Consider the following 227398-nt stretch of genomic DNA (forward strand, 5'->3'; position numbering starts at 1 on the left):
GAACCGGAGCTCGCGGCTCCGGATGCCGCGGGGCCGCCCTGCCGGTCATCCGGAGCCTCGGCGTGCTCGACGCGCAGCAGGGTGATCGCCGCCTCGAAGTCGTCGAGCGAGTCGAAGGCCTGGTAGACGCTCGCGAAGCGGAGGTAGGCGACCTCGTCGAGCTCGCGGAGCGGCTGCAGGATGGCGAGCCCGATGTCGTTCGCCTCGACCTGGGCGGCGCCGGTCGATCGCACGGTCTCCTCGACCCGCTGGGCGAGCACAGCGAGGTCGGAGTCGGTGACCGGCCGGCCCTGGCAGGCCTTCCGCACGCCGTTCATGATCTTCTCGCGGCTGAACGGGACGACGACACCGCTCCGTTTGATGACGCTGAGGCTGGCCGTCTCGGTGGTGCTGAAGCGGCGACCGCAGTCCGGGCACTGGCGGCGGCGACGGATGGCGACACCGTCGTCGGAGGTGCGTGAGTCGACGACGCGGGAATCGGGGTACCGGCAGTACGGGCAATACATGGTGCCTCGAGTTTACCGCTCCGGCGCGAGGGCTCGCGCGCCGCGGGCCGAGTAGGCCTAGTCGCGGGGGAAACGGGCCGCAACGGCCTCGGCGTGCGCGGGGAGGTTCTCGCTCGTGGCGAGGGCGTGGATGCGCTCCGCCACCGCGCCGAGCGCCTCGCGGTCGTAGCGGATGATCTGCTGGGGCCGCAGGAACGTGTACGCCCCGAGGCCCGACGAGAACCGCGACTGTCCGCCGGTCGGCAGCACGTGGTTCGACCCGGCGAGATAGTCCCCGAGGCTCACCGGCGAGTACGACCCCACGAAGATGGCGCCGGCGCTGTGGATGCTCGCCACCACCTCGTCGTCTGATGCCGTCTGGATCTCCAGGTGCTCGGGCCCGTACGCGTCGCTGAAGCGGGCGGCCGCGGCGAGGTCGTCGACCAGCACGACGGCGGACTGCTGCCCGTTCAGCGCAACGAGTACGCGCGCCGAGTGCGGCGTCGCCGCGGCCAGACCTTCAAGTTCAACTCGAACCTCATCCGCGAATGCGGGGGAGGTGGTGACCAGCACGGCGGCTGCGAGTTCGTCGTGCTCGGCCTGGCTCACCAGGTCTGCGGCCACAAAACCGGGGTCGGCCGTCTGGTCGGCGATGATCAGGATCTCGGTGGGCCCGGCCTCCGAGTCGATACCGGTGCGGCCCCGCACAAGGCGCTTCGCCGCCGCCACGTAGACGTTGCCCGGGCCGGTGATGATCTGCACGGGCTCGAGCCCGAGGTCGGCGACGCCGTACGCCAGGGCGCCGATCGCCCCCGCTCCACCCATCGCGTAGACCTCGGTGATGCCGAGCAGGCCGGCGGCCCCGAGGATGGTCGGGTGCACGCGCCCGCCGAACTCCTTCTGCGGGGGTGACACCAGCGCGATCGACGGCACTCCGGCGGCCTGCGCCGGCACCACGTTCATCACGACGCTCGACGGGTAGACCGCTTTGCCGCCGGGCACGTAGAGCCCGACCCTGTCGACCGGCTGCCAGCGCTGCTCCACGATCGCCCCGTCGCCGAGCGACGTCGACGCGGCGGGCGGGATCTGCGCAGCCGTGGCCTGCCGCACACGCCCGATGGCCCCTTCGAGAGCGGAGCGTACATCCGGAGCCAGCGCGGCGACCGCATCGTCGATCTCGCTCTGCGGAACCCGGATGCTCGGAGCCTCGCCCCCGTCGAACCGGGCCGCCTGCGCGCGGAGTGCCGCGCTGCCCTCAGCCCGCACGGCCTCGATCAGCGCCGAAGCCGCCTCGGTCGCGACCCCGACGTCGGTCACCGCCCGGGGTACGAGGTCGAGCAATTCGGCACGCGACGGGTTCGTTCCCCGCAAGTCAATGGTCTGCATCATGGCCCCCCGATTCTACCGGCCCGCCTGCGGAGCCCACCGCGCGCCTCCACCACAATCGAGTGGGCGATTTGGGCCCCATAAATCCCATTTTGGGGCCCAAATCGCCCGCTCGAGGGAAAACGGGGTCAGAGCAGGCAGGCGGGGCCGAGGAGGGACTTCAGTTCGCCATAGAGATCGGCCGTGACGCGAACCCGGTACGGGATCTCGAAGACGCGCGCCGTGCCGCCCTTGAGGAGCTTCAGCCGCACCTCGTTGTCCCCGGAGTGCCTGATCAGCACGTCGTTCAGCGCCTGAACCGTCTCCGTCGTCGCGCGGGCGTCGGCCATCGAGATCTCGATCGGCCCTCCCCCGTCGGCGTTCCCGAGATCTGGCGTGAACAGGCTGAACGCGTGCAGGTTCATCCCGTCGTCCCGGATCGACACCCGCCCGCGCAGCACCACGATCGAATCGTTCGTGAGGGCCGGCGAGAACTCCTGGTACGCCTTGCCCATGAACATGGCCGTGACCTCGCCGCCGAAGTCCTCGACCACGATCGAGCCGTACTGGTTGCCCGAGTTCCGGGCCACCCGGTGCTGCACGTTCGTGATCAGCCCGGCGACCACCACCGTGTCGCCGTCGGCGGTGTGCTCACTGGTCAGCATGTCCGTGATGGTCGTCGACGCGTGTTTCGCCAGCGCCACTTCGAGCCCGGCGAGCGGATGATCGGACACATAGAGCCCGAGCATGTCGCGCTCGAACGCCAGCTTGTCGCGCTTCGACCACTCCGGCCGGTCGGGTACCTGCCGGTTGTCCTGCGGGGCATCCCAGAGCGAGTCGAAGTCGAAGCCGACCTGGCCGTTCGCCTCTGCCCTCTTCTCGCTCACAGCCGCTTCCACAGCGGATTCGTGGATCTCGACGAGCGCCCGCCGCGTGTCGCCGAGCGAGTCGAATGCCCCCGCCTTGATCAACGACTCGACCGTGCGCTTGTTGGCAGCGGCCAGCGGGATCTTCTGCAGGAAGTCGTGGAACGACGTGAAGGCTCCCTTCGTCTTCCGCGCCTCGATGATGTGGTCGACGACCGAGAAGCCCACGTTCCGCACCGCGCCCATACCGAACCGGATGTCCTCGCCGACGGCCGCGAAGAAGCCGATCGACTCGTTCACATCCGGCGGCAGCACCGTGATGTTCATGCGCCGGCACTCGTTCAGGTAGATCGCCGACTTGTCCTTCGAGTCCCCCACCGACGTGAGCAGCGCCGCCATGTACTCGGCTGGGTAGTGCGCCTTGAGGTACGCGGTCCAGTACGAGATGACGCCGTACGCCGCGGAGTGCGCCTTGTTGAACGCGTAGTCCGAGAAGGGCAGCAGGATGTCCCACAGCGTCTTGACGGCCGCGTTCGAGTAGCCGTTGTCGTTCATCCCCTTCGAGAAGCCCTCGTACTGCTTGTCGAGCTCCGACTTCTTCTTCTTGCCCATCGCGCGGCGCAGCAGGTCGGCCTGGGCGAGCGTGAACCCGCCGAGCTTCTGCGCGATCGACATGACCTGCTCCTGGTAGACGATCAGGCCGTAGGTCTGCCCGAGCACCTCCCGCAGCGGCTCCTCGAGTTCCGGGTGGATCGGCGTGACCTGTTGCAGCCCGTTCTTCCGGAGCGCGTAGTTGGTGTGCGAGTCGGCGCCCATCGGGCCCGGCCGGTAGAGCGCCAGGATGGCCGAGATGTCTTCGAAGTTGTCGGGCTTCATCAGCCGCAGCAGCCCACGCATGGGCCCGCCATCGAGCTGGAACACCCCGAGGGTGTCCCCCCTGGCCAACAGTTCGTAGGCCGGGACGTCATCCAGCTCCAGCTCTTCGAGCACCGGCCGGAACCCGCGGTTCGACTCGATGTTGTCGAGCGCGTCGTCGATGATCGTGAGGTTGCGGAGCCCCAGGAAGTCCATCTTGATCAGTCCGAGCGACTCGCAGGCCGGGTAGTCGAACTGCGTGACGATCTGGCCGTCCTGCTCGCGCTTCATGATCGGGATGATGTCGATCAGCGGGTCGCTCGACATGATCACACCGGCCGCGTGCACGCCCCACTGGCGCTTCAGGTTCTCGATGCCGACGGCCGTCTCGAACACCGTGCGGGCCTCGGGGTCGGCTTCGATGACGGCGCGCACATCCGACGCCTCCTTGAACCGTGGATGCGCGGTGTCGAAGATCCCGGAGAGCGGGATGTCCTTGCCCATGATGGGCGGCGGCATGGCTTTGGTGAGCTTCTCCCCCATACCGAAGGGGAAGCCGAGCACACGCGATGAGTCCTTCAGCGCCTGCTTGGCCTTGATGGTGCCGTAGGTGACGATCTGGGCGACGCGCTCGTCGCCGTACTTCTCCGTCACGTACTTGATGACCTCACCACGGCGCCGGTCGTCGAAGTCGACGTCGAAGTCGGGCATCGAGACGCGATCCGGGTTCAGGAACCGCTCGAAGATCAGGCCGTGGCGGATCGGGTCGAGGTCGGTGATGCGCATCGCGTACGCGACCATCGAGCCGGCACCGGAGCCACGGCCCGGGCCCACCCGGATCCCGTTGTTCTTCGACCAGTTGATGAAGTCGGCGACCACCAGGAAGTAGCCGGGGAACCCCATCTGCACGATGACGCCGACCTCGTAGTCGGCGCGGGCGCGCACGTCGGAGGGGATGCCGAGCGGATAGCGGTCGACGAGCCCCTTCTCGACCTCCTGAATGAACCAGGTGTCCTCGGTCTCGCCGGCCGGCACCGGGTAGCGCGGCATGTAGCTCGCCGAGGTGTCGAACTTGACCTCGCAGCGCTCGGCGATGAGCAGCGTGTTGTCGCAGGCCTCCGGATGATCGCGGAAGATCTGCCGCATCTCCGCCGCGGTCTTCAGGTAGAACTCGTCGGCGTCGAACTTGAACCGGTTCGGGTCGCTGAGCGTCGACCCCGACTGCACGCAGAGCAGCGCGGCGTGGGATGTCGCGTCATGGGCGTGGGTGTAGTGCAGGTCGTTCGTGGCGACGAGAGGCAGGTCGAGCTGCTTCGCGAGCCGCAGCAGGTCACCCATGATCTGGCGTTCGATGCCGAGCCCGTGGTCCATGATCTCGGCGAAGTAGTTCTCCCTGCCGAAGATGTCGCGGTAGTCGGATGCCGCCTTCACCGCCTCGTCGTACTGCCCGAGGCGGAGGCGCGTCTGAACCTCACCCGACGGGCATCCGGTGGTCGCGATGAGGCCGTTGGAGTACTGCGCGAGCAACTCGCGATCCATTCTCGGCTTGAAGTAGTAGCCCTCGAGCGACGCCCGCGAGGAGAGCCGGAACAGGTTGTGCATGCCGGCCGTGTTCTCGCTGAGGAGCGTCATGTGCGTGTACGCACCCGACCCCGACACGTCGTCGCGCCCGGAGTTCGGGCCGCCCCACTTGACGCGGGTCTTGTCGCCACGGTGCGTACCCGGCGTGATGTAGGCCTCGGTGCCGATGATCGGCTTGATCCCGGCGTCTGTCGCCGTCTTCCAGAAGTCGAAGGCACCGAAGACGTTACCGTGGTCGGTGACGGCAACCGCGGGCATCCCCTGCTCGACTGCGGCTTCGATCAGGGGTTTCACACGTGCAGCACCGTCGAGCATCGAGTACTCGGAATGCACGTGGAGATGAACGAACGAATCGGCCGCGGGTGACAAATCTTCTCCGACTAGCTAGGGGTTGAGGTCACCAGTTTAGCCGGAGCCCGCCGACATTCAGTCGGCCCGCAGCGTGTCGAGGGCGTGCTGCAGGTCGGCCGGATAGGTCGACGCGAACTGCACGTACTCCCGCGACGCCGGATGCACGAACCCGAGCTTCAGGGCGTGAAGCCACTGCCGGCCGAGCCCCAGCCGGGCCGAGATCGTCGGATCGGCGCCGTACATCGCGTCCCCCACGCAGGGGTGCCGCTGTGCGGCCATGTGTACGCGGATCTGGTGGGTGCGGCCCGTCTCGAGGTGGATCTCGAGCAGTGACGCGCTCGGGAAGGCCTCGATGGTCTCGTAGTGGGTCACACTCGGCTTGCCAGAGGCGACAACGGCGAACTTCCAGTCCGAGCGCGGGTGGCGACCGATCGGCGCGTCGATGGTGCCGGCGAGCGGATCCGGGTGTCCCTGCACGACGGCATGGTAGATCTTGTCGACCTCGCGGTCGTGGAAGAGCCGCTTCAGCCAGGTGTAGGCGTCCTCGCTCTTCGCGACGACCATCAGCCCGCTGGTTCCGGCGTCGAGGCGGTGCACGATCCCCGCGCGCTCCGCCGCGCCAGACGTGGAGATGCGGAAGCCCGCGGCGGCGAGGGCGCCGAGCACTGTGGGGCCCGTCCAGCCGACCGACGGGTGCGCGGCGACGCCGACCGGCTTGTCCACCACGACGATGTCGTCGTCGTCGTGGATGATCGTGAGATTCTCGACCGGGGTCGGTTCGACGCGCAGCTCCTGTTTGGGGGCCCAGCTCACCTCGAGCCAGGTGTCACGGCGCAACCGGTCGGACTTGCCGGCGACGCGTCCGTCGACGCTCACTCCACCGGCCTCGACCACGTCGGCGGCGAAGCTGCGGGAGAAACCCATCAGCTTCGCCAGCGCCGCATCGACCCGTTGGCCGTCGAGACCGTCGGGCACGGGCAGCTGTCGGGACTCCATGTCAGTCGGTCTTCTCTGCGGCATCCACTCGCGCGGCGCGCCGACCGTCGAGCCCGACGCCGCGGATCGTCAGGATGAGGAACACGACCATGGCCGCGCAGATGGCCGTGTCGGCGAGGTTGAAGATGGCGGGCAGAATCGGGATCTTGATGAAGTCGACGACGTGGCCGACGCCGAACCCCGGCTCACGGAACAGCCGGTCGACGAGGTTGCCGAGGACTCCCCCGAGCAGCAGCCCGAAGACCATGGCCCAGCCGATCGACCGGATGCGCCGGGCGAACCAGACGATGAAGACCACGACGGCGGCGGCGAGGATCGAGAAGATCCAGGTGTAGGCGTTGCCGATCGAGAAGGCAGCACCCGAATTGGTCACGTAGAAGAACTGCAGCAGATCGCCGAGCACGGGAACGTACTCGTTCAGGGGCAGATTGGCGACCACGAGGGCTTTCGCCCCCTGGTCGACCCCGAGGACGACAACCGCTACAAGCACGAGAACGACCAGTGCGCGAGCACTGATCGTTCTCGGTCGGCCCTCGGCCGGTGTCACCTGTGAGGTGTCGCCGATGTCAGGGGCGTGGGCTGTCGCCTCGTGCTCAGGCTCCAAAGCCCTGGAGGCTGGACGCCGGAGCGCTCTCGCCGGAGGAATCGAGGTCGCGCAGCTGGCCCTCGATGTAGCCGCGCAGCTTCTGGCGGTACTCCTTCTCGAAGGTGCGGAGCTCGTCGATGCGGTGCTCGATGCCCGCCTTTTCCTGGTTCAGCTTCGCCAGTTCGGTGCGCTGCTTCGCCTCAGCCTCAGCGACGAGGCGGTTGGCCGTGGCCTGGCCTTCCTCGATGAGCGCGGCGCGCTTGTCCGCGCCCTCCTTGACGTGCTCGTCGTGCAGGCGACGGGCGAGCTGCAGCAGGCTGGTCGTGCTCGCGGCGTCTTCGGGGTCTGCCACCGTGCTCGATGCGGCAGCGGCGGGCGCCGCGGCGACGGGCTCGGGAGCGGGCGTCTCGTCGATCGTCTCGACGACGGCCGTCTCCTCGCTGACCTCTGCGGCGGGCTCTGCCGGTGCAGCCTCTTCGCTGGCGGCAGCAGCGGGCGCAGCGCTCGGCACGATGCCCTTGCGCAGCTCTTCGTTCTCGGCAATCAGGCGACGAAGCTCAACCACGACCTCGTCGAGGAAGTCGTCGACCTCGTCCTGGTCGTATCCGGCCCGAAACTGGGTCTGCGAAAACCGCTTGTTAACAACTTCTTCCGGAGTTAACGGCATGTTCTTCCACCTTTATTACTTGTGACTGTCTGAGCGAGCCAGACACGGTCTAGGGAACGTTTTGGCGTTTCAGCACCTACGATACATGCGACACCCGATCATCCGGCAATCACCCGCACGTAACTGGCGACGGAGAGCAGGATGATCACCAGCAGCATCACGATGGTCCAGCCGAAATCGAAGGCGACGGGCCCGATGCGGAGCGGCGGGATGAGCCGCCGGAAGAACCTGATCGGCGGGTCGGTCACCGTGTAGGCCACCTCGGCCAGCACGAGAACAGGCCCCTGGGGGCGCCACTGCCGCTGGAAACTCCGGACGAGGTCGAGGATGAACCTGCCCCACATGACGAAGAAGAACAGCAGCAACGCCAGATAGACGACGGTCGCGATGATTGCTACGAGTGAACCCACCCGTCAATTATGACTGGACGAAGAAGGAAGATTCTGTACGAGTGTCGGTCTGGGCCTCACCCGACACCGAAACGTGCGCCGGGGAGAGCAGGAACACCTTGCTGGTGACCCGTTCGATCTTGCCGTAGAGGCCCTGCGAGAGGCCACCTGCGAAATCGATGAGCCTCCGCGCGTCGGCATCCGTCATCTGCGACAGGTTGATGATGACGGGGATGCCCTCACGGAAGCTCTCGGCGATGATCTGCGCATCTTTGTACTGCTTCGGGTGGACGGTGAGGATTTCATTCATTTCGAGCGGAGCCGCCTCTGTGTGAGTCGTGGTTCGACGGAGTGGGGTGACAGGCGCGCGACCGGCGTTCGACTCCGAGCGGTTCGACTCGTGGCGATTCGAATCCGCGCGGGAGCTGTGCTCGCGGGCGGGGGCGACGGCGCGTTCCACCGGGGCCTGGGCCGCCTGCGGGTGGGCGACGTGTGCGACAGGGGCCGCCTGCGCCTGGTCGTAGTCGAGTTCTTCGTCGGCAAGCCCGAGGTAGACCATCGTCTTGCGTAGTGGATTGGCCATGTCTTCCTCCGGGTTGGATGTACGGGTGCCTACGTAGAGATTAACCGCGCGCGGGCCTGATTCCGGTGATTGCGGAACCGATCCGTAGGTGTGTCGCGCCCTCGGCGATGGCTTCGGCGAAGTCGTTCGACATACCCGCGGAGAGGGCGGATGCCCGGGGAAAACTCCGCCGCACGTCGTCCGACACGGCCCGAAGCTCCGCGAAGGCCCGGCGCGGATCGCCGTCGTTCGGTGCCACTCCCATGACCCCCCGGAGGTCGAGCCCGGGGAGCGTTCCGATGTGCTCGGCGAGGGCCACGGCATCCTGCGGCAGAACACCGCCCCGGTCGGGATCGGCCGTGAGGTTGACCTGCACGAAACATCCGATCGCCCGCCCCTCAGCCGCCCGTTCCCCAGAAGCGAGGAGGTCGGCGAGCGAGGCCCGGTCGAACGAGTGGATGACCGATGCGTATTCGGCGACCTGCCGGGCCTTCTTGCTCTGCAGCTGCCCGATGAAGTGCCAGGTGATGCCGAGGCCGTCGAGCTCTGCCGCCTTCTCCCGCGCCTCCTGGTGCCGGCTCTCGCCGAAGTCGGTCACGCCGAGGGCAGCCAGTTCGCGGAGGAGGGGTATGCCGTGGAACTTCGTGACGACGATCAGCGTCAGTTCGTCGACGCTCCGGCCCGAGGCGCGTGCCGCCTCGGCGATGGATGCACGGACGAGGGCGAGCCGACCCGGAAGGTCTGGCCCGCCCTCGTTCGGCGCTGGTGTCTCGGCGATGGGTGTTGCCTCGTGCTGCTGGCGCGACAGTTACTTGAGGAAGTCGGGGACGTCGAGGTCGGAGTCGTCGTCGTCGGACGCCGGGTCGAGCTGGGCCGTTCCCGTGAGGCTGTGCTCCGGGTTCTGCGCCCAGGACGCTGCCGAGGACTGCGGTTCCTCGGGGCGATCGCGGCGGGTCTGCGGCGCAGCGGCTGAGGCGCTGCCGCCCGAAGCCGATCCCGAACCCGAACCCGAACCGGCTCCGGCGAAGAGGTCGCTGGCGTCGTTCGGCACGGTGAAGCCGCGCTTGGCTGCCGCGTCGGCAATCGTCTCGGCCGTGTCGAAGCCCGCGGCGATGACGGTGACCCGCACCTCGTCGCCCAGGGTGTCGTCGATGACGGCACCGAAGATGATGTTCGCCTCGGGGTGCACCGCGTCCTGGACGAGCTTCGCGGCGTCGTTGATCTCGAAGATGCCAAGGTTCGAACCGCCCTGGATGGACAGCAGAACGCCGTGGGCGCCCTCGATGCTCGCCTCGAGGAGGGGTGAGGCGACGGCCAGCTCGGCGGCCTTGATGGCGCGGTCGGCTCCCCGTGCCGACCCGATACCCATGAGGGCCGATCCTGCACCCTGCATGACGCTCTTGACATCGGCGAAGTCGAGGTTGATGAGGCCGGGGGTGGTGATCAGGTCGGTGATGCCCTGAACACCGGCGAGCAGCACCTGGTCGGCCGTCGAGAACGCCTCGAGCATGCTGATGCCGCGGTCGCTGATCTCGAGCAGGCGGTCGTTCGGAACGACGATGAGGGTGTCGACCTCGTTCTTCAGGGTCGCGACACCGTCTTCGGCCTGGGCCATGCGGCGCTTGCCCTCGAAGCCGAACGGCTTCGTGACGACACCGATGGTGAGCGCGCCGATCGACTTGGCGATGCGGGCGACGACGGGCGCGCCACCTGTTCCGGTGCCACCACCCTCACCGGCGGTGACGAAGACCATGTCGGCTCCGGCAAGGGCCTCCTCGATCTCTTCGGCGTGGTCTTCGGCGGCGCGCCGGCCGACCTCGGGGTCGGCTCCTGCGCCGAGCCCGCGGGTGAGCTCACGGCCCACGTCGAGCTTCACATCGGCGTCACTCATCAGCAGCGCCTGGGCGTCTGTGTTGATGGCGATGAATTCGACTCCGCGAAGGCCGAGTTCGATCATCCGGTTGACGGCATTCACGCCGCCGCCACCGATGCCGACCACTTTGATCACGGCGAGGTAGTTCTGGTTCGATGTCACGTCCGGCCTCCGGGTCTCAAGCTCAAGTTGAGAGTTAATGTTATGCTGAGTATGTATTTCTTGTGATCAACTTAGGCGGGATGCGGCGGGGTGGCCGTAACGCGCTTGGCGTGTCGGATGTTGCATCCGAAAACTGGCGCGCGCGATCAGGCGCAGAGTCGGATCAGCCGGAGACGACGGGGCTCTCGGGACTCGACACGTCGTAGGTGATCGACTTCTCGGCGTTCTGGGTGCCGATCAGCTTGTCGAGCACCAGCGCCTTCAGGGAGGAGTTGGCTTCGCTCCCCCAGACCACTTTCTGCCCGCCACCACCGAGCGTGAACATCACCGAATCGGGCGTCGCGGCGCTGATGGTGTCGACCTTCGCCAGCAGGTCGGCCGGCATCGAACGGAGCACCGCCGCAGCACCCAGGAAGCCGGGGCTGCCGACAGCGGATGCCGTCACGTCGATCACGGGAAATCCGTCGGGCCGGGCATCGCTGTGCGACATCACCACGCCCGCGGGGTCGACGAGGTCGAACCCGCCGGCGGGCACAGCGACCGAGCCGACGGGCTGGCGTTCGACGATGCGCACGATCAGGGTGTTCGGGAGGGACGACTCCGTCGAGTAGCTCTGGATGAGAGGGAAGGCGGCGAGCTCGGACTCCATCCGCCCGAAGTCGACGAGGGCGAGCGGGCGCCCGACCTGGTCGGCGAGGGCCGCCTGCAGCTGTGCGGCGTCGAGGCGGGAGGTGCCCTGCACGGTGATGGAGCGCACGGCGAAGACGGGCGAGTAAGCCGTGAAGAGCACGACGAGAACCAGAGCCGCGACGGCGCCGAGCGAGACCAGCCAGGTGACGCGCCGTCGGCGGCTCCGCTCCGTGAAACGCCGGGCCTCGAGGCGCTCCACCCGGCGGCGGCGGCGTTCGGCCGTGCGCAGCACGCTCCGCGCGCTCCGCCCGCCCGCGCCCGCCCCCGCGTCTGCCTCTCTCCCCAATCGAGTGGGTAGTTTGGGCCCTTCCCGGCCAATTTTGGGGCCCAAACTGCCCACCCGATTGTCAGTGGGTGGGGTGGATGCTGCGAGCGGGGTGGGTGGGGTTGGTGAGGTGGATCGGGTGGGCAGTTTGGGCCCTTCAGGGCCGGTTTTAGGGCCCGAACTGCCCACTCGATTGAGGGTGGGTGGGGGGGATGCTGCTGGTGGGATGGATGGGGCGGGCTGGGGTGGCTTCACTCGCGTCATGAGAATGGGCGGAGTTGCGGGCGCGGGTGGCGCATCGGACGTCGCTGGCGCGCCTGGTCGGCGTTTCGGCGCAGCCGAGGGCGCGGGCGGGGCGGGCGGGCGCGGGGGCACGACCGGAGTCGGCGGCGTGGGCGGCGGGGTTACTCCGTTGGGCCTCTTCATCGGCGGCCCACGCTATGCGTCGCGCCCGAGCTCGGCGGCGGGCGCGGTCGCGCCGGGTACAGCGGCGGCAGGGTTCGCGGCGGGAGCAGCGGCAGCAGGGGCGGCGGCGGGGGTCACGGCGAGCGACGCGAGCAGCTGCGGCACGATCAGGTTCACGTCACCGCAGCCGAGCGTCACCACGAAGTCGCCGGGGCGGGCGATCGACGCGGTGAAGTCGGCCGCCTCCTGCCAGTCCGCGATGTAGGCCACGTGTGAGGAATCTGCGAAGCGCGACGAGACCGTCTCGCCCGTCACCCCGGGAACCGGGTCCTCCCGCGCACCGCACACGTCGAGCACCACGGTGAAGTCGGCCGTGCGCTCCAGGGTCTCCGCGAATTCGCCCGCGAGCAGCTGGGTGCGGCTGTAGAGGTGCGGCTGGTGCACCGCGATGATCCGGCCCTCGCCGACGACCGTGCGCGCAGCGGTCAGTGCGGCATCCACCTCCGTCGGGTGGTGCGCGTAGTCGTCGTAGACGCTGACGCCCCGCACCGTGTCGTGCAGTTCGAAGCGGCGGCCGGTTCCGTCGAAGGGAGCCAGGGCATCCAGAGCCGCTGCCGGCTCGAAACCCAGCCCGACGAGCACCGCGAAGGCTCCCGCCGCATTCAGGGCGTTGTGGATGCCCGGCACCTGCAGGCTGCCCGAATACGTCTCTCCGAGGTAGTCGACCGCGAACGCCACGTTGCCGGTGGCGACGACCGAGTGCAGGCGCACATCCGCAGAGGAGGCGAACCCGAACGACAGCACCCGCGACGCGGTGAGCCGCGATCCGACCCGCAGGGCCCCGGCGTCATCGGAGGAGATCACCACGAGCTCGGAGGCCTCATCGGCGAACGACACGAAGGCGTCTTCGACGGCCTCGACCGAGCCGTAGTGGTCGAGGTGGTCGGGGTCGACGTTGGTGATGAGCGCGACGGCCGTGTCGTAGAGCAGGAAGGAGCCGTCGGATTCGTCGGCCTCCAGCACGAACAGCTCGCCGTCGCCCCACGCCGAACTCGTGCCGAGGGCGGAGATCACCCCGCCGTTCACGAAGCTGGGTTCGGCGCCGAGGCCGAGCAGGGCGGTGACGATCATCCCGGTCGACGTGGTCTTGCCGTGTGCGCCGGCAACGGAGATGAGCCGGCGGCGGTTCACCAGCCAGGCGAGCGCCTGCGACCGGTGCAGCACCGGCAGGCCGCGCTGCTGGGCGAGCACGAGTTCGGGGTTGTCGGGCCACAGCGCGCTGGTGACGACGAGCGTGTCGGCGTCGCCGAGGTTTGCGGCATCATGGCCGACGTGCACGGTCGCACCGAGCGCGCGGAGCTTCTCGGCGGTCTTCGAGTCGGTGCGGTCGGAGCCCGTCACGGTGACCCCGGCCGCCAGGAACAGGCGAGCGATGCCGCTCATTCCGGCGCCGCCGATGCCGACGAAGTGTACGGCTCCGAGTTCTGCCGGGATCTCGAGGGACATATCGGGTTTGATCACGCTGGGCATCCTGTCGTTCTGCGAATAGACAACGTTACGCGCCCTTCAGCGCTTGCTCGATCAGGTCCACGGTGCGGGCCGAACCGTCGGTGACACCCGCGCCGAGCGCCGCCGCCGCCATGGTGCTGATCCGGCTGCGGTCACTGAGCAGCGGCAGAAGGGATGACCGGATCCAGTCCGGCGTGAAGTCGGCGTCCCGCACCAGCACGGCCCCGCCCGCGTCGACCAGGTCGACAGCGTTGAAGCGCTGTTCGCCGTTGCCGACCGCGTACGGCACCAGCACCGACGGAACACCGAGCGCCGCCAGTTCGGAGACCGTCGCCGCGCCCGCGCGGGAGACCGCGAGGTCGGCCACCGCGAGGGCGAGCTCCATACGGTCGCAGTAGCGGAGCATCCGGTAGCCCGGGATGCCCGGATCGACGAGCTCCGACCGGTCACCGGTGATGTGCAGCACCTGCCAGCCGGCAGCCACGAGGTCGGCTGCGGCGGCGAACACGCTGCCGTTGAGCTGCGCCGCGCCGAGCGAACCGCCGGTGACGAGCAGCACAGGGGCGTCGCCCCGGAGGTCGAAGAGGGCGAGGCCTTCGGCGCGCGCCGCGGCGAGGGGCAGCGCGGCGGAATCGGGCGCGAGCGCACCGCCGGGCGTGGCATCGCCGGGCATGGCCGCGGCCGGCCGACCGGCCAGCGCCTGGATCTCGCGCCGGAGCGGCATCCCCACGAACCGCCCGTGCGGCAGCACTCCGGCGCGGAAGGCGAGGCCGACGTACGGCGTGAAGCGCGCACCCAGCCTGTTCGCCAGGCCCGGGCGGGCGTTCGCCTCATGGATGACCAGCGGCACCCGCGCGCGCCGCGCCGCCAGGTACGCGGGAGCTGCCGCGTAGCCGCCGAATCCGACGACCACGTCGACGTGACGCTCGCGGATCAGCCGGGCGAGGTCGGCGATGACGCGGCGGAGACCGGCCGGGAACGCGGCCGCCGCGCGGTTCGGGCGCCGGGGGAACGGGAGTTTCGGGATCGTGACGAGCTCGTAGCCGCGTTCCGGCACGAGGCGCGCCTCGAGCCCGGTCGCGGTACCGATGACGACGATCGTCGCTTCGGGGTCGCGACGGCGCAGTTCGTCGGCCGTGGCGAGCAGCGGGTTCACATGACCCGCCGTGCCGCCGCCGGCCAGGAGGTAGGTCGTCACTTCGTGCGCACCGGTCGGCGGCGGGGTACGAAGGGTGTGGCGTTCGACGGAACGGGGGCCCGGAGGGCGCCCGCATCCGGATCGCCCGCGGTCTCCTTCGTCTGCCCCCGCGCGATCGACAGCACGACGCCGATGGCGATGAGGGTGGTGATCAGCGCCGAACCGCCCGAGGAGATTAGCGGGAGAGGAACGCCGAGAACCGGGATCACCCCCAGCACGACGGCGATGTTCACGAACGCCTGGCTGATGATCCAGACCATGACCGAACCCGAGACGACCTTCGAGAACATGTCCTTCGACGACCGGACGATGCGGAGGAAGGCGATCGCCAGCGCCACGAACAGCCCGATCACGACGAGGGCGCCGATCATTCCGAGCTCCTCGCCGATGATCGCGAAGATGAAGTCGTTGTCGGCGGCCGGCAACCACGACCATTTGGCCTTCGAGTTGCCGAGGCCGACGCCGAAGAATCCGCCGTTCGCGAGGGCGAAGAGACCGTGCTGGGTCTGCCAGCAGCTGCCGGCGTAGTCGGTGCAGCCCTCGCCGAGGAAGCTCCCGATGCGCGAGACCCGGCTCGAGCTCGACGCGGCGATCACGGCGATCGCGGCAACCCCGAGGATGACGGGGATGATGAACATCCGCAGCCGGATGCCGGCGAAGAACAGCGCTCCGAAGAGAAGGCCCGCCATGATCATGACCGTACCGAGGTCACCGCCGAGCATCACGAGGAGCACCGCGCCGCCCGCGACCGGAACCACCGGGATGGCGACGTGCTTCCAGAGGTGCAGGTACCGCTGCTTCTTGGCGAGGATGACGCCCATCCAGATGACGAGGCCGAGCTTGATCAGCTCGGACGGCTGCAGGCTCACGCCGGCGACGTTCAGCCAGTTCAGGTTGCCACCCACGGTGACGCCGAGCGGCGTGAAGAGCACCAGCAGCTGCAGAACGACTCCACCCGCCAGGGCGAGCCAGCCCCAGCGCTTCCAGAAGGGCAGCGGGAGCCGTGAGATGACGAGCATGAGGGGCACGCCGATCAGGGCGAAGACTCCCTGCTTCCAGAACGTGCCGAAGAATCCCTGCCGGGCGGTGTACGAGTCGATGGACGACGACGACAGCACCATGACGAGGCCGAGAACCACGAGGAACAGCGTCGTGCCGAGCAGGAAGTAGTAGTTGCTCGACTCGGCCTGGAACACCCGGTTCACCCGGATGCGGGCGGTGCGCGCGCGGGTGCGGTCGACGAAGCCGGGCTGCGGAGCACCGGCTGCAGCAGCACCGCTTCTCGGGGCACCGGATGTCGCGGCCTTGGCCGAGGGTGCGCCGGGTCGACCCGGGCGGGTGCCCGACGGGCGGCGCATCGTGTTCGTCAGCTGCCCCCACCTCCAAGATGTTCACGTACGGCACGGGCAAAGTGATCGCCCCGGTCGGAGTAGTCGACGAACTGGTCCATCGATGCTGCAGCCGGAGCCAGCAGCACCACGTCCCCGGGTTCTGCTGCGGCGGACGCCAGCCGCACAGCGGTCGACATCACCCCTTCAGTCTCTGTGCCGTCGACCTCGAACAGGGGCACCCCGGGGGCGTGTCGTTCGAATGCGTTCCTGAGAGCTTCCCGATCCACACCGATCAGCACGACGGCCCGGAGCTTCGATGCCCGGGACTTCACCAGCGGCTCGATGTCGACGCCCTTCAGCAGCCCGCCGGCGATCCAGACCACCGATTCGAAGGCTCCGAGCGAAGCGTCGGCGGCATGCGCGTTCGTGGCCTTGGAGTCGTTGACCCACGTGATGCCGCCGGCCGTCGCCACCTGTTCGATGCGGTGCCGGTCGAGTTCGAAGGTCGCCAGCGCGGCCCGCACGGCCTCGATGGGGACGCCCATCGACCGCGCGAGCGCGCTGGCGGCGAGGATGTTCGCCACGGTGTGGGGCGCCGCGAGCCCCCGCTCGGCCAAGGCGGTCACGGTCGTGATCTCGAGCGCCGTCGTGCGGCGGTCGTCGGTGAACGCCCGGTCGCAGAGGATGCCGTCGACCACGCCGAAGTCACTGAGCCCCGGCACCCCGAGTCCGAAGCCGATGGCGCGCGCGCCCTCGACGACCTCGGCCTCCTCGACCATGGCGATGGTGCGTGCATCCGACCGGTTGTAGACGCAGGCAACCCGGGTGTTCGTGTAGACGCGGGCCTTCGCCGCGGCGTAGGCCTCGGCCGAACCGTGCCAGTCGAGGTGGTCGTCGGCGACGTTCAGGCAGACGGCGGCGTACGGCGACATGCTCGAGGTGGAGTGCAGTTGGTAGCTGGAGAGTTCGACGACCAGCACATCGAAACCCTGCGGGTCACGGATGGCGTCGAGGATCGGGATCCCGATGTTGCCGCAGGGAGCCGCCCGCAACCCGCCCGCGACGAGCATCGTCGCGGTCAGCTGGGTCGTGGTGGTCTTGCCGTTGGTGCCGGTGATGGCGATCCACTCGGCAGGCGTGCCCACCTTGTCGCGGAGCCGCCAGGCGAGCTCCACGTCACCCCAGACAGGGATGCCCGAGGCCTCAGCCCAGACGAGTACCGGATGATCGGGGTGGAAGCCGGGCGAGACGACCAGCACCTCAGGGGCCAGGTCGACGAGTGCGGCGGGAGGAGCATCCAGAACCGCGTCGAGCACGAGCCCGGCACCGATCACCTCGACGAGCCGCACCTGGGAGTCGTCGGCGCGCTGGGCAACGACGAGCACGGAGGCGCCGAGCTCCACGAGCGTGTCGGCGACCGAGAAACCAGTCTTGCCAAGGCCCAGCACGCCGACCCGGAGGCCGGTCCAGTCGGAGTGCCAGCTGGTCAGTGAGTCGAGTCTGTCAGTCAATCCTGCAGGATCCATTCGAGGTAGAAGGCGCCCACGCCCGCTGCCACGCAGAGGCCGGCGATGATCCAGAAGCGCACGACGATCGTGACTTCGGCCCAGCCCTTCACCTCGAAGTGGTGGTGCAGCGGGCTGGCACGCCAGATGCGTTTGCCGCCGGTGAGCCGGAAGTAGGTGAGCTGCACCACGACCTGGCCGGCGACGATCACGAAGATGCCGCCGATCAGGATGAGCAGCAGCTCGGTGCGGCTCTCGATGGCCAGGGCGGCCAGGGCCCCGCCGATCGCCAGCGAGCCCGTGTCGCCGAGGAAGATCTTCGCGGGATTGGTGTTCCACCACAGAAAGCCGACGAGAGCGCCCGCGATCGCCGCCGCGATGACGGCCAGGTCGAGCGGCTGGTTAACGTTGTAGCACTTGAACGCCACATCGGGGTCGAGCGTCAGGCTCGCGCACGACTGGTTGGCCTGCCAGAAACCGATGATGACGAACGAGCCGATGGCGAGGATCGCGGATCCGGGGGCGAGGCCGTCGAGCCCGTCGGTGAGGTTCACCGCGTTCGACGTCGCGAGCACGATGAGCACGATCCAGAGCACGAAGGCGATGGTGCCCGCGATCACGCCCCACTGCAGGAAATCGAAGTCGAGGTCACGGATCGCCGAGATGTGCGTGGAGGCGACGGTGAACCCGTTCGGCCCCGTCAGGTTCATCGCCAGCAGCGCGAAACTGCCACCGACGAGCAGCTGGCCGATCAGTTTCGCGGTCGGGCCGAGGCCGAGGCTCCGGCGGTTGCGCACCTTCAGGAAGTCATCGACGAACCCGACGATGCCGAGGCCGACCATCATGAACAGCACCAGCAGCACAGAGATCGAGGGCGGGTTGCCGGTGACCAGCAGCGCCCCGAAATACCCGAACAGAGTCGCGAGGATGATCACGATGCCGCCCATCGTGGGCGTTCCGCGCTTGACCTGGTGGGAGGCCGGGCCGTCGATGTTGATGTACTGGCCCCAGGCCAGCTTCTTGAACAGCCGGATGAAGACCGGCGTCATGAACAGCGAGAAGACCATCGACAGGCCGCCCGCACCGATGAGTGTGATCATGCGAAGTGCTCCCCCAGCCTGTCGCCGAGGAACCGCAGTCCCGCCGAGTTGGACGACTTGACCAGCACGACATCGCCCGAACGCAGCTCCCCTTCGAGCAGAGCGTACGCCTCGTCTGCCGTGTCGAAGAACGCCGACTCGCCGTCCCACGAACCCTCGTGGGTCGCGGCGAGGTGGAGCGCACGGGCGCCCTCGCCCACCACGAAGACACGCTCGATGCCGAGCCGCACGATGGTGCGCCCGATCCGGTCGTGCTCTTCGAGGGAGAACTCGCCGAGCTCGCTCATCTCGCCGAGAATGGCGACGCGCCGGATGCCCGGGCCGGAGATCTGGGCGAGGGTCTTCAGTCCCGCGAGCATGGAGTCGGGGCTGGCGTTGTAGGCGTCGTTGATGATGGTGACGCCCTGCGTTCCGGGCAGCACCTCCATGCGCCAGCGCTCGGCGCGCGTGACGGACTCCAGCCCGGCCACGATGGCGTGAAGCGGCACGCCGACGGTGTGCGCGACGGCTGCCGCGGCCAGGGCGTTGGTGACGTGGTGCTCACCGAGCACGCTGAAGTGCACGCGCTGTGATTCGCCGGTCGGCAGGGTGAGGGTGAAGTCGGTTCCCGCGGTGGTCTGCACGAGGTCGGCTGCCCGCACCCCCGCATTCGTGTCGAGGCCGAACCACAGCACCTCGGCCCGGGTCTTGTCTGCCATGCTCTCGACCCGGTAGTCGTCGAGGTTCAGCACCGCGACATCCGTCGGCAGCAGGTCGGTGACCATCTCGGTCTTCGTGGCGAGCGTCTTCTCGATGCCGCCGAACTCACCGGCGTGGGCGAGGCCCACGGTGAGCACGACGCCGATGTCGGGGCGCGCCATCCGCACCAGCCGGGTGATCTCGCCGGGCGCGCTCGCGCCCATCTCGGCGACCAGGAAGCGGGTCTCCGGCTCGACCTTCAGCATCGTCAGCGGCGCGCCGACCTCGTTGTTGAACGAGTCGCGCGGGGCGATGGTCGGCCCCTGTCGCTCGAGGATGGTGCGGAGGAGGTTCTTCGTGGTGGTCTTGCCGTTCGAGCCGGTGATGCCGATGACGGTCAGCACGCCGAGCTCGCGGATGCGGCGGATGACCTCGGTGGCCAGCATCCCGAGCGCCTCGACCGAGTTCGCGACCACGATCTGCGGAACGGTGAGATCGTCGATGACGTGCTCGACGATGACGAGGTCGGCGCCGTTCGCCACGGCCGCCGGAACGTAGAGGTGCCCGTCGCTGAACTCGCCGGGCTTCGCCACGAAGATGCCGCCGGGCACGATCTCCCGCGAATCGGTGTCGACCGCACCGTTCACGACGGAGACCTCGGAGGTGCCCTCCTGCACGGCGTGGTCGCCGAGCACAAGGGTGCCGCCGATCGTGCGGGCGATGTCGTCGAGTGTCAGGTCGAGCATGGTTCTACAGCCATCCGGATTCGTGGAGCGCGAGACGGGCGTCGTCTCTCGCCGAGTAGGGAATGTGAACGCCGGCGACCTCGTGGTAGTCCTCGTGGCCGGGGCCCGCGTAGAGGATCGCGTCACCGGGGCCGGCGATCGAGAGGGCCTTGCGGAAGGCGTCGCGCGGGTCGGCGACCTCGTACAGCTCGCCCTCGGGCACGGCGGCGCGCGCCGCGTCGACGAGCACCTTGCGGATCGCTGCAGGGTCTTCGCTCCGCGGGTGGAAGTCGGTCACGACGACCGCGTCGGAGAGGCGGGCGGCGATCTGACCCATCTCGACCCGCTTCGACGGGTCACGGTCACCGTCTGCCCCGAAGAGCATGATGATGCGGCCGTCCGTCACCCGGCGGAGCGAGTCGAGGGTGCTGGTGAACGCGTCGGGGCTGTGGCCGTAGTCGATGAAGACGGCGGGGCCGGAGTTGGCGATGCGCTCTGCCCGGCCCGGGATGTAGACGTCGATGCCACCGCCCTGGCCGAGGGCTGCGGCGATGTCGGCCAGCGGGTAGCCCGCATCGACCAGCATCACGAGCGCCAGCGCGGCGTTCTCGGCCATGTGCCGACCGAGCACCGGGATCGACGTCGTGATCGACAGGTTGTCGGGTCCGTTCAGGATGAAGCGGGTCTCGTCGATCGACTCGCGGAGGATCGCGGCGTACCAGTCGGCCGCCTTGCCCGGGTAGGTCGAGAGCTGGGTGACCGGGATGGTCGCGGCCCGGGCGAGCCGCGTGCCCCACTCGCTGTCGTTGATCACCACGCCGCGCTTCGCTCGCTCGGCGGTGAACAGCGGCACCTTCGCCTCGAAGTACTTCTGCATGGTGCCGTAGTCGTCGAGGTGGTCGTGGGTCAGGTTCGTGAACCCCACGACGTCGAAGACGATGCCGTCGACGCGGTGGCGGGTGAGCGCCTGCGCCGAGGTCTCGATGATGACGGCTTCGGCGTCGGCCTCCCGCATGCGGGCGAGGAGGCCGTGCACCTCCGTCGCCTCGGGGGTGGTGAGCGCGCTCGTCACAGCCCAGTCGCCGATCCGCCGCTCGGCGGTGGTGCTGAGGCCGGAGAGCACACCGAGCTGCCGCAGGATGGCCTCGAGGATGTAGGCGACGCTGGTCTTGCCGTTGGTGCCGGTGACACCGAAGAGCACGGGAGCGTAGTCCGCCGTCTGGTAGACCCACGCCGAGAGCGCGCCGAGGGCGGCCCGGGGTTCGGCGGTGACGAGCACGGGCAACCCTGACTGCGCGGCGAGGGCGAGGCCCTGGGCATCCGTCACGATCGCGACCGCACCCTTCTCGCGGGCGTCGTCGACGAACTGGGCTCCGTGCGCGTGCACCCCGGCGAGCCCGACGTACAGGTCGCCCTGCTGCACTGTCTTCGACGACAGAGTGATGCCTGTGACCCGGAGGCCCTCGATGTCGCCGTGCACGTCGAGACCGAACTGGCCGGCCAGTTCGGAGACGAGGCGAGCATCGGGACGTTCGGGTCGCAGCCCTGACTTGTCCCCTGTCGTCACCTGGCTCCTCGCGAGATCAATAGCTGGTCGGGTATTCGACCGCGGGAACCGTAGAAGGCGCCACACGGTACTTCTGGAGCACCTGCGACATGATCTTCTGGAAGACCGGAGCGGCAGCTGAACCGTTAGTAATCGTAACCGGCTTCATCAGGTTGACCGAAACGACGTACTGCGGGTTCTCCGCCGGAGCGAGGCCCGCGACACTCGTCAGGTACCCTCCGCCGTAGGCGCCCTCGCCGTTGCTGACCTCTGCCGTACCCGTCTTCGCAGCGATGTTGTAGCCCGGAATCTTCAGCAGGTCGGCGGCATAACCACCCGACACGACGCTCTGCATCATGTTGACCGTCTCCTGCGCGGCGGTCTGCGAGACGACCTGCTCGCCCTGGGTGCTCGGCGTCTCGGTCATCGTGCCGTCAGCGGCCCTGCAGCCCGCGACGAGGGAGACGGGCATCCGCACGCCGCCGTTGCCGAGGGTCTGGTAGATGCTGGCGACCTGCACGGCCGTGGTGGTGAGACCCTGGCCGAAGGCGGTGTTCCAGAGGGTCTGTTCGTCCCACTCGGCGGGGGTGCGGATGGTGCCCTCCGACTCGCCCGGGAAGTTCACTTCGCTCGTCTCACCGAGGTGGAACTTCTTCATGTAGTCGAAGCGCTGCTGGTCGGTGAGCATCGAACTCAGCAGAGAGATACCGACGTTGGACGAGGTCTGGATGATTCCGGTGAGGGTCATCGGATCGGCACCGTGCGACTCGTCGTCGGTGATGACCGCCCCGCCCGGGGTCTTGTAGCGCTGAGGCACGATCGTGCCCGTGGTCGGCGTACTCTTGCCCGCGTCGATGATGGTCGCCGCGGACTCCGACTTGAACGTCGAACCCGGCTCGAACGGGCTCGAGAACGCGATGGCGCCCCAGAAACCGGGGTCGGTCGCGTCGAGGTTGTTGGGGTCGGGTGTCGGGTACTGGGCGACCGTGAGGAGTTTGCCGGTCTTCACCTCGGTGACGACCACGCTCCCCCACTGGGCGCCGGTCGACGTCACCTGCTGCGCGAGCACCTGCTGGGCGTAGTACTGCAGGTCGCTGTCGATCGTGGTCACGACGGTCGAGCCGTCGACCGGCTCCTTGTCGAGCACCGTGGTGTTCGGGATCGCGACGCCATCGGCGCCCTTCTCATAGGTCTGCAGGCCGTCGGAACCGGCGAGGCACTGGTTCTCCTTCTCCTCCAGCCCCCCGGTGCCGGTGAGGGCGCCGGTGTCGTCGTTGCCCATGTAGCCCACGATGTTGCCGGCGACGCTGCCGTTCGGGTACACCCGTTGCGGCGACGTCTCGTAGTAGAGCCACGGGATGCCGAGGGCCACGACGGCGCGGTACTTGTCGAGGTCGAGGTCCTTGACGATCATGGCGTACGACGAGGTGCGGTCGGCCGTCAGCAGCGCGTACACCTGGTCGGCGGTCTGCCCGGTGATGGCAGCGATCTTCGCCGAGGCGTCGGTCGGGGTGACATCGGGAAGGTCGGCACCGGTCGTGGGGTCGGTGGGGGTGTAGTCCGCGACATCCTTCGGCGACGCCGTCACGTTGTACCGGATGACCGTGGTGGCCAGGATCACACCGTTCGAGTCGACGATGTCGCCGCGCGGGCCGTAGATCGACTGGCCGACCGAGAGCTTGTCGTACGACTGAGCGTTCAGGTCGCTCGCCTGCACCACCTGGATGTCGACGAGTTTCACCACCAGCACAGCGACCAGGGCGGCGATCACGACGATGGAGAGGGCCACGCGGTTGCGTGTGGTGCGTGAACTGCTCACGGGTGCGGTGTCCTAACGGGTGAGGTTCAGTGGGTCGAGGTTCAGTGCGTCGAGGTTCAGTGGGTCGAGGTTCAGTGCGTCGTCGGGGCCGGAAGCTGGCCCTGCCACGGTACTGCGGCAGCTGCTGCAGCTGCGGGAGGCGCGCTCGGAGCGCCGACGGGCGTGCCTGCGGTGGTCGCGGGGGTGCCTGCCGTGGTCGCCGGGGCAGCGGCGGCAGCAGCGGTGGCAGCAGCCGACGCGGCAGTTGCGGCCGCAGCCGTCAGCGCGTTCGGCACCAGCGAAGGCTGCCCGTTCGTGAGCGAGCCCGAAGCCGCCGTGGCCGTCGTGGGCGTGCCGAGTACGGCTCCGTCGGAGAGCCGCAGGTAGGCGGGATGCACGTTGGCCACCATGCCGAGCGACTCCGCGCTGGCGGCGAGGCTCTGCGGTGCACTCAGGCCGTCGAGCTGCTCGGTGAGGGCGCTGTTGGAGCGGTCGACCTCCTTCTGCTGGGTCTGCAGCGACGAGATCTCGTACGCGCCGTTCGAGAGACCGATGCTCAGCATCAGCTGCGCCACGACGATAGAGAACACTCCGACCACGACGACGGCCGCATAGGCGAGCTTGGGCTTCCGGCGCCGGAGCACCCCGCGGGCGGCGATGCTGAACGGTGAAGCGGGCTTCACGGGCGGCGAGTAGTCCCCGAGGAACGCATCGTCGAACGGGTCGACATACGGGTCGGCGACAGCTGTGGCGGCTGTGGAGATCCGGGGACGGGACGGGGCGACACTGGTCATGATGCGACTCTCACTCGCTCAGCCGCGCGGAGACGCACGGGGGTGGATCGGGGGTTGGCGGCCTTCTCGTCCTCGGTGGCGAGTTCGGCCCCTCTGACGAGGAGGCGCAGCTGCGCCTGGTGCTCGGGGAGCTCCACCGGCAGGCCCGGCGGAGTGGAGGAAGTGGTGGCGGCCGCGAGAGCACGCTTCACGATGCGGTCTTCGAGCGACTGGTACGACAGCACGACCATCCGGCCGCCGAGCGCCAGCGACTCGATCGCCCGGGGAACGACCTCCTCGAGCGATGCCAGTTCCTGGTTGACCTCGATGCGGAGCGCCTGGAAGACGCGTTTGGCCGGGTGGCCCTGGCGGGCGAGCGCCGCCGGGGTCGCCTTCGAGAGCAGGTCGACGAGCTGGGCCGAGCGCACGAGACGGGTCTCGCCCCGGCGCTCGACGATGCGACGCGCGAACCGGGAGGCGAGGCGTTCTTCGCCGTACTCCCAGAAGATGCGCCGCAGATCGTGCTCCGAGTACTCGGCGAGGATCTCTTCCGCGGTCAGTTCCGCGGTGCCGTCCATGCGCATGTCGAGCGGGGCATCCTTCGAGTAGGCGAAGCCCCGCTCGGCCCGATCCAGTTGCATCGACGACACGCCCAGGTCGAGCAGGATGCCCTGCACGGTGTCGTAGCCGAGGCCCTGCAGGGCATCCCGGATCTCGTCGTACCGGCAGTGCACGAGCTTCGCCCGCTCGCCGAACGGCGCGAGCCGCTCCCCCGCCAGCGCGAGCGCCTCGGGGTCGCGGTCCAGACCCACGAGGGTGAGGTTCGGGAAGCGGGTGAGGAACGCCTCGGCGTGGCCGCCGAGCCCGAGGGTGCCGTCGACGAGCACGGCCCCGTCGACCTCGATGGCCGGGCGGAGCAACTCGATCGACCGTTCGAGCATGACGGGGGTGTGGATGCGGGAGATCTCCATGAATGACGGGTTCCGGCGGGCCGTGTCCCCTGATCCCCATCCGAGTCGACCTGGCACCGGGGAAGTGTGCCAGGGCGAACGGCTGGGAGTCACGGGACGCGGATGCGTCAGAAGAGTCCCGGGATCACCTCCTCGTCGGTCTCGGAGAAGGCGGCTTCCTGTTCGGCGAGGTAGGTCTCCCATGCCTCGGCGTCCCAGATCTCGGCCCGCGACCCCGCCCCGATCACGACGAGGTCGCGGTCGAGGCCGGCGTAGCTGCGAAGTGGTGCCGGCACAGTGACCCGGTGCTGGCTGTCGGGGTTCTCCGCACTCGCGCCGGACAGGAACACGCGGAGGTAGTCACGCGCCTTCTTGTCGGTCACGGGAGCCTGGCGGATCTTTTCGTGCACGGCCTCGAATTCCCGCGTGGAGAACACGTAGATGCAGTGCTCCTGCCCACGGGTCATGACGACGCCGCTCGAGAGTTCTTCGCGGAACTTGGCCGGGAGGATGATGCGCCCTTTGTCGTCGAGCTTGGGGGTGTAGGTACCAAGGAACATGCTCCTTCACTCCCCTCATTTCCGGCCAGACTGCGGGTGTGACTCCACGCTACTCCACTTCCCTCCACTTTGCTGGTGTTTTCCTCCACTGACGCGCCGATCCCTCCATTTGGGCACAAAAAAAGACCGGCCCGTGGGGGGGCCGGTCTTCTCTGAAGCTCTTCTGGTGGGTTCTGCTGTTACTCGTTCTTGTCGTTGCGGTCGTCCCAGCGGTCGTTCAGGCGATCCATGAAGCCTGCCCGGTTCGCCGTGCCACGCCGTGAGCCGGTGGCGCCGGAAGCACCGGGGCCGTTTGCGCCGGATGCCGACCCGCCGCCGCGGAGCCTGCCGAGGGACTTGGTCGGCCGAAGGGCGACGAGCACGCCGGTGAACATCACGGCGAAGCCCAGGATGCCGACCAGCGGGATGTGGATGACCACACCGACGATCACGACGGCGAGCCCGACGATGGCCAACAGCACACCGAGTACCAGCGAGCTGTAACTCAGGCGCCCTCGCCCGGCACCGACAGCCGACACGAAATCGGCGTCATTGTGATAGAGACTGCGCTCCATCTCATCGAGGAGCTTCTGCTCTTGCTCCGAAAGCGGCATTTCATTCACCTCTAGGTTCGGTTCGACCGTAGTCCGCAGCTCATCGTGGGCGTGATCCGAATGGTACCGCGCCGTCAAATGATACTGCTGCGATCGTAGCTAGGCTAGGCGCGTGACTGAAAGTACACGCCTGACGAAGTTCGTCGACACCAACATCGTCGACTTCCTCACTGACCGTGATCCCATTCTCGTCTCTATCGCGAACGAATTGGCTCCTTTCGGCCAATTTTCGCGGAATCTTCTCAGCGGAGGCAAGCGCTTCCGCGCCCAGTTCTGCTATTGGGGCTGGCGCTCGGTGCTGGAGCCCGACATCCGGAGCGCGGAGCACGCCACCGGCTACGGTTCCGGGCCGGGCGAGACGGAGTTCCGGGCCCTGGTGGGGCTCTGCACGGCACTCGAGTTCTTCCACGCAGCGGCCCTTGTGCACGACGACATCATCGACAACTCCGACACCCGGCGGGGCATGCCGGCGGCGCATCGCCGGTTCGAAGAACTGCACACGTCTGCGGGATTCTCCGGCAACGCCGCCTCCTACGGCCGGGCCAGCGCCATCCTGATGGGCGACCTGCTGCTCGCCTGGAGTGACGAGCTCGTCGGCGACGCGCTCGATGCCCTCGAGCCGGCCGCGCGCACGGCCACGCGCCGGGAGTTCAACAGCATGCGGGTCGAGGTGACCCTCGGCCAGTACCTCGACGTACTGGAGGAGAGCGCCTGGCCCGTCGTGCCCGAAGCGGAACTGCTCCCCCGCGCCGAACGGGTCATCGTCTACAAGTCGGCGAAGTACAGCGTCGAGGCACCCCTTGTGCTCGGCGCACGCCTGCACGGAGCATCCGAAGCCCAGGTCACGGCCCTCCGCGCGTTCGGCCTGCCGCTCGGAATCGCCTTCCAGCTGCGGGATGACCTGCTCGGCGTCTTCGGAGACAGCGCCCGCACGGGCAAGCCGTCGGGCGACGACCTCCGGGAGGGCAAGCGCACAGTGCTCGTCGCCCTCGCCCGGCAGACCCTCTCCTCGGGCAGCCGCCGCATCTTCGACGAGATGCTCGGCGACCCCGACCTCACGGCTGAGCAGATCGCGACGCTCCAGGCGACCATCACCGACAGCGGCGCAGCCGACCGGGTGGAATCGCTGATCGCCCGCCACGTCGACGACGCCCTCACCGCGCTGGCCGCGGCGCCGCTCGCCGAGCCCGCCAGGATCGAACTCGCCGGGCTCGCGCGGAAGATCACCGAGCGCGACGCGTAGAAGGAGAAGGTCTAGCCGAGGGCCTGGGCGATGCGCCTGACCTCGGCCTTCCGACCCGCCAGCAGGGCGTCGATGGGGGCGACTCCGAGCGAATCCTCGGGTTCGAGCATCCACTCCATCATCTCGTCGTTCGAGAAGCCGCTGTCGTTCAGCACGATGATCGTGCCCTTCAGCTCACTCATCGGGGCATCGTCGACGATGAAGACCTCCGGCACGGAGAGGATGCCGTCCCGCCGGACGGCGAGCAGGGAACGCTCCTCGATGAGCTTCCGTACTCTGCTGATGGTGGTGCCGAACCGGTCGGCGAGGTCGGGAACAGTCAGCCAGGTCCGGCCTTCAGAAGTGTCACTCACCCGACAAGAATGGCACGGCGACGGGCCGGGGCGACAATCCCTTGAAATCTCGATTCGGTAGCGGTATCGGCTCCGGCTATGTCTTTACAGGGATCGGCGCTCTCTTCGATTTACAATCGGGGCGTGACCAGCGCGCCCACCGACCCCATGATCGATCGTCTCGTCGACGGTCGATACCAGGTCGTCTCGCGCATCGCCCGCGGCGGCATGGCGACGGTCTACGTCGCGAACGACCTGCGGCTCGACCGGCGCGTCGCCATCAAGATCATGCACGGTCACCTCGCCGACGACGAGGCCTTCCGCGAACGGTTCGTGCAGGAGGCCCGATCGGCGGCGCGCCTCGCCCACCCGAACGTGGTCAGCGTCTTCGACCAGGGCCAGCACGAAGAGATGGCCTTCATGGTCATGGAGTACCTGCCGGGCATGACACTCCGCGACCTGCTGAAGGACTACGGCCGGCTCACCACCGAGCAGACCCTCGACATCATGGAGGCGGTGCTCGGTGGGCTCGCGGCCGCGCACAAGGCCGGCATCGTGCACCGCGACGTCAAACCCGAGAACGTACTGCTGGCCGACGACGGCCGCATCAAGATCGGCGACTTCGGGCTGGCGCGTGCGGCATCCGCGAACACGGCGACCGGGCAGGCGCTGCTCGGAACCATCGCGTACCTCTCCCCCGAACTGCTGACGCGCGGCGTCGCGGATGCCCGGAGCGACCTCTACGCGGCAGGCATCATGATGTACGAGATGCTGGTCGGCGAGCAGCCCTACCTCGGTGAGCAGCCGATGCAGATCGCGTTCCAGCACGCCAACGAGACAGTTCCGGCCCCGTCGGTGCGCATCGCGGGCATCCCCGGCGAGGTCGACGACCTGGTGGCGTGGGCGACGGCGAAGAGTCCGGATGACCGGCCGCACGATGCGCGCGACCTCCTCGAGCGGCTGCTGGAGGCCGAGGCGGCCGTTGCGTCCTCGGCGCGGCAGGCGGTTGCTGGTTCGCGGGGGATGGCCGCACCCACGGCGCAGACGACGGTGATGCCCGCCGGGATGATGACGGGGCTGAACGGGCGGCTGGGGGCGGGCGCCGTCGCGGCCGGTGGTGCAGCCGCCGCTGGTGGCGCGGCCGGTGCGGGACGCGGTTCCGGAAGTGACTTCGGCGACGAGACGGGGCGCTACGACGGGCACGGCTTCGGCGACGATGACGGTCTGACCGGGTTCGACGACGCCGACGAGAGCGAGACGCAGGTGCTCCGGCCGCAGAACGCCCGCGGTGGACGTCGCGCTGCTGCACGGGCGGCGAAGGCGCGGGCGGCCGCGGGTCTGGCCGCCGGTGCGGCTGCCTCAGGTGGTTACGGTGCGAACGGCGCGACTGCGGCTGCCGGCGGTGTTGGTGCCGCGGGCGCCAGTGCGGCCGGGTACGGCGCAGCCGGTGCGGCGGGTGGCGCCGGCTACCGTGCGGGCGCGACGGGACTCGCCGCTCCCGGGACGACGGGTCGGGCGCCGGGAGCGCCGGGCGGCACGACAGGTTTTGCTCCGGGGTTCGGCGCGCCGGGCCTCCACCCCGGCGCGCGGGCATCGGCCCCGGGTGCCCCGAGCCCGGCTCACGCGCCGGCGGCACCCTCTTCCGCGACATCCGATCGTCGGGGTGCGGTTGCGGGTGCGCCCGCCGACCCGGCAGGCCGGCCGGGCGGCTCGGTCGAGAAGCTCCAGGCGCGAGCCGGCCGGCGGAAGAAGCGTGGCTGGATCATCCTGCTGCTCGTCATCATCCTGGTCGCGGCCGGCGGCGGGGCGGGCTGGTACTTCAGCTCGGGCCCCGGCGGTCACGTCACCGTGCCCTCGCTCACCGAGCAGTCCCCGGCCGATGCCACCGCGACCCTCCAGGCGCTTGGCCTGCAGGTCGCCGAACCGGAGTCGGCGACCAGCCCGACCGTGCCCGCCGGCAGCCTGGTCGGCACCGACCCCGGTGACGGCCAGGCGGTTCCGAACGGTTCGACCATCTCGCTCGTCATCTCAGCGGGCCCGGCCCAACTGACCGTGCCGCCCCTCGTCGGTTCGATGCAGGACGCCGCGACCGCCGCCGTCTCCGGCCTCTTCACGGTCGCCGGAACGCAGGGCCAGTTCGCGGGCGACGTCGCAGCCGGCACCGTGATGCAGGCGCTCGGCGCCGACGGCCAGCCCCTCGGCAGCACCTACGGCGAACAGCAGCCGATCACCTTCGTCGTGTCGCTCGGCGGCATCCCCGACGTGGTGGGGAAGTCCCCCGCCGACGCGACCGCCGCCCTCGGTGCCGTGAACCTCCAGACGACGACCGGATCCTCCGACTACAGCGAGACCATCGCCGAGGGCGACGTCATCTCCGTTGGCCTCCCGCCGTCGCCCGTCGTGCCCGGCAACACCATCACATTGAACACGTCGAAGGGTCCGGCGCCTGTGCCGGTTCCGGATGTCGCGGGCAAGAACTGGGCGGACGCCAAAGCCGCCCTCCAGGCCGCCGGATTCACCCTCCGGTACAGCCAGTACGCCGACCTCGCCCCGGCTGCCTTCGTCGTGAGCAGTACGGACCCCGCCGCGGGCACCACCCTCGACCGCGGTTCGAGCGTCGCGGTCAGCTTCGCGGGCTTCTGACCCGGGCGCCCCGCCCGACGCCGCGCGCGACCGCGCGAATCGGCGTCGATCGGCCAGCACGCGGCCGTATGGCGGCCCGTCCCCGCTGATCCTCGCCCGTTCGAAGCGCCTGATACACAGGCAGCGAAGCGCGCTACAGCGGGAGCTTCGCCCCGCGGAGCTCCTCCGCGACCAGGAACGCCAGCTCGAGCGACTGCATGTGGTTCAGGCGCGGGTCGCAGAGCGACTCGTAGCGGGTCGAGAGCGTGGCCTCGTCGATGTGCTCCGATCCGCCGAGGCACTCGGTGACGTCGTCGCCGGTGAGTTCGACGTGGATGCCGCCCGGGTGCGTTCCCGCAGCGCGGTGCGCCTCGAAGAAGCCCTTGACCTCGTCGACCACGTCGTCGAAGCGGCGGGTCTTGTAGCCGTTGGGCGTGGTGAGCCCGTTGCCGTGCATCGGATCGGTGACCCAGAGTGGTGTGGCGTCCGAGGCCTTGATGGCTTCGAGCAGCGGAGGCAGGGCATCCCGGATCTTGCCGGCACCCATGCGGGTGATGAACGTGAGGCGCCCGGGCTCCCGGAGAGGATCGAGCTTGTCGATGAGCCTCATCATGTCGTCGGCCGAGGTCGACGGGCCGAGCTTCACGCCGATCGGGTTCCGCACCCGCGAGAGGAAGTCGATGTGCGCCCCGTCGAGGTCGCGCGTGCGCTCCCCGATCCACTGGAAGTGACTCGACGTGTTGTACGGCAGCCCCGTGCGGGAGTCGATGCGCGTCATCGGCCGCTCGTAGTCGAACAGCAGCGCCTCGTGGGCCGTGTAGAACTCGGTGCGCTTCAGCGCCTCGAAGTCTGCGCCGCAGGCGATCATGAACCGGATGGCGCGGTCGATCTCGCGCGCCAGGTCTTCGTAGCGGGCGTTCGCCGGGTTCGACGTGAAGCCCTTGTTCCAGTGGTGCACCTCGCGGAGGTCGGCGAAACCGCCCTGCGTGAAGGCCCGGATCAGGTTCAGCGTCGACGCGGAGGTGTGGTACCCCTCGACGAGTCGCTGGGGGTCGGGCGTTCGCGATTCGGGCGTGAAGTCGTACCCGTTGACGATGTCGCCGCGGTACGCGGGCAGGGTCACGCCGCCGCGCGTCTCGGTGTCGCTCGACCGGGGCTTCGCGAACTGCCCGGCCATGCGCCCCATCTTGATGACGGGCATGGAGGCGCCGTAGGTCAGCACGACGGCCATCTGCAGCACCGTCTTGATGCGGTTGCGGATCTGGTCGGCCGTGGCACCGGCATAGGTCTCGGCGCAGTCGCCGCCCTGCAGCAGGAAGGCCTGGCCCGACGCAGCGGTCGCGAGCCGGTCGCGCAGCGTGTCGACCTCGCCCGCGAAGACGAGCGGGGGGAACTTCGAGATCTGCGCCGAGGCGGCTTCGACCGCGCCGCGATCCGGCCACTCCGGCTGCTGCTTCGCAACGAGTCCGCGCCAGTTGTCGAGCCCGTCGATCACCGAGCTCTCGGCTTCGACGACACGTTCAGACAGATCTATCACTACAGCACTCTTCTCGAAGGGGATGGCTCACCGGGACACCCGCGTGCGCTTCTCCTTCACAGAAGTCGCGTACACATCGGAGTATTCCTGACCGCTGATGCGGTGCAGTTCGTACATGATCTCGTCGGTGATGGAACGGAGCACGAACCGGTCGGATTCCATGCCTTCGAACCTAGAGAAATCTAGCGGCTCACCGAAAACGATGCCAATCCGGCGGATGTGGATGCCCGAACCCACCGTCATCACCTTCTCGGTGTCGATCATGGCGACCGGGATGATCGGCACCCCCGCCTCGAGCACCATCCGTGCCACGCCGGTGCGGCCGCGGTACATCTTGGCGTCAGGGCTCCGGGTGCCCTCGGGGTAGATGCCGAGCAGGTCGCCCTTGCCGAGCACCTCGAGCCCGGTGTTGAGCGACGCCTCCGAGGCCTTGCCGCCGGAGCGGTCGATCGGCAGCTGCCCGGTGGCGGTGAAGAAGAGTTTGACGAGCCAGCCCTTCAGGCCCTTGCCCGTGAAGTACTCGCTCTTCGCGAGGAAGCTGACCCTCCGGTCCATCATCAGCGGAAGGAACACGCTGTCGGCGAAGGAGAGGTGGTTGCTCGCGAGGATGGCGCCGCCGGTCTTCGGCACGTTCTCCATGCCCCTGACCCAGGGACGGAACACGGCCTTCACGATCGGGCCGGCCACTATGTACTTCATGAACCAGTAAAACATCGTCGTCCTTGCGTCTGCCCTCGATTCTAGAGGAACGGTTCCGGTCAGATCGACTCGGCGTAGAGGCGTGCGAGGTCGGCTGCGCCCACGACGCCCGCGTCGTTGACCAACTCGGCGATGCGGAACTCGGGCTCGGGGTGGAAGCCCCGGGCGGGCAGCACGTCGAGGTACGCCGAACGGATCGGGTCGAGCAGCAGGTCCCCCGCCTGCGCGACCCCCCCACCGATGACGAAGAGCTGCGGGTCGAGAACGGCACCGAGGCTGGCCGACGCCTGACCCAGCCAGTGCCCGAGGGTGCGGAGGGCCAGGAGCGCACCGGGGTCCCCGGCCTGGATGAGCTCGCTCACGTCGAGACCGGTCAGTTCGCCGACGCGCCGCCGGGCATCCGCGAGGCCGATGCCGATGCCGCCCGCGTCAGCGAGCTCGTTCGCGGTGCGGAGGAGGGCGCGGCCCGATCCGTACTGCTCGATGCAGCCGCGCGCGCCGCAGCCGCAGGGCAGGCCGTCGGGGACGACCCGGAGGTGCCCGAGTTCGGCTGCAGCGCCGAACCCGCCGCGGAACAGCTTGTCGCCGGAGACGATCGCCCCACCCACGCCGGTGCCGATGGTGAGGATGACCATGTCGCTGACGAGCCGGCCCGCGCCGAACCGGAACTCCGCCCAGCCCGCGGCGTTCGCATCGTTCTCGACGATGATGTGCTTGTGCAGGCGCCGCTCGAGTTTCTCGCGGAAGGGTTCGTTCCGCCAGGCGATGTTGGGAGCGTAGTAGACGGTCGACTGTGCGGCGTCGATGAACCCCGCTGCGGCGACGCCGACGGCCTCGACCTCGGCGCCCTCGGAGAGTCGCTCGACCATCTCGACGACGGCGTCTTCTATGAGTTGCGGATTGTGAGCCGTGGTCGGTTGCCTGTCGTAGCGCAGGATGGTCCCCAGCTCGTCGACGAGCGCGCCCGCGATCTTCGTTCCGCCAATGTCGATTCCTATGGCTTGCACAGAGCCATCTTCCCTGTCTCCGGGTACCTCTGTCGAATCATCCGTTCGTTCCCGCCTGATGATCCGCCCACCGTCGCCTGGGATCGGCCACCGGTAGACTCGACCGGTAAGGAACCGAAGGAGTTACCGTGGACCAGTTCGTCGCCCCCGCCGTCGTTGCAGCCGATCCCGAAGCCAACGCGACCGACCTGCTGGTCAAGCGGGTCGCCCTGACGCCCGATGCGCCGCTGTTCGCCGTGCCGTCGGCAACCGGTGGCTGGACGGATGTCTCGGGGGCCGAGTTCCTCGCCCAGGTGCGCGCTCTCGCCAAGGGCCTCATCGCCGCCGGCATCGAGCCCGGTGACAAGATCGGGCTGATGTGCCGCACCCGCTACGAGTGGACGCTGATCGACTTCGCGACCTGGTTCGCGGGCGCCGTCCTGGTGCCGGTGTACGAGACGTCCTCTCCCTCACAGGTGCAATGGAGCCTCAGCGACTCCGGCGCCGTCGCGGTGCTGGTCGAGACGCCCGACCACTTCGCCCGCTTCGACGAGGTGCGCGCCGACCTGCCGGGCGTCGCGAAGGTCTGGCAGATCGGGCTCGGCGACCTCGACAAGATCGTCGCCGGCGGCACGGGCGTCGACGACGCCGAGGTCGAACGCCGCCGGTCGCTTGCGAAGGGCAGCGACCTCGCGACCCTCATCTACACCTCGGGCACGATGGGGCGCCCGAAGGGCTGCATCCTCACCCACTCCAACTTCGTGGAACTCTCCCGGAACGCTGCCGTCAAGCTCTCCGACGTCGTCAACGACGGCGCATCCACCCTGCTGTTCATCACGACGGCGCACGTCTTCGCCCGGTTCATCGCGATCATCTGCGTGCACGCCGGCGTGAAGGTCGGCCACCAGGCCGACACGAAGCAGCTCCTGCCCGCGCTCGGGTCGTTCAAGCCGACCTTCCTGCTCGCGGTTCCGCGGGTGTTCGAGAAGGTCTACAACTCGTCCGAGCAGAAGGCGGAGGGTGGCGGCCGCGGCAAGATCTTCCGCCAGGCTGCCGCCGTGGCGGTGGCTCACTCCGAAGCGCTCGACACGGGTTCGGTACCGCTGGGGCTGAAGATCAGGTTCGCCCTCTACGACCGCCTCGTCTACTCGAAGCTCCGCGCCGCGCTCGGCGGCCGCACCAAGTACGCCGTCTCCGGCTCCGCTCCCCTCGGGCACCGCCTCGGGCACTTCTACCGGAGCCTCGGCATCACGATCCTCGAGGGTTACGGCCTCACTGAGACCACGGCGCCCGCCACCGTGAACCTGACCGACCAGTTCAAGCTCGACACCGTCGGTCCGCCGCTGCCCGGGGTGGGCATCCGGATCGCCGAAGACGGCGAGGTGCAGGTCTCCGGCATCAACGTCTTCGCCGGGTACTGGAACAACGAGAAGGCGACCGCCGAGGCGATGGATGGCGAGTGGTTCCGCACCGGCGACATCGGTGCGCTCGACAGCGACGGCTTCCTCACCATCACCGGCCGCAAGAAGGAGATCATCGTCACCGCCGGCGGCAAGAACGTCGCACCGGCCGTGCTCGAGGATCCGATCCGCGCGAACCCGCTGGTCGGCCAGGTCGTCGTGGTCGGCGACCAGAAGCCGTTCATCTCGGCGCTCGTGACCCTCGACACCGAGATGCTGCCCGTCTGGCTCGGCAACCACGGCGAGAACAAGGACATGACGCTCTCCGCCGCCTCGCAGAACCCCGCGGTGCTCGCCGAGATCCAGCGGGCCGTGGATGCTGCGAACGCCACGGTCTCGAGGGCGGAGTCGATCCGCAAATTCGTCGTGCTGCCCTCAGACCTCACGGAGGAGAGCGGTCACCTCACGCCGAAGCTCACCATCAAGCGGAGCGTGATCGTTGCGGACTTCACCGACGTGATCGAGCGCATGTACTCCAGCGCCCCGGCCACCGAGGGCATCTCCGTCGTGCACTGACTCCCGCCGCGCGAGGCGGGGACGCGCGGGTCAGAACCAGTCGGACTCGCGCACCTCGCGCATCGCCTGGCGACGGGTCGGCTTGTCGAGGCGGTCGAGGTAGAGCATCCCGTCGAGGTGATCGGTCTCGTGCTGCAGCGCCTGAGCGAGCACACCGGTGCCCGACACCTCGACCTCTTCGCCGTCGAGGTTCAGCCCGACAGCCCGCGCGAACGGGTGGCGGAGCGTCTTGAACCAGAGGTTCGGCACCGAGAGGCAGCCCTCGTCCATCAGCACGGGCTCGCCCGACACCTCCACGAGGCGCGGGTTCAGCAGGTAGCCGAGCTCGCCGTCGACGTTGTAGCTGAACGCGCGGAGGTTCACCCCGATCTGCGCGGCGGCCACGCCCGCACGGCCCGGGAGTCGCACTGAGTCGAGCAGGTCATCCACCAGAGCTCGCACCCGGTCGTCGATGACGCCGATCTCGTCGGAAACGGTCTTGAGAACGGGATCTCCGAAGATGCGGATCTCGCGGGCAGTCACAGGCGGCACTCCTTGCAGATGGGTCACCTTCGATTTTACGGGATACCCCTGCGTCACACTTTGCGGCGTGCCGCGCTGGAAGCGGGCGCCTGTTCAGGGCGCCCGCCGCGCTAACTCAGTTCTCGACGACGACGAGGAGGTCGCCCGCCTCGACCTGCTGCGTTGTGGGGATCGCGAGCCGGCGTACCGTGCCGCCGACCGGTGACGTGATCGCCGCCTCCATCTTCATCGCCTCGATGGTGGCGATGGCGTCGCCGGCCGCGATGACCGAGCCCTCTTCGACTTTCAGCGTGACCACGCCCGAGAAGGGTGCCGCGACGTGGCCGGGGCGCGAGGCATCCGCCTTCTCCGCCTGGGTGACCGTGACCTTCACGTTCTGATCCCGCACCTGCACCGGCCGCAGCTGGCCGTTCAGGATCGTCATCACCGCACGCATGCCCTTCTCGTCGACCTCGCCGATCGCCTCGAGGCCGATGAACAGCTGCACGCCCGGCGAGAGTTCGACGACATGCTCGTCGCCCTGCTGCAGCCCGAACAGATAGTCGGCCGTCTCGATGACCGAAAGGTCGCCGTAGGTCTCGCGCTGCTGCTCGAACGTGGCTGTCGGACCGGGGAAGAGCAGCCGGTTGAGCGTCGAGCGACGGTCGGTGGATGTCGCGTCGGGACCGATGAGGGCCTTGTCGTCGTCGCTGACCTCCTTCACCCCGATCTTGACGGTCTTGCCCTCGAGGACTTTCGAGCGGAAGGGTTCCGGCCAGCCGCCCGGCAGATCGCCGAGCTCCCCCGCCATGAATCCGATCACCGAATCGGGGATGTCGTAGTTGCCCGGGTTGGCCTCGAAATCGGCCGGGTCGGCGCCGACGGCCGCGAGGTGCAGGGCGAGGTCGCCGACGACCTTCGACGACGGGGTGACCTTCGGGATGCGGCCGAGGATGCTGTTGGCCGCGGCGTACAGGTCCTCGATCTTCTCGAAATGGTCGGCCAGGCCGAGCGCGATGGCCTGCTGGCGCAGGTTCGAGAGCTGGCCGCCCGGGATCTCGTGCTTGTAGACGCGGCCGGTGGGACCCGGGAGTCCGGACTCGAACGGACGGTACAGCTCCCGCACGGCCTCCCAGTACGGCTCCAGGTCGCTGACGGCCTGCAGGGACAGGCCGGTGTCGCGCTCGGTGTGGGCGAGCGCGGCGACGAGAGCGGAGGCGCTGGGCTGTGACGTGGTGCCCGACATCGGTGCACTCGCGACATCCACAGCGTCGGCGCCCGCACGGCTCGCGGCCAGCAGCGTCGCGAGCTGGCCGCCGGCGGTGTCGTGGGTGTGCACGTGCACGGGGACGTCGAAGTTCTCGCGGAACGCCGCCACCAGCTTCTCGGCCGCGAACGGGCGGAGGAGCCCGGCCATGTCCTTGATCGCGAGGATGTGCGCACCGGCACCGACGATCTCCTCGGCGAGCCTCAGGTAGTAGTCGAGCGTGTACAGGTCTTCGGCCGGGTCGAGCAGGTCGCCGGTGTAGCAGACCGCCACCTCGGCGAGCGTGCTGCCCGTGGCGAGCACCGACTCGATCGCGGGGCGCATCTGGTTCACGTCGTTCAGCGCGTCGAAGATGCGGAAGATGTCGACCCCGGTGGATGCCGCCTCCTTCACGAAGGCGTCGGTGACCTCAGTCGGGTACGGCGTGTAGCCGACGGTGTTGCGGCCCCTGAGCAGCATCTGGATGTTGATGTTCGGCAGGGCCTCCCGGAGCGCGGCGAGCCGCTCCCACGGGTCCTCACCGAGGAAGCGCAGGGCGACGTCGTACGTCGCTCCACCCCAGGCCTCGACACTCAGCAGCTCGGGGGTCATGCGAGCGACATAGGGGGCAACCGCCAGGAGGTCTTTTGTGCGGACCCGCGTGGCGAGCAGGCTCTGGTGGGCATCCCGGAACGTCGTCTCGGTGACGCCGAGGGCCGTCTGCGCGCGGAGGTCGGCGGCGAAACCGACCGGCCCGAGGGCGAGCAGGCGCTGGCGCGAGCCGTCGGGGGCGGGGGCCTGCAGGTCGATCTCCGGCAGTTTCGCGGCGGGGTTCACCGACCCGACACGCTTGCCGTTCGGCTGGTTCACCGTGACGTCGGCCAACCAGTTGACGATCTTCGACCCGCGGTCTTTCGACACGTGGGTGGCGAACAGCTGCGGGCGCTCCTCGATGAACGCCGTGCTGAGGTCGCCGGCCTCGAACGACGGGTCTTCGAGCACCGCCTGGAGGAACGGGATGTTCGTGGAGACGCCGCGGATGCGGAACTCGGCCAGCGCCCGCTTCGACCGCCTGACGGCCGCCTTGAAGTCCCGTCCGCGGCAGGTGAGCTTCACCAGCATCGAGTCGAAGTGCGGGCTGATCTGGGCGCCCGCGGCGACGGTACCGCCGTCGAGCCGGATGCCCGAACCGCCCGGTGAGCGGTACGTCGTGATCTTGCCCGTGTCGGGCCGGAACCCGGCGTTCGGGTCTTCGGTGGTGATGCGGCACTGCAGCGCGGCGCCGCGGAGCACGATACGGTCCTGGGTGAGACCGAGTTCCTCGAGGCTCGCGCCCGAGGCGATGAGCATCTGCGACTGCACCAGGTCGACATCCGTGACCTCCTCGGTCACCGTGTGCTCCACCTGGATGCGCGGGTTCATCTCGATGAAGACGTGCTCGCCCGCGCGGTCACCGACCGTGTCGACCAGGAACTCGACCGTTCCCGCGTTCACGTAGTTGATCGACTTCGCGAACTTGATCGCGTCGCTGTGCAGCGCCTCGCGGAGTTCGTCGCTGATGTTCGGGGCCGGCGCGATCTCGACGACCTTCTGGTTGCGGCGCTGCACCGAGCAGTCCCGCTCGAAGAGGTGGATCGTGTTGCCCTGCGTGTCGGCCAGGATCTGCACCTCGATGTGCCGCGGCCGGAGCACGGCCTGCTCGAGGAACATCGTCGGATCGCCGAAAGCACTGTCGGCCTCGCGCATCGCGGCCTCGAGCGCGCCCCGCAGCTCGTCTTTCGACTCGACCCGGCGCATCCCGCGCCCGCCGCCGCCGGCGACCGCCTTGGCGAAGATCGGGAAACCGATGTCGTCAGCCCCGGCGAGCAGTTCCTCGATGTCGCGGGTGGCGGGAGTGGAACGGAGCACGGGCACGCCGGCCGCGATCGCATGCTCCTTCGCGGTGACCTTGTTGCCCGCCATCTCGAGCACGTCGTTCGCCGGGCCGATGAACGTGATCCCGGCCGCGGCCGCGGCGGAGGCGAGCTCGGGGTTCTCACTGAGGAACCCGTAGCCCGGGTAGATCGCGTCGGCACCCGACTCCTTCGCAACGCGGATGATCTCGCTCACGTTGAGGTAGGCGCGAACGGGATGCCCGATCTCGCCGATCTGGTAGGCCTCGTCTGCCTTCAGGCGGTGCATGGAGTTGCGGTCTTCGTAGGGGAAGACGGCGACGGTCTTGGCCCCGAGCTCATACGCGGCGCGGAAAGCGCGGATCGCGATCTCTCCTCGATTGGCAACCAGGATCTTGGCGAACATACGGTCCTTCCGAAGCAGTGCGGCACCCATGCGGCATACAGGAGACAGTTAGGTTCTCCCAGCCTAGTGAAGGTAACGTAGTCGATTGTGCATGTACTCAGCGTCAGCTCACTCAAGGGCGGGGTCGGTAAGACAACCGTCACCCTCGGCCTCGCTTCCGCAGCCTTCGCGAAGGGTCTCCGCACACTGGTCGTCGACCTCGACCCGCAGTCCGATGTGTCGACCGGCATGGACATCAATGTCTCCGGCCACCTGAACGTCGCTGACGTGCTCGCCTCCCCCAAAGAGAAGATCGTTCGTGCGGCCATCGCCCCCTCCGGCTGGACCAAAGACCGGGGCGGCACAATCGATGTACTGATCGGATCGCCTTCGGCCCTGAACTTCGACGGTCCCCACCCCTCGATCCGCGACATCTGGAAGCTCGAAGAGGCCCTGGCCACTGTCGAGAGCGACTACGACCTCGTGTTGATCGATTGCGCCCCGTCACTGAATGCGCTGACCCGCACGGCATGGGCCGCGAGCGACCGCGTGGCCGTCGTGACCGAGCCCGGGCTGTTCTCCGTGGCCGCCGCCGACCGGGCGCTGCGGGCGATCGAGGAGATCCGCCGTGGCCTCTCCCCGCGTCTCCAGCCGCTCGGCATCATCGTGAACCGCGTGCGGTCGCAGTCGCTCGAGCACCAGTTCCGCATCAAGGAGCTCCGCGACATGTTCGGCCCGCTTGTGCTCTCGCCGCAGCTGCCCGAGCGTACGTCGCTCCAGCAGGCCCAGGGCGCGGCGAAGCCCCTGCACGTCTGGCCCGGCGAGGGCGCCCAGGAGATGGCGCGCAACTTCGACCTGCTGCTCGAGCGCGTGATGCGCACGGGCCGCATCGGCGACTACGCCGACACCGCCGCGGCCGCCTCCGGCCGCTCCCCCGCCGACCACTAGGCGAAAGCAGGTTTGAAAGCCGCGGTAGCTCCGGTCAAGTGACGTCCAGATCGCCAAATCACGGTCTCGAATGCCTGCTTCTCCCTCGTGCCGCGCTTGGAGCGAACGCCCGTTCAAGGCGTTCGCCGCGCTCACTCAGGCGGAACGGGCGGCGCGACGCGCTGCGAGCTCGTCCATGGGGTCGGCCACGTCGGTGCCGAGCTCGACGAGGGAGGATTCCACCTCGCGCAGCACCTTGCCCACCGCGATGCCGAAGACACCCTGGCCGCGGCTGACGAGGTCGATGACCTCGTCGTTCGACGTGCAGAGGTAGACGCTCGCCCCGTCGCTCATCAGCGTGGTCTGGGCGAGGTCGGTGACGCCCGACTCCCGCAGCTGCTCGATGGCGGTACGGATCTGCTGCAGCGAGATGCCGGTGTCGAGGAGTCGCTTCACGAGCTTCAGCACGAGGATGTCGCGGAACCCGTAGAGGCGCTGCGAACCTGATCCGGCGGCCCCACGGACCGTGGGCTCCACGAGGGAGGTGCGTGCCCAGTAGTCGAGCTGCCGGTACGTGATGCCCGCAGCACGAGCCGCGACAGCACCGCGATACCCGGCAGCGTCGTCGAGCTCCGGCAGACCGTCGGTGAAGAGCAGGCCCTGGTCGTAACGAGCTTCCTCGCCGTGGACGTGCTCACTCATTGATCTGCCTCTCTCGTACTGCTCGGAGTCCACGCTATCGACGTGACGGGATGCGGGCAACGACATCCGCCCGAACGCCCCGGCGTGTCGCGCGAACCTCCACCCCCCACCCTACGGGGCGAGCTTGCCGAGCGCCGCCCTGATCAGGCTGGTGCGCACGATTTCGAGCTGGCCGGAGATCTCGCTGGCACGCTCGGCGATCTGCGCACGGCTCGACACAGTGTTGCGGCGCGCGATCGGCAGCAGGGCGCTCTCGATCAATCCGACCTCGCGGTCGGCCGCGGCCCGGAAGCCACGGAGGTGCCGGGGCTCGATGCCGACCTTCTGCAGCTCGACCATCGCCTTCAGCACACCGACCGCGTCATCGCCGTAGGTCTCGCTGGCGGTCACCAGGGATGCACTGATGGCGTCGTTCAGCAGCTGGGGTGTGGCGTGCGTCTCGTTCAGCAGGTCGTCCCGGCTGAACCGGCGGGCACCCCCGAGCATGGACGGGCCGCCGCGCGACGGCACCGTCGCACTGGTGCCGCCCGGCATCGGCGGATTGAGTCCTGCGTCGACGTCGTGCAGGTACTGCTTGATGACGTTCAGCGGCAGGTAGCAGTCGCGTTGCATCGCCAGCACGAGGCGAAGGCGTTCCACGTCGGCGTTCGAGAACTTGCGGTACCCCGACTGGGTGCGGGCCGGCGAGACGAGCCCGCGCTCCTCGAGGAACCGCAGCTTCGACGGACTGATGTCGCTGAACTCAGGGCTCAGCTGCGACAGCACCTGGCCGATGCTGAGGAGCCGTGCCGGCGATCCGTCCCCCGGAAGGGACCGCGCGGGCGAGGCGCCCACTACGCTTCTGCGTTCGCCGCCACGTCACGACGTGAGGGGTAGAAGGTGAGCCTGAACTTGCCGACCTGGATCTCCGAGCCGTCGGCGAGCAGAGCGTCGTCGACCCGCACCCCGTCGAAGTACGTTCCGTTCAGGGAGTGCAGGTCACGGACGGTGAACGTCGTGCCCGAGCGGGAGAATTCGGCGTGCCGGCGGGAGACGGTGACGTCGTCGAGGAAGACATCGGCGTCGGGGTGACGGCCGGCGACCGTCGTCAGCTTGTCGAGAAGGAACCGGGCTCCGGCGCTCGGCCCGCGCCGAACGATCAGGAGGGCGGATCCGGAGGGCAGGGCGGCGATCGCGTCGAGCTCCTCGGGGGTGACCCCGCCTTCGAGGGCCGCCATCTGTGCGGCGAACTCCCCGGTGAGGTTCATCGTGTTGTCGTTGCCCACGGTTCCGATGGCACTGGTGCCCGGTTCGCCGGTGAAAGCGGGTGGCACGGAATCCCCGTCGGTCGTGCCGGGCGTACGCACAATGCGGTTCGATCGAGTGAGCTCTGAATCGCTGTCGTCTGGCATGGTCGATGGCCTCCTTACTCAGCCTCCAGCGTAGCCGATAGCCTCTCGTGAGAATGCTGGGTGTGCACAACTCGTGGTGGGGAATGCGGCGAATCCGCAGCCGCCGTCACGACCCTGCCCGGCACGGCCCGCGGCACACGGTGCGGCACCCCGCCACGCGCGTGCGGGTCGACTAACGTCGTGCGGGTGACCTTCGACCGCTACAGCTCAGACGTTCTCGCAGACTTCTCCCGCCGGCCCGTGCGGGAGAAGCCGCCCACGAAGGAGGCCGCCTTCGACCTCGTGGTCGAAGATGTGGCGAGCGACTTCTGCGGCTCCGTCGTGCGCACCGAGGGAAAGATGGTCGAACTCGAAGACCGCCGGGGGCGACGCCGCATGTTCCCGCTCGGCGGCGGCTTCCTGTTCGAGGGCGCCCCGGTCATCCTCGTCGCGCCGTCCGCCGCGCGCCCGGCGGGGGCCCTCCGCACCGCATCCGGTTCGGTGAAGGCTCCGGATGCCCGGGCCAGGGTCGCCCGCGCCAGCCGCATCTTCGTCGAGGGCCGGCACGACGCCGAACTCGTGGAGAAGGTCTGGGGCGACGACCTCCGCGGCGAGGGCGTCGTCGTCGAATACCTGGAGGGCGTGGACCACCTCGACGCGGTGCTGAAGCAGTTCCGGCCCACCTCCGCCAGGCGGGTCGGCGTGCTCGTCGACCACCTCGTGACGGGCTCGAAGGAGACCCGGATCGCCGACGCGGTGATGCGCGCGCAGGGTGAGAACGCGGTGCTCATCGTCGGGCATCCGTACATCGACATCTGGCAGGCCGTGAAACCGGGGCGCCTCGGCATCGAGGCCTGGCCGAGCATCCCGCGGAGCATCGAGTGGAAGCACGGCATCTGCGCCTCGCTCGGCTGGCCGCATGACGACCAGGCCGACATCGCGGCGGCGTGGCAGCGCATCCTCGGCCGGGTGCGCACGTACACCGACCTCGAACCCGAGCTGCTCGGCCGGGTGGAGCAGCTGATCGACTTCGTGACGAGCGGCGACCACAGCGACAACGGCGAAGGAGCACGCTGATGACCGACCGCACGACTCCCGTTCTGCTGGTGCTCCGCTCGCCGGGCGGCGAAGGGCACGTTCCACCGGTCTACGACGTGGCCGACCCGCACGCGCCGGTCGCCGAGGCGCTCGACCTCGGTATCACCCGGGGCGACGGCGTCTTCGAGACGATCACGGTGGTCAACGGCATCCCGCAGGCTCTGGATGCCCACCTCGACCGTCTCGCGCGATCCGCCGCCATGCTCGACCTCCCCGCCCCCGACCTCACCGCCTGGCGAACGAGCGTCTTCGCGGCCGTCGACCTGCACTCCGAGGTGCCGGAGGCGTTCGTGAAACTGCTGTACTCGCGGGGCGTCGAGGGTTCCGGGCAGCCGACCGGCTGGGTCTGGATGCAGCCGAGCGCCGACTTCACCCGCGAACGCACCGAGGGGATCGACGTGGTGCTGCTCGACCGCGGGTACCCGAGCACGGTCGCCGAGACGTCGCCGTGGTTGCTGCAGGGCGCCAAGACGCTGTCGTACGCCGTCAACAGGGCGGCCCTCCGCGAGGCCCAGCGCCGGGGGGCCGACGATGTGCTCTTCGTCTCGAGCGACGGGCTGCTGCTCGAGGGGCCGACCTCCACGGTCATCCTGAAGCTCGACGGCAGGCTGGTGACGCCGAACCCGAACTTCGGACTGCTGCCCGGTACGACGCAGGAGAGCGTGTTCGAGATCGCGGCGCACAACGGCTACAAGACGGCGTACGAGGCGCTGACGCCCGCGGACCTGCGGCGAGCCGACGCGGCGTGGCTGGTGTCGAGCGTGCGGAATGCCGCGCCGATCCGCTCGGTCGACGGCGCACCGCGGGCGGTGGATGCCGCATTGACCGACTCGATCAACACCGGCCTCGCGTCGCGGACCACCTGACGGTGTCGGCCGGCGGGGGCGCGGGCGCCGCGGACGGCCGCGGCGGCGGGGGCAGCGGCACGGGCGGCGTCGGCGCCGTGGGCACGCCAAGCGGAGGCGTGCCGGGCACGGGCGGCGGGGGCTCGACACCGTGAGACGCGCCGTCGCCCGGCTGTACTCGGTCGCGGACCACGCGGCCACCGCCCTCTTCGCCATCGAGGGCGCCCGCGCGGGTGTGCTCGCCGGACTCGATCTGCTGGGCATCCTGGTGGTCGGGTTCTGCACCGCGCTCGTCGGCGGCATCCTCCGCGACCTGCTGATCGGCGACGTACCGCCGGCCGCGTTCCGCTCGCCCTCGCGCATCGTCGTGGCGCTGGCCGGCGGCGCCCTGGTGTTCGCCGGATCCCGCGTGTTCGACACCTTCCCGGCCGAGGCGTTCGTTCTCTTCGACGCCGCAGGGCTCGCCCTCTTCGCGGTGACCGGGGCCCAGAAGGCGATCGAGCACCGGTCGAATGGGGTGGTGGTGGTCATCCTCGGCACCCTGACCGGTGTGGGTGGCGGGGTCGTGCGCGATGTGCTGCTGAACCGTGTGCCGGCCGTGCTCGCCGGGGACATCTACGCGACGGCCGCGGCGCTCGGCGCTCTCGGGGTGCTGGTCGCGACACGGTTGCGCGTGCCGGGGGTGGTGGCGCTGGCGATCGGTTTCGCGCTCTGCTTCGGGCTCCGGATGATCGCGGTGACGTTCGGCTGGCAACTGCCGCACGTGGCATGACCCGCCCCCCGCCCCGCGCGGCGCCCCCACACGAACGAAAGGACGCCAACTGCTCGAAAATGGGGGCTTTCGAGCAGTTGGCGTCCTCTCGAATCGATTCGGCGCACCGCTGGGGGTGGGGGGGTCAGGCGGCGGGGCCCGCGATCAGGGTCGCGGTCGCCGTCTGGCTGGCGCCGGAGGCGTCAGTGTAGGTCAGGGTCACGGTGTCGCCGACCTTGTAGGTCTTCAGCGTGCTGGTCAGCGCGCTTCCGCTCGCGACGCTGGTGCCGTCGACGGCGGTGATGACGTCACCCGCGGCGAGGCCGGCTGTGGCGGCCGGGGTGCCGTCGATGACGCCGGCGACCGTCGCACCCGCGACCGTGCTGGTGCCCGTGCCGGTTCCGCCTGCTGTACCCGATCCGGGGTAGGTGCTGCTGCCGGTCGAGGAGCTCGCGACCTCGATTCCGAGGAAGGCGGGCAGGCCGATGGTGATCGTCGAGGTGGCGGCACCGGAGTCGATCTGCTTGGCGATGGAGAGAGCATCCGTGATCGGGATCGCGAAGCCGGTCACGACGCTGCTGCCGCTCGACGCCGCAGTGTCGATGCCGACGACCTCGCCGTCGGCGTCGTAGAGGGGGCCGCCCGAGTCGCCGGACTGGATGTCCGCCTCGACCTGGATCATTCCGTCGAGCGTCTCGCCCGCAGCGGATCCCTCGGCCTGCGTGGTCACCGACTGGTCGAGTCCGGTCACGGTGCCGGCCGCGGCCGACAGTGTGCCGGTTCCGCCCGCGTTGCCGACGCCCGTGATGGCGTCGCCGACCGCGAGGTCTTCGGACGTGTCGAGCGAGGCCGGGGTGAGACCGGATGCCCCCTCGAGCTTCAGCACGGCGACATCGTGGGTGGCGTCGGTGCCGACGACGGTCGCGGTGTACGTCTTGCCCGTGGAGGCGATGGTGACCGAGATGCTGGTCGAGCCCTCCACGACGTGGTTGTTGGTCAGGATCTCGCCGTCGGAGGTGAGGATGATGCCGGTACCGGCCGCCTCCGCGCCCTCGTACTTCAGCACGGTGTTGATCAGAACGACGCCGACGGCCTGGTCGGCGGTGGCGGTGGTGGCCGACTGCGTCGCGGTGCCCGTGCCGCTGCCGGACGTTCCCGATCCGGAGCTGCCCGATCCGGTGCTTCCCGACCCGCTGGAGCCGCTCGAGCCGCTCCCGCTGCCGAAGCTGCCGTAGCCGCCGTTCGGAAGAGTGGATGTTCCGCTGCCCGATCCCGAACCGCGGGTGTCGAGCAGGCTCGACGACGAGCTGGTGCCGGAGGCGGCTGCCGCCGCGTTCAGGGCGAGGGGTACGCCGACACCGAGGGTGAGGCCGACGCTGGTGCACGCGACCGCCAGGGCTGCGGCGGACGCGCCCAGAATCAGAAAGTTGCGGGGACGCCAGATGCGCCTCTCACGGGTTGCCGTTCCGGCGGCAGCAGGTACTGCCTCGTGGAACTCGGGCTGCGGCTGGCTCTCGGGCGTTTGCATGTCTTCCTCTCGGTGCCCCTCGTGGGCAAGAACCAGAAAACGCCCGGACGCTATGAGGAAGCTATGCGTGGCTCTCGGACAACCTGAGAACTCACTGTCCAGAGCCTGAGGGTGAGGGAGGTGAGATTTCTGTAGTCTGGAACGCATGACTGACGAGACCCAGAACCCCGCCGACGAGGCACCTGCCACGGTGCCTGCGGCTGAGACGGGTTACGTGCTTACGAGGCGTGACCGTACAGCCATCCACTTCATCGACTGGGCCGTGAAGTTCGGCACTCCGGAGTTCCAGGAGCGTTACCGGCCCGTCACCGACGAACTCTTCACGCACGTCTTCATCGACCCCACAGCGAAGCCGGCCTTCGTTCCTCCTGCCTTTGCCAGTGTCGAGCAGCTGAACGACGACAGTGACCCACTCGAGATCATCCGGTCGCATCTCGGGGTCGTCATCGACGACCGCAAGGAACGCGACAGGGCGCGGGTCGAACTGCAGGTGCACTACGAGGAATCCGAGCGGCACCTCGCCGATGTGCGTGAGCGCGCGGCCGACCTGCAGGAGCGTCTCACCGAGACCACGGGCCGGCTCGAAGCAGCGGATGCCCGCATCGTCGAGCTCGGCGAGCAGCTCGAAGCCGAGGTCTCCGGGCTCCACTCGAGCCACGCCGCCGAACTGGCGACGACCCTCGCCGGTCACGAGGCCAGCATCTCCGCCCTCACCGACGACCGCGACCGTGCTCTCGCCGAGCTCGTCGCCGACCGGGACGCGGCCGTGGCCGCCCTGACCGCGGAGCGCGACGCGGAGGTCGCTCGTCTCGAAGCGCAGCTGGCCGGCGACACGGCCGCGCAGCGTGCGGAGCACGAACAGCAGATCGAGGCGCTTCGCGCCGAGCACACGCAGTCCGTCGAGGCTCTCGGAGTCGCCAACACGCAGGCCGGCGACGAGGTGCGCGCCGAGCACCATGTCGCCCTCACGGCACTCGAAGCAGCACACGCTGCGGCCCTCGCGGCTCTCAACGCCCAGCTCGCCTCCGCGGCCGCCAGCGCGGAGACGACGGCCCAGCAGCTGAAGGTGGCGCGGCTCGAGGCGGGCAGCCTCACGGCGCAGCGCGACCGCGCGATCGCCGAGGGGTCCGAGTGGCGCAACCGTCTGTACCAGACTGTCGCGGCCCTCGCCAGCACCGCCGACGTCGGTGACTGGACGGACGACAACGATCCGGATGTGCGGCTCATCGGCTTCATCGAGGAGACCCAGCTCGGCCTGGCGAGCGAACTCGAGATCGCCCGGGCGACCCTCGACGAGATCGAGGAGGTCGCCACGGCGCAGCTGGTCGACGAAGCCGAGACGGGCGACTACGCGATCGGCGCGAACGATGCGGCCGTGCTGGTGCTCAACTCGCTGTACGGCACAGACGACGAGGAAGCTGACGGTTCGGGCCTCGCTGCGGCAGGAGGCGCGGCAACGGTCGCCGGGTCGACGGGCGACGACACGGATGACTCCTCCCTCGCCGAGGCGGAGGAGGCAGACGCAGAGTTCGAGGCGCAGCTGCGCGACGAGGTCGACATTCCCTTCGAGGAAGCCGCCGAACGCGAAGCCGGTCAGGAACCCCACCCGCACGACGACGCGGCCATCGGGCACACGGCGGTCATCGAGCACACCATCGTTCGCGACGAGACGCCCGAGATCGACGACGTGGACAAGCTCGGCAGCCTGTTCTCCGACGACGACACCGAATTCGGGGCCCCGGGCGACCGGCAGCACCGACGGGCATCCTGACGCCGGCCGATGGCTGAGCTGGTCACCGCGCGGGTGGACAGCTGGGCGTGGGCCGTGCGGCTGTTCAAGACCCGCTCGGCAGCCACGACGGCCTGCCGGGCAGGGCACGTGCGCATCAACGGTGAGAAGGTGAAGGCCGCCCAGTCGCTGCGGGTCGGCGACGAGATCCGCATCCGGAGCGGCGGTTTCGACCGCATCGTGGTGGTGTCCCGCCTGGTGGTGAAACGCGTGGGCGCCGTGGTCGCGGCAGAGTGCTTCGTGGACCGGACTCCCCCACCGCCGCCCCGCGAGACCGTCGCGTTGGTCGCGACCCGCGACCGCGGTGCGGGTCGCCCCACGAAACGCGAGCGGCGCGAGGTCGACCGCCTCCGCGGGCGCTGAGACGTCAGATCCGGCGGGCCGTGTCGATGGCTTCCACGACAGCCAGGCGCAGTGCGTTTGAGCGCTCGGTGAAACGGCGCTGGGCGGCCGCGTACGTCTTCTTGCCCTCCGCGGACTCGATGCGCACAGGTTCGAGACCGTAGGCCGTCACATCGTACGGTGACGCCTGCATGTCGAGCTGCCGGATGTCGCGGGCCAGCTCGAAACAGTCGAGCAGCACCTCCCCGGGCACCAGCGGGCCGAGCTTGATCGCCCACTTGTAGACGTCCATGCCGGCGTGCAGGCAGCCGGGCTGCTCGTGCTCCGGCTGGGATTCGCGGGTGAGCTGCAGCTCGTTCGTCGGCCGCGCCTCCGGGGTGAAGAACCGGAACGCGTCGAAGTGCGAACACGTGATGCGATTCTGTTCGACCACGGCGTCAGTCTCGGCGGCCGTCAGCCGTAACGGAAGCGCCTCGTGCCGCACCTCGCCCTCCGCGACGCGGTAGACCATCGCCCACTCGTGCAGGCCGAAGCAGCTGAACCGTGCCGCACGCGAGGCGGTGCGTTCCAGCAGGTTCCGGATGAACGTGACCGTCGAGGTCTTCGCGTCGAGGAACCCCCGGGCATCCACCGCGCTCGCGCCAGCGTCGGCATCGGCGTCGGCATCGGCCCTCCGCGCACCGACGGCCGCGTCGACCGGCACGTACCACCGCCACTCGTGCCGATCGAGCCCGGCGGTGCCGTCGAGCACGACACCCGCGCCGGGATGCCAGCGACGCAGCAGGCTCGGGCGGTAGGGGTAGTAGGTGAAGAGGAAGTCGTCGACGGGGTGCGCCTCGCCGGTCTGGCGGCGCGCTCGCCAGCCGGCGGTGAGGGCGTCGGCCCGCAGCTGGTGCGCCTGCTCGAGCGCCGACCACTCCGCGCGCTCGAGCGTCGTCGGGGCGAACTGCGCCGGAAGGCGCGGCTCGGCGAAGGTGGTCGACATGTTCCGAGCCTATAAGACGGGATCGGGCCGGGGACCGGGTGGCGGCTGGCGGCGGCGCCGGTTGCCTCGCGGCGCGGGTGGCCGAACGGCCCGGCAGGGGTGCAGCGGGCGGGCTCAGTCGGGTTCGTCCCGACGGGGTGGTCAGGGCACGCGGAGCTCGCGCAGCGGATCCCGCGTCGACGCGAACAGCGCCGGCAGCACGGCGGCCACGAGTGCGGTCGTGGTGGCGAGGATCGCGACGGCTACCGTGAAGGCGGGCGTGGGCAGCGGCTGCCGCAGCAGGGCGAGCGCCGAGAGGGCGAGCACCGTTCCGAGCGCCGAGGCCAGGGCGGCGGTCAAACCGACCTGGCTGAGGAGCAGCAGCACGAGGAGCGAACGGGACGCCCCGAGCGCACGTCGGCGGCCGAAGTCCCGCCGGCGCATCATCACGAGGGCGAACAGGATCGCACCGACCAGCGCGGAGGAGCCGGCGAAGGTGGAGAGCACCAGGCCGCGCCCGAAGTCGCCGAGGTGGTTCTCGACCTGCTGGCGCACGGCGGCGAGCCGTTCACTGGTCTGCACGGTCACGGTCGTGGGGTCGTCGACTCCGAGAACGGAGGTGACGGCGGTGGCGACCGCGGCGACGAGCGGCGCGGACTGGGCACGCACCACCAGCACCGCGACCGGGCTGGCCTGCGGCGTCGGCGCGGGTACCAGCACGACCGGTTCGAGAAACCGGAGGTCGGGTGAGAGCTCGACGAACCCTGTGATGTCGACTTCCTCACCGGATGCTCTCGACACCACCTCGCCCACCCCGTCGGAGAGGCCGAGCTGGTCGGCCGCACGCTCCGAAACGCGGGCCCCGGATGCGGCGTCGCCGCCGTAGAACGCACGGCGCGACACCGCTCGGCCGCCCTCGAGCGCGGCGTTCGTCACGTCGTCGGCCGCGCCGAAGGCACCCGCCCACTCGATGCCCCCGAGCATCCGCAGGCGGTCGAGCACACTCGTGTCGAGTCCCGAGCCGGGCTCAGCCCGCACGACGATCGACCGCGTTCCGGAGTCGTCGAGGCTCGACAGCACGTCGTTGGCGCTGCCCTCTGCACGCCCCGCCGTCGCCAGCACGGCGACACAGACGGCAGCGATGACAACGACCGTCAGCAGGGAGGCGAGTCGCTGGCTGAGCACACAGACCGCGGCCTCCCGCAGAAGCGCCGCCCCTCTGCGGAGCGTCTCGCGCGGCGCTTCGGATGTGGCCATCAGAGCTCCACGACCCTGTCGCAGTGGGCCACGAGCCACGGATCGTGCGTGGCGACGAGCACCGCCGCGCCCGCTTCGGTCACCTCCCGGAACGCGTCCAGCACGACGGCGGCGGAGGCCGCGTCGAGGTTTCCCGTCGGTTCGTCGGCAAGCAGGATGCCCGGACGGTTCATCAGCGCACGGCAGAGGGCGATGCGCTGCGCCTGCCCGCCGGAGAGCTGGCCGGGCCGGGCATCGGCACGCCGTTCGACCCCGAAACGGGCCAGCAACTCGCGCGCGCGGCCGATGGATGCCCGGCGGGGCTCGGAGCGGTAGAGCGCGGTCTCGAGCACATTGTCGAGCACCGTGCGGCCGGGGTCGAGCAGGGCATCCTGGAACACGAACCCCAGGAGGTCTGCCCGAAGGCGCGCCCGCTCCGCGTCGGATGCCGAGCCGGTCGGCTGGCCGTCGACGAGCACGGCACCGCCCGCGGGCCGCACCATGAGGCCGAGGAGGTGCAGCAGGGTGGACTTGCCGCGCCCCGACGGCCCGGTGAGCGCGACGAGCTCCCCAGCGGCGATCGCGGTGTTCCAGCCGTCGAACAGCAGCTCGCCGGGCCGGAAGCCGAAACGGAGGTCGCGCGCTTCGAGGCGCGGGGGCATCACGGGCCGGCCTCGCCCACGCTGGTGGTAGTGGCGGGAACACGCACGACCAGCCCGGGATCGACTCCCTGCACGACGGAGAGTCCTCGCGCCGCTGCCAGCACGGTGACCGGGTGCCGCACTCCGGCACTGTCGACGAGCGCCAGGGACTGCTGGGCATCCGACTGCAGGGCGATCGAGGGCACGACGGCCCCGTGCACACGCTCGACGGTGACGATGCGCGCGGCAAGCAGGGTCTGTCCGGTGAGCGGGATCTCGGCGCACACTGTTCCGCAGATCGGCCCCGCCCCGCCGCCGCCAGGGGCGGGTGGCAGCGGGGTGGCCGGTACGGCGCCGGCAGAGGGCAGCGCCGCGCCGGAGGGCGCCGCGGCGAGACTGAGGACCACCGTACTGCCGGTCGGAGCTGCGCTCCGGCCCGCAACCACGGCCTGCCAGCGCTGGCCTGACGGCGAGGTGAGTTCGACGCGGGCGCCCGTCGTGATGCCGGCGGCCTGGCCCGCTCCGACCGGCACCGTGAACACGGGCGAAACCCCGAGGCCGAGAACGACCTGTTCGCCGCCGGCGAGGCGTGCCCCACGGGTCACCGCGCCGTCGAGCGTGAGCCGGGCGGGCAGGGAGGGGACGAAGATCACCTCCCCGAACCCCACCTCGCCCGAACTGGTTTCGCCGAGGGACTGCTGCCAGCGCCCGAGGGCGGCACGGGCATCCGGCCCGAGCACGCCGTCGACCGGCCCGGCGAAGAAGCCGGTGTCGCTGAGCAGCTGCTGCAGCTGTAACACATCGTCGCCGGCGTCGCCCTCGGCGAGCGGGCGGTAGGCGGGAACATCTCCGCGCGCCACCACGACCGCGCGGCCGTTCACCGTGTAGAGGTGGCTCCCCTGCTGCTCCTCGCTGCCCGGTTCGAGGTCGACGCTCGTGACCACACCGCTGGCCTCGTTCCGGCCGACCGGCGCCGACTGCCACTCCGCGGCGGCGTTGAGGGAGAGTTCCGCACCGACCTCCCCCTCGACGACCGTCGCCGTGCTGAACCCGCCGGGCTCGGCAGCCTGGCCGGGCGGCGACAGCAGCACCGTCGCCGCCCAGCCGGCCAGGGCCAGGCCGACCACGAGGGCCGCGGCTCCCGGCACCGCGAGGCCGGGCATCCGGAACCCGCGGCGGGCGTGCACCCTCACGCGTGCGGCCCGCCCGCGCGCCGGATGATCGAGGCCAGCACCCAGACGGAATCACCGTCGAGCACCGCCAGCTCGTCGAGCACCCGAGTGTCGAAGCGCCCGAGCGCGACCCCCGCCTCGGCGCACGCCAGCAGGAGGGTGTCGGTTCCCCGCACCCGCCCGAAGGCCCGCGCGGAACGCGCATCGGCCAGTGTCTCGAAGGGACCGGTGACCGAGCCCCCGCCATTCGTCATCTTCACTCCTCTCGTTTCAAGCTCGTCTCGGTGAAACGGTCTGGGCCGGTCAGAACGATCCGTTCGCACACGAGAACGCGCGACCGGTCTCTGTGCCGGAGGGGTAGGAGATCTGCATGCTGACGACGCCGTTGCCGCTCGAGAACCGGTGGAAGCCGGAACCGAACGTGCGACTGGTCCAGCTGACCGCGTTCGCCTGGTGCTGGTGCACACTCGTCGCGTTGATGTAGGCCGTGGAAGCGGCCGATGGACCGCCCCAGCCGCAGACCTGCGACCCGAAGTCGATGGTTGTGGCCGACGCGCCGGTGGCGTTGGCGAAGACGAGGCCTGCGGCCACAACGAGGGCGGCGGCGGTTGCGGGGAGTGATTTCATTTCTGGCTTCCTTCTCCCACCCCTCCTCGTTGACGCGAGGGGGTTTCGGTGGGATCGTTGTCGATGAGTGATCCTCACTATAAGCCTCATGCTTTGGGGCCACAAACGACTCGCCGAAAGCTCACGAAAGGTGCCCCGGATGCCCGTGGTCCGACCCTCCACCCTGCTGGCCCTCCCCCTGCTGGCGATAATCGCCGTCGGGGCGCTCAGTGCGTGCAGCGGCGACCCCGGGCATCCGGAGACCACGACCGAAGCCGCGCTCAGCCAGTCCCCCGTCGCGGATGCGCTCTACCGGTGCATCACCGCGCACGGCTGGGAGGTGACGCTCAGCGACGACGGCGGGATCGACGCGTCGAGCGACACGATCCCGGCCGAGCAGTACGACCGCTACCTCGCCGACACCTGGGCCTGCAACTCCGAGGTCACCGCCCGGTTCCCCGTCGACGACCGCCAGAAGCGACTGCTCTACGACGCCGAACTGCGGGAGAACGACTGCCTCCAGTCGCAGGGTTACGCGGTCGCGGACGCTCCGAGCCTCCAGGTGTTCCTCGACGGCTGGGACGCCGCACCGTGGTCGGCGATGGCGTCCTCAGGCGTGGCCGAGCAGAGCCAGACGATGACGGAGGAGGAATGGCAGTCGATCAATCGGACCTGCCCGCAACCGGTGCCGGGCACGCTGCACTGAGTCCGGCGACTCCGATCGCGCGAGCTAGGACTTGAGCGCGACGCCCTGGGCGGCACCGAAGTCGACATGCATGTGCGTGCAGGTGTCGGGGAACGGCGCGAAGTTCGACACCGAGATGGAGGGGCGGCACTCCGACTGGCCGAGACCGCTGCCCTTCGGCACCAGCGGGTCGAGCAGGCCGATCAGCTTGAGGGAGTCCGAGTCGGCGCCCGTGAGGCCGTGGCCGTTCAGGATGTAGAAGTCGACCGCGTGCCCGCCGCCGTCCTTGTAGTGCGACGAGGCCGTTCCGGCGCCCTCGATCTGGCCGGTGCAGTGCCGGTTGATGTCGCTGACGCCGACCTTGTCGAAGTTGTCGACGGCGACCTTGATCGTCTGGAGCACCCGGTAGTCGACACCGCAGCCGGGCACCGCGACGCCGTTGGCCAGGTTACGGATCTCGACGATGTGGTCGGGCACCGAGCCGACGAGCTTACCGGAGGCGACATCCGCCATCAGCTCGGCTGCGAGGGCCTGCACGGTGGGCGAGACCGTGGTTCCCATCGTCGAATCCATGGCGGCGATGTTGCCGGTGGTGCTGTAGTCGTCGCGCGCCGAGGACTGGCCGTCGACACCCGCCACCGTCAGGCTCTGGATGCCGAGCTGGCTGGAGGCCTGCAGGTTCGGGCTCATCAGGTTGTTGGTGTCGTAGGCGTACGCGGGAAGGGCGATGGTCGCAACGAGGCCGGCCGTCGCGACCATCACGACGGTGCTGGCGATGGTGCGCTTCCGCGCGTCGGGGCGGGATGAACCACCGGTCCGGCGGAGGCGCGGCACGATCCGGCGGCGAGGATCTTCGCCCGATGAGACGGATGACCGGGCACCCCGCGGGGCGGAGACCCTGGCCGGTGCGCGCGTCTCGTCGTCGCGACTGAACGTCATCGTGTGCACCGAGGTGGCGTGGGCCTCGGGCAGGTCTTCGGTGTCGAAGTGGAGCGCGGCCTGAGCCGGCTCGTCTGCCGCGATCGGTTCGTCAGCTGCTACCGGCGCGACGGCAGCGGCCGGTTCGAGGGCAGCGGCCGGTGCGGGGGCAGCGGTCGCAGCGGGGACTTCGTCCGGCGCGCGGGCGGCGGATGGCACGGGAGCTGCGGGGGCGAGCAACAGATGCTCGAGGCCCCGGATGTCGCGACGAGCCCGGCGCGTGGGCGTGGCTGCGCCGACCGGGGAATCGGACCGGATATCCGCTGCCTGGGAGAGTTCACGTTCGCGAAGTTCGCGGAGCGCCCGGCGACCCAGGGGCGCAGGCACGGCCACTTCGACAACGGGTACTTCGAAGCTCGAACCGGGTGCCAGATCGTGGGAACCTTCTGGTCGTCCGTTCGAGTCAGTCACGTGTCGTAGTCCTCCGGCGCAGCGCGCTGCGCACGGGCCGTGCGGCTTTCACCGGCCCGTCAGGATCTGGGTGCTTGATGTCCAGATCGGCGCCGCGATCGTTTCGGGTGATCGCGACGACTTTTCGAGGTTACCCAACCGTTACCTCTTTGTCACATCCCTGAGCAGATTTTCAGGTTCATTGAAGCTACAAGCTATGCCCCGCGGCGCATGCGTCGACCAACGCACTCAGACGAAGCGCACACCCTGCTGCAGCCGCGAGCGCAACTCGAACACCCGGTCGACGCTCGCGCGGTCTCCCCCGCCCACGCCGTTCCGGAGGAGCTGGGGCAGCAGCGACCGCCGCACCACGACCGATCCCGAGAGCCGGCCGCGCTCGATCTGCTCGATCGCCGATTCCAGGTCGTCGTCGGGCACGACGATCACCAGAGCAGTGAACTTCACGCCCACTTCGCGGGCCAGGGCGCGAGCGTTCTGTCCGAGCATCCGGAACGGCTCCTCGTCGTCGGCGATTCCCTCACCGACGAGCTCGCCGCGGGAGAGCCGCACCACGCTCCCCCAGTCCTCGGACTGGATGGCGAAGAGTCCGGCAGGGCCGAGCACGAGCTGGTCGATGTTTCCGCCGGTGCGGCCGACCAGAACGTTGTTCCAGATCGTGTAGCCGATGCCGAGCGTCGAGACGATGCGAGCTGTCTCCTCCTCCGCCATCGCCTTCGCGAGCCAGCGCCGGATCTCCCGGGGCGCCGAACGCACCAGGGCCGGGTCGTAGGGGTCGGGCAGGTCGACGCCCCGCCCCACCCACTCCTTCATGAGGGTGAGGAAGTGCTCTCTTTCGTCGCCGCCCGGATGACCGTACGAGCGCGCCTTCAACGAGCTGCCCTCCGGGCGGTGGGGCATGGATGCTCCGCCCGGGCCGCCCGCAGCACGGGCATCCGGAGCCGAACGACGAGCGCCCGCCCCGGAGTCGTAGGCGGCGCGCTCCCCACTCGTGCCGACCAGCTCCCAGGCGAGTTGCACCGCGTGGAACTCGGCTGCGCTTCCGCCCGTGTCAGGGTGCGTCTCCCGGAGCAGCCGGCGGTAGGCCCGACGGAGTTCGTCGTCGGTCGCCTCCGGGCTCACACCCAGCACCTCATAGGGGGTGCGCGACAACGGGCTGTCGGGCATGGGGCACTGCTCGCTTTCTCGCCGGCCACGGGCGGCCTCGCGGGAGTACTTTTCGGCTGATCGCCCCAGAGTAGTTGCCTAAGCTTGAAGCATGACGAACACGGTACCTGAATACACCCTGAACGATGGCCTCACGATCCCCCAGCTCGGCTTCGGAGTCTTCAAGGTCGACCCCGACAAGACCAGCCGCATCGTGCGCGACGCCCTCGAGGTCGGCTACCGCCACCTCGACACAGCGGCCATCTACAAGAACGAGGAGGGCGTCGGTCACGCCATCCGTGAGTCCGGCATTGCCCGCGAAGACCTCTTCGTGACCACCAAGCTCTGGAACAACGATCAGACGAACGGCGTCGAGGCCATGAAGAATAGCCTCGGCCGCCTGCAGCTCGACTACGTCGACCTCTACCTGATCCACTGGCCGACGCCCGAGAAGGGCACGTTCGTCGAGGCGTTCCGGGCGCTCGAGCAGCTGCAGGAGCAGGGTCTCGCCCGCTCGATCGGCGTCTCGAACTTCCTCGTGCCGCACCTCGAGCAGCTGCTCGCCGAGACGGGTGTCGTACCCGCCGTGAACCAGATCGAGCTGCACGTCGACCTGCAGCAGACGGAACTCCGCGCGTTCCACGCCGAGCACGGCATCGCGACGGAGGCCTGGGGGCCGCTCGGCCAGGGGCGCATCAACTCTTCGCCGGAGCTCGGTGCCATCGCGGCGGCGCACAGCAAGTCGGTGGCCCAGGTCATCTTGCGCTGGCACCTGCAGATCGGCAACATCGTGATCCCGAAGTCGAACAACCGCGATCGGATGGCCGAGAACTTCGACCTGTTCGACTTCGAGCTGACGGCCGACGAGCTCACCGTCATCGCCGGGCTCGACCGTGGCGAGGACGGCCGGAACGGAAGCCACCCACTCACGGTGAACTGAGGTCTCACGCCAGGTTCCGGCCGCGGTGTCGGAGGCTCGTCGTAGGGTGTGAGAAAGGCTCACGCATCGAAGCGGGGCCGGCGACTGCAGAGGAGCACCCCATGGACTGGAAGATCGAACTCGTCTTCGTTCCCGTCACCGACGTCGACCGCGCGAAAGCGTTCTACGTCGACCAGGTCGGCTTTCACGCCGACTTCGACCGGCGGGTGAGCGACACCCTCCGTTTCGTGCAGCTGACGCCGCCGGGCTCGGCCTGCTCGATCGCATTCGGCGAGGGCATCAGCGAGATGGAGCCCGGGTCGCTGAAGGCGATCCAGGTGGTCGTCGCGAGTGCGTCGGATGCCCGGGCGGCCCTGCTCGCGGCCGGGGTCGAGGCTTCGGAGGTGGAAGAGCTCTCGTGGGGACGGTTCGTGACGTTCGCCGATCCCGACGGCAACTCGTGGACGTTGCAGGAGCTGCCGTCGCGGCCTGCGGGGTGAGCGCGGGCTCCGCGCAGCGCCTCGCGGCCGCCGCCGCCTTAGCGGAGCGCCTTGCCGCCGCCGGGTCAGCGGAGCGCGTCGCTGCCGCCGCCGCCTCAGCGGAGCGCCTTGCCGCCGCCGCCGGGTCAGCGGAGCGCGTCGCGGGCCGCCTCGAGGATGCCCACCGCCTCCTCGAAGCGCTCCGGGTGCGCGCCCGAGTAGTTCAGGCGGAGGAACGAGCCGGGCGGTTCGGTCGGGAACCAGTCGTTCCCGGGGGCCACCGCGAGCCCCGCTGCGAGGCACCGAGAAGCGAGGGTGCGGGCATCCACCCGATCGTCGAAACGCAGCCAGAGATTGAGCCCACCCCGCGGCAACGAGGTGAGCGTCTCGCCGCCCAGCCGGCCGGCGACCAGCCCCGCCAGGGTGTCCCGGCGGAGCCTCAGCTGCGACCTCAGGCGGGACAGGTGACTCCGCCAGGCCGGGTCGGTGACCACGTCGACGGCTGCGGCCTGCAGCATTCCGCTGACGTACAGATCGGTCACCGTGCGGTCGACCTGGATGCGCGCGAGCGCCGGCCCGCGCGCGACCAGGGCGCCCACCCGGAGCGACGACGACACGCTCTTGGTGAGCGAGCGGAGGTAGACCACGTGACCGTCGGTGTCATCGGCGATGATCGGGCGGGCATCCGCATCGATGCCGAAGTCGTGCGCCCAGTCGTCGTCGATCACGAAGGCATTGCGGGCACGGGCCACGTCGAGGATCGCGCGGGTCTCCGCCGGGGTCCAGAGCGCGCCGGTCGGGTTGGCGAAGTGCGGTTGGGCGTAGAACAGGCGCGCGCCGCTGCTCGCAAAGGCGTCGTCGAGGGCTTCCGCGGAGGGCGCTGCGGCTCCCCGTGCGACGGGCACGATCACCAGCCCGGCCTGGTGGGCTGCCGCGATGGCGCCCCAGTAGGTCGGCGACTCCATCACGATCGCGTCGCCCGGCTGCGCGAGGGCACGGAAGATCGACGTCAGCGCGCTCTGGCTCCCGGGAACGATGATCACGTCGTCCCCCGAGACTCCGGATGACCGGCCGCCCGGCCCCGACCTGACCTCGTTAGCGAACCAGGCGCGGAGCTCCCCGAGACCCGCGACCGGCGGCCGGTCGAAGGCAGCGCTGCCGCGGGCGGCGCGGGTGAGGGCCGCGCGCACCAGGCGGGTGGGAAGAAGCTCCTCGCCGGGATAGCCGCCGTGCATCGCGATGGCGTCGGGGGCGTTCAGCGCCATCGACGTGCCGACGGTCGCCGCGCCGTTCCGGGCGGGGCCGAGCGAAGTGGTTTGCCAGGAGAAGTCCGCGCGCAGGGCGAGCCGCTGCCGGGCGACGAACGTGCCGGAGCCCGGCCGGGTCTCGAGGAGACCTTCCTGCGCGAGGCGCTGCACCACCCGCTGCAGGGTCAGCGGGCTCACCGCGAAATCCCCCACGAGCGTCCGGGTGGGTGGCAGTTTGGCGCCGGCGCCGCTGGAGTCGATGAGGTGCCGCAGGTGGCGGTCCAGGCGATGGTCAGTGCTATCCTGATTCATGACAGACAAGAGTAGCGCTACTCCCCTCCGCCCTGGTGCGTTATCGCCCGAAGCGATGACCGGCAGCCCGCCTGCCGCGGGCCGAGGACTCCCTGCCGGCCTCGTCTTCGGCTTCCTCGGCGTACTGTCGTTCTCGTTCACTCTGCCCTTCACGCGGGTCGCGGTCAGCACGCTCGATCCGCTGTTCGTGGGCGCGGGGCGCGCCGTCGTGGCGGCCGTTCTGGCCGGGATCGTGCTGGCGATCATCCGGCCCCGCCTGCCACGCGGGCGGCAGTGGCTGAGGCTGCTCGTCGTCGCGGCGGGGGTGGTGGCGGGGTTCCCCCTGCTGACCAGCTTCGCGATGCACTCCGCCCCGGCCGCGCACGGTGCGGTGGTCATCGGGGTACTGCCTGCGGCCACGGCCGTCGTCGCCGTGCTGCGGGGCGGGGAGCGGCCCAGCCGGCCGTTCTGGATCGCGAGTATCGCCGGACTCGTCGCCGTCGTCGCCTTCGTCGACGTGAGCGGTGGCGGCTTCAGCGGACTCCAACCCTCCGACCTGCTGCTGCTCGCAGCCGTCGCCCTCGCCGCTGTCGGATACGCGGAGGGCGCACTGCTCGCCCGCGAACTCGGATCCTGGCAGATCATCTGCTGGGCGCTCGTGCTGGCGCTGCCGGTGATGGTGCCGCTGACCCTGCTCGGCGCGTCGCACGGACCTCTCGTCGCCGGGGTCGACGGCTGGCTGGCATTCGCCTATGTCAGCGTGATCAGCCAGTTCCTCGGATTCTTCGTGTGGTACCGGGGCCTCGCGATCGGCCCCATCTCGAATGTGAGCCAGATCCAACTGCTTCAGCCGGTGCTGACCATTGTCTGGGCGGCGCTGTTCTTCGGGGAGCACCTCGAGCCGCTGGTCGTGGCCGCAGCCCTCGTGGTGGTGGCGTGCGCAGGGTTCGCGGTGCGAGCGCGAGGGGCGCGACCGGGGCGGCTCAGCGGACCCTGAGCCCCTCGAGCTGCAGGTCGAGCAGTCGCGCGGCGAGCGCTTGGTCCCGCTCGTGGGCGGCGATCAGCGTGATGCCGCCGAGACCGAGCATGATGTCGTCGGCCGGCACGTCAGCCCGGAGGGTGCCGTCGGCAACGGCCGCCGCACGCAGTCGCCCGATGGCGGCACGCAGAACGTCGCGGGAGTGCCCCCGCAGGCCGTCGTGCGCGCCGAGGATGGCCGGCAGAGCATCCGCCATGCCCTGTTTGGTGAACATGAACTGCACGAAGCCGTCCATCCAGAGCCGGAGCGCCACGAGGGGTGGATTCTTCTGGAGCAGGCTGTCGGCAACCGCGCCGAGCCGCTCCGTCTCCGTGCGGTAGACGGCTTCGACGAGGTCGTCGCGGGTGGGGAAGCGACGATAGACGGTGCCCACCCCGACACCGGCGGCTCGGGCCACGCCCTTGAGGCTCGTGTCGGCATCACGTTCAGCGAAGAGGCCGGTGGCGACGGTGAGGATGTGGTCGTGGTTGCCCTGGGCGTCTGAACGCAGTGCACGTGCCGCCATACCATCCTCCTTGCAAACGGAATTAGTTCCGCTTACAGTTAACCGGAATGAGTTCCAGATTAGCGCAGAGGAAGCCCCATGACCAACAGCAGAGAACACGCGTTCGGAGCGACCACCACGGCCCGGGAGGTGCTCGCCGGCGTGGACCTCTCGGGGCGGCGCGCCATCGTGACCGGAGCGGCGTCGGGTATCGGCACCGAGACCGCTCGCGAGCTCTCACGGGCCGGCGCCGAGGTGACCCTCGCGGTGCGGAACGTGCAGGCCGGGCGCGACGTCGCTGCGGGGATCGCAACATCCACAGGCCGCCCGGCACCTGACGTTCGAGAACTGGACCTCGCCGAACCAGCCTCGGTCGAGAGGTTTCTCGCCGGGTGGAGCGACGACGTGCACATCCTGGTGAACAATGCCGGGGTGATGGCGACCCCCCTGACGCGCACCTCCGAGGGCTGGGAGCTGCAGTTCGCCACCAACCACGTCGGCCACTTCCAGCTGGCGCTCGGGCTGCATGACGCGCTCGCCCGCAGCGGGAACGCCCGCGTCGTCGCCGTGAGTTCGGTCGGGCACGTCAACGGAGGGATCCTGTTCGACGACCCGAACATGCTCCGCCTGCCGTACGACCCGTGGGTCGCCTACAGCCAATCGAAGACGGCGAACATCCTTTTCGCTGTCGAGGCCGCCCGGCTCTGGCAAAACGACGGCATCGCGGTCAACGCCTGCAATCCCGGCCGCATCTGGAGCACCGGCCTCAGCCGGCACATGGATGCTCCGCCCGCGGCGTTCGACCCGTCCGGTTCGACGGGGGTCTCAGAGAAGACCGTCGAGCAGGGTGCCGCCACGTCGGTGCTGCTCGCGGCGTCGCCGGTGGTCGCGGGGGTGACCGGCGCCTACTTCGAGGACTGCCGGGTGGCTGAGCCGTTCGTCGAGGGCGTCCGTCGGGGCGTCGCCGCACATGCGACCGACGCCGACTCTGCCGTGCGGTTGTGGGAGCTGACGGCCGGGCTGCTCGCCGACGCGGGGTATGCGGTGCGCTGAAGGGGAGGCGCGGTGGAGGGAAGGCGCGGTGAAGGGGATTCCGCGGGCTGCGGCATCAGTCGCCGAGCCCCGCGGCACCCCGCGCTCCGCGCTCAGCACGCAGGAGGTGACGGCGCGCTTTGCCCGCGTCGTCGCGCACGGGCTCGTCCGTGAACTCGATGCGGCGCGGCCGCTTCTCCGGGTCGAGTCGCGGGCGCAGCCAGTCGAGCAGCTCGACCTCCGTGAGTGCGTCCGCACCCTCGCGCCGCGGGTCGCGCCCGTTGCCCACCGCAGCACCATCGCGCCGCGCGCCACTCCCGTCGCCCGCCGCAGCACCACCGCGCCGCGCGCCACCCCCGTCGCGTGCCGCCGCGCTGGCCGCAGCGCCCGCCGGCGCCCCGCCCACGTCGACCAGCGCTGCCACCACCTCGCCGAGGTCGTCGCCGGGCAGGCCGAACACCACAGCCGAGCGGATGCCCGGGTGCTCCTCGAGCACGGCCTCCACCTCCGCGGGGTAGACATTCGCGCCTCCCGTGATGATGAGGTCGTCGGCCCGGTCGGCGACATAGAGGTAGCCGTCGGCGTCGAGATGACCGAGGTCCCCCAGGGTGTCCCAGCCGTCCGGCCGCGGCCCCGCGACGCTCCCGCGGTACGAATAGGTCGGACCACCCGACCGCCTCATCATGATGCGGCCGGTCTCACCCACGGGCAGGGGTGCGTCATCCGGGCCCCAGATCTGCATCTCCGAGCCTCCGCCGGGCCGTCCGACGGACCCCGGATGCTCGAGCCACTCGCCCCCGGAGATGGTGGTGATGCCCTGCGACTCGGTGCCGGCGTAGACCTCGGTGACGCGGTCGGGGCCGATCCAGTCGATCCAGGCGCGCTTCAGCGTGGGCGGGCAGGCCGAGCCGATGTGCAGGATCGAGTCGAGCGAGCTGAGGTCTGCGGCATCCTTCTCGCGCTGCGGGAGGCGCCAGATCCGGTTCATCATGGTCGGTACGAGGGGCGCCCAGGTGACGCCGTGCCGGCCGACGGCGTCAAGCCACTGGCGCTCGTCGAAGCGCGGCAGGATGACGAGGGTATGGCCGGTCATCAGCCCGCGCATCGCGTAGGTGAACGGGGCGGAGTGGAACAGCGGCCCTGCCACGAGCTGCACCGCGTGCGCGGGCACGAACGAAGCGACGCGGCCCTCCGGGTCGATGTGCGCGGAGGCGGCGGCGAGAATCAGTTTCGGACGCCCGGTGCTGCCGCTGGACGTGGGGGCCTTCCACGAGGCGGCCGCAGCGTCCGGGAGTTCGGCATCGGAGAGGTCGGCGCGCGGCGCGAAGTCCGAGGGGAGGTGGGGCGGGGCGGCGGATGCCGCGGGCGGGGCGGCCTGCCGCACGGGCCAGCCGGACGGGGCAGCGGGTTCGGCCGACGGGGTGGCCCCCTCGGCAGGCGGGGTGGCGGGGTCAGGCGGCAGCCCGATCACGAGGGCGGGGCGCGCGAGCGCCAGCACGGCGGCGCGCTCGGCGGGCGGCAGCCGATAGGAGAGTGGCTGAGGCGTGGCGCCGAGCTTCCAGACCGCGATGCAGCTCTCCACGAAGGCGACCTGGTTCGTGAGGGCGACGGTGACGAGCGAGTCGACGCCGACCCCGAGTTCGGCGTAGGCGCGGGCCAGCCGGTTCGTGCGGAGGGCGAGTTGCCGCCACGTCAGCGCGGTGGTGTCGTCTCGCACGGCGACGGCGTCGGGATGCTTGGCGGCCAGCCACGAGATCGCCCGCGAGATCGTCATCCGCGCCACGGTGGTCAGTCCGCGCTCGACGGGCGGCCCGCGGTGGCGGGGCCGGCCGGGGTCGCCGCCGTGGCGCGGCCGGCCGCGGTGGCCGCCGTGGCGGGGCCAGACGGGGTGGCGGGGCCGGACGGGGTGGGAGCCGCGCCGGGGCCGGGCGCGGGGGCCGCCGTGGCGGGGCCGGGCGGGGTGGCGGCCGTGGCGAGCAGCATTCGGTACAGGTCGCGGTGGCTCCGGGCGGCGGATGCCCAGCTGTACGTCCGCGCGAGCGCACGCCCCTGCTCGGGATCCCACTCCGTCGCACTCCCGTCGCCTCGCAGGCTCCCACCATCGCTCGCGCTCGATCGAGTGGGCGAAAGGGGCCCTAAAACGCTGGTTTTGGGGCCCTTTTCGCCCACTCGATGGTTTGCGGGGGTGGGGGCGAGAGGGAGGGGGGCGCGAGGGAGGCGGGCGGGGGCGCGGAGCGCCAGGAGGGCGGCCAGCGCGGCGGCGATGCCCGCGACATCCGACGCGTAGGTGACCGCCGCGCCGAACACCTCGCGGAGCACCGGCAGGTCGCGCGCGACCACAGGCACGCCGGCCGCGAGCGCCTCCATCGCGGCGAGCCCGAAGCCCTCTTTCGTCGAGACGAACGACAGCACGGCGGCACCCGCCACGAGGGACGGCAGGTCGCCGTCGTCCACGGTCCCGAGCAGCTCGTACGCCACCCCGAGCTCCGCGGCCCGCGCCTCGAACCGCGACCGGTAGTCCGAGTAGTCGAACAACGTCTCGCCGCCCGCGAATACCAGCCGGGCATCCGGAACCGCGGCCTGCACCCGCGCGAACGCCTCCAGCAGGTCGATGCTGCCCTTGCGTGGTTCGATCCCACCGACCGCGAGAACGTAGCGCCCGAGCGACTGCTGCCAGCGGGTGACGGCGGCGACAGCGGCCGGATCGGCCGGGGAGGCGGCGGCCTCGAAGCGCGCTGAGTCGACGCCGTTCGGGATGACCGTGGCGGTGCGCCCCCAGCCGGCCTGCACCTCTCCCGCGACGGCGGCCGACACGCAGACCAGCGCGAGCGGGCGCACGATCGCCCGCTCGTGGCAGGCGACGAGCTCGGGCGTCGTGAAGGTGTCGAGGTGGTGCACCGTGCGGATCGAGCGGTCGACCGCATTGGCCGAGATGCAGTCCTGGGCGTGCACGATGTCGTACACCTCGGGGGTGAAGGATGCCCGGAGGCTCTCGATCGAACGGAGGATGCGCTCCCCCACCGTCTCTCCGTCTCGCGCGGCGAACGGCACGACCCGGAGCCCCACCCGCGGGTCGACCCGGCGGAAGAAGGCCTGGTCGCCGCCGCGCCCGAGGGTCCAGACGTCGACCTGTTCGCCGGCCGCGGCGAGCGCTTCGGCGAGGGCGAGGGTGTGCACGACGCCGCCGCGCGGCTTGGTCGAGTAGGTGAGCAGCGCGATGCGCACGGCTCAGACCAGCCCGGCCAGCGGGACGGATGCCCGGGCGGGCAGATCCGCGGCGACACCAGCGGGCGCACCCACCCCGCCGCCGAGGATCCCCGGGTGGTACGCCCCCACCGCCCGCTCCTGCAGGTGGTGCAGCTTCCGACGCGCACGCCCGACCTCGTGCTGCACGTCGATGTGCGCCACCGCGAGCGCCCCCTTGTTCCACGTCTTCGCGAGCACGTCGCCGCCCGGCCCGACCACCTTCGCCTGTCCGAGGAACCGCAGCCCGCCCATCACCCCGGTCTGGTTCGACGAGACGAGGATCACCTGGTTCTCAGCCGCCCGCGCGCAGTCGTAGAGGTCGAACAGGCGCGACTGTCGATCCTGCGGCAGCCGCTCCGCACGGTTCGTCGTGCTCGCCGGCCACGCCGACAGGCAGGCGATGATCTCCGCCCCGTCGAGGGCGAGCGAGCGGGCCGCCTCGGGGAAGGTCTTGTCGTAGTCGATCAGCATGCCGATCCGGCCGACGGGCGTGTCGAAGGCGGTGAACGAGTCGCCGTGGTCGTACACGAGCGACTCCCCGAGCGGCTGGTGCACCTTGCGATGCACCCCCAGCACCCCGGTCGAGTCGACGCACACGGACGTGTTGTAGAGGTGCCGGGCATCCGCGACCACGACCTCCTCGGTGAAGGCCAGGCACACCACCATGTCGCCGGCCCACTGGATGATCTGGCTGATCTCCGGCCCGTCGATCGCCACCGGCGGCGGCAGTTCCGCGGGGTCGGGGCTCGCCAGGCTCGCGAGGTAACCGCCGAGCGTCGCGTCGGGGAAGACCAGCAGGTCGACCTCCTGCGAGCGCGCGTCGGCGATGATTCCTTCGATCTTCGGCATCGCGCGATCGATGTCGCGCCCGAAGTGCGCGGCGACGGCGGCCAGCGTGATTTCTGCCATGGAGTCGAGTGTACGAGCGAGCGGATGCCCGTCAGGCTCCCGCTGGGGACGAGACGGTCTGGCGCACCGCCGTCGACTCCTCCGCGTCATCCGGTGCCGTACCCGCTGGTGCCGCGGCGCCGGCCACCGCAGCCGACCCGCCCAGCGCTCCGCCGATGGCCCCCGCCACGTATTCCGCGTCGCGCGCGATGCCCGCGAACCGGCCCGATCCCCAGGTGTGCAGCCACGGCAGCCCGAGGAAGTACAGCCCCGGGATCCCGGTCACGCCTCGCGTGTGCGTCGGCTGGCCCAGCCCGTCGAACACGCCGACCCGGATCCAGCTGTAGTCCGCCCGGTAGCCGATCGACCAGATGATCGTCGAGACCTCGTTGATGGCGAGGTCGAGTTCGGTGGCTTCGAACGGTGGATGCCACACCGGCACATAAGGCGCCTCGGTGGGTGCCTCGATCCCCTCCCGGGCGATGTAGCGGTCGATGTCGTTCTTGATCGACTCGGCCACGGAGTCGGCGTAGTCGAGCGAAGCCGCGAGGTTCGGGGCGAACTGCAGCGAGGTGCCGTTGGCGCGCTTCAGGCGGCCGTAGAGCCGCATGCCTTCGAGCGCGAACTGGCGGAGGTCGATGTCCCGTCCGCCGTCGCGACCGGTGAAGTAGTGGTTCGTCTTCTCGCGCGCAGCGAGCCCGCCGGGCTGGAGCTGCACGGGGATGTCGTAGACGCCCATCTCGTTCAGCCAGTCGAGGCTGTCGCGGCCCCGGTAGAAACGCGGCGCGCGCGGGGCACCGCCCACCGCGAGGTGCACTTTCCGGCCCTCGAGGTGCAGGTCCTCCGCGATCTGGGCGCCCGACTGTCCGGTTCCGACGACCAGCACGGCACCGGGCGGCAGTGCGCCGGCGTTCTTGTACTCCGAGGAGTGCACCTGCGTGATCCACGGGGGCAGGCGTTCGGCCGAGGCCGGGATGATCGGCTTGTGGTACCCGCCGGTGGCGACGATCACGTTGTCGGCCGTCATCGGGCCGGCCGAGGTGCTGAGCGCGAAACCCCCGGCCGCCCCCTCGGTGAGCTGGTCGACCGACACGTTCTCCCGCACGGGCGCGCCGAAGAGCTCCGCGTACTCCCGCACGAAGTCGTACACGAGGTCGCGTTTCATGAACCCGTCGGGGTCGTCGCCGGCGTACTCGTGGCCCGGAAGCCGGCACTGCCAGTTCGGGGTGACGAGCGTGAAGTTGTCCCAGCGCCCGTCCTTCCATTCGTGCGCGATCGTGCCGCGTTCGAGCAGCACGTGCTCGATTCCCTGCTGGGTGAGGTGCCAGCTGGCCGAGAGTCCGGCCTGGCCGGCGCCGATGATGACGACGGCGTGGTGCTGAGGGCTGGCAGGGTCGACGGCGGACTCGGTGGTCACCTCGACGGCTCCGGATGCCCGGCTCTCCCCGCTCACGGGTTCACCCCGAGCGGCGGCACCATCGCGAGAACCTCGACGCGGGCATCCGGTGCCGCGGCGAAGCGCGACGCAGCCAGCGCGATCTCGCTCTGCTGCTGCCGGGCCGACGTGCATTCGAAACCGTACTTGGCCCGAACCCGTTCGCTTGCCAGGTCGAGGGCGGTGTTCGTGCGGTTGACGAACTCGGCGAGCGGGTAGCTCTCCCCTGCGAGCAGGTGGTCGTGCATCACGAGCGACGGCGAGTAGCAGTCGGCTACGCTGCCGTCGGGCCAGCGCACGGTGAACGTCATCTCAGGCATGGGAGACCTCCGATTCGGTCACGCGGTAGGTCGCGGGCATCCGGTCGCGCAGGTGGAACATCGAACGGCGGGCGGTGCCGAGCAGCTCTGTGACGTCGACGGAGGCCACGGCCATCCCGCTCGCCGTGCCCGTCGTGGCGAGGATGTCGCCACCCGGCCCCACCACCTTCGCGTTCGAGACGAACCGCAGCGACCCGAACGTGCCGCTCTGGTTGGACGCGACCCAGACGATCTGGTTCTCGAGTGCGCGGGCCTGGTCGAAGAGGTTGAAGCGCTTCGTCCAGCGGTCCTCGCTGAGGTCGTCGCTCGAAGCCGTCTGGGAGGCCGGCCAGGCCGAGATGCACACCACGATCTCCGCGCCGTCGAGGGCGAGCGAACGCGCCGCCTCGGGGAAGGCCTTGTCGTAGCAGATCAGCAGGCCGATGCGGCCGACGGGGGTGTCGAACGCCTCGAACTCCACGCCCGCGGCGTACGACATGTTCTCCCCCAGCGGCTGGTGCACCTTGCGGTGCACCCCGAGCACTCCCGACCCGTCGAGGGCGACAGCCGTGTTGTACCGGAGGTCGCCGTCGGCTTCGCAGAATCCGACGACCACGACGATGTCGCCCGCCATCGCGATCACCCGCGCGAGCTCCGGCCCATCGAGCCGCAACGCCGGCGGGAGCGAGTCGGGTCGGCGCTTGAGGGTCTCCGCGACATCCCGCCCACCGCCGAGGCTCGACAGGTACCCGCCGAGGGCCGCTTCCGGCAGGGCGAGGAGCGCGACGCCCTGGGCCCGTGCCTCGGCGAGCAGTGTGCCGATCAGGTGGTAGTTCTGCTCGAGGTCGCGGCCGAAGTTCTCGGCCACCGCCGCGACGCGTACGTCGTTGGTCATGCTCGTCCCAATCCGGTGACCGTGGATTCGACCACGGTCGTCAGTTCTCCGTCAGGCCAGCGCAGGCGGACGCCCCGCTGGTGTGTCATGGTGCCGCACTCGGCCGAGGCGGCGAGCGGTGGATGCCCGGCGGCGGCCGTGCGCGAAGACGAACCGGCCGCAGCGACGACTCCGGGCATCCCGGGCATCCGGCTCGCACCCGGTGCGTCGGCCGTGACCATCCCGAACCCCGGGAAGCAGGTCAGCCAGTCGGCCATCCCGGAAGCGCCAGGGCGCGGGATGTCGGCGACACTCAGCTCGGCCCCGACACCGGATGCCTCGGCCATCATGCCGATCGTGCCGACAAGGCCGGCCATGCTGATGTCCTTCGCGGCAGCGGGCCGGGCGGTCGGCACCAGCGCACCGAGCGCGCGGAGCTCCTGCCCCGAACGGCCGGACGACGAGTCCCACTGGGAGCCGTCGTACCCGCGCCGCCACCCTCCGCTGAGGTCGGCGGTCACCGTCACGGCGTGTCCGGCGCGGGCGCCCCCACCCCGCACGGGAGAGTCGGTGCGGCCGAGGGCCGTCACGCTGAGCGACGCCGGCACGCCGAGCTGGGTGTGGCCACCGAGCACCGGCACGCCCCACGCTTCCGTCGCCTCCCGGAGCCCGGACAGGATGCGCCGGGCGAACGACGCGTCCCGAGCACCGAGCGAGTCCAGTACTCCCACAGGGGTCGCCCCCATCGCGCTGATGTCGTTCAGGTTCACCAGGATGGCGCACCAGCCAGCCCACTCGGGGTCGCGCTCCACCATCGCGGGCAGGATCGCGTCGCACGCGGCGATCACGTCGGTGCCGGGCACGGGCGCGCCGTCGTCGCCGACGTAGTCGGGCCCGCCGAGGGAGAGCGGATGCGCGTTGACCCAGCCGCCGAACGGGTCGAGCAGCGCCTCCAGGTGCGCCTTCGCTGCGTCGGATGCCCGTTGGATCCGCCCGATCGGCCAGCGCAGTCGGGCGTGCGTGACACCGGCGACGGTCGTCTCACCGAGTCGTTCCCAGCCGAGCCGCGCGAACATCCGTTCGGCTGCGGGCTGCACCGTGGCCTCGAACCGCAGCACCCCGCGGGCTTCGGCGTGAGCGCACGCAGCCTGCACGAGAGCAGGGCCGATGCCGAGCTGGCCGCGGGCCGAGCGGGCGACGACCAGGCGCGATCCCGTCCACCAGCCGAGGTCGGTGTCCGGCGTGGCCGGGGCGAGTCGCACCCCGCCGAGCACGGTGCCGTCGAGGGCCCGCGCGACAAGCACGACCGTGCGCGCGTCGAGGTCGAGGTCGTCGAGGTCGTGCCCCTCGAACAGCCCCTGCTCCTCGACGAACGTCTCCCGGCGGAGCACTCTGTACGCCTGCACTTCTGCGGCGTCGGCCTCGTGCACCAGGTACGGCACCGGAACGGGACCGGCTCCGGCCAGCGGTGCCCGCGGGGCCCCTGTCAGGAACGGGACGTCGACGCTCATCAGGCACCCGCCGTCTTCAGGATGCTGCACGCACCGCAGGCTGCGCAGCCGGCCTGCTGGTCGGCCCCGTGCATCCCGGCCGCGACCAGCGACGCTCCGACGCGGCGCGAGATGTCCTCGAGCACGAGCCGGTTCGGCGCGGGAACGTGGTCGACATCGGTCGCGAGGGTGCCCTTCAGCGGCCGGAACGGAACGACGAACGGGTACACCCCCATGTCGATGAGTTCCTGCGCGCCGGCCACCATCTCGTCGGGGTCTTCGCCCATCCCGACGAGCAGGTAGGTCGAGACCTGGTTGTGGCCGAACACGCGAACGGCCTCACGCCAGGCCGCGCGGTACTCGTCGAGGCTGACCGAGCTCTTGCCGGGCATCCACTTCGCCCTGACGTCGTCATCCATCGACTCGACGTGGATGCCGATCGAGCGCGCCCCCGCCTCGTAGAGGTCGGTGATCGTCTGCAGGTCGCCGGGCGGCTCGCACTGCACCTGGATGGGCAGGTCGGGCAGCACGGCCCGCACAGCCTTCACGCAGCGTGCGAGATGCTTGGCGCCGCGATCCTTTCCGTTCGAGGTGCCGGTGGTCATCACCATCTGCTGGATGCCGTCGAGCTCGTATGCCGCGAGCGCCACCTCGGCAATCATCGCGGGCGTCTTGACCGCGATCGTCGAACCCGACCGGAGCGAGGCCTCGATCGCGCAGAACCGGCAGCGGTCGGTCTCGCCGTACCGGATGCACGTCTGCACGACCGTCGTGGCGAGCACATTCGCGCCGTGCAGCCGCGCGATCTGCTCGTACGAGACTCCATCGGCCGTCGACAGGTCGTAGAACTTCGGCCGTGTCACCGGCACGACGTCGAGACCCATGTCCGCGCCATCCAGAAGCAGTCGACCGTTCTTGACCAGGTACGGACTGTTCGGATTCTGCGGGATGGCCGCCTGCTCGCCACCGAACATCACGTGCGCGTCGTCGCTCGGGCCGGCACCGGCCTGCCGCGTGACAGGAGCGTCGACCCGGATGCCGCGGATCGCGACATCCACTCGGGTGGAGAGGGCGTTGGACATGCCGGCCTAGAAGTTGTAGGTCGAGTTGATGATGGCGCCCTTGCGGGCGTAGTGGATGAGGGCATCCTGAACGTCGAGCGGGTGTGCCGGGATGGCGCCCTCGATCAGGTCCTCCTCGCGGAGGCCGTGCAGCGACAGGCCGAACCGGCAGACGAAGACCTTGCCGCCCTCCTTGATGAACGTCTCGAGCGAGCCGTTGATGTTCTGCTCGCCCGGGAACGCGCTGTCGCCGGTCGTCGGGAAACCGCGGGTCGCCATCGCGTTCATCGCGCCGGGGCCGTAGAAGTAGATCGCCGACTCGAAACCCTTGCGGAGCGCACGGGTCGCCTGCAGGATCGCCACGAAACTCACGGATGACTCGTGGGCGATGCCGTGCACGAGGGTGAAGTACGACTGGCCGGGCTCGGCCTGGTAGTCGGGGAAGATCTTGGTCGACCCGTAGATGTTGCTGCCCTTCGGGAGCGACGGGTGCGCGATCTCGGCGAGCGACGTGGCGATGTTCTCGGTGATGGTGGTTTCGATGTCGTCTGACACGGTGGTTCTCCTTCTGTTGGGGTGGAGCTCAGGCGGGTCGGTGGATCAGGCGGGTCAGTGGATCAGGCGTACGCAGTTTCAGGAATACAGACGTGCAAAGTTCTCGCGCAGAAACAGGTCTGCGAGTTCGGTGTCCTTCACCGCGGCGTGCATGCGGGCGTACTCGCCCTCGTGGTCGCCCCACGGGGAATCGCTGGCGAACAGGATCCGGTCCTCTCCGAAACCGCGTCGCTCGATCTCCTGCACGAGCCAGCGCGGAGCGAAGCCGATGGTCCAGCTGGTGTCGGTGTAGACCTTCTTGCCGGCGGCGATCCAGTCGAAGAGCCGGCCGCCGATGAGCTTCATGTTGCCGCTCATACCGCCGCCGAGGTGCACGAGGTGGATCTTGACGTCGTCGCCGTACTTCTCGACGAGCGTGCCGACCTGGTCGATGTCGGAGGCCCCGCCCGGCGACGTGTGCACGTGCACCACGAGGTCGTGGTCCTTCGCCGTCTGGAAGATGCGGTCGAGGGCCGGCACCGACGCTTCGTCGGTTGCACTGCCGCCGAGCAGGAAGCTCGTCTTCAACGCCCGCACGCCCTGCTCCCCCGCCAGCTTCAGCGCGTTCTCGGTGAGCAGGATGTCCTGCGGCCGGGGCGACACCCAGAGCCCGCAGACGATGCGCTCGTTCTGCTGGGCCGCCTCGATGGCGAGCGGATTCAGATCGAAGGCCGCCGACGCGACCGGAACACCGTAGTTCGGCAGCACCAGGGCGCGATCGGTCTGTTCGGCATCCACATCGGCCATGAACTCGGCGATCGTCGCCCGCGCCGTCGTGTCGGGGCTGATGGCAGGCCCGCCGTAGAATGGGTACGCCGGGAGAACACCGATGTGCCGGTGGGCGTCTGAAGTGGTGGGGGCCATGCAGTCAAGTCAAAGTCGCGGCTGTTTCGGCTTGGTTTCATGCGGAATACGGTCGTGTTTCGGGGAGGCCTGCCGTGTGAACACTTGGTGCATCGGCGATCGGCGACAATAGAGATGAACCGGCTGCGCACCTCCGCGGGCCCGGCACCCCGTCGCTCGAGGAGAGATCCATGCCCCAGAGAACTGTCGTCATCACCGGTGCGAGCGACGGTATCGGCGCCGCAGCCGCCCGGGCCCTGAAGCGGCGCGGAGACGACGTCGTGATCGTGGGGCGCTCCCCCGCCAAGACCAAGGCCGTCGCCGACGAGCTCGCGGTCCCCTTCTACGTCGCCGACTTCGCGAAGCTCGACGACGTGCGGGTTCTGGCCGCATCGCTGCTCGAGAACCACGACCGCATCGACGTGCTCGCCAACAACGCGGGCGGGCTCATGTCGGCCCGCGAAGAGACCGTCGACGGGTTCGAGAAGACGATGCAGGTGAACCATCTGGCACCGTTCCTGCTGACGAACCTGCTGCTCGAACGCCTCGAGCACTCCAAAGGCGTGGTCATCAACACGGCGAGCATCGCGAACAGCCTCTACGGCAAGATCGACATCGACGACCTCAACCTGGAGAAGAAGTACCGCCCGAACCTCGCCTACGGCAACGCGAAACTGGCGAACATCCTGTTCACCCGGGAGCTGCAGAAGCGGCACGGAAGCGCCGGGATCCGCGCTGCGGCATTCCACCCCGGAATCGTCGGCACCAGCTTCGCAGCCGGCTCCACGTCGAACCTCCGTTTCGTCTACCGCACCGTGCTCGGCCGCCTGATGATGAGCCCCGAGAAGGGCAGCGACACCCTGGTCTGGCTGGCGACCACCGAGCCCGGCGCCGACTGGGTGCCGGGCGAGTACTACGAGCGCCGCAAGATCCAGAAGGCGACGAAGCAGGCCTACGACCCGGCCCTGGCGGCCGCCCTGTGGGACGCGAGCGAGCGGATGACCGGCCTGGCCTGACGCGCCTGCTCACCGTGCGGGTCGTCGAAGAATCAGCGGCGGTGCCCCATGGTGATACGCAACTTGTTCTTCTGCACTTTACCGCTCGCAGTGCGCGGGAGCTCGTCGACGACTTCCAAGGTTTTCGGAATTTTGTACCGGGCGAGTCGTTCGCGCAGATGAGCATCGAAACGGTCGCGGTCGAAGGTCACGCCTTCGACAATCACGAGCACGGCGTGCGGCACTTCGCCCCATCGATCATCGGGGAGGCCGATCACGGCCGCTGCCGTGACCTCCTCGAGTTCGAGGATCGCGTTCTCCACTTCAGCGGAGTAGATGTTCTCGCCCCCCGAGATGATCATGTCCTTCATCCGGTCGGCGATGTACAGGAAGCCGTCTGCATCGACGTAGCCGGCATCTCCGGTGTGCAGCCAGCCATCTGACGTGTATAGCGCCGCCGAGTCTTCAGGCCGGTTCCAGTAGCCCGGCACAGCATTCGGCCCCGAGACTTGGATCTCGCCTCGACCACCGACGTCAAGGGCGCGACCATCGCCGTCGGCGATGCGGATGTCGGTGAAGAAGTGCGGAAGGCCGACCGAACCTGCCTTCGACCGGGAAAAACGCGGCTGCAGGGATGTCGCCCCGGGAGCCGTCTCAGTCATTCCGTAGCCCTGTGAAAACGAGAGCCCGCGTACCTCGAACGCGTCAAGCACCCGGGCGGGCACGGCGGAACCACCACACGTCAGGCTACGTAGGCTGGACAGGTCGGCCTCGTTCCAGGCAGGATGCTCGCACATGAGCTGGAAGGTCGTCGGTACGCCGCTGAGGAGAGTTATGCGCTCATCCCGCACGAGTACGAGCGCTCGTCCTGGATCGAATTTCTCTTCGATGATCACAGTGCCCCCTTTGAGCAGGGTGCTGAAACATCCCATTCCGAGCGCTGCGACGTGAAACAGCGGTGCGACCATGAGCGCCCGTTCCGTACTGGTGATGTCGTAGTCGACCAGCACGTTGTAGGTGTTCCAGGTGATGTTTCCGTGCGTCAGCAAGGCCCCTTTCGGGCGCCCTGTCGTACCTGAGGTGTAGATGATCATGGCGGGGTCATCGAGACCTACCTCAAGATCAGGGTGGAACTTCGACGGCTGGGCGAGAACGCTTTCGAATTGCTCAGCGTTCTCGAGGTGCTCGACCTCGGTCTGGTTCGGCGTACTTCCCTCGTCGACCACGATGCTGGTGACAGGCCCACAGAGGTAGAGCGCCGAGACGGCGAGTGATTCGAGACTGCCCGCTACGACCAGGACCGTGGCGCCGGAGTCGTTGATGCAGTGAGCAAGCTCGACGGGGGCGAGGCGTGTGTTCAACGGCACGAAAATCAGACCGGCGACCCCACAGGCGAACAGTGTCTCCAGGAAGGCGGGATGGTTGTTCCCGAGATAGGCGACGCGGTCGCCCGGAGCGAGACCGCGGTCCATCAGCGCGACGGCGAACGCATCCACCCGCTCGGCCAACTCGTCATAGGTGGTGGCATGACCCCGGTGTATGAGCGCGTCGGCCCCCGCCGACTTGACCCGTCGGCGATGTATCCACGAGCCCACGCCCTGATTCTTCATCGAATCCTCTTCCGATCCCTGCCCGGAGTTCCGGGGGTCAGGCGTAGAAGCGGCAGAGGAATGTCACGACGACTGCTGGTCGCGTGCTTCCCTCCGCCTCGATGATCGCGTCGATGGTGATCTGTACCCCGTCCTTCACATCGGTGATCTCGGTGATTGTGGCCGTCATCCGCAGACGCGATCCGACGGGCACCGGTGAGGTGAACCGCACCCGATCGAGCCCGTAGTTGACCTTCGAACGCACTCCGTCGACGTCGAGCAGCTCCCCCCAGAACGGGATCAGCAGCGAGAGCGTGAGAAAACCGTGCGCGATGGTGGTGCCGAAGGGGCCGTCGGCGGCGCGGACCGGATCGACGTGAATCCACTGGTCATCGCCTGTCGCCACAGCGAACTGGTCGATGCGTTCCTGTGTGATCTCCAACCATCCGGTGTGGCCGAGGTTGGTACCGACCAGTGAGGGAAGGTTTTCCAGGGTGACGACTGTGTTACTCATGAGTGCTCCTCAGGCCGAGCAGGCGCACGGCATTCTGTTTGGTGATCAGGGGCCGAACTTCGGCTTTGAGGTCGAGTTCGGAGAAATCTGCGAGCCAGCGGTCGGGGCTGATCAGAGGGAAATCCGACCCGAACAGAACCTTCTCCTTGAGAAGTGAGTTCGCCGCTCGCACCAGCTGGGCAGGGAAGTATTTCGGACTCCAGCCCGAGAGGTCGATGTAGACGTTCGACTTGTGCGTGGCGACAGAGATCGCCTCGTCCTGCCAGGGCACCGACGGATGCGCCATGATGATGCTGAGCGCGGGGAAAGTCGCGGCGACGACGTCGAGCAGCATCGGGTTGGAGAGCGCGAGTCGGAGACCGCGACCGCCGGGAGTGCCCGCACCGATGCCCGTCTGCCCGGTATGGAAGAGCGCCGGCACGCCCAGCTGTTCTATCGCCGCCCAGAGGGGGAAGAACCGCTCGTCGCTCGGGTCGAACCCCTGCATCGTCGGATGGAACTTGAACCCACGCGCCCCGTGCCCGGTGACGAGCTCCTCGGCGATCCCGACCGCATCCGCCCTGTTCGGGTCGACCGATCCGAACGGAATGAGCACATCATTGTTCCGCGCGGCGCCCTCGATCACTTCGACGCTGGAGATCGGTGGATGCGAAAGGTTCTGCTCGGCATCCACCGTGAACACGACCGCTGCCATGCGGCGAACCCGGTAGTAGTCGGCGATGGCGTCCAGGGTCGGCACCATGCCGTCGGTGCGGAAGTATTTCGCTGCAGCCTCGGCCAGATCGGCCGGCAGTGCCGAGTGGCCGTCTTCGGCGACCTCGATGTGCACGTGCGTGTCGATGGCCTCGATTGTGTCGAGGTCGATCGCAGACGAGTACATCAGCCGACTTTCTCAGGCTGCAGTTCGGTCGGGAGGGCGGGGAACTCGTCGCCGACCGTCTGCAGGTTCGCGGCGAGAACCGGGGCGAAGTCGGCCTCGAGGGCCTCGAGCGACCAGCCACCGTTGTGGTACTCGGTCACGATGGCCTCAGGGTGCGTCCAGACCTGCACCCTGTCGCCGCCGACGCCGATCACCTGACCGGTGACGGACGCTGCGACGTCTGTTGCGAGGAACGCTACGACCGGCGCGACATCGGCGCTGGTTCCGAAACCGAGCTCCTTGCGGTAGAAGTCGGGCATCGGCTCGCCGCGGTCTTCCGCGTCGATGGCGGCAGCGAAGTAGGGAACGGTGCGCGTCATTGCGGTCGCAGCGACCGGGATGACCGCGTTGACGGTGACACCGGAGCGCTTCATCTCCAGGCTCCAGGTGCGCACCATACCGACAATGCCCGCCTTCGCTGCCGCATAGTTGGTCTGCCCGAAGTTTCCGCGCTGCCCGGTCGGCGAGCCGATCGCGATGATGCGACCCGCGACGCCGTTCTCCTTGAAATGGCCGAATGCTTCGCGAACGCACGTGAAGGTCCCCCGCAGGTGCACCCCGATGACAGTGTCGAAGTCGTCGTCGGTCATCTTCAGGATGGACTTGTCACGCAGAACGCCTGCGTTGGTCACGAGAATGTCGAGGCGACCGAACGCCTCGACAGCCCGTGCGACCAGCTTGGCTGCGACCTCGGCCGTGCCGACCGGCGCCACGACTGCTGTCGCCGACCCGCCCGCAGCGACGATGCTCGCAACAGCCTCGTCTGCGACGGCCTGGTCGACGTCGTTGATGACGACCGATGCCCCGTGACGGGCGAGTTCCTGAGCGTAGGCGAGGCCGAGGCCGCGCCCACTCCCGGTCACGATGGCGACCTTGCCGGTCAACTGCTGGGTCATGATGGATCCTTCTTTCGGTGATGCGTGACGTGATCGTGTGACGACGTGCTGCCGGCCGGCTGCCGACGCGGTCAGAGGCCGCGCCCGCGCAGTCGCGCCGGCCAGATGCCCGACTTGCCGGGGTTGATGATGCCGTTCGGGTCGAGGGCGTCTTTGATCTTCTCGTTGAACCGGCGCTGGGCGTGGTTGTTCCAGCTGTAGGTCTCCGCCACCTGGTCGCCCAGTGCGTTGTGGGCACGGTACTCGCCGTAGCCGTCCCGTGCACCGTCAGCGATGAGTTGCTGGGTCAGCGCCAGGGTCTCGGCCTTGGATGCTTCGTCTTTCGTGTTGTAGAGCAGAAGCGAGATGTGGTGCATCTCCCGCAGGCCGATGATGAATTGCGCCGCATAGTCCTTCACATATTCGTCGGCAAGCGACTTCACGGCTTTGAACTGCCGGGCCGCGTCCTCCCCGTCAGGAGCGGAGATCGGGGAGAAGAAGAAGTGACCGGCGTTCGGAATCCAGTTGAAGACATTGGCCTCCTCGGTCGTGGGTACACCGGTGTTGATCTTGTGGCGGTCGTGGAGAGTGTGTGCCCCGCGGTCGTCTGCCGTGTGCGGGCGGGTGTCGGTCGTGTAGAACTTTGCCCCCGGGATCTGGCTGAACGCGCCTTCGATGATCGACAGGTACATGTCGATGATGGGCGGCGGCCCGTACACGGTGCCGTAGAAGTTCCAATAGCCGAGGTTCAGCTCCTTCTGCATGGTCTTGATCACGTCGTCAGGGATGGGCCCATCGCCCGTGTACCACTCCTCCCGGGTTGAGACTTGGGCGGCGTCGAGAAAGATGTTGCGCAGCACCGGCACGTTCTGCAGAGGGGCCATGTTGATGCGCAGCGGCAGGACTGTGTCGATGATCGCCTGGATGTCGTCGGCGTTCTCGAACGTGATCTGGAAGGTCTGAGCGGCGGGCGGGGGCTGCATGAGCTGGATGCCGAGCTTCGTGACGATTCCGTAGTTCGACTGCTCGAACATGTTGTCCGGGGACGGCCCGAAGCCCGGTGCGAACAACTGCCAGGCGTTGCTGCCCGGCAGCCCACCGAGGCCCGTGCGCAGCAGATCGCCGTCGGGCAGCACGACTTCGAGTCCGCACTTCCACATCGAATGATTGCCGTAGGGCGTGTACCCGACACCGCGGTCCATTGTGTTGCCGACGATGCTGCCCCACGCGAGGTCGGGCGCGTCGATCCAGAGGTTCAGTTTGTGTTCCTGGATGTAGTCGTACAGGTCGTAGTAGGTGACACCCGGCTCGACGAGTGCGTAGCCGTACTTGTCGTTGACCTCGAGGATCCTGTTCATGCGAGCGCCGAGGTGCAGCACGACGGAGCCCGCTGTGCGAGGAGCCGAGCCCCCGTATCCGAGGTTCTTGCCGGTCGACACGGCGTGTACCGGGATGAGGTACTCGTTGGCGATGCGGACAATCGCCTGCACTTCCTCGGTCGTTCCGGGAACGAGGACGGCGCTCGGCGCGAAGTCGGCGTCGTTCGGGGTGACCGGGAAGGCGTCGTAATACGGGCGGACGGTCTCATCAGTGTCGAAGACGTGCTGGGCGCCGATGGCGTCGCGGAATGCTTCGAGCGCTTTCTCGAACTGTTCTGCAGTGACATCCGGCGGCAGTACTCGACTGGTGGGACGGGTTTCGATGTCAGTCATTTTTTAGCTCCTTTGCTGGGGTTGAATGAATCAGAAGACGATGACGGGTTTGACAGTGGCGCCGGAGTGCATGTCGTGCGCGGCCTGTTCGATGTCATCGAGTGAGTAGTTCTTGATGAGTTTCTCGAGCGGTAGCTTGCCGTCGGTGTGGAGCTGCACCAGCCGCGGAATGAGTTCCTGTGGCCAGCTGTCGCCCATGGTGACGCCGACGAGGCGTTTGCCGGGCAGGATTCCCTGAATGTCCACGGCGATCTCGGTGCCGGGTGGCGGGGCACCGCAGACGGCGACGGTGCCGCCGATCCCCAAGGCGTCGATCGCGTTGCGCGCCACCCGGGGGCTGCCTGTCGTGTCGAGGGCGAAGTCGAGCCCCCGACCATCCGTGATCTGCGCGATCCGCGCCACGGCATCCTCGGTCGAGCCGTTGATGGTGTGCGTTGCACCGAGATCCCCAGCAAGGGCAAGACGCCCTTCGACGATGTCGACAGCGATGACCACCGCCGCCTCAGACAGGTGGGCGGCGATGATGCCGGACAGGCCGACGGCGCCGGTTCCGAAGACCGCGACCGTCGACCCCTTCGTGACGCCGAGCACGTTCCAGATGGATCCGAAACCGGTCTGCACGCCACAGCCGAGCGGGGCGAGCACGGCGAGATCGGCGGAGGCGTCGACCTTCGTCACGCTGCGTTCGTCTGCAATCGCATATTCGGCGAACGACGACTGGCCGAAGAAGTGGGATCCGAGATCGGCACCGCCGCGATGGGCTGTGGCCGTACCGTCCCATCGGGAACCCATGAAGATGTTCCTCGGCAGCCAGGTGGTGCAGTACGCCGGGTGGTCCGAGAGGCAGCTCTCGCAGGCGCCGCACGAGGTGAAGCTCAACAGCACCTTGTCTTCGACGGAGACGGACGTGACGGCCGAGCCGATTCTCTCTACGATCCCCGCGCCCTCGTGACCCAGGATGCCCGGCATGGGGAACGGCAATGCCCCTGCCTTGACCCCGAGGTCGGTGTGGCAGAGTCCGGTCGCAACCATCCTGACGAGGACCTCGTCGGCACGGGGCTCATCGAGCTCGACGTCCTGCACGACGAATGCTTCGTTCGGGGCGGGCAGCACCGCGGCGCGCGCCATGGTCGTCATGCGTGGGCCTCGCCGGTAGAAATGACGACGGACTTCGTTCGGGTGTAGGAGTGCAGCGATTCCGGCCCGTACTCACGACCCCACCCCGAGTCCTTGACACCGCCAAAGGGAATCGCCGGGTCGAGCAGGGCCCAGGCGTTCACCCAGACGATGCCGGCCTCGAGCTGTGCTGCAACGCGGTGGGCGCGGGCGATGCTTCCGGTCTGGAGCCCTGCAGCCAACCCGAAGGCCGTGCTGTTGGCCAAGCGGATCGCTTCCTCCTCGGTGTCGAACGGCTGGACGGTCAGTACAGGGCCGAAGATCTCCTCCTGCACGGCGGAGTCGTCGTTGGGCAGGCCCGCGATCACGGTTGGCTTGTAGTAGTAGCCGCCGTCCAGGTCGAGGCGTTCGCCGCCGACCACGACATCGCCTCCGCGTTTGCGGGCTTCGGAGACGATCGCCTCGATCTTGTGCAGTTGGTCGAGGCTCGCCAGGGGTCCGATGACCGTTGCGGGGTCGGTCGGAGAACCGATCGGAACGCCCGCGACGGCCTGCGAGAGGATGCCCACGACGGTGTCGTAGATCGGCCGTTCGACCAGTAGTCGCGGCCCGGCCATGCAGAACTGGCCGGCGTTGAAGACGAATGCGCCGATGATGGTACCGATCGCCTGGTCGAGATCGGCGTCTGCGAAGAGGATGTTCGCGGCGTTCCCGCCGAGTTCCGCCGTCACGGGCTTCAGCGTCTCGCCGGCGAGTGCCGCCACGTGTCGGCCCACTTCGGTCGATCCGGTGAACGCGACCTTGTTCACGCCAGGATGCGCAACCAGCCTGTCGCCGAGTGCCGACCCGGATCCGGTGATCAGGTTGAAGACACCGTCTGGCACCCCTGCATCGGCGAGAATCTGCGCCATGATCAGAGCGCTCAGTGGAGTGTCGCTGGCGGGCTTGTGCACGATTGTGTTGCCGGCGGCCAGCGCCGGTGCGATCTTCGTGCTCGACAGAATAAGGGGAAAGTTGAAGGGGCTGATGGCCGCAACGACACCGAGGGGCTCCCGGCGCGTGTACGCGAAAGCCGGTAGCGGAGTCTCGCGAGTGCTTCCATCCAAATGCTGAGCGAGGCTTGCGACGTACTCGTACTGGTCCGCAGCCGTATTGACATCAACGACATGCGCGAACGTGATGGGCTTACCGACGTCGGTGCTCTCGGCGAAAGCCAGTTCGTCGGCACGCTCTCGGATGAGCTGCGAAACCCGGTGCAGGATGCGCGACCGCTCCCGGCCGGAAAGCCCGGACCAGATCCCGTTGTCGAACGCCGCGCGAGCCGCTGCGACCGCCGCATCGACGTCGCCTTCCGTCGCCCACGCCACACTCGATATGACCTCGGCTGTTGCAGGGTTGATGACGTCGCGACGAGCTCCATCGGAACTCTCGGTCCAGGCTCCGCCGATGAACAGCTGGCCCGGCCGGAACGGTGACGGTCCGGAGCCTCGGCGGCCTGTCTGTGGTTCGGTGATGGTCATCGCCAAGTCCTCTCATCGTTGAGATCGAGCGGCACTTCTGTGCTCGTGCAATCGGTCTGGGGGTTGTGCAGCGATTATCAGGTTTACTGATTATTCGGCGTTCCGCGCCGTTACCGGGAACCTCTTCGCAATCTGGATAGTCCAGCGATTGCGAAAAGACTCCAGCCAGGTGAGGATGTGATCGTGGGCGACATCGAAGTTGCGGGAACGACAGGGTCTGGAATCCAGGCGCCCTCTCTGCTTGTGCAGACAGGAGTCGTCGACGAGGCCCTCTTCGTGGGCGGCCAGGTCTACCACCCCCACACCCTCAGACTGCTTGACCGAAGTCGCCCATTCTCCATGAAGCTGCAGGCTGCCGCCGTCGGCCCCATCACCTTCGGCTGGCTTGAATACAGCAGTGAAGTTCACATCGAAACGCGCGAGCTCGGCACCGCCTACCAAATAAACGTGCCCGTCATCGGCTCCCTGGCGATGACATTCGGCGATCGCGCAGCGATCGGAAATCCTCGGCGGGCGGTCATCCACGGTCCAAACCGCCCGACCACCGTGAGGGGATGGTCCCAACCGACCCGGATGCTTGGCCTGAAGATCGAACGCACCGCGGTTGAGCAGGAGCTCACCGCCATCATTGGTCGTGATCTCGACGGTCCGATCACCTTCGCCGACGCCCTCGACCTCGACGACACTGTCGCCAGGGAATGGTGGATGCTCGTGCAACTCCTCGTGCATCGTCTTCGCTATCCGGACTCGCTGGCTCGCCACGACATCATGGCCGAATCGATCACCCAAGGCGTGATCAGGGGATTGCTGCTCGCGGCACAACACGACTACTCCGACGAGATACCCGGCACCGATCGGGTCACAGCCGAGTCCCGAGCTGTACGCAGGGCAGTCGACTTCATTCGGGAAAATGTCGCCCTGCCGATCACCCTCGCCCAAATCGCTGCGTACGCAAACGTGGGCGTGAGATCGCTGCAGCTCGGCTTCCAACAAGTGATGAGAACGACTCCGACAACGTATCTGCGCGACGTGCGGATGCAGCGTGCGAGAGAGGAACTTCTGGAATCTCAACCCGGAGACAACCAGATCGCCGAAATCGCGGCGAAATGGGGCTTCGCCCACCCCGGGCGCTTCGCGGTCAACTACGCTTCGACGTTCGGCGAACACCCATCAGAAACCCTCCGCCGAGTGCATTGATTTCGCCCGAGACAATCGATCGGGCAGATCAGCCCCGCCGAATCGCCTCCAACGCGATCCTGCACTCCTGCAGTGAAGACCGCAACCGTCCTTTGTCGTCGTCGTTCAGCGCCTGAAGCATCGATGCCTCGAGCGAGGCGACCGGGCCACGCAAGGAGTCGACCACCCGCTTGCCTTCGTCGGTCAGTGAGAGCAGGAAGTGCTTACGGTTGGCGATGTCCGCCTCACGACGAACTAAGCCTCGATCAGCCAGGTAGCTGATCATCTGTGCCATGGTCTGCGCACGAACGAAAGAGTTCCGGGCCAGCGCCGCAGCTGTGACTCGAGGCTGCCTTTCCAGCACGGTGAGCGCGGTGTACTGCAACGATGTGAGTTCGGCCGTACCCACGATCTGGTCGAGCAAGTGCCGTACCGCGAGCTCCACCTCTTTCACGAGGTACAGCATGGTCACGGTGGGCTCCGGCTCGGAGCGCTCATCCCTGTGAATGTTCATCAGTTCATTATCTGGGGCGCCGCCGAGCTCTACCGCGCCGACTCACATCTCAGCACCCCACCCAGTGCGCTTGCCATCAGGATGCAGACACCGAACAGTGCAACGAGCAGCATCCGAAGGAACACATCTACAGACCCTGTCACGGTTGAAGCATATCGAAGATCGCGCGATATGTATTGTTATTCGATATGTTACGGTCATCGGAGCAGCACAGGTGAAGCCTCAGGAGGAGGGTCTAGTGGACGACGAGCAGGCAGGGTCGATGGCTCTGCGAGCTTGGAGCGCGGTGTCCGGGCGCGTTGGCGCGGGCATCGTCGCCGCAGCGGGCGGCTTGTTCTCTCTGGCGGTGTTCGCAGCCGTGTCTGAGGCGCAGCGCAGATCCGTCGTCCTCTGGCTGGGCTGGACGGGCACGACCAAGCTGAAGGCCGCCGCCGTCGCCGTGGTGGTCGTCTGCGGCATCGTCGCGGTCGCGTGCTTCGGGTTCGCGCTCAACAGTCGTGTTCCCTGGCGGGTGCTTCGACTCGTCGGCTCTGTCGTGCTGTTCGGCGTCTTGATCGTGGGAGGAGGCGCGGCGCTCCTCGTGACGTTCGTCTCCGCTGTGGTGACGGGGCCGACGAAATATCACGCCTTCTCATCGCCCGACGGCCAGACCATCGTGCTGATCACCGAAGACGACTGGGGGCACGGCCAGATCGCCGAGCAGGTCTGGGGGCCTCTCTATGCCGTCGGCACGGTGTACTCCGCCGACGACTACTACCTACCCGTCGCTGCTGGCACCTTCTCAACCGCCTGGACACCCACCACTTTCACCCTCACCTACCAGACCGATGCAGACACTCCCGGAATCCGTACCGCAACAATCGACCTCGACCGCTGAGCGGCCACAAATGACTCGCATCCTTCACCGAACCAGACGCCCTCCACCCAGACGAGCCGGCGTTGTCCATCTCGCTGCCGTCATGGCGGCCCCGACCGGTTGCGCGACCGAGTACCACGGCTACGAAAGCGGAATCGACGGCGGAGGCGCGATCCTCTATGACGTCAACTCAGTGGGCCGGATGGCGTCATTCTCGATCTTCATCGCTTCTGGCCCGCGCCCGAACACCGCCGCAGATGACGGTCACGCCTACCGCGGCCCCAGCGAGGTCTACACCTGCTACGCGATCGCCGTCGACTTCGGATCCGAACTCCCACCCTCCACAGACCGAACGGTCTTCACAGGGTGCCCGCCCACCCTCGTCAGCCAACTCGCCGACGATGCCGTCTTCGCCAGCGCCGAGGTCTTCGACGGATGAACCCGCAACCGAGAGAGCGGATCGCGTGACCGCAGTGGACGTGATCCTTTCCATCGCGGACCGCTTCGGGGGCGTAATTGTCGTGGCGCTGCTGGTGGGCTTTCCCCTCGGCGCCGCCGTTGCCGAAGGAGTGAGCCGGCATCGTGCACGTGTCGGGTGGCCCGCGTGGTGGGCGAGGCGATCTGCGGTCTCGGAGGTCGGCATCGTACTCGGCACCGCGCCCTGGGTGTGGATGATCATGACTCCCACCGACGGACCTGGCGGAGTTCAGCTGACCCCATTCCGCGACCTCGCCGATGTTCTGGGAGGAGGAGACGCCATCGTTCAGCTCGTCGGGAACCTTCTCGTCTTCGCGGCCCTCGGCGCACTTCTCCCCGTGCGTTTACGTCTCGGCCCTCCCCCGACGGTCATGCTCGTCATATTCCTCGTCGCCGCGTCGATGTCAGCCGTGCTCGAAGGCCTGCAACTCTTCCTAGGCCTCGGACGCGTTGCTTCCATCGACGACGTAATCGTCAATGCTTCTGGCGCTGCACTAGCGTCACTCGTATCAATCAGATGGTGGCGTAGTCGCGGATCAGCAACACTGGCGGCCTGATAGGAGACATCGTCCCGCAGAGGGTCCGTGTCATGGGGTCGCGTCGCCAGCGATCTCTCGAAGCGCCGCAAGGTGGGTCTGCCAGGCAGTGCGACCCGGGCGAGTGAGAGTGAGCGAAGTGCGCGGCATCTTCCCGACGAAGGACTTGCCAACGGACACGTAACCGGCGGCTTCAAGCAACGAAACCTGCTTGCTCAGCGCCGAATCGGTGATCTCGACCGCGTCCCGAACCTCCCTGAAACCGAGCGTGCCCGCGCGATCCAACGCTGCGATGATGGAGAACCGCACCGGGTTGTGCAAGACATCATTGAGCCGGTGCCTGGGGTGCTGTTCGGTGACGCTCACGGGCGCGCCTCGCGAGCCGCGCACCCGACCGAAACGGCAAGAATCAGCCCGGACGTGATCGCCTGCGGGACAACGGCCCCATGAGCCCCGATCATCACGGTAAGCGCTGCGGCATAGGTGACGAACCAGCTCGCAATGTATGCGGTCCAACGCCGGCTCCGAGAGAAAGCAGACCTGCCTCGGATCGAGATCATGAAGAACATCAGAACCGCGAACGTTGCTGTCAGCGTCCCGAAATACGCCAAACCGAAAGCGTCCCCGGTGGTCATCCCCATCGCGAGGGTTCCCATCGACGTCGCCACCCCCAGAGCAAGTATGAACGAGATGTACGGCCACCTCGTCGCGTTGTGAGCTGACCTGCTCAACCGATCAGCACGATCAAGCAAGAGCTGGGCCTCCGTAGCGGTGATGGTGGGCGTGGTGTCCATAATGTTCCTTCCGGCTGTCCCTATCCTTGCAACAACTTTCCATTAATGCAAGTACTTCCCCGCTCCCGTATCTGCATTCGGGCTCGACAAACCCCTTCCGAAGCATCGCGTAGGCACATTGCCTTCCGCCCTCACACCGGTCGGTTGAAAGCCTGCTCTGCTCTGCTCTGCTCTGCTCTGAGCAGAATCCAGCCCGGTGAGCGGCTTCTTCGTGTTGGCTGGCCCTATGCGAAGAATATTGATCCTCGGGGGAACGGGCTGGCTTGGCCAGGAGATCGCCCGAGAAGCAGTTGCGACCAGAGCCGAGGTGGTCTGTCTGGCCCGCGGCATCTCCGGCGCCGTGCCTGAAGGCGCAGTCCTCATCCGAGCTGACAGGGGAATACCGGGTGCGTACGACCAGCTGGACGGCGACTGGGATGACGTGATCGAACTCAGTCACGACCTGGAGCTCGTCGAGTCTGCCCTCGAAGCGTTGGCGGTCAGAGCCCGCCATTGGACTCTCGTGTCAACGGTCTCCGTGTACGCACGCAATGACGAGCAGGACGCCGACGAATCAGCCGAACTCGTCGAACCGCTCGCCGGGGGTGACTACGGCGCCGCCAAGGTCGCTGCGGAAGGAGCGACGGCTCGATGGACGAGCGACCGGCTACTGATCGTACGGCCTGGCCTGATCGCCGGCCCTGGGGATCCAAGTGATCGCTTCGGCTATTGGCCCGCCCGCCTAGCGCGGGGCGGGAACGTTCTCGCACCAACCACCGCCGGCCGCTCCGTTCAAGTCATCGACGTGACTGACCTGGCGCATTTCATCGTGCAGGCAGGTCACAACCAGTTTGCCGGGACGGTCAACGCGGTCGGCGATCAGCATCCGATGGAATCATTCTTCACAACCGTGGCCGACGTTGCCGGGTTCGACGGAGACATTCACCACGCCGACGATGAGTGGCTTGGCGAGCACGACGTCAAATTCTGGGCGGGGCCGCGTTCCCTACCGCTTTGGCTTCCTCTTTCCGATGCGGCGTTCGCGGGAAGAAGCAATGCAGCATTCCGGGCGGCCGGAGGCGTCCTTCGGTCTCTCCGCGACACCGTCAGCAGGACACTTCAGGACGAGATCGCTCGTGGCATGGACCGGCAGCGGCGCTCGGGGCTGACCCCTCACGAGGAATCCGACCTGCTTGCTGAACACGATCGTTAGGGCTCTGCTATTGCATGGATGGTCGTTCCGCCGAGGCCACACCTAGCATTGACGGATGCTTGAGCAATTGAACCTGGTAGAGGGCATCGATATGCGTCTCCTGGGTCTCGGCGATGCCAAGGAACTAGCGGCAGCCTACTCGCGCAATCGCGACCATCTGCGACGGTGGGAGCCCAGCCGACAGGATGCCTTCTTCACCGAGGCCTGGCAGTTCGAAGACATCGCTCAGAGGATCGCGTCGAGCGATGCGGGCAACGGGTATTCCTTCGGTCTGTTCGATGGGGCAGCTGTCGTCGGAAGGTTCACTCTCGCTGGAATTGTGCGAGGCCCATTTCAGAGCGCTGGACTGGGGTACTGGGTGGATGGAGATTACGCGGGCAGAGGGCTTGCTACGGCGACTGTGAGAACGATCATCGGGATGGCCCGCGATGACCTCGGGCTGCACCGGATCGAAGCCAGCACCCTCCCGGACAATCGCCCCTCCCAGCGGGTGCTCCTCAACGCAGGCTTCCAGAAGGTGGGAATGGCCCCGCAGTACCTGAAGATCGCCGGGGTTTGGCAGGACCACAACCTCTACCAGACAATTCTTCACGACCAGAGGCCCCTGAAGACGGTCACTTTCCTCGCCCGCCACACCTAGCCCTCTCAATCACCTTCGTTGGGGCTGGTCGAGGGTAGTGGGAGGATCTTGGGTATGCCGGGAGGAAATGATGACGAGTTCTCTGTGCTGCGGAACAGGGCCTACGGGCCCGCCGCCGACATCCACAACGACCCCGTCGCTCTAGGCCGACTTCGCGATCTCGAGGGCAATGGGAAGCGGCACGAGATCGAGGCGCAGCCTGGCACGTTCACAGAGCCAGCAGCAGAGCGTCACGACCCGGCCGCCCTGATTGAAGACGAACCGTCAGGACATTCGGATGAGCGGGGCAGGGCGTGGCCGGAAAAGGTCTACCGGGCCATCCGTGGCGCTCGACGGTCGACGGTGCTCACCGGTGCCGGGCTCATTGTCATCATCGTGATGGTGTTGACGGCAGTGGTTCTTGTACAGAGGGTGCAGGTCGATCCGCTTCAGACGGGCGCGACCCAAGTCGCACGATTGCAACTCGACGACGGGTATCAGACCCCTGCTTTCCTCTCTGCCGGCGCGGGTGAGGTGATCGGATTCCAGCAGTTCCACGGACTCCGGACAGTGGTGACGACCCCCGGGTTCTTCACCATCGGCGGTAGCCCGAACGATCCATGCCTCAGCATCTTCTCCGAGGCCGACATGCGCGCTGCATCCTCCGGCTCATTCTCCGGTCAGGCGGTCGGCGGATGCGCCGCCGGCGAGTTCCCCGCGATCGTTCAGTTCAGGCCCGATGCGGACGGATACCCCGACGACCTCCGTACCGCGTTCCCAGGCCCCGCCGCCCTGCAGTTCGTCTGTGACCAGGCCAACAATGAGGTCGTCGTCTTCGCCCAGACCAGGTGAATCCTTTTCGGCGGCGACAACGGCGGCGAGGGCGGCGATGACCATCGCGACCAGTGACGTCGAGCCAGTGGGGGCGAGGTCCGCCTGGTCGGAGGACAACGGAGACGCGGACGCAGCCCAGGCTGGTGCTGCGACAGTGTCGACGAGCAGGGCCAGCGCTGTGCGGCTGCCGCTCGGCCGCAGGATAGAGCCTCTAGCGGACAGGGCCTGAAGAGGGCCTTCTGAGCCCGCGCTAGCCTGACGTCTATGACATCGGTTGAGCAGTACCTCCACGCCTACGACGAACAGTTGCGAACGGACGCCGAAACGCCGAGCGCCGTCAGCGTGACCCGCCTGGGTCCGTTGCGTCTCGTGACTTTCGCCGGGGGCCGCGGATTCATCACCTACCGCGACCTGGGCGATGCTGATGCCGGCGAAATCGCCGAGCTCGTTGTCACCGGCCTGAAGCACTTCCAGGTCGACCCCGAGATCACGCGGGTCGAGTGGAAGACCCGTGGGCACGATCGCGCGCCGGGACTCGGAGAAGCCCTGATCGCCAGCGGGTTCGAACCGGACGAGCCCGAGTCCATCATGATCGGCCCCCTGGAAGCGCTCTGCGAAGGAGTTCCCGTGCCCGACGGCGTGACAGTGCGACGTGTTGTCGGCGAGGGTGAGGTGCGAGCGATGAGCGCGATGGTCGACGAAGCGTTCGGCGAGAGCGTCGACACCCGCCTCGCGGATGCCCTGATCGCCCGTCTGGGGCGCGGTGACGGCATGGAGCTCTGGGTGGCGGAGACCGATGGTGCGATGGTCTGCGGTGGCCGGCTCGAACCGGTCCCGGGAACAGACTTCGTCGGCATCTGGGGCGGTGCGACGCTTCCGGCGTACCGCGGTCGGGGAATCTACCGAGCACTGACGGCCGCGAGAGCCCGATCGGCGATTGAGAGCGGCAAGAAGCTCGTTCACAGCGATTCGACCGAAGACTCCAGGCCCATCCTAGAGCGGTCCGGGCTCGTCAAGGTCTCCACAACCACACCGTTCAACTGGACCCGCTGACGTCTGGTGCACCCCCGACCCGATTCTGGGGCAGCTGAAGGGTGCGGCCCGTCAGTGGAAGTCGGTGCTGGGGATGACGGTGGCGAAGCTGCCGTCGAGGGCTGCCATGAACGCGGCGTGCACGCTCGCTCCCGGAACCGTGGTGCCGCCGAGGCTCAGGTCGGGTGCGGCGCAGGCGTCGGAGATCACCGTGCAGGCGAAGCCGAGTTCATGGGCGGCTCTGGTGGTGGAATCGATGCACAAGCTGCTCATCATGCCGACGATCACCAGCTCGGTGACTCCCGCGTCGTCGAGGATGCCCTGCAATCCTGTGTCGATGAAACTGTTCGGTCTGTGCTTTTCCAGAACAGTCTCACCGTCGACGGGTGCGACACTCGGGTGGAAGCCCGTGCCGGGTGTTCTCGGCCGGAAGAAGGTCGCATCGGGCTCCGTTGCGACGTGGAAGATGTGCACGACGGGTTCGCCCGATACGCGGAACGATTCGAGAACCGTGCTCGCGGCCGCAGCCGCGGCGTCGGGTTCGACGAGAGGGAACGCGCCTCCGGGAAAGTAGTCGAGTTGGATGTCAACGAGAAGAAGAGCACGGGCCATGCCTCCAGTATGAGACAGCACCAGCGTCGGAGCGAACAGGGCGCCGCCTGCGCGAGGGTATCCTCGGATCATCCGTGCCGACGAGGAATCGTGGCCGCGGACACCTTTCGACCAAGGAGCCACGATGACCCTCCCCGACACCCTGCTCGACCTGTTGCAGAAGCCCAGTCCGTGCTTTCTCTCCACCATCATGGCTGACGGCTCTCCGCAGGTGACGGAGACGTGGGTCGACACCGACGGGGAGCACATCATCATCAATACCGTGGTCGGCTTCGTGAAGGTGCGGAATGTCGAGCGCGACCCGCGGGTGGCTGTGGCGATCCAGGATCCTGAGAACCCGTTCCGGTACATCCAGGTGCGCGGCGAGGTGATCGCCATGACGACGGACGGCGGCGCGGAGAGCATCGAGGCGTTGTCGCAGAAGTACACCGGCCAGCCCTACCCCTGGTACGGCGGCCGTGACCAGCAGCGCGTCATCCTGACCATCGAAGCGAAGAGCATCAGCGGACAGGGCTGACGCCTGCGCTGGCGCACCTCGCCTCGCGGCACCGGGGTGTCGAAGCTAGGTGCTCAGGTCGATGACGGCGAGGAGCACGATGACCACGACGAGCGCCGCGGTGAGCGCCAGCAGCCCGACGCTCGGCACGAGGGACTGGCCCGCCCGCCTCCGCCCGGGCAGGGAGACCACGATACGGATGGCGAAGCCCAGCAGCGCGACGAGCAGGGCTCCAGCGAGCACGTAGGCGACCGTACCGGCGATGTGCGGTGCGCCGAGGTAGCCGAGCAGCAGGGCGCCGAGGTACAGGATGCCCGCCGTGATCATGCCCGCAAACGTGCGGGTGCCGACATCCCGCCAGAACTTCTCCTCCCGGAACTACTCCATGGGCCACCGCCACGGTTTCCAGGTGCGCTCTTCACTGTCGCTCATCGGCCCAGACTAGCCAACTCGTGAGAGCGGGAATCGTCGCTCGTGGACAGGTGCGGCCGAGCCGCGCCTGCGATCAGCTCGCCGGCAGGTCGGCGTAGGCGCGCTTCACGCCGTTGTACCAGTCGAGCGACTTCTTCGGGTGCATCCATCGACCCTTCATCGCATCGCGAGCCGCGGCGTGGGTCTCGTCACCCGACTTCACGGCTTCTCTGAGGTGCTTGTCCTGGGCTTTGATGATCTCGTCAGCCGTCGCGGCGCGGTGCTCGAGTTCGCACGGGCCGCCGAGGTCCTGGCAGGTCATGGTCTTCATCGTGTTCTCCTCCTGCCGTCGCGGTCGACGGCTTCTACTCCAGTGACGTCGGGGAGGGAGAGAATGTGACATCGTTCTTCGCGCGGCGGACGACGCCCTGCAGCACCTCGGGTTCGGCCCGGAACATGATCGACTGAACGACTCCGTCGACGACGGTGAAGTCGAAGACGACCCTGGCGACGCCACGGAGGAACCAGGCGAAGCCGGGCCGACCGGCGACGAGAACGGGAAGCGCCGCATGGGCGCTGCCGTTGAAGAACGCCGCAACCTCCTCCCTGCCCTCGATCTGCCGGGGTGTACCCGCCACGATCGCGGCCGCGTCGGCGCTCACGCTGGCCCCGGGAGCGAGAAGGGACAGGAGACGCACAAGGTCGCTGCCGCGCGCAGCGGCCATGAAGGCGTCGACGACCTGCTGGTCGGAGATGGGCCCGCCCGGCTCTGCGTCAGCGATCTTGGCCCGTGCGCGCGAGGCGAGCTTGCGCGCTGCAGCCGGCCCACGCTCGAGGATCTCGCCGATGGTGTCGAAGTCGAATCCGAACGACTCGTGGAGCACGAGGGCGACCCGTTCGTTCGGGCTGAGCCGGTCGATCACCACGTGCAACGCCTGGCCGACAGCTTCGCGCTGCTCAGCCGAATGCGCCGGATCGGGCGCGCCCCCTGCTGTAGCGTCGCGATCCTGGGACGGGATCGGAGTGCTGCCCTCATCCGCCGGAACGGGCACCGGCACCCGGGACCGCAGGCGATCGATGCACAGCCGAGTGGTCACTGTGGTGAGCCAACCGGGCAGGTTCTCGATCACAGCCGTGTTCTCGTTCAGCCGCAGCCACGTCCGCTGCACAATGTCTTCGGCTTCGTGGCGGTCATCGAGAATGCGCGCCGCAATGGCAACCAGCCGGCCACGCTGCTGCTCGAACTCGTCCGCCTCCGCCACGGCCTCACCCTACGCCAGACCCGACCGGAATCGGCGGGTCCTGGCGGGAGGTGAGGTGCAGGGGTCTCTGGCGAACCGCGAGTCAGTGGCTCTCGTCGAGCGCGATGAGCGCGCCGTTCCAGCTGTACTTCGTGATCGCGTCGACGAACGTCGCTCCGCTGTCTCCGCGGCCGATCTGCTCGCCGGATTCCTCGTCGAACAGAGCGACGGTGTGACCGGGATCCGGCTTGCCGCTGGTGATCTCGAATTCGACGCGCACGTCGTGCCCACCGAGCTTCCCCAGCACGGTGCTCCTGTCCTCGCCGTCCTTGGTGCTCGTCGTGACGAGAGGACCGCCTCCGTGGGCAGCCAGGGCCTCGTTGATGTGGCTGACAAGTGTGCTCGTGTTCACGGTGATCCTTCTCTCGGGATGCATCAGCGCGCTCTGCGGGACAACATCACCGTACCGATCGCGCCCGGCCCGGGGCGACGGGTTGATTTCCGCCGCCCCTCTGTGCAGGTGCTGCGCCACCGCGAATCGATTCGATAGGACGCTAAGTGCTCTGAGCGCGCGGATTTCCAGCAGTTTGCGTCCCATCGAATCGATTCGATGCAGGGGCGCGCGCGCGGGGGCGCGCTAGCGGACGAGGGCCGCGCGCGACTCGGCGAGCAGCTCCTCGACGCGAGGCACCACCTGGGTGCCGTAGAGCTCGATGTTCCGCATCATGTTCTCGTGCGGGAGCGTGCCGGCGCTGTACTTCAGGTCGAAACGGTTGGCCCCGAGCACCTCGATCGTCGCGGCGATCTTCTTCGCGACCGTCTCGGGCGACCCCACGTAGATCGCACCGTTCGGCGTCGCCTCGCCCTCGAACTGCTGGCGGGTGAGGGGCGGCCAGCCCCGGCTCGCGCCGATCCGCGCGTGCATCAACTGGTAGTGCGGGAAGAACTCTTCCTTGGCCTGTTCGTCGGTCTCGGCGATGTAGCCGGGCGAATGCACACCGATGGCCTGCATCGGCAGTTCGAGCTGAGTGATGGCCCGCTTGTACAGGTCGACGTAGGGCGCGAAGCGAGCGGATGCCCCACCGATGATCGCGAGCATCATGGGCAGCCCGTAGCGGGCGGTGCGCACAACCGACTCGGGGCTTCCACCCACGCCGACCCAGGTGCGGAGAGCTCCGCTCTCGGTGACGGGGTACACCGACTGGTTGTCGAGCGGCGCACGGGTGGTGCCGCTCCAGGTGACCGGCTTCTCCTTCAGAAGTTCGGAGAACAGCTCCAGCTTCTCTTCGAAGAGCTTCTCGTAGTCGCCGAGGTCGTACCCGAAGAGCGGGAACGATTCGGTGAACGACCCCCGGCCGAGAATGACCTCGGCACGACCATCCGACACCGCATCGAGCGTCGAGAAGCGCTGGAACACGCGCACCGGGTCGTCGGAGCTGAGTACAGTGACAGCCGAGCCGAGGTGGATGTTCGTGGTGCGACCCGCGATGGCGGCGAGCACGACATCGGGGGCGGAGACCGCGAAGTCCTCGCGGTGATGCTCACCCACGCCGAAGAAGCTGAGGCCGACCTGATCGGCGAGCACACCCTCCTCGACCACATTGCGGATCACCTGGGCCTGCGAGACGGCTTCACCATTGGGGGCGTTCGTCACGTCCCCGAAGGTGTCGAGCCCGAATTCGATTCGATCTGTTCCCACTGCTTCGGTCATGACGAAACCCTGCCATCCTTTGTCTCTGCTTCTCACAGTCTATGCGTTTGTATACAGTACAACCATGCTGGCGGCTGAGTATTCCCGGCACCGAAGACCGCCAATTCGGCGGAACTGCCGGGTCGCTCAGGCTTTGGACAGCACCCCGTGTCTATGCTCGCTCCGATGACTTCTGCCACCACACCCCGCCGCATCCTGACGCCCGAACAGCGCCGGCGCCGGCGCCGTCGACAGGTCGCCACCCGGTGGCTCGTCATCGCCGTCGTGCTCGCGGTGGTCGCGACGGGCGGTTACGTGGTCTACAACTACCAGCGGTTCGTCGGCGGAATCAACCACATCGACGCGATTCCGGGCGGCACGAACACGACCGGCAAAGACCAGAACATCCTTCTCGTCGGCGACGACCACCGACCCGACAACGCGACTCCCGAACAACTCGCCCAGCTCGGCACCGAGGATGACGGCGGCGGAACGAGCACCGACACGATGATCGTCGTGCACCTGCCGGCCGACGGCAGCTCAGCCACAATGATCTCCCTGCCCCGCGACTCGTGGGTCGACATCCCGGGTTACGGCCAGGACAAGCTGAACTCGGCTTTCATCCACGGGGTCGAGGCCGGCGGGAACGACTCAGCCGGGGCGCAACTGCTGATCACGACCATCCAGAACCTGACCGGGCTGACGATCGACCACTTCGTGCGGGTGTCGCTGCTCGGGTTCTACAACGTGGTCGACGCACTCGGTCCGGTGCAGGTGTGCCTGAACGAGGCGGTGGACGATCCGTTCTCGGCGATCGACCTGCCCGCTGGCGTCTCGTCGCTGAACGCGTCGCAGGCCCTCTCGTTCGTTCGCCAACGCCACGGACTGCCGAACGGCGACCTCGATCGCCAGGTTCGACAGCAGTACTTCCTCTCGGTCGAGGCGCGTCAGATCCTCTCGGCCGGCACCCTGCTCAACCCGGTCAAACTCGGCAGCGTGCTCGACGCCATCAGCGCGTCGGTCGAGACCGATCCGGGGCTCAACATCATCGACCTCGCCACGCAGATGCGCGGGCTGAGCGCCGACAAGATCCGTTCGGCGACGATCCCGATCACCGGCACGCCGACGATCGAGGTCGACGGCTCCGACGTGTCGATCGTCGCTGTCGACACCGAGGCGATGCCAGGGTTCATCGCCGGAATCCTCGGCACCGGGTCTCCGGATGCTCCCGCCACCGCTTCGGCTTACGACTCCGCCCCGGCGTCGGCGCCGGGCGACGTCACCGTGACCGTACTCAACGGCAGCGACGCCGACGGTATCGCGGGCGTGGCCACGGACGCGCTGGCCGGCTACGGGTTCAGCACGGGAGAGCCCGCGTCGGCCGCCGAGTCGCGGGCGACCACGGTCATCCAGTACCCGGCTGGCAAGGAGGGCGATGCGAAGGCGGTCGCCGCCTACCTCCCGGGTGCCGCCGTCGAGGTGTCAGCCGACGTGAGCGACGTGACGGTCATCCTGGGTTCGGACGGTATCGCCGTCACCGACCCGGCGGTCGCGGAATCCGCCGACCCGGTTGCCCCCGTCGAGACCCCGACACCGGCCCCCTCGACGCCGGGCACCAGTTACGCACAGGGCGCCTGCATCAACTGACGCCGCTGGGGCGGAACCCCCGCGCTCTTGGCCTTCGCCCGCCCGAGAGCGCATGATGGAGGAGGCGTCCGAACGTGGCAAGGCGTGAGGCCGCCGTCGACAACTCAACGATGAGGCGGCAGCGTGACACTGGTATCAGCCACACATTCCCCGACGCACTCGGCGACAGTCTCCTCACTGGCCGAGGAGCTGGCCGGCGAGTTCCGGCTCCGGCCCCTGCTCGAGAAGATCCTCACGAGTGCGGTGCGCCTCCTCCAGTGCCACAGCGGTTCGATCTGCACCATCGATGGCCCCTCCGGCACGTACCGCAAAGAGGTCGACCTCGACGTGCACTGCCAGGCCGGGCAGGTGTTCCAGCTGAGCGAAGGGGTCACCGGGGCCGTCAACAGAGCCGGCGGATTCGTCTCGTTCGACCGCTACGCCGATGTTCCGCGAGGCCATGTCGGGGCCGATGACGAACGATACAACAGCCCGGTCATCGGCGTTCCCCTCACTCACAACGGCGAGCTGATCGGAGCTTTCATCGTGTTCGGGATGCCCGGGAGCCACTTGTTCCTCGAGTCGGATGCCGAACTGCTCACCCATTTCGCCACCCACGCCGCCATTGCCATCGTGAACTCCCGACTGCACAGCCTGGAGCTCGACCGCGCCGTGACCGCCGCGCTCACCGGCCACTACGCAGGAGCCGGCCAGGACCAGCCCGACGCCGGCACCGATCCGAACCGAGGCCGCGGGCTGTCGGCCCCCCACCGCCTCACGACCCGCGAGAACGAGGTGCTGCAGCTGGTCATCCGGGGCCTGCCCGACAAGATCATCGCGCACCGGCTCGGAATCTCCGCCAAGACCGTGGAGAAGCACGTGGGCACCATCCTGCGGAAGACCGGTGCACGCAACCGCACCATGCTCGCCGCACGCACCGACCCCGAGCGCCTGGGCTATGGGGGAAATCCCGCATAGCGGCGTCCCGACGCCCCTGCCTACAGTCGGAGGGCGACAGGAGGAGCGACACGTGAGCGTTGTAGCGTTGAAAGAGATCGTCGACCGGGCATTCGCCGAGCGGTACGGCGTGCCCGCCATCAACATCGTGAACGACCTGACCTTGGAATCCGTTCTGCAGGCTGCCGTCGACACTCGCAGCCCACTGATCGTGCAGACCTCGGTGAAGACGGTGCGCGCCATCGGAGCGAAGGTGCTGTTCTCGATGTGGACGTCGATGACCGACGGCATCGAAGTTCCGGTGAGCCTGCACCTCGACCACTGCCCCTACCGGGAGGTGATCAGCGAGTGCCTGCAACTCGGCTGGAACTCGGTTCTCTTCGACGCCTCTGAACTGCCGGTGGCGGAGAACCAGCGGCAGACCATCGAAGTGGTCGCCGAGGCACGTCGCTACGGGGCGCATGTCGAGGGAGAGATCGAGTCGATCACGGGAGTGGAAGACGGCATCGGGTCGGACACCGAATCCAAACGCCAGTCGCTGGAGGTGTCGCTGGCGTTCATCGAAGCGACCGGCATCGACGTCTTCGCTCCTTCCATCGGCAACGCCCACGGTGTCTACGCGAAGGAGCCCGAGCTCGACTTCAACAAGGTGTCCGAGCTGGTCGAGGCGCACCCGATCCCTATCGCCCTGCATGGGGGCAGCGGGATGACCGACTCCCAGTTCCGCGATCTGATAGCGCGCGGCTGCGCCAAAGTGAACATCTCGACCTCCCTCAAGATGGTCTTCATGCAGTCGACGCTCGCCAGTCTCGAACGTGCACGCGACACAGGCAAATGGGATCCGCCCACCCTGTTCGGCGACGTCTCCCGGGCGGTCGTCGACCTCACCTCCGGCCTCGCCCACACGTTCGGCAGCGCCGGAAAAGCCTGGTGACCGGATGCCCGCCCTTCTCTTCGACTGCGACGGAGTGCTCGCCGACACCGAACGGTTCGGTCATCTCCCCGCGTTCAATCAGATGTTCGAGGAATTCGGTCTGCCCGTGCACTGGTCGGAGGCCGACTATGCCGAAAAAGTGCTGATCGGCGGAGGCAAGGAGCGCATAGCGAGCACGCTGACGCCGGAATTCGTGGCCCAGAACGGCCTACCGGCTGACCCGGGTGAGCGCGCGGCCCTCGTGGCGCGGTGGCACCGGCGGAAGACGGAGATCTACACCGGGCTCGTGGCGGCGGGGGCGATGCCGGCCCGCCCGGGTATCGACAGACTGGCCCGTGAGGCGGCCGAGCGGGGCTTCACCCTGGCCGTCGCCTCGACATCGGCCGAGCCCGCCGTTCGCGCGGTACTCGAACACGCGGTGGGAACGGAGCGTGCGGGCGCGTTCACCATCTTCGCCGGGGACATCGTTCCCGCGAAGAAACCCGCACCCGACATCTACCTGCACGCCCTCGATGCACTGTCACTCGACGCGAGCGACGCGGTGGTCATCGAGGACAGCGCGAACGGACTCGCCGCAGCCCGGGCCGCGGGGCTCACGACGATTGTGACGGTGTCGAGCTTCACGGCCGACGAGGACTTCTCAGGCGCCTCACTCGTCGTCAGTTCGCTGGGCGACCCGTCGCCGGGTGAACAGCTGACGATTCTGGATGCCCGTGCCGGAGTCCGGCCGCAGGGCTTCGTCACACTCGACGACGTGGTCGCGGTGCTGCACGCCGCAACGACCACCCCCACCGACCCTTCCACCACCTCGCCCGACCAGGAGGTTCGACCATGACAGACTCCCCCACCGACCAGACTGCGAGCCTCAGTCCTTCACACGACGGTCCGAGCGCAGATCCGCAGCCCGACCACGATCTGAGGGCGGCCGAACTCGTTGTGCGCACCATCTCCGAGGAGGCCATCGCGCAGGAGAAGTACTTCGGGGACCTCGACTCCGTCGTCGGCGACGGCGATTTCGGGTACTCGCTCGCCCGCGGTTTCGAATTCGTGCTCGCCGAATGGGACGACATCGACCGCGCCGACGCAGGCGCCTTCCTCAGCAAGGTCGCCACGATGATCACCGGCCACATCGGCGGCACCTCGGGCCCCCTCTGGGGCACCGCATTCCTCCGGGCGGGTACCCGGCTCAAAGGCCAATCCGACCTCGGGACCGCCGACGTCGTCGATGCCCTCCGCGGAGCGATCGAGGGCATCAAGAAACGCGGAAAGTCCGATGTCGGCGACAAGACCCTGCTCGACGCGCTGGTACCGGCGGTCGATGCACTCGAAGCCTCTTTCGCCTCGGGCGACGACACCCGCACAGCTCTCGCCGCCATGGCCACGACGGCCCGCAGTTCCGCCGAGGCTACGAGCACCCTCGAAGCGCGACGAGGCAGGGCGAGCTACAGCGGAGAACGCAGCATCGGCTCCGTCGATGCGGGCGCCGTGGGCGTCGCCGTCCTCATCGAGAAAGTCGCCAGCATCTGGCCGGCGCCCTGACAGCTGCCGATCATCCCGTTCGATCACGACCCGCACCACCCTCAATACCCGCACCGCCCGCTTGATCCGCAGCACCCTCACAGAGACGTGGAGAAGACCATGAAGAAGTTCGTCAACGACCCGAAGCAGTTCGTTCCCGAGATGCTGCAGGGCATCGCCCTCGCCAACCCCGACACATTGCGGTACGTGCCGGCCTACAACCTCATCCACCGAGCGGATGCGCCGAACAACAACAAGGTGACGATCATCCAGGGCTCCGGATCCGGTCATGAGCCGGCGCATGTCATGACGGTCGGGCGCGGGATGCTCGACGGAGCCTGCCCCGGCGACGTCTTCGCCGCACCACCGCTCGACTTCATCACCGAGACGGTGAAACTGCTCGCGAGCGAGAAGGGCGTGCTGCTTCTGGTGAACAACTACACCGGTGACCGGATGGCGTTCGAGATGGCCGAGGAGGTCGCCGAGGCCGACGGCCTGAAGGTGCGCACGCTGTTCATCGACGATGACGTCTCAGTGAAGGACTCCACCTACACCGTCGGTCGCCGCGGCGTCGCGGGCAACTTCTTCGTGATGAAAGCGGTCGGTGCCGCCGCCGAGAACGGAGCCGACCTGGACGAGCTCGTTCGCATCGGCGAGAAGGTCAACTCGGTGACCCGCACGATGGGCATCGCGCTGACCGCGTGTACGCCGCCCGCCAAGGGGTCGCCACTGTTCGAGCTCGGAGACGACGAGATCGAGATCGGAGTCGGCATCCACGGAGAGCCGGGCCGCCGCCGCGCCAAGTGGATGCCCGCGAACGACATCGCCGATGAACTGCTCGAGGCGATCCTTCCCGACCTGCCGTTCGAGAGCGGCGACCGGCTCGCGGTCATGGTCAACGGGCTGGGCGGCACACCGATCAGCGAGCTCTACCTGCTCTACGGCATCGTTCACCAGAAGCTGGCCGACAAGGGCTTCATGGTCGGTCGCAACTACGTCGGGGAGTACTGCACCTCGCTCGATATGGCGGGTGCGTCTCTCACCCTCGTGAAGCTCGACGAGGAGGTCGAGGCGCTACTCGCCGAGCCGGCAGAGATCGCGGTGCGTATCTTCTGAGAGGGCCTGCCGCCGACCCGGGCTGCCGCCAGCGCGCCCGGGTCAGGCTGCAGCAACATACTGGCGCCCGCCGACGGCGAGGTCGACACACAGCCCGAGCAGGAGGTCGCGCTGCTCTTCGGCGACGGGGCCGACCAGCACCAGCCGCGTACCGAGGATGCGGATCGGTAGGCTGCCGCCGCGCGGTGTGCCCTCACTGACAAGCGCCCCCAGACCCTCGGTCGCCAGGGCGAGACCAAAGCCGAGCACCTCCCCCGGGCTGATGTCCCACCCGGAGGAGGCGAGGATCACGTCGACCCGGGCCACAGTTGCACCTCCGTCGCCGCGGACGAGCATCCGCCGCACATCCGCAGTGCTGGCGCGGTCGGGATCGGGTTCGATCGTGTACAGCACGACACCGCCCGCACCCGTCACCGTCGTGGTCGCGCCGCAGCTGACCGTGGCGACCGTCGACCCCCGGCGCTCGATCGTGGACGGGGAGTTGTAGCCGCTGGCGGTCACGACCCGTTCACCCTCCCTCGTCTGCATCAGGTGCCGCCCCGGCCCGTGGTTGCGGAGGCCCAGCGCGATGGCGAACCTGCCCCCGAACCCGCCCGCCCCGCCCTGGCGGACCGTGGCCACCGGATCGCCCGGCGCGTCGACGAACGTCATCGTCAGCGCATTGGTGAATCGCCGGCCCACCCGGCCGACGATCACGGTGGGTTCTCCTGTAGTCTCCATGAATCGAGCTTACCTCATACGTGAAGTATCGTCACTGTTGATTTCGCCATGAACAGATTGAATCTTAGCTAGCGTGCTAATTAGCACCTGTGCTATTTTGCGAGTATGCAAGAAGCCGTGAGTGACATCTTCTCCGCCCTGGCGCACCCGACGAGGCGGCAGATCCTCCAGGATCTGCGAGACGGGGAGCTCGCCGCCGGCGACATCGCCGCCCGGTTCCAGGCGTCGGGGCCGACGATCTCCCGGCACCTCTCGGTGCTGAAGGCGGCCGGGCTGGTGACCGAGCGCCGGGACTCGAACCGCATCCTGTACTCGCTGGTCGGCGAACGGCTGGCGCTCTCTGTCGGCGACTTCCTGTCGAGCGTCTGCCCCGAGCAGATCGTGCTGCGGAGCATCCGCAAGCCGTCGAAGAAGTCGAAGCCGTCGGGCGGCAAGGGCGCGAAGGCGTCCACAGCGAAGCCGGCCGCTATGAAGCCAGCCACGGTGAAGGCAGCGAAGGCGGCGACCGCATGAAGCTCCGGATGCCCGACCTCTCCGCCACGATCGAACGCCGCCTGCTCGTCAACTACCGCGTCGACCCCGCGGTCGCCCTTGCCCTGCTCCCCCCAGGGCTCCGCCCACAGCTCGTCGACGGGAGCGCCGTAGCCGGAATCTGCCTGATCCGCCTCGGCGACCTGCGGCCGGCGCGCGTGCGGCCCCGCATCGGATGGCGCGCCGAGAACGCCGCCCACCGCATAGCCGTCGAATGGGACACCCCTGGCGGACCCGCTTCCGGCGTGTACATTCCCGAGCGACACAGCGCTTCGTGGCTGGCAGTCGCGGCGGGCGAACGCGTGTTCCCGGGCATCCACCGGCACGCCCGGTTCACGAGCGACGAGTCTGCCGGGCGGATGCACGTGAGCATGCGCTCGACGGGGATGACCGTCGACGTCGAGGTCGCGGTGGATGATCGGGCTGAGCCCGGCGCGAAGGCGGGTTGCCGGGCATCCGGAGCCTGGCGGAGCTCGCTGTTCCCGAGCCTCGACGATGCGTCGGAGTTCTTCCGGGCCGGGAGCACCGGCTGGTCGCCGACGCGTGATGGCGCGTTGCAGGGATTGACGCTGGCGACCACCGATTGGCGCATCGAAGGCGGAACGCCGCTCGCGGTGCGGTCGAGCTACTTCGATGCCCTGCCGGCCGGATCCGCCGTGCTCGACAGCGTTCTCGTGATGCGGAATGTGCCCGTGACGTGGAGCGTACCGGCGCTGCCGCTCAGCGCGGGTCGGGCAGCCAGCCCGGCACCAGCAACTCCCTGACCACGAGGCGCGGGGTGATGAGGCGGTGCCGCGGGTCGGTGGGTGACGCGTCGACAGCCGCAGCACCACCGCCCGCCGCCCCGGGCGCCGCGCCGACGCCATCAGTGGACCCGGCAGCCCCGGCACCCTCGGCACTACCGGCACCCTCGGCGCCCACACCGTGCAGCAACTCCAGCACCGCCGCCGCCACCTCAGCGAGCGGCTGCTCCACACTCGTGAGCCCGACCGCGGCCGCAACAGGCGTGTTGTCGTAGCCGAAAACCGGCAGCCGCTCCGGGTTGTTCATCAGCGCCCCGAGCGCCAGGGAGTCGCTCGCGCAGACCACGGCCTCGAGGTCCGGCACGCGGCGGCGGAGTTCGAGCATCGCCTGTCCGCCCGCCACGACCGTGTCGCTCGCCGACACCTGCAGTGCCTCGAGCAGGGCGGGATCGGTGATTCCCGCGGCCGCCATCTGCGCCTGCCACCCGCGCCGCCGGTCATCCCCCGTTCCCGAACCGGGCGGCCAGCCGATGTAGCCGACCCGCCGCGCGCCGGTGGCCAGGGCGTGGCCGGTGGAGGCCCGGAGACCGGCCGATCCGTCGACATCGACCCACAGGTGCCGGGCATCGGTCATGTCGTCGATGCCCCACGGCCGCCCGAAGGTCACGAAGGAGTGCCCGTTCTCGATCAGCCATTCCGTGCGGGGGTCGCCGTAGAACGTCGAGGTGAGCACGAAGGCGTCGACGTCGGCCCCGTCGAGCAGCCGGCCGAACTGGGTGATCTCGTCTTCGGGACTGTCTGCGGTGAAGATCAGGATGCGGAGGCCCCTGCCCGCGGCCTGCTCCGTGAGCGCGTGCAGGAAGCGGTCGAGCACCGACCCCGAGATGCCGTCGGTCATCGGGTCGAGCCGGATACCGATCGTCGAACTCTTGCGCGTGCGGAGCCGCCGGGCTGAGGCGTGCGGACGGTAGGCGAGCCGCGCGATGACCTCCTCGACCCGCTCCCGGGTGTCGGGCCGCACGATGCCCGGAGTGTTGAGCACGTTCGACACCGTCTGGCGGGAGACGCCGGCGGCCTCGGCCACGTCGGAGATGGTCGCAACACGTTTCATCGGGCTCCTCCTCGACCGGATCGCACTCCGCCGCCCACAGGATGCTCCGATGCCCCAGCTTAGAACGATCCAACCCCCAATCTCCACAGCTGCTTGACAACCCCAAAAGTCGGCGGTTACCGTGATCGTAGCCAATTTGATCGATCAAATCGACACACAGCCGTGCTTCGACCGATCAAACCCAAGGAGACATCATGCAGAGAAGCACGAAGAGATGGCTGGCGCTCGGCGCCGTCATCGCCGCCGGATCCCTCGCCCTCACCGGCTGTAGCGGATCGAGTTTCGACAGCGGAGCCGGTTCCAGCCAGAACGCCTCGGCCCCGCTCACCGTCCTGATCGGCTCGAGCGGTGACGCCGAGACGAAGGCCGTCACCGATGCCGTGGCCTCGTGGTCGTCGTCGTCGGGAACCCAGGCCACGGTCACCGCGGCCAGCGACCTGAACCAGCAGCTCAGCCAGGGTTTCGCCTCCGGCAAACCCGCCGACGTGTTCTACGTGTCGACGGATGCCCTCGCAGGGTACGCCGCGAACGGCTCCCTGCTCGCCTACGGTGACAAGCTGGCCAACAAAGACGACTTCTACCCGACGCTCGTGAAGTCGTTCACCTACGACGGCCAGTTCTACTGCGCCCCCAAGGACTTCTCGACCCTCGGCCTCGTCATCAACAAGGACCTCTGGGCACAGGCCGGCCTGACGGATGCCGACGTCCCGACCACGTGGGACCAGCTCAGTGCCGTGGCCCAGAAGCTGACCACCGCCGACCACGCCGGCCTGTCGTTCTCGCCCGAGTACGCCCGGGTCGGCGCCTTCATGGCTGAGGCAGGCGGAGGGCTCGTCGACGCCGACGGCACTGCTGCGACGGCCAACTCCGACGCGAGCGTCGCCGGGCTCAGCTACGTCAAGAGCCTGCTCACCAGCGGAGCCGCCAAGTACTCCTCCACTCTCGGTGCCGGCTGGGGCGGAGAGGCCTTCGGCAAGGGGCTCGCCGCGATGACCATCGAAGGCAACTGGATCACCGGGGCCATGAAGGCCGACTACCCGAACGTCAACTACATGGTCGCCGAGCTCCCGGCCGGCACGGCGGGCCAGGGCACGCTCCAGTTCTCGAACTGCTGGGGCATCGCCGCCGACAGCCCGAACCAGGATGCCGCACTCAAGCTCGTCGAACAGCTGACCTCCACCGAGCAGCAGCTGACGTTCGCCGAGGCCTTCGGTGTCATGCCGTCGGTGCAGTCGGCTGCCGCGGAGTGGAAGAGCGCCAACCCGGCGCTCGCTCCCTTCCTCGACTCCGCGACGTTCGCGACGGGTGTGCCGACCGCCCAGGGCTCCGCCGATGTGATCAAGGATCTGAACTCGCAGCTCGAATCGCTCGAGACCTCCGACCCGAAGGCGATCCTCGATTCCACTCAGAAGAATCTCGAAGCGGTCGTCGGAAAGTAGCCATGACAGCCGTCACGAACAGGCCCTCCCTCGCCCGCCGGCGGTCGCGTATCGCCGGCCGGGAGGGGGTCGCCGGGTGGTTGTTCACCGCCCCGATGATCGTCATCCTCGGACTCTTCCTCGTGATTCCGGTGGGCATGGCGCTCTGGGTGAGCTTCTCCGACTGGACCGGTCGCGGCAGTCCCTTCTCCGGCAGCGTCGGCTTCGTCGGCGCGGACAACTACAACACGCTGCTGAGCGGAGGCGGGCTGGCCGAACGCGATTTCGGCATCTCGCTCCGCAACAACGGCTGGTACGTGCTGCTGGTCGTTCCGCTGCAGACCGCACTGTCGCTGTTCCTGGCGGTGCTGGTCAACCGGGCAGTACTGAAGGGGCGTGGGTTCTTCCGCACGGCGTTCTACTTCCCCTCGGTCACCAGCTCCGTGGCGATCACCGTGCTCTGGCTCTTCCTGTTCGGGGCCACCGGTGCCGTCAACAAGGTGCTCTCCTACTTCGGCGTGAACGGGCCGAACTGGTTCCAGGATCCCTCCGGCATCGTGCACAACCTCCTCGGAGCGGTCGGCATCACGACGGGGCCGGCCATCCTCACCGAGAACACCGCGCTCGGCGTCTCGCTCTGGGACTGGCTCGCTGGTCCATCCGTCGCCATGTCCGCCTTCGTGCTGATGGCCGTGTTCACGACCAGCGGCACCTTCATGCTGCTGTTCATCGCGGCGCTCCAGAACCTCAGCGGCGAAACCCAGGAGGCGGCGATGATGGACGGCGCGAACGGCTGGCAGCGCTTCTGGCGCATCACCCTGCCACAGCTAAAGCCGACGCTGTTCACGGTGCTCACCCTCGGCATCATCGGCACCTGGCAGATCTTCGACCAGATCTACACCGGCACCCAGGGAGGGCCCGGCAAGACGACCGTCACCCCCGCCTACCTCTCCTATACCTCGGCGTTCAACAACCAGCAGTGGGGGCAGGGCTCCGCGATCGCCTTCATCCTGTTCGTGATCATCGTCGTGCTCACCCTGCTGCAACGTTTCGTGCTGCGCGACAGGGCCGTGTCGAAGAGAAGGCTGCGGGCCTACGGGATCGCGGTGAAGGGGATGGAACGATGACCGCGGCAACCACCTCTTCCCGCAGGGCCGGCGGGCCGAGGCCCGGTGCGGCACTCGCTGCGAAGTCGCTGCTCTACGCCCTGCTCATCGCCATCGCGGTGGTCTACATCTTCCCGTTCCTCATCAACGTGGCGACGTCGTTCAAGACCGATGCGGATGCGGCGAGCGACCCGCTCGCCCTCCTCCCCCAGACCATCACGACGGCGGCCTACGAGCGGCTGTTCCTGAACTCCGATTTTCCGGTCTGGTTCAAGAATTCGTTCATCGTGACGATCTTCGTGACCGCAGGCCGGGTCTTCTTCGACTCGCTCGCCGGCTACGCCCTCGCCCGCCTCCGCTACCGCGGTCGCAACGTGGTGTTCGCGGCTCTCATCGCGGTGATGGCCGTGCCGAACGTGGTGCTGCTCATCCCGAAGTTCCTCGTCATCAACCAGCTCGGCATGTACGACTCGTACGCCGGTATGATCATCCCTCTGCTCGCTGACGCCGCCGGCATCTTCATCATGAAGAACTTCTTCGAATCGATCCCGGCCAGTGTCGAGGAGCAGGCGAAGATCGACGGCGCAGGCGTCTTCCGCACCTTCTGGTCGATCGTGCTCCCGATGGCCCGGCCCGCGCTCATCACGATCATCATCCTGTCGTTCCAGGGTTCGTGGAACGAGCTGTCCCACTTCATCATCTCGACCCAGTCACCCGACCTCACCACCCTCACCAAGGGTGTGGCGTCGCTCGCCAGCGGCCAGCTCAGCCAGGGCTCCCAGTACCCGCTGAAACTGGCGGCCGCCGCGATCATGACGGTGCCGGTCGCGGTCGTGTTCTTCATCTTCCAGCGGCGCATCCTGAATGCCAGCGACGGGGCGGTCAAGGAATGACGATCACCCCCTCCCCCGCCCCGCCCTCCGCCCGATCATCCGAACGTCAGGACGACACCATCTCTCCCACCGCCTCAGGGCCCGCCGCCTCCGAGCCCGCCGCCTCCGAGCCCGTCGCTTCAGAACCCGTCGACTCAGTGCCCGCGCCGCCCCCACTCCAGCCGCACCCGCCGCTCCAGCCGCTCCTGGCCGGCGAACTCGTCGTCTTCAGCGCGCCGACGCAGGTCTGGTCGGCCGACGACGGGAGCATCGGGAGCCGGCCCATCCACGGCATCTACCACTCCGATCTCCGGCTGTTCAGCGAGCTCGCCGTGACCGTCGCCGGGGAGGTGCCCGAGCACATCTCCACCGCGCGGGACGGTGCGCGATCGGCCACCTTCACCGCTCTCCTCCGCGGGCTCGACGACAGCGGAGCCGACCCCCGCGTGCGGCTCGACCGTCACCGCACGGTTCTGGATGGCCGAGTCACCGAGACGCTCACCCTCAGCTCGGCGCTCCGCACCCCGATCGACACGACACTGACGGTGACCCTCCGGCCCGACTTCTCGGAGATGCAGGCGGTGAAGGCCGGGCTCGCTGCGGCGGATGCACGCGGCGGGGTCGGAGGCACCACGAACCCGCCGACGACGAACTCCGAGGGTCACGTCGTCTTCGAGGCCGGCACGGCCCGCGCAGTGCTCACCGCGGCTGGCGCCACGATCAGTGCCCCCGCGGGTGCCACCGGCACAGCCACCACCGGCGCCACCATTGGCGCCGCCGCGGACGCCACCGCCACCGCCACCGCCACCGCCACCTGGAGCGTGCACATCGCCCCGGGCGCTTCGACCACCCTCAGCTTCAGCCTCGACCTCAGCGACAGTGCGGCTGTGGTGGCCGGGGCGAGCGAACCCACGGCGAACACAGCCGAGACGAGCAGCGAGAAGCCGAGCATCCGGAGCGGCGACTCGCGCCTCGCCCTCTGGCTGACCACCGCCCTCGACGATCTCGACGCCCTGCGGATGGTGACGCGCGATCATCCCGACGAGCCGTTCCTGGCCGCCGGCTCACCCTGGTTCTTCACCCTGTTCGGTCGCGACTCGATCTGGGCCGCCCGCTTCCTGCTGCCCTTCGGCACCGAGTTGGCCGGCTCCACCCTGAAGGTGCTCGCGCGCATCCAGGGCACCCGCGAGATCGCCGGGACCGCCGAACAGCCGGGCAAGATCATGCACGAACTCCGCGCCACCGAACTGCTGATCCCGGGCGAAGACGTCGCGCTCCCGCCGCTCTACTACGGCACCGTCGATGCGACCGCGCTGTGGGTCATCCTGCTGCACGATGCGTGGACCTGGGGCCTCGACGACGACACGGTGCGCGCGCTCCTGCCGAACCTGCGGGCGGCCCTGGCCTGGATGCGCGACTACGGCGACAGCGACGGCGACGGTTTTCTCGAATACGTCGACAGCACGGGGCACGGCCTCGCGAACCAGGGCTGGAAGGACTCCGGCGACTCGATCCAGTGGCGGGACGGACGGCTCGCCGAGGGTCCGATCGCGCTCTGCGAGGTGCAGGGGTACGCATACGAGGCCGCCGTCGGGGGCGCCCGGTTGCTCGAACATTTCGCTGCGGCGCCCGGCGAGTCTGCCGCCGCTGAGGCCGGCGAGGCCAGTGAGGCTGACGATGCCACCGAGGCCGCAGAATGGCGCGCCTGGGCCGCAGCCCTCAAGCAGCGCTTCGCCGAACGGTTCTGGATCGAGTCCCCCGACGGCCCCTACCCCGCCGTCGCGCTCGACGCCTCGAAACAGCGCGTCGACACCGTCACCAGCAACATCGGGCACCTGCTCGGCACCGGCATCGTCACCCCCGACCAGGCCCGTCTGATCGCCGGGCGCCTCGTCTCCCCCGAACTCAGTTCCGGCTACGGCCTCCGCACCCTCTCGACCGACTCGGTGGGCTACTGGCCGCTCAGCTACCACGGTGGATCCGTCTGGGCCCACGACACGGCCATCGCCGTCGCCGGGCTGGCGCGCGAGGGGCTCGGCCGAGAAGCCTCCGTGCTCATCGAGGGTCTGCTCGCCGGCGCCGAGGGCTTCGGCTACCGGATGCCCGAACTGCACTCCGGCGACCCGCTGGCCACCACGGGCCGCCCCGTGCCGTACCCCGCCGCGTGCCGCCCCCAGGCCTGGTCGGCCGCAGCGGCGGTGAGTGTTCTGCAAGCGGCCCTCGGCCTGGTTCCGGATGCCCGTTCGGGCACCCTCGCCGCGAACCCGATCACGCCCGCCGTCGCCGGTTCCCTGCACGTCACCGGCCTCCGCGTCGGGAGCCGCAGCCACACCGTCAGCACAGGGGCCGAACCCTCGTCCTGATCGCGGGTGGGCCGGCCAGCCCACTCGCGGCCAGCCGATGCGGCGCTGATGCGGCTGGCGGAGCAGCGTCAGCCGGCGGCGGCGAGAGACAGCGGCGCCGTCAGTGTCGCGCCGCCGACCACGAAGGTCGCCTGCCCGACCGTCGCCTGCCCGACGGACGCGCCCGACGTGGCACGCGCGCCCGTCGAACCCGCCGATGCTGCTGCCACGGTGTCGGAGGGCAGGTCATCCAGAGCCACCGTCGACGTCACCGCCTCGTCGCCGAACACGACCGCTGACAGGGGGGCCGTCGCCACCGCGTCGACCACCCGCCCGTCGGAGAGCGTGTAGGTGCCGAACACCTGCCCCGCCTCCGCGAGCTGCACCTGGGCGAGACCCGCCCGGGCGCTGGCGAGCAGCGCGCGGGTCGATGCGAAGCGCGCATCCAGTGACGGCGTCGCCAGCACCACCGCCACCAGCGTCACCGGCTGGGCGCCCACCGGCACGACCGCCGAGGTCAGCAGGGTGAAGCCGGCGTAGCTCGTCGACCCGGTCTTCAGCCCGTCGACCCCGTCTTCGCCGAGCAGGATGTTCTGGTTCGCGATCGTGCCGAGATCGGGCTGGTCGTAGGTCGGCATGCCGGCGATCGCGACGAGCGCCGGGTTCGCGTGCGCGAGCGCCGCCACGTGCAGGAGGTCGGCCGTCGAGCTGGCGCTGCCCGGGTCCAGCCCGCTCGCATCGGCGAGCGTCGTCTGGGTGAGACCGTTCGCGGCCAGCCACGCGCGGGCCGCGGCCAGGTAGGCGTCTTCGGACCCGAACGCCCAGCGCGCCACGGACTCCGCGTAGTTGTTCGCGCTGGTCAGCAGGGTGATGGCGAGCGCATCGTGCAGGGTCACCTGCTGGCCGGAGTACATGGGTTCGGTGAACTGGTCCTCGGCCTCGACCTCCTCGGTGACATCGAGGTCGGCTTGGCCGAGCGTGATCGTCGGGCCCTGGTCGGCGCCGTCGGCCAACGGATGCTCGCCCAGCACCACGAGCGCCGTGATCACCTTCGTGATGCTCGCGATCGGCCGCGTGCCGGTGTCGCCGCCCTGTCCGAGTACGCGCACACTCCCGTCGGGCGCAGCGATCCCCACCGCTCCCGCCCCCACCTCCGGGAACTGCAGCGCGGCGGCCGCTCCCACCGGCACGTCGGCTGCCGTCGCCACGCCGACCACCGCAGCCGCGGTCGCCGCACTCGTCGCCGTCGCGCCTGACCCTCCCGCCGTGCACCCGGCGAGCAGCACCGCCATCGCGGCCGCCACCGCAGCGGCCCCCGCAGCCCCGCGCCGCCCCCGCGCAATCTGACCGCGCCCCTTCAGCTCCTGACGCCGGTCACTGTGCCCGAGGATCGACTTCACCCCGAAAGTCTACGTCGGCACGTCGAGTCCAGAAGTGCCCCCGGCGCGCCAACACTTTCTCATTCCGTCCGGGGCTCACTGTGGCATTCACGCAGGCATCCATAAGATGATATTTAATCATATACTGCCGGAGTGGCAAAAAAAATTGCCCCGGCGCGCCAACGCTTTCACGTTTCGTCCGGGGCTTACCTCTCAAGCTTAGCAAACCTCATAATCCAGATGCAACCGGAACGAGTTTCGTGAGTACCGTCGACAACATCGAGGCCACTCTCGGACCAGAACGCTTCGCAACCTATCTCCTTGCATGCCGCGGAGACGCACTACGCGCTTCGCGGCTCTATGCCTGGAACGTCGAGGCATCCGGAAGCCTCTGGGGTAGCTTCCATATCCTGGAAGTGGCAACTCGGAATGCCATGTGCCGAGCACTGCGCGAGCATTTTGGGCAAGCCGATTGGTGGCAGTTGGCGCCACTGACCAAGGAGGATCGTCGCCGAGTCGACTCCGTGACAGGGGTTCTTCGGACACGACATAAGAAAGCACCTGTCGCTGGGCAGGTCATTGCCGAACTGACACTGGGATTCTGAACGGGTCTCGTCGCAAACAAGTACCACGCGAATCTGTGGCAACCATCGCTCTCAGACGTCTTCCGCGACTTCCCCGGCCGCCGAGCGGAGGTGCACTCAGGCTTGGAACGTCTGAGGAAACTCCGAAATCGGGTCGCACACCACGAGCCCGTCATTGGGCGAGATCTGTACTTCGATCATGCTCTACTACTCACGCTCCTTGCGGCAGTCGCACCGGAAGCAGAACGACTCGTCAGAGCGCGATCACGGGTCCCTCAGATCCTGGGAGGACGCGAGGCTACCCTGGCCGGCGACCGCTCCGTGCAATTCTGAGCGGCGCCTCTGAGGCGGGCTACTCCGTCACGTCGCGCGACCAGCCGTGCGGGCCCTGCGAGCCGGCCGGGTACTCCTCGAGGGGCACGTCGCCGCGCTTCCAAGCGTTCACCACCGGTGCGACGATCCGCCAGCACGTCTCGGCGACGTCGCCCCGGATCGAGAGGGTCGGGTCGTTGCCCAGAACACCGCGCATCACTTCGCCGTAGGCCGTCAGCGGCGAGGGCTCGAGGGTCGTCGCCAGGTCGTGGCGCGCGAGGCTGAACGGATCCCCGTCACCGTTCAACGTCAGCTCGAAGGTGAGGGTCGGCGGGCGCAGCCCGACGACGATCCGCTCCGGCGACGCCGACCCGGTCAGGCCCGACGGCACGAAACCGACCGGCTTCAGCGTCAGCACGACCTGCTTCACCGGCTCACCGATCGCCTTGCCCGACCGCAGCACGAACGGAACCCCCGACCAGCGCCGGGTGTTCACCTCGACCACCATCTCGGCGAGCGTCTCGGTCTCCCGCGAGGGATCCACGCCCTCCTCCGATGCGTAGGCCGGCATCTTCCGCGTTCCCACGGTGCCGGCCCCGTAGCGCGCCCGGCGGCTGACGGCATCCGTTCCCGGCAGCATCGGCGCGCCCGACCAGACCGAGGTCGCCCGCAGCACCGCCGCCGTCGCCGCCCGGAAGTCGACGGGATCGACCCGCGTCGGCGCCTCCATCGCCACGATCGACAGCACCTGCAGCAGGTGCGACTGCAGCATGTCGATCAGGGCACCCGACGTGTCGTAGTACCCGGCACGCCCCTCCAGCCCCAGGTCTTCGTCGTAGATGATCTCGACCTTCTCGACGTTCTGGTTGTTCCAGATCGGCTCGACGAGCCGGTTCACGAACCGGAGGCCCAGGATGTTGAGCACCGTCGACATGCCGAGGAAGTGGTCGACCCGGTGGATCTGCTCCTCGGGCACCAGTTTCAGCAGGTGCCGGTTGAGCGTGGCGGCACTCCGCGAGTCCGACCCGAAGGGCTTCTCGAGGGCGAACACCGTCCCGTCGGGCAGGTCGACCGAAGCCATCGTCTGGATGACCTTCGAGACGATCGCGGGAGGCAGGGCGAAGTAGATCACCAGCGAACCCTCGACGCTCCCGAGGATGCTCATGAGATCATCCTTCGACGTCGGATCACCGACCACGTACTCGGCGGACTCGATGAGGGCCCGCGCCGTGGCACCCTTCGCCTCGACCCCGTCGAATGCCGTCTTCACCGTCTTCTGCCACTCGTCGCGGCTCCGCTCCGACCGGCCGGAACCGATGATGCGAAGACCCGAGATCAGGTCGCGGTCGGCTTCCACTCCCCCGCCCACCAGGCTGCCGAGGCCCGGCAGCAGGAGTCGTTCGGTGAGGTCACCGCTGGCACCGAGAATGAGGAGGGTCTTCGACGTCGTCATACTTCGAGCGTACTTCCCGGAGCGCCGGCCCGGCCGGGGCCTGCGAACCCGGCGCCCGTCGGTTACCCTGTAGCCCGGCCGCCGGGCGAAGTTGTGTGACGGCAAGGAAATATCCGACAGCGCCCCATACTTGAGGTACTCATGAGCACGAAGAGCGAACCGGGCACGAACCCGCACAGGCACGGCGTCGGTTTCCGCTCCGAACGGGGGCCGCTCCTCGTCGCGCTGATGCTCGCCACCGGCCTGGTCGCGATCGACGCGACCATCCTCGCCACCTCCGTGCCCTCGATCGTCGGTGATCTCGGGGACTTCTCGCAGTTCCCCTGGCTGTTCTCGATCTACCTGCTCGCCCAGGCGGTCTCGGTGCCGGTCTACGCGAAACTCAGCGACACGCTGGGTCGGAAGCCGCTGATCCTGTTCGGCATCGGCCTGTTCCTTCTCGGCTCGATCCTCTGCGGCCTGGCCTGGAGCATGCCGGCGCTCATCGTGTTCCGCGTCATCCAGGGCCTCGGTGCAGGGGCGGTCCAGCCGATCGCCGTCACCATCGCCGGCGACATCTACACCGTGGAGGAGCGCGCCAAGGTGCAGGGCTATCTCGCGAGCGTCTGGGCCATCGCCTCGGTGGCCGGACCCCTGCTCGGCGGGCTGTTCTCCGAGTTCCTGTCCTGGCGCTGGATCTTCTTCGTCAACATCCCGCTCTGCATTGTTGCGGGGTGGATGATCGTGACCCACTTCCACGAGAAGATCGAGAAGACGAAGCACCGCATCGACTACGCGGGCTCAGCCGTTCTCACCGTGGCGCTCAGCGCCCTCATCCTCGCCGTGCTCGAAGGCGGGGAAGCCTGGGCGTGGGACTCCCCCGCGAGCATCGGCGCCTTCGCCTTCGGCGGGCTGATGCTCGTCGTGTTCGTCTTCGTCGAGCGGCACGCAGCGGAGCCCGTGCTGCCGCTCTGGGTTTTCTCCCGCCGACTGCTCCTGACCACCACCCTGATCTCGCTCGGGGTCGGGGCGATCCTCCTCGGTGTGACCTCCTTCGTGCCGACCTTCCTCGAGGGCGCCCTGCACATCACTCCGCTCGTCTCGGGCCTCGCCGTCGCCGCGATCACGCTGGGCTGGCCGCTCGCCGCCTCGCAGTCGGGCCGCCTGTATCTCCGGATCGGGTTCAAGCGCACCATCCTGATCGGAATGGTGCTGGCCGTTCTCGGAGCGCTCAGCCTCTCGTTCACCGCCGGGCGACCCGACCTCCTCGTCGTCGCTGCCAGCTGTTTCGTGATCGGCCTCGGCCTCGGCCTCGTCGCCACACCCTCCCTCATCGCCGCCCAGTCGAGCGTTCCCTGGGAGGAGCGCGGCGTGGTCACCGGCACCAACTTCTTCGCCCGTTCGATCGGCAGCGCGGTCGGGGTGGCCGTGTTCGGTGCCATCGCGAACGGCATCTACGCCGGGCACCCGGGGGGCGAGAGCGATCCGGCCACGGTCGCGGTGGCCTCCGGTGCCGCCTTCGTCGCGGTGCTGGTGTGCGCCGTCGCCACCGTCGCCGCTGCGGCTGCGATGCCGGATGCCCGACTGCGCTCCGACGGACGCGTGGCCACTGCGGGTTAGAGCCCGTCCGCGTCGTCTGCATCATCGGGTTGACCGGCTCCCTGACGGTGACGTCGCCGGCCTCATCGCGTGCGCTGACCGCCCGCTCATGATAATCTCTCATTTTCTGCTGAGCTGCGAGAGGTGTCCTATGGCGAAAGTGCCCCGGTCCACGACAGAGGAGCCGGTCCCCGTCGGTCACGATGGCGTGCGGGTCGACATCACCGAATCCACCGCTGCATCTCTTCCGGGCGGCGCCGGGTTGGCTCTGTGCGCTCTTCTGCTTTTGGTGGGGATGATCATCCTGACCCTGTTCACCAGGGCGGCGGAAGGTTTCGTCTTCCTGCTCGTTGCCGGAATCCTTCTGGTCGCCACGTCCTTCGTCGTCGTGCAGCCGGGCCAGACCAAGGTCGTCCAGTTCTTCGGTCGCTACATCGGCACGGTGCGACGAACGGGCCTCTCTGTCGTCGTGCCCCTATCGACGCGGCGGAACGTGAGCGTTCGCGTGCGTAACTTCGAGACCAGCCGCCTCAAAGTCAACGACGCAGACGGGAGTCCAGTCGAAATCGCGGCGATCGTCGTGTGGCAGGTGGCCGACACGTCGAAGGCGACCTACGCCGTCGACAACTACGTCGACTTCGTGTCGGTTCAGGCAGAGTCGGCTCTTCGCCACATCGCCACCACGCACCCTTACGACGGCTCGGAATCAGGCGGCACCTCACTCCGCGGATCGACCGACCAGGTGGCCGATGAACTGGCGCACGAGGTGGCGGTGCGGGTGTCCCTCGCCGGCGTGGAGATCATCGAGGTGCGCATCAGCCACCTCGCATACGCAGCGGAGATCGCCCAGGCGATGCTTCGTCGCCAACAGGCGAATGCCGTCGTCGCTGCTCGGAAACGCATCGTCGAGGGTGCCGTCGGCATGGTCGGAATGGCACTCACTGAGCTCAGGGAGCAGAACATCGTGGAACTCGACAGCAGGGCCACGGCCACGATGGTGGGCAATCTCATGGTCGTGCTGTGCAGTGATCAGCCCGCGTCGCCCGTCATCACCACCGGAACGATCCCTGAGAAGTGATCGCCCCCGCCGTCACAAGCCGTCCAGACCTTCCTCCGTCTTGTCGGCCGATTCGGCGTCCGGCTCCTGGTGGTGGCGTCGCCGACGGTCCTCCTCGAACTCCGGCAGGAACGTCAGCACGAACAGCATGATCAGCAGCGCGAAGATGATCAGCGCTGCCAACAGGTCGCTCAGCTGGAACGGGTAGACCCTGCCGTCGATCGACAACACGAGCACCGTCTCGATTAGCGCGAAGACGATGAAGAACACCCCCATCAGGGTGCGCGTGCGCCGCTGGTTGTTGCCGCGCTTGTGGATCTTGGTCCGCCGAAGTTCCACCATCAGGGCGAGCAGGATGATCGGCAGGATCTGCGACAGGGCCGTGGCGGTGTCGATGTCGAAAAGCCTGATGATCATGCGAAAACCCTACTGGCAGCGCGGCCTGCCGTTTTCTCAGGCGCGGCCCGTGTGTTGCGCGTATTCTGAGAACCTCCCCACCCGGGCAGATCAGCGACGATCGGAGCACAGTGGCCGGCAGCGGTTATCCCGACACACGCGGCCTCACCGAGCGGGCGCACGACGTGATCGTCGGCACCGGGCTCTCGCACGTAGCCGGCGTGCGCCGCCTCGTCGAGGAGTCCTGGCAGCGGTCGCTCCAGTCGAACCTCGACCCCGACCGCCTGGCCCCCGCGTTCGACCTCGACGACGAGGCGCTCCGCCAGTATCGCAGTGAGCACCCGCTCGCGCTGGTGCTGCCGGTCATCCACCGCCTGCTGATCGCGCACACCTTCGAACGCGGCCTCATTGTCGCGATCGGCGACCAGGCCGGCCGGCTGCTCTGGATCGATGGCGACCGCGACCTCCGTCGCCGCGCCGAGGGCATGGCCTTTGTCGAGGGTGCCAACTGGTCGGAGCGGGTCGTCGGCACGAGCGCGCCCGGCACCGCGCTGGCGCTCGACCACAGCATCCAGATCGGCGGGGCGGAGCACTTCAACCGTATCGTGCACCCGTGGAGCTGCACAGCGGTGCCGGTGCACGACCCGTCCTCGGGCGATGTGCTCGGCGTCATCGACATCACCGGCGGCGACGATGCCGTCTCCCCCGTCACCCTGCCCCTGCTCGAAGCTGCGGTGGCTGCCGCTGAAGCGGAGCTGCGCATCCACCAGCTGACGCCCGCGCGGTCGCACCGCACACCGCGGCCCGCCGCCCCCTCTCCCGTGCAGCAGCGGGTGACGGATGCCCCGCTCCTCAGTGTGCTCGGCCGGGAGGTCGCACGGCTCGACTTCGGCGGTCGCAGCATCGAGTTGAGCGCGCGGCACTCCGAGATCCTGACCCTGCTCGCCTGGAACCGGCACGGGCTGTCGGCCGAGCAACTCGCCCAGAAGCTCTATATCGCCGACAACTCGGTTGCCACGCTCCGGGCCGAGATGGTGCGCCTCCGGGCGGTGCTCGTCGACCTCGACCCTTCCCTCGAGCCGCTCTCGCGGCCCTACCGCCTGCCGGTGCCGTTCGAGCTCGACGCGCACCGCGTGCTGGCCTTCCTCGAGCGCGGCGCCCACCGCGTGGCCCTCGGTGCGTACGCGGGCGAGGTGCTCGCGGGGTCGAAGGCACCCGGTGTCGTCGAGATCCGGCGCGAGGTGAGCGCCAACGTGCGCGAGTCGCTGCTGACGGATGCCTCGGCCGACGTTCTGCTGGGCTACGCCCGCTCCGACGAGTGCGCCTATGACCGCGACGTCTGGCTGGCCTGCCTGAGACGCCTGCCCGCGCATTCGCCGAAACGGGCATCCGTGGTCTCGCGGATCGAGCACATCGAGGCGGAACTCGCGGGGCCCTGAGCGACCGCGGCTGCTCGCAATCTTTCGCAACCTGCCCGCAACCTTCCCCTGCGTAACGTCAGGCTCGGAGGACGCATCCGTGCCTCCTGAGAAGACAACGACGTCGAAGGATCACCGAAATGACGATCTACGCAGCCCCCGGAACACCGGACGCGAAAGTCACATTCAAACCACGCTACGAGCACTGGATCTGCGGCGAGTGGACCAAACCCGTCAAGGGCCAGTACTTCGAGGACATCTCCCCCGTGAACGGCAAACCGTTCGCCGAGGTCGCCCGCGGCACCGCCGAAGACATCGAGAAGGCTCTGGATGCCGCGCACAGCGCCGCGCCCGCCTGGGGCAAGACCTCCCCCGCCGACCGCGCCGCCGTGCTCAACAAGATCGCCGACGTCATCGACGCGAACCTCGAACTGCTTGCGGTCGCCGAGACGTGGGACAACGGCAAGCCGATCCGCGAACCGCTGAACGCCGACCTGCCGCTCGCGTCGGACCACTTCCGCTATTTCGCCGCCGCCATCCGCGCGCAGGACGGCGACCACGCCGAGCTCGACAACGACACCGTCGCGTACCAGTTCCACGAGCCGCTCGGTGTCGTGGGCCAGATCATCCCGTGGAACTTCCCCATCCTGATGGCCGTCTGGAAGCTCGCCCCCGCGATCGCGGCCGGCAACACGGTGGTGCTGAAGCCTGCTGAGCAGACCCCGGTGTCGATCCTCGTGCTCATGGAGCTCATCGGCGACATCCTGCCGCCCGGGGTGATCAACGTCGTCAACGGCTTCGGCGTCGAAGCCGGCAAGCCGCTCGCGTCGAGCCCGCGCATCCGCAAGATCGCCTTCACCGGTGAGACCAGCACGGGCCGCCTCATCTCGCAGTACGCTTCGGCGAACCTCATCCCCGTCACGCTGGAGCTCGGCGGCAAGTCGCCGAACATCTTCTTCTCGGATGTCGCCGATCAGGATGATGCGTTCTACGACAAGGCGCAGGAGGGTTTCACGCTCTTCGCCTTCAACCAGGGCGAGGTCTGCACCTGCCCGAGCCGCGCGCTCATCCAGAAGCCGATCTACGACTCGTTCCTCGACACTGTGACCGCCCGCACCGCCAAGGCCGTGCAGGGCAACCCGCTCGACACCGACACCCAGGTCGGTGCGCAGGCGTCGAACGACCAACTCGAGAAGATCCTCAGCTACCTCGACATCGGCAAGCAGGAGGGCGCAAAACTCCGTCTCGGCGGCGAGCGCGCCGACCTCGGCGGGGACCTGTCGGAGGGCTACTACGTGCAGCCCACCATCTTCGAAGGCCACAACAAGATGCGCATCTTCCAGGAGGAGATCTTCGGCCCGGTCGTCGCTGTGACCTCGTTCGACGACTACGACGACGCGATCTCCATCGCGAATGACACGCTCTACGGCCTCGGTGCTGGCGTCTGGTCGCGGAACGGCACGACCGCCTACCGGGCGGGCCGCGACATCCAGGCCGGCCGGGTGTGGATCAACAACTACCACGCCTACCCCGCCGGTGCCGCGTTCGGTGGGTACAAGAGCTCGGGCATCGGACGGGAGAACAACAAGCTCGCGCTCGACCACTACCAGCAGACCAAGAACCTGCTGGTGTCGTACAGCGACAACGCCCTCGGCTTCTTCTAAACCGCCGATGCCTGTCGATGCCGCGGTGACGCTCCCGCATGAGACGCAGTCGCGCGTCGCGCTGGCCGATGTCAGCGTCTCGCTTCTGCGAAAGCTGTGGGAGCAGTACGGCCCGCTGATGTTCCACCAGTCGGGTGGATGCTGCGACGGCAGTTCCCCGATGTGCTACCCGGCCGGGGACTTCATCACCTCCGACGCCGACGTGCTCCTCGGAGTGCTCGACATCGCCCCGGCCGGTGGCGCCTCGCAACCGATCGACTTCTGGATGTCGGCCGAGCAGTTCGCATACTGGAGCCACACCCACCTCACGATCGACGTGGTGAAGGGTCGCGGCAGCGGATTCTCGGTGGAGGCGCCGGAGGGCGTGCGGTTCCTGATCCGCTCGAAACTGATGGATTCGGCACTCCCCTTCGAGTAACCGCGTCCCTCCCGTCACCGAATCGGCGGCCACAGCCCGATCCTCCGCGCTATCTGCGCCGGATCCGGCTGGGGCCGCCGATTGCGTTCTGTGCCACCCCGGCCGCAGCGCGTCTCAACTCAGCGCGGCTCGGCGGGGCTCAGCCCCACACCACCCGCAGACCGCCGAGCTCGGCGAAGGCGCGATCAGCGGTCACGAGCACAGCGTTCTCGACGATCGCCTGGGCGGCGAGCATCCGGTCGAACGGATCGCGGTGCGCCCAGTCGAGTTGGGCGGTCACCAGCGCATGCTCGGTCGTGACCGGCAACTCGGTCGCCCTCAACGTCTCCAGATGGTGCGGCAAGGCGGCGAGGAACGGCCCCGCTTCCGGAAAGTGGCCCTTTCGGAACTTGATCCCGAGCTCCAACGGCGTGACGGCCGACACCAAGACCGCGTTCTTGATGTCTGCGAGCAGTTCTCGTGCCGCGAAAGGGATCCGGTCTGGTTCTCGGATCGCCCAATATGCCGCATGGGTGTCGAGCAAAAGGCGCATCACGCCCCCCACTCGGCGAGCTCTTCTTCGGTCATCGGCTCCCAGAACGACTCGGGCAAGGGCGGACCCGGGGCAAATCCGAGCTCCCGTCGGGGCGCAGGCTCGACCGGCCGCAGCGTCGCGATGGGCTTTCCGCCACGGGCCAGGATGAATTCCTCCCCGCGCTCCACCCGGCTCAGGATCTCCGACAGTCGTGTCTTGGCATCCTGCACATTCAGCATCTCGGTCATGTTGACCAACTCTAGTTGGTCAACCATCACTCCCACCAGAACCGCCAGAGGTGCGATCCGACCAGTCGTGGCACATACGGCCTCGGTCCATCCGAGCTCGGCCAGGCAGTCGGAGGGTTTCGCTGCCGGAATCAGCGCCGGCCTCGCGCCTTCGAAGCCAGCACCGTCGTGATCATCACAGCCGACGAGGCGCAGAAACGCTTCGTCGTCCCTCTCATCACCGATGGTCAGCTCTCCGGACCGATCCCGCACGATCTCGGTAGCAGAGCAGGCCGCCACGGTGAACTGTGTACACAGGCGCCAATCACGCAGTTGGGGAGGAGAAGAGCGCGAGCGGAGCGGAGCGGCGCGGCGCTACGCTGAGCAGGTGTTCTCGATCCTGTCCCGCACACTCCAGCTCGTGGCGGCCCGCTGGCCGCAGCTGCTGGCGTGGTACCTCGCGGGCTGGCTCGCGCGGTACCTGCTGATCGAGCTCGCCGCGTTCTTCGGGGCCACCAGCGCCCTCGTCGGCCTGATGATCATGCCGCTCGCCATCCTGGCCCGCCTCGGCAGCTACATCGCCATGTTCCTGACGCTCCGGCCGGCGCTCCCCGGCTTCGTGAGCCTCCGCGAGCGCGGCGAGGACGCGGTCGACCGCACCACGAGCGGCCGAGCATCCGGCCCGCGAACGCGCCTGTACGACATCCTGCTGGTGACCATCCTCCCGTTCTTCGCGTTCTACGCCGCCTGGCAGCTGCTCGCCGACGACACCCAGCAGTACGCTCAGGCGGCCCTGAAGAACATCAACTTCTTCGACGGCGCGCACTCCGGAGGTGTGCTCGCGATCGAGGTCAGCCCGTACTCGATCGGCGCGATCGTCGTCGCGTTCGCCGGCCGCTTCCTCATCAAGCGCTACAGCGACAGGCTCCCGCGCTGGACGAACCTGGTCGCCGTCTACCTCGAAGCCGTCTGGGTCTACCTGACGCTCTTCCTCATCACGACCTACCAGCAGGACTTCCAGACCTGGCTCGCCGACCGCCAGGCGATGCGCTGGCTCGACGATCTGCGGCAGAGCATCGTCGGATTCTTCTCGCCCTTCGAGACGATCTACGCCGCTGTGCAGTGGGCGATCAACGAGACCGGCGGACTGGTGCTGCTGCCGCTCGCCTGGCTCACCCTCGCCGGCATCGTCTACGGGCGGGCGCTCGTGGCCCCGCGGTTCCGTCTGAGGGAGCCGCGCCTCCGCGCCTACGAGACGGCCCGGCAGCGTTTCGACGCCCTCCCGACGTTCGTCAGTTCCCGCCTGAAGGATCTCGGCTCGGACTGGGCCGGCCGCTGGCGCCCCTTCGCGGATGCCCTGCTGCTCATCTGGCGCGCAGGAGTCGTGCCCATGGGGATCTTCATCCTCGCGTACACCGTGCTCCAGAGCGCCACCGCCTGGCTCGACCTCGCGGGCGTGCGGCTCATCGGCCCGCACGACCTCAACTCGTGGTGGATGAACTTCGACCAGCTGCTCAGCTTCGTCGTCGATGTCATCGTCGAACCGCTGCGGCTCTGCCTCGTGGCGGCGGCCTACAACTTCTGCCTGGTCGCGCTCGGCGAGCGGCGCGAGGTGGCGGCTGCGGCGGATGCCGCGGGCACGGCTGCCGCGGGCACGGCGGCGGCTGGCACGGCCGCGGCGCAGCCTGCGGGCACGTCCGCTCCGGATGCCGCGGGCACCCCTACAGCCTGAGCGAGAGGTACCGCGGCAGTTGGTCGCCCACCTCGAGGTGCATTGCGAGTGCGCTGTCGACCGTGCTCGGGATCACGAACAGCGCCTCGAGCTGGTATGGCGAAGTGAGGTCGGTCGTGCATCCGGACTCCACGCCCTCCGCACCCTCATAGTCGATCGGGTCGAAGGCGGCATCGCCCCAGTTCCGGGCCAGCTCGCCGCCGCCCTGTTCCTCGAGGCGCAGCTCGCAGTAGGGCGACGCGCCGTTCTCGTCGAGCTCGCGCGGGGTGACGTCGACCGTGACGACCACGAGGTCGCTGCCGGCAGGCAGGCGCGCGGCCTCCCCCTCCGGGCTCGTGGACGCGATGCGCCGGGTGCTGTCGACCCGCCAGCCGGTACCGGCGAAGTCGGCCTCCGCGCCGGAGTCGACGACCACGGGCTGGCTCGGCCTGCTCGAGTAGTACCGCACCCATTCGTTCGAGAACGTCACGCCGAGCGTCGCCGGCACGAGCACCACGACGGCGACGAGGGCGATCGCGTTCCGGCGCAGCCAGCCCCCGGTCATCCGATGCCCCAGACCGGCTTGTCAGTGGTGACGGAGGCCTCGCGTGGCAGGGCGGCCAGGTCGATCGGAACCACGACCATCGAATCGGTGCGCGGATCGTCGTTCGCCGCCAGCTGGATCTCGGCCCCGCGGGCGTCGTCCCCCGCCACCGCATCCTCCGGAACCTCGAACATCAGCGGCCCGGTCTGCGGCAGCCCGACGCTCAGCACCGCACCCTCGATGGTGGCCTGGTCCGGGCGTTCGGATGCTCCGTAGAGCGTGTCGCCGATCTTCAGTTGCGCGGTGCCGAGGCTGACCCCGTAGTCGGTGAGCACGGCCTCGACACGGGCATCCACGACCACCCAGACGCCCGAGGTCTCCCCCGACCATCCGTTGCTCGCGGTCACCGCGTCGGCGACCCGCACGTCGGTGACGGTCGCCTGGATGTTGCGTCCCGTCAGCGTCTGGCCGACCGGGCCGGTCACGGGGATGGCGGCCTGCCACTGCTCCTCGGTGGGCGCGGTGTGCAGCACGATGCCGGCGACGACGAGGAAGACGACGAGCAGGGCACCGTTCAGCACATGCCGCCAGGGCGGGGTGCGAGGCTTGGCGGGTGTGGTGGCGCCTTCTGCGGCGAGGGTCTCGGCACCGGATGTCGCGCCAGCACCCTCACGTGCGGCCGGGGTCTCGCCGCTCACGATGTCGGCTCCGCGGTCGGGGTCGGACTCGCAGCCGGGCCCGTGTTCGCGCCCTGGTCCGTGTTCGCACTCTGGTCCGTGTTCGCGCCTGCGCCCACATCCTTCAGCGGAACCGTCGCGAATGCCGCCAGGTACGGATCCTCGTACCGGGCGCCGAAGGTGACGAACCCGCCCGCCGCGTACACCTTGTCGTAGATGTCGACCCGCACGTCACCCGGGCCGACCGTCGCGGTGTCCGCGACCTGCCAGACGTAGGCGAGCTCGATCGGAACGCGCGGTTGCAGTCGCGGCGCCTTCGTACCATCGCTGATCACGACGACGTCGTCGGGCGGGGTATCCGACTGGATGCCCTCCACCCCGACCGGCCGCAGATTGTCTGCCGCGCCGATGTTGTCGTAGGTCGTGACCGGCCGGTCCCAGACGTTCTCCACCGTCGCAATCACGACGAACAGGCGTTTTCCGTCGTCTGGCGTGATGTTCTGCTCGGGGAACCCATCGATGAGCACGGCCCTCGAAACCGTGATGCGGAGCTGAGCCCCGCTGTAGGCCGAACCGGCCTGAACCTCCGGAAGGGCATCCGCCGCCACCGCGTTCAGCCCGCCGAACGCCGCCGACCCCGCAAGGAACAGCGCAACGACCGCCGTGACCAGCCACTTCGTCGGCACCTTGCCCGAGAGCGAGGTCACGCGCGTTCGCCAGTTCGCTCCGCCCCCGGGTTCCGTCACATCCCCAGCGTAGCCGCCCCGGGAGCAGTAATCTGGCCCCATCAATTCGTGAAAGACCTTACGTTCAAAGGAGTGCGTCATGTCAGAGAACCGTCACACCAGTACCGAAGGCACGGAGTCGGAGTCGACCTCGTTCGAAAGGCGGTTCCCCCGCCGGATGCTCTTCGCCACGGCCGCCGCGGGAGCCGCCGGTGTCGCCGCAGGCACGGCCGCGACATCCGCGGCGCCGGCCGTCGCCGCACCCGGTACGACGGCATGGATGCTCGGCGGAAACAGCACCGTCGCCAGTACGAACTTCCTCGGCCCGACGAACAGCGGAGCCAACCTCGTCTTCAAGACGAAAGTCAGCGTCGCGACAGGCGTCACAGAGAAGATGCGGTTGACGTCGGTGGGCCGGCTCGGCCTCGGGGTCACCGATCCGCAGGCGAGGCTCGACGCGGTCAGCAGCACGGTCGGGCTGAAGGGCACCTGCACCAGCACGACTTCGGCCGGTCGTGGAGTCGTCGGTACGGCATCCGGCGGCTACGGCGTCTACGGACTCTCGTCGAACGGGTACGGGGTCTGGGGCGAATCGAGCGGCAATGTCGGTGTCTTCGGCAAGGGTTCGTACACGGGGGTGTGGGCCAGGGGCACCAGCTACGGCCTCATCGGCACAGACGGCACCTACGGCGGATACCTCAACGGCAGCTCCTACGGGTTGTATGCCTCGGGACCCGTCGGCGTCTACGCCAGCGGTACCACAAGCGGTGTCCACGGCGAGGGGGCGACCGGTGTGGAGGGCAAGGGCAGCTCGACCGGCGTCTACGGCAGCGGCCCCACCGGTGTGAGCGGCTACTCGGCCGACCCGAACGGCAACGCGGTCTACGGGGGTGGCGGGCAGTATGGTGTGCACGGCGTCAATGGACGAACCGCGGGGGTGCGAGGCGACTCGAACTACGTGGGCGTCTGGGCGCAGGCACCGACCTTCGCTCTCTACGCCGAGTCGACGGCCGCGGCCGACGGCAACTACGCCATCTTCGCAAAAGCCACGGCCCCCGCGTACGCTGTCTTCGCGCAGGGGAACGCCCACGTCAACGGGACGCTCTCGAAGGCCGCCGGGTCGTTCAGGATCGACCATCCTCTCGACCCCGACAACAAGTGGCTCAGCCACTCCTTCGTCGAGTCACCCGACATGATGAACGTCTACAACGGCAACGTGACGACGGATGGCAGCGGGAACGCCACCATCGACCTGCCGTCGTACTTCTCTGCACTCAATCGGGACTTCCGCTACCAGTTGACGGTGATCGGCACCTTCGCGCAGGCCATCGTCTCCCAGAAGGTCGACGGCAACCGCTTTTCGATCAAGACCGACAAGCCGAAGATCGAGGTCTCCTGGCAGGTGACGGGCATCCGCAAGGACGACTACGCACAAGACAACCCGATCGTGGTCGAGACGACGAAAGACAAGACCGAAGCGGGCACCCGGCAGTACGTTGCGGCGAATGCGGGCGCGCGATCCAGCGCGAAAGTCTGGCAACCGGGCCCCGGCGCCCCGACCGATTCGACGGCGCCGGTCACCCCCGCCGACGCCGGGAAGCCGGAGGCTCCCACGCAGCGCCCGCTCGCGAAAGCGGAGGCGGTCGACCCGCTGGCGCCCTGACGCGGGTGCGGGTGCGGGTGGCGGGCGCCGGGCGCGTCACCCGCTCGTCAGAGCCACCCCGGATCGGCCAGCAGCGCCTCGAACTCGGAGACGAACCGCGAGGCGTGGAACCCGTCGATCGCGGCATGGTTCACCTGCAGCGCGAGCGGCAGGAATGTGCGGTCGTCCCGCTCGACGTAACGTCCGAGCGTGAAGATCGGCAGCAGGTGGTCGACGCCGCCCCGCGTCTGGATGTGCAGCGCACTGAAAGACGTGCGCGGCAGGCTTGACACGTCGAAGACGTCGGCCGGTGGCTCGCCCCGCGGGAAGAGGCTGTTCGCGGTCCGGTGTTCCTGCAGCAGGGCGGCCACAGCGTCGTGGAACGCGCCGAAGTCGGGGTCGTATGCCGCCCACAGCACTGCGAAGATCTCGAGCCCGGGGTTGAACACGGTGAACGATGGATGCAGCGCGGGCCACGTTGCCGGATCGCCATCCGGTGTCAGCGCCATGCGAAACTCGTCGTGCCGGTTGACGATGCTGGCGAGCGCCCAGAGCTGTGCGATGTACGTCTTGCGGCCGGACGCGCGCAGAACTTCGACGAAGGCGGTCACATCGACTTCCACCGTCATCGACCACGAGCACGGCACCTGCTCGCGGTAGTACACGAAGTGCTCGCGCCGCGGCCAGGTGGCGAGGTCGATCGGGACGGGTGTGTTCTCCATCTGTCCCCTCGGTCTAGCTCCGGTCGGAGGAGGAGCCGGAGCCGGATGTCGCGAGAGCATCGACCGCCGAAGCCGACGACGAATCAGCCGAAGCAACCAACGACGCGGCAGCAGCCACCTCGGCCGCATCGCGTGCGGCGACCAGCGACGCGTGGGTGGGTCCGTCGGAGATGCCGGCGGGCCGGTTCACCGAGAGCTCGCGCCGCAGCACGGGCACAACCTCCTCTCCGAGGAAGTCGAGCTGCTCGAGCACGGTCTTCAGCGGCAGTCCGGCGTGATCCATCAGGAACAGCTGGCGCTGGTAGTCGCCGAAGTGTTCGCGCATGCCGGCGTAGCGGTCGATGACCTGCTGCGGGCTGCCGACGGTGAGCGGGGTCTGCTCGGTGAAATCTTCGAGCGAGGGGCCGTGCCCGTAGACCGGCGCGTTGTCGAAGTACGGACGGAACTGATTGACAGCATCCTGCGAGTTCTTCGCCATGAACGCCTGGCCGCCGAGGCCGACGATCGCCTGCTCGGCGGTGCCGTGGCCGTAGTGCTCGAAGCGGCTGCGGTAGTACCCGATGAGCTGCATGTAGTGCTCTTTGGGCCAGAAGATGTTGTTCGCAAAGAATCCGTCGCCGTAGTAGGCAGCCTGTTCGGCGATTTCCGGCGAACGGATGCTGCCATGCCACACGAAGGGAGGCACTCCATCGAGCGGGCGCGGCGTGGACTGGAAGCCCTGCAGCGGCGTGCGGAACTTGCCCTCCCAGTTGACGTAGTCCTCGCGCCAGAGGCGGTGGAGGAGAGCGTAGTTCTCGATGGCGAGCGGGATGCCCTGGCGGATGTCCTGGCCGAACCAGGGGTACACGGGGCCGGTGTTGCCACGGCCCATCATGAGGTCGACGCGGCCGTCGGCGAGGTGCTGCAGCATCGCGTAGTCTTCCGCGATCTTCACCGGGTCGTTCGTGGTGATGAGGGTGGTGCTCGTGCTCAGCAGCAGTTTGTCGGTCTTGGCGGCAACGTAGGCAAGCGTGGTCGTGGGGCTCGACGAGAAGAAGGGCGGGTTGTGGTGCTCGCCGATGGCGAACACGTCGAGGCCGACCTCTTCGACCTTCTGTGCGATCGTGACGATGTCCTTGATGCGCGTCTGCTCGCTGGGGGTCGTCTTGGTCGTCGGGTCGGTCGTCACATCACTGACACTGAAGATTCCGAACTGCATGATGCTCTCTTTTCTATGCGCATGCATCGATACTCGAGTCAACGGGCGCGGGCGGCGTTCTATTCCCGCGTTCCCACGCCCCGTCCAGCGTATTGCGGATCGCTGTGAGCGCGCATGGTCTCGCCAGGATCATCCGATGCTCGACACATCTTTCGGCGCGTGCGACTCTCTCTTCGCCTCGTGCGCCCGCCAACCTACCCGCCATCCACCCCATCCAGAGGACGCTAAGTGCTCCATCGTCGCGGTATTCCAGCACTTTGCGTCCTCTGGATGGGGCTGCGTCGCGCGTTCGGCGCGAGACACGCGTGTCGGAGGCCAGCACCCGGGCCGGCGGTCAGCCGGGCGCGTCCCGGCGAGCTCGCCGCTCAGCCGTGGAACTCCCGCACCACGTGATCGAGCGCCGACACCGTGAGCTCGAGCGACTCGAGGTCGATGCGCTCGTTGTTGCCGTGGAACAGCTGGCGGAACGTGCCGTAGTCCCACCGCTCGCTCAGCAGCCCGAATCCGTACGCCGGAACGCCCCGGCGCCGGTAGAACCGCCCGTCGGATCCGCCGACCCCCAGCATCGGCAGCAGTTCGCCGCCCGGGTAGACCCGCCGCACCGCATTCTGGAGCGCGCCGTACAGGGGCGTATCCGTCGGCGACACCGTAGACTCGCCGAACTGGTCGCCCTCGATCACGATGTCCTCCATCAGGTCGCCGAGGGCCTCACGAAGGTAACCCTCCACGTCGGCGGGCCTGACATCCGGCAGTATCCGGATGTCGAGCACGATTCGCCCCGAACCCGGAATCACGTTCTCCTTCTCCCCCGCCTGCAGGATGTTCGGGGAGATCGTCGTGTGCGTCGAAGCGTGTGCGTACCCGGCGAGCGCCCCCACACCCGGTAGTCCCTCGAAGAAGTGCAGTGGATCGACAAGCCTCCCGTGGGTGACCCCATCGGCGGCAAGCGCGTCCACGAACTGACGCCAGAGCGGCGAGATGACGGTCGGCGCCCGGAAGGCGGCGATGCGGGTGACGGCCTCGGCCGCGATGACGGCAGCGTTGCGGGCACCGTAGGGCGCGGATCCGTGGCCCGGACGCCCCGTCACCCGCAGCACCCGGCCCGCCAGACCCTTCTCGCCGATCATCACGCTGATACTCGGCTTCGCCCCCGTCGGCGCCCCACCCGACTCGGTGAGCACACAGTCGGCGTCGATCAAGTCCAGGCGGTTCTTCGTGAGCCAGTCGACGCCGAGACCCGATCCGGCCTCCTCGTCGGCGACGGCCGCGAAGATGAGGTCGCCGCGAGGGCGGAAAGCCCCGGCAGCACCACCGGCACCGCCGGTCGCGAGCGCACGCATCACGACCGCGTACGACGCCGTCAGGTCGAGCATGTCGATCGCCCCGCGACCCCAGAGCCACCCGTCGACGATCTCCCCCGCGAACGGATCCCGCTCCCAGCCCGCCGCCTCGACGGGAACGACGTCGGTATGCCCGACCAGCGCGAGCGAAGGCGCGGACGGATCAGTGCCCTCGATCCGCACGATCAGCGAGGCCCGCCCCGGATGCGGCTCGACGACGACGCCCTCGAGCCCCGACCCCTCGAAGAAGCTCTGCAGCGTCTCGACCGCGCGCATCTCCTGGCCCGAATCCGGCGTCCCGTCGTTCACGCACGCGTTCTGGATGAGCGCCTGCAGGAGCTCCGTCGTCTGGGCCCCGAGCGACGCCTGCCCGCTCACGCCGACACGTCCTGCACGTGGGTGGGCGCGGCATCCTGCCCGGGAATCTCGGCGGAAGACTGCACGTCCCGCATGTGGGTGGGTGCGGCGTCCTGCACCGGAATCTCCGCGGAAGACTGCACGTCCCGCGCGGGGGTGGGCGCGGCATCCTGCACCGGAATCTCCGCGGAAGACTGCACGTCCCGCGCGGGGGTGGGCGCGGCATCCCGCACCGGCGACGCGGTGGGAGACTGCGACGCAGGCCCGCCCGCGGACGCAAACGGAGCCGCGTCCGTGTCGGGAGTCCCCGCCGCGCCGTCGAGACCGTACGTGTAGACGAACGCCTCCACACCCGCACCCACCCCGCCAGCGGGCGAGCGATCGACGATCCGTGTGAACCCCGACCGCTCGTAGAGCCGCTGGGCGCGCACGTTCAGCGACCCCGTGTCGAGCACGACGGCCCGCGCCCCCCAGCGCCGGGCCTCCTCGATGGATGCCGCCACCAACGCCACGCCTGCCCCCGACCCCTGGCGGTCGGGGTCGACCGACAGCAGCCGGATCTCGGCCTCGCCGGCTTCAGCGACCCGCGCAAACGGTGAATTCGCGCGCATCAGCGTCGACGACCCGACGATCTCACCCTCCGCCGTCACGGCGACAAGCAGCGCGCCCCCGGCGGCGCGGGCTCCCGCGTCGCGTTCGAACGTGTTCCGCTCGGCGCTCTTCGGCAGGTGCCCGTAGGGCCCCGCAGCGAACGCGCGCGCCGTCAGCTCGCCCACGGTTGCGTACTCGTGCGTCTCCGCGGGTCGCACCAGCAGGGTGGATGTGTCGGTCATGCTTCTGTCGCCTCGTTTCGTCACGTACCCCTCAAGGTTACGAGCAGCCCGTCGTCACCGCGCCACAGCCGCCCCTCAGGTGATCGACGGGAGAGCGAGCGCCCGTGAGTAGAGAGCCGCGTCGAGCCGGGTCTCCTCCGACACCACGAGGTAGTTGGCGTTGATCCGCTCCGCGAAGTCCCCCGCAAACGGAAGCTGCAGGATGTTCGTCAGCCCGGTCTTCCACGCCGAGACGAGCGCCGGCAGCGCCCGCCGCTCGGGACTCTCCTCCAGCGGCGTCCGGTGCCCTTGGATCGTGCGCTCGAACAGCCCGTGGTTCCAGCGGTCGAATGCCTCCTCGTCGATGCCCTCGCTCCAGAACCGGGACGGCCCGATGAGGTAGGCCGCGCCCAGGTCCGCGTCAGGAGTCGCGTCGAGCACTTCGCGCTGCCGGGCATCCATCGGCCGAACACGGCGATCCCGCACATCGAACCGCTCCCAGCTGCGCTCCCACTCGTCGCGCCAGAGGTAGTCGGCCTTCGCGAAGCCGACATCCGGCGGCAGGCGCGATGAGCCGATGACTCTGCCGGCGCCTGTACCAACCTCACCCAGCCCCACCACCGCGGGAACACCGTTCGCACCCAGCCCCCAGGCCGCCCGCACGAACAGGAGCCTCACCAGCAGGGCATCGTTCTCGTCGATCGAGATGACCATGTCACGCGGCCACGGATTGCCGGGCATCGGTTCACTCGAACGCACAGGGTCTTCTTTCTCTTGCTGCCAGACTGGCCCCGTGCCCCCATCCTCGCAACCACACAGTGCCCTCTGACCAAACGACCAACTCAACTCCAGCGAAGTTGTTGCGGTGCACTTGACGTGGCCCACTCAGTTTGCTGTCGACGTGATTATGAGATTATATCATTAATACCCTAGGGTGTCGGTCACGGTAGCGCTGGTGCTGTCGAGGGCTCATCGCGTGCCCGGAGATGGGGCCGCACAGCATGCCGAGTTTCACTGCAGTTCGGCGACGGGCGGCAGCGCTGGTGGCCGTGGCCACGCTCGTCATGCTCTGGATGATCGGCTCGCCCACTTCGTCAGCGCTGGCCGTGACGGCGACGGCTTCCGCGTCTGAGTCCGCACCGACACCCTGCCCCGCGACATCCAGTGCCGCACACTGCGACGCCGACACCGACCGCATCGCCGACCAGCTCGAACGCCAGCTCTGCGGCACCGCCACCTGCGCGACGGGCGCCGAGGACTCCGACGGCGACGGCATCCCCGACTGGGTCGAAGTGACCGCCTGCGGAACCATCACCTGCGCCGACCCCACCGCCGATGCGGATGGCAACGGAATCCCCGACTACATCTCCGAGGTCATCTGCGGGTCGAAGACCTGCACCGACGGCCTCGAAACGCTGAATCCACACGGCGTTCCCCAGTGGATCTCCGTGCTCATCTGCGGCGACACCACCTGCGCGACGGGCACCGAAGACCTGAACGGCGACGGGATTCCGGATGCCCAGCAGCTGCTGAAGCGTTACCTCGACCTGAAGGCGGCCCGCGAGGCGGCGGAAGCGGCGCGGCTCCGCGCTCTGGCGCACACCGGGCTGACGGTGGTGCTCCCGATCGGCGCCGGGCTGGGCGTCGCGGCGGGCGGGATGGCGCTGCTGCTTGCGTGGCGGCGGCGGCGCCTGGCCGACCAGGGCGACCAGAGCGACCACGCAGACGAACTCACCCGACCGTTCACCGAAGCCGGGGAGTAGCCACGATGGCACCGACACCGAATGTCTCCACGAACCGCCGACGCAGCATCCACAGCCGCGTGCGCACAACCGGCCTCGGCCTGCTGACCGTGCTCGCCCTCGTGCTGACGGGCGCGCTCACGCCGGCCGAGGCATCTGCTTCCGAACGCGCTCGGACTCTCGCCACAGCGACCCTCGCCGAGGTGATCGCGGCGGCTGCGGGCACCAACACCGATCCGGGCCAGCCCGACTCCGCGCCGGCCGACGAGGAGGTCGCATCGGCGACACTGCGCGCGGGCGACGGCACCACCGTCACGGCCGACGCGGTCGACACCGCCGTCACGTTCGGTGGAAAGAAGTCCGACGCTGAGCTGTCGGTCACCGTCTCACGGATGCCCGGCGGCACGGCCGCGAGCGCAGCCTCCGAGACGGCGGGAGTGGTCGCGTCGGCACCCGTGCGAGTCACCGCACACGACGACGCCGGCGCCGAGGTCACGTCGATCGAAGCCGAGGTGACGAAGGAGCCCACCTCGGCATCCGCCCACCCGCAGGGGCGGGTCGTGACCAGGCGCGACGTGAGCGGCCCTGCCCTCTCCGACCCACCGACCGCAGCCGCCACCGCGCCGATCGCACCCGCCAGCGCCTCGGAACTAGTGAGTGCCTCCGCGCCGGTGGGTGCGGCCGAGCCGAGCCGGCGGTCGAACGATCCTGACGCGAGGTCGAAGTCGCTCGATGCGGGTACACCAGCCACCATCGCCCCCGGCACCAACCCTGCCGACACCGACGCCGCCGGCCCGCAGGGCGTCACGCACGTGAGCCCCGGCGTCACCATCGCGATGGGCGTCGACCCTGACGCCGCAGCGAAACTCGACCCCGCCTCGCTGCAGATCTTCACCCGCGAGAACGCCGGCGACCCGTGGATCCCCCTCGCCTCCCACTATGACGCTGCCACCCAGACCGTCATCGGCGAATCCGGACACCTCTCCCAGTTCGTCGTCATCGGCAAGCCGTACATCGCTCCCGTTGGCCCGGTCATCGTGCTCGACCCCGACGACGGAGTCGCGCACACCAGCAGCCCGGCGAAGGTCGACTCCGAGCTGCCGTACAACATCGCACTGGCGAACGGGGTGAAGACGCTGCTGCAGAACGCCTGCCTCGCGACCGTGAAGCTGACCCGCGAAGACCCCGGCACTCCCGTCGTCGACGCCCAGACACGTGCAGATTTCGCCGCGGCCCAGAACCCCGCCCTGACGGCGACCCTCGCATTCGACGCGCCCGTCGGGCACGCCTGGGGCGTCACGCCGACCTCCGGCGGCTCCAAGGTCTTCAGCAACGGCCTCGCCGACTCCGACGCGGTCGGCGACTACCTCAACAACACCCTGCCGATGTACACGACCCGCCCGTCGGCGAGCTGGGCACCCATCCCGGCCCAGAACATCCCGCAGAAGGAGTTCGACCCGAACCCCGGCACGTACATCCACCTCGAGGCCCTGAACCTCGACAACAACTACGACTGGCCCATTGTCGACCAGCACATGGATGAGGTCGCCGCCGGCGTCGCCGACGCATTCCGCCAGTATCTGGTCTCGAAGGGATACAACTGCCTCTCCCCCGCCGCAGCCGGATTCCCGAGCCCGCCGACTGCCGCCGAGAGGGCCGCCTGGTCGGATCTCGGCAAGCAGAACTACCAGCTGTACGGCTCAGAGCCCGTTTCCTTCTCGACCGGCAACCTTCTCGAAGAGGAGCCGCTCTTCACGCTGCCCGGCAACGGCGGCGAAAGCCTCGACCTCGGCTTGACCTACAACTCCCAGGATGGCCGGCTCACCCGCAGCGGAGCCGGCTGGTCCCTCGGCGTCGGCGCCCACGCACAGGTCTTCAACGATGCATCCGTCATGATCGTGCGGGGCGACGGCGCCTCGTACACGTTCACTCCGAACAAGGCCGGCGGCTACGACGGCGACCCCTCGAAGCACCAGACCCTCACGAACACCGCGGGCCGCCTCACGCTCACGAGCGCTGACGGCCAGACGTGGATCTTCGACGCCACCGACCCCGAGGGCATCGGCGAACTCTCCTCGTACCGCGACCTCGCGGGCAACGGCTACGACGTGGCCCACGGCACCCCGAGCCCGACGGCGCAGTTCCTGCCCATCACAACGATCATCGACACCAGTGGGCAGATCATCCGTGCCGCCAGCGACGCCGAGGGCCGCATCACCTCGCTCACCGCTCCGGATGCCCGTTCCTGGGGTTTTGCGTACGACGCCGCCGGCAACCTCACCGGCATCACGTACCCCGGCAGCGGGGGGCCCGGCACATCGCCCCGCACCTTCACTTACGACGCCGCCCACCGTCTCCTCACCGCGACGGATCCACTCGGCGTCACCTACCTGCGCAACACCTACGACGCCGAGGGGCGCGTCGTGAAGCAGCTCGACGCGCAGAACAACACCCGCACCTTCGCCTACGCCGCCACTCCCGGCGGAGGCACGACCACCTACACCGACAACGAGGGCCGTGCGAGCGTCTTCGCTTTCGACGCCGCGCACCGTGTCACCTCCGTCACCGACGCCGAGGGCGGCACAAAACGGTACGCCTACGACGCCGCCAACAACGTCACCGCCTACACCGACGAGGCCGGCAACCGGTACGCGTACACCTACGACGCGAGCGGAAACGTCACGAAGATCGTGGCTCCGGATGCCGCCACCACCCAGTACACATACACCCCGACCGATCGCGTAGCGAGTGTCACCGACCAGGGCGGCGCGGGCGGATCGGCGCGAACCACGACCTACGACGTCGACCCGCGCGGCGAGGTGACGGGCATCCATCTCCCCGACGGATTCACCGTCTCGAACACATACGACGCCGCGGGCAACCTCCTCTCCACCACAGCCCCCGGCGGCCAGAAGACGCAGTACGCCTACGACGGGCACGGGCACCTGACGAGGGTGACGGATCCGAACATCCACTCGACCAGCTACGCCTATAACGGCACCGGCCAGGTCGCGAGTTCGACCGACCCGCTCGGGGCGACCACCTCATATCGCTACGACGGCGCCGGCAACCTTGCCGCAGTGACCGACCCGGTCGGCGGCGTCACCGCCTACACCTACGACGGCAACGGTCACGTGTTCACGTCGACCGATCCGGCGGGCGCGGTCACCTCGTACAGCTGGGACGCGCTGTTCCGCCTGGCGACCGTCACCGCTCCCGGCGGCGGAACGACGACCTACTCATACAACCGCGAAGACGCCCTCGTCGGCACCACAAACCCCGTCGGCGCGAAGACCGCCTTCACCCTCGACCGCCTGGATCGCGCAACCGCCGTGACCGACCCGAACGGCGGCATGTGGAAGCGCGCGTACGACCCGCTCGGCCAGGTCACGCAGGCGACGGACCCTCGCGGCGCCGCGACGACGCAGACCTTCGACGGCCTGGGCCGCGTCACCGCCAGCACCGACCCGCTCGGCAATACGTCCCGCACCTCCTACGACCCCCTCGGCCGTGTCACCGCGCGCACCGACCCCGCGGGCAACACGACCTCCTACGCCTACGACCTGCTCGGCCGCAGCACGGCGATCACGAACCCGGCCGGCGACCGAACCACCTTCCGTTACGACGCTGCCGGCAACGTCTCCTCCACGACCGACCCCGCCGGGCGCACGACCAGGTTCTCGTACGACGCGGCCGGAAACATCCGCACCGCGACCGACCCCACCGGTGCGACCGTCACCTACGCCTACGACGCCGCCGACCACCTCACCTCGGCGACCGACGCTCTCGGACGCACCTCGACCGCCCGCTACGACCCCCGCGGACTCGTCACCGCCGCCACGAACCCCCTCGGCGCCGCCACCTCCTACAGTTACGACGCGGATGCCCGATCGGTGGCCGTGACGGATCCGAACGGCCACACCCAGACCCGCGCCTACACTCCCGCCGGCACCGTCGCTTCCGCCGCGGACGCCCTCGGCAACACCACCCGCTACGGCTACGACGCGGCCGGACGCCAGACCACCCTGACCGACCCGCTCGGCGTCGTCACCCACTACGGCTACGACCCCGCAGGCCAGCTGACGAGCGTCGTCGAGAACGCGACATCCGACCCCGTCTCGACCGCCACTGCGAACGTCACCTCCCGCTACCGCTACGACGCCGTCGGCAACCTCGCCTCGTCGTCGGACCCGAACGGCCACGCCACCACCTTCACCTATGACCCGAACAGCCGCCCCCTCACCGAGACGAACGCGGCCGGCAACACCTGGCGCTACGCCTACGACAACCTGGGCGAGCTCACCTCGGCGACGGATGCCGCGGGCCGCACCACGCTCAACACCTACGACTCGCTCGGCAACCTGCAGAAGACCTCGTACGCCGACGGATCTTCAACCTCGTTCGCGTACGACAAGGCCAACCAACCGATCGCGATGACCGACGCCCTGGGCGTCACCGGCTGGACGTACGACCCCGCCGGCCGCGTGTTGTCGCAGATCGACGCGTCCGGAGCGCGAGTCGGGTACACCTATGACGCATCGGGCGGGCTCACCGACCTGACGCTCCCCACCGGCGACCACATCGGCTACACCTACGACAAGGCAGGTCGCCCGCTCGCGCAGAGTTCACCGTGGGGATCACTCTCTTACGGCTGGGATGCGGCGGGCAACCTCGCCTCGGAATCCCGCAGCACCGGCCTCACCACGACCTGCGCCTACGACGCCGCGAACCGGGTGACGGGCATCCGGAACCAACTGCCCGCACCCGGGCCACCCTCGCCGCCCGCGCCTGCACCGGCCCCAGCGCCCGCGCCCGCATCGCCCGGCAGCGGTGGCCCCACCGGCCTCGACCCCTCGGACTACCTCAGCCACCACACCACCCCCACACCCCCGAACCCGGTCGCCGACGGCGGCACCCTCTCGTTCGCCTACGCCTACGACGCGAACAGGGACGTCACCTCCGCCACCCGCACCCTCGCGGCCGGACTCTCCACCACCGCAACCCCCGCCCAGCAGCAGTCCGTCACAAAGCAGGACAGCTACGACCCCCTCGGCCGCCTCACCGGCTCGACCTCCACCGACGGCGCCACGGCCCGGTACGGCTACGACGCCGCCGGAAACCGCACCTCCGCGGCATCCACACCCCCGGCCATCCCAGCCTCCGGCACCGGCGTGCCCGCCCCCGCCCTCTCGCAGACCGCCACCTTCAACGCCCTGAACCAGCTCACCGCCACCACCGGCTCCACCCCCTCGAGCTACACCTACGACGCGAACGGCCAGCGCACCGCCTCCACCACCTCCGGCGTCACCACCGCCTACACCTGGTCAGACGCTGGCCGCATGACCGGCACCACCCGTGACGGACGCCAGACCTCCTACGCCTACGACGGCCTCGGCCGCCAGCAGTCCGCCACCGACAACACTCCCCTCGGCACCCAGACCACCACCTCCGTCTGGTCGGGCACCTCGATCGTGCAGCAGACCAACCCCGCCTCAGGCACCACCTCGCAGGTTCTGGATGCCCGTGGCAGCATCGCCGTGCAAGCCTCCACCCTGCAGACCGCCGACACCGGCACCCGCTGGAACCTCCTCGACCGCCTCGGCTCGGTCGCCGCCCAGGCCGTCGGCGGATCCGTCACCCAGCTCGCCGCCTACGACGACTTCGGTACGGCCTCCTTCGAGACCTCAGGTTGGAACGCAGTCGCAGGGTTCGGCGGCCAGCCCGCCGACCCCACCTCGGGTCTCTCCTCATACTTCTCACGCCAGTACGACCCCTCAACCGGCAGCTGGCTCTCTCCCGATGCCGCCCGCGGCCTCCTCACCGACCCCCAATCGCTCCACCGCTACGCCTTCGTCACCAACAACCCCGCCACCATGGCCGACCAACTCGGCTTCCGTCCCTACAACCCCACCGGCATCGTCTCGGTCACCGGCGTGCAGCAGAGCGGCGCCGGCAACTACTCGTCCAGCGGCTACCCGTCCTACGCGCCAGCTCGCAACGAGGCAGTCCTGAACACGGGCAACCGCGTCACCGTCAGTTCGGCCGTTGCATCCGCCCTCTCGAGGTCGCTCTACGGAAGCGGCACGAAGGATGCTGCTGGTTGCGGTTTCACCTACAACCCCTGCGCCTCGACGGTCTACCTGCAGAACCGCCACACCAACGACCCGAAGGCGCAGCCCGCAGCCTCGCCGAAGGCATACCAATGGAAGGCCGTGGTCAGTTCTGACCCCGTCCAGTGGGCCATCAACGATGCCATCGCCCAGCAACTCGCGGCTAAAAATTTGGCTAACCAGCCGGACTGGGTCAAGTCGCTGTTCGGAGCGAATCAGTCGTTCGCCAACGCCATGAGGTCCGGGCTCTCTCTTATTCTCGCTGGCTATGCCTCAGCCGCCACCTTTGGCTCTTCCGCCACAAGTGGAGTCTTCTCTGCCTCGCCGAGGTTCACGACTTCGTCAGTTGGAGTGACGACTGACGCCCTGGGCTCAGTCCCGAGTGCGATTGTGCTAGGACGGTTTCCCGCATACGTCGAGGCCGCTGGCTCAACTGGAGCCAAGGCGTTCAACCTCGGAGACGCTTGGGAGGGAATGAGCGCTAACGAGATCGCGCTCCGAAATTATTCATTTCTGGATAAGGCTGTTGCCTCAGGAGACCGCATATACCTGGCTTCAAACCCGGGCGCGGAAGGCTTCGAGGGCAGTTATTTCGCCGATGAGATCAGCTACCTCGAAAGGCTCGGTTATCGTGTCAGTGCTGACCGAACTGAGATGGTGCACTAAATGGAAGACAAAGCTCCGGCTGCGCTGCACCAATTCGAAACGTGGATCAAGGAAGCGGGCGGCGCGCTCAACCTCGTCGCGAGTGACGGAGGTCATTCCCTCTACGTCGGATCACTTGGAGGGGCCAACATTGAGCTTCAGCGTGAATACAACCGCTGGTTGCTCACTATGGCGATCGGTGATTGTGTGCAGCGTCCGATTCGATATTGGGAGCAGGCCTCAGTCGGCGACATAACCCTTCCTTCCCCTACGCCCATCGAACACGACGTCGCGTTCCTGACCTCAAGTATCGGGCAACTCATTCGCGACCAACCGAAGCTGAAGCCAGCGCTCGACGCCTTGGGCGACCTCTATCGCGCAAGAGTGCTCGGACGTGGCTAGTGCGGGCCTTCGTTGATCGGGCGATGCTTCGGACCCCAGCTTCACGACCCCACCTAGCAACCGAGTGAGCAATTGAACCTCGCACGATTGGAACAGATACTCCAAAGGGAGTTTCGCCCCGAAACCTACAGCCTTCAGGGTGGACTACCCAGCGAGATGATGTGCATCGAGGACGTTACTCGAGTTGGGCCGTCTATTACTCCGAGCGGGGAAGGCGGACCGGAGAAGTGACCTTCCGGACTGAATATGAGGCATGCGAATACATGTTGGATTTCATGAGAGAACGTCCCTACTTTCGTAGACTGTTCACTCGAGCTTTCATGGATCTTTCCGGCGCTCCGGACGCGATCTGCGCTGCGGTCGCCTTCCTCGAAGGTCGCGGTCTGTCATGGCGCAAAGCCACTTTCTTGACAACGACCGACCAACAGGGCATTCTCGGCGGCCAGTCAGACCTAGTCGTTGTCATCACCGCCGATCGCGGGCAATGGTCGTTGCTGGTAGGTGACACCGAAGTCCAGTTCGACATGGATGTGTGGCATTCCGTTCTCGATGACACGCATATGGAACCGAATGGGCGGCCACTGGGCGAGCAGGTTGCGTATCTTCGCGCCAACTTCCCGAAGATCGAGACAAGCCTCTTCGGCTCTCGAACAACAGGCTTACTGCGGACGGCTCGACTGGAGCGTGCCCGACTCGTCTTCGGGCCGGAGTTCCTTTAACCGACCGGCCCACCAGCTTGACCAGCGGAGCAACCCTCCGCGCGATTCACCGGCCGCTGAAGTACTCCGCCACCAATTTCGCGGGCGCCTTCGCGGCCCACGCCTCCGTCACGATCTCGACCAGGCGTTCGCGCTCGATCTCACCGAGCCGGCTCTGCTGCACCAGCACGGCGTTGTATCCCGTGAAGTGCTCGATCGTGAAGAACGGCAGCGAAGCATCCTGAACCAGCGCACGCTTGCTTTCTTCATCCGCGACAGAGATGACCAGAAGGTCGGTGTACGGCTCGCCGCTTGCCAGATCGATGGCCGTCTTCCCCGGAGCCCGGTAAAGCAGAAAGCCCTTGCCCTTCGGCCCCCGCGGCACCTTGTACGTCGGCCGGTCGCCCCACGAGATTCCGAGCTCGACCTCGGGCAGACTCTCGCAGATCAGTGCAATGTCGGTGGGAGTCGCCTTCACCGCGCCCTCCGGCCCAGCGCCCGCTGCCAAAAACCCCGCCCTACGCCCGAACCAACGGGGCCAACGCTGAACCCAACGCCGTCACCACACCGGGCACATGGCCATTGAGCGGCGCATTCAGAACGACACCGTCGACCCCAGCATCCAGAATCTCGCTCTTCACCCGCTCGGCAATCGTGTCTGCCGTGCCGATGAATGCACGGCTGCGCCGTTCCTCGGGCAGCGCCTGCAGAATCGCATCCGCCTCCGCCTGCGTTTCGACGACCCCCGCACTGGCGAGGTAGCTCGTCTTCAGCGTCGCCGGGTCGCGGTCGATCTCCTCGCAACGCTGCTTCAGAACCTCCAGCTTGTGCGGTAGGTCTTCGAGCGCGCAGATGATGTTCATGTGATCGGCGTACCTGGCCGCCAGCCGGAACGTCTTCTTCTCGCCCTGCCCGCCCAGCATGATCGGAACAATCTCGCGATACCGCGGCACATTCATCGCCCCGTGCGCCCGGTACCACTTGCCGGTCACCTCAGGCCGCTCGTCACGCAGCATGGGGTGGATGATCTGCAGAGCCTCATCCAGCTTCTCGAACCGCTCTGTGAACGTGTCGAAATCGAACCCGAGCTGGTCGTGCTCGAGCTCGAACCAGCCCGCTCCCAAGCCGAGAATCGCGCGCCCGTGACTGATGACATCCAGCGTCGTGACCGTCTTCGCGAGCAATGCCGGGTTGCGGTACGTGTTGCCGGTCACGAGCGCCGAGAGTTTGATGCTGCTGGTCGCCATCGCGAGCGCCGCCAGCGTCGAGTATGCCTCCAGCATCGGCTGGTCGGGCGTGCCGATGCCGGGCAACTGGTAGAAGTGGTCCATCACGAGAACCGTGTCGAACCCGCTCGCCTCCGCCTCGCGCGCCTGGGCGACCACGGTGTCGAACAGCGACTCGACGCCGCCCGGGTAACTGAAGTTGGGAATCTGGTAGCCGAGCGAAATCGTCATGTCGCTTACGCTACGCCTCTCGCCCCGATCCGTACATGAGCACATACGAAGGCAGGAAGGCGCGCGCATCCCGACCCATCAGCCCATGCGCTGCAGCGTCGGCGCCACTTTCGGATTGTCGCGAAAGACGTCCCGGAGGTTGCTTGCCAGACGGTCATCGCAGGCGACGACGGGGTCACCGTCGGACTCGAATCCGACTACACCGTCACCACCGAGGTCGCCCCCAGGGCGTCATCCACGTCATCTTCCGGCGCTGGGGTGCTCTGCAACTCCGTCGACGGCGCACGCCTGACGGTCGTCAGAGACCCTGTTGCGCCAGCAACTTCGGAATACGTTCCCGAAAAGGAAAGAACCCGCGCGATGCGTGCGGCCACGCCAGCGTGTCCCACCGCCGCTGAGGCGTCGTCAGCGTGACCCCCTCCGAAGCGACGACCGCCCGAAGAGTGTCGATCCGCTCGCGAACCGGCCCGACGGGAGCGAACGGCACCACAATCGAATCCACCTTCTCCGAAGCCGCCCACTCGAGAACCGTCGAAGAGAACGTGTCGGCCAGAACGCGTGGCTGCTCGCGCGGTACGGGCGACTGGGCTCGCCCCACCCCATCGAGGAGGGCCGACCGGGTGAACTCGCGCACGACCTCTGACGCACCCAACGGCGACCGGTCGTCGGCTCGGGCGAAGCCGGCCACAGCCACGGGCACGGTGACCGGCGTCGAGGCATGGCCGCTGGCGCCGACCAACGGATGCTCAGCCAGCAGACTCGGCCCATCCAGATCTTCCTCGTGTAGAAGCAACCCCCACTGTCGCCCGCCGGGACTCGGCTCCGGCGGTGCGAGAGCCGAGCGCGCCGGCAGCGGATCCTCCACCAGAGCTCGTGCCGTCGTAGCCAGCCCTTCCGGCGAGAATCGGCCCTCGGTGAACCGTGAAATGTTCGACTGGGACGCGAGATACGTCTTGCCGACTGTCTGGAGCCCGGCCACCCACCGCCATGACAGCGTGTTCGACGCGGCATCCCCATCGAGCAGATGCCGGTAGAAAAAGTCGGCGCCCAGCTGCCACGGCAGGCCCAGCGTGAAGATCCAGATGCTAGCGAACCACATGCGCGTGTGGTTGTGCAGGTAGCCAGTCTCGATGAGTTCGCGCGCCCAGGCATCCATCGCGTCGATTCCGCTGTGCCCGGTGACGGCATCACGATACGCCGTGCTCTCGGTCTCGCCGGCTTGCGCGAGTTCGTCGACATCACGGCGGTAGCGCATCCACACCTCGGGATTCTGTTCGAGCCAGCCCTTCCAGTAGTTGCGCCACATCACCTCCTGCACGAACTTCTCGCACGACGAGAGTCGGTGCTGCTCGAGCACGGCGGCAACGACCTCGCGCTCGGTCAGAAGCCGGTGCCGAAGATACGGCGAGAGCGACGAGACGTTGTCGCGACCCGGTCCCGCGTCGATGTTCCTGTCGCGCGCGTACTGCGACCCTGCGCGGGGAATGAAATCGGCGAGGGCTTCGAGCGCGGCCGCGCGCGTGGGGGTGAACACCTCTTCATTATGAGCGCCGACTTGTATCCCCGGACACTTCGAATTGCAGAACGCCAGGTCGCGAAACACAAACGTCTCCTGCGCCTGTCGACATCTCCGACCGCCGGAAAACTTGTCGCACTGGCTCTCGACTAATTGATCAGATCAACTTCAGTGACTTGTCAGAGCCCTCGTCGTTCACGTTCCGAGGGCTCCGTTGCGTTCGGAATCGTGCTGATCGTGCTCATGGCGGGGCTAGGAGGTACGCGAAGCCATCACCCGCAACTCGCTGCAGGTGGCGAAATCTGGATGCCCGGGCTCGCGCCTCCCATGCAGCAGCTTGCCGGGGCACAGCGTCGCCACTCCCATGCCGACGTGGCCGCGTGCCGAGTTGTTGCAGCCACGGGTCAGCGCCCGTGGCGGCCCGACCTTCATCGTCCAGCATCCTGGTCGCGTCCTAGGCCATTCCTTTGCCGTCAAAGTCTCACATCGCAGCCTCCGCTACTCGACGCGACCGCCCGGTCGCGAACGACCACTCGCCTGAAGACAGACCAGGCGGGTCGAGAACCGAAGCTACGAGCGGATCTCCGCCGCCCAGAGAACAAAGCGCTGCCCAATCGCTTCGAGTTGTTCAGCGCTGACGCCGTACCTTTCGACGCGATCTGGCCGAATGCGGATCACCTGTTCCAGCTGGCCGGCAAAGGTGGGCGAGTCAAAGCCCGCATCCCTTTCAGCGACGGCCGAGAGAAGCTGAGCATCCGTGAACCGACCGCTCAAGCGAATCGCATCGACGTCGAGGTAGTCGCGCGCCTCAGCCCGCGAGTACAGGGCGCTCACCTTATTGCCGACCGCGTCCTCAACGCTTAACACTGGCCCGACGGCGAGAGCGACGGGATCCTGCTGGCGCCAATCGACTGCGAGATCCATGTCGACTGAGTGACCCGTCGTGGTGGTAATGCGCAGTTGTGCGAATCGAGGAGCCCGACGCACATTTTCCACTGACAAGCCGGTGATTTCCATTTCCAGCACCAACCCGTCGACCGCGGACTCGAACGATTCGGGATCGGGGTCGTTCGTGAAAAGATCTACGTCTTGCGTTGGCCGATTCATGAAGCCGTGCTCCCGAATTGCACCAGAGCCGGCAAGCGCAAACGCGTGATCTCGCAGTGCGGTCAGAGCAAGCTGCGTGAGATCCCATTGCAGCTGAAGATCGTCGCTCACGCAGCGGCCAATACCGGAAAACGATTCTCCCAAAGCACCCGGACACGAGCAGGCAACAGCAACTCAGGCCAGATCGAAACCAGCAGGCCAGGGTTCAAAATCTCGGCCTGATCCTTGACCCGCCCCTCTCGGAGCGCCGCCTGGTAGGCCTCAACGACATCCGACTCGTTGTTGAGATCGAATCTGTGAGCGGGCCCCCAGTACACGTTCAGCGGGAGCGCCATGAGACCCTCTGCGGGCCCGTGGAGCTGAGACAGCTCTTCAGGCGCGTCGTACGGCTTGATGTCGCGGTAGAACACCCGCTCATCAACAACAGCACCTGCCTGCTCGGTCATGGGTCGATTCTAGTCCGCCGATCGGAATTACCTGAGGCTCTCTCGGGACCACATCGCCAGGCGACGGGCCTACTCCGAGTCGTACAGTGTCGAGTCCAGCACCATCCGCGCCATCCCCTTCGCAACCTCCGCCGGCGCCGCCGTCCTGTCCATCTGCGCCGTAGTGTTCGCCCCGTCGTACAGCACGACGAGCTGGTCGGCGAGCACGCGAGGTGAGACAGCACCCGCCGCAACGGCCAGCGAACCGAACAGCTCGTGAACCCACCCCCGGAACTTCCCCGCCGCCAGATCCTCCGGGCTCCCCGGCAACGCCTCCGCGGTTGCGTTCATGAACGCACACCCCCGAAACCCGGGCGCAGCAACCAGCGTCCCGAGCTCGTCGAACACGGCCAGAATCTTCGACCGCGGATCGTCGGCCGCATCCATTCCCCGCTGCACGACCTCCATCCACGCCTGGTGACGGTTGAAGAGGTACGTCTCGATCAGCTGGTCTTTGCCCCCGAAGATGTAATAGAGGGAGCCCTTCGCGACGCCCGCCTTCTCGATGACCCGGTCGATACCGACCGTGTGGATGCCTTCGTTGTAGAAGAGCTCATCGGATGCCGCCAGCAGGCGGTCGCGCGCCGACGGCTTCTGCGTTGCGGGAGTCACTGACGTCCTGGCCATGATCGATGATGTCGAACAGATCTGTCCAAAGCCCCGGCCCGTCCCGCCCGCCGCGTTCAGCCGCGGATGAGGTCGAACTCGTTGCCCTCGGGGTCTGCAAGCGTCGTCCACGCCTCGAACGAAGCGCGCACGGTCGCACCCAACCCGACCACCCGCGCAAGCTCCGCATCGAACGCGGTCGTCACGAGGTCGAAGTGGATGCGGTTCTTCACCGTCTTAGCCTCGGGCACCCGATGGAACATCAGCGTCGGCCCACTCGACGGGTCGTCGCCCGGCGCGATCGATGCCGATTCACTGCTCGCCCCCGGGTTCACCGTGCGCCTGAGGAGGGCCGCCCAGAAGTCGGCCGAGACGGCCGCATCCTGAGTGTCGTATCTGATGCCAAAGAGGGTTGTCGGGATGGTCATCGTTCCTTCTTCTTTCGTCTGTTCAGACTCTGGATGCTGCGGACCACCGGTCGGCGTCTAAACCGCCGTGCGCCCACCGTCGACGGCGATCACGGCACCGGTGATGTAACTCGAGCGCGGTGAGACGAGGAACCCCACGACCTCGGCGATCTCCGACGCCTGCGCAGCGCGCCCGAGGAGGGTCGTCTTGCCAAGAGCCTCGGTGTTCGCCCTGTCGGCAGCACCCGTGTACACCGGTCCGGGGGCGACCGCATTCACGCGCACACCGCGCGGGCTGTACTCGGCGGCCCAGGCCTGGGTGAACGACGACATCGCGGCTTTCGTCGCGTCGTACGCCGCTCCCCCGGCGAGCCCGATGATGCCGGCCATGCTCGACAGGTTGCTGACGTTGCCTTCACCGCGAGCGACCTTCGCCGGCGCCAGCGCACCGGTCAGCAGGAACGCCGCCTGCACATTGCTCGCGAACAGGCGGTCGAACGTCTCGGGGTCGAGATCGGCCGACGCCCCGAACCAAGAGAAGCCCGCATTGTTGATGAGGATGTCGACCTCGCCGGCATCCTTGGCGAGTTGGATGCCCGCAGCCGGGTCCCCGAGATCAGCCGGCACGAAGCGTGCGTGGCCACCCGAGAGCTCAATCTCTTCGATGACCTGCACCGCGCGTCCGGCATCCCGCCCGTGCACCAGCACCGTCGCCCCCTGTGCCGCGAGCTGAAGGGCAATCGCGCGCCCGATGCCCGACGTGGCTCCGGTCACGAGGGCGGTCTTGCCCTCGAGGTCGCGAACTGTTGTCTCCGTGTGGAGTTCAAGACCGGTGGCGTGGATTCATTCGATACCTACTTCGGGCTAAAAAAAGATCTCGAACGCTTGCACGGGCGTGGCGTTGATCTGGTCATGTCCGACGCCGTGCGCAACCCCTTCTTCGCGGCCTCGGCCGCATCCCACGCCGAGGAACTCTATGCAGCGTGAGTCGGAGGCGCTGCTGTGTGATGTCTGCGACACCAGAGTCCGCATCATGGGCTGCAACCAAAATGAATCGCGCAACTGATTTTGGCTGTGACGACGAAGAGATCGAGCTGACCAGGCTCGCTGCTCGTCGGATCCCATCATGGCGTTGGAACAATGATTTAATTAATCCAAGCGTCGAGCTTTGCGCACGACCCACCACGACCTGATGCCGCCCCTACGGACGGCCGGGGCGGGCTGCGCATTTCCGTTCGTCGGGAACATGTGCCTAATGCTCCCCGGAATCTCCGTCGGAGAAGTGGAAGGTGTGACGCTGTTCATCACGGGCAAATCGGCGGGTAAATTGCCTGAGCGCTCATGAACCTGGGTGTTCTGATCAAGTGGTCTAGCCCGGCTAGGACAACGATGTCATTGCTTTTGCGCAGTTGCTCACGCGACTTTCTGAGCAGAAGAAAGCCTACGACCAGCGCCACCAGAATAGCTCCGTCCATGATCAAGCCAAAGTCGCCTGGCCAAAAGACGAATCGATCCGCACTCCAGAGCTTGCAGCCGACAGACGCTATCAGGACGGCCAGAGGCAGCGAGATCATTAAACGAAAGTTGGACTCCGATTCGGCTCGCTCATAGGCGTCCCACATGTCCTTGTTCGCCGCTTGTAGCTGAACAGCCATGGATGGCACATCTTCAGTGAGCGTGTTTCCGAGCCAAGCTCTCACGCTCTGTCGATCTTGGTCATTCCAATCATCATCAGGTTCACCCGCCGCGAACTTCGGCCCCACCAAGGTAGCAACTTTCTTGCGTTCAACCTTTAGCCCTTCGAGTAGCAAAGTGATCATGTCGGCTTCGCGATCGAACCTCTCCTGACTCGTCTTCGTAAGTTTCGCGCCGGTAGGCATAATCCAATTTGGATGAATCGCGCTTGTTACCACTCCGATGATGTAGGCGACAAACGTGACAGATGCGATCAGCACAGTTACTCCGATCGCCTCGTTCAAAGCGTAAAACTGAGCGATGAGACCTGTCGCTTGATCTTCGGTAGGAATGAGGTAGCCAAAAATTACCCAGAGAGTCGCGAGCCAGAGGTAGCCCGCTGCCAACGGAGTCCTAAGCTCCCTGAATCCAGGCAGGATGCTCGAAAGCACGATAGAACCCCTTCGCCGCGTCACTCAGACACATGTTTAAACCTGACCACCCGGAAACAAATAGGACGTACGTCAGGTCGGTGGATGAAGCCCTGACAAGCGTATCGAGCAGATGGTGCGGGGGGCGCACCTGTCTTGATACGCCCAAGCGAGCTGAATGTCTTTAATCACCCAATCCAAGTCGCGGAAAAACCTACCTCGGCCGGTGCGGAATCGACATAGCTCGGTCGACACCCGCGGAAAACTCTGGGCGTGTTCGAGGATTCCTCACATATGGAAACGGTCACCTACTACTCAGCGCAGTGTTACGTCCTGCGACGGCGCGATCGGTTCGAACTTTTACTAATGGCAAGGATCGCTCAACTCGAGATTACCTACAGGGCGAAGGATAGATTGAGTTCTGCGGACGACTCCTCCGAGCTGGCGGTGCCTCCTCGACGTTACTGAGGATGGGACCGCGTACAAGGGATCTCGAGCTCGCAGCCGGAAAGATGGCAAGCTCTGGGCCGCCATGACGAGGCAGGCCGGGCTACTGCCGCGATCACTCCGGCCAGAACGACAGACCATATCCGGTAAACGCGCTGGTTGAGCGCCTGAGCGTTCAGCCCGGTCAACTTCCATAGCAAGACCAACTCACTGTGCAGCCCGAGAGTGATATTAACGTCATCATCCGCTCAGGCTACGAATGCGCGAGCGAGAACAAAGCCGTGTTGCTAAGCAGCACTGACTTTCTAACCGCACTGCCTGCTAGAAAATTTGCAATTGTCACGTCAGTGAAACAAAGTTCAATCAGTCGGTAGCGATATCGTGCATTTGTGGACATAGGGGAATTTCTCAGAGCTGTCTCGGCCAACTTTGTCAAAGGAGCTGCGACGAACACCAGTCCAGCTGTCAAACTCCTTAACACTGCGGACGAGGCACTCTCCTCCCACACTCCGGAGGGATTCCTGGTCAAGGGAAGCGGCGGCAAGGGAAATACGACGACGACACCCTGGGTCGCTTTTATGGACACTGACGAGACCATCGATCCTCAAACAGGGATGTACTTGGTCTACATTTTTAAGCCTACTTTGGATGAAGTTGTTCTGACCTTGAATCAGGGAGTCTCTGGTTTGAGCAAACGACTTGGAACGAAGGTCGCGAAAGACCAGCTTCTCAGCGATGCCGCTCTCATCCGAGCCGGGCTCTCGGATACTGATTTGCTCGGGCTAGAACCGGTCGTGGATTTTCGTGTATCAAGATTCCCCCAAATCGGGTATTCGGTCGCGAATATCGCAGCTCGAACCTACCGAATGGCGAATTTACCGCCCGAAGAATCACTTCGCCTGGATCTAGTACGGTTCGTATCACTCTACGGAACTGCTCTCGCCGTCAAGCGGGATTTGCTTCTTAGACAGCCAGGCGACCTGCACGTACCGAGCCCGCGTGGCTATGTGAAACCGAATGAGTGGGAGCGAGAATTTCGCCCCAAGAATCACGCTGACTACCTTCAAGTTTTTGAACAAAGAACGTATGTCAAAACTCGCAAACATGAGCTCCTAATTCGCGAGTTCGGTGAACTCAAGTCGATCAACGCACTAAATCCGTCAACAAATGTTCATCCGCGCGACATGACCCTTATCGACGGGCCCGAAGAATGGCTCGTTGAAGCGAAGGTCATACGCAATGGAGTCGTCACAGATGCCGTGCGTGGCGCGATCGGGCAACTTTTCGAGTACCGGTACTCGTTCTACAGCAACCAACCGCCTCGCATGCTGGCTCTCTTCTCGGAGCCGATCGGCAGCTACTTCATGGACCTGCTTGAATCGCTAGGAATTGCTAGCGTGTCGAGAACCATCGATGGCTGGCAATATTCGCCCTCTTGTCCCCAACCTTGGTCATCACGTCAGTAATGCTCGCCAGGTCCAGCTCGAGAATCTACGCGCTATCGTCAAATAGATAAGTTCGAAATTGATCTTTCAATCCGGCAACGGCCGCTGAGAGAGGTCTATGCGGTTAGACCTAGCCCCAATCCCAGCGTCCTGTAAATGGCGATGAGCGCTTCGGAGGCAATGCGGTATTCCGTGCGGTGATAGCGGTCGGGCTCCTCGAGTGGAACAGCAACCACAAGACCAATCTCTCGAAGGGACATCAGCTGGTGTTGGACCGCGCCGACCCCTAGCCCGAGCCGGCTCATAAGCTCGCCGCGCGTCTGCGGGCCATCGATATTCAGCGAAGCCAGAACGGCCATGCGCGTTGGCGTCGCCTGAAGTAAACGGGCGACCTCAGCGAGAGCTGGATCCATTTTCGGTTGAGGTCCTCCGCGTGACATGAATCTATTGTGCCGCTATTGACTAATGAGGATTTATCTAGAAACATAGTATGTAGCTAGATGGCTGATGAAAGGGAAAGATGGACAACCAAATATGGCTTCGAGGCAGGTTACGATCGGATCCCGTAGAGATGGACGGAACAGGTCTCGTCGTTGCGGCCTTCGTCCTTGAGAACGAGCAGAAAGCACAGGGCAAGAGGGGTCGACCGAAGAGTGAGATCGTGCCGTGGTGCGATGTAGTGTGCGAGGGCGAGTTAGCATCCAACGTCCTCAGCAGTGTGATCGAAGGAGACTATGTACTCGTCAGGGGAGAACTGCGCGTGCATCGATTGCATCCTGTCGATGATGCACGCGACTCTGTGATGATGTCGGTCCGCGCGGAAAGCATCGGGCTCGACTTACACACCGGAGTTACGAAACCTCTGCACATGCACCGGAACTGAAACACTCAAAAACATCCTGCGCCAAGACGAACTATTTAATCGGAGAGGGTGAGAACAATTCCTCTGAGGCCGGTTTGCTCACGATACCTGCGAAATATCCCGATCCAACTTAGCAATAAGCCGTTTTAGTTCAGCATGAAATCTCACAGACAGCTCTTGATTATTCAGTGCGTCAAACGATGTTCTTGGGAAAAGTTCGGATAAAAAGTTGCGCTTCGCATCGTCTGAAAAGCGGTCGAAATTCGGCACATAGGATGGAGACGAAGGCGACGGCTTCGTAATGTGCCAGTACGCACGAGTGAAGGTTTTAGCCGCCCAGTCATCAGGAAGCCCGAACCTCTTTCGCATTCCAACAACAAACGCATCTAGACGGCCCAGAAGTGTGATGTCGTCGAGCTGCGAGAAGTAATGCAGCCATCCTCGAGGCACGTTCTCGTAGACACACCCACTAATGACCAAATCCAGTCGTCGTCTCAGCGCCCTCGCAGATCTCTCTTTCCAATCCGGGTCTGATTTTGTCGCCATGTGATACTTGTACGCAGTAAATAGTTGAACGATGGTGGACTCAAGTTTCTGAACGCTCGACTTCCGGACACTCAAGCACTGAGGGGTGAACCGATACCCTAAATACTCGAAGTCATTCGAAGTCTCACCGACCTGGGTTTTGGACCCCTCCCCCAGCGGATGAATGGTAAGTCCCACACGCTTGCAGGCGGAATCTACCTCGTCCAGGAGCCGAGTCTGATCGAGGTGGTTGCAGAGAATTAGGATGTCATCGACGTAGCGACAGTAGAAAAGGTCAACACGACCGCTGAAATCTGAATCCATTTCTAGCATGGAAATTTCAGCGAGAATGTTGGAGATCGATAGTCCTTGCGGCACTCCCACTAATGTCGAGTAATTCGGTCGTCTTTCCCTGAACGTGACTGTCGGAGTTGAGATCGCCCTCATCAGCAGCGCAAGAATTTCCGGCTTTCTAATTTTCGGTTTCATGGCTTTTCGAATTGACCTGTGCGATATGGACGGATAAAAGTTACGCACATCGATTCGAATGAATGAATCCCATCGCCCAGAAGCGATCGCTGCTTTGAGGGATTGAATGCGCACCTGGGCAGGCGGGGTCCGGGCCGCTGGAAATAGGTCCAATAGAAGTGCCGCGAGAGACTTCAGAACGATTCGATCGCGTGCAGTCGGAACTGACACGATTCTGGGCAGCGAATGGGCCCCTTTTGAAATAGCAATTTGTCGATACGAAGTGAACATGTAGGTCCCTGCCCGCATTTTCACCTGGATCAGCTGCACCGTTCTCGCCCAGTCGACCTCGATACTCGGTCCAGACACACCATCCCTACCCACCGCAGTGTTGTTCATCACGTGCGACCGGTAGACGTTATGTAGTTCACGTTTTGATGTGACCGCACGAAATTTGCGCGAGGCTGTCAACTTCCAGCCCCCGAGAAGAACCACGAGACGATCGGGGCTAAAACAGCTAACGGAATTATGAGGGCGACATAGGGTAGCGCCGTCAATAAATGTGCTCGCCTTAGAACCCAAATGCTTACGTCGCTCCCCGGATCCGCGCGTTTGTGGTCCGCCGAAGTATGGTTTTCCGAATCATCGAGCAGCGACTCGTACCTGTCTGAGAGGCGATCAACTAAGTCTGGCGATTGCACGGAGTTGGCCAACAGATTTTCTGCCTCAACTGAGAGTCGCTGTAGTGCTCGATAGTTCATGAACATGTCGCGACTACGGCCACCGTAATTTAAGCTCGTGACCACTAACGATGCAACTAGCGCGAGGACAGAGACGCAAACTAAGACCGTCGGCCCTGCCTTGCCATACATACCGTCGTCCGTAAGGAGGGCAATCGATGAAAACGTGGTCGCAACCGCCAAAGACAAGAGGCTGGTGTTCCAAGCTCGGCCACGAGCCTGGAGCCGTAAAGAAGCCATTAGTCGAGCCCTGTAGGACTTGTAAGACCTGGTGGCTACGTTGCTTAGTTGTTCCATTGACGACCCCCGACGATTGGTGGCTCGGCCGCTCGTTGCCGAAGCAACGGTCGTGCAAATCAATCAACGCCCGCAAATGCCGAGCTTCACCATGAGGTGAACGACAGAGTCGTCTTCTTTCAGTTGCGCCCAATATGAATTGAGCGAGCAGCCGAGCCATCACGAATGTACCTTGAGCCACCGGTATCAGAACACACTTATTCAGTAAGTAGTTGACCGTTCGATGCAGCCAACTCCAGAAGAAGGGGCAGAGGTCGAGACACGCTCGGCGGTTGTCCGCTAGTGCCTGATGATTCTAAGGTGGTCCGAAGCGAGGAGTATTACATCTGTCTTGGTTTGTTCCTCGGAAGAAGGACTGCCGCACCATACTCTTCTAACTAGCTTTGCCACGCAAAGATCGCGAGATTTGACTCGAAGGGGATTGGTCGCGATAAGTATGAGTACGCTTTCGGCCCCGCGGCAAGGCGAGCTAAGAAGACGGAAGCGGGTTCCGAACCATCACTGGCTGAGAGCCGTGAGCCACGGGATTCATCCGCCCCGGTGGTATCGCGTCTCGCCACAGCACGCCTGTCCGCTATCGTCGAGATTGCGACGACGCGACCAGGGGGAAGCATGGATTTCGAAGAACGACTTGCTGCATTAGCGGCGAAGGTCAAGAACCAACGAGCAGTGATTCAGACTGAAGAAGCGACGAAGAACGCATTCATCATGCCGTTCATCTCGACAATTCTGGGGTATGACGTCTTTAACCCGCTTGAGGTGGTGCCTGAATTCACGGCTGACGTTGGAGTGAAGCGCGGCGAGAAGATCGACTACGCCATAATGCGAGATGGTGAGGTTCAGATTCTCATCGAGTGCAAGAGCTCCACCTCAGCTCTCAGCCTGGAACACGCGTCACAACTCTTCCGGTACTTCGCGGTCACGAATGCGCGGATCGCCGTGTTGACGAACGGCGCGGTCTACAACTTCTATACGGATCTTGACGCGCCGAACAGAATGGATGAGAAGCCGTTCTTGGTGTTGGACCTGGCTGACATCGACGAGACACTGATCCCAGAACTCCTGAAATTGACGAAGGAGGTTTTTGACCTTGATTCGATCATCAGCGCTGCGGAAGAACTCAAGTACGTTGGCGCTCTCAAGCGAGAGATTGCCGCTCAGTTCCGGGAGCCATCGGCCGACTGGGTGAAATTCTTCACTACGCGAGTGTACGAGGGCGCCTTCACGCAGAAGGTCAGAGAACAGTTCTCGTCACTGGTTACGAAAGCTGCAAAGCAGTACCTCAATGAACAAGTCAACGACCGGTTGAAGACCGCTCTCGGAGCAGCAGCCGCCGTACCCGCTCCCCTCTCCGCAGGCTCCGCAGAATCGATCACGAGCCAGCCGGTCGCCGAAGCTGACCTCGACCGGGACACGGAGATTGAAACCACTCCCGAAGAGCTCGAGGGTTACCAAATCGTCAAGGCGATCGCCTGCGGCGATGTGAAGCCGCAGCGAGTCACGTACCGCGATGCGAAATCTTACTTTGCTGTGTTGCTGGACGATAACAACCGTAGGCCGGTCGCTCGGCTCTGGTTCAACGGCAAGAAGCAGAAGTACCTAGGCACCTTCGATGATGCCAAGGTTGAAACCAAGCACGCTATCGAAACTCTCGACGACATCTACGAGCACGCCGACATCATCCGGGCGACCGTTCGCAGCTACGCCTAATTAGGAAGCCTTACCGGGGTAGGCCGCGAGTGCCTCTCGGACGATTTCGCTGAGCTTGCGGTGTTCCAAATCTGCGCGCTGAACTAGTGCCTGGTCGAGCCCTACCGGAAGCCGCACTTGACGCACCGGCGACTTTCCGCTGCCTGAAACACCACGGAGGTTCGGGCGACCAAGGGCTCTATCGACGGCCTCCGTGGAACCGAGCGCGGCTTCGAGCAGGGCCCGTCCGGAGTCCCGGCCATTCCCACGCACGTCGACAGCGTCGGCTGCGATGCTATCTAGGCTCTCTGTCCTCACCGCGACCGGGGTCCGCTTCGACTGGGTCAGCTTCTTCGGGATCCCCCTCATCCCGAACACTGCCGTCGCGCGCTTCCCCGGTGGCGTCTGGCAGGGCCGCACCATCCACCTCCACCCCCTCGACATCATCGCCATGGGGACCTGTCGCTCGCCGAGTGTCTGGCTCGAGGTAGAGACGAACTGGCTCCGCTCCGAGGCGAACCGCAAGTTCTATGCCGCGATCGACGCGCTCGCCGACGCCGGGACACCAGATCGAGCCCGTATCGTCGACGCCCGCCTCGACGACCTGTTCGCTCGACGTCGGTTGGCAGCGCGTTACCACGCCTACCCCCGACGCATCATGGTTGGTGGTGCACGATGACGAAGCGCTACGGCCTCGACCACGAGTTCACCTTCATCGAGTCGCTCGCGTCTCGCCTGCACCTGGCGGGTCTGTTCATGAGCCCCGCGCAGCTGCTCGTTGGCCTGCAGCAGCTCGAGGAGCACGGTATCGAGGCTTCTGACGCTGAGACCAGTCTCCGCAGCTTCATCGAACACCTGTATCCGCAGGAGATCATCGCGGATGTGCACGCCGAGTTCTCTGGCTGGTTCGAAGTCAGCGGCTACCTCTGCGCTGCGACAGCGTCGATGACGTGGGAGGAGCGCCACCGGTGGTTCGCGGAACGGTTCGGATCCGACGCCGTCCGCGCTACCAGCGTCTTCGCGGAGGTCGGTCGATGAGTGCCTGCGCCGACCACGGGCACCGGAGCACGACGTGCACGAAGGGGGGCGAATCGTGAACCGCGACGTCACTGTGTCGATTACCGTGCCGTTGCACTCGTTTCAGGCCCTGTCGAAGATCGCCGAGAAGGCGGCACCCAGTCGCACAAGCTGATCGAGCTGCTGGTCGACGTCGGACTGGCCCCGAAGGAACGACCGAAGCCATCTCGACTGGAGATCTACGAGGAACGCTCCATTGGGATCGCTCGCCTGCACGAAGAGGGGATGAACGATGCGGACATCGCCGGCGCCCTCGAACTGCCAGTCAGCAGCGTGTGGAAGATCCGTGTGCGGCTCGGCCTGGCACCGAACGCATCTCGCGGCCGCCCGAAGACGAAATAGAAGTATGAGCCTTAAGGTCTCGTGACTACCTGCATCAGGGCTCTTCGAGTTCGCCTACTCCGTGCCCCGCCAGCTTGCCCACTGTCGAGGTAATAATCTGGAGGGCCTCGGAGCCGGACAGGTGACCTTCGGAAACTTCGGCGGCCAGAACGAACAACTGAACAGAGCTCAAAAGGGCGTGCCCGCGGCTCTCACTCATCTGCAGCATCTGGCTCGGAAAGGTTTCGGCACGCTCCGACGGGGACTTCTGTCTAAAAGCGTTGACGATCAACACTGGTTTGATCTGGCTGTATGGGGTGCCCGACGACACGTCTTCCATCACCCATTTCTCAAGCTGCGCGGCGTTCTCTTCTTTTGCGCTCTTGGTAACGCCCTTGACTTCAACCACGATGATGCGCTCTTCGAATGAGAATCGAAGGTCGGCCCTATTCTCTGGTGCGGGCAGTCTCTGCGCTCCGAATCTTTCGAGCACCTCCGCGCACTTCTCCGCGAGGGCGTCACCCGTTCCGTAGAGCAAGATTTTGTCGGAGTCCAACCTGGCTTGTTGTGTGTTCAGTTCCATCACCAACGTTTGCGCCACCTCGAGTTGCGCAGCAGCCAGCCCGAGATCGATGGTCAGATTCCGTTCTGAACTCGTGGTGATGCCCGAGGTCCACGCTGGCGCTGGTTCGACCTCGGCCTGGGGCAGCACGGCATCGATGAGTGATGACCAGAAGGTGTGACGCGCGTCCGAGTCGACAATCGGGTCTTGAAGGTCGAGTTCGCCCGAAGCAGAGCCGACAGGAAAATCCAGTTCGATGTCGGGCAGCATGATCAAGCTGCCGCCCGTCACCCACTGAAACTCAGCAGCCACCGGCTGATCTGTGTTACCTGCGGTCGCAATCACGACCCCTTCGCTGGCAATTTCGGTGAGAACAGCGGAATAACGCACGCGGTTCCCTTGATCGCGGAGGAAAGTTGATAGGCGCGATTGCCCGCGAACTACAACTCGCCTTCCACCGGACGCCTTCAGTCCGCCGAAATGCTGGGGGAACGAATCCCATCCGCTGAGGTCGTCATCTGGCGTGTAGTACCCCTGCGTACTCACCGGTGTGCGATATTCCGGACGAGCGAAAGCGACTACCACACCGCCGTGTTCCAAGAACGTGTCGAATTCGTCGCGACGCCTTGCCATAGCCTCCACGATCGCAGCGTCGTCTCGACCCTGCGACCCCGCATGCATGGTGAACCTGTTCGGGTCCCAGATCACAACGTCGAAGTCATGAGTTGAAACCGGGTCGATGAAGTCGATTGCGGTGAACTCCGGCATGGAGGTATTCACCCCGATGGTCAACACCCGAATGTTACGCATAGTTCTCCTAACCCGAGTCCGCGCTCACGGCGAATCTTTCGAACCTTCAACTTCGTGACCGGCCCCCTGACTTCAGCCGGTCTAGATGCCTTGATGGCGCAATATTCCGTGAGTCCCAGAGTGTCAGCGATCTAACTCGATGTGTCGCCCGACGCGCGGGCATCTCCGGGGGCAACAGCCTCGCCTGCTGGTAACTACTCGACCAGCCGTGCCACGCCGGCACTCTCCTCGCGCTCGCAAACCTGCTGAGCTCGGAGCCGGATGCGACCCGCGGGCGGCCGGAGAGCATAGTCGAGTCGTCCGACTAGGCATCAAGAGACAGGTCGAGTCACCTGGATCGTCTGATTCGTTTGATCGACGAGATCGTCGAGTACTTCATCGCCTTTCGCGCGCCAGACTCGAAGATTAGTGATGAGATTCATCGCCCAGGTGTGCAGCGGCGACATCGCTTGGGCCGTCTGGGAGGCCCACAATTCGCTTCGTGGCACAGTCCTTGCTGCGTGCATGGAGTCTCGAACGCATTGCAGGCCGTAGGTGCGTTCCGCGTCGAGCCAGTTGCCGATCAGCTCCGAGTCTTTGCCGGCGCGGTCGATGAAGGTGATCATCCGGAGCCGTAGCGTTTCGAAATAGGGCCAGATCTCCATACTGAGTACATTGATGCTCACCAGCGGAGAGATAGCCGCTATCAGGTCATGATGGGCAGCGTCCTTCACAGTCAGGGTGGATGCTCGGGCGAGATCGTTTGCTTGCTCGAAGGCAGCGGCTACGCGTATGGATGATGCTGCCGAACTCTCGGCGGCTTCCAGGGCACGGCGTTCTGCGTCGATCGCGCGCCCTTCGGCGGCCTCCGCATTTTTCCTGGCCGATACCGCCAGCTTGGCTTGCACCCACGCTGATGTCGCTGCGATGCCGGTAATCGTCAGCGCCCCGATGGAGACGATCAGCACGGCGAGATCCATGTGGCCTACGCCCTAACTGTTGTTCCAGATCTGCGTGCCGCGCTGCCTCGCCACGTCGACGAAGATCGCGTCCCGGGTCTCTTGCTCCCGCCCGCGAAGGTCAGACAGCCGCAGGTAATTGTTCCGGAAATCATGATTAGCGGAGAGGTTGTCGCTGTTCCGGCTTACATTTCCGTCGTCGTCCTGCGCGAACCAACTGGGCTGACCGTCCTCCGGGCCCATATCGAACCCGAACTCTCTCAGCACCTGAGCGAGATCCTTATTTGTTCGCTCAAGCGCACCTGCGATCGCATACGCCAGCTGCGACGGGAACGTCGTCCGCCGCGTCGGCATCCTCTCGAGTGCGCCACGGATAGCCCCCTGCGCAGCTGACGCTCTCGCGGAACCAAACGAGGCGAGGTGGGACTTGAAGCCCTGCTGGATCTCCGCAGACCGAGTGGCGAACAGGTCAGGCTGGGCCACGATGTGGGCGTATCCCTGACTCAGAATCCACGACTGCCAAGCTCCGATTTCGGCTGCAGCCAGACTCGAAATGAACTCCGCCAATTCGAGCTTGGCTTTCCGCACACGCTCATCAGCAACCAACAGATCTGTCTCAGATGCCACGACAACTCCCCCAAACCATCACCAAAGCCCAACCGCGCTCGCGGCAGGCCGTCCTACTCTTGACGAGGACGGCCGCGCGGTGCTGCGGGCCGTGACGCCTTGATCGCGCCGTGCTCAGTCATGCTCAGCGTGTCACCGATCTGACGCCAGGTCGCGCCCGACTCGCGGGCGTCTGCGATCAGAGATGCTCGCCGCGCCGGCATGGCCGCCGTGCGGTCATTGAACGCCCTGAGCGAGGTCATGCCGGCCTCAGCGCACAGCCTGACCTGAGCGAAGTACCTCGCCGAGGACATCGACGCAAACGCGCCGGCCTACACTCCGCAGCCTCGGCGTTGACGCCGAGGAGCGCATGAGTTGCGCTCCCTCAGAATGCCGGTAACGTGGGGCTCGCTTAGGACAAGTGTGTCCGGACACCAAGGCTCTCCAAACCGGAGGGCCTTTTTTTCGTGCCCAGCGATGAGAGCCCCGATGTGATCAGCGACGACGACATCGACTTGCTCGCATTCGAAGAGCCAGTACCCTCACTCCGGCGGCACGAAGTCAGAACAGGTGCGCAACCGCTTCGGCATCTCCCCCACCAGGTACTACATGCGACTCAATCGCATCCTCTCCGAATTAGAAGTACATGACCTCGCCCCAGCACTGGCTCGCAGCCTGATCGAGAGACAAGACCGCCGGCTTAAGCAGCGCCACGACAGGCCGCTCCCCGCGGACACCTAAGCTCATAGCCAGCATGCGAGTGTGCGGCGAACCATCGTGCCCCATCCTCTACCCCAAGACCGACGGAACACGCTGCCCCACACACCGCCGCACCACAGAGCGAGCAAGAGGCAGCCGGCAACAGCAGCGAGCACGATCAACTTCGAAGGCAGTGGACACCACGCGCGGCCACCGGCCGCATCGCATGTGCCAAGTGCCAGCAGCCCACCGCCCGCGGCGCCTCTGGGACCTCGGCCACACCGACGACAGACGAGCTTGGACAGGCCCAGAGCCTGCCCGCTGCAACCGCAGCGCTGTCGGGAGTTCGATCGCACCGGTGAGGCACCTCTTGCCGCGCTCCGAAACCCCTCAGGGGTGGGGGTGGACCCCCTCGAACTGGCTGCCCCGGTACCGCGCTCTTGCCCTACGGGCGATGATGGCTGACGGGCTCAGTCAGGCGGAAGCTGCAAGCTTGCTTGGCATCAGCGAGTCCGCTGCAAGTCGGCAGATGAACGGGCTGAGCGACATCAGCACGATTCTTCCCGAGATCGTCATGGACGCGGCTGCCCCGATCCTTTTGCAGCTTGTCGTCGACCGAGGCTATACGCGACTCGCGGTGTTCGGGTCGGTGGCGCGTCGGGACGCTCGAGCGGATTCCGACATCGATCTGCTGGTCGAAGCTTCGTCGGGCTCTTCGATCGGCGATCTGCTGGCGCTTCGTGATCTGTTCGGCCAGATCGGAGGGAGACCTGTCGACCTCATCACTTTTGCCGGTCTCAAGCCAGAGCTCGACGATGACATTCGACACGAAGCACTACCGCTTTGACATGAGGAATGTTCAGGAGTAAGCCTGAGGGAGGTGCTTCACTCTCAGGCACCGTGAGTATCGAACGAAGGAGCACACAATGCTTTTCGAGAAGTCTCGAACAGGTCGCAGAACAAGAACAGCGGGGGCCGCAGTTGCAATTCTGGTTGCCGGGATCGCAACCTTCGCGCCTACGGTCGCTTACGCTTCCGTGTACTCAGGGACGGTGACGTCTGACTCGTCGGAGATCCAGGTTGTGCAGGAGAAGCTCGCCGCTCATGGCGCAAGCGAAGCGCAACAGGAGTCGCTTCTCACCAAACTCGCGAACGGAGTGGCTTGGGATGCTCAGACGGGGGCGTCACCGACATCGACGATCTCGTCTTTGGTGGATGGCTACACGACGACGACCAAGTTGTTCAGCGACGGCTCGTATGTCGAGAGCAGAGCGCAACTGCCGAAACCGTTCGCGATATCCGCCATTGAAGCGAGTGGGCCCGCCGACTCGGTGGACTCCTGCACCCTTGGCTCTGGCGTCGGCAGCTTTCCGTTCTCGGGATGCCATATCGCGACAGACCAAGCATTCTTCACGATCGACTTCTTTATCGACGGGCAGACCAGCCAGATCAATCAGACCGCCGTCACTCGAGCGTATGGACTGCAATACACGATGGCGGGCGGCTCGGTCGACAGTTCAGATCTTGTCATCGCCAAGTCCGGTGGATCTGAGTCATTGGCAATCGGCACCCTCTACGCGACGATGTACGGAGGCGGATACTCGCAGACGCTGACCCTGACGGCTCATGTGACGTCGACGATCACGGACACTTCGCCCTGACGCGGGATATGTGCCGCGGCGAGCGGTTTGGTCAGATGCACGAGTGAAATGGATGTCAGGGCCTCCTTGAACGGGAGGCCCTGATTCCCGTAAGGAGCACCAATGCTAGGCAATCTTCAGGGCTACCACGTGTTGATCCTGCTGGCGGTTGTAGTCGTCGTGATCGCTATCGTAATTATTGTCGTCCTATCGGTTCGTCGGAGAAGTGCAGGGCACCGTGGTGCGCTGCCCGATGATCCTGCCAGGCGGATTGAGCAGCTCATGCGGCTTCGAGATCAGGGTTTGGTGAGCGAGGAGGAGTTCGAGGCCAAACGCCTTGAGATTCTGCGTCAGATGTAGGTCGAACGGGCTGCCCTGGCCCCGAGCATCCAGAGCCTGAAATTCAGCGCGCCTCAGCCTAGACGAATCAGCCGGCCCCTACCCAGCGGCCGGGATGTACTGCGACAGGTACGCGCGCAGCGCGGGGTCGCTCACGTAGACGTAGGTGCCTTTGATTCCGCGGGTGAGGAGCACGGCGTAGATGTTGCTGATGAAGCGGAGGAGGTTGTCGTCGGCGTAGGTTTTGCCGAGGCGGGGGTTGTTCTCCTTGCCCTTGGTGTCGAAGTAGGAGTCGCGGTTGACGATGAGGGTTCCGCGGGTGGGGTCGTAGCCGAGGTCAGGGCCGATGATGACTCCGGCGTAGTTGAGGTCGTAGCCCTGCACGGTGTGGATCGATCCGACCTCTTCGAGGGCGTTGGGTGAGGCGATCCAATCGGTCTGGGTGCTGTTCCAGCGCAGGCGGATGCCGTCGATCTCGATGTCGAAGGCGGCCTTGTCCTTCTTGGTCTTCCACGGCCACGCGTAGCCGGCGACGAGGCGCGAGAGGCCGGCCTCGGCATCCCGGGCCCTGATCTGCTGCTGCATCTCGGCGAGGCTGTCGAACAGGCGGAAGTCGTAGCCGTCGAACGTCTGGGGAGGGCTCGGCGGGGCGAGCGGGTGGTCGGTGGATGCTCCGAGGAGCTGTCGCACGTAGCCGACGTAGTCCGCGCCGGCGTTCACGCGCAGCTGGGAGACGAGCGGGTAGAGCCGGTCGTGCTGGCGGGCGCCTTCGACGAGGTCGTCGAGAACGTGCGTCGGCAGGTCGGCGGGGCGCACGCTCTGGGCCGCATCCAGAAACAGGATCTGGTGGGTGCTCTTGGCGCGGATCCAGTCGAGCTGGGTCTTCGACGTGTCGTCGTGGCCGAAGAGCTTCTCGGTGATGGTGCGGAACTTCGTGTTCTGCGCAGCAGACGCCTGGTTGGCGCGCTGGTTGAGGCGGTGCGATTCGTCGACGAGCAGAAGGTCGAAGTGCTCGTCGCTCTCCCCCGCCTCGAAAGCGGTCATCACCATGTCCGCGCGGAGCCCGGGCGTCTTACGGAAGACCTTCTGGATCGACTTGCGGAGCGACTGCTGGGGAACGACGAGGCCGATCCTGAGCCCGTCGAGCAGTTGCGGGTAGCCGCCGGCGAAGAACTCGGCGAACATTGTGTCGCGGTCGAAGTCCTCCGCGGGAGGCGCGGCCTGGATGTCGACGAGCATCTTCATGAGGTAGATCGCGACGACCGTCTTGCCGGTGCCCGGCTCACCCTGCACGACCGTGGTGCTGGTGGCGTGGCCGGTGCCGGCAGCGTGGGTCTCGAGGTCTTCGAAGAGGCCCTCGAGGATCCCTTCGACGGCGATGGCCTGGTCGTGGGTGAGCGCCTTGAACGGGGACAGCTTGAAGAGGTCGCTGTTCTCGATCTCGGGGATGGAGCGGGTGAAGACGCCATCGTCCTTGAGGCGGTCGAAGACCTGCTCGAAGGTCTCCTGGTAGCGGTCGCGGTCGTAGTAGGCCGACTCGGTGATGCCGTCGTTGCGGTTGAGCACGCTGTACGCGCCGTCGCCGGCGAGCATCCTGATCAGGAACGATTCGAGGTCGAGGCAGACCGACTTGTTGAAGGTCTCGTCGACGATGACGCGGACGGTTGTAAGGTGGGCGCGGTCTGGGTTACTGAGGTGCTGGTTGATTCTGGATGTCGCGTTGAGCGATTCGCCGACGTAGACGTTGCGCAGGCGGGGGTTGCTCGCCGCGTCGTCGAGGACGTAGACCACCGGCCAGTTGCTGTTGCGCTCACTGAGCGGGGTCCACGCCGCCAACCCGCCCTTGGTGAAGTCGAAGCTGGTGAGGTCAAAGGGCGTCATACCTGGCGCTGCTCCCCCGGGCCTTGTCGACCGGGTATTTCTGGCGGGTGATCTCCAGCTTGTCTCGCACGAGCTGCGCGGGGTCTGCACCGATGCGGTCGGCGAGCAACAGGCAGTAGGTCAGCACGTCGGCGAGTTCTTCGCGCACCCGGTCGGGCGCAGCATCCGGAGCCCACTGGAAGCACTCGAGCAGCTCGCCGGCCTCGATCGCGATGCTCTTGGCGAGGTTCTCCGGTGTGTGGAACTGGGCCCAGTCGCGCTCGGCGACGAAGGCGGCGAGTTCGTCGCGCAGCGGCTGGTCAACCATTTCGTCAGGCTAGCAGGGTCGTTGGCTGAGATCAGACGACCCGCGTTGGCAGCCCAACCTGTATGATGAGTACTAATCATGTTACGTCGCTCTCACCGTTGCCCGCTGATCCTTTGGGTGCTGGGTGGCATAGCGATCGGTGCGATCGCGCGAGGCTTCTTCCCCCCGTTCACACTCGACGACCCGTTCTGGCGTCAATTCTGGAGCGGACCGCCTGCCGCCGGAATCTTCGCGCTTCTCGGTGCGGGTGTCGCCTTCGCTGCGGCCCGCGTCGGTGCGCGAACTGCGCGACGTAGTGCTGAGCGACAAGAGTGGTGGGATCGAGCCGAATGGGCTCTGAACCTCGCACGTTCGCGAGTGGGCTCCGACCGCGACCTCGGGCTCCGAACGCTTGCAGTGCTGCAGAGCGACGCAACCGCGACCGAATTACAGATGATTGTCGCCGTGACAGAGTCCGTCGTCGGTGGGGACGATCTTCCAGATGTGGACATTCCGTCACCACTCGCCCAGAATTGACCTAGGAGGTACCGATCGTGAGTGAGTCCAAGCGCCCCAGCGTGTTAGCGGGGCTGATCGCCGAAGGCAAGGCCGATCCCATCACTGCTGAAGAGCGCGCCATCGTTGCCGAGATCAGGGCGTACTACGAGAAGAAGTTCGGGCGCCGTGCCGACGGCGGCTCAGCCGACCGGGGCATTCCCAAGTCAGCCTGACTGCTCGTCTCAGTCGACCCGAACACCAAGAGCCGGGCCGGCTGCGAGCCCTCCTCGGCTGAAACTTGCGCTCATCGCCCATTCGAGCAGAGGCATTCGAACCGAGAGAACGACGGAGGGAAGCGAGCCGTTCTCGAGCTCGCTTCCCTCCGTTCTGAGTGCGGTTATGGGTACTGCGGGGGCGACCTGGTCCACGGGTCGACCGTCGAGGCACGCACCACGCCTTTCGGGCCCCCGGGAGCTGCTGAGCGGTGACGCGGGTGGTCCGGGCGATCTGTGGTGCAGCCGGTTTTCACTACTGAGGGCCAGTTCTCGCGGATGATCATCCAGAAGGCGAGGTCGACGAGTTCCTGATCGCCGGAGACGATTTCTGCGAACCGCTCATCGACCGACTCTTTCGACACGGAATCGGCTGTATACACGCGCACAACACCTCCCATCCTGCGCGTGGGGGGCCGGAGGTGGGAGACTCCACCCCCGGCCGTCCGTCAGACGGAGATCGTCTTCTGTTCGGCGGCCCTGTCAGGTGTGCCGACCTGGATCTTGCGGGGTTTCGCTTTCTCGCTGACCGGGATGATCACCGACAGCACCCCATTGTCGTAGGTTGCCGAGATGCTCTCCGATGCGACGCCCTCGCCGAGACTGAACTGGCGGAGGTAGGTGCCGTTGGGTCGCTCCTGCACCAGCCACTTCGCGCCCTCCTGGGTCGCGGCGGTGCGCTGGGCGCGAATGGTGAGCAGCTGACCGTCCACATCCACGTCGACGGAGCCCGGGTCGATGCCGGGGAGGTCGGCGTTCAGAATGTACCGGTCGCCGTCTCGATAGAGATCGACGGGCATGAACTTCGGCCCCGGGCGGAACTGGAGCAGGTTGCCGGTGAGGCGGTCCAGTTCGCTGAAAGGATCAAAAGACATTGCCATAATGAGGATTCCCCTTCCACGTGTGTGAGTCGGTGTGACTCAATTTCTGCAGAAAATGCTAGCACTCGATCCCTGAGAGTGCCAACAACTTTTCGGCAGAAATTTGGCGGCGTGCCACCGACCGCGCCAACCTCAGTCGTCTTCCGTCGGCTCCGACGCTGCGGGCTCCCGCGCCTCGGGGTCCGGCGCCGCGGCCGCCTCGCGCTCGAAGAGCCGCGCCAGCAGGAACGCCGCCGCAACGACGAGGTACAGCACGAGGGCCGCGAGGGGCGAGAAGATCGCCACGACGACGCTTACCACCGCGACGATGAGGGTGCCGGCCGAGTACAACGCGTGCCGCCGCATCCACGCGACATCCGTGGCGGTGTTCAGCAGCTCCGGATGCCGTGCCAAGTAGAGGTCGAGAGCGACCCACGGCAGGCTGATCACCGCGGCCACGACGGCGAAGACGACCATGGCGGCGAACTGGGCGTCGTGGTCGCCCTCGGTCAGGGCGTCGGAGATGAGCGCGGTGGGCCAGGGCACGAGGGAGGCACCGAGCAGCAGGCCGAGGTTCAGAACCAGCAGAACAGGGGTGGTCCGGGAGACCCGCGCCAGCTCCTCGTTGTGGTTCAGCCAGATGATGCCGATCGTGAAGAAGGCGGCGAGGTAGGCGAGGTAGGTGGGCCAGTGGTCGAGCAACTGCTCGGGCGACTGGGCACCGCTCGGCAGAAGGTCCAGCACGAGCAGCGTCATGACGATCGCGAGCACCGCGTCGCTGAACGCCTCGAGCCGGCCGATTCCGTTGCGCTTCGTCAGGATCCCCATGCCACGAATCTAGCCATGATGCGGTGAGACGGGTAAAGATCATCCGGATCCCGCGGTGAGCAGGAAAGGATCAAAACTCACGGCTTCGCGAGAATGGCTGCGCCGAGACATCCTCGTCGCTGAGATCTGGCGGCGGACCGGGTGAGAGGCGGGGGCGGGCAGGTGCGCCGGTTCGGCGGCGCGCTCTCGTATATTGGGAGCAATGAGCGAGAAACAGATATTCACGTCGGGCGAGCGATCCTTCGCATTTGCGGTTGAAGGGACGGGCCCTGCGCTCGTGCTCGTGGCCGACCGGGGATCCGACCTCGATGGCCTCGGGACGATCTCCCACCTTGTCTCCGCAGCAGACTTTCGCGTGGTGCGCATCGAGACCGACACGGCACAGGATGTCGTCGACGTGCTCGACGGTCTCGACATCGAACATGCGTGGATCGGTGGCCACGGCAGCGGCGGAGTGGTTGCACGTACCGTTGCCATCGAGAACCACGATCGCGTGAACGGCGTGCTGCTGCTGGGCGTGGATGACGGGGCGCCTGCGCTGGCCGAGGGCATTCCGGTGCTTGTTGTGCAGGCGACCGACGATGACGTCACTCCCCCGGCCAACGGCACGGCTCTGCGCGACTCCGCCCCGGGGCTTGTGAGTGTCGTCGAGATCGAAGGCGGGGGTCACCGGTTCCCCGAGACGCGCGCTGGGGAGACCGCCTGGGCGATTGAGGACTACCTCGACTGGGACTGAGCCGCCCTCGCTAGGCTCGAACCATGTCAGACGGATTCGACGCCGCACAGCTCGCCGATCATCCGACCGGCCGTGAAACGGTTGCGGCGGCGCGCGCGATCGCGACCATCGCCCACCACGATCAGGTCGACAAGCTCGGGGCCGCCTACATCGAGCATCCGGGGCGCGTTGCTGCGCAGCTCAGCGATCCCACCGAGGTCGCTGCGGCGTGGTTGCACGACGTCATCGAAGACACGGAGATCACGGCCGAGAACCTGCTCGCTGCGGGGATCCCTGCTGCCGTCGTCGAGGCGGTCGTACTGCTGACGCGCACGGACGACGTTTCGCCTGCCGACTACTACGCGGCCATCCGCAGGAATCCAACGGCGCTGGCGGTGAAGCTCGCCGACATCAACGACAACACCGCGCCCTGGCGGGTCGAACAGCTTGACCCGGAGACGCAGAGTCGGCTGGCGGCCAAGTACGCCAGGGCGCGGGCGCTTCTGACCGACCAATCAGGGGCGGGTGGGCACGCTCTCGCCGAACCCGGTCGCGCCGGATAGCGTGGACGCATGACGCTGAAGTTCGAAGAGATCGTCGTGGACTGCCACGACTTCCGCACGATCGGCCACTGGTGGGAAGCCGCCCTGGGGTGGGTGGTGGTCGACGAAGACGAGGGGTCGCTGGAGCTTCAGAATACAGACGGGTCCAATCCGACGCTGCTGTTCCTGAACTCGCCCGACGAGAAGGTCGGCAAGAACCGGCTGCACTTCGACTTCGTGCCCGACGACCAGGCCGCGGAGGTCGAGCGGCTGCTGGCGATGGGCGCCCAGCGCGTCGACATCGGCCAGGGCGAGACGCCGTGGGTGATCCTGGCAGACCCCGAGGGCAACGAGTTCTGCGTGCTCTCAGCGCGCAGCTGAGCGCGCGGTACCCAGCGCGCGCTCAGCTACACGACGAGCATCGCGACCATGCCGGCAACCGACGCGGCCATGCAGGTGACCTCGACGAGCGCGAGCCGGGCTCGTCGACCTCGCGGTGGTAGCAGGGCTCGCGCGAGCACAACCGAGTACACGACGAAGACGGCGGAGCCGGCGATCGCGAACGGGGCGAGAAGAGAGCCGTGCGGGGAAGATCCGAGGGCCCCGCCGTGCATTCCGACCATCCCAAGCTCGCCGACAGGGGAACCGGGCGACGACCCAGAACCCATGAGCACCACCAACCCGGCCATGACGATGAGACCGATGCTGGAGTGCAGGGTCATCGCACGATGGTGAGCGATGGATGTCGCGGAGGGGCGGCCCCGACCGATCACGTTCCGCGCGGCGGGGCGGAGCGCGGCGGCCGAGGCGATTGCGAGGAGCACGAGCACCGTGGCCCAGGCGAGCGGTGGGAGGCCGAGCATCCTCGTCGTCTGGTCGAACATCGCGAGGAGCATGACGGCGGCCGAGATCGCGGCGAGCACGCGGCCCGAGCGTCCTGGCCAGGCAGTGCAGCACGCACCGACCGTGGCCGGCACGAGGGCGCCGAACTGCAGGATCTCAGCCACCGTCGGGACTCAGGCGCCGTGCGGGGCGTGGCCGGCGTGACCGCCCTCGAGCAGCTCGGGGCCCGAAAGAGACACACCCGCGCCGTGCCCGCCGTGCCCGGCGTGCGCCGCGCCCGCGCCCTCGTGCGCGCAGTGCCCGCCCGCAGCATCCGACGCCCCCGCACCGGCGTGCGAGCCAGAGCCGGCCGAAGCCGGCACGTTCAGCGCAGGGTTCCGGTCGAAGAAGCCGTACGGCTTGAGCGTGAACTTCGCGTAGTCGGTGGGCATGACGGGCCAATCCTCGGGGCGCGGGAAGTGCGTCGGGCCGAAGGTGTGCCAGAGCACGACGTCTTCCCCGTCGAGGGGGCGGTCGCCGGCGATGTAGGCCGTGATGCCGTCACCGCCCGGGTTCTGGTGTACGAAGTCGCCGGCGGCGTACTTCTCGGCCGGGTCGTACTGGGTCACGAAGAGGGCTTTGGTGGCGAACTCCGCGCGCTTGGCGATCGACGACGAGGGGTCGGCGAGCAGCACGGGCGACTGCTGGGGCAGCAGCACGTAACCCGTCGGGCGTCCCATCGCATTAGTCGCAGAGGTGTTGATCACGTGCCAGGCGCGTCCGACGGAGGCATCGGCGAGGCGCCCCGACTCCTTCTCGCTCGCGATGCGGGTGATGCGCTTGGTGAAGGCGTTGCCGTGTTCGTTGCCCGGTCCGATGGGCACCCGCACGGCATCCACTTCTTCGACAGCGTTGGCGATGCCGTCGACCGTCATGTCGAGGCGAGCCGAGAAGAGATGCTGGTGGTACGGGCCGCCGAGGCCCGGCGCGACCTCGCTGGCGTAGGGGTAGTCGGCCCCGTTCTCGTCGAGGCCCGGGTAGGAGGAGGTGAAGAGGATGCCCGTGAGCTTGGCCTCGCACTCGATCGTTCCGTCGAGGTAGAGGTACCAGTAGAAGCCGTAGTCGTAGTTGCCGACCGTGGTGAAGAACGAAATGACCAGTCGGCGCGAGCGACGCGTCTCGTTCGAGCCGGTGAACATGTCGGAGTGCTTCCAGAGCGTGCCGAAGTCCTCCTCGTGCATGCAGATACCGTTCTGGATGACCGTGGGGTTGCCGAGCTCGTCGGCCATCGTCGCATCGAAGTAGTGGATCTCGCCGACGCAGTCGCAGCCGAGCTCGAGCGAGTTGGTGAACCGGCCGAACAGGTACTCCCCCGTGTCGAAGTAGTTCTGCCAGAACCGCACGGGCGACGGGTCGCCGTAGGGCACCAGCATCTCGTTGATGGACGCCCGGTAGATGACAGGTCGGGCAACGCCCTTGTCGTCGAATGAGAGCTGGCGGAGCACCAGACCCTCGCGAACGTCGAAGCCGACCTGGAAGTTCCAGTTCGCCCAGCTGACGAACTCGCCGTCGACGGTGAAGCTCGGGCCCTCGGGCTGCGTGATGACGATCGGCTTCAGCGTGCTGAGCGGTTCGCCCTGCAGGGCCGGGTCGTCGAAGTTGCCGGATGTCGCGGGGATGGCGAGCGGCGCGGCATCGATGAGGCGCGTGACGATGCGGGCCGAGGCGTCCACGTACGCCGAGAGACCGTCGACGGGGTGCGCCCAGGGGTGGTCTTCGGGATAGTCCTGCCGGAAGGCGAGCACGCGGAGGATGCGGCGACCCTTCTCCTCCTCGAAGTCGTAGAAACCGGCCGAGAGGGGAACGCAGACTACCTCGTCGACGGTGAGCCCGCGGGCGGCGAGCGCCGCGACCCAGCCGGCGTCTGCGGAGGCGATCTCGCCGACGGCCTCGAATTCCTCGATGAGCACCGGCAGCTGGCCGTGCGACCCGTCGAGTTCGAGAGTCGAGAGCTGTTCGCCGGTGGTGATCGAGAGCAGCGAGTCGGTCGAGCGGCCGGTGGCCATGTCGAGAAGCATCACGCGGGCGCGGCGGTCGGGCAGCGCACCGTCGCCGGCCTGCCAGGCGAGCACCTCCGCCTTGTGCGGTTCTTCGAGGCCGACGTAGGCGAAGCGGGTGGTGGCGGTGAAGTCGGGCCACGCGGTGACGAGGTCGCGGATGCGCTCGAACTCGGTCGAGCTGAGGCTGGATAGTGGATGCACGGCAGCGCCGTCTGCGGACGAGCCGGGTGTCAGGTCGAGGTCGGTGATGGTCATGGTGTGGTGCCTTTCGGGGTGGGAAGAAGGAGGGGTAGGTCTGCGTGACGGCTTCGGTGGAGCATCCGGAACCGCCCGCCGGGCTCAGGCGACGGGCGCGACGGGCGCGGCGGCTTCGCTCGACTCGCTGATCGCCTCGGTGATGTGCTCGTAGACCGCGGGCTTCCGGCGCTTCAGCACCTGCGCCTGCACCAGCCCGAAGAGAGGGAAGAGCACGATCAACCCGATCAGGATGCTGCTGACCAGCCCGAAGGCCGGGGCACCGTCCGCGTCGACATCGCCGACCAGCAGCGGGAAGTTGACGAGGATGATCACGGCCGAACCGACGAGCCCGAGCAGGCCGAGAGCGGGCGCGATGATCGTGTTCCACGGCCGCCGGTCGAGTCTGGTCTGGGCGAAGTACACGATCACGGCCACGCTCGTGACCGCCATGAGGAGCGCGATCGCGAGGGTCGAGACGCCGGCGAACCAGGTGAAGACCTGCAGCACCGGGTCGAGCCCCAGAACCGCGAACAGCACGATCAGGATGCCCGCCGTGATCGTCTGCACGACCGAGGAGGTGTGCGGGGAGAGGTGCTTCGGGTGCACGCGGCCGAGAGACCCGGGCAGAACGCCCGCGTTCGACATGGAGTGCTGGTAGCGGGTGATGACGTTGTGGAACGAGAGCACACAGGCGAACATGCTCGTGATGAGCAGCACGTTGATGATGATCTCACCGACGGCCCCGAGGTACTTCGCGGTCGTCACCAGGATCATCGCGCCGGGGTCGTCGGCCGCCACCCCCACCACGTTGTCGGGGCCCCAGGCCATGACGATGCCCCAGGAGGCGAACGTGTAGAAGACGCCGATGCCGATCACGGCGACATACGTCGCGCGCGGGATGGTGCGGCTCGGATCCTTCGCCTCATCGCGGAAGATGGCCGTCGCCTCGAACCCGATGAACGCGGCGATGGCGAACATCAGGCCCACACCGGGTGCACCCGAGAAGACATTCGTCGGTTCGAAGGGCGCCAGCGAGAGCCCCTCGGCCCCGCCGCTCATCATCACGGCGCCGACCAGCACCAGCACGATACCCACCTCGCCGATCAGCAGCACCCCGAGCACCTTCGACGAGAGGTCGATGTGACGGAATCCGAGGAAGCCGACGATCGCGACCACGATCAGCGAATAGAAGTACCACGGGATGTCGGGGCCGCCGAGGCCTGTCACCGTGACACTGAGGATGTAGCCGACGTAGCCGTGCACGCTGATCTGGATGGCCGTGTAGGTCAGCAGCGCGAGAAAGGCGGTCGCGAGCCCGGCGGGCTTTCCGAGCCCGTAGCCCACGAACGTGAAGAACGCACCGGGCTTCGGCACGTGCCGGGTCATCGCCGCGAGTCCGACGGAGAACAGCAGCAGCACGACGGCCGAGATCGCGTAGAGGCTCGGGAAGCCGACGCCGTTGCCGAGCAGGATGCCGAGCGGCGCGGCGCCGCCCACAACTGTCAGCGGCGCGGCGGCGGCTACGACCATGAGCACGATGGCGGTCACGCCGAGCGATCCTTTGAGCGACCGGGTCGGCGTGAAAGCCGGGTCTTTGGTGGCAGTCATGGTGTCAGTCCTAACGGGAGAAGTGGCAGATGGACGGGGGTCCTGGTCGGTCTCCAGCGTGCCGGGCCCGGGTTGCCCGCCTGTGACGGCGACGTAAAAGGTCACTGCATGCCGAATGAGACACCCCGGGCATCCGGTGTCTCATTTGAAGATCACGCGATCGAAACACTCCCGTCGCGCCGCTGCAACGGCAGGCCAATAGCGTGGGGCTGTTCCCTGACCCGATCGAAAGCCGACCCGTGACCGCACTCGAGCGAGCGATCGCCGACCCCACGCCCGTACCCGGCATCGGCACCACCTCCCCCGTCGACGGTCTCGAACGCCGGAGCGTCGGGTTCGTCGACGTGCTGGCCCAGTCCGTCTCGGCGGTCGCCCCGTCGGCCGCGGCCACGACCATCCCACTGATGGTCGCCGTCGTCGCAGGAGGGTCGACCCTCTGGGCTGTCGCCGTCGCCATGGTGCTCTCGCTGCTCATCGCCACGACCGTCAACCAGTTCACGCGCCGGTTCGCCGCAACGGGGTCCCTCTACACCTATGTGTCGAAGGGGCTCGGCACGAGTACGGGGTTCGTGGCCGGCACCGCCATGCTGATCGGCTACGGGTTCATCTCGATGTTCGCTCTGGCGGGTGCGGGGTACTACGTGGGGATCGTGCTCGGGCGGGTCTGGCCGGGTGTGACCGGCAATCCAGTGTTCACCGTGGCGCTGATCGGTGCCATGGCGGTGGTGGTGCTCGTGGTGATCGTGCGCGGCATCCGACTGTCGACACGGGTGACGCTGCTCATCGAGACGGTGTCGGTGGCGATCATCCTGACCCTGATCGTGGTGCTGCTGCTGCAGACCGGGCCGACGATCGACCTGACGGCCTTCGCGGTGACCGGTACGACCCCGGCGAACTTCGCGGTCGGTGCGGTGCTGGCCGTGACCGCGTTCGTCGGGTTCGAGAGCGCGTCGACGCTCGGGGTGGAGGCGCGGCGGCCGTATGCGAGCGTGCCGCGGGCCCTCGTCTGGACTGTGATCGCAGCGGGCGTGCTCTACCTGCTCGCGACCTACAGCCAGCTCGTCGGGTTCCGGGCGCTCGGGCTAGACCTGACGTCGAGCGCATCGCCCGTCAACGAGCTGGCGACGGCGTACGGGGTCGAATGGATGGGACTGCTGCTCGATCTCAGCATCGCGACGTCGTTCGTGGCCTGCGCGATCGCCTCGACGACGGCCCTGGCGCGGGTGCTCTTCGCGATGGGGCGCGAGGGCGTCGTCGCGTCGGCGTTCGGGCGCACGCACCGGCGCTTCCGCACGCCGTACGTGGCTGCTGTGGTGGGCGTGGCCGTGGTCGCGCTGGTGCCGATGGTGGCGAGCGCCGCGGGATCGGGGCTCTGGGAGACGATGCAGACGCTCATCCTGATCGCAGCGGCCGGATACATCACCGCCTACGTGCTCACGTGCGTGGCGGCGCCCGTCTTCCTGCACCGGATCGGCGAGCTGACGCCGTGGGTGGCAGTGCGGGCGATCGCAGCGGCAGTGCTGCTCGCGGCAGGTGTGGTGGGGTACCTCGTGGTGGAGGCGGCGTCGACGCGCTGGTTCGGCGTGCTGGTCTTCGTGCTGCTGATGGGCGCCGGGCTGGTGTACTCGGTGGTGATGCGGCGGCGACGGCCGTGGGTGCACGGCACGATCGGGGTGCACGACGTGCCGGTGGCGGCCGATGTGCTGGGTGGGCCGGGGTTCGGCGGGCCGGCGCTCGGCGGCCCGGCGCCGCGCGGCACACCCGGCCCGGGCAGCACTCCTCCCTCGCGGGGCCTGTGAGAGCGATGGCAGACCAGGCGCGTTCACCCGACCGGGCCCGCGCGGCCCCGCCGGTGACCGACCTGCGCGCCCGACAGCCGAAGGCGGTTCACAGCGCCCTCGCCGTGCTCGAGGAGGTCGCGCGCTGCGGCTCGGGCGTCACCGCCCAGCAGGTCTCCGAGAACCTCGGGATGCCGCGGGCGACGACCTACCGGCTGATCAACCTCCTCGTGCAGGACGAATACCTCGTGCGCATGCCCGACCTCCGCGGTTTCACCCTCGGACGGAAGGTCGTCGAACTCGCCCACCTCGTCGCACCGGGGCCGACCCCGGCCGAGTCCCTCCTCCCGCCCCGCGCGGCGGTCGCGGTGATCGACGAACTGCGGGCGGGCATCCGGGGCGGCGTGCACCTCGTACGGTACGACGGCGACCGGATGACCGTGGTCGACGCCGACCCCGACTTTCCCCTCAGCGACCCGACCCGGCTCGCCGAAGAGCTCGGGGCCTCGGCGATGGGTCGCCTGCTCGTCGCCGAGCTGCTCGAGACCGGGGATCCGCTGCCGGCCGGGGTGCAGGCATCCGGCGCCGACTTCAGCGCCCTGCAGCACGACGTCAGCACCCTCGGTCACGCTCGCCAGGTCGACCAGTTCACGCCGGGCTTCGGATGTCTCGCCCTGCCCATCCGTGGGCCCCGGGACGAACTCGTGGCAGGCCTGGCCCTTTCGGCCCCCCGCATCCGCATCGACGAGCCGGGTGCGGTGCTGGCGCTGCTCTCGGAGGGTGCGCGGCGGCTGTCGCCGCTGCTGCGCTGAGGCGCCCCGCCGGGCCGATTCCGTTCGAAGCGTCAGCCGCGCAGGATCGACGCCATCTTCTTGCCGCGGGCGACCTCGTCGACGAGCTTGTCGAGGTAGCGGATGCGCTGCATCAGGGGGCCCTCGATCTCCTCGACGCGGATACCGCAGATCAGGCCCGTGATGAGTGTGGCGTTCGGGTTGAATGCGGGCGACTCGGCGAAGAAGGTCTCGAGGTCCACGTCGCGCTCGATGGCGTCGTCGAGGCCGGGCTGGTCGTAGCCCGTGAGCCAGCGGGTGACCTCATCGACGTCGGCGCGGGCATGGCCCTTGCGTTCGACCTTGGCGACGTAGAGCGAGTGGATGCGCGCGAAACTCATGCTGAAGATGCGGTGGTGTGGCTCGCTCATGTCTCCATTGTCGGGCACCGGGGGGACGAATCATCCAGAATCGGACGATCACAACGGGCGCGCAGGTGAGAGGCTTTCGCCATGGACATTGCCGAGTGGTGGCCGAGGCTGGGCGATGATGCGCGCAGGTGAGAGGCTTTCGCCATGGACATTGCCGAGTGGTGGCCGAGGCTGGGCGATGATGCGCGCGCCTGGCTGACAGCGAACAACGGCGACGCGTTGCCGTCGCACATCGTGGAGCAGATCGCTGCTGCCGGCGGGGTCGTCACGTCCGGCGCGTGGTGGGTGGGTGAGAGCGGGCCGGAGGGGTTCTTCCTCTCCGACCGCGCGACGGACTGGATCGAGGAAGCCTCGAACGGCGAGCATCCCTGAGGTCACCGGCTCCGAGGACTATGACTTTCCCCACGGGTTGATCAGCGCGATGCCGAGGCCCTCGAAATCTTTCGTGTTCCTGGTCGCGAGTTCGGCGCCCGCTCCCACGCAGATGGCAGCGATCATCCCGTCTTCGACGCTGAGCGGCCGGCCGATCGTTGCACGGCGCTCGTGCAACACGGCGAAGATTCGGGCCGCCTCGGTGTCGTAGTGGAGGATCTCGTGGGCGAAGGTCACGATGATGTTCTCTATGGCAGCCAAGAGCGCCTCTCGGCGACGCCCCTGTGGCAGCTGCCGCGCGCCGACAAGCATCTCGCCGACACTGATGGAGGTGATCGCTGCCTCCCCGGCCGCCCGCTCGAGCCAGTCGATGACGGCAGCATCAGGTGAACGCCTGAGCGGTTCGGAGAGCACATTCGTGTCGAGGATGATCACGCGAAATCGATCGGCCGGGGCAGGTTTCGGGCAGGCAGCTCGAATTCATCTGTGGACAGGGTCGCGGCGGCCGCCAACCACGTTGTCACCAGGTGGTTGGGAGTGACTGCTGCGCTCAGGATGGCGCGCGCCTCGGCCTCCATCGAGCGCCCATTCTCTGCCGCTCTCAGCCGAATGCGTCGCTGCACATCTTCATCGAGATTTCTCACCGTCAAAACACCCATGCCTGCACCTCCGACAGCAATGCTAGCAGTGCTGTCACTTGACGGTCAGCTTGACCTCAAGCGCTTGAAGTCTGTTCTGATGGGGACATGACACTGTTGACCATCCAGAACGCGTCCCAGCGCAGCCGGCTGAGCGAGCCGACGCTGCGGTACTACGAGGAGGTGGGGCTCATCGGCCCGATCGCCCGCGACGAGCGGAGCGGGCACCGGCGCTACCGCGAGCGCGACCTCGACGACCTGCAGGTGCTCGCCTGCCTCCGCGCGATGGGGGTGGGCATCGAGGACATGCGCACGTACCAGGCGAATCGCGCCAAGGGCCGGGAGGCCGCGGGCGAGCAGCGCGACATCCTGAACCGGCACGCGCGCCGCATCGAGCAGGAGATCGAGACGCTCGGCGTGCACCTGCGGTACCTCGAAGCGAAGGCGGGACTCTGGGATGCCCGGGACCGGGGCGATGCGGCGGAAGAGGCCGTGGCAGCCGACCGGGTGAATGCTCTGCTCGGCGAGCTCGAAGCGGTGATGGCATGAACCGGGTACTGGTGACGGGTGGATCCGGGTACCTCGCGACACGCCTCATCGCCGACCTGCTGCTGGACGGTACCGAGGTGCGCACGACGCTCCGCTCTCCGGCGGGCGAGGCGGGACTGCGGGCGGCGCTCGGGCGGGCGGGGGCCGACGATGCGGGGCTCGAGATCGTCTACGCGAGCCTGACCGAGGACGAGGGCTGGGCATCCGCCGCCCGCGGCATCGAAGAGGTGTACCACCTGGCGTCGCCGATGGTGCTCTCGACGGAACCCGACGAGGTGGTCGTCCCGGCCCGCGACGGGGCGTTGCGGATGCTGCGTGCCGCACGCGACGCCGGCGCGCGTCGGGTCGTGCTGACCTCATCGTTCGCGGCGATCGGCTACTCCCCCAAGCCCGTGCGCGACTACGACGAAGACGACTGGACCGACCCGGAGACTCCGGGCCTCGCTCCCTATCCCCTGTCGAAGGCGGTCGCCGAGCGGGCCGCCTGGGACTTCATCGAACGGGAGGGTGCTGATACGTCGCTGGTCGTCATCAACCCGACCTGGATCGCCGGACCCACCCTGACCGTCGACGCGCGCTCATCGCTGCAGTTCTTCACCGGGATGCTCAGCGGTGCCCTCACGCAGGTGCCGCGGCAGCGCTTCGGCATCGCGGACGTTCGGGATGTCGCCACTCTCCACGTGACGGCGATGAAGACGCCGAACGCGGCCGGCCGGCGCTACCTCGCCCTCGCGGACGGGCCGACGCGGACCTTCCTCGATGTGGCGAACGTGCTGCGCGAGCGGCTCGGCGCGTTCGCGTCCCGGGTGCCGACCGAGGAGGTGCCGGGTGACGAGCCGGCGCCGCTGGTCATCCACAACGAGCGCGCTAAGCGGGAGCTCGGCTTCCGGCCGCGCCCGGCCGAGGAGACGATCGTCGAGACCGCGGAGTCGCTGCGCGACCTCGGTCTCGCCTGACGGCCGCCGCCCGCCCGCCGCGTCCCCCGCGGCGGCGGATCGGCTCGGAGTTTCCGTCGCTCTGAAACCGGGATACCGACCGGAACTCCCGAGCCGTCCGCCCGCCTGCCCGCGGCGTGGGTAATGAACGGGGCGGGGCGGCGGCTCGCCGGCCACGGCGGATAGCCTGAGCAGGTGCGCACCTCTAGACGGGATCAACGACAGAACGATGCGGCGGCCCGTTTGGCGCAGGCGGACGTGACGCTCAGCGAGATCAGGCGACGACTGATCGGGGCGGACGACGCGGAGCGGGCGGGCGACGACCTGCTCGCACGACGTCTGCGGGACGAGGCACTCCTCCTCACTTCCGCAGCCCAGTCGCCCGAACCGGGGCCGGAGCGCGACGCGGCCGAGCACGACGCGACCGAACGCGACGAACCTCGTGCGCCGGCCGGGAATGGAAGCACATCCGCCCTGCAGTCCGTCGTGGACCGCGGTCACCGGCTCGCCAAGAGGCCGGCCCTGCGCCGGGACGATGTGAGGAAACTGTCGGGGTCGCGCGACGAGGGCAAACGCGTGATGGGGCTGGCGATCATCCAGAAGCGACCCGAGCTGGGGAGTATCGAGACGCTGGTCGAGGCTGTCAGCGGCTCGAGAAGCACGTTCGAGGTGCACCAGGGGCTGGTGGCAGCCCGCGCGGCGGTCGACGCCAGGACGCTGGACGATGACGAGCTGGCCGCGCTGCGCGAGGCGATCCGCGTCCCGCTTGCGGCGGGCCGCATCTGTGGAGACGAGAGCATCCACCTCGCTCGGCAGCTCCTCGAGCCGTGAGCCCCTGGCCCCGAGTCCCCTGATCGTCGGCCGCACAGAAAAAGCAGGGAGAACAACTCCCTGCCGTACCCAAATTATCTCCCGACCGGGGGCTTGCCGCAAGACCCCTGTGCTGCGGCAGACTGCTTCGCGGGCCGCGCTCCGTGCGCGAACCCGGGAGAGGAGCCCCCTTGGAAGAGTGCGCAGTCGCGATCGTCGGCGCAGGGCCGGTCGGCATGGTGCTGGCTGGCGAGCTGGCGCTGGCGGGCATCCACGTCGCCCTGCTCGAACGCCGACCGACCCAGAGACTCGAGGGGTCGCGCGCGGGTGGGCTACAGTCACGCACGATCGAAGTGTTCGACCAGCGCGGCATCGCCGATCGGATGCTCGCGCAGGGCACGACGGCCCAGACCCAGCTGTTCGGCGGCACGGTGCTCGACATCAGCGACTTTCCGACGCGGCATCCATACGGGTTGGGGCTGTGGCAGAACCGCATCGAGGCGATCCTCGCGGGCTGGGTCGGTGAGATCGGGGTGGCGATCCAGTACGGCTGCGAAGTGGCGGGGGTCGAGCACGACGGCAGAAGTGGCGGGTCGGGCGTGACGGTGCGCCTGGCCGACGGCCGGACAATGGGGGCGCAGTACGTCGTCGGCTGTGACGGAGGTCGGAGCCTCGTGCGGAAGGCCGCCGGCATCGCGTTCGAGGGGTGGGACGCAACGGTCAGCACCATCGTGGCCGAGGTCGAGTACACCGACGAGCCCGAGTGGGGCATGAAGCGGGGCGAGCGGGGCACACACGGGATCGGCCCGATCGAACCGGGACGGCCGACCATCCGCGTCGTGGTCACCGAGAGCGAGCTGCGGCAGGGCGGCGACCCGACGCTCGACGACCTCCGCGTCGCGATGCGCGAGGTGTGGGGCACCGACTTCGGTGTGCACTCCCCCACCTGGATCTCGCGCTTCACGGATGCCGCGCGCCAGGCCACGGCGTACCGGGCCGGGCGCATCCTGCTCGCCGGCGACGCAGCCCACGTTCACTATCCGGCCGGCGGACAGGGGCTCAACGTCGGGGTGCAGGACGCCATGAACCTCGGCTGGAAGCTCGCGCAGGTCGTGTCGGGTGTGTCACCCGGCTCACTCCTCGACAGCTACGAACGCGAACGGCATCCTGTCGGCGCAGCCGTGTTGCAGGATTCGCTGGCGCAGGTCGCGCTGCGGCGAACGGATGCCCGGTCGAAGGCTGTGGCAGCTTCGGTCGCCGATCTGCTGTCGACCGACGCCGGACGGAAACGGTTCGGCGCGCGACTGTCAGGGCTCGGGGTGCATTACCCGGTGGGCGAGGCTGTCGGGGCCGATCATCCGCTCCGCGGGCGACGGATGCCCGACCTCGACCTGCTCCTACCCGATGGGTCGAACGTGCGGCTGTTCGCGCTGCTCAACGGGGCGCGGGGCGTGCTGCTCGACCTCGACGGGGCATCCGCGGTGGAGGCCGGGCCCTGGGCGGATTGCGGGCGGGTGCGGGTGGTGCAGGTGGTGCGGGCGAGCCGGTCGAGCCGGGAGGGCGCGGCCGCAGATGTCGGCCCCGACGGGTCGCCGTGGGATCTCCCCGAGCTGGGCGTGGTCGAGGAACCGACGGCGGTGCTCGTGCGACCGGACGGTTACGTGGCGTGGGTGGGCTGCGGCAGCAGCGCCGGGCTGGTCGAAGCGCTGAGCGAGTGGTTCGGAGTGGTCTGACCGCCAGCCCCATGACTCGCCTGACCACGGGCCGCCTGATCCGTCCGGCCGCGCGCCGCCGCGCCAGGGCCTTCGGTGGGACAGTTCCACGCGGGGACACGACGGTCCTTCACGATCAACACCACGAAGACAGAGACCTCGACCACGCGCCAGAGGGCGAAGAGAACCGGGTCGGGAATGGGGAGAGGGCGTTCGGGCATGGGCGGGCATCCTTCCTCGTGCCTCCGATGCTAGGCACCCCGCACGCTGACGCGGAGCAGGCGCGGGATGTCCCAGATGAGGGTTCGGTGAACGGATGCTGAACCGGCGGTCTGCGGATGCTCGCCACAGCGCCCGCGCCCTGTGAGCTCAGACGGGCGGAGTGCCGTTCGTCGCGACGAACTCCGTCGCGATTCCGTCGGAGAGAGCGTGATCGATGCGCTCGCGGATGTCCGGGGAGATCGGCGGCAACGCGTCGAGGGGGAACCACCGGGCATCCGTGTTCTCGCCGTCAGCGGGGTGGGGTTCGCCCGAGATGAACCGCATGCGGAACGTGAAGTCGAGGTAGTCGGCCTGGTCGCCGTTCGGGTAGGTCACGCGGGGAATGGTGTGCACCCAGGCCAGACGTTCGGCGATGGCGACGATGCCTGCCTCTTCGAGAGTCTCGCGCGCCGCGGCATCGGCGGGTTCTTCGCGGGGGTCGATGATGCCCGTGACCGGGGTCCAGGCGCCGGTGTCGCTCCGCCGCACGAGCAGAAGCTCCGCGCCGGCCTCCGTCTCACGGGTCAGCACGGCGGTGGTGCCGATCAGCCAGAGCGGCGCGTGGCCGATGGCGGCGCGGAGGGCCAGCACGAAATCGGGGGTCGCCATGCCCCCAGCGTAGCCGGGCATCCGCTCGCCCCGCCCCTCTCCACTCAGGGTGGGGCGGGGCGGGCGAGCAGTGGGTGTTGGCAGGCTAGGAGGCGGTGCCCTGCGCCAGCACGGAGACGTCGTTCCACTTCTCCCACGTCTCGATGCGCGAGGCGTAGTCGGCCTTCGCGATTCCGAGCGGCGCGGTGCCGAAGAAGACGCGGAGGGGCGGCTCGTCGGCATCCACGACCTTCAGGATGGCGGCAGCGGATGCCGCGGGGTCACCGGGTGCGCCGTTGCGGGTCTTGCGGCCCTCGGCCACCTTCTCGTGCAGCTCGGCGTAGTCGGCGAGCGGCTCGGACGTCGACGACGACGACCCGGCCCAGTCGGTGGAGAATCCGCCGGGCTCGACGAGCGTGACCTTGATGCCGAAGCCGGCGACCTCCTGCGCGAGCGACTGGCTGAAGCCCTCAAGCGCCCACTTCGAGGCATGGTAGATGCCGACCAGCGGGAACGCGGAGATTCCGCCGATCGAGGAGACCTGGATGATGTGACCGCTCTTCTGCGCGCGGAGGAACGGCAGCGCCGCCTGCGTGATCCAGAGCGCGCCGAAGACGTTGGTCTCGAGCTGCGCGCGTGCTTCGTCTTCGGTTATCTCCTCGACGAAGCCGAAATGACCGTAGCCGGCGTTGTTGATGACAACGTCGAGCCGGCCGAACTTCTCGTGCGCCTGGGCGACGGCGGCGAAACCTGCCGCACGGTCGGTGACATCGAGCGAGATCGGGAGGATGTTGTCGCCGTAGGTGTCGACGAGATCCTTCAGTGAGTCGGTGTTGCGGGCCGTCGCTGCGACCTTGTCGCCCCGCTTGAGAGCCGCTTCGGCCCATTCGTGGCCGAAGCCTCGTGACGTACCGGTGATGAACCAGACCTTCATGGTGTTCCCTTCAACGTGTTGCTTACGTGGAGCCCAACGCATTCGGAGCGCAAAAGCTGCCCGATTGCCTGAATCCTCGGTGGGAAGTGGATGCACGCCCACTCAGGGCGGCAACGATACGGGATGCCCGTCAGGCCCGTGCGCGCCGGGCGAACCCCTTGACGTAGGCGGCCTGCCCGACGTGCTGGGTGCAGTCGTTCACGACGCTGACGAGCCGCGCGGCGACCGTGACAGGTGGGTCATAGGAGTCGTCGATGACGCGCGAAAGGTCGGCGGCGCCGAGACCCGCGAGCACCTCGAGGGTGCGCTCGTGCACCGCTTCGAGGTAGCCGCCCAGGAGCTCCGCCCCGATTCCGTCGAGCGCGGCGACGTCGGCGGTGGACTGGCCGTAGCCGCTGGCCGACGGCGGAAAGGGCAAGTCGAACCGCTCGTACCAGCCGGCACTGGTGTAGACCTGCTCCGACCCGGCGAGTGCGGCGACCTGGGCGTCCTGCCCGCGGGCGATGTGCCAGACGAGCCAGGCGATGGTGTTCGCTTCGGGGTCGATCCGTGCGGCGAGGTCGGCCTGCGTCACGCCCCGCAGAACGCCGTGCACGGAACCGAGAACACGCGTGAAGGCGTCGGTGAGAACATCCACCGCGGTGATGCTGTCGGTCATCCGGTCACTCGCCGTCATGTGCGCGCTGGAGGTCGGCGATGACGATCTTCTGCATCGTCATCATCGCCTGCATCGTGCGGCTGGACTTCTCGGGGTCGGGGTCGCCGAGCAACTGCCCGAGGGCGGGCGGAACGATCTGCCACGACAGCCCGAAGCGGTCTTTCAGCCAGCCGCACTGCGACGGGGTACCGCCACCGGCGAGGAGCGCCTCCCACAGGTAGTCGATGCGCTCCTGCGTCTCAGCCGACACGAAGAACGAGATCGCCTCGGTGAAGTGGAACATCGGCCCGGCGTTCAGGGCCTGGAACTCGAGGCCGTCGAGCACGAAGCTCACGCCCATCGCCGTTCCGGCCGGGTAGGGCGAACCGTCCGGGTAGCGCGAGACGTTCGTGATGGCCGAATTGTCGAAGATGGAGACGTAGAACTCTGCCGCCTGCTCGGCCTGGTCGTCGAACCACAGAAAGGGACTGATCGCCTGCATGGGAACTCCTTCGTGTCGGTGGCCGGCGGATGGACCCCCCGGAACCGACCCACGCGGCAAGCCTAGCGACCACCTCCGACATGCCGCGAGGCCTGTTCGGCAGGTGGTGTTCCCGGCCGGGTCGCGACCGCTCGGTAGCCGTCGCGGCTCACCTGGACGACGGAGGCGACGATGGCGATCGAGGCGAGAAGAGCGAGCAGGACAAGGAAGAGCATGATGCGCCTTTCGTGACGTTTACCGTGAGATCACGAGACTCGTCTCTGGGACGCGGGGCACACATCGGGCAGATGCCCTAGAAGTTCAGGAGCCGAGACTGCGTGCCACGTAAGCCGCCTCCGTGCGGCTCGCAGAGCCGGTCTTCCGCAGGATGTTCGACACGTGCACGCTCGCAGTCTTCACGCTGATGAAGAGCCGGTCGGCGATCTGCCGGTTGCTGAGTCCGTGGGCCAGCAGGTCGAGCACCTGCCGCTCCCGTTCGGTCAGAGGCACCTCCAGCGTGAGCTCGGGAGCAGCGGATGACCGGACCCCGGTCGGCGGTACGGGGCGCGAGCCCACGGCCATCGGGCCCACCCTCCGCTCGAGTTCCACGACCCTGGCGGTCACCAGGCCCGCACCGATCGGTTCGGCGAACTCACGGGCGGTCTGCGCCCAGTGCCTGGCGGATGCCCGGTCGCCGGCAAGCGCGAACGCCTCCGCTGCGCGCAGAGCAGCATAGGCGCGAAGGTGCACCGGCGCGGTGGGCGCTTCGCAGGCGGCGGTGGCGAGCATCCAGAGCCCCGCGTCTGTTCCGGTGCCGCGGGCGCCACCGAACTCGGCCTCGACCAGCGCCGCGTACGGTGCGGCGGTGGGCCAGTCGAGGGAGGCGGAGAGGGTGGCGCGAAGGGCCTCTTCGAGCGCGATCGACGAGTCCGCCGGCGCGGGGGTGCCCACGGGAGGCGGCGGCACGCCGTCATCCGGAGCCGGCAGAGCGAGCTGCAACCCCGTCGATCTCGCGGCCGCGACGACACGCGCGGCCACCCACGCCAAGGGCAGGTCGTAGGCGGCGAAAACGCGGTGGCCGGGTTGCAGCAGCACGGCGACCTCCGACCACGCCCGCTCGACCGCGCCCTGCGCCAAGGCGATCTCGCCGGCGACGACCGCAAGCCCGAGGCGTTGTGCGACATCGATGCGCAGTTGTTGCCGAAGCCCTGTGCGCCAGCCCCGCAGCAGTCGTTCCGCTTCTGGAATGTCGCCCGACCAGAGCGTCGAGTGCAGCTTCAGTCGCTGCATCGGAGCGCGAAAACCGATGGGCGGATCGAGCTCGAGCGCGTGGTCGAGCAGTTCACCGGCGCGCTGTGGCTCCCCGAGGGCGAACAACGACGAGGCGACGTTCAGCATCAGGATCACGCCCGACGTGCGCTCCACACCGCGGGCGCGGGCGAACTCTGCGCCCCGCTCGGCGGTCGCGATCGCGTCACCGAACCGGCCGAGCAGCGAGAGCGCGTCAGAGAGATTGACCGCGTGGCGGAGTCGGGCCGAGTCGTTGCCGTGGCTGAGTATCTCGGAGCGACTCAGATCGGCGAATCCCGCCTCGATCTGCCCGTGCGCGAAACGGGAGAAGCCGCGGATGTTCAGGGCGACCGACATACGCGCCGTGGACTCGACCTGCTCCGCTTCCTCGTAGGCCGCGTCGGCCGTCTCGACCGCCTCGTCGAACAGAGCGTCGAGCATGAGCCGGGCCGCGAGTTCGCCGAGCACAGTCGCCCGGAGCACGCTGCGCGGGCCGCCCTCGAGCACGTCGAGCGCCTGGCGGAGAAGCCCCACCGAACCGACTTGGCCGAGGTTCGCGAGGTAGGAGGCCTTGTCGCGGAGCAGTCGCGCAAGCAGTGCGGGTGACGAGGGTGGCTCATCAGGGCGCGCCCGGCGAGCCGCCGTTGCGAGCCACACCCCCGGTACCCCCGCCAGCGCGATCGCGTCGTCGATGAGCGCGACGGCGCGGTCGCTCTCCCCCGCGTTGCGGAGCGCATGGGCGGTGTCGGCCAGCACCTCGACCCGGGAACGGCCTGCCAGCTCAGCCGGGTCTTCGACCTGGTCCCAGAGTTCCAGGGCCCGTTCACCCATGCGTGCCGCCCCGAGGAAGGCGAACGACCTCCGCGCCTCGGCCATCGCGGCGATCGCCGAGACGAAGGCGTTCCGGGAGTTGTGGGCGATCATCCAGTGGTACGACACGACGGAGGAGTCGACACACCACCCGCCGGCCGGGGTGCCGAGCGCCTCGGCGAATCGCGTGTGGAAGCGCACCCGCTCCCCGGGGAGCAGCTGGTCGTGGATGGCCTCCCGCACGAGCGCGTGCCGAAAAGCGTAGGCCGTCTCATCGACGACGAGGATGCTCGCCATCACCCCCTCGCGGGCGGCGGAGTCGATGGCGTCTGCCGAGTCGTCGATGACCGCCTGCAGCAGTTCGTGTTCGATGCGCATTCCGCCCGCAGCGAGCAGGCGCATCAGCTTCTGGGCGGGCGCCGTGAGCGTGTCGTAGCGGGCGAGCAGAATGCCGCGGAGCGTCTCGGGAAGCCCGTCGACACTGAACGACGTCTCACAGCCGAGGAGTTCCTCGACGAAGAACGGCACACCGTCTGTACGTTCGACGATCACAGCGAGTTCGCGGTTGTCGGGTACTGCGCCCCGGATGCTCGTGGCGAGCTGGCGCACCTGCTTGCGACTGAGTCGCTGCAGTTCGACCCGGTCGACGCGCGGGTTGCGGTCGACCTCGGGCATCCACCTCCGCAGGGCGCTGCCGCGGGCCAGTTCGTCGCTGCGGAAGGTCAACACGAACAGCAGCGCCGCCTCGTCGAGCACCCTGATGACAAAGCCGAGCAGCGACAGTGTCGCCTGGTCGGCCCAGTGCAGGTCTTCGATCACGACGACGAGCGGATGATCGGCCGACGCCCCCTCGAGCAGCGAGGCGACGGCGCCGTAGAGTCGCTCGGCTGTCACCGCGCCGAGGCCGGCGGGCGACTCCGCACTCGGCGGGAGGGGTGTCGACGTATCGACCCCGGCGACCAACAGCTCGGGGACCATCACCGCGAGCGCAGGAAACCCCGGCCCGGCGGAGGCCGCGAACGCATCGGCACCGAGACGCTCCCGCAGTGCGCGCAGCACCGCCACCATCGGCGCATACGGGGTGGCGTCGATGCCGAGGTCGACGGACTGTCCGCGCAGCACAACCGTCGAGGCCGGCACGTCTCTGAGGAACTCGGCGATCAGGCGCGTCTTGCCGATGCCCGCCTCGCCACCGACGATCACCACTCGGAAGCGGCTCGCCACAGCTTCGGCGTAGGCGCCCCGGAGCGCTTCGAGGTCGGACTCCCGGCCGACGAGCGCTGCGGTGGTGATGGTCTGCATTCCTCCATCGTGCCACCGGCCGCCGACAGCTTCACCGCCGAGGGTCACGCCAAGGGCGACGGGCGGCAGGTCAGCCCTCACCGGGCGGCGTGGGCGGCGCAGCCGGGGTGGGCGGCAGCGCCCGGGTTGGCGGCAGCGCCGGGGTGGCGCGCATGGGCCGCCCGCCGGCGCTCCGCGATGACGCGGGCAGCGTGCATCCGACGCGCCGAGCGTTGCTGGCGGCCCAGCCGAAGAGCGTGAGCGAGACGCTCCAGAAAGGTGGGGCCGAACGGTACGTCGCCGTCGGCGTACCGTTCACGGGCGAGTCGCCGGAGTTCGAGTTCGCGGGTGAACCGCTGGTCCTCGAACGCCTGGAGGTGGAGGAAGGCTCCTTCTGACATCTGCATGTGCGGCTTCTTTCGTCGGCGCCGCGCGGGCGCCTGTCGGTTCGATGACCTCACACTCGCCGCTAAGGCCCCCTCCGGGCATCCGACGTTCGCCCTATCTGTGCGGCGGCCCCCAGGCGCCACCCGCCCCCACACCCGCTCGCGCACTCACGCCCACGCCCTGTCGCGCACCCACGCCCGCTGCTGCCCCGGCCGCCCGTATTCGCTGTCGATGGGACGCCAAGTGCTCTTCTGCGCGGGGATTACAGCACTTCGCGTCCTCTCGATGGCCCTTCTGCAGAACCGACGGGCCTCAGCGCGTCATGCCTCAGATCCCCGAGAGACGCGGCACCACGGCCTCCGTCGTGCGGGCGACCCACGCGGCCGGCTCGGGCGAGCTCGGGCCTGTCGTCACCAGGTCGATGCCGATGGCCGCGTACTGCTCCATCGAGGCGAGGAAGGTGTCGGGGGCATCCAGAGCATCGGCGCCCGTGATGAGCGTCTTCTCGATCGCGTCGTAGTCGGTTCCGAGTGCGTCGCAGTGGCCGCGCAGCACGTCGAGCTTGTGCTTCACGCCCTCCACGCCGATGTCGAAGAGGTTGCAGGCGTTGCCGTACTGGGCGACGAGGCGCAGGGTCTTCTTCTCGCCGCTGCCGCCGATCATGATGGGCGGGCCCGGCTTCTGCAACGGCTGCGGCACGCAGATGGTCTCGGCGAGCTGGTAGTGCTTGCCGTCGAATGCTCCGTCGTTGTCGCTCCACATCTGCTGGCAGATCTGCAGGGTCTCCTCGAGGCGCTCGAACCGCTCGCTGATGTCGGGGTAGGGCACGCCGAGGCCGAGGTGCTCGCGCTCGTACCAGGCGGCGCCGATCCCGAGCATGGCGCGCCCCTCCGACAACACGTCGAGGGTGGTGACGATCTTGGCGAGCAACCCGGGATACCGGTAGGTGACTCCCGTGACGAGCAGGCCGAGGCGCATGGTCTTCGTCTTGCCGGCGAGGAAGCCGAGCGAGGTGTAGCCCTCGAGCATGGGGTCGAAGGATGTCGCGAGGCTCTCCATCTGGAACCAGTGGTCCATCAGGGTGAACAGCGACACGCCGCCCGCCTCGGCGGCTTCGGCGGTGGCCGCCAACGTCGGGGCGAGGGCTTCGGGGCCGCCGGGGAGGGTGAAGTTCGCGAAATGGATACCGAGTCTCATGTGCTGACTCTACGACTTCGCGGCGGGCTCCCCGGTGAATTCTTCGGTGTCGGTGGATGATTCGGGGGTGCCGGTGGCGGCGTACGCGTCGGCTGTGGTCTCCGTGTCAGCAGACGCGGGGGTGGCGGCGTCGGTGTCAGCAGCCTCGGCGACAGTCGCGTCGGCGGGGGTGGCGTTGTCGGCGGCGGGGGTGCCTGTGTCAGCAGCCTCGGCGTCGGCGGCCGGGTCCTCGGCCGCGACATCCTCGCCGATCCCGGTCGAATAGATCTCGTTGCGCGCGCGGGCGCGCTCCTCACGCTCGAGGCGCAGGCGCTCCTGCTTCTCCTCGCGGGCCTTCAGCCACTCCTGGTCGACCTCGACCTTCCGCACGGTGACGCCGCGTCGCGCCGGAGCGGCCTGCCGCGCTGCGCCCGAAGCGCCCGCGGCGGACGCACCGGCGCCGGACGCGGCCCCGGTCACACTCGTACCGGTCGACGGCTTGTAGCGCGCCGCGCCAGCCGCGCCGGCCGAGGAGCGTGTGCGGGAAGCCTGCGTGGAACCCGATCCGGAACCCGCGGATGCCCGGGGGGCTGCGACGACCGGCGCCTGGCCGGTGCCCGCGCATCGCTCGCCGTTCTTGTTCTCATGCTGGATCAGCGTGCCCGAGACCAGGCCGACCCCGACGGACTTGCCACAGACGGGACACTTCGATCCCGAACTTGCTGCCATGACGGTTGTGCCCCTCTGTGCCGCACCAAGTGCGGCGTTCGTGTTCTGAGTCGGTGATTCATGTTCTGAGACTGCGGTTCGTGTTCCGAGACCGCGGTTCGTGCTCCCAGTCTGTGCCGGTGCACCGTGTCGTGCGATCGCCAGCACGAACGGCTCCCGTTAGATTGTACGAGCCGCACGGCCGCCCGGGAATCGCCCGCAACCTGTCGCCCGGGTGAACGTGCCGAGAAATGGGGGTGGCAGACGTCGTGAACGCTCCCCTGCCCGCCCCCTCCGACTGGTTTGTGGTCACAAACCCGTCGGGTCGTCGAGACCCCGCACCGGTCGCGCGCCGCCGACTGCTGGCGTGGATCGCGGCTGCCGCCGTCGCCGTGATCGTCCTCGTCGTCGTGCTCGGCCTGGTCGCCGCCCGCGCCCTCGCCGAGACCGAAGCCGTGAACGGGGCCGCGAAACGCGCCGACCTCATCGCCGACGCCCTGATCGAACCCGACCTGACCGACGGACTGCTGACGTTGGATGCCACGGCCATTGCCCGCATCGACGAGGTCGTGCGGAACCACGTGCTGAGCGCATCCATCGCCCGGGTGAAGATCTGGGCCCCTTCGGGCGAGATCGTCTACTCCGACGACCAGCGGCTGATCGGCCGCACCTTCGCTTTCGGTGAGGACGAGCTCGAAGCGCTGGAGACCCCGGGCGTGCGAGCGGAGGTCAGCAACCTGGAGGCCCCCGAGAACGTCTACGAGGACACCAGCGGCAAACTCCTGGAGACGTATCGTGCGGTCGAGTCGCCGTCCGGCCAGACGTTCCTCTTCGAGGCATATTTCCGGTACGACGAGGTGGATGTCCGCACCAGCCAGCTTTTCGAAGGGTTCTCGTGGATCACCGTGGGCAGCGTTCTGCTGCTCGTGCTCCTCCTCGCGCCCGTTCTGTGGCGTCTGCTGAGGCTGCTGCAGCGCGAACAGCAGCGACGCGCCGAGTTGCTGCAGCGTTCGCTCGATGCCTCCGCTGCCGAACGACGCCGGATCGCCGCGACACTCCATGACGGGGTGGTGCAGGATCTCGCGGGCATCTCGTTCGCGCTCTCCGGTTCCGCCGGGCGTGCGGCCGGGCTCGGTGACGAGAGGCTCGCCGCCGACCTGAGCGGTGCGGCTCACACGGTGCGCGGCAGCATCGGCGGGCTCCGCTCGCTGCTCGTCGACATCTACCCGCCGAGCCTCGAGACGGCGGGTATCGGGGCTGCGCTCGACGATCTCGCGGCCGGGCTCCGTTTGCGGGGGGTCGCTATCGAGGTGTCGGTCGACGACGACGCGGTTCTGGATGCCGCACAGTCCCGCCTCGTGTTCAGGGTCGCCCAGGAATGCCTGGTCAACGTGGCGAAACACTCGGGCGCCGCCCACGTCTGGATCCGGCTCGCGCCAGGACCGGACGGGGTCACGCAGCTCGACCTCACCGATGACGGCGCGGGTTTCGACGCCAGGGCGACGCTGGCCGCCCCGGCGGAGGGCCATTTCGGCCTGCGGGTGATGGCGGATGTCGCGTCGGAGGCGGGCGGTGAGCTGGCGGTGTCGAGCGCGCCGGGCGCTGGTGCGGGTGGCGGCGATGGCAGTGGCAGTGGCGGAGCTGGTACCGGCGATGGCAGTGGCAGTGGCAGTGGCGGCGCCGGTACGCGGTGGCGGCTGCGGGTGCGACCGTGAGCGACGGGATGCAGGACGGCGGGGCCGGCGAGCGCACCACGGTGCTGGTCGTCGACGATCATCCGCTCGTCCGCGGCGGGCTCGGCACGCTCATCTCGTCGACCGCCGACCTCACGGTGGTCGCGGAGGCCGGAAGCGGGGCCGATGCCGTTCGGCTCGCTGCGGAACTGCGGCCGGACGTGATCCTGATGGACCTCTCCATGCCCGGGCTCGACGGTGTCGAGGCGACCCGCCGCATCGTCCAGCAGCAGCCGGGAGCGCACATCGTTGTGCTGACGTCGTTCCACGACCGGGTGAAGGTGCGCGAGGCACTGGGCGCCGGCGCGATCGGCTACCTGCTGAAGGATGCCGAGGCCGACGTGCTGCTGGCGGCCATCCGTTCTGCTGCCCTCGGGCACTCCCCGCTCGACCCGCGCGTCGCGGGAGCGCTGCTGCCGACCGAGGCGCTGCCCACCGGCACCGCCGGCACCACCGGCACCTCCCCGCTGAGCGCCCGCGAAGCCGACGTGCTGCGGCTCATCACCCGCGGCCTCTCCAACAGGCAGATCGGGCACGAGCTCGGCATCGCCGAACGCACCGTGAAGGCGCATGTGGGCAGCATCTTCCGGCACCTGGGCGTCGCCGACCGCACGAGCGCCGCGATGTGGGCACGCGACCACGGCTTCTGACGCACCCGCGACCCTGCGCGAGCCGACGCCCACCCGCGCCGCGCCACCCCGGGCATCCGGAGCCGACAGGCGCACCCCCCTGTCGCCGACGCGAGGCGTGCTGCATGATCGGAGCATGCCCTACAGTCCCGAGAACCCCGTCACCCCGATGCTCGCCAAGGCGACCGCCACCGTGCCGCGCTCCGACAGCGTGGACGGCGGTCTGAGCTACGAGCCGAAGTGGGACGGTTTTCGCGCCATCGTCTACTTCGACGGCAGCACAGTGGAGATCGGCAGCCGCGGATCCAAGATGCTCACACGGTACTTCCCCGAGCTGGTCGAAGCGTTCCAGACCCTCCTGCCCGGGCCCTGCGTGCTCGACGGCGAGATCGTCGTGCGCTCCGGCGAGCCCGGGCGCGAGCGGCTCGACTGGGAGGCGCTCAGCCAGCGCATCCACCCCGCCGCGAGCCGCGTTGCGAAGCTGAGCGCCGAGACGCCCGCGATGTTCGTCGCCTTCGACCTGCTCTCGGTGGGTACCGGCGACGACTCCGACGGCGACAACATCGACTACGCCATCCGGCCGTTCGGCGAGCGCCGGGCAGCGCTCGAGACGATGATGGCGGGGATCGGGCATCCGCTGCACCTCAGCCAGGTGACCACCGACGAAGACCTCGCCGGACGCTGGCTCGTCGAGTTCGAGGGCGCGGGCCTCGACGGCGTCGTCGCGAAACCGCTCGCCGCCGCCTACGCCCCGGGCAAGCGGATCATGCTGAAGACGAAGCACCACCGCGAAGCCGATGTGGTCGTGCTCGGGTACCGGATGCACGCCAGCGGCAACGGCGTCGGGTCACTGCTGCTCGGGCTGTACAACGCCGACGGTGAGTTGCAGAACGTCGGGGGCGCTTCGGCGTTCAGCGACGCGCGCCGGCTCGAACTGATCGACGAGCTGGCGCCGTACGTCGAACGGGACGCTTCCGGCGAGATCGTGCGCGGGGAGACGGAGCGCAGCCGGTTCTCCGGGTCGAAGGATGTCTCGTTCGTCCGTCTCCGCCCCGAACTCGTCGTCGAGGTGCGGTACGACCAGATGGAGGGCCAGCGCTTCCGTCACACCGTGCAGTTCGACCGCTGGCGGCCCGACCGCGAGGCGCGCTCCTGCACCTACGAGCAGCTCGACCGCCCGATCGCCTACGACCTGTCGGAGGTTCTGGTCTGAGCCTGCCAGGGACGCGGCCGGGCCAGGCCAGCCCCGGGCGGGGCCAAGGCCGGCCGCGAGCGGCGAGTTTGCCGCGCGGTAACGCAGCCGTAACACCGGTGGCCTAGTTTCGGGGTGCACCGAAAGGCTTCCATGACAGAACCCGCACGCCCGTACACGATCGCCGTCTTCTGCGGATCGAGCACCGGCAACGATCCCGTCTACCTCGAAGCCGCGCGGCACGTCGGCAACACCCTGGCCCGGCAGGGCATCGGCGTGGTCTACGGTGGCGGCCACGTGGGGCTGATGGGTGCGGTCGCCGATGCGGCGTTGGAGGCGGGCGGGCATGTCACGGGGGTGATTCCGCGGGCGCTGCACGACCGGGAGATCATCCACGACACCGTGAGCGAGCTCTTCGTCGTCGACTCGATGCATGAGCGCAAACTGATGATGGCCGAGCGCTCAGACGCGTTCCTCGCGCTGCCCGGCGGCCCGGGGACGCTCGAGGAGATCACCGAGCAGTGGACCTGGGCGCAACTCGGCATCCACGAGAAGCCCTGCGGCTTCCTGAACGTCGCCGGCTACTACGACCCGCTCATCACGCTCGTCGAGTCGATGCGCGACCGCGGTTTCACGCACCCGCGCTACACCGGGATGCTGCAGTTCTCCGATTCGATCGACGAGTTGGTGGCAGCCTTCCGCAGCTACGTGCCGCCGGTGCGCGTGGCGGCCTCGCCGGGCAGCGAGATGAGCGAGCGGATGACCGTTCAGCCGTAGCTCCCGGATGTCGCAGGCGGGCCCGAAGGGACGCAGATCGCTCTGGCCGCAGAGCGGAAGGACGATCTGGGTCCCTTCGGCGCTAGTACCAGTTCACCGACTGGGAGTGCGACCAGGCCGAGCACGGGGTTCCGTAGGAACCCTTGATGTACGCCAGGCCCCACTTGATCTGGGTGGCGGCGTTGGTCTTCCAGTCGTCGGCGATCGTGGCCATCTTGCTGCCGGGGAGGGCCTGCGGGATGCCCGTGGCACCGCTCGACGCGTTGTAGGCCTGGTACGACCATCCGGATTCCTTCGACCACAGCGAGACGAGGCAGGAGAACTGGCTCTCCCCCCAGCCGTACTCGGAGGAGGCGAGGCCCGCGGCGGTGGCCTTCGCCCCGGAGACCGTGTTGCCCTCGGCGAGCGCCTCGGCGGCGGCAGCGGCAGCAGCAGCGGCATCGGCTTCGGCCTTCGCTGCGGCGGCGGCGGCGGCTTCGGCCGCGACCCGGTCGGCCTCCGCGGTGGCTGCGGCGATCGTGTCGGCCTGCGAGACCGTCTGCGTCGTGAGGGTCGACACGGTCTGGGTGTCGAGCTGCGTGTAGTTGCTGAGCGTGGAGATCGAGGCGATCAGCGGGGTGGCGTCGACTTTCGCCTCGGCCTGGTCGACGACAGCATTCGCCTTCGAGAGGGCGTTCTGCGCGTCCGCGTCGATCTTCGACTGCTCGACGCGGGCGACGACGTCGGCCTGGGTGCGGGCGGTGGATGCGGCAGCCTGCGCTGCGGCCTGGCCCGCCGAGACCGTGGACTGCACGACGAAGCCGGAGCCGACGAGGATGCCGGTGGCGACGATCGCGCCGGAGATGAGCACCTTGCGGCTCCGGAACCGCCGGCTCGGCCTGCGGAGCGAACGGCGGGTGGGGAAGCCGGGTGCGGATGTTTCGGGAGTGGACGCTTCGGGAGTGGATGTTGCGGGTGCGGATGTCTCGTGAACAGGTGGAGCGGTTGTTTCGGGCTGCATGTCTTCCAATGGTCAGCCGACCGGTGTCGCCGCCGGAAAGGGGCACACGCGCATCCGTTGGATGTCGGCCACACGGGCGCGACAGGCTCCGCACCGGCCGGGGTAAGCGGCCTCACGCGGAAGGGATGACAGTCGGATTCGTAGGCGAGACGGGGGAATCGTCTCGCCGAACGCCCGCAACCTGAGGCTGTCAGCCGGGCGAAGCAGCCAAAATACGTCGACTTCCTGAACAAATGCCCACAAAAGGCAGCCAGCGACCGACCGGTCGGCCCTACGTCGTCTTCTTGGCGCGGCTCGGCTGCACGCGCGGCGGCTCCCCGGGCATCTTCGGATAGTCGGGCGGGAACGGCAGTTCGCCGAGCCCGGCGGCCACATCGCGCTCCCACCACGCGAGCAGGGTGTCGAGGGTTCCCGGATGCTCGTGCATCCGCTCCCAGGGGTCGCCGGTTGTCTGCAGCCGAGCCGGAACCGTGCCGATCGTGAAGGCTTTCGGGTCGGCGGTCTCGAGCTCGCTCCACTCCAGCGGGGTCGAGACGGGAGCGTGCGCGAGGGCGCGGGGGCTGTACGCACCGGCCATCGTGCGGTCACGGTTGGCCTGGTTGAAGTCGACGAAGATGCGGGTTCCGCGCTCCTCTTTCCACCAGGCGGTCGTGACCTTCTCGGGCATCCGGCGTTCGAGTTCGCGGGCGGCCGCGATCACGGCGTGCCGCACCTCCAGGAACTCGTGCGTGGGTTCGATCGGCGCGAACACGTGCAGTCCGCGGTTGCCGGATGTCTTGACGAACGCCTCGAGACCGGCCTCCTCGAGCACCCTCCGCAGTTCGATCGCGGCGGGCACGGCGTCGTCGAAGTCGGTTCCGGGTTGGGGGTCGAGGTCGATGCGCAACTGGTCGGGAAAGTCGCTCGTCTCCGCCCTCGACGCCCACGGGTGAAAGACGACGGTGTTCATCTGCACGGCCCAGACGGCCGCCGCCGGTTCGTCGATGACGAGTTGTGGATGCGAGCGGGCACTCGGGTAGACGACCATCACCGAGCGCGCGAAGGCCGGCGCTCCCTTGGGCGGGTTCTTCGAGAAGAACTGTTCCCCGTCGATGCCCTCGGGGAACCGTTGCAGAGAGACCGGACGGTCTCCGTTCGCCCGCACGAATGCGACGCCGACCGCGATCAGGTAGTGGGCGAGGTCGAGCTTCGTGATACCGGGCTCCGGCCAGAGCACACGGCTGGGGCTCGACAGGCGCACCTGCCTCGTCTCGCCGTCGCCGGCACCGGGAACATCGAGCATCACCGCTTCGCTTGCCATGGTTCAAAGGTAGTGCTGGTGGGCCTTCGAGGCACCGATTGTTGATCGATGTTCATTCTGTGCTATGGTTCTGGTTGCTCGCTTGACCGCACTGCGGAAGCTCGAGCACGGGGCAGGGAACACCGTCACCTCACCACCACGTCGACAGGCATTTGCTAAGGCAGCATGCGTCGCCGGGTGTGAGCTCGAGATCCCCTGCCAGTACGACCCCGCCGAGGTTCACCTCGAAACTTTTGTAATTCACTGCACGGTGAAGAGCGTCGCTGATTCTTTGACAACTCGCGGCCTTCTTCGAAATGCGTCGATTGAGACTTTCGATGAACCAAGCGATTTCCTGCCCGGGCTGACGCGGCAGGGAATCGCAGCGTGGGGGTCATTCTGCGGCGTAGAGGCGCTCTGCTCGCTCGGTGAGCAGACCCCGGGCGACCGCCACGGCGAGCGCGCGCTCCAGTCGCTGCCGGATCCCGGCCGTCAGACGGGTGAACCCGAAAGCCTCGGCGGTCTCACGCGCGAGGTCATCGCGGGCTACACCGAAACCGAGGCGGGCGACCGCCTGCATCGCGTTGCCGATCTCGACGAGCGAGATGTCGTCGACAACGCGTCCCGCGCCAGCGGTCGACCTCTGCCAGCGCGAATGGATGCCCGGACCCTCCGTTCCGAGGTAACGGAAGCCCTCTTCCCCCTCGACGATGCCGGGGAGGTCGAGCGCGAGTAGATCCTCTGTGCGGCGGGCGACCATCCGCTGGAGGCCGAACACGAGGCTGAGCTGGCGGACGAGACGCTCCGGCGACACCGGGCCTTCGGTCTGGATCAGCAGCGCAGCCGTCGCAGCGAGCTGCGCCACGACCGCCGGATCGGCGAGCCGGTCGAGGTCGGCGGGTTCGCCGATCAGGCGCGGCGTCCAGGCGCGCCAGACAGGGATGTCTGACCACGGTCCTCGGGCGTCTGCCACGGCCGACGAACCCGTTCCGACCTCCACGCTGGGGGATCTCGCATCCCTTCCAGCGGCCGCCGAGGCGCGGGGGGCCGCAGTATCCGCCGCCGACTCCGCGGGGTGCGGCGCCGCAGTGTCCATCCCGGCCGCCGCGCCGCGGAGCGCCTCAGCATCGACCGAGGTCTCCGCAGCACGCGGACGCGCGGCATCCTGCGCCGCGCGCACGAGGCGTTCCGTCTCGGCCTCGCGGTCCCGCAACCAGGTCGGCAGCCAGACGCGCTCGATCGCCGGCCAGCCCATGCGCTTCGTCAGCAGCTCGGTCGGCAGGGCATCCCGGTCGCCGGCCGTCAGGCGTGCACGCCAGGCCGGACCGTCGAGCAGGATGCCGAGCACCCGTCGCCCGGGATCCGCCGGGTCGAGCACGGCGATGTCGACCGTGAACTCCGAGAGCCCGACAGCAGGCACAACGTCGAGACCGCGGGCGCGGAGAGCGGCGAGGATCTCGTCGCGGTGCCGGTCGGCCGGCCGAGCGACCTGGCTCGTCACGGCGCCCGACGTCTTCGTGCCGTTCCGGGCGAGTTCGAGGTAGCTCTTCAGATGACGGAGCCCGATCGACGACGAACCGTCGACGTTCAGCTCGCCGGGCTCGAACGAGCAGAAGACGATCACCTGCCGCCGGGCGCGCGTGACCGCGACGTTCAGGCGACGCTGCCCGCCCGCCTGGTTCAGCGGCCCGAAGTTCAGCGGCATCACCCCACGGTCGTTCTTCGCGAACGCGATGGAGAACAGGATGACGTCGCGCTCACTCCCCTGCACGCTTTCGAGGTTCCGCACGAAGACCGGTTCGTCGCCGCCGGAATCGAGAGCGGCCCGCACCTCATCGTCGTCGACCGCGTCGAGCAGTTCCGTGATGAGCTTCTGCTGCTCCTTGTTGAACGTCACGACACCGATGCTGGCCTTCGCCAGTTCCGGGTCGCGCAGCCGGCGGACGATCTCGTCGACGATGGCCCGCGCCTCGACGGGGTTCGTGCGGAGACCCGCGGGTGCGACGCCCGTTGCGTCGGTTGCGTCGGTTGCGTCCGCTCCGGATGCCCGGCCTCTCCCCCGGCGCAGGAATTCACCCTCGACCTTCACGAACGACAGCCCCTTGTCGGCCAGCGTCTCGGTCGCCGAGGGAAACGAACTCAACCGCCCGTCGTAGTACTGCTGGTTCGAGAAGGCGATCAGCGACTCATCCTCGCTCCGGTAGTGCCAGGAGAGCAGCACCCCCGGCACCCGGGCCTGCACGGTCTCCGACAGGATGCTCTCCTCATCGATCACGACCGCGTCGGCGTCTCCCTCGCCGTTCTCCGCATCGCTCCCGTCACCCTGGCTGCTCGACGTCTCTGCCACCGACGTCGGCGGCATCTGCTTGGAGTCGCCGACGATCACGGCCGCTCCGGCACGACCCAGAGCGCCGATCGCGTGTGGCACCCGGATCTGCGACGCTTCGTCGAACACAACCAGGTCGAAGTCGGAGAGCTCGGGGTCGAGGAACCGCACCACCGAGTCGGGGCTCGCGAGTACGCACGGCGTGAGCCGGGAGACGATGTCCCAGTGCTCCTTCAGGAGTCGCCGGATCGGCTTGCCTCCGCGCGTTCGGCCGAGCTCACGGCGGAGTTCGCCGATCGCTCCGACCTCGGCGCCGCTGTCGAAGCCGCGCCGGGCGATGAGTTCCGATCCGAGCACGGCGGGCAGGGCATCCCGAACCCGGTGGGTTGCGCGGTCGAAGGCCGTGACCTGCTGGTCGTAGGCCGCGCCATCGAAGATGTCGAGATCCTGGTCGTCGAGCTGGCGCCGCAGCACGGCCGACAGCACCCCGCGTTCGAACGCCTGCTCGGCGTCGCCGAACGCGACCGCACCCGAGAGCACGAGGTTCTGCGCCTCGAGCAGCCCGTGATCGCGGAGCGGCGCGAAGGCGCCGTAGAGGTTCGCCCAGCGGCGCAGCTGCGTGAATCCGCGTTCGACCGCGTCGTGCTGCAGCGCCTCGACTCCTGTCGCCCAGCGCGCGGCGAACCCCGCGCCCCCGTCGCCCGACCACAGTGCCGCGCTCTCCGGCGTCACGCCGATCGCGCCGCCGAGTTCGCGTGCCGCGACGCCGAGCGCCGCCAGGTGCGCGACCGCTCCGGGATCGGCGGCAGCAAGCGCGCGGAGCCGCCGGCGTTCCGGCGCGGGCGTCTCCGCCAGCACGGAGACCCAGTAGTCCGTCCACTGCAGCTGCGCGGTGACGGATGCCCGTGCCCCGGCCTCGAGCGGATTCCAGCCACCACCGACGCCCGAGGTCGACGCAGTGCCCGTGGTCGACGCGGTGCCCGAGGTCGACGCGGTGCCCGAATTCGTCGCGCCCGAGACGACCCCAGCACCGGCGCCCGCCCCCACATCGACCCCGACGACCGCACCCGCCGCGGCCCTCACCCGCGCGACATCCGCCTGCACCCGACCGAGCAGGTCGATCGTCCCGAGCAACTGCTCTCCCGTCACGGCCGAGCCGTCGGTGAGGAACGCCGTCACCGCGGCCACCTGGGCCGTGACCCTCTTCTTCCGCCCGAGGAAGAAGCTCGACAGAGCGGCTTCGGCGTCGGCGCGGAGGCGCGCGACATCCGCCCCCAGAGCGCGCGGACCGATCGTCGGCGGGTAGTCCGTGGCCAGGCCCGCGAGCGCTCCTGCCAGTGCGAGCCTGTCACGCACCTGCTCGGTGGTGGATGCCGCGTCGACCACCGTGAGCGCAGGCATCCCGGGCTGGGCGAGTGATGCTGCAGAGACCAGTTCGCCGAAACTCGCCGCCTCGGCAAGATACTGTGCGCCGGCCGCAGAGCTGCGGAGCGCAGCATCCGATCGGGCCAGCGCATCGACCGTCGACGCCAACTGCTCCGTCATCCCGCCCGTCAGAGCGGAGGCCGCCACCGTCGCCAGCGACCACGGTGAGCTGCCCGCAGCGCCGGCGACCCGTCCGAACTCGCTCGCCTCGCGGAGTGCCGCGAGCACGGTCGCGCTCACTGAGGCATCGGCCGACGACAGGAAGGCTGCGGGAACCGGCAGCACCGCGCCCGGCGGAAGGGCGAGCATCCGGTCGCGGGCAGAGTAGGCCGACTCGCCGAAGGCCCCTCGCACGTGCAGGTGTTCGGGGTAGCCCTGCAGGGTGGGCAGCGTGCGGGCGAGGTCTGCGCGCGCCGTCTCGTAGGCAGGGTGGTCGGCGGTGACGATCGAGTCCATCACGAGGCTCAGCTGCTGGCGCACGGCAGCCGGCCGCAGCCCCCTGTCGTGCAGGTTGAGGCAGAACGGGCCGAGACCGACCGCGTCGAGTCGCTCCTTCACCACATTCAGCGCCGGCGGCTTCTCGGCGATGAACAGCACCCGTTTGCCCTGCTGCAGCGCCCGGGCGAGCAGGTTCGTGATGGTCTGCGACTTGCCGGTTCCGGGCGGGCCCTGCAGCACGAAGGTCTGGCCGGCCATGGCCTTCTGCACGGCGACCACCTGCGATCCGTCGGAGGCGACCGGCAGCTCGGCGGCCAGGTCGTCGAGGGCAGCGGTGTCGAGGCCAGCGGTGTCGACGGCGGCGGTGTCGACGGCTCCGGATGTCGCAGCCCCACCCGGGGCGGCGGGCGCACGCTCCGCCGCGACATCCACCCCCACCAGCGCGGGATCGTCGAACTGCAGCTGCGGCGTGAAGACCAGGTGCCTGACCAGCGGTTTCTCGACGAAGGCCGGCCAGTTGTCGCTCAGGTCGCGCCACAGCCGGTACGTGCTGAAATCGAAGAAGCCGAGCGTGCACGACTCGTCGACCCGGAAGCCCTCGAGCCCCGCCGCCGTGATCTCCGCCCGCACGTAGGCGAGCAGGCCGTCGATGTCGACCCCGGACTCGTCGACACCCGGATCGATCAGCTTCGGCAGCACGAAACCCGCGTCCTGGCGGAGTTTCTCGGCGAGCGAGTAGTTCGGGGTCACTGCGTTCGTGTCGTCGATCACCAGCGAGAAGATGCCGTTGCGGTTCGCCGCCTTCACCGTCACCGGTACCAGGATCAGCGGCGAGCGCACCTCCGCCTTGCCGGTGGGCGTCCAGACGAGAGAACCCATGCCGAGGTACAGGCTGTTCGTTCCTGTTTCGTCGCGGACGGCCCGCGCGGCACTGTTGATGCGCCGGAGGCGGGCGAGGAACGCGTCGGGCAGGGCATCCACCAGCACCCGGCGCTCCGCCGTCAACTGGGCTTCGAGCGAGGCGTTCAGTTCGGCATCCGGTTCCCGCCGCGCGTTCAGCGGACGGTCGGTCGTGTTGGCGGCGAGCCGCAGTTCGTTGCCGGCCTGCAGCAGGTCTTCGATCGTGCCGAGCGTTCCCGCCGGCACCATCAGGTTCACCGACGACGACGAGGCGCTGGAGTTGCGGTGGTTGATCAGCGGATTGCGGAGGCTCAGGTCGAGGAGCGAGTTCTTCCACTGCCGCACGCGGGGCGGCGGCTCCTCGGCGCGGGCGGCCCGGCCTGCTCGCGCACCCTGGGCGGCCAGGGCGGCCTGGAGCAGGCCGATCGAAAGCTCCTGAGGTCTGTACTCGACGATCTCCACCGAGCCGTCGGGGTGCACGACACGGGCGGGCAGTGGAAGCACGCCGTCGACGATGCGGGCGCGGGCGATGTCGACGAACCGCGAGGCTGCGGATGCCGCGGCGATGCCGGCACGGGCATCCGGAACCCCGGCGGCACCGGGCGCGGCAGCACCGGGCGCGGCAGCACCGGGCGCGGTGGCACTTGGCCCAGCGGCACCGGGTTCCCTTCCGCCAGACGGCGACCCCGCTGCATCCGGAGCACCCAGCACACCCGATCGCACCACCCGCTCGCGGCCCTCCACCTGCGCGGCCGCGAACGACCCGTTGCCTGGGGAACTCGTCACCATCGTCGTCTCGAACAGCACGAGGGCACCGCTGTCGACGGAGTTCATCGCGCTCTCGACGGGGAACACGGCCCCCGCCAGCACCTGCCGTTCCTCGCTCGCCCAGTAGCCCACGAGCGCGTGACCCGGCAGCAGCACGACGACCGGCCGCAGCCCCACGTTCTCGAGCAGGCTCGCGAAGAGCATGGTCGTGTCTAGGCAGGTTCCCGCACGCTCCCCGAGCACGGCTCCCGGGGTGCGCACCCGCTGGCCTGCCGCATCGGGGTTGTGCTGCAGGTCCCACGCGGCAGGCGGATCGACGTAGGTGATGCCGAGACCCCGCACCGCCTCGTAGATCGCCTCGACCATCGGCGTGACGTGCGCCGCGTCCTGGTAGCCCGACAGAACGCCGGCGTGCCCGCTCCCCGTGAGCCTCGCCACGGCGTCGTCGAGCACCGGCCGCAGGGCAGGATGATTCGGCAGCGCAAACGCCGCAAGCGTGAGCGCCGCCTCGTCGATCGGGGTGGTCAGCACCCACGAGTCCGCGGCCAGAACCCTGACCTCGTGGCGTTCGTCGGCCAGCACCGTCTCGCCCTGCAGCACCCGCACCTCGAACGCGCCCACCTGCTGGTCGTCGAGCGCGTAGAGCGCCGCAGCGTCGAGAGTGAGCTTCACCGGAGACCAGGTCATCCCCCGCTCGCCCAGCTCGTGCACGCTCTGCACCCACGGGCGGGAGAGCGGCCCGTTCACGCCGGCCAGCACGACCTCGACCGTCACGCCCGCTCTGCTCTGCCCGGGCACCGCCCGCACACTCAGGCTCTGGATGATCGGCTGCCCATTGTGCGCGCCCGCGAACGAGACCACGGGCGAGAACTCGAAGTCGATCAGAACCTGGGCCATGGCGTCCTTTTCCGTGCCCGCGGGGCAAGCGTTGTCGGTCGAATGGGGATGCCCTCGAAGCTACCGCATGCGCCCGACGCGCCCGCTCCGCACCCTGCTCGATACCGCGCGCCGCCGTTCAGAGAACGGGCACCGGCGGAGTGACAGGATGCCCCGGTAGCCCGATCCGATACATCCGCTCGAGCGCCGCAACAGTTCGAGCACTGAACGCGTCTCCCGGATAGAACCGTTCAAAGAGTTCTTCCGCAGCCTCGACTGTCTCGATTCCATTCAGCCTGAGGAGTTTGGCGACGTCGGAGGCATCCCGGCCCGCGCGCCCTCCCAGTGCGTTCAGCTTCATGGCGAGAAGCGCATCGACAGGAGCCACCCAGACAGAGATGTGGCCGTCTTGGTGGATGAGACGCCATTCCACGTCCTGACCCCACGAGGGGATGAACTGGCGTGCCTTGTCGTTCAGCCAATCGGCATTCCAATGGCGTTTCTCAGCAATCGCCAATGACACCGCCTCGATCTCAGCGTGCGGCTCGATGAATGCATCGATGTCGACCGTGGACGGGCGGTCGAAGTACAGGAGCCGGAGAGCGGCACCCCCGATGATCTTGATCTCTGCGCCCCGGATGCCCGCCGCCCGGGAACGCGCAATGAGTTCGTGAAGACCATCGATGATGTCCTCCCGCTCCAACATGCCCGGCATCAGACGCTCGCCAGCGTACTGCGCTCGACAAGAACATTGCGCGTCAGGAACTGGCTCGGCACGAACGCGACATCAGGTTCCAGGTCGTAGACGCTCACTCCCAAAGATTGAGGTTGATGGAGCGCGCGAGAACGATCGCTGAGCCAAGCCGGCTTCGGAAGACCTTGGTCATCGAGCCAATAGGACGCCACGGACGCGAGCGCTGCATCCCAGAGCGGCGATCCGGTGTCCGCCGGTTCGGCTGCTGTCAGGATGATGCGCTCCACACCGTCTGCCGCTGCAAGACCGTCCGAGTAGTCAAGGAAGCGGCGGAAAGCCTTCTCTTCGTTGGCCTCTTCTACGGCGAATGCGATGAGCGATGCAATCTCGACAGCATCGGAGCTGCTGGTGGGGTACGAAAAGATCTTGTGCCCCACTCCTCCGAGGAGCCTCTCGAAAGTCTCAACAGTGGGATTGCGCCGACCCTGTTCGACAAGGGAAACGTCGGGTTGGCTGGTGCCTGCCCGCGCAGCAAGTTCGCTCTGGCCTAGACCGCTACTACGACGTGCGGCCCTCAGCAGGGTGGAAGCTCCCATGATCGTCCTCTTCTCGTGCTTATATCGTAATCGATATAAATAGCATCGCAATGTGAAATGAGCATACATCATTTGACGGCGGTCTCGTGAGCGGCCCGGGATGAAGAGCAGAATGGGAGCTGTGCAGACACCCATCGATCCAGAGCTCGACCTGACCATCGCCCGCGTGATCAAGGCCCCGCGGAGCGCCGTCTGGGAGGCCTGGGTGGATCCGCGGAGCTTCGAGCAGTGGTGGATCCCGACGCCGGCGCGGTGCCGGGTGGTGGAGTGGGAGCCGCGGCCGGGCGGCTCGTTCGTGACGGAGATGAGCGCGGGCGGCGGCGGCGGCGGCGACGACGTCGACGCGGACGGCGGCGGCTTCGTCCCCCACCTCGCCGCATGCTTCCTGGCGGTCGACGAAGGTGAGCAGATCGTGTTCACGACGTGCCTGGTCGGGGGTTTCCGGCCGGCCGCGCAACCGTTCATCACCGCCGAATTCACGTTCGTCGATCATCCGGAGGGCACCCTCTACACCGCGAGAGCCATGCACCCCACCGCGGAGGTGCGCGCGATGCACGAGGAATTCGGCTTCTACGACGGCTGGGGAGCAGTCACGCAGCAGCTCAGTGACTTTGTGGAGACGCGCTGATCCATGACCGGCACGAAACGACATCGGGCGTGAGGGCGGATCAACCCTCGCAGGCGATCCCGTCGCCGTCGCGGTCGAGTTTCGAACTGTAACCCGGCTCACCGCGGTGCAGCGGCGCAGCCCCGGCCGCCCGCACAGCGTCGCAGTTGCGGTAGCTGACGTCGGCCGGGGGCGCGGGCTGCGGCGCGACAGGTTCCGGGGCCACCGGCTCGGGCTCGGGTGCCGCCGGCACGGACACCGCAGGCGCCGGCGCGGCGGGCGCTGGCGCGGGCACCGCCGACGCGGCAGCGAGGGGCGTGAAGCCCGACGACACCGCCGGCTCATCGGGACACGCTCCGAGGATGCCCGCAAGCGCGTCGTGCTCCGCCGGCGTCACCCACAGCCCGTAGGTCGCCTTGACCGAGATCTGCCGCGCCGCATATTCGCAGCGGAACCCTTTCGCCGGCGGCAACCAGGTCGCCGCGTCACCGTCGCTCTTCTGCTGGTTCGTCGCGCCGTCTGTCGCCCAGAGGTTGAGCGGATCGTTCGCCAGTGTGACGCGCTGCGCCTGGGTCAGCTGCTGGGCGCCCGTCTGCCAGGCGTCCGAGAGCGCCACCACGTGGTCGATCTGCACGAGCGTCGACGTCGTGTTGCCACGCAGAAAGTCGATGGTGGTACCGGTGTAACGGTCGGCAAGCACACCAGTGAGCACCTTGCACGGCCCCGACAGCGAAACACCTGTCAGGTCGCGCGCCAGAATGTCGTTTCGCGTGTCGCACCCGTTCCGGTCGACGTCGAGCCAGGCCTCACCGAACTGGGCGGTGCGCTGGTAGCCCGTCTTCGGGGCGCGACCCTTCACAGCCAGCGTCCCCAGCACGGCGATCGCCGTCCCGGTGGTCACACTCGTGTTTTGGGCCACGACGCTCGACCCCTCCGGTGGGGCCGTGACCGTCTGCGGATCGAGGTCGTCATCCGCAGCCGTTGTCGCCGCCGGTGTGGCAGGTGCAGTCGGCGAGTTGCTCGTGCTGGGCGTCGCGGCGGACTGACTCGTCCCGACCTCTGCAGCCGCCGGCGTCGGATGCACGGGGGTGGCGACTCCCGCCCCGACACCGAACAGCACGAGCGAGGCCGCGACCACTCCCGCCGCGATCGGTCGCGATGCGGGGAGCCGCGCCCAACTGCGCCGCTTCGTCAGCACGACGTAGAGCCCGGTCAGGAACGCGACGAGGCCCAGCATGATGAGGAATCCGCCGAGACCACCCGCCAGCGCGAAGAGCAGCAACAGCAGCGTGACGACCCCTCCGACGATCCAGGTCAGCATCGAGAGGTTCCGGAAACCTCACGTTCGCGCTCGCACACGAATACACAGCCCGAAGGCACACTCGTCGAGCAGCTCATCGTTCCCCCAGAGTCGATGATCAGACTCTATCGGCCCGGAGAGGAAGCCGGCTCCTCCTCCCGTCCACAGTCATCCGTTTCGGGAGTTGTCCACAGACTGAGTCTCGGACCGGTCCGTGTCCCTCCCAGACGTCTACATTCGCAGAATGATCATCGAAGCGGGCTACGACATCCACCAACTCTTCTCCGGGGTCTTCCGCGAGGGAACAGAGACACGAAAGGGGCTGTGGATCATGGCGATGGATGAAGACCTGCGCCTGTGTTTTCTGAGACCCGTGACCGACAGAATGTCGGGCCGGCTCGTCGACCATGTCGAGAAGATCTCCGAGGCTCTCCACGACGATGTGCAGGAGGTCGCGTACTTCGCGCTGGCCTCTGCGACGGCAACGGTCCAGCCCGAAGAGGGAAGGCTGTCCGAGATAGGCAGGGATCTGATGGCTTGCCCCCAGCTCGAGGACTACGAATTGCTCGGCCACGTGATCTACGACCCGGAGGGCTACATCTCCAGCATTCCCCTCTACAGCTTCCAGGACTATCTCGGGTACGGCCACCTACCCCGCGCTCTCGCCGTTGAAGGCCCCCATGATTTCGTTTGGGCCTGCACATGCCTGGCCTGCACCCAGTACCGCAGACGCACCGTGGAGTTGCGACGACGGCACGCCGACCGCAATCCGTCGGAGAGAGGCCGTCAGCTGTGAACGTCGCCGGAGTGGCGCTCCTCGTCGAGGCCGGCGAGGTAGGCAGCGTTGCCGCGGAGTGCAGCTTCGTAGCGCTCGACGTCGGGTGTCGCGATCCGGTCCGCGGCGAGCCGCAGGAGTTCGGCGACGGCCGCGTCGCTCCGGGAGGCGGCGTGCAACGACAGAGCGTGGAAGAGCCGCACGGAGTCCGAGTCGGGAAACTCTCGTCGCGCGCGCTCGAGCGTGTCGACGGATTCATCGAAGAGGCCGAGGTTCCGCAGGGTGCTGCCGTACTGCAGCAGGCAACGCCGCAGCACATCGCCCGCCAACCCGGCGGCGAGCGCCTCCTCGTAGTAGCCGCGCGCGATCTGCTCCTCGCCGGCCGTGTCGTGCGCGCCGCCCACTTCGTAGAGCCGGCGCGCGTCACCCGGATGCTGCTGCAGCAGCCCACGGAAGTACGCGATCGTCGGGGCCATGTTCTCCCGGTCGCGTTCCGCGTACCCACGCGCGATAGCCCGCTCGAGCTCGAGCTCGTCTTCGTCGCGCATCATGTCGACTCAACCACCCAGACCGGCGCCGGCAGGCAGACCTGCCCCAGCGGGTGGGTCGGCCACATAGTCGGCGAGGTGGATGCCCGTCAGCGTCGATTTCGCCACGACCAGTTCGGCGGGCGTGCCTTCGAACACGACGAGCCCGCCGTCGTGCCCCGCGCCCGGGCCGATGTCGATGATCCAGTCGGCATGAGCCATGACGGCCTGGTGGTGCTCGATCACGATCACCGACTTGCCCGATTCGACGAGACGGTCGAGCAGCCCCAGCAGCTGCTCGACGTCGGCGAGGTGCAAGCCAGAGGTCGGCTCGTCGAGCACGTAGATCCCGCCCTTCTCCGCCATGTGGATGGCCAGCTTCAGCCGCTGCCGTTCCCCGCCCGAGAGCGTGGTGAGGGGTTGCCCGAGGCTCAGGTAGCCGAGCCCCACCTCGTTCATCCGCCGGAGGATCGCATGTGCCGCCTTCGCCGCGGTACCCGCCCCGGCCCTCCCCGCGTCGGCCGCGCCCGCGCCGCCCTGCGCACCGGCACTATCCCTATCTCCATCACCGGCGCCCGCGCCTCCCGGCGCACCGGCACCAGCACCGGCACCGGCACCTGCACCAGCACCTGCACCAGCGCCCGCTCCCCCGAAGAACGCCTCCGCCTCAGCCACCGACATCGCCAGCACCTCCGCGATGTTCGCTCCGCCCAGCCGGTACTCCAGCACCTGCGCCTGGAACCGGGCTCCCCCGCACTCCTCGCAGACCGTGGCTACGCCGGCCATCATCGCGAGGTCCGTGTAGATGACTCCCGCGCCGTTGCAGTTCGGGCAGGCCCCGGTCGAGTTCGCGCTGAACAGTGCCGGCTTCACCCCGTTCACCTTCGCGAACGCCGTGCGGATCGGGTCGAGCAGCCCCGTGTATGTGGCCGGATTGCTGCGCCGCGATCCACGAATCGGTGCCTGGTCGACCGACACCACATACGCCCCGCGCGGGATCGACCCGTGGATGAGCGAGCTCTTGCCCGAACCCGCCACACCCGTCACGACCGTCAGAACGCCGAGCGGCACATCCACGTCGACATCCCTGAGATTGTGCCGCGTCGCCCCGCGGATCTCGAGGGCCGCGCGCGAGGTGCGCACGGACGGTTTCAGCCGGGTGCGGTCGCCGAGGTGCCGCCCGGTCAGAGTGTCCGATGCCTCGAGCTCCTCGACCGTGCCCGTGAAGCAGATCTCGCCGCCGTTCGTGCCGGCCCGCGGCCCCAGGTCGACCACGTGGTCGGCGATCCTGATCGTCTCGGGCTTGTGTTCGACGACCAGCACCGTGTTTCCCTTGTCGCGGAGGCGCAGCAGCAGCCCGTTCATCCGCTGGATGTCGTGCGGGTGGAGCCCCACCGTCGGCTCGTCGAACACGTACGTGACATCGGTGAGGCTCGACCCCAGGTGCCGCACCATCTTGACCCGCTGCGCCTCACCGCCCGACAGGGATCCGGAGGTGCGGTCGAGGCTCAGGTAGCCGAGCCCGATCTCGACGAACGAGTCGAGGGTCTGGCTGAGCGTCTCGATCACGGGGGCGACGGATGCTCCCCCGATGCCGCGGACGAACTCCGCCAGGTCGCTGATCTGCATGGCCGTGCAGTCCGCGATGCTCCGGCCGTCGATCTTCGACGCGAGCACCTCCTGTTTCAGGCGGGTGCCCCGGCATTCGGGGCAGGTCGTGAACGTCACTGCCCTGTCGATGAACGCCCGGATGTGCGGCTGCACCGAGTCCCTGTCTTTCGACAGCATCGACCGCTGCACCTTCGGCACGAGACCCTCGTAGGTCATGTTGTTGTTGCCGATCCGCACCTTCTCGGCCGGTCGGTACAGAAAGTCGTCGAGCTCCTTCGCTGTGAAGTCGATGATCTTCTTCGCCCCGTCGACGAACCCCGACTCGGAGAAGATGCGCACGTACCACCCGTCGGGCGTGTACCCCGGAACCTTGATCGCACCCTCAGCCAGCGAGAGCGCCCGATCCACCAGCTCGTCGATGTCGATGTCGTTCACCTCGCCGAGCCCCTCGCAACGCGGGCACATGCCCTCCGCGCTGTTGAACCCGTAGTGGAACGACGGCCCCAGGTGCGGCTCAGCGACCTTGCTGTACAGGATGCGCAGCATCGCGTTCGCGTCGGTCGCCGTTCCGACGGTCGAGCGCGAGTTCGCCCCCATGCGTTCCTGGTCGACGATGATCGCCGCCGAGAGCCCCGTCAGCCCGTCGACGTCGGGCCGCCCGAGGCTCGACATGAACGACTGCACGAACGCAGGATACGTCTCGTTGATGAGGCGCTGCGACTCGGCGGCGATCGTGCCGAACACCAACGAACTCTTACCCGATCCGGAGACCCCGGTGAACACCGTCAGCCTGCGCTTCGGGATCTCGACGGACACGTCTTTGAGGTTGTTCTCGCGCGCGCCGAACACGCGGATCAGGTCGTGGCTGTCAGCCGCGTGTCGCATCTCGGTCATGGCACCGATCGTAGCGAAGGCTTCCGACATTCGCTCAGTTCAGCGGCGGCGCCGCCGGCGACAGGGGCGCGAAGACCAGCGACGCCGAAGACCTCCCCGTCTGCACGAGCACCATCAGCTCGTCGGCCAACCGGGCCCGCGACAGCGACACCCTCCCCCGGTAGAGGCCCGGTTCCCCGGGAACGGCCCGCAGGATGTGCCCGTCGGCCCACACGCGGGTGGTGGATGCCCGGGCCGGGCCCGCTCCGTCGCCGACCCGTACCTCGACCTCCCACGACCGGCCGCGCGCCTCGACCGAGACGATCGACAGCGTCGACGCCATGGCCGCGGAGGCGTCGGCGCCCAACCCCGGGGAACCGTCAGCCGCCACTCCGGCAGCCGCGACATCCACGTCGACCTGGTTGCTCGGCAACGTCGGCGTCAGGAACGCCGGCTGCCGCCGCAGCGTCGCCCGCTCGTACGCCGAGGCGTAGTCGAGCAGCCGGTCGTCGCTGTACGCGGCCCCCGCGAAAGTGAGGCCGACGGGCATCTGGATGTCGCCCATGAACCCCATGGGCACGGTCACCGTGGGGATGCCGAGATGCCGCAGCACGCGGTTGCCGTTCGAGTACACCACGCCATTCCGCGATGCCGCTTCGAGACTCTCCGGACGGGTGAACAGGTCGACCCGCCCCACGTCTCCCGCCGCAGGGAAGACCACGAGGTCGAGCCGCTCGGCGAGCATCCACTCTTCGAAATCGACCCGTCGGGCCTCCTCGAGCCCCCGCAGCAGGTGCGCGAGGCCCGGTACCTCGTCGAAGCTCGCCAGCAGGCCCTGCTTCACCAGTTCGGCGAGGCGCTGCCAGTCGAAACCGCCGCGCGCCCGGGTGATCCAGACCGGAACCGGCGCATCCGCGAGCGGGAACACGGTGTCGCCGTCGACGTCAGCCCAGCTGTTCAGGTTCGGGTCGTCGTTGTCTCGCAGGAATGCATCGAGCGCCATCGCCGTGATGGGGCCGCCCTCGAGCGCCCGCCAGTTCGGCGGCACCAGGCCCCGGTCGGCGAGCCCCACCGCTTGCGGGCGATCCTCCTCGTAGTTCGACACCACAGGAAAGTCGACCTCCACCACCTCGGCGCCCAGCGCCTCGAGGTCTGCCGCGGCGCGATCCCAGAGGGCCCGCACGCTCGGGCGGATGACCGGCGGGTCGAGCGGTGCGGAGTCCTCTCCTATATAGAGGCGCGGCACGCCGATCCGCAGCCCATCGAGCCGCTGAGGGCGGGGCCGTGACACCGGATGCGGCAGAACCGACTCCGGCGTCGGCAGCGCGACCGCACTCTGCTGCCGCCAGAAGTCGCCCGTGCGATCGGGGTCGTCGACGGCGAGCACGTCGAGCAACACCAGCAGGTCGGCCACCGTGCGGGTGTGCGGCACGACGACGTCACAGGTCGGTCGGAGCGGCCAGTTGCCGCGGATCGACAGCACCCCGCGCGACGGCGTGTACGCCACGAGGCTGTTGTTCGACGCCGGCGCGCGCCCCGACGACACCGTCTCCTCGGCCATGCCGAAGGCGCACATGCTCGCGGCCGTCGCGGTACCCGATCCATTCGACGAACCCGATCCATAGGCCGCCGTCAGGAACTGCGGGTGGTACGGGCTCCGCGCGTAGTCGTAGACCCCCGGCTGCATACCGCCGGCAGCCATCGGCGGCATGTTCGTCTTGCCGAGCAGTACCGCCCCGGCGGCACGCAGTTGGGCCACGGATGCCGCGTCGTCGGTCGCCACCAGCTCCGCCAGGGCCGGGCTCCCGGATGCCACGGTGAGGCCCTTCACCTTGTAGCTGTCCTTCACCGTGAACGGGATGCCCTCCAGCGCGCCCACCGGCTGGCCGGCCGCGCGGCGAGCGTCGGACGCGGCCGCCTGCTCGAGGCAGGTCTGGTCGAGCACCGCGATCGCATGCAGGCAGAGCCCCGTGCGGTCGTAGTAGGCGATGCGATTGAGGTAGGCGCAGACGAGTTCGACGCTCGTCACGGCCCCCGAGCCCAGCGCCTCGATCATCTCGGTGATGCTCAGTTCGACAACGTCGATACGTTCCATGTCGCCTGCCTTCCGTCGCCTCCATCCTCCCAGCAGGGCGGCGGATGCTCGAACAGTAGTCGGCGCGGAAATCGTTGCTCGGGGCGGCGTTCTCAGATCCAGGCGGGAGCGGTTGGTGGCAGGGCCCCGTCTCCGGTCAGCACGCCGGCTGACGACCGCCCGGTCGCCCAGGCCAGCAGCGCTGCCCGCCGCCCGCACAGCACCAGCCCCCCCGCCTCGCCGAAGGCCTCCTCGGTGTCGACACACTCGAGCCGCACCCGCTGCTCCCCTCGCGCGACCCAGAGTGACAGCACGTCGCCGATCAGCCGCACGGCCACGCGGCCGGGGATGTCGTCCACCCGAGCGCCGAGGCGGTCGTGGCCGGCCCCGAGGTCGACCGCGTGCAGCCACACCTCTCTCGTGCGCATCCACACGGTCTCCGACACCGGAACGTCTCGGCCGAGGGCCGTTCTGACGCGGGCTGTCCAGCGATCCGGCGGCAGGTCGCGCCAGGCGACGTCGAGCGACACCGCGGCGTGGTCGGAGAGGTGTCGGAGCGCCCGCGGTGAGAGTGTCGCCCCCATCTCGATCTCGGCCGTGCGTTCAGACGCGGAGGAGTACATGGGCGTCTCGACCCCCGTCTCGGCCCACTCGACGAGCCGAGTGATCGCCCGCGCGTTGTATCCGACGTGCGCCGCGACGTGCGCGCGCGACCAGCCCGCCAGACGCGACGGCTCAGCGAGTTCGTCGTTCCGCAGCTCGTTGAGAGCACGGCTGAAGAACGCCTGGCCGAGCCTCACGTCACGCAGATCATCCAGAACGGCCGGATCGGTCGCGCGGTCGGTGAGAACGGTCATCGTTCGCGGCCGGCAATGTAGGTGCGCTCGAAGTTCAGCCGCTCAATCACCGGGGCGTCAGAGAAACGGAACAGGTCGAGCTCGGTTTCGGCGTGGATCTCCCACTGCACCCACGAGGGCACGACCACCAGATCGCCGGTGTCGAGCGTCCAGGTGTGCTCCCCGACGACGATCTCGCCCCGGCCCTCGAAGACCTGCCAGACAGACGAGCCGACCTCCCTGCGGGGCGGCGTCATCGTGCCCGCGCGCAGCCTGTGGAACTCGGCGCGCAGGGTCGACATCACATCGCCGCCGTTGGTGGGATTGGTGAACCGCACGCCGGCGTGCCCCTGCTCGACCGTCGCAGGGAACCCCTCGGCCTCGAGTTCGAGTTGTGCGGTCAGCGCGCGGTCGGTGTACTCCCAGCGGTAGGCGGCGATCGGAGAATTGACCTGCGAATCGAGCCCCGAGAGCGGCCGGAGGCCCGGGTTGGCCCAGAGCCGCTCCGCCCGGGAGACCGACGGGGTCGAGTAGTCAGTGACGCGCTCGGTGCCGAACTCGAAGAAACCCACGTCGAGATGCTCGGCGAGGGGCACGTCGAGGCCGTCGATCCAGGCCATCGGTTGGTCGCTCTCGTTGTGGTGCCCGTGGAAGTTCCAGCCCGGAGTGAGCAGGAAGTCGCCGCGGCGCATGGCGACCGGGTCACCGTTGACCACCGTCCACACCCCTTCCCCTTCGACGACGAAGCGGAAGGCGTTCTGCGCATGGCGGTGCTCGGGTGCTGTCTCGTGCGCCCCGAGATACTGGATGGCGGCCCAGATCGTCGGCGTCGCGTACGGCCGGCCACCGAGTCCCGGGTTGGCGAGCGCGATCGCCCGGCGCTCGCCCCCGCGACCGATCGGCACCAGGTCACCCGACCGTGCGGCCAGCGGAAGCAGATCGTTCCACCGCCAGAGGAACGGAACAGCCCGCGATCTGGGCACATCCGTCAGCACCTCGCTCGTCTGCGTCCAGAGGGGTGAGAGGTTCTTCGCTTCGAAGTCGGAATAGAGCTGGGCGAGGGCCTCGTTCTGTTCGGGAGCCATCGCGTTCTCCACGTCGGCCATGGTGTTGTGGGAGGCGGTGCCCTCGGCCCGGGTGTCGTGGTCGGTCATGTGAACTCCTTCGTTCGTCGACTGCTGGTGCTGCTGTTTCTGTCGTGGGCCGCTCAGATCAGCTGGAAGTGCACCCACTTCTGACCCTCGGCCAGCCCCGCCAGCTGACGGCCCGCCGACTGCAGGATGACCGGCGAGGAGGAGATGTGCTGGGTTCCGCCGTGCACGTCGCGGTAAAGGCGCTGGATGACGCCCTGGCGGAGCGCGTCGGTTCCGGCGCTGCGGTAGACGAAGCCGGCGATCTCGTCGAGCGCCTCTGTCGCATTGCAGAGTGCCGCTCGGTTGAGTGTCTCCAGGCGTACCGACATCCGGTCGCCGCCCGCTAGCATGCCCTCGATCTCCTCCCACACGTCGTAGAGAAGGGCCTGCGCCGACCGCAACCGCAGTTCTGCATTGGCATACTGCTCGTGGAAGCTGGGGTTGTCGCCCCAGGCGCCCGCCCGCCCGGTCTTGTTCTGCACGCTCTTCGCGAGTTCGTCGAGCAGGCGGCGCCCGACGCCGAGCGCCCAGGCCCCGTGGTTGATGCTGGCGAAGTTGCCGATGCCGACCCGGTAGAGCCAGCCGCCGGTGACAGGCACGGTGCTGAGCGACGGATAGCTGAACTCCCGCCTGACGAACGCGTTGTCGAGCCTGTAGTCGATGCTGCCCGTCGCGCGGAGGCCGAGCACGTTCCAGTTGTCGACGAAGTCGACCTCGGCGACCGGCACGATGAAGAAGCGGGTCTCTCCCGTCTTCGTGTCGGCGGCTGCGGTGTGCAGGTGCGTCGCGTGCTTGATCCCCGACGCGAACGACCACTGCCCGCTCACGAGGTAGCCGCCCTCGACAGGCTCCGCCCGCCCGGCTCGCGTACCCTGCCCCGCGATTCCGAGGCGGGGAGTGCTGAACAGTTCCTCGGCGGCCGAGCGTTCGAAGAACGCCCCAGCGAGGCCTGTCGACATCGCGAGCGCCATGGTCACCCAGCCCGTCGACGGATCCGCGTAGGAGAGGGTGCGGTAGACGTCCATCGCCTGGCGCGGGGTCATCTCGCTCCCGCCGAGCTCTCGCGGGGTGATGACCCCGATGGCGCCGCTGGCATAGAGCGCCTCGATGACAGGTTCGGCGATCCGTCCCTGCACATCGTTCTGAGAACCGTAGGAGTCGACGAGGTCGTGGAGCCCGGCGACCGCGTCGATGACATCGGCCGGGCTGGGGTTGTCGAGGATGCCCGTCTGAGTGCGGGATGCTAGATCGGTCATGAGGACTCCGTTGTTCGTTGCGAAGGTGGGTCGTCCCGACGGTAGCCCGGCCGGGCGGTGCAGAACCAGTCATTCCTGATAGGCCTTCTCGGTGGACTGAGAACCATTCGTTACCACCTCGCGTCTGTGTACCAGCGGTGATCACTGCGAGCAGACAGGTATTGGAGATCGTCGACACGATCGCGTAGACCTGAGGGATGCAAGCACTCGTCTGGCGCGGCCCCTACCTCCACGAGCTCGACTCGATCGACGTCCCCGTCCCCGGCGACGACGACGTGGTCATCGAAGTGGCACTCGTGGGCATCTGCGGATCCGACCTGACCGCCCACAAGGGCCTGATGGGAATCGCCCGCCCGGGGAGTGTGCGCGGCCACGAGTTCGCCGGCACCGTCGTCTCGGCTCCAGATGCCGGACCGACGCCCGGCACACGCGTCACCGTCAACCCCGTGCTGTCGTGCGGCCACTGCCGCCCCTGCCTCGACGATCGGCCGAGCGCGTGCGAGAACATCCAGATCATCGGAGTGCATCGCCCCGGTGCCTTCGCCCAGTTCGTGACGGCGCCGGCAGACCACGTGCATCCGGTGCCCGATTCGATGTCGTGGCAGACCGCCGCCTCGTGCGAACCGCTCGCCCAGGCCCGGCACGACGTGGCGCGTGCCGCATCGATCGCGCCGCTGGGAGAGTGCCTCGTGATCGGGAGCGGCTCGATCGGGCTGTGGATCGTTCATGCCCTGCGCCTCGAAGGAGCATCGTCGATCACCGTGGTCGATCCCGACGAGTCGCGGAGGCACGCCGCGGTCGAGGCGGGCGCCGCGGTGTTCGTCAGAGCGATCGACGACGTTCCGGCCGCCGCCTTCGACACCGTCTTCGACGTGGTCGGCGTGCCGGCCACCCGCGGCGGCGCTGTGGGGTGCACCCGCAACGGGGGCACCGTGGTCTCTGTGGGGCTCGCCGTCGACGAGGTGTCGATTCCCTGGTTCGATGTGGTGCGCCGCGAGATCACTGTGCGCGGTGCGAACACGTTCACCCCCGGCGACTTCGAGACCGCCCTGGCGTGGCTCTCGGACGGCAGTGTCACTCCGCCGCCGTCGTCCCGGGTGCTCGACCTGCAGCAGGGTGGTGAGATCTTCACCGCAATAGTCGAACACCGTGATGGATTCACGGGGAAGACATTCTTCGAACCACGCCCCAGCGTCTGACCGACCTCAGACGTGGTCGTAGATCGGTGACCGCACGGCACGCGAGATGTGACAGTCGAGCAGCAGCGGCCCCTCCGACCGGTTCCACGAGGCGAGGGCTCCGGCGAGCTGCGCCGTCTCCTCGATGAGCTCCCCCTGTGCGCCCATGCCGACCGCGACGGCCGCAAGATCGGCGTACCCGAAGATCGCCTGTTCCGGAGGCACGCTCCAGTCCTTCATGTGCGCCAGTTCCGAGCCGGCCGCGCCGTCGTTCATGCACACCACCAACAGCGGGACGCGCTCGCGTACCGCCGTCTCGAGGTCACCGAGCGTGAGGTAGAGGCCGCAGTCGCCGATGAAGAGCACTGACTGCGTGGCCGGTTCTGCGACCGCCGAGGCATAGCTCGCCGCCAGCGAGCTCCCGACGGCGCCGAAGTCGGGCATCCAGATGAGCGAGCGTGGCGAGGTGTGGGAGAGGTAGAGCGCAGGGAACGCGCCGAAGTGGCCGTTGTCGATGAACACGCGCCGGCTCCGGGGCAGCACCCGCTCGAACTCCAGGGCGAGCATCCGCGGGTCGATCAGACCGTTTGCGGAGACGTCGTCACCGACGGGCGGCAGGAGGTCGCTTGGCAGAGCGTCGCGCTGCCCGAACGTCGTCCCGGCCCCGAGACGTCGCTCCACCTCGTCGGCCAGGGCCGCCGTCGCAACCCGGGCATCTCCCTGAACGGGCACTGTGGTCGCGCCTTCGACGGCTGACGGCCGCAGGTCGACCCGCACGATGGTGCGCCCGGCCACGAATTCGCCCTTGCGGGTCTGGAACAGGTTGAGCGAAGCCCCGATCGCGATCACGCAGTCGCTGGCAGCGATGATGCTCTCGGTGGCACCGATCGAGAAGCCGCCGAACGGCCCGATGACGGCGGGATGCTCACCGAGTGCTCCTGAAGCGGGCATGGATGTCGCGACCCGAGCCCCGAGGAGGTCGGCGAGTCGCAGCACCTCCGAGGCGGCGGCGGCCTCGAGAACGCCGCGCCCGGCGAGCAGCACCGGCCGGGAGCTCGCCCCGATCGCGTCGACAGCGGCGCGCACCTCTTCAGGGTCGACGGCCGCGGCCGTTGCCGTTGCCCCTCCGGTTTCCGCAGGAAGCGGATCGGCTTCGAGCTTGTCGAGCCCTGCTGGCATGACGAACACGATCGTTCGCGACTCCGCAAGCGCCCGCCGGGCGGCTGTGCGCAACACAGCTCCGGCATCGGCGCCCGCCGCCCGAACGCTGTCGATGCCGAGCGGGTCGAGAAGAAGCTCGGGCCGGAGCGCCTGCACTCCCCCCGCGAACGGGAATCGCAGCGGGTCGAGGTTCGAGGTGTCGCTCACGATGAGAACCATCGGAGTGCGACCCCGACTCGCGGTCAGCAGGGCCGTGATCGTGTTCGTGAAGCCGGGGCCCTGCGTCACCGTCGCCCAGCCGACCCGGCCGGTGGAACGGGCGTAGCCGTCAGCAGCCCCAATCGCCCCGTTCTCATGGCGCAGGTGGTGCACGGGAACCCCGTGCAGGCGATCGAGGTGGTGGATCAGCCACAGGTTGCCCGCACCCATCAGCGTGAAGAGGTGCTCGCATCCTTCGTCGACCATCACCTGGGCGAGCTGCTCCATGACGGTCGGCCGAGTCTGTTCCGTGCCGGCGTCTGCGACGTCGAGCACCGTCGGGCCGGTCATGCGGAGTGCGGCATGACGAGCTCGAGCAGGTGCCGCCTGAGATCGAGGAATTCGTCGCTGGCCCGGGTCGCCACCTGTTCACGCTCAGATCCGAGGGGAACGTCGACCACCTCCCTGACCCGCGACGGCGAACCCGACAGCACGACGATGCGGTCGGAGAGGTAGATCGCCTCGTCAATGTCGTGCGTCACGAGAACGACGGTGATGCCGAGCTCCCGTCGAACGGTGAGAATGAGGTCTTCGAGATCGAACCTCGTCTGGGCATCCACCGAGGCGAACGGCTCGTCCATCAGCAGCAGGTCGGGGCGGTAGGAGAGGGCTCGCGCGATGGCCACGCGCTGCTGCATACCGCCCGAGAGCTCCCACGGGTACTGCTTCTCGACGTGGCCGAGCCCGACGTTCTTCAGTACCTCGCTCACCCGGGCGGCCCGTTCGGCCTTCTTCATGCCGCGGGCGGCAAGCGGCAGGCCCACGTTCTTGGCGTTCGTGAACCACGGATAGAGCGAACGCCCGTAGTCCTGGAAGACCAGCCCGAGCTGCTCGGGCACTGCCGTGAGGGGCTTGCCCTCGAACGAGAGCCTGCCCGAGGTGGGCTTCGCGAGGCCCGAGATGCAGCGGAGCAGCGTGGTCTTGCCCGCACCCGACGGGCCGACGATGCAGACGAACTCGCCCTTGTCGACGCCGAAACTCACATCCTCGATGGCCGTCTTCGCGGCCGGCTTGCCTTCGTTGTAGACCTTGCGGAGCCCGTCGACGCGAAGAACCTCTTTCGTGAGGGATGCAGACGGCTGGGGTGACACGACGGTGTGCGACATGGAGTTCTCCGATTCGAGAGGGGATGGTGCGGTCAGGAGTTGCTGAGGGCGCGGGAGCGGTAGTACCAGCGCAGAACGAGGCGCTCGACGCCCACGAACAGATAGTTCAGAACGGTGCCGAGGATGGCCAGCACCAGGATGCCCGTCCACATGGTGGTGATCGCGAACACCGTCTGCGCCTGCAGGATGAAATAGCCGATGCCCTGCTTGGCCGCCACCATCTCGGTCACGACCATGAGGATGATCGAGGTCTGCAGGCTCGCCCGGAGGCCCGCGGCCATCTGCGGGGCGGCCGCCGGCAGCACCAAGGAGAACAGCTGGCGCAGCGGACTCAGTTTCATGGCCCGTGCCGTGTCGAACTTCACCTGGTCGATGCTGCGCATGCCGTCGAGCGTGTTCAGCAGCGTCGGCCAGATGGCGCCGAACGAGATGAGAGCGATCTGTCGCAGTTCACCGATTCCGAACAGGGCAATCATGGCCGGCAGCAGAGCCGGGGCCGGGAGCACGTACAGAAAGTAGATGAGCGGGTTCGAGACGTGCCGCACCGGCGGGAAGCGCCAGAGCAACGTGCCGAAGACGACGCCGATCAGAGCGCCGCCCAGGTAGCCGAAAGCGAGGTTGCGGAGGCTCGAGGTGAGCTGCATCGCCGCGTCGCCCACGATCCACTGGGCCCAGAACTCGGCGACGATGCTGCTGAGCGGGGGGAAGAAGGGAGAGGTGCTCGACGCGGAGGCGAACCACCAGATCACCAGCAGGGCGATGGGCAGCCAGACGGCCAACAGCACATTCCGCACCCGAGCGCCGGTGCTGCGCGTGCGCCGTCCGGTCACCATCAGGTCGGTCGTCTCGCCGATGCTCGGCCCCGCGGCGCGCTCCGGGGCGATCTTCGGCATGGTGGTCTGCGTCATTTGCGAACCCCTTCGTTGTTCGAGCGGATGTTGCGCTGGGATTCGTGCCAGTGCATGACGTTGCGTTCGAGCAGGAAGAACGCACCGGTCAGCACGATCCCGATCAGCCCTGCCGTGATGATGTAGGCGTACATCACCGGGTACGCCGAGGTGCCGCCGTTCTGCGCCTGCAGGATGTTGCGCCCGATCCCCGCCGCACCGCCAACCAGCTCGGAGACGACCGCAAGGATGAGCGCCGAGGCCGAGGCGATGCGGAGGCCGGTCGCGATGTAGGGCGAGGCACTCGGAATGACCACCGTGAAGAACCGGCGCACCCCTCGTACACCGAGCGCCTTGGACGTGTCGAGAACCGTCGGATCCATCGACCGCACACCGTAGATCACCTGGATGACGAGAGGCCAGAAGACGCCGAAAGCGATCAGGAAGACCTTCATCGGCAGGGTAGAGCCCATCACCAGGATGACCAGCGGCAGGATCGCGATGGCCGGGATGGCCTTGAAGATCTCGATGACGCTCGCGGCACTGCGGAAGGCGAAATCGCTGAAGGCCAGCGCCGATCCGATCGTGATCGCCAGCGCGCTGGCGATCACGAGACCGAGGAACCATGCCTGCACTGTCGCACCGATCGCCGCCCAGTACTGCGGTGTCGCCACCGCCTTGCCGAGCGCGATCATGGTGTTCGTCATCGTCGGGAACTGGTCGGCCCGGAACAGCCCGCCGGCCGTGACCAGCTGCCAGAGCAACAGGGCGGCCAGCACGGCGGCCGCGGGGGCGAGCCAACGGAACGAGCGATGCGACAGTGCATTCATGGGAGTGTGATCCTTCGAATCGGTTCGGTGGATGGTCGCCTGTTACTTGCTGCTCTCGAGCGCGCCCGGCCACACCAGCGTGTTGACGTCCACCTCTTTGGCGAGCCCTGCGTACTTCGTGAGCAGCGTTTCAGCGGTGGCGAAACCCTCGGTGTTCACGTAGGGGTTGCTTCCTGTGTTCCACTTGGCTGCCTTGGCCGCATCCTCGGTGAGACCGAGGTTGGTGACCAGTGTCTCCTTGGCCTTGTCGATGTTCGCCGTCGCATAGTCCTGCGACTCGATCATCGCGGCGGCGAAGTCGGAGACGGTGTCTGCGTTCGCGTCGATGTAGCTCTGGCTTGTCGTGTAGAGACCGACCGCCATGTCGGGGAAGGTCTCGACGTTCGGCTTGCCGATGATCGTGGCACCGTTGGCCTCTGCGTCGGCGATGAACGGTGCCTGCACGACAGCCGCGTCGATGTCGCCGGAGGCCAGTGCGGCCGGCATCTGGCCGAACGGCAGCTGCACGAGGTTGATCGACTTCGTGTCGACCCCCATCTTCGCGGCCATGTCCCACATCGCGAGGGTGTTGAGGGAAGAGAGCCCGATCACACCCACGGTCTTGCCGCCGAGGTCACCGGCCGTCTTTATCCCTGAATCGGGGCCGGCCACGAGGGCGTTACCCTCATCGGGTTCCTCCTGGGCCTTCTGCTGGCCCTCGACCGTCGCGACGGCCCTGATCGGGATGCTGTTCGCGTTCGCATTGATGACGTGCACGACGGTGGCGAAACCGAAGTCGTACTGGCCGCTCGCGACACCCGAGATGATCGCGGCCACGTCGGTCTGCGGCACGAGCTCGACTTCGAGGCCGTGCTTGGCGAAGATGCCGTCCTGGATTCCCAGGTAGATCGGTGCCGTCTGCGCTGACGGGTTGGTGGCCACAGTGATCTTCTTGGTGCCGCCGGATCCGGCGTCGGCGCTGCCGCCGTCGGAGCCGCCTGAGCAGCCCGCCAACAACACCGTCGTTGCGAGCAGTGCCACTCCGGCGAGCAGGGTCTTCTTTCGTGACATCATGATGTCCCTTCGATTGTGATGTCGATGCATGAGGTGGAGAAACGCCCACTCACGAGTGCCGTGCGTGTGAGTGGGTGAGAACGACCGAACCGATACGCCCTGCGTGCCTTCGGCATCTTCTTCGATTGCCGAGGGGCGGCTGTGCGGGGCCGACGGTCGCTTGTGCTGTTCAGGCTAGCCGCGGTGTGATACCCCGGAATGGCCCGAAAGCTATTACGTGATAACAGTTGAGAGCGCATGGGAGCTCAATTCCTCGTGGCGAGCACGCCACCGTCGATGACGAAGACAGAGCCGGTGATGTGACCTGCCGCCGGCGAGGCCAGCAGCAGTGCGAGTCCCTCGATCTCGGCCGGATCGGCGATCCGCCCGGTGGCCGTCGCGCGGGTGAGTTCGTCGATCATGCCGGTATTGCCCGGGTTCTTCGCCCCGATTGCTGTGAGGAATGAGCCCGGCGCGATCACATTGACGTTGATCCCCCTCGTGGCCAGTTCGGTCGCAACGTTCTGGGCGAACAGGGTCACCGCCGCCTTCGAACTCGAGTACGCGTAGCCGACCAGGGGGTCGACCGCGAGACCCGCCACCGAGGAGGTCACGATGATTCGACCGGCTCCGTCGTTCATCCTGGCGGCGGCAGCCTGCACTGTGAGCATCAGTCCGGTGAGGTTGATGTCGAGAACCGATTGCCAGCGGTCGTCGTCGATCTCAGCGAGCCCGTTCCCGAACCGACGCCCGAGGCCCGATGAGACACCCGCGTTGGCGAAGACGATGTCGAGCCCCGAACCCCAGCCCGCTGCATCCTGCATCGCGGCATCGAGCGCGGCGCGATCGCGCACGTCGGCCATTCGCGCCCTCACCTCGAGTCCCTCCGCGGCGAGGCTCTGCCGGGCGGTCTCGAGCGTCTCCCCCGTGTTGTCGACGAGAAGCACCCGCGCCCCGTTTCGGGCTAGCACCCGCGCGATGGCGAACCCCAACCCGCTGGCCGCCCCCGTGACGACGGCCCCGCGACCGCGCACATCGAAGAGCACCCGGGGATCTGAGGACGCTCGCCCGTCCCCAGCCGGTGCGGCACCTGGATCGGTCATGAGCGCTCCTCCCAGGGCCGCATCTCGAGAAAGTTGCCGAGCACGGCGGGTTTGGACTTGTCGTTCCAGACGATCCCGACGCTGAGCTTCGGCTCGGCGCCGCCGATCGGGCGGAAGGTGACGCCCTGTTGCGCCGCAGAGCGGGCGGATGCCGGTGCGAAGCCGACCCCGAGTCCGCCGGCGATGAGACCGAGCGCCACCCAGGTGGAGTTCACCTCATGGGCGATGTGAGGGCTGAAGCCGGCCTCGTTGCACATCGCGATGTAGTAGTCGTGCAGGGCGGGCTCCACCAGGCGGTCGATCATCACGAGATCCTCCCCGTCGATGTCGGCGAGCGCCACCGTCTCCTGTTCGGCCAACGGATGCCCGTCCGGCAGCGCCAGCATGACGTCCTGCTGCGAGATGGGCAGGCAGGCGAGGTCTTCCCGCAGCTCGATCGGCAACCGCGCGAAAGCGCAGTGCACGGCTCGGCTCATCGTCTGGTCGAGCACCTGCCGGGTGGTCAGCTCGGTGAGCCGGATGCGCACCTCGGGGTACTCCTTGCGGAACCGCCGGAGCGAACGTGGCACGAGTTCCGCGAGCGCGGGCTGGATGAAACCGATGTTGAGCGAACCGACCTGCCCCCGGCTCACGGCAATCGCACGCGACTTGGCGCCGTCGGCGCGTGCGAGCACAGCGATGGCCTCCTCGAGGAAGGTCTTGCCCGCTTCGGTGAGGGTGACGTGGCGCCTGTCGCGTTCGAGCAGCATCAGGCCGAGTTCGTTCTCTAGGGAACTGATCTGCTTGCTGAGCGCCGGCTGCACGATGTGCAGGGTCTCCGCAGCCTTCCGGAAGTGCAGCTCCTCGGCGACTGCCACGAAGTACCTCAGGTGTCTCAGCTCCACGTCGGCACCGCCCGGCCGATCACAGCAGTCAGCGAGTCCGGCCGTTCGACGTGCGGGAGGTGTCCCGCCTTGGGAACGACGGTGAGCTCGGCCTGCGGCAGAGCCGCCATCCATTCGGCTGCGTACGACAGCGGGACGATGCCGTCTTCACGGCCCCAGAGGATGCTCACCGGAATGGTCAACGCGCCCAGTCGCCCAGCGAGGGACGGGTCGTGCATGTAGGGGTCGCCAGCGATCCGGTGCGCTGTGGCGCGGCTACGGGCCAGACGCCGTGTGATCACCGGGTGGGGCGTCGCCCGCCGGGCCGCCTCACGCCGGTCGTCGTCGAACACCGTGGCCACGAGCGCCTCCTCCGGGGTGAGAGCGAAGATGTCGGGAGCGGTTCCATCGCCGGCGAGACCCGCCGGGTCGATGAGCACCAGCCGACGGACGCGCTCAGGCACGCGCAGGGCCAGCTCGGCGGCTACCCACCCGCCCAGCGAGCAGCCGATGAGCACGAACTCGTCGATGCCGAGCTCGTCGAGCAGGGCTTCGTGCACCCGGCCGATGTCCGCGATGTCCGACACGGCGAAGTCGTCGCTCTCGATGAATCCCGGATGATCGGGCCTCACCACGAGGTGATCGTCGGCCAGCGTCTCCAGGGCGGGCAGCAGTGCCCCCTGATCGCCCGTGCCGTGGAGGTAGACGACGGCGGGCCCGTGCCCGGCCCGGACCACCCGCAGGGCGCCTCCGGGGAGGTGCACGAGGTCCGTCTGTACTGCATTCACAATGTGCTCCTTTGCAACGATCGTGATCGCTGATCACTCTAAGTACCACTTGGACCAAAGATCAAATAGCCGAAAGAACCACTGTGATCGCTGAGAGTGATCACAGCTCTGATCACTGGCGGCGATCACAGGCTCTGTTCTGGCGCTTTGAGGGCCCGTCGCGCATCGGTAGCGTAAAAGCGAGACCATTCGACACTGGCGTCACGGGGTGCATCCGCGTCGACGCACCCGACCCGGGAGCTTCATGAAACTCGCGCTCTTCGATGAGAACCAGCTGGGTGTCATCACCCCCGACGACGACGGGATCGTGGATGTCACCGCCGCCCTTCCGTCGGTACCACCCCACGATGCCGACCCGCTCACCGCAGGATGGTGGCGGGCACTCTGTCGGGACTGGGCCTCTCTCGCCGGCCCGATCCGCGACGCAGCGGCCGTCGGAACGCCGATCCCCCTCAGCGCTGTCACCCTGCGCGCCCCTGCCCTCAACCCGTCGAAAGTCATCGCGGCCGCGAGCAACTACCGCGATCACGTCGCCGAGATGCACGACGTCCAGCAACGCACACTGGGCACGACGCACGAGTGGATGTTCGATTTCGACGTCTTTCTCAAAGCACCCTCGTCGATCACCGGGCCCGCCGGTCCGATCATCCTGCCGCCCGACGTGCTCGACGCCGGCCACGAGATCCACCACGAGTCCGAGCTGGTGATCGTGGTCGGCACGGGTGGCTTCGACATCCCCGTGGAGAGCGCCCTCGAGCACGTCTTCGGGTTCACTGTCGGTCTCGACATCACCGTGCGGAGCCCCGCCGATCGTTCGCGGCGCAAGTCCTACAACACCTTCAGCCCGATCGGGCCCTTCATCCGGGTGCGCGACGATACCTTCGACGGAGCGGCCGAGAGCATTCTGCTCACCGTCGATGACGAGGTGCGCCAGAGCGTCGACACCTCAGACCTCATCATATCTGTGCCCGCGATCGTGGCGTACGCGTCACGCATCATGACTCTCAACCCCGGCGACCTCATCTTCACCGGGGCCCCTCCCGGCGTCGGTCCGATCGCGCGGGGCGAAATGCTCGTGACGACGATCAGCGGGATCGGAACAATGACGACGAGCGTCGCCCGGTGAGCGGCCACGGCCTGCTCACAGGCCGCGTGGTCGTGGTGACGGGAGGATCGAGCGGAATCGGACGGGCACTCTGCCTGCGGGCAGCGGAGGAGGGGGCCGCGGCGGTGATCGTCGCCGACCGGGTCGAGACGGGCAGGGAGGGCGGGGCGAGCACCGTCTCGCTGATCGAGGCCACCGGAGCGACCGCGGTCTTCGTCGAGTGCGATGTCACCGAGCCGGCGTCGTGGCTCGACGTCACAGCGGCCGCCGACGTCTTCGGCGGACTCGACGCTCTCTGCAACGTGGCAGGCATCAGCGACAACGTCGACTTCCTGAGGGTCGATCTCCCCCGCCTCCGGCGCGTGATGGCCGTGAACTTCGAAGGCACCTTCCTCGGTGCGCAGGCGGCGGCCCGGTCGATGATCGCCACCGGCAAGCGCGGCACCATCGTCAACGTGTCGTCGGTCGGCGGGATGCGCGGCTTCGCGCACGCCTCGACGTACTCGGCGTCGAAGGGCGCGGTGCGAGCCTTCACCTATGCGCTCGCGGATGCCGTGGCGCCCCACGGGATCCGGGCCAACGTCGTGCACCCGGGCCAGGTCGACACCGAGATGCTCCGCGTCGAGATGCGGGGAGGCTCCCCCATCCGAATCCCCCTCGGCCGGAAGGGCGAAGCCGCGGAGATCGCCGATGCGGTCGTCTGGCTCATGAGCGACCTGTCGAGCTACGTGAGCGGCGCATCCATCGTCGTCGACGGCGGGTACTCGGCAGTGATCTGACGTGGGAGGACCTGTGATTCCCAGCGGCTCTCTTTCGCTCACCAACAGGAACCTCCACGGCATCACGGGCTCCGTAGCATCAGAACATGACCAACACCCAGCCGGCCCTCCCCGTTCGCGATGAGGCGAACGAGGCCAACGACTCCCGACACCTCATCACCCTGCCCGTGCCGTTCCAGGTGACGCCCGACGAGTTCAAGGCGGCCTTCCGCAATCACCCCGCGGGAGTCGCCGTCATCACCGCCGACCCCGGCGACGGCCCCGTGGCCCTCACCGCGACATCGGTGTTCTCGGTGAGCGCCGAACCTCCGCTCCTGGTCTTCTCGATCTCCGGACTCTCCTCGAGCGCCCCCTCCATCGCGCGCGCAGAGACCATCGTCGTGCACCTCCTCGGAGCAGAGCAGCTCCACCTGGCCAAGCTGGGAGCGACCAGCGGGATCGACCGTTTCGCCGACACCTCGCTCTGGGCGCGGCTCGAGACGGGGGAACCCTACTTTCCGGCGGCACACGCCTGGATCCGGGCGAAGATCGTGAACAGGATGGCCGCAGGCGGCTCCACGGTGATCGCTGCGGAGGCCGTGCAGACTCACGCGCCCGAAGCCGGCGATGCTTCGGCCGATGCCTCCCAGGCAGAACCGCTCGTCTATCACAACCGCACGTGGCACCGCCTCGGAGAGCACTCCAAGATACGCTCCTAGCATCATGAAGATCCTCCTGCCGAACACCATCCCGCTCGATGACCTCATCGTCGAAGCGGGTGACGAGGCGGTCAGGTACGACGTGACCGCACCCATTCCCCACGACCTCCGCGACGCCGATGTCTTCGTGGCGTGGCAGAACACGCCCGACAACCTGGCGTCTGCCGCCCGCGAGCTCGGGGCGCTGCGGCTCGTGCAGACGCTGGCGGCGGGCCCGGATGCCGTACTCGCCGCAGGGTTCAGACCTGATGTCGCAGTGACCTCGGGCCGCTCACTGCACGACGCCACAGTCGCCGAGCACACTCTCGCCCTGACGCTCGCCCTGGTCAGGCGCCTCGACCGGCTGCGGGATGCCCAGCGTGACTCTCACTGGGACGACGAGTTCCTGGCGGCCCAGCAGAACCCGCTCACCGCGCCGCTCTACACACTGGCTGGCGCATCCGTCTGCATCTGGGGTTTCGGCTCGATCGCCCGCACGCTGGCGCCGATGTTCGAGCTGATGGGAGCCACGGTCACCGGCGTCGCCTCGTCGGCCGGCACCCGATTCGGCTACGACGTGGTAGACGATGCCGGGCTTCCCGCGCACCTCGCGGGCGTCGACGTACTGGTGTCGCTGCTGCCGGCAACCCCGGCAAGCACCGGGGCCTTCGACAAGGCCCTGATCGACGCGCTGAAGCCCGGCGCCGTGTTCGTGAACGTGGGGAGGGGCGCGACGGTCGACGAGCCCGCCCTGATCGATGCCCTGCGGGCGGGACGACTCCGCGCAGCGGCACTCGACGTCATGGTCACGGAGCCGCTGCCCGCCGACTCACCCCTCTGGACCGCGCCGAACCTCCTGCTGACGCCGCACGCCGCCGGCAACCGCCCCCGCGGTGCAGCCGCGTTGATCGCCCGCAACCTCCAGGCGCTCCGCACGGGCGGGCCCCTCACGAACCTTGTCGGAGCCTGACTCTCACTGAGGCTTCTCGGCGATGAGGCGCTTCTCGCGCCGCTGCCGCAACTGCGTGATGCGGACGAAGCCGAGAAGGCCCGTCACAGGCGCGAAGAGGATGAGCAGCCAACCGATGGAGTTGCCGTTGACGAGTTGCACGATCCCGGCGACGAGGAGTGCGACGGCGAACGCGACGTAGACGCCCGTCAGCACGTTCTCCAGCACAGAGGGCGGCTTGTCGGTGCTCATGCGTGCAGCCTACCGACGGGCACCCCGGGAACGACAGAGCCCCGACAGAATCTGAATCCTGTCGGGGCTCTTGTTGTCGGGCTGACAGGATTTGAACCTGCGACCCCCTGACCCCCAGTCAGGTGCGCTACCAAGCTGCGCTACAGCCCGTGGGTGGGATGACAACTTGTCCATATTAGCCCAACCGGCGGGCCGCCGCGAACCGCTCGGGTATGCCCACGCGACTCAGGGTCAGACGAGTGCAGCCTCACCCGTGAACACCTGCACGA

General features: G+C 67.7%; 219 protein-coding genes, 1 tRNA gene and 3 pseudogenes. 83 read left to right on the forward strand and 140 right to left on the reverse strand.

All coding sequences use genetic code 11. From position 1 onward, the window contains the following. Positions 1-47: 47 nt before the first annotated feature. The 23 genes and pseudogenes from nrdR to FB464_RS06775 form a co-directional block, all read right to left on the reverse strand. Positions 48-506, reverse strand: a pseudogene (nrdR, locus tag FB464_RS06665) (transcriptional regulator NrdR); the annotation flags it as partial. A 57-nt stretch (positions 507-563) separates the two neighbouring features. After that, on the reverse strand, positions 564-1874 hold the full coding sequence (gene hisD, locus FB464_RS06670) for a histidinol dehydrogenase (protein ID WP_116414556.1): 1311 nt from the start codon (positions 1872-1874) through the stop codon (positions 564-566). Positions 1875-1999: 125 nt separating this feature from the next. Further along, entirely contained in the window at positions 2000-5467 is a 3468-nt protein-coding gene (gene dnaE / locus FB464_RS06675; RefSeq protein ID WP_116416549.1) for a DNA polymerase III subunit alpha, read from the reverse strand. A gap of 111 nt (positions 5468-5578) precedes the next feature. Continuing rightward, entirely contained in the window at positions 5579-6499 is a 921-nt protein-coding gene (locus FB464_RS06680; protein ID WP_116414555.1) for an RluA family pseudouridine synthase, read from the reverse strand. A gap of 1 nt (position 6500) precedes the next feature. Continuing rightward, the gene (gene lspA, locus FB464_RS06685; RefSeq protein WP_246092956.1) at positions 6501-7103 is read right to left on the reverse strand and encodes a signal peptidase II; all 603 of its coding nucleotides are present in this window, start codon (positions 7101-7103) and stop codon (positions 6501-6503) included. After that, on the reverse strand, positions 7093-7752 hold the full coding sequence (locus FB464_RS06690) for a DivIVA domain-containing protein (RefSeq protein WP_116414554.1): 660 nt from the start codon (positions 7750-7752) through the stop codon (positions 7093-7095). The genes lspA and FB464_RS06690 overlap by 11 nt, the downstream gene beginning before the upstream one ends. Positions 7753-7850: 98 nt before the next feature. Then, positions 7851-8162: a YggT family protein gene (locus FB464_RS06695; protein WP_281279742.1), complete on the reverse strand. Its 312-nt coding sequence runs from the start codon at positions 8160-8162 to the stop codon at positions 7851-7853. A gap of 7 nt (positions 8163-8169) precedes the next feature. Beyond that, a complete protein-coding gene (locus FB464_RS06700) occupies positions 8170-8724 on the reverse strand; it encodes a cell division protein SepF (protein ID WP_116414553.1) in 555 nt (184 codons plus the stop codon). 40 nt (positions 8725-8764) lie between these two features. After that, complete coding sequence (locus FB464_RS06705; RefSeq protein WP_116414552.1) at positions 8765-9481, reverse strand: YggS family pyridoxal phosphate-dependent enzyme; 717 nt, start codon at positions 9479-9481, stop codon at positions 8765-8767. Between the two features lie 30 nt (positions 9482-9511). Further along, positions 9512-10738: a cell division protein FtsZ gene (ftsZ, locus tag FB464_RS06710; RefSeq protein ID WP_116414551.1), complete on the reverse strand. Its 1227-nt coding sequence runs from the start codon at positions 10736-10738 to the stop codon at positions 9512-9514. Between the two features lie 163 nt (positions 10739-10901). Further along, positions 10902-11714 carry an FtsQ-type POTRA domain-containing protein gene (locus FB464_RS06715; protein WP_170151901.1) on the reverse strand — a complete coding sequence of 271 codons (813 nt, stop codon included), beginning with the start codon at positions 11712-11714 and terminating at the stop codon, positions 10902-10904. Positions 11715-12131: 417 nt separating this feature from the next. Next, positions 12132-13619, reverse strand: a complete 1488-nt coding sequence (gene murC / locus FB464_RS06720) for a UDP-N-acetylmuramate--L-alanine ligase (protein ID WP_170151900.1) — start codon at positions 13617-13619, stop codon at positions 12132-12134. A 34-nt stretch (positions 13620-13653) separates the two neighbouring features. Then, entirely contained in the window at positions 13654-14805 is a 1152-nt protein-coding gene (locus tag FB464_RS06725) for a UDP-N-acetylglucosamine--N-acetylmuramyl-(pentapeptide) pyrophosphoryl-undecaprenol N-acetylglucosamine transferase (protein WP_116414548.1), read from the reverse strand. After that, positions 14802-16163, reverse strand: coding sequence for a putative lipid II flippase FtsW (ftsW, locus tag FB464_RS06730; protein WP_116414547.1), 1362 nt, complete (start codon positions 16161-16163; stop codon positions 14802-14804). The genes FB464_RS06725 and ftsW overlap by 4 nt, the downstream gene beginning before the upstream one ends. An 8-nt stretch (positions 16164-16171) precedes the next feature. Next, positions 16172-17662 carry a UDP-N-acetylmuramoyl-L-alanine--D-glutamate ligase gene (murD, locus tag FB464_RS06735; RefSeq protein WP_116414546.1) on the reverse strand — a complete coding sequence of 497 codons (1491 nt, stop codon included), beginning with the start codon at positions 17660-17662 and terminating at the stop codon, positions 16172-16174. Beyond that, positions 17644-18741: a phospho-N-acetylmuramoyl-pentapeptide-transferase gene (gene mraY, locus FB464_RS06740; protein WP_116414545.1), complete on the reverse strand. Its 1098-nt coding sequence runs from the start codon at positions 18739-18741 to the stop codon at positions 17644-17646. The genes murD and mraY overlap by 19 nt, the downstream gene beginning before the upstream one ends. Further along, positions 18738-20165: a UDP-N-acetylmuramoyl-tripeptide--D-alanyl-D-alanine ligase gene (locus tag FB464_RS06745; protein WP_116414544.1), complete on the reverse strand. Its 1428-nt coding sequence runs from the start codon at positions 20163-20165 to the stop codon at positions 18738-18740. Before FB464_RS06745 ends, mraY begins: the two co-directional genes overlap by 4 nt. Before the next feature lie 4 nt (positions 20166-20169). After that, entirely contained in the window at positions 20170-21711 is a 1542-nt protein-coding gene (locus FB464_RS06750; RefSeq protein ID WP_116414543.1) for a Mur ligase family protein, read from the reverse strand. 16 nt (positions 21712-21727) lie between these two features. Next, on the reverse strand, positions 21728-23509 hold the full coding sequence (locus FB464_RS06755) for a peptidoglycan D,D-transpeptidase FtsI family protein (protein WP_246092958.1): 1782 nt from the start codon (positions 23507-23509) through the stop codon (positions 21728-21730). Positions 23510-23580: 71 nt separating this feature from the next. Then, positions 23581-24282: a cell division protein FtsL gene (gene ftsL, locus FB464_RS06760; protein ID WP_116414542.1), complete on the reverse strand. Its 702-nt coding sequence runs from the start codon at positions 24280-24282 to the stop codon at positions 23581-23583. Beyond that, positions 24279-25232, reverse strand: coding sequence for a 16S rRNA (cytosine(1402)-N(4))-methyltransferase RsmH (rsmH, locus tag FB464_RS06765; protein ID WP_116414541.1), 954 nt, complete (start codon positions 25230-25232; stop codon positions 24279-24281). The genes ftsL and rsmH overlap by 4 nt, the downstream gene beginning before the upstream one ends. 107 nt (positions 25233-25339) lie before the next feature. Beyond that, the gene (mraZ, locus tag FB464_RS06770; protein WP_116414540.1) at positions 25340-25771 is read right to left on the reverse strand and encodes a division/cell wall cluster transcriptional repressor MraZ; all 432 of its coding nucleotides are present in this window, start codon (positions 25769-25771) and stop codon (positions 25340-25342) included. Between the two features lie 179 nt (positions 25772-25950). Then, positions 25951-26364, reverse strand: coding sequence for a DUF3040 domain-containing protein (locus FB464_RS06775; protein WP_116414539.1), 414 nt, complete (start codon positions 26362-26364; stop codon positions 25951-25953). 112 nt (positions 26365-26476) lie between these two features. On the opposite strand from FB464_RS06775, the gene FB464_RS06780 reads away from it, so the two are divergent. Beyond that, positions 26477-27607, forward strand: coding sequence for a polyprenyl synthetase family protein (locus FB464_RS06780; RefSeq protein ID WP_116414538.1), 1131 nt, complete (start codon positions 26477-26479; stop codon positions 27605-27607). Between the two features lie 11 nt (positions 27608-27618). Here the strand turns inward: FB464_RS06780 and FB464_RS06785 are convergent, their stop codons facing one another. Beyond that, the gene (locus tag FB464_RS06785) at positions 27619-27960 is read right to left on the reverse strand and encodes an Rv2175c family DNA-binding protein (protein ID WP_116414537.1); all 342 of its coding nucleotides are present in this window, start codon (positions 27958-27960) and stop codon (positions 27619-27621) included. Between the two features lie 147 nt (positions 27961-28107). Between FB464_RS06785 and FB464_RS20165 the strand changes: the two are divergent. Together FB464_RS20165 and FB464_RS20170 are read left to right on the forward strand one after the other, a co-directional pair. Further along, a pseudogene (locus FB464_RS20165) lies at positions 28108-28909 on the forward strand (protein kinase domain-containing protein); the annotation flags it as partial. A gap of 98 nt (positions 28910-29007) precedes the next feature. Beyond that, positions 29008-30582 carry a Stk1 family PASTA domain-containing Ser/Thr kinase gene (locus tag FB464_RS20170; protein ID WP_246093169.1) on the forward strand — a complete coding sequence of 525 codons (1575 nt, stop codon included), beginning with the start codon at positions 29008-29010 and terminating at the stop codon, positions 30580-30582. Positions 30583-30715: 133 nt separating this feature from the next. On the opposite strand, the gene FB464_RS06795 is transcribed toward FB464_RS20170, so the two are convergent. The 3 genes from FB464_RS06795 to FB464_RS06805 are packed head-to-tail and all read right to left on the reverse strand — an operon-like array spanning position 30716 to position 33804. Beyond that, positions 30716-32098 (reverse strand): class II 3-deoxy-7-phosphoheptulonate synthase, encoded by a 1383-nt coding sequence (locus tag FB464_RS06795; RefSeq protein ID WP_425472404.1) that lies wholly within the window; start codon positions 32096-32098, stop codon positions 30716-30718. Between the two features lie 27 nt (positions 32099-32125). Beyond that, a complete protein-coding gene (locus tag FB464_RS06800; protein WP_116414535.1) occupies positions 32126-32812 on the reverse strand; it encodes a lysophospholipid acyltransferase family protein in 687 nt (228 codons plus the stop codon). Between the two features lie 44 nt (positions 32813-32856). Further along, complete coding sequence (locus tag FB464_RS06805) at positions 32857-33804, reverse strand: ROK family glucokinase (RefSeq protein WP_116414534.1); 948 nt, start codon at positions 33802-33804, stop codon at positions 32857-32859. Between the two features lie 128 nt (positions 33805-33932). Between FB464_RS06805 and FB464_RS06810 the strand changes: the two genes are divergently transcribed. Then, positions 33933-35759 carry an AMP-dependent synthetase/ligase gene (locus tag FB464_RS06810; RefSeq protein ID WP_116414533.1) on the forward strand — a complete coding sequence of 609 codons (1827 nt, stop codon included), beginning with the start codon at positions 33933-33935 and terminating at the stop codon, positions 35757-35759. Between the two features lie 30 nt (positions 35760-35789). Here the strand turns inward: FB464_RS06810 and FB464_RS06815 are convergent, their stop codons facing one another. Both FB464_RS06815 and FB464_RS06820 read right to left on the reverse strand, forming a co-directional pair. After that, a complete protein-coding gene (locus tag FB464_RS06815; RefSeq protein ID WP_116414532.1) occupies positions 35790-36281 on the reverse strand; it encodes a peptide deformylase in 492 nt (163 codons plus the stop codon). Positions 36282-36396: 115 nt separating this feature from the next. After that, positions 36397-39804 carry a pyruvate carboxylase gene (locus FB464_RS06820; RefSeq protein ID WP_116414531.1) on the reverse strand — a complete coding sequence of 1136 codons (3408 nt, stop codon included), beginning with the start codon at positions 39802-39804 and terminating at the stop codon, positions 36397-36399. 87 nt (positions 39805-39891) lie between these two features. Between FB464_RS06820 and FB464_RS06825 the strand changes: the two genes are divergently transcribed. Then, the gene (locus tag FB464_RS06825; protein ID WP_116414530.1) at positions 39892-40731 is read left to right on the forward strand and encodes a ParA family protein; all 840 of its coding nucleotides are present in this window, start codon (positions 39892-39894) and stop codon (positions 40729-40731) included. Positions 40732-40866: 135 nt separating this feature from the next. On the opposite strand, the gene FB464_RS06830 is transcribed toward FB464_RS06825, so the two are convergent. From FB464_RS06830 to FB464_RS06840, 3 genes are all read right to left on the reverse strand, one after another. Continuing rightward, positions 40867-41412 (reverse strand): MerR family transcriptional regulator, encoded by a 546-nt coding sequence (locus FB464_RS06830; RefSeq protein ID WP_116282725.1) that lies wholly within the window; start codon positions 41410-41412, stop codon positions 40867-40869. A gap of 111 nt (positions 41413-41523) precedes the next feature. Continuing rightward, entirely contained in the window at positions 41524-42246 is a 723-nt protein-coding gene (gene ftsR, locus FB464_RS06835) for a transcriptional regulator FtsR (protein ID WP_116414529.1), read from the reverse strand. Next, positions 42246-42659: an FHA domain-containing protein gene (locus tag FB464_RS06840; RefSeq protein WP_246093170.1), complete on the reverse strand. Its 414-nt coding sequence runs from the start codon at positions 42657-42659 to the stop codon at positions 42246-42248. Before FB464_RS06840 ends, ftsR begins: the two co-directional genes overlap by 1 nt. 330 nt (positions 42660-42989) lie before the next feature. Between FB464_RS06840 and FB464_RS06845 the strand changes: the two genes are divergently transcribed. The 3 genes from FB464_RS06845 (at position 42990) to FB464_RS06855 (ending at position 45497) form a co-directional block, all read left to right on the forward strand. Next, positions 42990-43859, forward strand: a complete 870-nt coding sequence (locus tag FB464_RS06845; protein WP_116416543.1) for a DUF3097 domain-containing protein — start codon at positions 42990-42992, stop codon at positions 43857-43859. Next, the gene (locus tag FB464_RS06850; RefSeq protein ID WP_116414528.1) at positions 43859-44746 is read left to right on the forward strand and encodes an aminodeoxychorismate lyase; all 888 of its coding nucleotides are present in this window, start codon (positions 43859-43861) and stop codon (positions 44744-44746) included. Before FB464_RS06845 ends, FB464_RS06850 begins: the two co-directional genes overlap by 1 nt. 130 nt (positions 44747-44876) lie before the next feature. Further along, positions 44877-45497: a trimeric intracellular cation channel family protein gene (locus FB464_RS06855; protein WP_116414527.1), complete on the forward strand. Its 621-nt coding sequence runs from the start codon at positions 44877-44879 to the stop codon at positions 45495-45497. A 124-nt stretch (positions 45498-45621) separates the two neighbouring features. Here the strand turns inward: FB464_RS06855 and FB464_RS06860 are convergent, their stop codons facing one another. Beyond that, the gene (locus FB464_RS06860) at positions 45622-47004 is read right to left on the reverse strand and encodes a S1C family serine protease (RefSeq protein ID WP_116414526.1); all 1383 of its coding nucleotides are present in this window, start codon (positions 47002-47004) and stop codon (positions 45622-45624) included. A gap of 145 nt (positions 47005-47149) precedes the next feature. Here FB464_RS06860 and FB464_RS06865 point away from each other — a divergent pair, with 145 nt between their 5' ends. Then, positions 47150-48775, forward strand: a complete 1626-nt coding sequence (locus FB464_RS06865; RefSeq protein WP_116414525.1) for a coiled-coil domain-containing protein — start codon at positions 47150-47152, stop codon at positions 48773-48775. Between the two features lie 9 nt (positions 48776-48784). Beyond that, positions 48785-49156 carry an RNA-binding S4 domain-containing protein gene (locus tag FB464_RS06870; protein ID WP_116414524.1) on the forward strand — a complete coding sequence of 124 codons (372 nt, stop codon included), beginning with the start codon at positions 48785-48787 and terminating at the stop codon, positions 49154-49156. Positions 49157-49160: 4 nt separating this feature from the next. Here the strand turns inward: FB464_RS06870 and FB464_RS06875 are convergent, their stop codons facing one another. The 6 genes from FB464_RS06875 to FB464_RS06900 form a co-directional block, all read right to left on the reverse strand. Next, positions 49161-50120: a 3-methyladenine DNA glycosylase gene (locus tag FB464_RS06875; protein WP_116414523.1), complete on the reverse strand. Its 960-nt coding sequence runs from the start codon at positions 50118-50120 to the stop codon at positions 49161-49163. Positions 50121-50261: 141 nt separating this feature from the next. Continuing rightward, the gene (locus tag FB464_RS06880; RefSeq protein ID WP_116414522.1) at positions 50262-51356 is read right to left on the reverse strand and encodes an FtsX-like permease family protein; all 1095 of its coding nucleotides are present in this window, start codon (positions 51354-51356) and stop codon (positions 50262-50264) included. Next, entirely contained in the window at positions 51356-51997 is a 642-nt protein-coding gene (locus tag FB464_RS06885) for an ABC transporter ATP-binding protein (RefSeq protein ID WP_116414521.1), read from the reverse strand. The genes FB464_RS06880 and FB464_RS06885 overlap by 1 nt, the downstream gene beginning before the upstream one ends. Beyond that, on the reverse strand, positions 51997-53139 hold the full coding sequence (locus FB464_RS06890; RefSeq protein ID WP_116414520.1) for a peptidoglycan-binding domain-containing protein: 1143 nt from the start codon (positions 53137-53139) through the stop codon (positions 51997-51999). Before FB464_RS06890 ends, FB464_RS06885 begins: the two co-directional genes overlap by 1 nt. A 26-nt stretch (positions 53140-53165) precedes the next feature. Beyond that, positions 53166-53402: a hypothetical protein gene (locus FB464_RS06895; protein ID WP_142206630.1), complete on the reverse strand. Its 237-nt coding sequence runs from the start codon at positions 53400-53402 to the stop codon at positions 53166-53168. 49 nt (positions 53403-53451) lie between these two features. Beyond that, entirely contained in the window at positions 53452-53775 is a 324-nt protein-coding gene (locus tag FB464_RS06900; protein WP_116414518.1) for a hypothetical protein, read from the reverse strand. Positions 53776-53914: 139 nt separating this feature from the next. Here FB464_RS06900 and FB464_RS06905 point away from each other — a divergent pair, with 139 nt between their 5' ends. Further along, complete coding sequence (locus FB464_RS06905; protein ID WP_116414517.1) at positions 53915-54460, forward strand: hypothetical protein; 546 nt, start codon at positions 53915-53917, stop codon at positions 54458-54460. 24 nt (positions 54461-54484) lie between these two features. Here FB464_RS06905 and FB464_RS06910 read toward each other — a convergent pair whose 3' ends face one another. After that, complete coding sequence (locus FB464_RS06910) at positions 54485-55828, reverse strand: hypothetical protein (protein ID WP_116414516.1); 1344 nt, start codon at positions 55826-55828, stop codon at positions 54485-54487. A gap of 228 nt (positions 55829-56056) precedes the next feature. Beyond that, complete coding sequence (locus FB464_RS06915; RefSeq protein ID WP_116414515.1) at positions 56057-56992, reverse strand: DnaJ domain-containing protein; 936 nt, start codon at positions 56990-56992, stop codon at positions 56057-56059. A gap of 91 nt (positions 56993-57083) precedes the next feature. On the opposite strand from FB464_RS06915, the gene FB464_RS06920 reads away from it, so the two are divergent. Further along, positions 57084-57911 (forward strand): aldo/keto reductase, encoded by an 828-nt coding sequence (locus FB464_RS06920; RefSeq protein ID WP_116414514.1) that lies wholly within the window; start codon positions 57084-57086, stop codon positions 57909-57911. Between the two features lie 101 nt (positions 57912-58012). Then, positions 58013-58390 (forward strand): glyoxalase superfamily protein, encoded by a 378-nt coding sequence (locus FB464_RS06925; RefSeq protein ID WP_116414513.1) that lies wholly within the window; start codon positions 58013-58015, stop codon positions 58388-58390. Between the two features lie 125 nt (positions 58391-58515). Here the strand turns inward: FB464_RS06925 and FB464_RS06930 are convergent, their stop codons facing one another. Beyond that, on the reverse strand, positions 58516-59928 hold the full coding sequence (locus FB464_RS06930) for an aminotransferase-like domain-containing protein (protein WP_116414512.1): 1413 nt from the start codon (positions 59926-59928) through the stop codon (positions 58516-58518). Between the two features lie 55 nt (positions 59929-59983). On the opposite strand from FB464_RS06930, the gene FB464_RS06935 reads away from it, so the two are divergent. Next, positions 59984-60904, forward strand: a complete 921-nt coding sequence (locus FB464_RS06935; protein WP_246092959.1) for a DMT family transporter — start codon at positions 59984-59986, stop codon at positions 60902-60904. Here FB464_RS06935 and FB464_RS06940 read toward each other — a convergent pair. Continuing rightward, positions 60891-61451, reverse strand: a complete 561-nt coding sequence (locus FB464_RS06940; RefSeq protein ID WP_116414510.1) for a TetR/AcrR family transcriptional regulator — start codon at positions 61449-61451, stop codon at positions 60891-60893. The genes FB464_RS06935 and FB464_RS06940 overlap by 14 nt on opposite strands. A 78-nt stretch (positions 61452-61529) precedes the next feature. Between FB464_RS06940 and FB464_RS06945 the strand changes: the two genes are divergently transcribed. After that, a complete protein-coding gene (locus tag FB464_RS06945) occupies positions 61530-62483 on the forward strand; it encodes an SDR family NAD(P)-dependent oxidoreductase (RefSeq protein ID WP_116414509.1) in 954 nt (317 codons plus the stop codon). Positions 62484-62538: 55 nt separating this feature from the next. Here the strand turns inward: FB464_RS06945 and FB464_RS06950 are convergent, their stop codons facing one another. From FB464_RS06950 to FB464_RS06995, 10 genes are all read right to left on the reverse strand, one after another. Next, a complete protein-coding gene (locus FB464_RS06950; protein WP_116414508.1) occupies positions 62539-64236 on the reverse strand; it encodes an AMP-binding protein in 1698 nt (565 codons plus the stop codon). A gap of 14 nt (positions 64237-64250) precedes the next feature. Then, a complete protein-coding gene (locus tag FB464_RS06955; RefSeq protein WP_211327358.1) occupies positions 64251-65687 on the reverse strand; it encodes an MSMEG_0565 family glycosyltransferase in 1437 nt (478 codons plus the stop codon). 3 nt (positions 65688-65690) lie between these two features. Beyond that, positions 65691-66617: a carbon-nitrogen hydrolase family protein gene (locus tag FB464_RS06960; protein WP_116414507.1), complete on the reverse strand. Its 927-nt coding sequence runs from the start codon at positions 66615-66617 to the stop codon at positions 65691-65693. A gap of 31 nt (positions 66618-66648) precedes the next feature. Then, entirely contained in the window at positions 66649-68049 is a 1401-nt protein-coding gene (locus FB464_RS06965; RefSeq protein WP_170151817.1) for an MSMEG_0569 family flavin-dependent oxidoreductase, read from the reverse strand. Beyond that, complete coding sequence (locus FB464_RS06970) at positions 68046-68351, reverse strand: MSMEG_0570 family nitrogen starvation response protein (protein WP_116414505.1); 306 nt, start codon at positions 68349-68351, stop codon at positions 68046-68048. The genes FB464_RS06965 and FB464_RS06970 overlap by 4 nt, the downstream gene beginning before the upstream one ends. Further along, on the reverse strand, positions 68344-69225 hold the full coding sequence (locus tag FB464_RS06975; RefSeq protein WP_116414504.1) for a carbon-nitrogen hydrolase family protein: 882 nt from the start codon (positions 69223-69225) through the stop codon (positions 68344-68346). The genes FB464_RS06970 and FB464_RS06975 overlap by 8 nt, the downstream gene beginning before the upstream one ends. After that, a complete protein-coding gene (locus tag FB464_RS06980; RefSeq protein ID WP_116414503.1) occupies positions 69222-70715 on the reverse strand; it encodes an MSMEG_0567/sll0787 family protein in 1494 nt (497 codons plus the stop codon). The genes FB464_RS06975 and FB464_RS06980 overlap by 4 nt, the downstream gene beginning before the upstream one ends. Beyond that, positions 70715-71776: an MSMEG_0568 family radical SAM protein gene (locus FB464_RS06985; RefSeq protein WP_116414502.1), complete on the reverse strand. Its 1062-nt coding sequence runs from the start codon at positions 71774-71776 to the stop codon at positions 70715-70717. The genes FB464_RS06980 and FB464_RS06985 overlap by 1 nt, the downstream gene beginning before the upstream one ends. Before the next feature lie 6 nt (positions 71777-71782). After that, a complete protein-coding gene (locus tag FB464_RS06990) occupies positions 71783-72310 on the reverse strand; it encodes an MSMEG_0572/Sll0783 family nitrogen starvation response protein (protein WP_116414501.1) in 528 nt (175 codons plus the stop codon). 78 nt (positions 72311-72388) lie between these two features. Next, entirely contained in the window at positions 72389-73213 is an 825-nt protein-coding gene (locus FB464_RS06995) for an amidohydrolase family protein (protein ID WP_116414500.1), read from the reverse strand. A 170-nt stretch (positions 73214-73383) separates the two neighbouring features. On the opposite strand from FB464_RS06995, the gene FB464_RS07000 reads away from it, so the two are divergent. Continuing rightward, positions 73384-74208, forward strand: a complete 825-nt coding sequence (locus FB464_RS07000) for an SDR family NAD(P)-dependent oxidoreductase (protein ID WP_116414499.1) — start codon at positions 73384-73386, stop codon at positions 74206-74208. Between the two features lie 32 nt (positions 74209-74240). Here FB464_RS07000 and FB464_RS07005 read toward each other — a convergent pair whose 3' ends face one another. From FB464_RS07005 to FB464_RS07035, 7 genes are all read right to left on the reverse strand, one after another. Further along, positions 74241-75797 (reverse strand): acyl-CoA synthetase, encoded by a 1557-nt coding sequence (locus FB464_RS07005; protein ID WP_116414498.1) that lies wholly within the window; start codon positions 75795-75797, stop codon positions 74241-74243. Positions 75798-75834: 37 nt separating this feature from the next. After that, positions 75835-76290 carry a MaoC family dehydratase gene (locus tag FB464_RS07010; RefSeq protein WP_116414497.1) on the reverse strand — a complete coding sequence of 152 codons (456 nt, stop codon included), beginning with the start codon at positions 76288-76290 and terminating at the stop codon, positions 75835-75837. Continuing rightward, positions 76283-77170 (reverse strand): amidohydrolase family protein, encoded by an 888-nt coding sequence (locus FB464_RS07015; RefSeq protein ID WP_116414496.1) that lies wholly within the window; start codon positions 77168-77170, stop codon positions 76283-76285. The genes FB464_RS07010 and FB464_RS07015 overlap by 8 nt, the downstream gene beginning before the upstream one ends. Then, entirely contained in the window at positions 77170-78105 is a 936-nt protein-coding gene (locus FB464_RS07020) for an SDR family NAD(P)-dependent oxidoreductase (protein ID WP_116414495.1), read from the reverse strand. The genes FB464_RS07015 and FB464_RS07020 overlap by 1 nt, the downstream gene beginning before the upstream one ends. Before the next feature lie 71 nt (positions 78106-78176). After that, entirely contained in the window at positions 78177-79796 is a 1620-nt protein-coding gene (locus FB464_RS07025; protein ID WP_116414494.1) for an FAD-binding oxidoreductase, read from the reverse strand. 30 nt (positions 79797-79826) lie between these two features. Next, the gene (locus FB464_RS07030) at positions 79827-80933 is read right to left on the reverse strand and encodes an NAD(P)-dependent alcohol dehydrogenase (RefSeq protein ID WP_116414493.1); all 1107 of its coding nucleotides are present in this window, start codon (positions 80931-80933) and stop codon (positions 79827-79829) included. Then, positions 80930-82432, reverse strand: a complete 1503-nt coding sequence (locus FB464_RS07035; protein ID WP_116414492.1) for an aldehyde dehydrogenase family protein — start codon at positions 82430-82432, stop codon at positions 80930-80932. Before FB464_RS07035 ends, FB464_RS07030 begins: the two co-directional genes overlap by 4 nt. A 183-nt stretch (positions 82433-82615) precedes the next feature. On the opposite strand from FB464_RS07035, the gene FB464_RS07040 reads away from it, so the two are divergent. Beyond that, entirely contained in the window at positions 82616-83629 is a 1014-nt protein-coding gene (locus FB464_RS07040; protein WP_142206631.1) for an AraC family transcriptional regulator, read from the forward strand. 28 nt (positions 83630-83657) lie between these two features. Here FB464_RS07040 and FB464_RS07045 read toward each other — a convergent pair whose 3' ends face one another. After that, on the reverse strand, positions 83658-84122 hold the full coding sequence (locus tag FB464_RS07045; RefSeq protein ID WP_211327357.1) for a MarR family winged helix-turn-helix transcriptional regulator: 465 nt from the start codon (positions 84120-84122) through the stop codon (positions 83658-83660). A gap of 262 nt (positions 84123-84384) precedes the next feature. Between FB464_RS07045 and FB464_RS07050 the strand changes: the two genes are divergently transcribed. From FB464_RS07050 to FB464_RS07055, 3 genes are all read left to right on the forward strand, one after another. Next, positions 84385-84999 (forward strand): hypothetical protein, encoded by a 615-nt coding sequence (locus FB464_RS07050; protein WP_142206632.1) that lies wholly within the window; start codon positions 84385-84387, stop codon positions 84997-84999. Between the two features lie 82 nt (positions 85000-85081). Further along, positions 85082-85417: a hypothetical protein gene (locus FB464_RS19735; RefSeq protein WP_170151899.1), complete on the forward strand. Its 336-nt coding sequence runs from the start codon at positions 85082-85084 to the stop codon at positions 85415-85417. Between the two features lie 25 nt (positions 85418-85442). Further along, on the forward strand, positions 85443-86012 hold the full coding sequence (locus FB464_RS07055; protein ID WP_170151898.1) for a VanZ family protein: 570 nt from the start codon (positions 85443-85445) through the stop codon (positions 86010-86012). A 30-nt stretch (positions 86013-86042) separates the two neighbouring features. Here FB464_RS07055 and FB464_RS07060 read toward each other — a convergent pair whose 3' ends face one another. After that, on the reverse strand, positions 86043-86357 hold the full coding sequence (locus tag FB464_RS07060) for a winged helix-turn-helix domain-containing protein (RefSeq protein ID WP_116414488.1): 315 nt from the start codon (positions 86355-86357) through the stop codon (positions 86043-86045). A gap of 192 nt (positions 86358-86549) precedes the next feature. Between FB464_RS07060 and FB464_RS19740 the strand changes: the two genes are divergently transcribed. The 5 genes from FB464_RS19740 (at position 86550) to FB464_RS07085 (ending at position 90483) form a co-directional block, all read left to right on the forward strand. Next, a complete protein-coding gene (locus FB464_RS19740; RefSeq protein ID WP_170151897.1) occupies positions 86550-86708 on the forward strand; it encodes a hypothetical protein in 159 nt (52 codons plus the stop codon). A gap of 273 nt (positions 86709-86981) precedes the next feature. Next, positions 86982-87977 (forward strand): NAD-dependent epimerase/dehydratase family protein, encoded by a 996-nt coding sequence (locus tag FB464_RS07070; protein WP_342780665.1) that lies wholly within the window; start codon positions 86982-86984, stop codon positions 87975-87977. A 55-nt stretch (positions 87978-88032) separates the two neighbouring features. Beyond that, a complete protein-coding gene (locus FB464_RS07075) occupies positions 88033-88617 on the forward strand; it encodes a GNAT family N-acetyltransferase (RefSeq protein WP_116414486.1) in 585 nt (194 codons plus the stop codon). Positions 88618-88671: 54 nt separating this feature from the next. Further along, entirely contained in the window at positions 88672-89448 is a 777-nt protein-coding gene (locus FB464_RS07080) for a hypothetical protein (RefSeq protein WP_142206633.1), read from the forward strand. Positions 89449-89694: 246 nt separating this feature from the next. After that, positions 89695-90483 (forward strand): GNAT family N-acetyltransferase, encoded by a 789-nt coding sequence (locus tag FB464_RS07085; RefSeq protein WP_116414484.1) that lies wholly within the window; start codon positions 89695-89697, stop codon positions 90481-90483. A 51-nt stretch (positions 90484-90534) separates the two neighbouring features. On the opposite strand, the gene FB464_RS07090 is transcribed toward FB464_RS07085, so the two are convergent. Continuing rightward, positions 90535-91074, reverse strand: coding sequence for a cysteine hydrolase family protein (locus FB464_RS07090; RefSeq protein WP_116414483.1), 540 nt, complete (start codon positions 91072-91074; stop codon positions 90535-90537). 124 nt (positions 91075-91198) lie between these two features. Here FB464_RS07090 and FB464_RS07095 point away from each other — a divergent pair, with 124 nt between their 5' ends. Then, a complete protein-coding gene (locus FB464_RS07095; RefSeq protein WP_116414482.1) occupies positions 91199-91591 on the forward strand; it encodes a PPOX class F420-dependent oxidoreductase in 393 nt (130 codons plus the stop codon). 45 nt (positions 91592-91636) lie between these two features. On the opposite strand, the gene FB464_RS07100 is transcribed toward FB464_RS07095, so the two are convergent. Further along, on the reverse strand, positions 91637-91897 hold the full coding sequence (locus FB464_RS07100; protein ID WP_116414481.1) for a hypothetical protein: 261 nt from the start codon (positions 91895-91897) through the stop codon (positions 91637-91639). On the opposite strand from FB464_RS07100, the gene FB464_RS20410 reads away from it, so the two are divergent. Next, positions 91890-92015, forward strand: coding sequence for a hypothetical protein (locus FB464_RS20410; RefSeq protein ID WP_281279743.1), 126 nt, complete (start codon positions 91890-91892; stop codon positions 92013-92015). The two genes, FB464_RS07100 and FB464_RS20410, sit on opposite strands and share 8 nt — an antisense overlap. Before the next feature lie 60 nt (positions 92016-92075). Here the strand turns inward: FB464_RS20410 and FB464_RS07105 are convergent, their stop codons facing one another. The 4 genes from FB464_RS07105 to FB464_RS07120 all read right to left on the reverse strand — a co-directional run bounded on the left by FB464_RS07105 (position 92076) and on the right by FB464_RS07120 (position 94933). After that, positions 92076-92312 (reverse strand): DUF1059 domain-containing protein, encoded by a 237-nt coding sequence (locus FB464_RS07105; protein WP_116414480.1) that lies wholly within the window; start codon positions 92310-92312, stop codon positions 92076-92078. A 34-nt stretch (positions 92313-92346) separates the two neighbouring features. Continuing rightward, a complete protein-coding gene (locus FB464_RS07110) occupies positions 92347-93243 on the reverse strand; it encodes a sigma-70 family RNA polymerase sigma factor (RefSeq protein ID WP_116414479.1) in 897 nt (298 codons plus the stop codon). 82 nt (positions 93244-93325) lie between these two features. Further along, complete coding sequence (locus FB464_RS07115) at positions 93326-93634, reverse strand: hypothetical protein (RefSeq protein ID WP_142206634.1); 309 nt, start codon at positions 93632-93634, stop codon at positions 93326-93328. 225 nt (positions 93635-93859) lie between these two features. After that, complete coding sequence (locus FB464_RS07120; protein WP_116414477.1) at positions 93860-94933, reverse strand: LLM class flavin-dependent oxidoreductase; 1074 nt, start codon at positions 94931-94933, stop codon at positions 93860-93862. A gap of 165 nt (positions 94934-95098) precedes the next feature. Between FB464_RS07120 and FB464_RS07125 the strand changes: the two genes are divergently transcribed. From FB464_RS07125 to dhaK, 6 genes are all read left to right on the forward strand, one after another. Further along, the gene (locus FB464_RS07125) at positions 95099-96559 is read left to right on the forward strand and encodes an LCP family protein (RefSeq protein WP_246092960.1); all 1461 of its coding nucleotides are present in this window, start codon (positions 95099-95101) and stop codon (positions 96557-96559) included. Between the two features lie 123 nt (positions 96560-96682). Then, positions 96683-97516 carry a LuxR C-terminal-related transcriptional regulator gene (locus tag FB464_RS20175; protein ID WP_142206635.1) on the forward strand — a complete coding sequence of 278 codons (834 nt, stop codon included), beginning with the start codon at positions 96683-96685 and terminating at the stop codon, positions 97514-97516. 52 nt (positions 97517-97568) lie between these two features. Continuing rightward, positions 97569-98429 (forward strand): class II fructose-bisphosphate aldolase, encoded by an 861-nt coding sequence (locus FB464_RS07135; protein ID WP_116414475.1) that lies wholly within the window; start codon positions 97569-97571, stop codon positions 98427-98429. Between the two features lie 4 nt (positions 98430-98433). Continuing rightward, complete coding sequence (locus FB464_RS07140) at positions 98434-99264, forward strand: HAD-IA family hydrolase (protein WP_116414474.1); 831 nt, start codon at positions 98434-98436, stop codon at positions 99262-99264. Next, positions 99261-99968 (forward strand): dihydroxyacetone kinase subunit DhaL, encoded by a 708-nt coding sequence (dhaL, locus tag FB464_RS07145; protein WP_116414473.1) that lies wholly within the window; start codon positions 99261-99263, stop codon positions 99966-99968. The genes FB464_RS07140 and dhaL overlap by 4 nt, the downstream gene beginning before the upstream one ends. Before the next feature lie 99 nt (positions 99969-100067). Beyond that, positions 100068-101063 (forward strand): dihydroxyacetone kinase subunit DhaK, encoded by a 996-nt coding sequence (gene dhaK / locus FB464_RS07150; protein WP_116414472.1) that lies wholly within the window; start codon positions 100068-100070, stop codon positions 101061-101063. Between the two features lie 42 nt (positions 101064-101105). On the opposite strand, the gene FB464_RS07155 is transcribed toward dhaK, so the two are convergent. Further along, positions 101106-101783 (reverse strand): hypothetical protein, encoded by a 678-nt coding sequence (locus tag FB464_RS07155; protein ID WP_142206636.1) that lies wholly within the window; start codon positions 101781-101783, stop codon positions 101106-101108. A 117-nt stretch (positions 101784-101900) separates the two neighbouring features. Here FB464_RS07155 and FB464_RS07160 point away from each other — a divergent pair, with 117 nt between their 5' ends. Continuing rightward, positions 101901-102296 carry a metalloregulator ArsR/SmtB family transcription factor gene (locus tag FB464_RS07160; RefSeq protein ID WP_246092961.1) on the forward strand — a complete coding sequence of 132 codons (396 nt, stop codon included), beginning with the start codon at positions 101901-101903 and terminating at the stop codon, positions 102294-102296. Next, positions 102293-103078, forward strand: coding sequence for a DUF2071 domain-containing protein (locus tag FB464_RS07165; RefSeq protein ID WP_116414469.1), 786 nt, complete (start codon positions 102293-102295; stop codon positions 103076-103078). The genes FB464_RS07160 and FB464_RS07165 overlap by 4 nt, the downstream gene beginning before the upstream one ends. Here the strand turns inward: FB464_RS07165 and FB464_RS07170 are convergent. Continuing rightward, complete coding sequence (locus FB464_RS07170) at positions 103035-104168, reverse strand: LacI family DNA-binding transcriptional regulator (RefSeq protein ID WP_116414468.1); 1134 nt, start codon at positions 104166-104168, stop codon at positions 103035-103037. The two genes, FB464_RS07165 and FB464_RS07170, sit on opposite strands and share 44 nt — an antisense overlap. 194 nt (positions 104169-104362) lie before the next feature. Between FB464_RS07170 and FB464_RS07175 the strand changes: the two genes are divergently transcribed. The 4 genes from FB464_RS07175 to FB464_RS07190 are packed head-to-tail and all read left to right on the forward strand — an operon-like array spanning position 104363 to position 109927. Next, on the forward strand, positions 104363-105607 hold the full coding sequence (locus FB464_RS07175; protein WP_116414467.1) for a sugar ABC transporter substrate-binding protein: 1245 nt from the start codon (positions 104363-104365) through the stop codon (positions 105605-105607). A gap of 2 nt (positions 105608-105609) precedes the next feature. Further along, entirely contained in the window at positions 105610-106713 is a 1104-nt protein-coding gene (locus FB464_RS07180; RefSeq protein ID WP_116414466.1) for a carbohydrate ABC transporter permease, read from the forward strand. Then, on the forward strand, positions 106710-107585 hold the full coding sequence (locus tag FB464_RS07185) for a carbohydrate ABC transporter permease (protein ID WP_116414465.1): 876 nt from the start codon (positions 106710-106712) through the stop codon (positions 107583-107585). The genes FB464_RS07180 and FB464_RS07185 overlap by 4 nt, the downstream gene beginning before the upstream one ends. Next, positions 107582-109927 carry a glycogen debranching N-terminal domain-containing protein gene (locus FB464_RS07190; RefSeq protein ID WP_116414464.1) on the forward strand — a complete coding sequence of 782 codons (2346 nt, stop codon included), beginning with the start codon at positions 107582-107584 and terminating at the stop codon, positions 109925-109927. The genes FB464_RS07185 and FB464_RS07190 overlap by 4 nt, the downstream gene beginning before the upstream one ends. A gap of 68 nt (positions 109928-109995) precedes the next feature. Here the strand turns inward: FB464_RS07190 and FB464_RS07195 are convergent, their stop codons facing one another. Next, positions 109996-111306 (reverse strand): D-alanyl-D-alanine carboxypeptidase family protein, encoded by a 1311-nt coding sequence (locus tag FB464_RS07195; RefSeq protein WP_142206637.1) that lies wholly within the window; start codon positions 111304-111306, stop codon positions 109996-109998. Positions 111307-112221: 915 nt separating this feature from the next. Further along, positions 112222-113634: a glucose-6-phosphate dehydrogenase gene (locus tag FB464_RS07200; protein ID WP_116414462.1), complete on the reverse strand. Its 1413-nt coding sequence runs from the start codon at positions 113632-113634 to the stop codon at positions 112222-112224. A 141-nt stretch (positions 113635-113775) separates the two neighbouring features. Here FB464_RS07200 and FB464_RS07205 point away from each other — a divergent pair, with 141 nt between their 5' ends. Together FB464_RS07205 and FB464_RS07210 are read left to right on the forward strand one after the other, a co-directional pair. Beyond that, complete coding sequence (locus tag FB464_RS07205) at positions 113776-115233, forward strand: MDR family MFS transporter (protein WP_116414461.1); 1458 nt, start codon at positions 113776-113778, stop codon at positions 115231-115233. Between the two features lie 130 nt (positions 115234-115363). Beyond that, positions 115364-116290 (forward strand): SPFH domain-containing protein, encoded by a 927-nt coding sequence (locus FB464_RS07210; RefSeq protein ID WP_116414460.1) that lies wholly within the window; start codon positions 115364-115366, stop codon positions 116288-116290. 12 nt (positions 116291-116302) lie between these two features. Here the strand turns inward: FB464_RS07210 and FB464_RS07215 are convergent, their stop codons facing one another. Continuing rightward, positions 116303-116686, reverse strand: a complete 384-nt coding sequence (locus FB464_RS07215; protein WP_211327356.1) for a hypothetical protein — start codon at positions 116684-116686, stop codon at positions 116303-116305. A 110-nt stretch (positions 116687-116796) separates the two neighbouring features. On the opposite strand from FB464_RS07215, the gene FB464_RS07220 reads away from it, so the two are divergent. From FB464_RS07220 to FB464_RS07230, 3 genes are all read left to right on the forward strand, one after another. Next, positions 116797-118104, forward strand: coding sequence for a helix-turn-helix domain-containing protein (locus FB464_RS07220; protein WP_116414459.1), 1308 nt, complete (start codon positions 116797-116799; stop codon positions 118102-118104). Positions 118105-118223: 119 nt separating this feature from the next. Continuing rightward, entirely contained in the window at positions 118224-119747 is a 1524-nt protein-coding gene (exaC, locus tag FB464_RS07225) for an acetaldehyde dehydrogenase ExaC (RefSeq protein WP_116414458.1), read from the forward strand. A gap of 7 nt (positions 119748-119754) precedes the next feature. Then, positions 119755-120165, forward strand: a complete 411-nt coding sequence (locus FB464_RS07230) for a DUF779 domain-containing protein (protein ID WP_116414457.1) — start codon at positions 119755-119757, stop codon at positions 120163-120165. A gap of 139 nt (positions 120166-120304) precedes the next feature. Here the strand turns inward: FB464_RS07230 and FB464_RS07235 are convergent, their stop codons facing one another. Further along, positions 120305-120697, reverse strand: coding sequence for a type II toxin-antitoxin system VapC family toxin (locus FB464_RS07235; RefSeq protein WP_211327464.1), 393 nt, complete (start codon positions 120695-120697; stop codon positions 120305-120307). Next, on the reverse strand, positions 120697-121206 hold the full coding sequence (locus FB464_RS20180) for a type II toxin-antitoxin system Phd/YefM family antitoxin (protein WP_246092962.1): 510 nt from the start codon (positions 121204-121206) through the stop codon (positions 120697-120699). The genes FB464_RS07235 and FB464_RS20180 overlap by 1 nt, the downstream gene beginning before the upstream one ends. 88 nt (positions 121207-121294) lie before the next feature. Between FB464_RS20180 and FB464_RS07245 the strand changes: the two genes are divergently transcribed. Next, positions 121295-122638, forward strand: a complete 1344-nt coding sequence (locus FB464_RS07245) for a hypothetical protein (protein ID WP_116414456.1) — start codon at positions 121295-121297, stop codon at positions 122636-122638. On the opposite strand, the gene FB464_RS07250 is transcribed toward FB464_RS07245, so the two are convergent. The 3 genes from FB464_RS07250 to FB464_RS07260 are packed head-to-tail and all read right to left on the reverse strand — an operon-like array spanning position 122628 to position 124584. Next, positions 122628-123182: a hypothetical protein gene (locus tag FB464_RS07250; RefSeq protein WP_116414455.1), complete on the reverse strand. Its 555-nt coding sequence runs from the start codon at positions 123180-123182 to the stop codon at positions 122628-122630. The two genes, FB464_RS07245 and FB464_RS07250, sit on opposite strands and share 11 nt — an antisense overlap. Further along, positions 123179-123859 (reverse strand): hypothetical protein, encoded by a 681-nt coding sequence (locus FB464_RS07255; protein WP_116414454.1) that lies wholly within the window; start codon positions 123857-123859, stop codon positions 123179-123181. The genes FB464_RS07250 and FB464_RS07255 overlap by 4 nt, the downstream gene beginning before the upstream one ends. After that, positions 123856-124584 (reverse strand): hypothetical protein, encoded by a 729-nt coding sequence (locus tag FB464_RS07260; RefSeq protein WP_142206638.1) that lies wholly within the window; start codon positions 124582-124584, stop codon positions 123856-123858. Before FB464_RS07260 ends, FB464_RS07255 begins: the two co-directional genes overlap by 4 nt. A gap of 79 nt (positions 124585-124663) precedes the next feature. Here FB464_RS07260 and FB464_RS07265 point away from each other — a divergent pair, with 79 nt between their 5' ends. Beyond that, positions 124664-126226, forward strand: a complete 1563-nt coding sequence (locus tag FB464_RS07265) for an autotransporter outer membrane beta-barrel domain-containing protein (RefSeq protein ID WP_116414452.1) — start codon at positions 124664-124666, stop codon at positions 126224-126226. A 47-nt stretch (positions 126227-126273) separates the two neighbouring features. Here FB464_RS07265 and FB464_RS07270 read toward each other — a convergent pair whose 3' ends face one another. From FB464_RS07270 to FB464_RS07290, 5 genes are all read right to left on the reverse strand, one after another. After that, positions 126274-126927, reverse strand: a complete 654-nt coding sequence (locus tag FB464_RS07270) for a CatA-like O-acetyltransferase (protein ID WP_116414451.1) — start codon at positions 126925-126927, stop codon at positions 126274-126276. A gap of 13 nt (positions 126928-126940) precedes the next feature. Further along, positions 126941-128125: an LLM class flavin-dependent oxidoreductase gene (locus FB464_RS07275; protein ID WP_116414450.1), complete on the reverse strand. Its 1185-nt coding sequence runs from the start codon at positions 128123-128125 to the stop codon at positions 126941-126943. 365 nt (positions 128126-128490) lie between these two features. Further along, on the reverse strand, positions 128491-129843 hold the full coding sequence (locus FB464_RS07280) for a M20/M25/M40 family metallo-hydrolase (protein WP_211327355.1): 1353 nt from the start codon (positions 129841-129843) through the stop codon (positions 128491-128493). After that, positions 129840-130655: a GNAT family N-acetyltransferase gene (locus tag FB464_RS07285; RefSeq protein ID WP_116414449.1), complete on the reverse strand. Its 816-nt coding sequence runs from the start codon at positions 130653-130655 to the stop codon at positions 129840-129842. The genes FB464_RS07280 and FB464_RS07285 overlap by 4 nt, the downstream gene beginning before the upstream one ends. 75 nt (positions 130656-130730) lie before the next feature. Beyond that, complete coding sequence (locus FB464_RS07290) at positions 130731-131375, reverse strand: hypothetical protein (RefSeq protein WP_142206639.1); 645 nt, start codon at positions 131373-131375, stop codon at positions 130731-130733. A 260-nt stretch (positions 131376-131635) separates the two neighbouring features. On the opposite strand from FB464_RS07290, the gene FB464_RS07295 reads away from it, so the two are divergent. From FB464_RS07295 to FB464_RS19750, 4 genes are all read left to right on the forward strand, one after another. Beyond that, on the forward strand, positions 131636-132397 hold the full coding sequence (locus FB464_RS07295) for a hypothetical protein (RefSeq protein WP_142206640.1): 762 nt from the start codon (positions 131636-131638) through the stop codon (positions 132395-132397). A gap of 5 nt (positions 132398-132402) precedes the next feature. Next, the gene (locus tag FB464_RS07300) at positions 132403-139152 is read left to right on the forward strand and encodes an RHS repeat-associated core domain-containing protein (RefSeq protein ID WP_116414446.1); all 6750 of its coding nucleotides are present in this window, start codon (positions 132403-132405) and stop codon (positions 139150-139152) included. After that, entirely contained in the window at positions 139153-139533 is a 381-nt protein-coding gene (locus tag FB464_RS07305) for a hypothetical protein (protein ID WP_116414445.1), read from the forward strand. It begins immediately after the preceding gene. 320 nt (positions 139534-139853) lie between these two features. After that, positions 139854-140252 (forward strand): hypothetical protein, encoded by a 399-nt coding sequence (locus tag FB464_RS19750; RefSeq protein ID WP_170151896.1) that lies wholly within the window; start codon positions 139854-139856, stop codon positions 140250-140252. Between the two features lie 46 nt (positions 140253-140298). On the opposite strand, the gene FB464_RS07315 is transcribed toward FB464_RS19750, so the two are convergent. The 9 genes from FB464_RS07315 to FB464_RS07355 form a co-directional block, all read right to left on the reverse strand. Further along, positions 140299-140709 carry an MmcQ/YjbR family DNA-binding protein gene (locus tag FB464_RS07315; protein ID WP_116414444.1) on the reverse strand — a complete coding sequence of 137 codons (411 nt, stop codon included), beginning with the start codon at positions 140707-140709 and terminating at the stop codon, positions 140299-140301. 40 nt (positions 140710-140749) lie between these two features. Then, on the reverse strand, positions 140750-141688 hold the full coding sequence (locus FB464_RS07320; protein WP_116414443.1) for an LLM class F420-dependent oxidoreductase: 939 nt from the start codon (positions 141686-141688) through the stop codon (positions 140750-140752). A gap of 298 nt (positions 141689-141986) precedes the next feature. Next, positions 141987-143222: an FAD-binding domain-containing protein gene (locus FB464_RS07325; RefSeq protein WP_116414442.1), complete on the reverse strand. Its 1236-nt coding sequence runs from the start codon at positions 143220-143222 to the stop codon at positions 141987-141989. Positions 143223-143456: 234 nt separating this feature from the next. Beyond that, complete coding sequence (locus FB464_RS07330) at positions 143457-143636, reverse strand: hypothetical protein (protein ID WP_142206641.1); 180 nt, start codon at positions 143634-143636, stop codon at positions 143457-143459. A gap of 138 nt (positions 143637-143774) precedes the next feature. Then, positions 143775-144422: a nucleotidyl transferase AbiEii/AbiGii toxin family protein gene (locus FB464_RS07335; protein ID WP_246092963.1), complete on the reverse strand. Its 648-nt coding sequence runs from the start codon at positions 144420-144422 to the stop codon at positions 143775-143777. After that, positions 144419-144757, reverse strand: a complete 339-nt coding sequence (locus FB464_RS07340) for a transcriptional regulator (protein ID WP_116414441.1) — start codon at positions 144755-144757, stop codon at positions 144419-144421. The genes FB464_RS07335 and FB464_RS07340 overlap by 4 nt, the downstream gene beginning before the upstream one ends. A 69-nt stretch (positions 144758-144826) precedes the next feature. Continuing rightward, positions 144827-145408, reverse strand: a complete 582-nt coding sequence (locus tag FB464_RS07345; RefSeq protein WP_211347324.1) for a TetR/AcrR family transcriptional regulator — start codon at positions 145406-145408, stop codon at positions 144827-144829. A 71-nt stretch (positions 145409-145479) separates the two neighbouring features. Continuing rightward, positions 145480-145830, reverse strand: coding sequence for a VOC family protein (locus FB464_RS07350; protein ID WP_116414439.1), 351 nt, complete (start codon positions 145828-145830; stop codon positions 145480-145482). Positions 145831-145887: 57 nt separating this feature from the next. Further along, entirely contained in the window at positions 145888-146583 is a 696-nt protein-coding gene (locus tag FB464_RS07355) for an SDR family NAD(P)-dependent oxidoreductase (protein ID WP_211327354.1), read from the reverse strand. Between the two features lie 42 nt (positions 146584-146625). On the opposite strand from FB464_RS07355, the gene FB464_RS07360 reads away from it, so the two are divergent. Further along, on the forward strand, positions 146626-146796 hold the full coding sequence (locus FB464_RS07360) for a DNA polymerase III subunit beta (RefSeq protein WP_116414437.1): 171 nt from the start codon (positions 146626-146628) through the stop codon (positions 146794-146796). A 317-nt stretch (positions 146797-147113) separates the two neighbouring features. On the opposite strand, the gene FB464_RS07365 is transcribed toward FB464_RS07360, so the two are convergent. Further along, a complete protein-coding gene (locus FB464_RS07365) occupies positions 147114-147935 on the reverse strand; it encodes a hypothetical protein (protein ID WP_116414436.1) in 822 nt (273 codons plus the stop codon). An 815-nt stretch (positions 147936-148750) separates the two neighbouring features. On the opposite strand from FB464_RS07365, the gene FB464_RS07370 reads away from it, so the two are divergent. Continuing rightward, complete coding sequence (locus FB464_RS07370; RefSeq protein ID WP_116414435.1) at positions 148751-149827, forward strand: MrcB family domain-containing protein; 1077 nt, start codon at positions 148751-148753, stop codon at positions 149825-149827. Between the two features lie 95 nt (positions 149828-149922). Here the strand turns inward: FB464_RS07370 and FB464_RS07375 are convergent, their stop codons facing one another. After that, positions 149923-150219, reverse strand: a complete 297-nt coding sequence (locus FB464_RS07375) for an ArsR/SmtB family transcription factor (protein ID WP_170151895.1) — start codon at positions 150217-150219, stop codon at positions 149923-149925. A 107-nt stretch (positions 150220-150326) separates the two neighbouring features. Between FB464_RS07375 and FB464_RS20570 the strand changes: the two genes are divergently transcribed. After that, positions 150327-150689, forward strand: a complete 363-nt coding sequence (locus FB464_RS20570; RefSeq protein ID WP_116414433.1) for a single-stranded DNA-binding protein — start codon at positions 150327-150329, stop codon at positions 150687-150689. A gap of 78 nt (positions 150690-150767) precedes the next feature. Here the strand turns inward: FB464_RS20570 and FB464_RS07385 are convergent, their stop codons facing one another. Next, positions 150768-152060, reverse strand: a complete 1293-nt coding sequence (locus FB464_RS07385) for a reverse transcriptase domain-containing protein (protein ID WP_116414432.1) — start codon at positions 152058-152060, stop codon at positions 150768-150770. 68 nt (positions 152061-152128) lie between these two features. Beyond that, complete coding sequence (locus tag FB464_RS20575; RefSeq protein WP_116414431.1) at positions 152129-152698, reverse strand: SLATT domain-containing protein; 570 nt, start codon at positions 152696-152698, stop codon at positions 152129-152131. A gap of 612 nt (positions 152699-153310) precedes the next feature. On the opposite strand from FB464_RS20575, the gene FB464_RS07395 reads away from it, so the two are divergent. The 4 genes from FB464_RS07395 (at position 153311) to FB464_RS07415 (ending at position 155806) form a co-directional block, all read left to right on the forward strand. Beyond that, a complete protein-coding gene (locus FB464_RS07395; protein WP_116414430.1) occupies positions 153311-154408 on the forward strand; it encodes a type I restriction endonuclease in 1098 nt (365 codons plus the stop codon). 271 nt (positions 154409-154679) lie between these two features. Further along, on the forward strand, positions 154680-155066 hold the full coding sequence (locus FB464_RS07405) for a hypothetical protein (protein WP_116414428.1): 387 nt from the start codon (positions 154680-154682) through the stop codon (positions 155064-155066). Beyond that, the gene (locus tag FB464_RS07410; protein WP_116414427.1) at positions 155063-155425 is read left to right on the forward strand and encodes a hypothetical protein; all 363 of its coding nucleotides are present in this window, start codon (positions 155063-155065) and stop codon (positions 155423-155425) included. The genes FB464_RS07405 and FB464_RS07410 overlap by 4 nt, the downstream gene beginning before the upstream one ends. After that, a complete protein-coding gene (locus tag FB464_RS07415; protein ID WP_142206643.1) occupies positions 155426-155806 on the forward strand; it encodes a hypothetical protein in 381 nt (126 codons plus the stop codon). 34 nt (positions 155807-155840) lie between these two features. Here the strand turns inward: FB464_RS07415 and FB464_RS07420 are convergent, their stop codons facing one another. The 3 genes from FB464_RS07420 to FB464_RS07430 form a co-directional block, all read right to left on the reverse strand. After that, a complete protein-coding gene (locus tag FB464_RS07420; RefSeq protein ID WP_116414426.1) occupies positions 155841-157157 on the reverse strand; it encodes a hypothetical protein in 1317 nt (438 codons plus the stop codon). A gap of 311 nt (positions 157158-157468) precedes the next feature. Then, positions 157469-158116 (reverse strand): hypothetical protein, encoded by a 648-nt coding sequence (locus FB464_RS07425; RefSeq protein ID WP_116414425.1) that lies wholly within the window; start codon positions 158114-158116, stop codon positions 157469-157471. 12 nt (positions 158117-158128) lie between these two features. Further along, positions 158129-158722, reverse strand: a complete 594-nt coding sequence (locus tag FB464_RS07430) for a hypothetical protein (protein ID WP_142206644.1) — start codon at positions 158720-158722, stop codon at positions 158129-158131. A gap of 525 nt (positions 158723-159247) precedes the next feature. On the opposite strand from FB464_RS07430, the pseudogene FB464_RS20580 reads away from it, so the two are divergent. The 4 genes and pseudogenes from FB464_RS20580 to FB464_RS07450 form a co-directional block, all read left to right on the forward strand. Then, a pseudogene (locus tag FB464_RS20580) lies at positions 159248-159442 on the forward strand (DUF3263 domain-containing protein); the annotation flags it as partial. A gap of 415 nt (positions 159443-159857) precedes the next feature. Continuing rightward, positions 159858-160247 (forward strand): nucleotidyltransferase family protein, encoded by a 390-nt coding sequence (locus tag FB464_RS07440; RefSeq protein WP_211327352.1) that lies wholly within the window; start codon positions 159858-159860, stop codon positions 160245-160247. Between the two features lie 79 nt (positions 160248-160326). After that, a complete protein-coding gene (locus FB464_RS07445) occupies positions 160327-161061 on the forward strand; it encodes a hypothetical protein (protein ID WP_142206645.1) in 735 nt (244 codons plus the stop codon). A 102-nt stretch (positions 161062-161163) separates the two neighbouring features. Then, positions 161164-161400 (forward strand): SHOCT domain-containing protein, encoded by a 237-nt coding sequence (locus tag FB464_RS07450; RefSeq protein WP_116414419.1) that lies wholly within the window; start codon positions 161164-161166, stop codon positions 161398-161400. A 78-nt stretch (positions 161401-161478) separates the two neighbouring features. On the opposite strand, the gene FB464_RS07455 is transcribed toward FB464_RS07450, so the two are convergent. Both FB464_RS07455 and FB464_RS07460 read right to left on the reverse strand, forming a co-directional pair. Then, positions 161479-163260, reverse strand: coding sequence for a DUF2075 domain-containing protein (locus FB464_RS07455; RefSeq protein WP_116414418.1), 1782 nt, complete (start codon positions 163258-163260; stop codon positions 161479-161481). Further along, positions 163247-163567: a nucleotide pyrophosphohydrolase gene (locus FB464_RS07460; protein WP_116414417.1), complete on the reverse strand. Its 321-nt coding sequence runs from the start codon at positions 163565-163567 to the stop codon at positions 163247-163249. The genes FB464_RS07455 and FB464_RS07460 overlap by 14 nt, the downstream gene beginning before the upstream one ends. 533 nt (positions 163568-164100) lie before the next feature. Between FB464_RS07460 and FB464_RS19755 the strand changes: the two genes are divergently transcribed. After that, positions 164101-164277 (forward strand): hypothetical protein, encoded by a 177-nt coding sequence (locus FB464_RS19755; RefSeq protein ID WP_170151894.1) that lies wholly within the window; start codon positions 164101-164103, stop codon positions 164275-164277. 488 nt (positions 164278-164765) lie between these two features. Here FB464_RS19755 and FB464_RS07465 read toward each other — a convergent pair whose 3' ends face one another. Then, positions 164766-165197 carry an Hsp20/alpha crystallin family protein gene (locus FB464_RS07465; RefSeq protein ID WP_116414415.1) on the reverse strand — a complete coding sequence of 144 codons (432 nt, stop codon included), beginning with the start codon at positions 165195-165197 and terminating at the stop codon, positions 164766-164768. A gap of 132 nt (positions 165198-165329) precedes the next feature. Continuing rightward, positions 165330-166004, reverse strand: a complete 675-nt coding sequence (locus FB464_RS07470; RefSeq protein ID WP_116414414.1) for a TMEM175 family protein — start codon at positions 166002-166004, stop codon at positions 165330-165332. Between the two features lie 202 nt (positions 166005-166206). Here FB464_RS07470 and FB464_RS07475 point away from each other — a divergent pair, with 202 nt between their 5' ends. The 3 genes from FB464_RS07475 to FB464_RS07485 are packed head-to-tail and all read left to right on the forward strand — an operon-like array spanning position 166207 to position 167642. Further along, the gene (locus FB464_RS07475) at positions 166207-166740 is read left to right on the forward strand and encodes an alpha/beta fold hydrolase (protein ID WP_116414413.1); all 534 of its coding nucleotides are present in this window, start codon (positions 166207-166209) and stop codon (positions 166738-166740) included. A gap of 23 nt (positions 166741-166763) precedes the next feature. Continuing rightward, positions 166764-167282, forward strand: a complete 519-nt coding sequence (locus FB464_RS07480) for a phosphohydrolase (RefSeq protein WP_211327350.1) — start codon at positions 166764-166766, stop codon at positions 167280-167282. 9 nt (positions 167283-167291) lie between these two features. After that, positions 167292-167642, forward strand: a complete 351-nt coding sequence (locus FB464_RS07485) for a VOC family protein (RefSeq protein WP_116414412.1) — start codon at positions 167292-167294, stop codon at positions 167640-167642. 26 nt (positions 167643-167668) lie between these two features. Here FB464_RS07485 and FB464_RS07490 read toward each other — a convergent pair whose 3' ends face one another. From FB464_RS07490 to FB464_RS07500, 3 genes are all read right to left on the reverse strand, one after another. Then, positions 167669-168268 (reverse strand): hypothetical protein, encoded by a 600-nt coding sequence (locus FB464_RS07490; protein ID WP_116414411.1) that lies wholly within the window; start codon positions 168266-168268, stop codon positions 167669-167671. A 9-nt stretch (positions 168269-168277) separates the two neighbouring features. Beyond that, positions 168278-170398, reverse strand: a complete 2121-nt coding sequence (locus FB464_RS07495; RefSeq protein ID WP_116414410.1) for a primary-amine oxidase — start codon at positions 170396-170398, stop codon at positions 168278-168280. An 84-nt stretch (positions 170399-170482) separates the two neighbouring features. Then, positions 170483-171988 (reverse strand): APC family permease, encoded by a 1506-nt coding sequence (locus tag FB464_RS07500; protein WP_116414409.1) that lies wholly within the window; start codon positions 171986-171988, stop codon positions 170483-170485. 239 nt (positions 171989-172227) lie between these two features. Between FB464_RS07500 and FB464_RS07505 the strand changes: the two genes are divergently transcribed. Both FB464_RS07505 and FB464_RS07510 read left to right on the forward strand, forming a co-directional pair. After that, entirely contained in the window at positions 172228-173787 is a 1560-nt protein-coding gene (locus FB464_RS07505; protein ID WP_116414408.1) for an APC family permease, read from the forward strand. A 5-nt stretch (positions 173788-173792) separates the two neighbouring features. After that, on the forward strand, positions 173793-174578 hold the full coding sequence (locus FB464_RS07510; RefSeq protein ID WP_116414407.1) for an IclR family transcriptional regulator: 786 nt from the start codon (positions 173793-173795) through the stop codon (positions 174576-174578). A 32-nt stretch (positions 174579-174610) separates the two neighbouring features. On the opposite strand, the gene FB464_RS07515 is transcribed toward FB464_RS07510, so the two are convergent. After that, positions 174611-174967, reverse strand: coding sequence for a DUF2200 domain-containing protein (locus FB464_RS07515; protein ID WP_246092964.1), 357 nt, complete (start codon positions 174965-174967; stop codon positions 174611-174613). A gap of 144 nt (positions 174968-175111) precedes the next feature. Here FB464_RS07515 and FB464_RS07520 point away from each other — a divergent pair, with 144 nt between their 5' ends. Continuing rightward, a complete protein-coding gene (locus FB464_RS07520; protein ID WP_116414406.1) occupies positions 175112-175339 on the forward strand; it encodes a hypothetical protein in 228 nt (75 codons plus the stop codon). An 18-nt stretch (positions 175340-175357) separates the two neighbouring features. Here FB464_RS07520 and FB464_RS07525 read toward each other — a convergent pair whose 3' ends face one another. Both FB464_RS07525 and FB464_RS07530 read right to left on the reverse strand, forming a co-directional pair. After that, positions 175358-175774 carry a type II toxin-antitoxin system VapC family toxin gene (locus tag FB464_RS07525; protein ID WP_116414405.1) on the reverse strand — a complete coding sequence of 139 codons (417 nt, stop codon included), beginning with the start codon at positions 175772-175774 and terminating at the stop codon, positions 175358-175360. Further along, positions 175771-175998: a FitA-like ribbon-helix-helix domain-containing protein gene (locus FB464_RS07530; protein ID WP_116414404.1), complete on the reverse strand. Its 228-nt coding sequence runs from the start codon at positions 175996-175998 to the stop codon at positions 175771-175773. The genes FB464_RS07525 and FB464_RS07530 overlap by 4 nt, the downstream gene beginning before the upstream one ends. Before the next feature lie 87 nt (positions 175999-176085). Here FB464_RS07530 and FB464_RS07535 point away from each other — a divergent pair, with 87 nt between their 5' ends. From FB464_RS07535 to FB464_RS07550, 4 genes are all read left to right on the forward strand, one after another. Continuing rightward, positions 176086-176526, forward strand: coding sequence for a MerR family transcriptional regulator (locus FB464_RS07535; protein WP_116414403.1), 441 nt, complete (start codon positions 176086-176088; stop codon positions 176524-176526). Beyond that, positions 176523-177482: an NAD-dependent epimerase/dehydratase family protein gene (locus tag FB464_RS07540; RefSeq protein WP_116414402.1), complete on the forward strand. Its 960-nt coding sequence runs from the start codon at positions 176523-176525 to the stop codon at positions 177480-177482. The genes FB464_RS07535 and FB464_RS07540 overlap by 4 nt, the downstream gene beginning before the upstream one ends. Before the next feature lie 237 nt (positions 177483-177719). Beyond that, entirely contained in the window at positions 177720-178292 is a 573-nt protein-coding gene (locus FB464_RS07545; protein WP_142206646.1) for a hypothetical protein, read from the forward strand. Between the two features lie 170 nt (positions 178293-178462). After that, positions 178463-180004: an FAD-dependent monooxygenase gene (locus tag FB464_RS07550; RefSeq protein WP_116414400.1), complete on the forward strand. Its 1542-nt coding sequence runs from the start codon at positions 178463-178465 to the stop codon at positions 180002-180004. 348 nt (positions 180005-180352) lie between these two features. Here the strand turns inward: FB464_RS07550 and FB464_RS07555 are convergent, their stop codons facing one another. From FB464_RS07555 to FB464_RS19765, 9 genes are all read right to left on the reverse strand, one after another. After that, entirely contained in the window at positions 180353-180853 is a 501-nt protein-coding gene (locus FB464_RS07555) for an NUDIX hydrolase (RefSeq protein WP_116414399.1), read from the reverse strand. Positions 180854-180938: 85 nt separating this feature from the next. Continuing rightward, positions 180939-181766, reverse strand: a complete 828-nt coding sequence (locus tag FB464_RS07560; protein WP_211327349.1) for an SDR family oxidoreductase — start codon at positions 181764-181766, stop codon at positions 180939-180941. Positions 181767-181896: 130 nt separating this feature from the next. Beyond that, positions 181897-182424, reverse strand: coding sequence for a mycothiol transferase (locus FB464_RS07565; RefSeq protein ID WP_116416533.1), 528 nt, complete (start codon positions 182422-182424; stop codon positions 181897-181899). A 4-nt stretch (positions 182425-182428) separates the two neighbouring features. Next, entirely contained in the window at positions 182429-182905 is a 477-nt protein-coding gene (locus FB464_RS07570) for a VOC family protein (RefSeq protein ID WP_116414397.1), read from the reverse strand. 62 nt (positions 182906-182967) lie between these two features. Further along, a complete protein-coding gene (locus tag FB464_RS19760; RefSeq protein WP_170151893.1) occupies positions 182968-183120 on the reverse strand; it encodes a hypothetical protein in 153 nt (50 codons plus the stop codon). An 85-nt stretch (positions 183121-183205) separates the two neighbouring features. Next, positions 183206-186286: a helix-turn-helix transcriptional regulator gene (locus tag FB464_RS20415; protein WP_116414396.1), complete on the reverse strand. Its 3081-nt coding sequence runs from the start codon at positions 186284-186286 to the stop codon at positions 183206-183208. A gap of 77 nt (positions 186287-186363) precedes the next feature. Next, positions 186364-186672, reverse strand: a complete 309-nt coding sequence (locus FB464_RS07580) for a hypothetical protein (protein ID WP_142206647.1) — start codon at positions 186670-186672, stop codon at positions 186364-186366. A 307-nt stretch (positions 186673-186979) separates the two neighbouring features. Then, positions 186980-187849, reverse strand: a complete 870-nt coding sequence (locus FB464_RS07585; RefSeq protein WP_116414394.1) for an LLM class F420-dependent oxidoreductase — start codon at positions 187847-187849, stop codon at positions 186980-186982. 9 nt (positions 187850-187858) lie between these two features. Next, positions 187859-188557, reverse strand: coding sequence for a hypothetical protein (locus FB464_RS19765; protein WP_170151892.1), 699 nt, complete (start codon positions 188555-188557; stop codon positions 187859-187861). Positions 188558-188793: 236 nt separating this feature from the next. Between FB464_RS19765 and FB464_RS07600 the strand changes: the two genes are divergently transcribed. The 4 genes from FB464_RS07600 (at position 188794) to FB464_RS07615 (ending at position 192867) form a co-directional block, all read left to right on the forward strand. Continuing rightward, on the forward strand, positions 188794-190251 hold the full coding sequence (locus FB464_RS07600) for a sensor histidine kinase (protein ID WP_116414391.1): 1458 nt from the start codon (positions 188794-188796) through the stop codon (positions 190249-190251). Continuing rightward, complete coding sequence (locus tag FB464_RS07605; protein ID WP_246092965.1) at positions 190248-190919, forward strand: response regulator; 672 nt, start codon at positions 190248-190250, stop codon at positions 190917-190919. The genes FB464_RS07600 and FB464_RS07605 overlap by 4 nt, the downstream gene beginning before the upstream one ends. 115 nt (positions 190920-191034) lie before the next feature. Then, the gene (locus FB464_RS07610; protein ID WP_116414390.1) at positions 191035-192111 is read left to right on the forward strand and encodes an ATP-dependent DNA ligase; all 1077 of its coding nucleotides are present in this window, start codon (positions 191035-191037) and stop codon (positions 192109-192111) included. A gap of 132 nt (positions 192112-192243) precedes the next feature. After that, positions 192244-192867, forward strand: coding sequence for an LOG family protein (locus FB464_RS07615; protein WP_116414389.1), 624 nt, complete (start codon positions 192244-192246; stop codon positions 192865-192867). Between the two features lie 82 nt (positions 192868-192949). On the opposite strand, the gene FB464_RS19770 is transcribed toward FB464_RS07615, so the two are convergent. From FB464_RS19770 to FB464_RS07645, 5 genes are all read right to left on the reverse strand, one after another. Then, positions 192950-193867: an aggregation-promoting factor C-terminal-like domain-containing protein gene (locus FB464_RS19770; RefSeq protein ID WP_170151891.1), complete on the reverse strand. Its 918-nt coding sequence runs from the start codon at positions 193865-193867 to the stop codon at positions 192950-192952. Positions 193868-194138: 271 nt separating this feature from the next. Next, a complete protein-coding gene (gene ligD, locus FB464_RS07630) occupies positions 194139-195167 on the reverse strand; it encodes a non-homologous end-joining DNA ligase (protein WP_211327347.1) in 1029 nt (342 codons plus the stop codon). 373 nt (positions 195168-195540) lie between these two features. After that, a complete protein-coding gene (locus FB464_RS07635) occupies positions 195541-201900 on the reverse strand; it encodes a DUF4011 domain-containing protein (protein ID WP_116414386.1) in 6360 nt (2119 codons plus the stop codon). A gap of 118 nt (positions 201901-202018) precedes the next feature. Next, on the reverse strand, positions 202019-202594 hold the full coding sequence (locus tag FB464_RS07640; protein ID WP_116414385.1) for a hypothetical protein: 576 nt from the start codon (positions 202592-202594) through the stop codon (positions 202019-202021). Then, complete coding sequence (locus FB464_RS07645; protein WP_170151890.1) at positions 202594-203169, reverse strand: helix-turn-helix domain-containing protein; 576 nt, start codon at positions 203167-203169, stop codon at positions 202594-202596. The genes FB464_RS07640 and FB464_RS07645 overlap by 1 nt, the downstream gene beginning before the upstream one ends. Before the next feature lie 121 nt (positions 203170-203290). Here FB464_RS07645 and FB464_RS07650 point away from each other — a divergent pair, with 121 nt between their 5' ends. Continuing rightward, the gene (locus FB464_RS07650) at positions 203291-203797 is read left to right on the forward strand and encodes an SRPBCC domain-containing protein (protein ID WP_246092966.1); all 507 of its coding nucleotides are present in this window, start codon (positions 203291-203293) and stop codon (positions 203795-203797) included. A 40-nt stretch (positions 203798-203837) separates the two neighbouring features. On the opposite strand, the gene FB464_RS07655 is transcribed toward FB464_RS07650, so the two are convergent. Next, positions 203838-205097 (reverse strand): GmrSD restriction endonuclease domain-containing protein, encoded by a 1260-nt coding sequence (locus tag FB464_RS07655; protein WP_170151889.1) that lies wholly within the window; start codon positions 205095-205097, stop codon positions 203838-203840. Positions 205098-205320: 223 nt separating this feature from the next. On the opposite strand from FB464_RS07655, the gene FB464_RS07660 reads away from it, so the two are divergent. Beyond that, on the forward strand, positions 205321-205872 hold the full coding sequence (locus FB464_RS07660; protein WP_142206650.1) for a hypothetical protein: 552 nt from the start codon (positions 205321-205323) through the stop codon (positions 205870-205872). On the opposite strand, the gene FB464_RS07665 is transcribed toward FB464_RS07660, so the two are convergent. From FB464_RS07665 to FB464_RS07695, 6 genes are all read right to left on the reverse strand, one after another. Then, positions 205863-206399: a tetratricopeptide repeat protein gene (locus FB464_RS07665; RefSeq protein WP_211327346.1), complete on the reverse strand. Its 537-nt coding sequence runs from the start codon at positions 206397-206399 to the stop codon at positions 205863-205865. The genes FB464_RS07660 and FB464_RS07665 overlap by 10 nt on opposite strands. 9 nt (positions 206400-206408) lie before the next feature. Beyond that, positions 206409-208874: an ATP-binding cassette domain-containing protein gene (locus FB464_RS07675; protein WP_246093171.1), complete on the reverse strand. Its 2466-nt coding sequence runs from the start codon at positions 208872-208874 to the stop codon at positions 206409-206411. A 43-nt stretch (positions 208875-208917) separates the two neighbouring features. Beyond that, on the reverse strand, positions 208918-210957 hold the full coding sequence (locus FB464_RS07680; RefSeq protein ID WP_116414381.1) for an amidase: 2040 nt from the start codon (positions 210955-210957) through the stop codon (positions 208918-208920). A gap of 92 nt (positions 210958-211049) precedes the next feature. Continuing rightward, on the reverse strand, positions 211050-211793 hold the full coding sequence (locus tag FB464_RS07685; RefSeq protein WP_116414380.1) for a maleylpyruvate isomerase N-terminal domain-containing protein: 744 nt from the start codon (positions 211791-211793) through the stop codon (positions 211050-211052). After that, positions 211790-212878, reverse strand: a complete 1089-nt coding sequence (locus FB464_RS07690; protein WP_116416528.1) for a cupin domain-containing protein — start codon at positions 212876-212878, stop codon at positions 211790-211792. Before FB464_RS07690 ends, FB464_RS07685 begins: the two co-directional genes overlap by 4 nt. 101 nt (positions 212879-212979) lie before the next feature. Beyond that, the gene (locus FB464_RS07695) at positions 212980-214161 is read right to left on the reverse strand and encodes an acyl-CoA dehydrogenase family protein (RefSeq protein ID WP_116414379.1); all 1182 of its coding nucleotides are present in this window, start codon (positions 214159-214161) and stop codon (positions 212980-212982) included. A gap of 197 nt (positions 214162-214358) precedes the next feature. On the opposite strand from FB464_RS07695, the gene FB464_RS07700 reads away from it, so the two are divergent. After that, entirely contained in the window at positions 214359-215360 is a 1002-nt protein-coding gene (locus tag FB464_RS07700; protein ID WP_116414378.1) for a zinc-dependent alcohol dehydrogenase, read from the forward strand. Between the two features lie 6 nt (positions 215361-215366). On the opposite strand, the gene FB464_RS07705 is transcribed toward FB464_RS07700, so the two are convergent. The 8 genes from FB464_RS07705 to FB464_RS07740 all read right to left on the reverse strand — a co-directional run bounded on the left by FB464_RS07705 (position 215367) and on the right by FB464_RS07740 (position 223367). Further along, on the reverse strand, positions 215367-217049 hold the full coding sequence (locus tag FB464_RS07705; protein ID WP_116414377.1) for a thiamine pyrophosphate-binding protein: 1683 nt from the start codon (positions 217047-217049) through the stop codon (positions 215367-215369). Beyond that, a complete protein-coding gene (locus FB464_RS07710; protein ID WP_116414376.1) occupies positions 217046-217864 on the reverse strand; it encodes an ABC transporter ATP-binding protein in 819 nt (272 codons plus the stop codon). The genes FB464_RS07705 and FB464_RS07710 overlap by 4 nt, the downstream gene beginning before the upstream one ends. A 32-nt stretch (positions 217865-217896) precedes the next feature. Next, positions 217897-218772 (reverse strand): ABC transporter permease, encoded by an 876-nt coding sequence (locus FB464_RS07715; protein ID WP_116414375.1) that lies wholly within the window; start codon positions 218770-218772, stop codon positions 217897-217899. Beyond that, a complete protein-coding gene (locus FB464_RS07720; protein ID WP_116414374.1) occupies positions 218769-219581 on the reverse strand; it encodes an ABC transporter permease in 813 nt (270 codons plus the stop codon). The genes FB464_RS07715 and FB464_RS07720 overlap by 4 nt, the downstream gene beginning before the upstream one ends. A 42-nt stretch (positions 219582-219623) precedes the next feature. Beyond that, positions 219624-220634 (reverse strand): ABC transporter substrate-binding protein, encoded by a 1011-nt coding sequence (locus tag FB464_RS07725; protein ID WP_170151888.1) that lies wholly within the window; start codon positions 220632-220634, stop codon positions 219624-219626. A gap of 245 nt (positions 220635-220879) precedes the next feature. Beyond that, the gene (locus FB464_RS07730; protein ID WP_116414372.1) at positions 220880-221716 is read right to left on the reverse strand and encodes an SDR family NAD(P)-dependent oxidoreductase; all 837 of its coding nucleotides are present in this window, start codon (positions 221714-221716) and stop codon (positions 220880-220882) included. Next, the gene (locus tag FB464_RS07735) at positions 221713-222600 is read right to left on the reverse strand and encodes a LysR substrate-binding domain-containing protein (protein ID WP_170151887.1); all 888 of its coding nucleotides are present in this window, start codon (positions 222598-222600) and stop codon (positions 221713-221715) included. The genes FB464_RS07730 and FB464_RS07735 overlap by 4 nt, the downstream gene beginning before the upstream one ends. Next, positions 222591-223367 carry an alpha/beta fold hydrolase gene (locus tag FB464_RS07740; protein ID WP_170151886.1) on the reverse strand — a complete coding sequence of 259 codons (777 nt, stop codon included), beginning with the start codon at positions 223365-223367 and terminating at the stop codon, positions 222591-222593. The genes FB464_RS07735 and FB464_RS07740 overlap by 10 nt, the downstream gene beginning before the upstream one ends. A gap of 244 nt (positions 223368-223611) precedes the next feature. Between FB464_RS07740 and FB464_RS07745 the strand changes: the two genes are divergently transcribed. The 4 genes from FB464_RS07745 (at position 223612) to FB464_RS07760 (ending at position 226898) form a co-directional block, all read left to right on the forward strand. Beyond that, positions 223612-224493 (forward strand): fumarylacetoacetate hydrolase family protein, encoded by an 882-nt coding sequence (locus FB464_RS07745; RefSeq protein WP_116414370.1) that lies wholly within the window; start codon positions 223612-223614, stop codon positions 224491-224493. After that, positions 224490-225251 carry an SDR family NAD(P)-dependent oxidoreductase gene (locus FB464_RS07750; protein ID WP_116414369.1) on the forward strand — a complete coding sequence of 254 codons (762 nt, stop codon included), beginning with the start codon at positions 224490-224492 and terminating at the stop codon, positions 225249-225251. The genes FB464_RS07745 and FB464_RS07750 overlap by 4 nt, the downstream gene beginning before the upstream one ends. 86 nt (positions 225252-225337) lie before the next feature. Beyond that, positions 225338-225949, forward strand: a complete 612-nt coding sequence (locus FB464_RS07755; RefSeq protein ID WP_116414368.1) for a flavin reductase family protein — start codon at positions 225338-225340, stop codon at positions 225947-225949. A 4-nt stretch (positions 225950-225953) separates the two neighbouring features. Next, positions 225954-226898 carry an NAD(P)-dependent oxidoreductase gene (locus FB464_RS07760; RefSeq protein WP_116414367.1) on the forward strand — a complete coding sequence of 315 codons (945 nt, stop codon included), beginning with the start codon at positions 225954-225956 and terminating at the stop codon, positions 226896-226898. A gap of 3 nt (positions 226899-226901) precedes the next feature. Here the strand turns inward: FB464_RS07760 and FB464_RS07765 are convergent, their stop codons facing one another. Both FB464_RS07765 and FB464_RS07770 read right to left on the reverse strand, forming a co-directional pair. After that, entirely contained in the window at positions 226902-227129 is a 228-nt protein-coding gene (locus FB464_RS07765) for a hypothetical protein (protein ID WP_116414366.1), read from the reverse strand. Between the two features lie 76 nt (positions 227130-227205). Then, positions 227206-227279: transfer RNA gene (locus FB464_RS07770), tRNA-Pro, on the reverse strand. Positions 227280-227398 lie beyond the last annotated feature (119 nt).

Origin of the sequence: Subtercola boreus (assembly GCF_006716115.1) — a bacterium.
In the GTDB taxonomy this organism is placed as follows: domain Bacteria; phylum Actinomycetota; class Actinomycetes; order Actinomycetales; family Microbacteriaceae; genus Subtercola; species Subtercola boreus.

Bases quoted from the DNA above. Each gene is read 5' to 3' on its own strand.
- FB464_RS07210 (WP_116414460.1), top strand. From the start codon at position 115,364: ATGGCGAAAGTGCCCCGGTCCACGACAGAGGAGCCGGTCCCCGTCGGT.
- FB464_RS06775 (WP_116414539.1), bottom strand. From the start codon at position 26,364: ATGCCGCTTTCGGAGCAAGAGCAGAAGCTCCTCGATGAGATGGAGCGC.
- FB464_RS07555 (WP_116414399.1), bottom strand. From the start codon at position 180,853: ATGGCGACCCCCGATTTCGTGCTGGCCCTCCGCGCCGCCATCGGCCAC.
- FB464_RS06935 (WP_246092959.1), top strand. From the start codon at position 59,984: ATGACCGGCAGCCCGCCTGCCGCGGGCCGAGGACTCCCTGCCGGCCTC.
- FB464_RS07300 (WP_116414446.1), top strand. From the start codon at position 132,403: ATGGCACCGACACCGAATGTCTCCACGAACCGCCGACGCAGCATCCAC.
- hisD (WP_116414556.1), bottom strand. From the start codon at position 1,874: ATGATGCAGACCATTGACTTGCGGGGAACGAACCCGTCGCGTGCCGAA.
- FB464_RS07475 (WP_116414413.1), top strand. From the start codon at position 166,207: ATGAGCGAGAAACAGATATTCACGTCGGGCGAGCGATCCTTCGCATTT.
- FB464_RS07700 (WP_116414378.1), top strand. From the start codon at position 214,359: ATGCAAGCACTCGTCTGGCGCGGCCCCTACCTCCACGAGCTCGACTCG.
- FB464_RS07485 (WP_116414412.1), top strand. From the start codon at position 167,292: ATGACGCTGAAGTTCGAAGAGATCGTCGTGGACTGCCACGACTTCCGC.
- FB464_RS07030 (WP_116414493.1), bottom strand. From the start codon at position 80,933: ATGACGACCATGGCGCGCGCCGCGGTGCTGCCCGCCCCGAACGAAGCA.
- FB464_RS20170 (WP_246093169.1), top strand. From the start codon at position 29,008: ATGACGGGGCTGAACGGGCGGCTGGGGGCGGGCGCCGTCGCGGCCGGT.
- FB464_RS07120 (WP_116414477.1), bottom strand. From the start codon at position 94,933: ATGACCGAAGCAGTGGGAACAGATCGAATCGAATTCGGGCTCGACACC.
- FB464_RS07745 (WP_116414370.1), top strand. From the start codon at position 223,612: ATGAAACTCGCGCTCTTCGATGAGAACCAGCTGGGTGTCATCACCCCC.
- FB464_RS07560 (WP_211327349.1), bottom strand. From the start codon at position 181,766: ATGAAGGTCTGGTTCATCACCGGTACGTCACGAGGCTTCGGCCACGAA.
- FB464_RS19740 (WP_170151897.1), top strand. From the start codon at position 86,550: ATGAAGAACATCAGAACCGCGAACGTTGCTGTCAGCGTCCCGAAATAC.
- FB464_RS07140 (WP_116414474.1), top strand. From the start codon at position 98,434: ATGCCCGCCCTTCTCTTCGACTGCGACGGAGTGCTCGCCGACACCGAA.
- FB464_RS06980 (WP_116414503.1), bottom strand. From the start codon at position 70,715: ATGAGCGTCGACGTCCCGTTCCTGACAGGGGCCCCGCGGGCACCGCTG.
- FB464_RS07105 (WP_116414480.1), bottom strand. From the start codon at position 92,312: ATGAAGACCATGACCTGCCAGGACCTCGGCGGCCCGTGCGAACTCGAG.
- FB464_RS07570 (WP_116414397.1), bottom strand. From the start codon at position 182,905: ATGCAGGCGATCAGTCCCTTTCTGTGGTTCGACGACCAGGCCGAGCAG.
- FB464_RS07080 (WP_142206633.1), top strand. From the start codon at position 88,672: ATGCCGGGAGGAAATGATGACGAGTTCTCTGTGCTGCGGAACAGGGCC.
- FB464_RS07520 (WP_116414406.1), top strand. From the start codon at position 175,112: ATGGACATTGCCGAGTGGTGGCCGAGGCTGGGCGATGATGCGCGCGCC.
- FB464_RS07685 (WP_116414380.1), bottom strand. From the start codon at position 211,793: ATGACCGTTCTCACCGACCGCGCGACCGATCCGGCCGTTCTGGATGAT.
- FB464_RS07580 (WP_142206647.1), bottom strand. From the start codon at position 186,672: ATGCAGATGTCAGAAGGAGCCTTCCTCCACCTCCAGGCGTTCGAGGAC.
- FB464_RS07640 (WP_116414385.1), bottom strand. From the start codon at position 202,594: ATGCCGGGCATGTTGGAGCGGGAGGACATCATCGATGGTCTTCACGAA.
- FB464_RS20575 (WP_116414431.1), bottom strand. From the start codon at position 152,698: ATGGAACAACTAAGCAACGTAGCCACCAGGTCTTACAAGTCCTACAGG.
- FB464_RS07090 (WP_116414483.1), bottom strand. From the start codon at position 91,074: ATGGCCCGTGCTCTTCTTCTCGTTGACATCCAACTCGACTACTTTCCC.
- FB464_RS07720 (WP_116414374.1), bottom strand. From the start codon at position 219,581: ATGAATGCACTGTCGCATCGCTCGTTCCGTTGGCTCGCCCCCGCGGCC.
- FB464_RS19735 (WP_170151899.1), top strand. From the start codon at position 85,082: ATGGCGGCCCCGACCGGTTGCGCGACCGAGTACCACGGCTACGAAAGC.
- FB464_RS07760 (WP_116414367.1), top strand. From the start codon at position 225,954: ATGAAGATCCTCCTGCCGAACACCATCCCGCTCGATGACCTCATCGTC.
- FB464_RS07660 (WP_142206650.1), top strand. From the start codon at position 205,321: ATGATCATCGAAGCGGGCTACGACATCCACCAACTCTTCTCCGGGGTC.
- FB464_RS07375 (WP_170151895.1), bottom strand. From the start codon at position 150,219: ATGGATCCAGCTCTCGCTGAGGTCGCCCGTTTACTTCAGGCGACGCCA.
- FB464_RS07190 (WP_116414464.1), top strand. From the start codon at position 107,582: ATGACGATCACCCCCTCCCCCGCCCCGCCCTCCGCCCGATCATCCGAA.
- FB464_RS07455 (WP_116414418.1), bottom strand. From the start codon at position 163,260: ATGACGCCCTTTGACCTCACCAGCTTCGACTTCACCAAGGGCGGGTTG.
- FB464_RS06680 (WP_116414555.1), bottom strand. From the start codon at position 6,499: ATGGAGTCCCGACAGCTGCCCGTGCCCGACGGTCTCGACGGCCAACGG.
- FB464_RS07085 (WP_116414484.1), top strand. From the start codon at position 89,695: ATGACATCGGTTGAGCAGTACCTCCACGCCTACGACGAACAGTTGCGA.
- FB464_RS07440 (WP_211327352.1), top strand. From the start codon at position 159,858: ATGGCTGACGGGCTCAGTCAGGCGGAAGCTGCAAGCTTGCTTGGCATC.
- FB464_RS19765 (WP_170151892.1), bottom strand. From the start codon at position 188,557: ATGGCAGCAAGTTCGGGATCGAAGTGTCCCGTCTGTGGCAAGTCCGTC.
- FB464_RS06925 (WP_116414513.1), top strand. From the start codon at position 58,013: ATGGACTGGAAGATCGAACTCGTCTTCGTTCCCGTCACCGACGTCGAC.
- FB464_RS07495 (WP_116414410.1), bottom strand. From the start codon at position 170,398: ATGACCATCACCGACCTCGACCTGACACCCGGCTCGTCCGCAGACGGC.
- FB464_RS07515 (WP_246092964.1), bottom strand. From the start codon at position 174,967: ATGAGCGAGCCACACCACCGCATCTTCAGCATGAGTTTCGCGCGCATC.
- ligD (WP_211327347.1), bottom strand. From the start codon at position 195,167: ATGGCAAGCGAAGCGGTGATGCTCGATGTTCCCGGTGCCGGCGACGGC.
- FB464_RS06690 (WP_116414554.1), bottom strand. From the start codon at position 7,752: ATGCCGTTAACTCCGGAAGAAGTTGTTAACAAGCGGTTTTCGCAGACC.
- FB464_RS07205 (WP_116414461.1), top strand. From the start codon at position 113,776: ATGAGCACGAAGAGCGAACCGGGCACGAACCCGCACAGGCACGGCGTC.
- FB464_RS07180 (WP_116414466.1), top strand. From the start codon at position 105,610: ATGACAGCCGTCACGAACAGGCCCTCCCTCGCCCGCCGGCGGTCGCGT.
- dhaK (WP_116414472.1), top strand. From the start codon at position 100,068: ATGAAGAAGTTCGTCAACGACCCGAAGCAGTTCGTTCCCGAGATGCTG.
- FB464_RS07285 (WP_116414449.1), bottom strand. From the start codon at position 130,655: ATGACCGACACATCCACCCTGCTGGTGCGACCCGCGGAGACGCACGAG.
- FB464_RS19750 (WP_170151896.1), top strand. From the start codon at position 139,854: ATGGATCTTTCCGGCGCTCCGGACGCGATCTGCGCTGCGGTCGCCTTC.
- FB464_RS07565 (WP_116416533.1), bottom strand. From the start codon at position 182,424: ATGACCGACAGCATCACCGCGGTGGATGTTCTCACCGACGCCTTCACG.
- FB464_RS06870 (WP_116414524.1), top strand. From the start codon at position 48,785: ATGGCTGAGCTGGTCACCGCGCGGGTGGACAGCTGGGCGTGGGCCGTG.
- FB464_RS07465 (WP_116414415.1), bottom strand. From the start codon at position 165,197: ATGGCAATGTCTTTTGATCCTTTCAGCGAACTGGACCGCCTCACCGGC.
- rsmH (WP_116414541.1), bottom strand. From the start codon at position 25,232: ATGGAGATCTCCCGCATCCACACCCCCGTCATGCTCGAACGGTCGATC.
- FB464_RS07020 (WP_116414495.1), bottom strand. From the start codon at position 78,105: ATGACCCAGCAGTTGACCGGCAAGGTCGCCATCGTGACCGGGAGTGGG.
- FB464_RS06930 (WP_116414512.1), bottom strand. From the start codon at position 59,928: ATGAATCAGGATAGCACTGACCATCGCCTGGACCGCCACCTGCGGCAC.
- FB464_RS07010 (WP_116414497.1), bottom strand. From the start codon at position 76,290: ATGAGTAACACAGTCGTCACCCTGGAAAACCTTCCCTCACTGGTCGGT.
- FB464_RS19770 (WP_170151891.1), bottom strand. From the start codon at position 193,867: ATGCAGCCCGAAACAACCGCTCCACCTGTTCACGAGACATCCGCACCC.
- FB464_RS07015 (WP_116414496.1), bottom strand. From the start codon at position 77,170: ATGTACTCGTCTGCGATCGACCTCGACACAATCGAGGCCATCGACACG.
- FB464_RS07185 (WP_116414465.1), top strand. From the start codon at position 106,710: ATGACCGCGGCAACCACCTCTTCCCGCAGGGCCGGCGGGCCGAGGCCC.
- FB464_RS06905 (WP_116414517.1), top strand. From the start codon at position 53,915: ATGCCCGTGGTCCGACCCTCCACCCTGCTGGCCCTCCCCCTGCTGGCG.
- FB464_RS06745 (WP_116414544.1), bottom strand. From the start codon at position 20,165: ATGCTCGACCTGACACTCGACGACATCGCCCGCACGATCGGCGGCACC.
- FB464_RS07275 (WP_116414450.1), bottom strand. From the start codon at position 128,125: ATGCAGTTCGGAATCTTCAGTGTCAGTGATGTGACGACCGACCCGACG.
- FB464_RS07235 (WP_211327464.1), bottom strand. From the start codon at position 120,697: ATGCGCCTTTTGCTCGACACCCATGCGGCATATTGGGCGATCCGAGAA.
- FB464_RS07615 (WP_116414389.1), top strand. From the start codon at position 192,244: ATGACAGAACCCGCACGCCCGTACACGATCGCCGTCTTCTGCGGATCG.
- FB464_RS19760 (WP_170151893.1), bottom strand. From the start codon at position 183,120: ATGCTCTTCCTTGTCCTGCTCGCTCTTCTCGCCTCGATCGCCATCGTC.
- FB464_RS07665 (WP_211327346.1), bottom strand. From the start codon at position 206,399: ATGCGCGACGAAGACGAGCTCGAGCTCGAGCGGGCTATCGCGCGTGGG.
- FB464_RS07425 (WP_116414425.1), bottom strand. From the start codon at position 158,116: ATGGATCTCGCCGTGCTGATCGTCTCCATCGGGGCGCTGACGATTACC.
- FB464_RS07155 (WP_142206636.1), bottom strand. From the start codon at position 101,783: ATGGAGACTACAGGAGAACCCACCGTGATCGTCGGCCGGGTGGGCCGG.
- FB464_RS07230 (WP_116414457.1), top strand. From the start codon at position 119,755: ATGCCTGTCGATGCCGCGGTGACGCTCCCGCATGAGACGCAGTCGCGC.
- FB464_RS06940 (WP_116414510.1), bottom strand. From the start codon at position 61,451: ATGGCGGCACGTGCACTGCGTTCAGACGCCCAGGGCAACCACGACCAC.
- FB464_RS07535 (WP_116414403.1), top strand. From the start codon at position 176,086: ATGACACTGTTGACCATCCAGAACGCGTCCCAGCGCAGCCGGCTGAGC.
- FB464_RS07395 (WP_116414430.1), top strand. From the start codon at position 153,311: ATGGATTTCGAAGAACGACTTGCTGCATTAGCGGCGAAGGTCAAGAAC.
- FB464_RS07500 (WP_116414409.1), bottom strand. From the start codon at position 171,988: ATGACTGCCACCAAAGACCCGGCTTTCACGCCGACCCGGTCGCTCAAA.
- FB464_RS07095 (WP_116414482.1), top strand. From the start codon at position 91,199: ATGACCCTCCCCGACACCCTGCTCGACCTGTTGCAGAAGCCCAGTCCG.
- FB464_RS07165 (WP_116414469.1), top strand. From the start codon at position 102,293: ATGAAGCTCCGGATGCCCGACCTCTCCGCCACGATCGAACGCCGCCTG.
- FB464_RS07200 (WP_116414462.1), bottom strand. From the start codon at position 113,634: ATGACGACGTCGAAGACCCTCCTCATTCTCGGTGCCAGCGGTGACCTC.
- FB464_RS07655 (WP_170151889.1), bottom strand. From the start codon at position 205,097: ATGCTGACCTGGATCGTCGGAGGGGTCGTCACGCTGCTGTTGCTGCTC.
- FB464_RS07450 (WP_116414419.1), top strand. From the start codon at position 161,164: ATGCTAGGCAATCTTCAGGGCTACCACGTGTTGATCCTGCTGGCGGTT.
- FB464_RS07610 (WP_116414390.1), top strand. From the start codon at position 191,035: ATGCCCTACAGTCCCGAGAACCCCGTCACCCCGATGCTCGCCAAGGCG.
- FB464_RS07295 (WP_142206640.1), top strand. From the start codon at position 131,636: ATGCCGAGTTTCACTGCAGTTCGGCGACGGGCGGCAGCGCTGGTGGCC.
- FB464_RS07035 (WP_116414492.1), bottom strand. From the start codon at position 82,432: ATGACCATCACCGAACCACAGACAGGCCGCCGAGGCTCCGGACCGTCA.
- exaC (WP_116414458.1), top strand. From the start codon at position 118,224: ATGACGATCTACGCAGCCCCCGGAACACCGGACGCGAAAGTCACATTC.
- FB464_RS07730 (WP_116414372.1), bottom strand. From the start codon at position 221,716: ATGACCGATCCAGGTGCCGCACCGGCTGGGGACGGGCGAGCGTCCTCA.
- FB464_RS06985 (WP_116414502.1), bottom strand. From the start codon at position 71,776: ATGTCCAACGCCCTCTCCACCCGAGTGGATGTCGCGATCCGCGGCATC.
- FB464_RS07645 (WP_170151890.1), bottom strand. From the start codon at position 203,169: ATGGGAGCTTCCACCCTGCTGAGGGCCGCACGTCGTAGTAGCGGTCTA.
- FB464_RS06880 (WP_116414522.1), bottom strand. From the start codon at position 51,356: ATGGCCACATCCGAAGCGCCGCGCGAGACGCTCCGCAGAGGGGCGGCG.
- FB464_RS06850 (WP_116414528.1), top strand. From the start codon at position 43,859: ATGACCGACCGCACGACTCCCGTTCTGCTGGTGCTCCGCTCGCCGGGC.
- FB464_RS07075 (WP_116414486.1), top strand. From the start codon at position 88,033: ATGCTTGAGCAATTGAACCTGGTAGAGGGCATCGATATGCGTCTCCTG.
- murD (WP_116414546.1), bottom strand. From the start codon at position 17,662: ATGGATCCTGCAGGATTGACTGACAGACTCGACTCACTGACCAGCTGG.
- FB464_RS07000 (WP_116414499.1), top strand. From the start codon at position 73,384: ATGCCCCAGAGAACTGTCGTCATCACCGGTGCGAGCGACGGTATCGGC.
- FB464_RS07725 (WP_170151888.1), bottom strand. From the start codon at position 220,634: ATGATGTCACGAAAGAAGACCCTGCTCGCCGGAGTGGCACTGCTCGCA.
- FB464_RS07175 (WP_116414467.1), top strand. From the start codon at position 104,363: ATGCAGAGAAGCACGAAGAGATGGCTGGCGCTCGGCGCCGTCATCGCC.
- FB464_RS06830 (WP_116282725.1), bottom strand. From the start codon at position 41,412: ATGAGTGAGCACGTCCACGGCGAGGAAGCTCGTTACGACCAGGGCCTG.
- FB464_RS07420 (WP_116414426.1), bottom strand. From the start codon at position 157,157: ATGCGTAACATTCGGGTGTTGACCATCGGGGTGAATACCTCCATGCCG.
- FB464_RS07270 (WP_116414451.1), bottom strand. From the start codon at position 126,927: ATGGAGAACACACCCGTCCCGATCGACCTCGCCACCTGGCCGCGGCGC.
- FB464_RS07405 (WP_116414428.1), top strand. From the start codon at position 154,680: ATGCTATCTAGGCTCTCTGTCCTCACCGCGACCGGGGTCCGCTTCGAC.
- FB464_RS07705 (WP_116414377.1), bottom strand. From the start codon at position 217,049: ATGACCGGCCCGACGGTGCTCGACGTCGCAGACGCCGGCACGGAACAG.
- FB464_RS07050 (WP_142206632.1), top strand. From the start codon at position 84,385: ATGGCTCTGCGAGCTTGGAGCGCGGTGTCCGGGCGCGTTGGCGCGGGC.
- FB464_RS07510 (WP_116414407.1), top strand. From the start codon at position 173,793: ATGGCAGACCAGGCGCGTTCACCCGACCGGGCCCGCGCGGCCCCGCCG.
- FB464_RS07250 (WP_116414455.1), bottom strand. From the start codon at position 123,182: ATGACCGGGGGCTGGCTGCGCCGGAACGCGATCGCCCTCGTCGCCGTC.
- ftsL (WP_116414542.1), bottom strand. From the start codon at position 24,282: ATGACCAGTGTCGCCCCGTCCCGTCCCCGGATCTCCACAGCCGCCACA.
- FB464_RS07350 (WP_116414439.1), bottom strand. From the start codon at position 145,830: ATGACCATCCCGACAACCCTCTTTGGCATCAGATACGACACTCAGGAT.
- FB464_RS07385 (WP_116414432.1), bottom strand. From the start codon at position 152,060: ATGAACAACACTGCGGTGGGTAGGGATGGTGTGTCTGGACCGAGTATC.
- FB464_RS06950 (WP_116414508.1), bottom strand. From the start codon at position 64,236: ATGACGATCTCGCGGGCGATCTCGTGGCTGGCCGCCAAGCATCCCGAC.
- FB464_RS07635 (WP_116414386.1), bottom strand. From the start codon at position 201,900: ATGGCCCAGGTTCTGATCGACTTCGAGTTCTCGCCCGTGGTCTCGTTC.
- FB464_RS07765 (WP_116414366.1), bottom strand. From the start codon at position 227,129: ATGAGCACCGACAAGCCGCCCTCTGTGCTGGAGAACGTGCTGACGGGC.
- ftsW (WP_116414547.1), bottom strand. From the start codon at position 16,163: ATGCGCCGCCCGTCGGGCACCCGCCCGGGTCGACCCGGCGCACCCTCG.
- FB464_RS06820 (WP_116414531.1), bottom strand. From the start codon at position 39,804: ATGTTCGCCAAGATCCTGGTTGCCAATCGAGGAGAGATCGCGATCCGC.
- FB464_RS07690 (WP_116416528.1), bottom strand. From the start codon at position 212,878: ATGGCCGACGTGGAGAACGCGATGGCTCCCGAACAGAACGAGGCCCTC.
- FB464_RS07530 (WP_116414404.1), bottom strand. From the start codon at position 175,998: ATGGGTGTTTTGACGGTGAGAAATCTCGATGAAGATGTGCAGCGACGC.
- FB464_RS06860 (WP_116414526.1), bottom strand. From the start codon at position 47,004: ATGCAAACGCCCGAGAGCCAGCCGCAGCCCGAGTTCCACGAGGCAGTA.
- FB464_RS07005 (WP_116414498.1), bottom strand. From the start codon at position 75,797: ATGAAGAATCAGGGCGTGGGCTCGTGGATACATCGCCGACGGGTCAAG.
- FB464_RS07045 (WP_211327357.1), bottom strand. From the start codon at position 84,122: ATGAACATTCACAGGGATGAGCGCTCCGAGCCGGAGCCCACCGTGACC.
- FB464_RS07680 (WP_116414381.1), bottom strand. From the start codon at position 210,957: ATGGAACGTATCGACGTTGTCGAACTGAGCATCACCGAGATGATCGAG.
- FB464_RS06995 (WP_116414500.1), bottom strand. From the start codon at position 73,213: ATGGCCCCCACCACTTCAGACGCCCACCGGCACATCGGTGTTCTCCCG.
- FB464_RS07585 (WP_116414394.1), bottom strand. From the start codon at position 187,849: ATGAGACTCGGTATCCATTTCGCGAACTTCACCCTCCCCGGCGGCCCC.
- FB464_RS07305 (WP_116414445.1), top strand. From the start codon at position 139,153: ATGGAAGACAAAGCTCCGGCTGCGCTGCACCAATTCGAAACGTGGATC.
- FB464_RS06875 (WP_116414523.1), bottom strand. From the start codon at position 50,120: ATGTCGACCACCTTCGCCGAGCCGCGCCTTCCGGCGCAGTTCGCCCCG.
- FB464_RS06970 (WP_116414505.1), bottom strand. From the start codon at position 68,351: ATGCCTGAGATGACGTTCACCGTGCGCTGGCCCGACGGCAGCGTAGCC.
- FB464_RS07290 (WP_142206639.1), bottom strand. From the start codon at position 131,375: ATGCCCGGCAATCCGTGGCCGCGTGACATGGTCATCTCGATCGACGAG.
- mraZ (WP_116414540.1), bottom strand. From the start codon at position 25,771: ATGTTCCTTGGTACCTACACCCCCAAGCTCGACGACAAAGGGCGCATC.
- FB464_RS06890 (WP_116414520.1), bottom strand. From the start codon at position 53,139: ATGCCCGGCCTCGCGGTGCCGGGAGCCGCGGCCCTCGTGGTCGGCCTG.
- FB464_RS06895 (WP_142206630.1), bottom strand. From the start codon at position 53,402: ATGACGAATGGCGGGGGCTCGGTCACCGGTCCCTTCGAGACACTGGCC.
- FB464_RS07125 (WP_246092960.1), top strand. From the start codon at position 95,099: ATGACTTCTGCCACCACACCCCGCCGCATCCTGACGCCCGAACAGCGC.
- FB464_RS06920 (WP_116414514.1), top strand. From the start codon at position 57,084: ATGACGAACACGGTACCTGAATACACCCTGAACGATGGCCTCACGATC.
- FB464_RS07445 (WP_142206645.1), top strand. From the start codon at position 160,327: ATGCTTTTCGAGAAGTCTCGAACAGGTCGCAGAACAAGAACAGCGGGG.
- dnaE (WP_116416549.1), bottom strand. From the start codon at position 5,467: ATGCTCGACGGTGCTGCACGTGTGAAACCCCTGATCGAAGCCGCAGTC.
- FB464_RS07755 (WP_116414368.1), top strand. From the start codon at position 225,338: ATGACCAACACCCAGCCGGCCCTCCCCGTTCGCGATGAGGCGAACGAG.
- FB464_RS06800 (WP_116414535.1), bottom strand. From the start codon at position 32,812: ATGTTTTACTGGTTCATGAAGTACATAGTGGCCGGCCCGATCGTGAAG.
- FB464_RS07715 (WP_116414375.1), bottom strand. From the start codon at position 218,772: ATGACGCAGACCACCATGCCGAAGATCGCCCCGGAGCGCGCCGCGGGG.
- FB464_RS07170 (WP_116414468.1), bottom strand. From the start codon at position 104,168: ATGAAACGTGTTGCGACCATCTCCGACGTGGCCGAGGCCGCCGGCGTC.
- FB464_RS06900 (WP_116414518.1), bottom strand. From the start codon at position 53,775: ATGAAATCACTCCCCGCAACCGCCGCCGCCCTCGTTGTGGCCGCAGGC.
- FB464_RS07675 (WP_246093171.1), bottom strand. From the start codon at position 208,874: ATGCGACACGCGGCTGACAGCCACGACCTGATCCGCGTGTTCGGCGCG.
- FB464_RS07265 (WP_116414452.1), top strand. From the start codon at position 124,664: ATGTCAGAGAACCGTCACACCAGTACCGAAGGCACGGAGTCGGAGTCG.
- FB464_RS06865 (WP_116414525.1), top strand. From the start codon at position 47,150: ATGACTGACGAGACCCAGAACCCCGCCGACGAGGCACCTGCCACGGTG.
- FB464_RS20570 (WP_116414433.1), top strand. From the start codon at position 150,327: ATGGACAACCAAATATGGCTTCGAGGCAGGTTACGATCGGATCCCGTA.
- FB464_RS07410 (WP_116414427.1), top strand. From the start codon at position 155,063: ATGACGAAGCGCTACGGCCTCGACCACGAGTTCACCTTCATCGAGTCG.
- FB464_RS07460 (WP_116414417.1), bottom strand. From the start codon at position 163,567: ATGGTTGACCAGCCGCTGCGCGACGAACTCGCCGCCTTCGTCGCCGAG.
- FB464_RS07330 (WP_142206641.1), bottom strand. From the start codon at position 143,636: ATGAAGGTCGGGCCGCCACGGGCGCTGACCCGTGGCTGCAACAACTCG.
- FB464_RS06700 (WP_116414553.1), bottom strand. From the start codon at position 8,724: ATGGCCAATCCACTACGCAAGACGATGGTCTACCTCGGGCTTGCCGAC.
- FB464_RS20415 (WP_116414396.1), bottom strand. From the start codon at position 186,286: ATGCAGACCATCACCACCGCAGCGCTCGTCGGCCGGGAGTCCGACCTC.
- FB464_RS06960 (WP_116414507.1), bottom strand. From the start codon at position 66,617: ATGGCAGAAATCACGCTGGCCGCCGTCGCCGCGCACTTCGGGCGCGAC.
- FB464_RS06885 (WP_116414521.1), bottom strand. From the start codon at position 51,997: ATGCCCCCGCGCCTCGAAGCGCGCGACCTCCGTTTCGGCTTCCGGCCC.
- FB464_RS07710 (WP_116414376.1), bottom strand. From the start codon at position 217,864: ATGTCGCACACCGTCGTGTCACCCCAGCCGTCTGCATCCCTCACGAAA.
- FB464_RS07215 (WP_211327356.1), bottom strand. From the start codon at position 116,686: ATGATCATCAGGCTTTTCGACATCGACACCGCCACGGCCCTGTCGCAG.
- FB464_RS06975 (WP_116414504.1), bottom strand. From the start codon at position 69,225: ATGACCAACGACGTACGCGTCGCGGCGGTGGCCGAGAACTTCGGCCGC.
- FB464_RS06915 (WP_116414515.1), bottom strand. From the start codon at position 56,992: ATGCCCGACAGCCCGTTGTCGCGCACCCCCTATGAGGTGCTGGGTGTG.
- FB464_RS07025 (WP_116414494.1), bottom strand. From the start codon at position 79,796: ATGACTGACATCGAAACCCGTCCCACCAGTCGAGTACTGCCGCCGGAT.
- FB464_RS06945 (WP_116414509.1), top strand. From the start codon at position 61,530: ATGACCAACAGCAGAGAACACGCGTTCGGAGCGACCACCACGGCCCGG.
- FB464_RS07100 (WP_116414481.1), bottom strand. From the start codon at position 91,897: ATGATCACGGCGGGCATCCTGTACCTCGGCGCCCTGCTGCTCGGCTAC.
- FB464_RS06840 (WP_246093170.1), bottom strand. From the start codon at position 42,659: ATGAACCTCACCGGGGAGTTCGCCGCACAGATGGCGGCCCTCGAAGGC.
- FB464_RS07340 (WP_116414441.1), bottom strand. From the start codon at position 144,757: ATGACCGAGCAGGCAGGTGCTGTTGTTGATGAGCGGGTGTTCTACCGC.
- FB464_RS07480 (WP_211327350.1), top strand. From the start codon at position 166,764: ATGTCAGACGGATTCGACGCCGCACAGCTCGCCGATCATCCGACCGGC.
- dhaL (WP_116414473.1), top strand. From the start codon at position 99,261: ATGACAGACTCCCCCACCGACCAGACTGCGAGCCTCAGTCCTTCACAC.
- FB464_RS07320 (WP_116414443.1), bottom strand. From the start codon at position 141,688: ATGACGATTTCGCTCGGCTACCAGATTCCCAACTTCAGTTACCCGGGC.
- FB464_RS07540 (WP_116414402.1), top strand. From the start codon at position 176,523: ATGAACCGGGTACTGGTGACGGGTGGATCCGGGTACCTCGCGACACGC.
- FB464_RS07470 (WP_116414414.1), bottom strand. From the start codon at position 166,004: ATGGGGATCCTGACGAAGCGCAACGGAATCGGCCGGCTCGAGGCGTTC.
- FB464_RS07695 (WP_116414379.1), bottom strand. From the start codon at position 214,161: ATGACCGATCTAGCATCCCGCACTCAGACGGGCATCCTCGACAACCCC.
- mraY (WP_116414545.1), bottom strand. From the start codon at position 18,741: ATGATCACACTCATCGGTGCGGGCGGCCTGTCGATGGTCTTCTCGCTG.